Raw genomic sequence first — 226,870 nt, forward strand, 5'->3', positions numbered from 1 at the left:
CCAGCATCTCAGGCGCCGAGGAGGAGGACAGCGCGATACTGTCCAGCGCCACATCGAATCCGGTAGTTGTCAGGAATGCCTCGACCCGCGTCCGCTCCGCGGCTTGCGCCGCGGGTGTCGTCCAGAGGATCATGGCTGCGATCAGGGCCGCAAAATGCGGCAGTGTCAAAACTCGTATCAGCATGCAGTCAAGCCTAATCCATTTCCGTAAACGGGCAATCAATTTCGGGTGATATTTTTTGAGGTGTGGTTTTCGGAAAATTCCGCTTGCACCGCGCGGCGTTCCTGACTACATCCCCGCCTCACAGACCCCCGCGGAGAGGTGCCGGAGTGGTCGAACGGGGCGGTCTCGAAAACCGTTGTGGGTGCAAGCCCACCCAGGGTTCGAATCCCTGTCTCTCCGCCATAAGGCTTTCCATGGCAATTCAGGACATTTGGAAACCGCGCCCTGTCAGGTGCCGGTCCCGCCTTGAAACGGTGAATTTTCTTGTCAGATGAGTTTCGCGCGACCTACACTCTCTATGATTGATTTTGTTTAGTCATTGGGTGTCGCATGGCCAATTTGATCGTGTGCTGCGACGGCACATGGAACACTCCCGATCAAGAAGACGACGGTCGCCCCTCACCAACTAATGTCGTCAAGATCCACTCCGCCCTGGCGAAGAGCGACGCGGCTGGCGTGGATCAGAAAAAGTATTACAGACCCGGCGTTGGCACGTCGGGCTGGAAACTGAAGCGCTGGCTGGATGGCGGCCTGGGTCGCGGTCTGAGCGACGACATCAAGAGCGCCTATAAATGGCTTTGCGAAACCTACGCGGAAGGCGACGAGATCTATCTCTTCGGTTTTTCGCGCGGAGCCTACGCGGTCAGAAGCCTCGCGGGACTGATCGGCGGGCCGGGTCTGTTGTGCCTGGACGAGCCGGGGCTGTCTGCCGAAGCGAAGTGGCAACATGTCCATGACACCTATCACGCCTACCGAACGTCGCGGTCGGATGCGAGTTGGTCGCCGAAGGTAGATCGACACGACGATGTCTCGATCAGGTTCCTTGGGGTCTGGGACACGGTTGGTGCGCTTGGCGTTCCCGACGAGATGATCGCAAACGCGATCGACCGTCCCGACACGTTCCTGTTCCACGACACTACGTTGGGCCCCATCGTCAGAACCGCCCGGCACGCGGTGGCGACTGATGAAAGGCGCCGCACGTTCACGCCGACGCTCTGGACCAATCTGGACGAGACCCGCGACGTGGAACAGAAATGGTTCGCAGGGGTGCACGGTGATGTGGGCGGCAGCTATTTTGAGCGTGGGCTGGGCGACCTACCGCTTGGCTGGATGATCGACGAAGCCGAAAAAGCGGGGCTCGCGTTCCGTCCCGGCGTGACACAGAAACTCTCCCCCGATCCCACCGGCATCCTTCATGAGTCCGTCAAGGGCATTTTCAGCCGCCTGCGAACCCGACCAAGAAGCGTTCCCAAAATCGTCGAAGGCAACGACTCGCTGCACTCGTCGGCGCTTGCCCGCCACGCCGATCCGCCACTGATCCAGCCAGATTACTGGCCCACCCAGACACTAAAGCCAAATGAGAACGCGACCCGGTGGATCGCCGCGAGAGAACACTGGAACCGGACCGGTTTGTTCCTCGAAAAAGGCGTCGACTACGAATTCAAGGCCACCGGCGAATGGCTCGACGCAAAGATCCACTGCACGCCGGATGGGCCCAAGCCCGGTTTTCACCCAGCGAAGCTGTTCTATATCGGATCGGTCGTGTCCGACCTACTTCAACGGCGCAAGCGCGAACGCACAGGCCATGACGACGCGGTTGTGCGTGGCGCGCGGCGCGAACAGAACATGCCTTGGTTCTGTCTTGTCGGCGTTGTCGCCAATGGCCAAGGCGTGGATCTCGACTCACATAAGATCAACCATCACGAAGCGTTCAGGATTGGATCGGCTCGCAGTTACACGCCCCGAGCCAGTGGCTACCTCTATTGCTTTGCAAATGATGTTTGGAGCTTTTACGGCAACAACAAGGGCGGCATTTCGCTCTCTGTGGCGCGCGGCTGATCCACCGCATCGCATGTTCCTGCTCTATAAGCAGTAGATGGCCGGGTGAACGGCCTCAAGGCACACGTTAACCAGTCGTCAAAGAATTGATCCAAAATTGAAGCAAATCATGTCAGTTTGATGGGTGCATATACTTCGCGTGCCGGATCACCACCACGCGCAGCCGACATGAGACCGTGAAAGGAATGTTTCGATGAAACCGCTGGCCAGACCCGACCGGACTTCGGACAGGGGCACAAAGATTGTCACGCTCGACAATTTCCGGCCCCGGGCCAGCCTGTCGCCGCTGCGCCAGGCCGAGGTCTATTGGGCCGCGCTGCGTCAGGGGATGGGGTCCCCAAACGCGCGGCGATCGATCCGCGGGGACTGTCCAATCTGCTGCAATACGCCTTCATTCTGGAACGTGTGGCCCCCGGCCTCGCCCGGTTCCGGCTGGCTGGGCAGCACCTGACACAGGTGATGGACATGGAGGTGTCGGGCATCCCGCTGACCGCGCTGTTCGCGGGAACAGACCGGCAAGCGGTGAGCGAGCATCTGACCCGCTTGTTCGACGGCCCGGCCATCGTAGAACTGACGCTCAGAGGGCAGCGCCGATTCGGACGCAAGACGCCGTCCGCGCGGATGATCCTGCTGCCTCTGTGCAGCGAGTGCGGCAATGTGGACCGGGCGCTGGGTGTCATCGTGTCCGAGGATGACTCGGCCAAGGGCATCGGTCAGATGCAGATTGAAACCGCGCATCACCGCGCAATCGGCCCGGAACCGGAACCCGGTAAGTGCGCCGGTATGGGCACAACCGCACCGACGCGTGACCGGTCGAGCTTCCGGTTGGTGCCGGTCCGATAAACAAGAAAAAGGCGGGCTTGATGCCCGCCTTGTCCGTTTTGCGATAGAGGCGGCGATCAGCTTGCGGCGCGCTTGCTGCCATTCTGCCGACGTTGCGACAGTTCCTCGGCTACGAGGAAGGCCAGTTCCAGCGACTGGTTGGCATTCAGGCGCGGATCGCAGGCCGTGTGGTAGCGGTCGCTCAGATCCTCTTCGGTCACTGCGCGCACGCCACCGGTGCATTCGGTCACGTCCTGGCCGGTCATCTCGAAATGGACGCCGCCGGGAATGGTGCCCTCGGCCTGATGCACGGCGAAGAAATCCCGCACCTCGCCCAGAACCGCGTTGAAGGGACGCGTCTTGTAGCCGGTCGCCGACTTGATGGTGTTGCCATGCATCGGGTCACAGACCCAGGTCACGGTCGCGCCTTCTTCTTTCACCGCATTGATCAGACGCGGCAGATGTTCTGCCACCTTGCCGGCACCGAATCGCGCGATCAAGGTCAGACGCCCCTCTTCGTTTTCGGGGTTTAATTTGCCCATCAGCACCTTGAGGTCTTCAGGCGTCGTGGTCGGGCCGCACTTCAGACCGATCGGGTTCAGCACGCCGCGCGCGAATTCCACATGTGCCCCGTCGGGTTGACGGGTACGGTCGCCGATCCAGATCATGTGCCCCGACCCTGCCAGCCAGTTGCCCGAGGTCGAATCGAGCCGCGTCAGCGCCTCTTCATATTCCAGAAGCAGACCCTCGTGGCTGGTATAGAATTCCACCGATTGCAGCGTGTGGGCCGCGTCCTGGGTCACACCGGCAGCTTTCATGAAGTCCAGCGTATCGGTGATGCGGTTGGCCACTTCGCGATAGGCCTCAGCCTTTTCACTTTCGGTAAAGCCCAGCGTCCAGGCATGGACCTGATGCACATCCGCATAACCACCCGTCGAAAATGCCCGGATCAGGTTCAGAGTTGCCGCCGCCTGGGTGTAGGCCTGCAGCATTTTCTTGGGATCTGGAATGCGCGACTCTGGCGTGAAATCCAGCTCGTTGATGATGTCACCGCGGTAGCTGGGCAGTTCGACCCCGTCCACAACCTCGGTTGGTGCACTGCGCGGCTTGGCGAACTGGCCCGCCATGCGGCCCACCTTGACCACCGGCACCTTGGCGCCATAGGTCAGCACCATCGCCATCTGCAGCATGACCTTGAATGTGTCACGGATGCCGTCGGCGCTGAACTGCTCGAAGCTTTCGGCGCAATCGCCGCCCTGCAGCAGGAACGCCTCACCCCGGCCCGCGGCACCGATATGCTGCTTGAGCCGACGCGACTCGCCAGCAAAAACCAGCGGAGGATACTTTGCGAGCTGCGCCTCTACCGCAGCCAGGGCCGCCGGATCGGTATAGTCGGGCATCTGAACCCGAGGCTTGTTGCGCCAGTCGGTTTTTTGCCACTCACTCATAGCTTTTCGTCTCCGCTAAGATCTATTCAGGAGGCTTCTATACAAAAAGCCTGAAACAGAGGCCATACGTGATTTGAGGCTCTTGACGCGGCAATTTCCGTCAGAGCATGGTGCTGCGCACGCCATGCTGTCCGGCGCTGCCCGCGACAGCCGCCAGTTTGGGAAGATCCAGAAATGAAAGAGCAACGCCAAGTTGTCGAAGTGGACGTTGAATCCACCAAACCAAAGCACTTCGTCTTTGTCCTACTGGACAAGTTCTCGGTGCTGTCCTTTGCCTCTGCGCTGGACAGTCTGCGGATCGCCAACCGCATGTCCGGGCGCGAGCTGTATTCCTGGAGCCTGACCGGCGAGGGTGGCGAGAATGTGCCGTGTTCGGCCGGAACCAGTTTCCGGCTGGATGGCGATCTGGGCGAGCTGTCGCGCGACGATACGGTGCTGATTTGCAGCGGTGTCGATGTGCAGAAGGCGACGACGAAACGCCTGCTAAGCTGGCTGCGCCGTGAGGCCCGCAAGGGAATCAAGATCGGCGGTCTGTGCACCGGGGCCTTTACGCTGGCCAAGGCGGGGCTTCTGGACGGCAAACGCGCGACCATCCACTGGGAAAACTCCGACAGCTTCACCGAGGAATTCGACGAGGTCGAGCTTACCAAATCGGTCTTCCTGATTGACGGCAACCGGATGACCACGGCGGGTGGCACCTCTTCCATCGACCTGATGCTCAAGCTTATCGCTGACGATTTCGGCGAGGAACTGGCCAATGCGGTGGCCGATCAGATGATCTATTCCACCATACGCACCGATCAGGACACCCAGCGGCTGTCAGTGCCCACCCGAATCGGCGTGCGCCATCCCAAGCTGAGTCAGGTGATCCAGATGATGGAGCGTAATATCGAAGAACCGATCAGCCCGTCGATTCTGGCCAAGGATGTGGGCATGTCCACGCGGCAGCTAGAACGGCTGTTCCGCCGTTATCTGAACCGCAGCCCCAAACGCTATTACATGGAGCTACGACTGCAAAAGGCGCGCAACTTGCTGATGCAGACCGACATGACGGTGATCAATGTGGCTCTGGCCTGCGGGTTTGCAAGCCCCTCGCATTTCTCGAAATGCTACCGTGCGCATTACAACACCACACCCTATCGCGAGCGTGGTGCGCATGCCGGGCGAACGTCGGGATAAGTCATCGTGTTCAGCGCTGGATAAAAGCTCAATGCGGCGCATGGATTGGATGCGCTGCTTTGGCATGCAGGCGCGTTGCAATCAAGAACGCCACACCTAGTGAGCACAGTACCGACGCCTTGATAAGGGTGCAAGTCTGCACCCTTATCAAGCACGGCTTCGACAGAGTCGGTGATCGGCTCCTGCTATGAAAAAATGGACGCCGAAGACGCCCCAACTTCTCTTGTGCCGACGTTTGTCAATTGCAGACAGATCGCCCCCAATTCGGATGCCGACAAAGCAGATCGCCCCCCAGACCTGCCATGAATTTGTTTCGCGTCAGCCCGGCGCCATCCGGTAGACCGCGCCGTCCCCCACCGAAATGAACCAGATCGACCCATCCGGTGCCTCGACAATGTCGCGCACCCGGCCCGTTTCGGAGCCTTCGATTTGCTCGACCTCGCGCAGGTCCTTGCCCGCCAGCCGCGCGATATGATCGAACTTGAGCGAGCCGATAAAGATATCACCGCGCCACTCGGGCCAGAGCTTGCCGGAATAGACCATCAACCCCGAGGGCGCGATCGACGGGTCCCAGTAATGTTTGGGCTGTTCCAGTCCCGGCTTTTTCGTGCCTTCACCGATCTTCTTGCCGGAATAATGCCGACCGTAGGAAATCACCGGCCAGCCGTAATTCGCTCCCTTGCGGATCAGGTTGACCTCATCACCGCCCTTGGCACCATGCTCCGAGGTCCAGAGCCGCCCCTGCAGATCAAGCGCTGCACCTTGCGGATTGCGATGGCCGTATGACCAGATTTCCGGGCGCACGCCCTCCTGCCCGACAAACGGGTTGTCGGCCGGGACCGAGCCATCGCGGTTAATCCGCACGATTGTCCCGTTGTGGTTACCGACATCCTGCGCCGAAGGTCGATCACCGCGCTCACCTATGGTCAGGAACAATGTGCCATCCCGCGCCTCAACCACGCGACTGCCGAAATGGCGCCCGCCCGAGCGGCCCTCGGACGCCTCGAAGGTCACCCGGACATTCTCCAACCGGCTGTTATCTGCGCTCAGCCGTCCAATCGCCAGCGCCGTGCCGGCCCCGCCGCGCATCTTCTTGGAGAAGGTCAGAAACACTTCGCGGCTCTGCGCGAAATCTCGTGGCAGGGTGACGTCCAGCAAACCGCCCTGCCCGCGCGCCACCACTTTGGGCACGCCGGTGACGCGAGACTTGTGCCCGCCTGCAAAATGAAACAGATCGCCGCCGCGCTCGGTGACAAGAAAGCCACCTCCGGGCAGATGCGCGATGGCCCAGGGCGCATCGAGATCACCTGCCATTCGGGTCACGCTCACCGGCCCGGCACTGGTCTGCAGCGGGTTGGCGGTCAGGGCCGCACCGGCCAGAACGAGGGCGGAGAAGATCGAAATGAAAAGGTGCATGAAACCTCCCGTAACACTGAGATTGCCTGTCTGACATGTAACGCGCACGCGCTCGGGGACGAGCCCGTTCGACATGAAGTTTACCTAACGCATTCTGGTTTTCTTTGGACTTTTCTTTTGCATGGCTCTTGCCTAGGGTCGGATCAGAACAAAAAACGACCAAATTGGGAGTCTACTCATGAAGAAATTATTGACGGCTACTGCGGCCACCGCCCTGTTGTCTGGCGCCGCCTTTGCCGGGGGTCATGCCAAAGAGGTCAAGCTTGGCATTCTTATCGGTTTCACGGGGCCGATTGAAACGCTGGCGCCTGCAATGGCCTCTGGCGCCGAGCTTGCGATGAAAGAGGTGACCGACAGCGGCTTGCTGTTGGACAGTGCGACGGTTGTGCCGCTGCGCGCCGACACCAACTGCATCGACAACGGTCTGGCGACCTCGAACGCGGAACGTCTGATCTCTGAGGGAATTCATGGCCTTATTGGCGGCGATTGCTCGGGTGTGACCGGTGCGATCCTGCAGAATGTGGCGATCCCGAACGGGATGGTGATGATCTCGCCCTCGGCCACCTCGCCCGGTCTGACCACAGTCGAGGATAACGATCTATTCTTCCGCACCGCGCCATCAGATGCGCGCGAAGGCGAGGTCATGGCGGATGTGCTGAAAGACCGGGGCATCAATTCCATCGCGCTGACTTACACAAACAATGACTATGGCAAGGGTCTGGCCGATGCGATCACCACCGCCTTTGAGGCAGCGGGTGGCGAAGTGACTATCTCGGCCGCACATGAGGATGGCAAGGGTGACTATTCCGCCGAAGTGGGTGCGCTGGCCTCAGCTGGCGGCGACCTACTGGTGGTTGCGGGCTATCTCGATCAGGGCGGGTTGGGCATCATCCAGTCGTCGCTGGACAGCGGCGCGTACGACACGTTTGGCCTGCCCGGCGGCATGATCGGCGACAGCCTGCCTGCCAATGTCGGCCCCGACCTGAACGGCTCTTTCGGCCAGATCGCCGGCTCGGGTGGCGAAGGCATCGAACGTCTGACCGCGCTGGCCGGAGACGCCTTTGACGCCACCTCGCCTTATGCGCCGGAAAGCTATGACGCAGCGGCGCTGTTCATGTTTGCGATGCAGGCAGCCAATTCGACCGATCCGGCAGACTACGGTCCCAAGATCTTCGAGGTTGCCAACGCTCCGGGCGAAAAGATCTATCCCGGCGAACTGGCCAAGGGTCTGCAGATCCTCAAGGATGGCGGCGAGATCGACTATGTCGGCGGCTCGGCGGTTGAACTGATTGGCCCCGGCGAAAGCGCGGGCAGCTATCGCGAGATCGAGGTCAAGGACGGCAAAAACGAAACGGTCGGGTTCCGCTGAACCTTTGAGGCCTGAACGAATTGAACGGCCCGGGGTTCGCCTCGGGCTGTTTCAATAAACCAAAAGCCGTAGCAAAGCGGCGCGGGGGCAAATTTCCATGATCACCGTAAAAGACGTGCACAAGCATTTCGGTGGCTTTCACGCCGTCGACGGCGCAACGCTGGAGATTTCGCAAGGCACGATCACCGGTTTGATTGGCCCAAACGGCGCCGGAAAAACCACACTTTTCAATGTGATAGCTGGCGTTCTTCCACCTACGTCGGGGCGCGTGGCCATGGATGGCGAGGATATCACCGGCCTGCCGCCGCATACGTTGTTTCACAAGGGGCTGCTGCGTACCTTCCAGATCGCACATGAGTTTTCCACCATGTCCTGCCGTGAGAACCTGATGATGGTGCCGGGCGGGCAATCGGGGGAATCGCTGTGGAATACCTGGTTCGGGCGCAAACGGATCGCTGATGAGGAACGCGCGCTGGCGGCCCGCGCCGATGAAGTGCTGGAGTTCCTGACCATCGAACATCTGGCCGATCACAAGGCGGGTCAGGTCTCGGGCGGGCAGAAAAAACTGCTGGAGCTGGGCCGCACCATGATGGTCGATGCCAAGATCGTGTTTCTGGACGAGGTCGGCGCGGGCGTGAACCGCACCCTGCTCAACACCATCGGCGACGCGATCATCCGGCTGAACAAGGAGCGCGGTTACACGTTCGTGGTCATCGAACATGACATGGATTTCATCGGTCGCCTCTGCGATCCGGTGATCTGCATGGCAGAAGGCAAAGTGCTGGCCGAGGGGACTTTGGCCGAGATCAAGGCCAACGAGCATGTGATCGAGGCCTATCTGGGCACCGGTCTGAAGAACAAGGCAAAGCTGGAGGCAAGCGATGGCTGAGCCGTTTCTGATCGGTGACACCATGACCGGCGGCTATGGCAAGGGGCCGGACATTCTGCATGAGTGCACCATCGCGGTGAATCCCGGTGAGATCGCGGTGATTGTTGGCCCTAATGGCGCGGGCAAGTCGACCGCGATGAAGGCGGTGTTCGGGATGCTTGATGTGCGCGCGGGCGCCGTGCGGCTCGATGGCGAGGACATCACGTCACTTACACCCCAAGACCGGGTGAGCAAGGGGATGGGGTTTGTGCCGCAGACCTCGAACATCTTCACCTCGCTGACGGTGGAGGAGAACCTCGAGATGGGCGCGTTCATCCGGCGCGACGATATCTCGGGCACGATGGAGCAGGTCTATCACCTGTTCCCGATCCTCAAGGACAAGCGCAATCAGGCGGCGGGAGAGCTGTCGGGCGGGCAACGCCAGCAGGTCGCCGTCGGTCGCGCGCTGATGACTCAGCCCAAGGTGCTGATGCTGGACGAGCCCACCGCGGGCGTTTCGCCCATCGTGATGGATGAGCTGTTTGACCGGATCATCGAGGTCTCTCGCACCGGGCTGCCGATCCTGATGGTGGAACAGAACGCCAAGCAAGCCCTTGAGATCGCGGATAAAGGTTATGTGCTGGTGCAGGGGCGTAACGCGTATACCGGGACAGGCAAGGAATTGCTGGCCGATCCCGAAGTGCGCAAGAGTTTTTTGGGGGGATGAGGATGCTGCGTGGATTCAGCATACTTGCCGCTCTAGCAAGCGCCAACACCAGCGTCGCTGGCTTTGATCCAGAATACAGTTGCCTGTCTCCCGGCACTGACATCGACTTAGTTATCAGCGGTGTACGCACCAAGTTAGCTGCTGAAACACCGATTACAGTTATATTCGGTCACAGAATGAACGAAGGGTTCTTTCCCGCGTGGATCCGAATGAAAAAAAGTCGATATGTTCGCGGTTTTTCTCATTCGGTGGTTGGAACTCCAACAAATGAAGATGAAAGCCCAATGGATCGGATTGTTCGGACACAATCGAATGTCGTCTGGATACATTCTGGAGGCGGTACTTTTGAGCCCCCTAAAGAACTTATACTGAACTGCGACGCAATCGGCGGAGGATCTAATTGATGGACCTCCTCAACGCCCTTGTGAACCTCTCCAACTTTGTTCTGATCCCCGCCACCGCCTATGGCAGCCAGCTTGCCCTTGGTGCACTCGGGGTGACGATGATCTATGGCATCCTGAGGTTCTCGAACTTCGCCCATGGCGGTACGATGACCTTCGGCGCAATGATCGCGGTTATGGCGACCTCTGCACACTCTGCAACGTCTCCCGGATCATTTCCGTTCAGGTGTGGCGTGCACGCTAACTGCAGTGGTCCAAACGAATGCGAAGAGAACCCCCAACCCTACAGGACAATTCGGTTTTTTCGCAGAGATGATTCATACATAGTCTCATCTCTACTAAGCGAAAGAATAGTCGGATATTTCGAAAACGAGCTAGCTGCGCAAAGTTATCTTATGAAAAACCCCCAAATACGCGGTTTCAGCGTGGTCGTCGTGCCGGAACACATATGGGAAGACGTTGAAGGGTTTCGCATCTACACAATTTCGACCGCCGATAACACACTTTCACTTTCAGAAGCCTACACCAGCATAGTTTGCAAGGGACGCTAAGAGACGCAATGGACTTCCTAAACGCCATTGTGGCGCTCTCCAACTTCGTTCTGATCCCCGCTATCGCTTACGGCTCGCAACTTGCCCTCGGTGCGCTGGGCGTGACGATGATCTATGGCATCCTGCGGTTCTCGAATTTTGCTCATGGCGACACGATGGCCTTTGGCGCGATGATCGCCGTCCTTGTCACCTGGTGGATGCAGAGCGTGGGGATCAGCCTTGGGCCGCTGCCCACCGCCCTGCTCGCCCTGCCCTTTGCCATTCTCGGCTGCATGGCGTTGCTGCTGGTCACCGACCGGGTGGTCTATCGGTTTTATCGCGAACAGAAGGCTAAGCCGGTGATCCTGGTCATTGTCTCGATGGGCGTAATGTTCATCTTCAACGGGTTGACGCGCTTCATCATCGGCCCCGGCGATCAGCGCTTTACCGATGGCGAGCGGTTCATCATCTCGGCACGCGACTTCAAGGCGATGACCGGGCTGAAAGAGGGGCTGGCGATCAAGACCACCCAAGGCATCACGGTTGTAGTGGCGGTGATCTGTGTGGCGCTGCTTTTCTGGTTCCTGAACCGCACCCGCACCGGCAAATCCATGCGCGCCTATTCCGACAATGAGGATCTGGCGCTGCTCTCGGGCATCAACCCCGAGCGGGTAGTGATGTATACATGGTTGATCGTGGCCGCTTTGGCGACCACGGCAGGGGTGCTCTATGGCCTCGACAAGAGCTTTCGACCCTTTGTCTATTTTCAGTTGCTTCTGCCAATCTTCGCCTCGGCGATTGTCGGCGGGTTGGGCAACCCCCTGGGGGCCATTGCGGGTGGTTTCCTGATCGCGTTCTCCGAAGTGCTGATCACCTATGCGTGGAAGAAGGTGCTGGTCTACATGATGCCAGAGGCGCTTGAGCCTTCGGGCCTCGCGCAACTGCTGAGCACTGATTACAAATTCGCGGTCAGTTTCGTGATCCTGCTGATCGTGCTGCTGTTCCGACCGACGGGCCTGTTCAAGGGGCAAACGATATGAGCGAGAGCGTCAGGAATACCGGGCTTTTTGCCATCGTTGCCGGTCTGATCGCACTGACCGGGTTCATGCAGAGCTGGAACAGCGCGCTATTCATTCTGAACATGGGGCTGATTTCGGCCATCATGGCGATTGGTGTGAACCTGCAATGGGGCTTTGCCGGGCTGTTCAATGTGGGTGTCATGGGCTTTGTGGCGCTGGGCGGGCTGGCGGCTGTGCTGGTCGCCATGCCACCAGAGACCGAGGCCTGGTCCGCAGGCGGAATGGGCGTCATCCTTGGCTTGCTACTGGGGGCAGCCACCGTCTTTGCGGCGGTGATGGTGATGAGCAAGATGCCCAAGGGCCGCGCGCGAACGCTTAGCGTGATCGTTGTGCTTGTGGGTGGGTTCTTCCTGTTTCGCGCGGTGTTCGATCCATCAGTGGCGGCGATCGAGGCGGTAAATCCCGCGGCGACTGGCTATCTGGGCGGGCTGAACTTTTTCTCTGCCGGGAGGACCGAATTGCGAGCCGACCTGTTCGCACTGCTGTCCTGGCCGGTTGGTGGGTTGTTGGCGGCGGGGGCGGCCTGGTTGATCGGCAAGACGGCTCTGGGCCTGCGCTCGGACTATCTGGCCATCGCAACGCTGGGCATTGCCGAGATCATCATCGCCGTGATCAAGAACGAGGATTGGCTGGCGCGCGGCGTCAAGAACGTGATCGGCATTCCGCGCCCTGCGCCCTATGAGATCACACTGCAAAACTCGCCGGAATTCGTCGACCGCGCCGGCGCGATGGGGCTGGACCCGGTCATTGCATCGACGCTCTATGTCAAGCTGGTCTATACGTTCTTGTTTCTGGTGGTGCTGCTGACGCTGCTCTGGATGGCGCAGAAAGCACTAAAAAGCCCGTGGGGCCGGATGATGCGCGCGATCCGCGACAATGAGGTCGCCGCCGAGGCGATGGGCAAGGATGTGACCCGCCGCCACTTGCAGATTTTCGTGCTGGGATCAGCGGTATGCGGCATTGCGGGGGCGATGATCACAACGCTGGACGGACAGCTGACACCGGGGACCTACCAGCCCCTGCGATTCACATTCCTGATCTGGGTGATGGTGATCGTCGGCGGATCGGGAAACAATTTCGGCGCGGTATTGGGAGCGTTTCTGATCTGGTTCCTTTGGGTTCAGGTGGAACCGATCGGCCTCTGGCTGATGCAGGTCATCACGTCGGGCTTGCCCGAGGGTAGTGGCCTCAAGGCGCATCTGATCGAGTCCGCGGCCCATATGCGACTGTTAACAATGGGAATTATCCTGTTGCTTGTGCTGCGCTTCAGCCCTCGCGGATTGATCCCGGAAAGGTAAACCCATACGCCTAAACTGATGCGACGGGCGGGTTCTTCCCCTTTGTGCCAAGATGTTGGTGGGTTTATACCCTTCGAACAATTCTTTGGGGAAAGAAAACAATGAAAACTGTAATGAGTTCCGTGCCGGTTTTGGCATGTGTTGCCGCCGTGTTGGTGGCAGGGTGCGTACCGTCGCCTTCCAACTATGAAACAACACCGGTTCAGGTGCAGAGCGACAAGGGCATCGTCACCTGTCAGCTTTATTCCAAGGACCTCGTCGTCTGGGACCGCGCCATCGACCGCCCCAACAGCATGGGTGTGCAAGAGGCTGACGCCATCTGCAAGGAAGAGGGCAAGCGCGAAAAGCGGCGCTGATGCTCTAGCGTCCCTTGAAAAAGCTACCGAGGATGCCGCGCACGATGCGGCGCCCTGTGGTCCCTTTCAGTTCCTTGATAACCGCCTCACCCATGGCACTGGCGAATGTATCCTTGCGCCGCGTAATGCGTGACGATGACCGACTGACACGCGCCCCATTATAGCGCCGCGCCGAGGCATATTCGCGTTGCGCGGGGGGCTGATCTTCGGCTGCGATCTCGGCGGTTTCGGCCTCTTGTGAAGCCTGATCTGCGCGCGCGGACAGGATCTCGAAGGCCGATCTGCGATCCAGCGTCTTGTCGTATTTCCCGGCCAGATCGGAATCGACAAGCATCTCTTTGCGCTCTGCAGCGGTGATCGGGCCAAGCTGTGTCGAGGGCGGACGAATGAGCGTACGCTCGACGATCCCTGGAACGCCCTTTTTCTGCAGCATTGAGGTCACTGCCTCACCCACGCCGACCTCTCGAATGGCTTCCTCGGTGTCGAAAGCCGGGTTCTCGCGATAGGTCTCAGCCGCCATCCGCAGGTTCTTGCGGTCGCGTGCGGTAAAGGCGCGCAGCGCGTGCTGGATTCGGTTGCCGAGCTGGCCCAGGATATCCTCGGGTACATCCGCCGGGTTCTGTGTGATGAAATATACCCCGACCCCCTTGGACCGGATCAGCCGCGCCACCTGTTCCACCTTATCGACCAGCACCTTGGGCGCGTCATCGAAGAGTAGATGCGCCTCATCAAAGAAGAATACCAGCTTCGGTTTTTCGGGGTCACCCACTTCGGGCAGTTCTTCAAACAGCTCGCTCAACAGCCAGAGCAGGAAGGTGGCATAGAGCCCCGGGGCAGACATCAGCTTGTCGGAGGCAAGGATGTTGATCATCCCGCGACCCTCGCCGTCCTGGCGCATCAGGTCCGACAGTTCCAGTGCCGGTTCGCCAAAGAGTTTGTTGGCGCCCTGGTTCTCGATCACCAGCAGACGCCGCTGGATCGCGCCCACCGATGCGGTTGAGATATTGCCATAGCGCAACGACAATTGCGCCCGGTTCTCGCCGACCCAAACCAACAATGCCTGCAGGTCCTTGAGATCAAGCAGCGGCAGCCCCTCGTCATCGCTCAGGCGGAAGGCGATGTTCAGGATCCCCTCCTGCGCCTCGGTCAACTCAAGCAGGCGCGACAGGAGCAGCGGGCCCATCTCGCTGACCGTGGTGCGCACCGGGTGACCTTGATTGCCAAACAGGTCCCAGAAGGTCACAGGGCTGGCGCGGTAAGCGTAGTTGTCGAACCCGATCTGCGCGGCACGGTCTGTGAAGGCCTGATGCAGCTTGTGATCAGCTCGCCCGGATTTTGCCAGACCCGAAAGGTCGCCTTTGACGTCGGAAAGAAACACCGGAACACCCGCTTGCGAGAATCCTTCCGCAAGGATCTGCAATGTGACGGTCTTGCCGGTGCCGGTTGCCCCAGCGATCAGACCATGCCGGTTGGCGTAGTTCAGCGCCAGACCCTGTTTCTCACCATAGTCCGGTCCGCCGCCGCCCAGGAAAATCTTGCCGTCCATTGATCTTGCGCCCCAATCTCACCGTTTCGCCCCGACCATACAAACTTAACCTTTGTCTGCGAAAGTGCTTTCTGTCCTGCCGCTTGGCGGGACAGTTTCCTCCCTGTCAGACTAGCCGTGCCTCCGGGCACGGTTTTTTTTCGTGTTTCCGTCAAAGCGATTCGATTTTTTTCGCTTAGCTGTTGACCCGTTGGCTCTGCTCTCGTAACGTCTGCGCATAACTAAGTCGGCCAGTCCGACGGGGAGAAAAATTCTGAAGAGAGGCTGATCAACGGCCTCTCTTTTTTGCTTTCCGCCGCCCTGCAATTTCCTGGAATTTCGCAAAACGTTGCCACCCGCGCCAATTGGCCCTGACACGCCCCTGCGGCCATGCTAGACCCGGCCCAAACAGAGCGACAATCCAAGAGGCAAGCATGTTCAAGAAACTGTCACCGGCCTGCGTAGCGGCCCTTCTGTCGCTGAGCACAGCGACCTATGCGCAGGACACGACCGAGGCCGGGAACGAGACTGCGGAAACTGACCAGGGCGCCGTCGAAAGCGCCGAGAACGAAGGCGTTCTGGACCTCGGCCAGCCGGTTACCGATGCTCAGCAACTGGGCAGCCGTTATGCCAAGGAAACCTTTGGCGATTGGAACCTGGCATGTATCAGAACTGAAGCCGAAACTGATCCCTGCTCGCTGTTGCAGGTCATGAACGGCCCCGACGGCAATCCGATGGCCGAAATGTCGCTGTTCCGGATCAAGAACAGTGGTGCGGCGATTGCAGGAGCAACGATCATTGTCCCGCTAGAGACGCTGCTGACCGCGCCGCTGACCATCTCGGTCGATGGGGCACCGGGCAAGCGGTACAATTACACGCTGTGCAACCCGGTCGGCTGCGTGGCGCAGATTGGTCTGACACAGGCCGATATCGACGCGATGAAAAAAGGGACCGAGGCCACCATCTCGCTGGTGCCCGCACCGGCCCCGGACCAGAAGATAGACATCAAGATGTCGCTCAAGGGCTTCACCGCCGGCTTTGATGCGGTGGATGTGATCGAGAACTGATCAGCGATGGCGATGGGGGTGCTGCCCCCGTCGCCCGTGCCGGGTGCTTCTCCCGGGATATTTTTAGCATGGTGAAGAATGGATCGGCGCACCGGGCAGGCTTTGCGCGTCAGACCTTGCGCAGAGCAAGAACCGCGTTCAGCCCGCCAAAGGCGAAGGCGTTGGTCAGCGCCACATCGACCTGCGCCTCGCGCGCCTCGTTCGGCACTACGTCCAGTGCGCATTCGGGGTCGGCCTCTTCATAGCCAATGGTCGGCGCGATGACCCCGTCGCGTAGCGCCATGATACAGGCCAGTAACTCCACCGCGCCGGTGCCACCGATCAGATGGCCATGCATGGATTTGGTCGAACTGATCATCAGGTTATCGGCATGGGTGCCAAAGACCCCCGCCACGGCGGCGCATTCGGTCTTGTCATTGGCCGTGGTGCCGGTGCCATGGGCGTTGATATAGCCGACCTGATCGAGGTTAATGCCCGCATCGGCCAACGCGCCTGACATGGCTCGCGCCGCGCCCTGTTTCGAGGGCATCACGATATCGGCAGCATCCGAGGACATGGCAAAGCCCACTATCTCGCACAGGATATCGGCGCCGCGCGCACGCGCATGGTCATATTCCTCGAAGACGAAGATGCCCGCACCCTCGCCCTGCACCATGCCGTTGCGGTTGCCGCTGAACGGGCGGCAGGCGTCCTTGGACATCACCCGCAGCCCTTCCCAGGCTTTCACGCCCCCAAAGCACAGCATCGATTCCGATCCGCCGGTGACCATCGCGGGCGCGGCACCGCTGCGCACCATCGAAAAGGCCAACGCCATGGCGTGGTTCGACGAGGCGCAGGCGGTGGACACGGTGAAGCTGGGGCCTTTGAGGTTGTATTCCATCGACACATGGCTGGCCGCCGCGTTGTTCATCAGTTTCGGCACCACGAAGGGGTGGACCCGGTTCTTGCCGTCCTCATAGACCGAGCGGTAGTTGTCGTCCCAAGTGCTGACGCCTCCGCCCGCCGTGCCCAGCACCACGCCGGACCGCGCCGCCAGATCGCCGTGAAATTCGATCCCTGACTGGTCGATCGCCTCTTTGGCGGCGGTCAGGGTGAATTGGGTGAACCGGTCATAGAGCGTCATCTGCTGGCGGTTGAAGCGCCCTTCGGCCTCGAACCCACGCACCTGGCCGCCGATTTTGATGGCCAGTCGGTCGACATCACGAAACTCCAGTTCTCCGATGCCGCAACGGCCCTCGCGCATGGCCTCAAGCGTGTCCGCGACGGAATGGCCTAGCGCGTTGATCGTGCCAGCACCGGTAATGACTACGCGTTTCATATCCGGCAATCAGACCTTTTCCGACACCAGTTTCTCGATGCCGGCGATAATCGCTGCCACATTCGAGATATCGAAATCGCTCGCCTCGGGTTCATTGGCGTTGAAGGGGATCGTGATGTCGAACTCCTCTTCGATTGCAAAGATGCTTTCGACCAGCCCGAGGCTGTCGATTCCCAGATCCTCCAGCGTGCTCTCGGGCGTCACGTCGGATGGTTCCAAAACCGCCTGTTCCGCGATGATGGCGATGACGCGGTCGCTGATGCTCATGTCAGACCCCTGTCTGTTTGTGTCGGCGCAGATTTAATCGCTGGGGTCGGGTTTGGAAACCGCCTTTTTCAGCATCTCGACGTCACGCGCCAATCGCGGCAGGCGACGCTGCGCTTTGTAGATTTCGGTATGGCTATCCATCTTGATTGCGGGATAGCCCATGATAACCCGACCCGCCGGAACATTGGACAGGATCTTTGACCCGCCCCCTGCCACAACGCCATCGCCGATAAAGATGTTGTCGACCACGCCGCACATTCCGCCCAGTACCACATTATTACCGATCTCGACCGAGCCCGAGACGCCGCTGTGACCACAGAGCAGGCAATCGGTGCCGGTGCGGGTGTTGTGGCCCACATGCACGAGGTTATCGAGCTTGGTACCGCTGCCGATGCGGGTGTTGCGGATGGTACCATTGTCGATAGTGGAATTTGCGCCGATCTCGACATCGTCGCCGATCTCGACTGCGCCCAGCGAATGGATACGTAGCCAGGATTGCGCCCGTGCGTCACCGGCATCACCCATAGTCTTGCGTGCGTTTTCGGCGGCAGATACCTCTGGCGTGACAAAACTGAAACCATCGGCACCGATCCGTGCGCCGGGCTGGGCGATGAATCGATCCCCGATGCTGACCCGCGCACCTATGCTGACATGATCGCGCAGAAGAGCCTGCGCACCCAGAACCGCATCCATGCCGATATTAGATTGAGGCCCAATGACCGAACCAACGCCGATCCGCACCCGAGCGCCGATAACGGCCAGAGGCCCGACCGAAACGTCCTCTGCCAACTCTGCGCTGGGGTCGATGACAGCCGAAGGGTGGATGCCGGGTGCAACGCCCTGCCCCTTGTCGAGCATTACGGTGACACCGGCCATCGCCATGCGCGGACGCGGCGCAAAGATCGCCGCCTGAAGACCCAGCGCCTGCCAGTCGGCATCAGGCCAGAGAATGGCGACTTTGGACTGACCACCTGACAGCGCTTCGGCATATTTCGGAGACATGGCCAGCGCCAAATCCGAACCCGTGGCATCGCCCGGCTCTGCTGCGCGCTGGATTTCGAGTGACAGATCGCCTGCCGCCTCGGCGCCGAGCGTTTCGGCAATTTGCTGAACAGTGAACACGTAGGCCTCCGGCTGGTTCGGATGCCTTCGTGCTTAGCTCTGAACGCCGGAAAGAACCACCCCTGCCCGGTTCAGAGCTTCCCATATCTTGGTATCGCGACCATAGACATCGCGCCGGAACTGCGCCTTGCCATCCGCGCCGACATAGGCGGTTCGGTAGATCAGGTGAACGGGCACCTTCTGATCCAACTCGACCTTGGTTTCGCGCCCGGTATTCAGCATACGGTGGAAGTATGACTTGGGATTCTCTTCCTGTTTGGCCAGCAACGTGTAGGCAAAGTCAAAGGGCTGTGCCAAACGGATGCAACCATGCGAAAACGCACGGGATTCTCGGGCAAAAAGGCTCTTCTGCGGTGTATCGTGCAGATAGATGTTGTGTTTGTTCGGGAACATGAACTTGACCAGACCCAGCGCGTTCTTGGTGCTGGGCGGCTGCCGCATGGCAAAGGGGAAGTTGCGCCGGGAATATTGGGTGAAGTCCACCGCACCCCGGTTTACAACCCGGCCCCGGCGATCAGTGATCTCCAGATGCGAGACCGCATAGGGGTTGGCCTTGAGCTTGGGCAGGTATTCCTTGCCGATGATCGAGCGCGGCACATACCAGCTTGGGTTGATGACCATATGCTCCATCTCGTCGGAGAACTCGGGGCTCTGACGGTCATGGGTATTCTTGCCGATCACCGCGCGGGTCTCGAAGGTGATCCGCCCCTCATCAACGATCTTGGCCGAGAAATCGGTCTGATTGACCAGAACATGACGGGTGCCGCGTTCTTCGGGCAGCCAGCGTTCGCGTTCCAGCGCAACAATCACCGATTTCAGCCGGTCCGAAACCGAACGGTTGAGTTCCTCGATCGTGCCGGGTCCGGCGACGCCGTCCTGCTCAAGCCCATGCGCGGCCTGAAAACCCTGCACCGCCGATTGCATCGTGGTATCAAAACCACGCCCTGCGCTGGGACGCATATAACCCATGGCAACCAGCCGGTTGCGCAGCGCGATGACGCCCTGCCCTTCGCTGCCCAATTCAAGCTTGCCCGACGGCACACCTGCCCCCCAGCCGCCCTGCGCCAGCAACGCCTCGAGCTTGATCTTTTCTTTCTGCAGCGCCCGGTATTGCGGTGAGGCCGGTGCCAGCGAGCGCATATAGGCATTGGGTTCGGCCTGGATCAGCGCATTGAGCAGCGCGACCGGATCAGGCCGCTCGACCGTGCGCACCATGTACTCCGCATCTATGGAGGACGGGCGCAGGATGCCAGATTTAAGATCGCGCGCCAGTTTCAGGAAGGCCCGGCTCAGCGCCACCTCGACCTGCGCCAGATCCTGACGGGTCTGGGCCTGTGACATCTGTTCGACCAAAGCCGCCGTGTCATAGCGCCCCTGCGGCAGCCCATGCACATCGGTATTGCGCAACGCAGCGATCAGCGCTGTGCGGCGCGCCTGGAATGCGGCGCCGTCGCCTGTCCAGACCGGCTGATAGCCGTTTTCACGATAGAACGTGGCGAGATCCTCGCTGCCAAATGTTGCAGCGGCAACAGATTGCTTGAACGCCATCTCTTGCGCCGCGACAGGTGTCGTCAGCACGACGGCCAGACACGCTGCGCGGAAAACCGCTGACAGCGGTCTGGCTTGTTGACGCCGTTTCTCATGAGCCATGGGGAAGTTCCTTGAAAATCTTGTTAATCGCATCACTCGTCACTTCTTCTGTAATTTTCGGTAACAAAAGCGGAAAATGTCCACTCACAATCATAACATTGCGGCACAGTTTTTGCAGATGGTGCAGCGCTGCATCGCCACGCAGCGTTGCCCGAAGGCCACGTTTTTCAAAATAACACCCCTTAATGTTCCTTTGCGCAGAAAATCGCCGAAAATTCCCCCTAGTCTTTAATCAAAAAATTCCCCGCTTGGCCGACGAATCTCACTATGGCATAAGGTCACCACTTGGGGATGAATATTAAGAAAGCACCCGTAACATCGGGCGCAGGCAGGACTTAGTACGGGACGACGCAGTAAATGACTGACATTACATCGACGGGTCTGACCCGGCGCGCCCTATTGGGTGCGTTCGCAGCAAGCGCTGTTGCAGCAGCACCAACTTACTCCCAAGCCGCAGGTTTCCTGCGCGGAGGCGGCGACATCCGGCGCATCCGCATGTATTCCGGTCGCACAGGCGAACGGATCGACATGATATATTGGATCGACGGCGATTATATCAAGGACGCTGTCAAAGAAGTGAACCACTTCATGCGCGACTGGCGTACCGATCAGGTCAAATCCATCGACCTGCGCACCATCGACATCATGGCCGCCTCGCATAACCTCATGGATGTGAGCGAGCCATATATGCTCCTCTCCGGCTATCGCAGCCCCCAGACCAACGCGATGTTGCGCAGCCGGTCGCGAGGCGTTGCCAAGAACTCGCTTCACATGAAGGGCCAGGCGGCCGATCTGCGGCTCTCTTCGCGCTCCGTGGGCCAGATTGCACGCGCCGCACAATCCTGCCGCGCCGGTGGCGTCGGGCGCTATTCGCGTTCGAATTTCGTGCATATGGATTGTGGCGATGTGCGCAATTGGGGCCGCTGAAACCGTCCCTGTCCGAAAAGAACAGATGACCTACCCCCGCGGCCTTGCCCGGGGGTTTTTGTTGTTTTTGGCCCCGCGCGCCAAATCGCGCGATCTCGCAAACTGTGTCCGAAACAGTCAACACTGTGTTCGCACAAGCTTGTTTCAAGATCGCTTCTATTTGTCGAGTATTGGCGCACCTGAGAGGATTCGAACCTCTGGCCTCTGCCTTCGGAGGGCAGCGCTCTATCCAGCTGAGCTACAGGTGCCTGAGACGGGCTATAGGATATCACCCGGCGCGCTGCAATCGGAAATACCCGCGCGGCGAGGCTTTTTGCGCATGCGTCTCAGCCAAACAACTCGTGCGCCAGTTCCAGCGCATCGACCAGCGTGTCGACCTCTTCAGTGGTGTTATAGAGCCCAAAACTGGCGCGGCAGGTTGCGGTGACGCCGAGATGATCCATAAGCGGTCCGGCACAATGATGCCCGGCCCGTACGGCCACACCTTTCTTGTCGAGAATCGTCGAAATATCATGGGCATGCGCGGCACCGTTCAACGTAAAACTGAAGATTGCTGCCTTGTCGGGCCGCGTGCCCTGCAACTGCAGCCAGTTCAATCCTGTCAGCCGCTGATTGGCATAGTCGCGCAAGCCACCCTCATGCGCCGCGATCCTGTCCATGCCCAGATCCATCAGATAGTCCAGCGCCGCGCCCAGACCTATGATCTGCACTATGCCCGGTGTTCCGGCCTCGAACTTCATTGGCGGGTCGTTATAGGTGACCACCTCTTTGCTGACCTCGCGGATCATGTCGCCGCCGCCGATGAAAGGCCGCATCTCGGCCATCCGCTCGGACTTGATATAAATCGCGCCCGAGCCGGACGGGCCATAAAGCTTATGCCCGGTGATGGCATAAAAATCACAGCCGATATCGGCCACGTTCACCGGCATATGTACCGCCCCCTGGCTGCCATCGACCAGTACCGGCACGCCCTTGGCATGGGCGCCTTCGGTGATCGCCTTAACGTCGACAACCGTGCCCAGAACGTTCGAGCACTGGGTTACGGCAACCAGTTTGGTCTTAGGCCCGATCGCATCGATTACCGCTTGAGGATCAAGCGCGCCGGTGGCGTCCACATCAACCCATTTCAGCACCACGCCCTGCCGCTCGCGCAGAAAGTGCCAGGGCACGATATTGGCGTGGTGTTCCATCACCGACAGGACGATCTCGTCACCGGCCTCAAGCCGGGGCATTGCCCAGCCATAGGCGACCAGGTTGATCCCCTCGGTGGTGCCTGAGTTCAGCACGATCTCATCTTCGTTCGGCACACCCAGAAACCGCGCAATGGTGCCGCGCACCGCCTCATAATGCTCGGTCGCAAGGTTGGACAGGTAGTGCAGGCCCCGATGCACATTGGAGTACTCGTGGGAATAAGCGCGCGTCACCGCGTCAATCACCACCTGAGGCTTTTGCGCCGAGGCACCATTGTCCAGATAGGTCAGAGGCTTGCCATTCACTTCGCGGCTCAGGATCGGGAAATCCCCACGGATTTTCTGAACATCATACAAAGGTTGCACTCCCCACGATTGGTCCCCCCGCGAGGGACAGGAAGAAATATAGAACCACCGCCATTGCAATGATCGAAACCAGCAACAGTAGCACGGACTGCCCCAACGAATTGAGCCTGTGCGCCTGATCAATGAAATGAACCATGATGTAAAGACCGACCAAAGACCCGGCTATCCCGATCAGGGCTCCAAACACCGGGGCGACAAGCAACAGGATCAGCACCACAAGTTCAAGCACGAAGCGCAGGTATTGCAGCCAGATGATCAACACAAAGACATCATTGAACCGACCCGAGCCGCCCATCTTGGGACCGATAAACGACAAAACGGAGACAAAGAGAAGAATCGCACCGGTAAAGAACCCTGCATATGCCAAGGGTGGCAGGGCAAGAACCGGCAATTCTCCCGTCAGGTTCGAAAGCATCATGTCCGACAGAACCTGTGCGGCCGTGTTCAACACAACGGCCAGCGCAAAGGCGAGCCAGAGCACATTGCGCTCCAGCCGCAGGGCGAGAATGTCCTGCGCAGCCTGCGCCGGGTCCTTCAGCGTCAGGGTCGCCAGATTGCCCCACTCTGCCCGGTTCATTGCCCGCCCCTTTCGGCCTGCCGAAGACCGGCGACCCAGAACCAAAAAAACACTGCGATCCACACCATACCCACAAGATTCAACCCCGGTCCCGGTCCGATGAAGCCCGCAACCAGTCCCTGTAACAGCAGAACCGGAGTCGATGCCAGCAGCGACCAGAACAGCGCCAGACGCGCACCATACCATTCGCCCTTTCCGCCAACCAGCCGTGCCAGCAAATGGCTGAACGCGGCCAGAACGTAGAACAGAAGCGGTGCGATGATGAGCCAGCCCAGTAGCGCACCACCCAGCAGAATGTTCAACTCCTGACCGGTCAGATGCGCCTCGCGTGCCAGACGCGGCATCTGCGCGATGAAGACCAGCGCACAAGCGCCCATCAGGATGGCCAGCGCCCGGTCCTCGCGCTGACCCATGGCCAGCAGGCGTTGCATCACGCGGCCGGGGCCGCGATAGGTGGCGCTTATGTCCGAGGTGACCGACACGGCTCAGGCCCGGCGTGACAGCCAGCCATCCAGCCGGTCCACGATGTCCCCGGCCAACGCATCGTCTTCGATCTCTTCGACCGCTTCGGCAAGGAAGGCCAGCGTCAGAAGATCGGTCGCATCTTTCTCGGGTATTCCCCGCGAGCGCAGGTAAAACAGCGCCGTCTCGTCGATCGCCCCCGAGGTCGAGCCATGGGAACAGGCCACGTCATCGGCATAGATCTCCAGCTCGGGCTTGGCAAGGAATTGGCTGTCATCATCCAGCAGCAGGGACTGGCTGATCTGATAGCCATCCGTTTTCTGCGCGCCGGCCTTGACCAGAATCTTGCCCTGAAACACGCCGACTGCACCGTTGCGCAACACTTTCTTGAACACCTGACGGCTTTCGCAATTCACCGCGTCATGGGTGACGAAGACCGTATCGTCATGATGAAAATCGCCATCGCCGACGCAGGCGCCGGCCACATGGGCCACCGCATCGTCACCGGTCAGTTCGATCACCTGTTCGTTGCGGGTCAAGACGCCGTTCACGGTCAGAGTGAAGGACTTATAGACCGATTCCGTTCCCAACCGGGTGAACATATGCGTCACCGCCCGGCGCTTGTGGTCACGGCCCTGCGCGCGTACATGGTGCAATGCGCCGCCATCGGCGATGTCGATCTCCATGCATTTGTTGAAACGCGACGCGGCGGGACCGTTTTCCAGAATGGTGGCCTCGGCCCCCTCCTCGACCCGCACGACATGGTGAAGGTTCGCGTCGGAAGTATCTGATTTATGTCGATAAATCAGGCTTATCGGCTTGGACACCTTCTGTGTGATATGGATCGCCACGCCATCGGTGGCAAAGGCCGTGTTCAGCGCGGCCAAAGGGCGCGGGACAGGTGCATGCCCACGCGCCTCAAGCACGCCATACAGGTCCTTGGCCCAGTGAATATCCTTGCAGCAGATATCTTCGAGCCGATCGATACGCACGCCCTCCAGTTCCAGATCGTCGGAAAGCTCGGGGGCGAACACCCCATCGACAAACACGATCTTCAACCGGTCCACCCCGTCAAAGAGCGGTTTTTCGTCATTTTCGAACACCGCCGCTGGCACGGCGACCGGCTGCACCAGCGTATCGGGGCGGGTGTATTTCCAGTACTCGTCGCGCCGCGATGGCAGGCCCATCTCGCGCACGCGGGCCAAGGCCGCTTCGCGTGCCGGACGGGTGCATCCGGGTTCGGGCAATTCCATTGCGCTCAGGCGCGCCTCGGTTGCCGATTGTGTCTGTTCGGGTAACGCCATCACTGCACCTCGGCCAGAATGTCGCCATAGCCGTTATGTTCGACCTCAAGCGCCAGCTCCGGCCCGCCGGATTTGACGATGCGGCCATCGGCCATGATATGAACAACGTCAGGTTTGATATGGTCCAGAAGCCGTTGATAATGCGTGATAACAAGGAACCCACGCCCCTCGTCGCGCAGCGCGTTCACGCCGTCGGCAACCAGTTTCATCGCATCCACATCCAGACCGCTATCGGTCTCGTCCAGGATGCACATCTTGGGCTCCAGCATCGCCATCTGCAGGATCTCGTTACGCTTCTTCTCACCACCCGAGAAGCCCACATTGACCGGGCGTTTCAGCATGTCGGCGTCGATCTTCAGCGCCTTGGCACACGCGCGCACCTGCTTGAGGAAATCGCTGGCGCTCAGTTCCTCTTCGCCGCGCGCCTTGCGCTGGGCATTCACCGCGGTACGCAGGAAGGTCATGTTGCCCACGCCGGGGATCTCGACTGGGTATTGGAACGCCAGGAACACGCCCAATGCAGCACGCTCTTCGGGCTCAAGCTCCAGCAGGTCCTCGCCATCCAGCGTGGCGCTGCCTTCGCTCACCTCATAGCCATCGCGACCCGACAGAACATAGCTGAGCGTCGACTTACCAGAGCCGTTCGGACCCATGATCGCATGCACCTTGCCCGCCTCGACCGTCAGGTCGACGCCTTTGAGGATCTGCTTTTCCTCTTCTTCAAGTTTCACATGCAGGTTCTTGATTTCCAGCATTTTATCCTCGTTTCTTGTCTCAGGCCCGCGCTATCGCGCCGGCGGTATCCGGAGTGGCGCGGAACTGCGCCGGGAAGGTTTCAATCAGGTCCTGCTGTGCCCGTTCAATGCCATCGGCATAACTCAGCCCATGGTCGTCGCGCAGGGTCCGCAACAGGGCGGGAATATCGTCAGCCAGCACCGGGTTGGTCATCGGACGCCCAACCGAGGCAGCATAGTCGTGGTATTTCAGATGCGATTGCTTGCCCGGTGCCAGCCAGGTCGAGGCAACACCAAAACAATCCGCCAGGATCAGCCCATGCAAGCTGGCCGAGATCACATGCGCCGAGGAGGCAATACGACGGCAGACTTCAAGCGGGTCCGCGTCGGGCAGGATCACATCCAGCGCCGGGTCGGACTGGATCAGATGCTCGAACGCGGTCGTGCCGACCATGCTGTGATGCGGGATCAGCGTCACGTGGTCCTGCCGCTCAAACGGACCCTCGACCAAAAGATGCGCCAACAGCCCGGGATCACCAAACCTGCGGGTTCGAACGCCCAACAGCGCAGCGCTCACAGGTCCGCGCAGCAGGGCGACATCGACATTTGCAACAAAGTCGCGCGGGATCGCCCGCAACAGGCCCGCGCCCCAGATCACCGGGCGGTGCCCGTCTTTGGGTTCCGCGTAATGCTTCTGCATCACTTGCAGGAGCGAGCCAAGTGCCAGCATCTCGCACCGACCTGCACCGCTATGAGCGATCACATGGTCGGTCAGTGACCCGACAATCAACGGTGACAGGGCATCGCCGAAATTCGGCTCTCCCTTCCACCAGAAAAGATTGATCGTTTCAACGGGTTGCATGATTTAGCCCAGCACCACCGCGGTTCCGCTGGCCGAGACCATCAGCATCGACTGGCCCACGACCTCATAATCCAGATCAACGCCGACAACGGCGTTTGCTCCCTTTTCATTTGCGCGCTCTTCCAACTCACGCAGCGCCGTGTCACGGGCATCCTGAAGCTTGCTCTCATACGCGCCCGAGCGCCCACCGACGATATCGGTGATCGAGGCAAAGACATCGCGCACGACATTCGCCCCCATGATGGCTTCGCCCACGACGATGCCCTTGTAGTCAGTGATCTTGCGACCTTCGACGGATGGAGTGGTGGTGATGATCATTTTGTTCAATACCCCAATATCTTGCGGAGCTGCGATGAACTGAATGCGAAGAGCAGCAGCAACGGAAAGCCAAATACCAAAGCGCTCATCAAGCCCGCAACTGGTCCATTTCGGATAAAGGCCGAAATGACGATAACCATGAAGATGGCAGCTAGCGGAACGATCAACTTTCGAAACAACCAAAGGAACGTGACCGCACGTGCGCCCTCTTTTGCATTGTATTCTAAGACTTCCGCTTCTTGCCTTGCCTGGCTTGGTTTCGACATCGGTTATCCGACGCTCCCCTCCAACGAAATCGCCACCAGCTGCTGGGCCTCCATGGCGAACTCCATCGGCAGGGCCTGCAACACATCCTTGCAGAAGCCGTTGACCACCAGCGCCACCGCCTCTTCCTCGTCCATGCCGCGCTGGCGGCAGTAGAAGAGCTGGTCGTCATCCACCTTGGACGTGGTCGCCTCATGCTCGACCCGGGCCGAGTTGTTCTTGACCTCGATGTAGGGCACCGTATGCGCCCCGCATCTGTCGCCGATCAGCAGCGAGTCACACTGGGTATAGTTGCGCCCGTTCTTGGCCTTGGGATGCATCGAGACCAGCCCGCGATAGGTGTTCTGCGCCTTGCCCGCGCTGATGCCTTTCGAGACGATGCGGCTTTTGGTGTTTTTGCCCAGATGGATCATCTTGGTGCCGGTATCGGCCTGCTGCATGTTGTTGGCGATGGCGATGGAGTAGAACTCGCCCTGGCTGTCATCGCCACGCAGGATGCACGAGGGGTATTTCCACGTCACCGCAGAGCCGGTTTCCACTTGCGTCCACATCACCTTGGCCCGGTCACCCCGGCAATCGGCACGTTTGGTCACGAAGTTATAGATCCCGCCCTTGCCGTTCTCATCGCCCGGATACCAGTTCTGGACGGTGGAGTATTTCACCTCGGCATCTTCTTCGATGATGATCTCAACCACCGCCGCATGCAGCTGCGCGATGTCGCGCGCGGGTGCGGTGCAACCTTCGAGGTAGGACACATAAGAGCCCTTGTCGGCAATGATCAGCGTGCGTTCGAACTGGCCGGTGTTTTCGGCGTTGATGCGGAAATAGGTGCTGAGCTCCATCGGGCAGCGCACGCCCGGCGGCACGTAGACAAAAGAGCCGTCCGAGAATACGGCAGAGTTCAGCGTAGCATAGAAATTGTCGCTGACAGGAACCACGGTCCCGAGATATTTCTTCACCAGTTCCGGGTGCTCACGGATCGCCTCGGAGATCGAGCAGAAGATCACGCCTGCCTTTTTCAGCTCTTCCTGAAAAGTCGTGCCGACCGAGACGCTGTCGAACACCGCGTCCACGGCCACCTTGCGGCCCTCGGCCGGGGCATCTTCGGCGCCTTCGACGCCTGCCAGAATCATCTGTTCTTTCAGAGGGATACCGAGCTTTTCGTATGTGGCCAGAAGCTTTGGATCGACCTCATCCAGTGATTTCGGCTTCACCTCCATCGATTTGGGGCGGGCATAGTAATACTGATCCTGAAAGTCGATCTCGGGATAATCGACCATCGCCCAGGTCGGCTCTTTCTTGGTCAGCCAGCGCTCATAGGCTTCCAGCCGCCAGGTGGTCATCCACTCGGGTTCTTCGTTCTTTTCAGAGATCAGCCGCACAATATCGGGGGTCAGGCCCTTGGGCGCATACTCCATCTCGATATCGGTTTCCCAGCCGTATTTATAGGCACCACCGACCTCGCGCACCGCGTCGACGGTTTCCTGATCGACGCCTTCCTTGACCTGAACCTGGTCCAATGCGGCCATTTTTCTTCCTCCGTCACTCACGCGGCACGCGCGCGGTACTTCTTTTCTTTGTTCAACCACGCCTCTGAGAAACGCAGCACATCCTGTTCCGTCGTCTCGGGCCCCAGCGAGACCCGCACCGCCGATGAGGCAACCGCCTCGTCATATCCCATCGCGGTCAGTACCGCACTGGCGCGCACTTTGCCACTGGAACAGGCCGAGCCCGCACTGATCGCAAACCCCGCCAGGTCCATCTGCATGACCTGCGTTTCACCCTTCCAGCCGGGTGTCGCAAAGCAGGACGTATTCGGGAGGCGGCGCGCATCTTTCCCGACAAAAATAGTCTCGTTTGCAGCAGCCTCAAGAGCGATTTCTAGAATATTTCTAATTTCCGCAACTCGGTCCCAGACACCCGACGCCAAGTCCCGCGCCGCCGCTTCAGCCGCGGCCCCGAAGCCCACTATTCCAATGACATTTTCCGTACCGGACCTGCGCCCCATCTCTTGGCCGCCGCCGCGAATCTGCGCCCCGAGTTCGGTGCCGCGCCGCAGAACCAACGCACCAGTGCCCTTCGGGCCGCCCAGTTTATGCGCCGAGATCAACGCCATTTGCGCGCCACTCCAGTTGAAGGCCACCGGCAGCTTGCCAAATGCCTGCGTCGCATCGGTTACCGCCAGCCCGTCGGGCAGGTCCTGCACGATACCGGTTTCCGAATTGGCCATCTGCAGAGTACTTGCGGCCGGATCCAGCACCGCGACACGGCCTGCCCGGTCAACACTCAGACTCTCATCAGCCCAGGCCCGCACGGCGTCATGTTCGACGCCCGACCCGGCCAGATCCCGCCCCGCCAGCGCAAGCGCCGCGCCCTCGGTCGCACCGGAAGTAAAAACCACATCCGCCCCGTCCGCGCCAAAGGCCGAAGCCACCTGTTCCCGCGCCTTTTCGACAAGCGCCTTAGCCGCCCGCCCCTCCGCATGGACCGAAGAGGGATTGCCCGCCACATCCATCGCCGCGATCATCGCCGCCCGCGCCTCGGGGCACAGCGGGGTTGTTGCGTTATGATCCAGGTAAATGCGGCTCATTCCGAATCCACGACATCAAACAGGTGCGGCACCGCCGGGCAAGGGGCCAGATCGTTCTTGATCACATCCGACAGCCGGGTCTGGTGCAGGAACACATAGACATGCGCACTCAGGCTTTCCCACAGGCGGTTGGTCAGCGACTGTGCACGGCTGCCAGATGCCCCGCCCGAGGCACCGGCCCCCTTGTGCATCGCATCCACCGTTTCATCGACGGCCGCCAGTATCTCGACAATGCGGATTTCGGAGGCGGGCCGCGCCAGACGGTAGCCGCCACCGGGGCCGCGAACCGACGACACCAGCTCTGCCCGGCGCAGCTTCACAAAAAGCTGTTCGAGATAGGGCAGCGAGATATCCTGACGGCCGGAAATCTCGCCCAGCGTCACCAGTGTTTCTTCGGGTTGCAGCGCCATATCTGCCAGCGCCACCATCGCATAACGCCCTTTGGTCGAAAGTTTCATGCGATCGGCCTCATCTCACTTGCCTCGGGGACATCATTGACGTTTCCGCTGCCAATGCGTATCTCGCATGGGCGCGCAGGATACGCGGCACCAGAAATTAGAACCGTTCTAAGGTAGTTGAGAAATACCGTCAAGAATTTCTTGGACCACCGCCCGACGACAGACAGGACCGACGCACAGATGCCCGAGGTGATATTTCCCGGCCCCGAAGGCCGGCTGGAAGGCCGCTACCACCCGCAAAAGGAAAAAGACGCACCAATTGCCATTGTGTTGCATCCTCATCCGCAATTTGGCGGGACGATGAACAACAAGGTTGTCTACAACCTGCATTATGCCTTCTACAACATGGGCTTTACCGTGCTGCGGTTCAATTTCCGTGGCGTCGGGCGCAGTCAGGGCGAATATGATCAGGGCATCGGCGAGCTCAGCGATGCGGCCTCGGCGCTGGATTATCTTCAGTCGATGAACAACAACTCCAAGCATTGCTGGGTTGCCGGGTTCTCGTTCGGTGCCTGGATCGGCATGCAGCTACTGATGCGCCGCCCCGAGATCACCGGTTTCATCTCGGTCTCGCCGCCCGCGAACATGTATGATTTCTCGTTCTTGGCGCCCTGCCCGTCTTCGGGTCTGATCATCAACGGCACTTCTGACCGCGTGGCCCCACCCAGCGACACTCGGACGCTGGTGGAAAAACTGCACGAGCAGAAGGGCATCACCATCACCCACCAGCAGGTCGAAAGTGCCGATCACTTCTTCCAGGGCGAGCATATGGACACGCTGACCGGCTCTGTCACCGACTATGTGAAACGCCGCCTGACGGAGACCACCCGCTGATGAGCTCTACCCTCGAGACACTAGCCGCCAAGCTGGCCGAGGATACGGTGAACATCATGGACGAATCCGGCGAAGATCGCCTGTTCGTCGAAATCGGAACGGTTCTGGGCGCGGCCTCGCAAACGCTGGAAGAGGCGTATCTGACCGAGGTGCGCGTGCGGCTGGCCGAAAAGAAAGCGCGCGATTTCCTGAACAAGCGGATCGTGCAGCTACGGGCTAGGAAAAAGGCCGAAACGCCGCAGGCGCAATGACCGAGCGGCTGTCCGCTCAGATTGCCTTCCTGAAAGAGGCCGACAAGCTCAAGCGGGTGAACCGCGCCAATCTGCTACTGGACCTGTCACGCCCCGAAAACGCTGCAGAGCATTGCTGGCATCTGGCACTTTATGCGCTGGTTTTTGCGCCACTGGCGAATCCGGATGTGTCGATCGCCCGGGTGATCCGGATGCTTCTGCTGCATGATCTGGTCGAGATCGAGGTCGGCGATCATCCCATTCACGAAGATCATGACTGGGCCGCGATTGCCGCAGCCGAAGAGCGTGCGGCAGAGCGGCTTTTTGGGATGCTGCCAGCGGACCAAGTGCCGCAATTTCTGGATCTGTGGCGCGCGTTCGAGGCCGAGGCCTGTCCGGATGCCCGATTTGCCAAGCAGTTAGACCGGTGCCAGCCGATCTTTCAAGTACTCTGCGCACAAAGCCCGGTGCCCGCACATGTCCAAATCGTCCGGGATAACCTGTCCACCGGGCGCGCTGCGCCTATGCGCGAAGATTTTCCGCAGGCCTATCACCATGCTCTGTCGCTTCTGGGCGAGGCAACACAGCGAGACACGCAGGAGGTGGCGCGGCGCCTGGCTTTCCTCTGTGAGGCGGACCGGTTGAAATCGGTCTATCGCGCCTCGCGCCTGCTCGACGATTCGCGGCGCGAAAATTCGGCCGAACATTCCTGGCATGCCATGCTCTATGCTTGGGTTCTGGCCGACCATGCCGCGCCCGGTGTGCAGATCGACCGCGTGCTCAGTATGCTGATGTTGCATGACATTGTAGAGATTGACGCGGGCGACGCGCCCATTCACGGGCAATCCGACCCGACCCTGATGGCCGCCAAGGAAGACGCTGCGGCAGGGCGTCTGTTCGGATTGTTGCCACCAGATCAAACTCGTGAATTCAATGCCTTATGGCGCGAATTTGAAGCGGCGGACACGTCAGATGCGGTCTTTGCAAAGGCCATCGATCGGCTCCACCCACCGATCGCCAATCTGCAAAATGGCGGCGGCAGCTGGGTTGAGTATGACGTCACAATGGAGCAACTGGACCAGCGTGTCGGCGTGCCGGTTCAGAAGGGCGCGCCAGATGTCTGGGCTTGGCTGCGCCCGCAGGTGCGCTCTGCCTTGTCCCGCTGATGGACGCAACCCTGCTTTCGCCTGTCTCGTGAGGTTGCAACCAGCGTCACATATTTAATGCATACCGTAGTATACCATCTATTCATGCCAACAAAATTCCGCTACACCCGCCCCACGGGATGATGACAAAGGACCTGCTTTCTCATGACCAAGATCAAGGTGGAAAACCCCATCGTCGAGATGGATGGCGACGAGATGACCCGCATCATGTGGCAGTTCATCAAGGACAAGCTGATCCTGCCCTATCTGGATATCGACCTGCTCTATTACGATCTGGGCATCGAAGAACGCGACCGAACTGAGGATCAGATCACCATCGATGCTGCCGAAAAGACCAAAGAGGTTGGTGTGGCGGTCAAATGTGCCACCATCACGCCGGATGAGGCGCGGGTCGAAGAATTCGGCCTCAAGCAGATGTGGCGCAGCCCCAATGGCACGATCCGAAACATCCTGGGTGGCGTGGTATTTCGCCAGCCGATCATCTGCCGCAACGTGCCGCGCCTTGTTCCGGGCTGGACAAAACCGATCGTAATCGGGCGCCATGCTTTTGGCGACCAGTACAAGGCCACCGACATGAAATTTCCCGGCCCCGGCAAGCTGACGATGAAATTCGTCGGTGACGACGGCACCGAGATCGAGCGCGTGGTATTCGATGCGCCCTCATCGGGCGTGTTCATGTCGATGTATAACCTCGACGCTTCGATCTACGATTTCGCCCGCGCCTCGCTCAACTACGGGCTGGAGATCGGCTGGCCCGTTTACCTGTCAACCAAGAACACTATCCTCAAGCAATATGACGGACGGTTTCTTGAGATTTTTCAAGAGGTTTACGAGCAGGAGTTCGAGGAGAAGTTCAAGGAAAAGGACATCTGGTACGAACACCGCCTGATCGACGACATGGTCGCCTGCTGCATGAAGTGGAATGGCGGGTTTGTCTGGGCCTGCAAGAACTATGACGGGGACGTTCAATCGGACACGGTTGCACAGGGCTTTGGCTCATTGGGTCTGATGACCTCGCAACTGATGACGCCGGATGGCAAGATCGTCGAGGCCGAGGCCGCCCATGGCACCGTCACCCGCCACTATCGCCAGCATCAGGCCGGTGAGCAGACCTCGACCAATTCCATCGCGTCGATCTACGCTTGGACCGGCGGGTTGAAACATCGCGCCAAACTCGATGGCAATGACGCGTTGATGGATTTTGCTACAACATTGGAAAAAGTGATCGTCGATACGGTGGAAAGCGGGTTCATGACCAAGGATCTCGCCCTGCTGGTCGGCCCGGATCAGGGCTGGCTCACCACAATGGGGTTTTTGGAAAAGATCGACGAAAATCTGGGCAAGGCGCTAGCGGGGTAAATGCACTGCACTTATGAAAAAGAAAGGAGCCACTAAGGCTCCCCTCTTCCATCGCTCAGGGTTTAACAGGGCCATCACTCTCTGCCCCCGTTTCCGTATCGAACCGTGATCCTGCCTCTGGCTGACTTGTCATCCATCCCAGAAACGCCAACACGCCAGCCACCAACACGATCACCTTCGTAAACCCAGTCATAGCGACCACCACTAATTAAAACGAACCATTGCAACATCTTCAATATAAGTACCCTTTTGAGACTTTCGTAGTCCGGTTTCCCTGACCTTTTTGCGCCGCAACGCAGCACATGCGCGAATTTCTCGTGCCGCCCCTTGCCGTAACTCGAAATTCCATGCACCAGAGAATCGGTGAACAGGACCGGAGACCCACCTTGGCAAAGATCTATTTCATCCTGCTGCTCGCAGTCCTCGCCGAGACGATCGGGACAACGGCGCTGCAGGCCAGCCACCAGTTCTCGCGTTTCTGGCCCTCGGTCATCGTGGTGGTGGGCTACGGGATGGCCTTCTATCTGCTGTCACTAACGCTGCGGGTCATGCCGGTTGGCATCGTCTATGCGATCTGGTCGGGACTGGGCATTCTGCTGATCGCGCTCATCGGCTTTGTCGCCTTCGGTCAGCGGCTGGACTGGCCCGCGCTGCTGGGATTGGCGCTGATCATCGCAGGAATTCTCGTCATTCACCTGTTTTCGGCCTCTTCGGGCCATTGAACCTGCTTTTTGCTGGAACTTGCGGCGCTGCCACGCTATGGCGCGCGCAACCTCCCCATTTAAGGCAAGTTTCATGGACCTGCGTAACATCGCAATCATCGCCCACGTGGACCACGGCAAAACGACGCTGGTCGACGGGCTGCTCAAGCAATCCGGAGCGTTCCGCGAAAATCAGTCCGTGGCCGAGCGGGCGCTTGACAGCAACGACCTCGAGCGTGAACGCGGCATCACCATTCTGGCCAAGGCCACCTCGGTCGAGTGGAAAGGCACACGGATCAACATCGTCGACACCCCGGGCCACGCCGATTTCGGCGGCGAGGTCGAACGCATTCTGTCGATGGTCGACGGTGTTGTCCTGCTGGTCGATGCAGCCGAAGGGCCGATGCCGCAGACCAAGTTTGTGACCTCCAAGGCGCTAGCGCTGGGCCTGCGCCCGATTGTGGTGCTGAACAAGGTCGACAAACCCGATGCCGAGCCTGACCGGGCGCTGGACGAATGTTTCGATCTCTTCGCCAATCTGGGTGCTGATGACGATCAGTTGGATTTCCCCGCCATGTATGCCTCAGGTCGTTCGGGCTGGGCAGATATGGAATTGGACGGACCGCGTCAGGACCTGACCGCGTTGTTCGACCTCGTCGTCGATCACGTGCCCGCCCCCGCGCAGGTCGCGCATCGGGAGGAGCCTTTTCGCATGCTCGCCACCACACTGGGCAGCGATCCCTTTATCGGCCGCATTCTGACGGGGCGCGTTGAAAGCGGCACGCTGAAAGCGGGCGAGACCATCAAGGCACTCAGCCGCGACGGCAGCCAGATCGAAAGCTTCCGCGCGACCAAGATCCTGGCCTTCCGTGGTCTTGGCCAACAGACCATCGACCAGGCCGAAGCGGGCGATATCGTCACGCTTGCCGGTATGAGCAAGGCCACCGTCGCCGACTCGCTGGTCGCCCCCAGCGTGACCGAGGCCCTGCCCGCCCAACCCATCGACCCGCCAACCATCTCGGTCACTTTCGGGATCAACGATTCACCGCTGGCGGGCCGCGATGGCAAGAAGGTGCAATCCCGCGTGATTCGCGACCGGCTGATGAAAGAGGCCGAATCAAACGTCGCGATCAAGGTCAGCGACACGCCCGGCGGCGAAGCCTTCGAGGTTGCGGGCCGTGGCGAATTGCAAATGGGCGTTCTGATCGAGAACATGCGCCGTGAAGGGTTCGAACTCAGCATCTCGCGCCCGCAGGTGCTGCTGCGAGAAGAAGACGGCCAACGCCTTGAACCGATCGAAGAGGTCACCATCGACGTCGATGACGAATATTCTGGTGCGGTGATCGAAAAGATCACCGGAACCCGTAAAGGTGAGTTGACCGAGATGAAACCGGCGGGTGCAGGCAAAACACGTATCATCGCCCATGTGCCCTCGCGCGGGCTGATAGGTTATCACGGCGAGTTCCTGACCGACACCCGCGGCACTGGCGTTCTGAACCGGGTGTTCCATGGCTGGGCACCGCATAAGGGCGCGATCCCGGGCCGCCGTGCAGGCGTACTGATCTCGATGGAGAAAGGTCAGTCCGTGGCATATGCGCTGTGGAACCTCGAAGAGCGTGGCCGCATGTTCATCGGCCCTCAAGCCGAAATTTATCAAGGCATGGTCATCGGCGAGCACAGCCGCGACAACGATCTGGAAGTGAACCCGCTCAAGGGCAAAAAGCTGACCAATGTGCGGGCCAGCGGCTCAGACGACGCGGTGCGGCTGACCCCGCACATTAACTTCTCGCTGGAAGAGGCGATTGCCTATATCGACGATGATGAACTGGTCGAGGTCACGCCCAACGCGATCCGACTGCGCAAACGTTTCCTCGATCCGCATGAACGCAAGCGGATGGCAAAAAGCGCCTGACACCGGTTACCATCGACGCAATCGAGCCGCAGAGCGACCATCCTCGCTCTGCGGCTTTTTTTGTGCTGCCAACGCAGAAAAGACCGGGCGGTATGAAGAAAAAACAATCTCTGCCATGCCTGCGCTTAATTCCGGTGACGCAGGATCAGGTCAGCACGGGATGCAGGTCAGAACTGATCCGCAGTCCCAGGACATGATAATTCGGAGATGAAAGATGAACGTGAAGACACGTATGCTCTCGCTGGCGATGACCTGCACGGCAATGACCTTTGTGGGGGGTACCGCGTTTGCGGCGACGGAACGCTGCACCGTGAACACGGCGCGCCAATCGGTCTCGACCGAGACCCTGTGTTCGTGTGGCGTGGTACAGGACAGAATGTTGCGTTACCTGCAGCGGCGGTCGGATTTTGAAGACATCCTCGCGCGCACGTCGCAATCCTGCCCCGCCTTTGCTGCGGTGCTGACCGACTACCCGACAGCCTCGATTGGATCGGGCCTCTTTGGCCGTGGCGAAGACAGGGACGGCAGAAGCGGTGGGAATTCCGGTAATTTTGGGAATACGGGAAACGACCAAATTGCTGACGGTGGCAATGGCAGCGGTGGAGGCGGCAATAGCGGTGGCGGCAACAGCGGCGGCGGCAACAGCGGTGGCGGCAACAGCGGTGGCGGCAACAGCGGCGGCGGCAACAGCGGTGGTGGCAACAGCGGTGGTGGCAACAGCGGTGGCGGCAACAGTGGCGGCGGCAACAGCGGTAGCGGCAACAGCGGTGGCGGCAACAGCGGCGGCGGCAACAGCGGTGGTGGCAACAGCGGTGGTGGCAACAGCGGTGGCGGCAACAGTGGCGGCGGCAACAGCGGTGGTGGCAACAGCGGTGGCGGCAACAGCGGCGGCGGCAACAGCGGTGGTGGCAACAGCGGTGGTGGCAACAGCGGCGGCGGCAACAGTGGCGGCGGCAACAGCGGTAGCGGCAACAGCGGTGGTGGCAACAGCGGTGGCGGCAACGGCGGTGGCGGCAACGACGGTGGTGGCAACAGCGGTAGCGGCAACAGCGGTGGCGGCAACGACGGTGGTGGCAACAGCGGTGGCAATACCGGTGGACCCGGAAACGGCAACGGAAACGACGGCAATTCTGGAAACGGTGGCGGCAACAATAATGGAGACGGGCCCGGTTCCGGAAATGGAGGCAACAATAACGGCCAAGGTGGCGGGTCGGGCAATGGCGGAGGCGGTCACGGCAATGGTGGTGACAAAGGCGGCCACGGCAAGGGCGGCGGTAAAGGTGGTGACAAAGGTGGACATGGTAAAGGTGGTGACAAAGGTGGACATGGCAAAGGTGGAGGCAAAGGCGGCAAGAACCGCTGACGCCTCACACTTCCGGATCACTGGTCACGACCCAAAAGGCGCGCCCCTGGCGCGCCTTTTCACGCCTTGTTCTGAACTCCGACCCAGTTATGTGGCCGACGCGGATCCTGCATGCGCAAAAAAATGTAGCCCGTTGCCTGCCAGGGCCTGATCCGATTCGTCAGGTTGTCGAGCACCATATCGCCTTGTGCTGACCGGTAGACCAGCACCGCATGAGCGTTGCGCTTGCGGTCGAGCACCGTTGCCAACAGCAGCTTTCGCGGGTCGAGCCCGATGCGGATCAGGTCACGCTTTTTCAAAAGGGCGAAATCTTCGCAATCGCCACCCAACCGGGTCGGCAGCGCCCATTTCTCTTCAAGGTTATATTGCCGCCGGTCTGCCACATCGCGCGTGGCCGCGTTGACCTGCTGGTTGACCCTTTGCACCAGTTCATATTCGCGCGCCGCGCCAAAGCGCTGGCCCAGTGTGGCGGCGCAGGCCCAGGCATAGGTCCGGCACAGGTTGCTGGCGCCGCTTGGGGCCGGGAAATCTGTGGACAGCGTCAGAAAGCGCGGATCAGCGGCACCGGCGCTGCTCACCATCATCTGAGCGCAAGCAATCACGTAAGCCAGAACCCACATCCTGATGCGCATATTGCCCATGCTGCGTCTTGCTCGGCTCACTTTCCCTGCTCCTCTTCTGTCCGATTAAAACGGCTGAAACCCACTGCTCAAGCAGAGATTTCATTTCAGAGGAGGGTCGGCGGAAATCCGTACAATCTTAGGGCGAGCGAAGGGCTCTTGGTGGCCCTAAGATTAAAGCCACACATGAAGGTCATCGGGCGAAAACCCGCCCGATGATTAAGATTGTCTCGCTTCAGTCGGTGGTTTCGACCACCAGTAACTCGCGCTCGGACGCGCCGCGCGCATGATCCAGCGCGGTCTGGTATTCGGGCGAGTTGTAACAGGCCACTGCCGCCTCGACCGAGGGAAAACGCGCAATCACATTGCGGGGACGTTCCTTGCCTTCAAGCTGAACGTAACGCCCGGCACGGGCAATGAATTCCCCGCCGTGTTTGGCCAGCGCGGGGCCCGCAAGCTCGGCATATTTGCCGTAAGCTTCCGCGTCGGTCACCGTCACATGTGCAATCCAGAGTGCAGCCATTTTCTCAACCTCCCAATACGGCCTCAGCGGCCTTGATCGCCGCGTCGGCATTTGCCGCGTCCTTGCCGCCGCCCTGCGCCATGTCGGGGCGACCACCGCCGCCCTTGCCGCCCAGTTCAGCCACCGCCGCGCGCACCAGATCAACCGCCGAGACCTGACCGGTCATATCCTCAGTCACGCCCGCCGCCACAGCGGCCTTGCCACCGGCATCGGCGATCAACAGCACCGCGCCCGAGCCGATCCGCGCCTTGTGTTCATCGATAAGCGCTGGCAGATCCTTGCCCGACACGCCGCTGAGCGTCTGGGCCAGGAAACTCACGCCATTCACGTCGCGCGCCTCGGCCCCCGCGCCACCCTGCCCGGCCCCGCCGGCCATAGCGAGATCGCGGCGCAGTTGCGCCACCTCACCCTGCAGTGCCTTGCGCTCATCCATCAGCGCCCTGACACGCGCCACCGTCTCGCCTGACTGCGCCTTGAGCAGGCCCGAAACTTCGGCCAGATGCCTGGCCTCCTGCGACAGATGCTGGAAGGCCGCGTCGCCGGTCAGCGCCTCGATCCGGCGCACGCCGGCGGAGGAGGCGCTATCGCCCAGCAATACAAACGTGCCGATATCGCCGGTCTGCTTCACATGGGTGCCACCGCACAGCTCGATCGAATAGGTCATGCCATCATGGCCCTTGCCGGTCTGGGCCCGGCCCATCGAGACAACGCGCACCTCATCGCCATATTTCTCGCCGAAAAGCGCCTGCGCCCCGATTTCGCGCGCATCGTCGGGCGTCATGATCCGGGTTTCGACCGCCGAGTTCTGCCGAATATAGGTGTTCACATCCGAGGCAACCTTGCTCAACTCCGCATCCGTCAAAGCCTTGGCATGGCTGAAATCAAAGCGCAGCCGATCGGCGGCATTCAACGACCCGCGCTGTGCCACGTGATCGCCCAGCGATCCGCGCAGTGCCTCATGCAGCAGATGCGTGGCGGAGTGATTGGCCCGTATCGCCGAGCGACGCGCGTGATCGACCTCCAACTCTACCGCGTCGCCCATGCTGAATGCACCCTGTTCGATCCGAACCTTGTGGGCATAGACCTTGCCTTCGGCGAATTTCCTGGTGTCCTCGACCAAAGCCGTTTCATCCAAGTTCTCCAGCCGCCGGATCACGCCGGAATCACCGACCTGACCACCGGCCTCGCCATAGAACGGCGTTTGGTTCACCACGATCCAGCCCTCGCCGCCCGCGTCGATCCGATCGACCACAGCGCCGTCCTGAACCAGTCCGACGATCTGGCCTTCGACTTTTTCGCTGTCATAGCCGAGGAAATCTGTGGCCGCGTTCTGGTCCAGCAGATCGAACCAGACCGCGTTATCGGCGGCCTCACCCGACCCGGCCCATGCGGCGCGCGCCTTGGCCTTTTGCGCCGCCATCGCGCTGTCGAAGCCGTCGGTATCAACTGCCCGACCCTGACCGCGCAGCGCGTCCTGGGTCAGATCCAGCGGGAATCCATAAGTGTCATACAGCTTGAACGCCGCATCGCCGGGAAACGGCGCGTCATCGTCCAGTATCGCCAATTCGTCATCAAGCAATTTCAGGCCACGATCCAGCGTCTGTTTGAACCGGGTTTCCTCGGACAGCAGCGTTTCCTCGATCATTGGCTGCGCCCGACCCAACTCGGGGTATGCCGCGCCCATCTGCTGCACCAGCGTGGGTACCAGCCGGTACATGACCGGGTCCTTTTCGCCCAGCAGATGCGCGTGCCGCATCGCCCGGCGCATGATCCGGCGCAACACGTAACCGCGCCCGTCATTGCTGGGCATAACGCCGTCAGCGATCAGAAACGAGGTCGAGCGCAGGTGATCCGCGATCACCCGGTGGTGCACATTCTTGTCGCCATACGGATCGACATGGGTGACCTCGGCCGAGGCCTCGATCAGCGATTTGAACAAATCGGTATCGTAATTGTCATAGCTGCCCTGCAACAGCGCACCGATCCGTTCCAGCCCCATGCCGGTATCGATCGACTGCATGTCGAGTGCCTTCATCGAGCCGTCTTCGAACTGTTCGTTCTGCATGAAGACGATGTTCCAGATCTCAATAAACCGGTCGCCATCTTCCTCGGCACTGCCCGGAGGGCCGCCCCAGATATGATCGCCATGGTCGTAGAAAATCTCGGTACAGGGTCCGCAAGGGCCAGTCGGGCCCATCTGCCAGAAATTGTCGCTGGTATCGATGCGGATGATCCGGTCTTCGGGCACGCCGACTTTTTTCCAGATATCGAATGCCTCGTCATCGGTATGAAAGACCGTGGTCAGCAGGCGTTTGGGGTCGATATCGAACTCTTTGGTGATCAGGTTCCAGGCAAAGGGGATTGCCTCGGTCTTGAAGTAATCGCCAAAGCTGAAATTGCCCAGCATCTCGAAAAACGTATGGTGGCGGGCAGTGTAGCCCACATTGTCGAGATCGTTGTGCTTGCCACCGGCGCGGACGCATTTCTGCGCTGTTGTCGCGCGCTGGTAATCGCGGTGCTCGACCCCGGTGAACAGGTTCTTGAACTGCACCATGCCGGAGTTGACGAACATCAATGTCGGGTCATTGCGCGGCACCAGGGGGCTGGAGTCCACGACCTCGTGCCCGTTTTTGGCAAAGTAATTCAAAAAGGTGGATCGGATATCGTTCAGCGTGGGCATCGGGCTCTCTCGGGCGCAATCGGAAGGGTTCGGATCGGTTTAGCCCTGCCTCGGGCGATAGTCCACAGGTGCTGCGGCCTGAAACCAAACAGGGCGCCCTCCCGGACGCCCCATTCGCTGCATTTGTTTGGACCAGTACCCGGCCAAAAGCCCGGATCTGCTGCTCACGCCTCTAAGATATCCTCGTCCGCCTCCGGCGGCATGTCGAAATCAAGACCATGCGCGGCGCGGATCTTATCCTCGATCTCCAGCGCGATGCGGTCATTGCTGCGCAGGAACTGCTTGGCATTCTCGCGCCCTTGCCCGATCCGCTCATCGCCATAACTGAACCACGAGCCTGACTTGTCGACCACACCGGCCTTGACGCCCAAATCCAAGAGTTCGCCCATTTTCGAGATGCCTTCGCCATACATGATGTCGAACTCGACCTGCTTGAAGGGCGGGGCCACCTTGTTCTTGACCACTTTCACACGGGTCTGGTTGCCAACCACCTCGTCGCGGTCCTTGATCGCACCGATGCGGCGAATGTCCAGGCGGACCGAAGAATAGAATTTTAGCGCATTGCCCCCGGTGGTGGTTTCCGGGCTGCCAAACATGACGCCGATCTTCATCCGGATCTGGTTGATGAAAACAACCATGCATTTCGAACGGCTGATCGATCCGGTCAGCTTGCGCATTGCCTGGCTCATCAGCCGGGCCTGGACCCCCACGCTGCTGTCGCCCATATCGCCTTCCAGTTCCGATTTCGGCGTCAGAGCTGCAACCGAGTCGACCACGACCATGTTGACCGCACCAGACCGCACCAACGTATCGGTGATCTCAAGCGCCTGTTCGCCGGTATCGGGCTGGCTGATCAGCAACTCGTCCAGATCGACGCCCAGCTTGCGCGCATATTGCGGATCGAGCGCGTGTTCTGCATCGACAAAGGCGCAAACGCCGCCCCGTTTTTGCTGTTCCGCGATGCAGTGCAGTGTCAGCGTTGTCTTGCCCGAACTTTCCGGTCCATAAATCTCGATAATCCGACCCATCGGCAGGCCACCGATACCAAGTGCAATATCCAGCCCCAGTGACCCGGTCGAACTTGCCTCGATCTCGGCAATGACATTTTCACCGCCTAGTTTCATGATCGAGCCTTTGCCGAACTGCCGTTCGATCTGCGCCAGCGCGCTGTCCAGCGCCTTTTGTTTATCCGCGTTCTGCTTGCTGCTCATCGTCAGAAGATCCGCCATTACCCTGTTCACTTTCCTTTTGTCACACCCGCTCGCGGGCGGCAATCGCTGCTTTGTTCGCCTCTTGTTCCTTATGAGATCAAAAAGGGAACATTTCAAGAAATTTCTATACCCTTCATCAGTAATGCAAACGGGGTTAAGGATCGGTTGACGCGATCCGGGCTTTCGTTTTGGACTCAGAAAGTTGGCTTACGACCGAAACGGGACCGGCTCAGTGCAACTGCTGGAACACGGTTTCGGTCAACTGGTTTAGCGAAAACGGCTTGGGTAGAAAAACCGAGTTCGGCACCTGCGGCCCGGTCTCGCTAAAGGCACCCTGGGCGTAGCCCGACACGAAGACAACGCGCACATCCGGCCGATCCTCGAGCGCCTGCCGCACCCATGTTGGCCCGTCCAGGCCCGGCATGACCACATCTGTCACAAACACATCCACCGAAAGATCCGGGTCTTGCAGCATGTTGAGCGCATCCTCGGCCGATTCCGCCTCGAGCACGGTATAGCCCCGCAGGCGCAACGCGCGCGAAGCAAAGGCGCGAACCGGAGCCTCATCCTCGACCAGCAGCACGACCCCGTCGCCGTTTTTGGGTGTCGCTGCAGGGGCAGGTTCGCTGGTGGCAACCGACACCGGTATTTCTGGTTCACTGACCGGGAAATAGAGGATGAACTCGGTGCCCTGCCCGGGCACGCTGTCGACGAAGATATAGCCGCCGGTCTGCTTGATGATGCCGTAAGCGGTGGACAGGCCCAGCCCGGTGCCCTCGCCGGTGCGCTTGGTGGTATAGAAGGGTTCGAACACCTTCTGCAACACGCCGGGTTCAATCCCGATCCCTTCATCCGAGACCTTGACCGTAACATAATCACCCGCTGGCAGCACCGCACGGTTGCGCTCGACCGGTTTGTCCAGCGTGACCACTTCTGTTTCGACCCGGATCTCACCGCCCTCGGGCATCGCATCGCGCGCATTGACCACGAGGTTCATCAGCACCTGCTCCAGTTGCCGCTTGTCGGCGCGGATCGGTTTCAGCACCGGATCGTGGCTGAGCGTCAGCGTTACCCGCTCGCCCACCAGACGGTTCAGCAGATGGGTCAAATCCGACAACGTGTCCCGCAGGTCGAGCGTTTCGGGGCGCAGCGTCTGCTTGCGGGAAAAGGCCAGAAGCTGGCTTACAAGCGCTGCGGCGCGATTGGCGTTCTGGTGGATTTGAACTAGGTCCCCATAATCAGGGTCGCCTTGATCGTGGCGCAGCAACAGCAGATCGCAATGGCCTGAAATCGCGGTCAGAAGATTGTTGAAATCATGCGCCACGCCGCCTGCAAGTTGACCAATCGCCTGCATTTTCTGACTTTGCACGAATTTCGCTTCCAGCGTTTTCAACTCGGTGGCGTCGCTCAGCACGGCGGCAAACACGATCTGGCCGTTCTCCTGCGCGCGCGACAGGGTTGCCTGAACAAAGGTCTCGCGATCATGGCGGGACAGACGCAGAAACTCGGATTTCGGTACCGCATCTTCGCGCGCATTCTCGCGCAGCCAATCCGCTGTCTGCCGAGCCAACCCCTGCATCACCTCGGAAATCTGCGCCCCTGGATGCGCACCCGGACCCAGCAACTCTCGCGCCAGACCGTTGACATCCAGAATGCAGCCGTCGCCATCCAGTTTCAGCATCGGCACCGGCAACTTGTCGAAATCCGCGCCCGGTGCCCTGGCCTCCGGGCTCAGGGGGGTCAGGAAGATCTCGCGCCGTACGCTGGACCGGCCCGTCTCGGATACAACAACGTTGTGATTGCCGTCGGCGGTTGCGATTGACACGACGCTGCCGCTTTCCAGCGGAAGATCGGTGAACAGCCGATCCAGTGATTTGACCCTTTGGCCGACCAAGGCGCGCGCCGCTTCGTTCATAAACAACACGGCACCGCCCCGGCCAACGGTCAGCATCGGCAGCGGTATCGCCTCGGTACCCTTGCCAGCGGCCGAACGGGCGTGAACATCCTCGAACCGCCACAGGAACCGCGCATCTTCGAGTACATGTACCGCCAGCCGGACATGGCCGCGCCTTGTAACCACGTCCTCGCGCGCATTGCCTTCGAGGCGGGCACGGCATTGCAGGCGGTAGATCACCGCATCGGGATTGGCAAAAACAGACCGCAACTCCGCCGCAAGCGTCGGCGCACGGGCACCGGAGAACCGCACGGTCGCGGCCGAGTTTCGAGCCAGCACTTCGCCCTCGTCATCGGTGATAAAGCTTGGCGCGGCGTCCTTTTCGATGAAGCCAGCGAAGATTTCCATCGCTTTTTGATCGGCCCGCCCTCGCACATGCATCGCCCAGACCGAGAGTATCCCCACCAGTAGGATCGACGCGCCCGCACCCGCGAATATCATCGGGATCGGCCAGAAAAACCCACCATTGATGGCGGCCAGAACAAAGGCGGTGCCGACGGTGAACAGCAATAGGAGCCGACCATGATTCTTGCGTTCACCACTGGACATCAAGGGGGAAAGTTGGGCAGATGATGGCACAGAGGGCTCCGGCAGCACGAATTCACTCAGTCCCTTCTCACGCCAATCCAGTTAAATCCGGATTAACATGCCAAAAAACTACCTTTAATTGAAACTACGGATACAACTACCGCGTCAAGTGTGCAGTGAAAAACCCGTCGCCCAAGTCGCTGACGGGCCACAACTGTTCGAACACGCAGCGCCACGCGTTGTGGCTGGCGGTAAATTTCTGCGCTTGCCGGGTATTCTCGGCGCGCAGGACAGAGCATGTGGCATAGGCCAGTAACCCGCCCGACGAGGTCAATTCTGCCGCGCGGTCTAGAATATCTGCCTGAATTCCGGTCAGGGTGTCGAGCCGCTCCTGTGTAAGAGCCCATTTTGCGGCTGGTGAACGCCGCCACGCACCACTGCCGGTACAAGGCGCATCGACCAGAACCAGATCGAACGGCCCCGCCTGCGCCACCGCGTCGGGATCAAGCAACTCGATATTTACACCCGCCCGTGCCGCGCGGTCTGGCAGATCGCGCATCCGGCGCGGGTCGATATCGCTGGCACAGACCTGCACCCCACGCGTCGCGGCCATGGCAAGGGCTTTGCCGCCCCCACCTGCGCAAAGGTCCAGAACCCTCATCCCAGGCTGCAACGGCAGCGCCGCGATCACCGCCTGGCTGGAGGCGTCCTGCAGCTCGACAAGTCCGTCGCGATAGGCAGAGCTGGTGGCAACCCTGCGTTCCCCTTCGGTGACAAGAAGTGCGGTTTCTACAGAGGGATGCGGATCGGTATTGATGTTGTTATCCAGCAGCGCCCGTGCAGCCACGTCCCGAGATGTCAGGGCCAGATTGACCCGCAGCCAGACCGGAGCGCGGCGCTGTAGCGCGGTGGCACTCACACCTGCTTCGTCACCCAGACTGGCGCTGAATTCGGGCCAGATCCAGTCCGGCATGTCGTATCTTTCCGCATCGCTCGCGGGATCGCGCCCGCCGCCGCGTTCCGCGTCACTCAGCGGTGCGGGACAATGGCGCGCGCCGGTAAAGACCGACCCGGGATCATTCCCGGACTGGCGCAGCGCGCCGAGCATCAGCCCCCGCCCAGTGCCCGCCCCGCCGATAGAGGAAAAGGACCGTTTCCGACGCAGCGCCTCGAACACGTGATCGCGCACTGCAGCGCGGTCGCCTGAGCCTGCAAATCGGCTGCGCCGAGCCCATCCGGTCAGCGCCTGCTCGACCGGTTTGCCCGCCTCGATCTCGTCAAGCAACTCGATCGCCGCCTGGATGCGAGCGGCGGGGATCATGAGGGCGTACTGTGCATAGCCCGCTCACATGACCCGATAATTCGGGCTTTCGCGGGTGATCTGCACGTCATGCACATGGCTTTCCTTGAGCCCCGCCCCGGTGATTTTTACGAAGCGGCAATTGCGCCGCATTTCGTCGACGGTGGCACAGCCGGTATAGCCCATCGCCGCGCGCAACCCGCCCACCAGCTGGTGGATAACCGCGCCAGCAGAGCCCTTGTAGGGCACCTGTCCCTCGATCCCTTCGGGCACCAACTTGTCGCTGGCTGCATCTTTCTGGAAATAGCGATCTGCCGAGCCGCGCGCCATCGCGCCCAGTGACCCCATGCCACGGTAACTTTTGAAGCTACGGCCTTGATACAGAATGACTTCTCCAGGGCTTTCATCGGTTCCCGCGATCATCGAGCCGACCATGGCGCAGGACGCGCCAGCAGCGATGGCCTTGGCGAAATCGCCCGAGAACTTGATCCCGCCATCAGCGATCACCGGCGTATCGCCTGCCGCCGACGCGCAATCCATGATCGCGGTCAGCTGCGGTACACCTACGCCTGCCACCATCCGCGTAGTGCAGATCGAGCCTGGTCCGATGCCCACCTTGACCGCATCCGCGCCCGCATCGATCAGCGCACGAGTGGCTTCTGCCGTAGCCACGTTGCCTGCCACGATCTGCACATCGTTGGACAGACGCTTGGCGCGTTTCACTGCCTCGATCACGCCATCAGAATGACCATGGGCGGTGTCGATCACCACGATATCCACCCCGGCATCGATCAGCATCTCGGTCCGGTCGAAGCCGGTGGCGCCCACCGACGAAGCCGCCGCCACCCGCAGGCGACCAAGCTGGTCTTTGCAGGCGGTCGGGTTCAGCACCGCCTGTTCGGTATCCTTGAGCGTCAGCAGACCGGTCAGCTTGCCGCTGCCATCGACCACCAGCAGCTTTTCGATCCGGCGCACCTTCATCAGCGATTTGGCTTCTTCCAGCTCAGCCGGTTCCTGCAGCATCGCCAGATTGTCCGAAGTCATCATGACACTTACCGGCGTGCTGTCATCGCTGGCAAAACGCATGTCGCGGTTGGTCACGATGCCCACCACGCGGCCCGCCTCGTCCACCACCGGAAATCCGGTGACGCGATAACGTTCCTGCAGCTCCTTGGCGTCGGCCAGGGTCTGATCGGCGGTCAGCGTGATCGGGTTGTAGACGATGCCCGATTCAAAGCGTTTCACCCGGCGCACCTGGCGGGACTGCTCGTCGGGGTCGAGGTTCTTGTGAATCACCCCGATGCCGCCCGCCTGTGCCATGGCGATGGCCATGCGCGCCTCGGTCACCGTGTCCATCGCCGAGGACAGCAGCGGGATGTTCATGGAAATGCGGCTGGTCACCCGTGTCGCCGTATCCGCCGTCGATGGCAGCACCGACGAGGCCGCAGGTTCCAGAAGTACATCGTCAAAGGTGAGCGCCTCACGAATCTGCATCGTCAATCCCCGTGCAATATCCCGTTTGGCGGTCACCCTATGACATGGATCGAAACCGGGGGAAACCCCTGTTGAATCGTGTACCATCGAGGAGATGGCGCAGACGTATGGCAGAAAACGACGCCGCAGGGACGCAACCTGCCGCTCCCCACCCTTTCCCTTTGCCACAGAACCCATATGGTGCTGCGCAAATACACGATATTCAAGGCAGATCGCAGATGAGCACCGACCCCCTCGTTGTCTTCACCCCGTCCGGAAAACGCGGCAATTTCCCAGTCGGAACGCCGATTCTGACGGCGGCGCGGCAGTTGGGCGTGGACCTCGATTCGGTCTGCGGCGGGCGCGGCATCTGTTCGAAATGCCAGATCACACCGTCTTATGGCGAGTTTCCCAAACATGGCGTCACCGTGAGTGAGGACGCGCTTAGCGAATGGAACAAGGTCGAACAGCGCTACAAGGACAAGCGCGGGTTGATCGATGGGCGCAGGCTGGGCTGCCAGGCCGCCGTTCAGGGCGATGTGGTGATCGATGTGCCGCCCGAAAGCCAGGTCCACCGGCAGGTGGTCCGCAAGGCCGCCGCTGCGCGCAACATCACCATGGACCCCGCCACACATCTTTACTTCGTCGAGGTGCAGGAACCCGACATGCACGAACCCACCGGCGATCTGGAGCGGTTGGAGCGCGCCCTGCACGAACAATGGGGCATCGACCGCATCACCGCCGACCTCACAATCCTGTCTCGTCTGCAGCCTGTCCTGCGCAAGGGCAAATGGCAGGTCACCGTCGCGCTGCACAAGTCCCACAAGGACAGCACCCACAAGGTGCTGGAAATCTGGCCCGGCCTGACCGAAGAGCGCATCTATGGGCTGGCCATCGACCTCGGCTCGACCACTATCGCGGCGCATCTGTGCGATCTTCGCAATGGTGAGGTCAAGGCATCCTCGGGCGTGATGAACCCGCAGATTCGCTTTGGCGAGGACCTTATGAGCCGGGTCTCTTACGCGATGATGAATCCCGGCGGCGACAAGGAAATGACCAATGCAGTCCGCGTCGCGATCAACGGGCTGACCGAATCCATCGCAACCGAGGCGGGCATCCGCCCCTTCCAGATCGTTGAGGCGGTCTTTGTCTGCAACCCGGTCATGCATCACCTGCTGCTAGGCATCGACCCGGTCGAGCTGGGGCAGGCCCCGTTTGCGCTGACTACCTCCGAGTCGCTGGAACTGAACGCCCGCGATCTGGACCTGTCCGTGATGAACGAAAACGCGCAGGTCTATATCCTGCCCTGTATCGCCGGCCATGTCGGTGCCGATTGCGCCGCGGTGGCGCTTAGCGAAGAGCCGGGCAAATCCGAAGACCTGGTGCTGGTTGTCGATGTGGGCACCAATGCCGAGATCCTTCTGGGCAATACCACTCGCGTACTGGCCTGTTCGTCCCCCACCGGCCCGGCCTTTGAAGGCGCGCAGATCAGCTCCGGGCAACGCGCGGCACCCGGCGCCATCGAGCGGATCGAGATCAACCCCGAGACCAAAGAGCCACGCTTTCAGGTCATCGGCTCCAACCTTTGGTCGGACGAGGACGGGTTCGGCGCCGCCATCGCCACGACAGGCATCACCGGAATCTGTGGCTCGGGCATCATCGAGGCGGTGGCCGAAATGCGCATGGCGGGACTGCTGGATGAAAGCGGTCTGGTCGGTTCGGCCCAGCAGACCGGCACCGAGCGCAGCGTGCCCGAGGGGCGCACCCATTCTTATCTGATCCATGATGCCAGCGCCGAGGGCGGCCCGCGCATCACAGTCACCCAAGGCGACATTCGCGCCATCCAACTGGCCAAATCCGCGCTTTATGCGGGGGCGCGCCTGCTGATGGACGAGATGGGTGTCGACCGGGTCGATCGGGTGGTGTTGGCCGGGGCGTTTGGTGCGCATATCTCGACCAAACACGCGATGGTTCTGGGCATGATACCCGACGCGCCGCTCAACAAGGTGACCAGCGCGGGTAATGCCGCCGGGACCGGCGCGCGCATCGCGCTTTGCAACATCGCCGCGCGGAGTGAGATCGAACAGGTCGTGCGCCAGATCACCAAGGTCGAAACCGCGATCGAGCCCAAATTCCAGGAACATTTCGTTGCCGCCAACGCGATCCCGCACAAGACCGACCCCTTCCCCGATCTGGCCAGCATCGTCACCCTGCCCGCAGTCTCGTTCAATACCGGCGGCGACGGTGACCGGCCAGGCCGCAAGCGCAGACGGCGGGCCTGACACCTCATGGACATGCCAAACACCGATCAGCACGAGTACTGGAGCAGCTCGCCCAGCGGGATCAAATGGCTGACCTATGAGGATCGGCTTGACGCGGCGATGGCCACGGTCCTCGATCTGGTCATCGACCGCGCAGCGCTGCAGCCCGGTGAGCGGGTTTTGGATATCGGCTGTGGCACCGGCGCAAGCCTGCTGGCCGCAGCCGAAAAGGTTGGCTCGGCGGGCGCGGTACTGGGCCTCGATATCTCACCCCCGTTTGTGGACCGGGCGCAATCGCGTGCTCGTGACGCCGGGGTGAACAATATCTTGGTCCGGCATGCCGACGCGCAGGTTGCACTATTCGACGGCCCGCCACGAGATGTTCTGATTTCCCGCTTCGGGATGATGTTCTTTGCTGACCCCCAGGCTGCCTTCGCCAATCTGGCTCGCGCCCTGCGCCCCGGTGGCCGCATGTGTCTCGCGGCCTGGGGCGGGGTTTCAGACAACCTATGGTTCCGATTGCCGTTCGAGGCCGCCACGCGCCGGCTCGGAACACCGCCGGCCTCCGACCCTGATGCACCGGGTCCGATGGGGTTTCAGAACGCAGCCCGCGTCACCGGTCTGATGCAGGCGGCAGGTCTGAGAGAGGTGACCTGCGACGAAATCGATATCCTGATGACACCGTTGGGCACGGCTGAGGAGGTTGCCGATCTCTGCCTGCGGGTTGGCCCGGCCTCGCGCGTAGTGACACATTTCGAGGGGTCGCATGCCGATGCCCAAGCGATCCGCGAGGACCTGATGGCCCGGCTGCAGCCGTTTGGCACCCCAGCGGGGCTGCGGATACCAGCACCGATCAACCTGTTCGAAGCCCGCGTCTGACCCTGGCGCGGGGGGCAGATTTTACAACAGCAATCCGCTTGACGCCATGGCGGTGACTGGCTATCCCAAGGCTCCGGCGCGGGTATGGTGAAAAGGTATCACGGCAGCTTCCCAAGCTTTAGTTACGGGTTCGATTCCCGTTACCCGCTCCAGAAATCCCCCGAACGTCTTCCTAACCGCAAACGTTGCCAACTGCGCGCTACATCCCTAACGTTTCAACCATAGGTATGATGGACCGGGTGTAATGAAGAAACTATGGGTTTTGGCTTTTTCGGTTCTGGCGGCGTGCCAGGTCGCGACCGGCGCGCAGTATTCCGGCAGTTCGGGCGCAGGGATTGCCGCGACCGCCCGCACTGGAGCGACATATACCACGCCCTACGGAACGCGCGTCTATCAGGTCGATCCCAATATATTCGAGGTCGTGCCCTATGCTCTGGCCCAAACCGACGAATACTGGTGCGGTGCCGCAAAATACGCACGCCGCAGGCTTGGCGCCGGTTGGCAGGATCAGATCTACATGGCCAGCCAAAGGGTGCGCAGCGCTGCTGCCGGCGGTCGCACCGCAGTGCAGTTCACGCTGAACCCCGAGGCGGTCGGCATAACGCCGGTGGACCTAGAGATCCGCATCGGACAGACGGTCGGCGATCACATGTCGGTCAACCTTGCCGACACCAAGTGCCAGCCCTACCCGCCCATATTCTTCTGACATTCAAAGGGAGACTGCCTGACGGTATCGCGTAGTTCGGCGAGGAAACTGGCCACCACCGGTGAATTGCCGCTGGACCTTCTCGAAAAGCGACGCTAATTCATCTCTGGTGGCCCAAGTGGCGGAATGGTAGACGCAGGGGATTCAAAATCCCCCGCCTTCACGGGCGTGAGAGTTCGAGTCTCTCCTTGGGCACCAAAATATCATATAAATACCTATGAAACTCTCGAGAAATGCACTCTCGAGAAGCATTGCATCACCTGATGCGCTTCAACAGGGCCAGGCGGCGGGTCCGTCGGAAAAAACCTCGTGCCGCAACACGCTGCCCGGCGCGATTCCATATTTCTTTGCCAGCCCGCCATTGATCTCCAGCACCGAGAACACGCCGGTGCCGCCATCGATTGCGGTCAGGTCGCCGGGAATCGCCTGATGATGCACATGGGTCACTGTCCCGGTGGCATCAACAAAGATCATGTCGAGCGGGATCAACGTGTTCTTCATCCAGAACGACGCCCGCTGCGGTTGCTCATAGACGAACAGCATGCCCGCACGAGGCGCCATGCTTTCCCGGAACATCAGCCCGCGGGATCGTTCCTGCGGGGTATCGGCAAGCTCGACCCGAAAGCGCAATTCGGACCCGGAACTGCGCAGTTGCACCACATCAACGCGGCAGGACTCTGCTAATGCCGGGACACCCGAGATCATCATCGTAGAGATCATTATGATAGAAAATAGAAGCGCCTTGACCGGAGTCACTGATCGCCCTTGGTGGCAATCGCGGTTTCCCAGGCCAGAACCTCGGCGGCCATGCGGCCCCGTTTTCCATCGATCACCCGCATGGCGATCGCCTCTCCCGGTTGCAGGTCGGCAAGACCGGACTGGCGCAGCACTTCGATATGCAGGAACACATCCTCGCCCCGGCCAAAGATGTTGGCAAAGCCAAACCCCTTGCCCTTGTCGAACCATTTCACCCGCGCGGGTTCCATGGGCGTTTCCTGAATGATATCGGTATCCAGATCCTCGAAATCCGACAACACCAGTGTGTCGTCTCTTTCGGGTGGCGCGATGGACAGCACTTCGACTGCCTGAACGCCACGGTCAGTACGATGAGTCATGATCTCGACCGCGGCGCCATCGGCAACCGAGCTTTGACCGAAATTCCGCAGCACATTCACATGCAACAGGATATCCGGCCCGCCGGTCTCAGAGACCACGAACCCATATCCTTTGGCCGGGTCAAACCATTTCACCCGTCCACGTATGTGGGACATTCCGCCAAGATCTTCGGCCACAGAGCGTTCCATCGTTAAGAAAGCGTTAACGTTCGTGTTAAGATTTGCAGGATTCTTCCCCCCACTTTCAAGTTAAAAAAGAATATATCGTACATATTTATACAATCCCCGTCATATTCGCGTCATGGATTGAGCCGTTCAATCCGCCAATGCTGGTCCGCGCCCTCGCGCCGCCAAACGAAGCGGTCATGCAGGCGAAAGGCACCATCGGCCCAGAATTCTATCTCGCTGGGAACGATCCTGTAGCCGCCCCAAAAAGTCGGCCGGGGCGGGTTTGGACCAAGCCGGGCGGTCACTTTTGCCACTTCAGCCATCAGTGCCGTTCGGCTGTCCAACGGTTGCGATTGTCGCGACGCCCAGGCACCCAGCCGGCTCTTGAGCGACCGCGACGCATAATACTCATCCGCCAGCGGGCCATCCTCGCGGCTAATCGTGCCACGCACCCGGATCTGCCGCCGCAGTGATTTCCAGTGTAGCACAAAGGCGGCCTTGCCTGCACCGTCAAGTTCACCCGCCTTGGCGCTTTCATAATTGGTGTAGAACACAAAGGCTGCGGGCTCGATCTCTTTCAGCAGGACCATACGCACATTGGGTAACCCCTGGGAATCAACCGTAGCGAGCGCAATGGCATTGGCGTCATTGGGTTCAGACTTTTCTGCTTCGGCCAGCCATTGACGCGCAAGCACAAACGGGTCATTGCCCGCAAAAATGCCGCCCCGTTCGCTCATCTCTCACTCCGATACCATCCCCGTTTTGAACCCTAAGCGCAGATGTGCGCTTGGGCAAGCACGCGTCGCACTTGATGCCCATTGACCAATGGCCTAAACCACGAGGTCATAACGACAGGCGGAGAACCGAACATGTCAAATCAGTTGATGGCTGGCAAACGCGGCCTCATCATGGGACTGGCGAATGACAAATCCATCGCATGGGGCATCGCCCGCGCGCTATCCGAGGCAGGTGCGGATCTGGCGTTTTCCTATCAGGGCGATGCGCTGAAAAAGCGGGTGGACCCGCTGGCTGCGCAATTGGGCAGCGATATCGTGCTGCCCTGCGATGTGGGTGACGAAAGCTCGATCGACACGCTTTTCGAGGCGCTTCAAAGCCGCTGGGGCAAGTTGGACTTTGTGGTTCATGCCATTGGGTTTTCCGACAAAAACGAGCTGCGCGGCCGTTATGTCGATACCAGCCGGTCGAATTTCAAACTGACCATGGATATCTCGGTCTATTCTTTCACCGCGGTGATGCAGCGGGCCGAAAAGCTGATGACCGATGGTGGAAGCGCCGTCACGCTCACCTATTACGGTGCTGAACAGGTGATGCCACATTACAACGTCATGGGCGTGGCCAAGGCCGCGCTTGAGGCTTCGGTCAAATACCTGGCTGAGGATCTGGGCAAGGACAATATCCGCGTCAACGCGATCTCGGCGGGGCCGATCAAGACCCTAGCGGCCAGCGGTATCGGCGATTTCCGCTACATCATGAAGTGGAATGAACACAACTCGCCGCTGCGCCGAAATGTCAGCATCGACGATGTCGGCAATTCCGCGCTCTACCTGCTCAGCGATCTGAGTTCGGGGGTGACAGGCGAAAATCTGCATGTGGACGCAGGCTATCACGTGGTCGGCATGAAGGCGGTCGACGCGCCGGACATCGAAAAGAGTTGACCGGGTCATGGGCTGGGAACATCTGGCGGCTTTCAACCTGGCGCTGCTTGTGGCGATCCTCAGCCCCGGCCCGGCCATGCTGTATTTCGTGCGCCAGACCCTCAGCCAGGGACGGCGCACGGGAGTCTACTCGGTCCTGGGGCTGGGTCTTATGGCGTCTTGCTGGACCGTCACGGCGCTGCTTGGTCTGGATGCCGTGTTCCGGCTGTTCCCCTGGGGCTATGTCTTGTTCAAGACCGCGGGTGCCCTTTATCTGATCCATCTGGCCTGGAAGACATGGCGCACCGCCCGCGTTCCGCTGGGCGAGGCGCCGGTTGCGCCCGGACGTGCCTTTGTTGGTGGTGTGCTGGTCAATCTGGCCAATCCCAAATCCGCGCTTTTTGCCGCCGCCCTGCTGGTGGTGATCTTTCCGCAAGGATTGAACCTGCTCGACAAGGCAGTGATTGTTGGCAATCAGCTGCTGGTCGAATGGCTGGTAGGTGGCGTTCTTGTGCTGATGCTCTCGACAGGACGGGCTCGTCAGGGCTATCTGCGGGCCAAACCACTGCTGGACCGGATTGCGGCGGGCGTCATGGGCTGTCTTGGCCTGCGCCTGCTTCTCAGCCGATAACGTAAGGAACATTCGATGACCGACCGCCTGCCCCACGAAAAAGGCTTTCATATCAGCTGGGACCAGATTCACCGCGATGCGCGGGCGCTGGCCTGGCGGCTGGACGGGCAAGGCCCTGACGATGGCGGCTGGCGTGCCGTGGTGGCGATCACCCGCGGCGGCATGGCCCCAGCGATGATCGTCAGCCGCGAGCTGGACATCCGCACGGTCGACACTGTCAGCGTGCGCTCCTACCACCATCAGGATCAGGGCGAGGCCGAGATACTGAAATCTCCCGATGCCGAGTTGATGGGCGATGGTGAAGGCATCCTGATCGTCGACGATCTGGTCGATAGCGGCAAGACGCTGGAACTGGTGCGTAAGCTCTACCCCAAAGCGCATTTCGCCACCGTCTATGCCAAACCCCAGGGCCGCCCGACCGTGGACACGTTCATCACCGAGGTCAGCCAGGACACCTGGATCTTCTTCCCTTGGGATATGGCATTGCAATATGTCGAGCCTTATCGCGGCACCGATTGAGCACTCACATGACACCGACCCGCACCGCCACCACCTTTGCGCCCCCGGTCATGGAGGCGCGGCGCTGGCTTGAGGGTATTGAATTTCCACCCGAGCGCCCGCTGATCAACGTGAGCCAGGCCGCTCCAGTCGACCCGCCGCCCGAAGCGTTGCGCAAGGCGATGGCGGAGTTTGCCCTCGAACGAGATGAGGCGCATCTTTATGGGCCGGTGCTGGGCAATCCTGCATTGAGGGCTGCACTGGCGCGCGAAATCTCCGAGCACTATGACGGGCGGGTCAGCGCCGATCAGGTGGCCATCACTTCGGGTTGTAATCAGGCCTTTGCCGCCGCCATCGCGGCGATCACCGGCGAAGGAGATGAGGTGATCCTGCCGACGCCATGGTATTTCAATCACAAAATGTGGCTGGACATGTCTGGCGTCACCGCCGTGCCGCTGGTAACCGGCGATGACCTGCTGCCCGACGTGGACGCGGCGCGTGCCCTGATCACCGAGCGGACCCGCGCCATCGCACTTGTCACGCCGAACAATCCCGGCGGTGTGGAATATCCCGCCGAGCTGGTCCGCGCCTTCTACGATCTGGCCGCCGAGACCGGGCTGCGCCTGCTGGTCGACGAGACCTATCGCGATTTTGACAGCCGCGACGGTGCGCCGCACGGTTTGATGCAGCAGCCCGACTGGGACCGGACGCTGGTGCATCTCTATTCCTTCTCGAAATCCTACCGCCTGACCGGTCACCGGGTCGGGGCGCTGGCAACCAGCCCGCAACTGTTGGCCGGGATCGAGAAGTTTCTCGACACCGTCACCATCTGCCCCGGCCAGATCGGCCAGTTTGCGGCGCTCTGGGGGATGCAGAACCTGCGACAATGGCTGGCCGGTGAGCGGGGCGAAATCCTCGACCGCCGCGCTGCGATCTCGGAAAACATGCCCAGCCTTGAGGCACGCGGTTGGCGGCTGCTGGGGCTTGGCGCCTATTTCGCCTATCTCGAACACCCGTTCGACATAGCATCGGACGAGTTGGCCCGGCGGCTGGTGGCCGAGGCGGGCATCCTGCTGCTGCCCGGCACCATGTTCATGCCCGAGGGCGATCCGACAGGCCGCAGGCAGGTCCGCATCGCATTTGCCAATCTCGACCGCGCGGGGATCGCGAAACTCTTCGCCCGGCTGGCGAATCTCCCCTTCTGAACTTGCCCCCCGCCAGCGCCCGTCGTAGACAGTGCGGCAAGTTAAAAATCCCGGTTTGAGCCGGAGCAAAGGGGCGATATGGCCGCAGCCACCAAGAGCATGTCGAAAACGTTTGTCTGGATCCTGATGGGTCTGTTGGTGGTGGGTCTTGCCGGGTTCGGCGCGGTCGACATGATGGGCACTGCCCGGACCGTTGCCACGGTGGGCGACGAAACCATCAGCATCGACGAATATTACCGGGAACTTCAACGCGAAATCAGCGCGTTGCAGCAACAGACCGGGCAAGGACTGACGATGGCGCAAGCGCGCGAGTTGGGGCTGGATCGGCTGGCCCTGTCGCGGCTGGTCGCGCTGGCCGCGCTGGATCACGAGGTTGCGCAGATGGGCGTCTCGATCGGGGATGAGAACCTGCAGCAGGAGATCATGGACATCCCCGCCTTTCAGGGTGTGAATGGCGGCTTCGACCGCGATGCCTATAGCTTTGCCGTCGAACGTGCGGGGCTGAGCGAATCCGAGTTCGAGGACAATTTGCGCAAGGAATCGGCGCGTTCGCTGGTGCAGGGCGCGTTGATCTCGGGCGTGACCATGCCCGACACCTTCGCCGAAACAATGGCTGAATTCGTGGGCGCGCGCCGCAGCTTTACCGTCGCCACCCTTGGCGCCGACGCGCTGGAGACCGAGATCGCCACCCCGACCGAGGCGCAGATATCGGACTATTACGACGCCAATATCGAAGAATTCACCCTGCCCCGCACCAAACGCCTGACCTATGGGCTGCTCTCGCCCGATGCCATGCTGGACGAGGTCGAAGTCGAAGAGGTCTCGATCCGGCGTCTCTATGAGACGCGCGAAGCCGAGTTCAACCAGCCCGAGCGCCGTCTGGTGGAGCGTCTGGTCTTCTCGGACGACGAAGAAGCGCAATCGGCGCTGGCACAGATCGAGGTGGGCGGCGCGACATTTGAGAAACTGGTCGAGGATCGCGGCCTGAACATGGTCGATATCGACCTCGGTGATCTGTCTGCTGCAGAACTGGGCGATGCCGCCGATGGCATCTTTGCCGCCGAGATTGGCGCGGTTGTCGGCCCCCTGCCCTCGGATCTTGGACCAGCGCTCTACCGTATCAATGGCACGCTCGAAGCGCGCGAAACCCCGTTCGAAGAGGTCGAAGGCGAGTTGCGCGACGAGTTGGCCGCCGCACGCGCGCGGCGTCTGCTGGATGCCGAGGCCGAAGACCTCAACGACCTGCTGGCCGGTGGTGCGACGCTGGAGAAACTGCGCGACGAGGCCGGGATGGAGGTTGGTCAGATCGACTGGACCGAGGACAGCTCGGACGGTGTGGCCGCCTATGACGACTTCCGCGCCGCCGCTTATGAGGTGCAGGAGGGTGACTTCCCCGAGATTGGCTTCCTCGAGGACGGCTCGCTTTTTGCGCTGCGTCTGGACGAGGTGCTGGAACCGCGCCCCGAACCGCTGGAACAGGCGCGCGAGCGCGTGATCGCCGCATGGCAACAGGCCGAAACCGAGGCCGCGCTTGCAAAAAAGGCCCAAGAGACTTCGGACGAGCTTGAAGGGACTGGCGATTTCAACGCCATCGGCCTGCCCGTCCGCGTCGAAAACGGCCTGACCCGCACTGCTTTTCTGGACGGCACGCCCGCCGATTTCATGATTCAGGTCTTCGAGATGGCGCCGGGTGAGCTGCGCGTGATTTCCGGCCCCGATCAGGCGCTGATCGTCCGTCTGGACGAGGTGCTGCCGCCCGAAGAAACTGATGAGCTGAACCAGATGCGCCAGGCGCTGAGCGCGCAGATGAACCAAACACTGGCCCAGAACATCTTTGACGCCTATGTGCGCGACGCCCAGACCCGCAGCCGCCCGACGGTGGACGAGCAGGCGCTGACGGCTGTGCATTCGAATTTCTAGGGCAACACAGATGGCCGTCATCCCCGAATACGATGCCTTCGCCCGCGCCTATGGGGCGGGTGAAAACCAGGTGGTCTATGCAAGGCTTGCCGCCGATCTGGACACACCCGTCTCACTGATGCTGAAGCTGACCGGCGCGCAGAAAGACGCGTTCATGCTAGAATCGGTGACCGGTGGCGAGGTGCGCGGGCGCTATTCGATCATCGGCATGAAGCCGGACCTGATCTGGCGCTGTCATGGCGAGACCTCGTCGATCAACCGCTCGGCCCGGTTCGACCCTGATGCTTTCGTGGCGCAGGATGGCAACCCGATGGACACGCTGCGTGATTTGCTGTCCGAAAGCCGCATCGACCTGCCCGATGACATGCCACAGGCGGCTGCTGGCCTCTTCGGCTATCTGGGCTATGACATGATCCGGCTGGTCGAACATCTGCCGGATGTGAACCCCGACCCGCTGGGCCTGCCCGATGCGGTGATGATGCGACCCTCGGTCGTCGCGGTGCTGGACGGCGTCAAGGGCGAGGTCACCGTGGTCTCTCCGGCCTGGGTCAGTGACGGGCAATCAGCGCGCGCGGCTTATGCGCAGGCGGCCGAACGGGTGATGGATGCGGTGCGCGATCTGGAACGCGCCATGCCTGCCGAAAGCCGCGATCTGGGACAGGCCCATGAGGTCGCGCCGCCGGTGTCGAATTTCACCAAACAAGGCTATCTGGAGGCGGTTGAGAAGGCCAAGGAATACATCCGCGCCGGTGATATCTTTCAGGTCGTCCCGGCGCAGCGCTGGACACAGGAGTTTCCGCAGCCGCCCTTCGCGCTCTATCGCTCACTGCGGCGCACCAACCCCTCGCCCTTCATGTTCTATTTCAATTTTGGCGGGTTTCAGGTGGTGGGTGCCAGTCCCGAGATCCTGGTGCGGGTCTTTGGCGATGAGGTCACCATTCGCCCCATCGCGGGCACCCGTCCGCGCGGCGCCACCCCGGAAGAGGATCGCGCGCATGAGGTCGATCTGCTGGCCGATCAAAAAGAGCTGGCCGAACACCTGATGCTGCTCGATCTGGGTCGCAACGATTGCGGGCGCGTGGCCAAGATCGGCACCGTGCGCCCGACCGAGCAGTTCATCATCGAACGCTACAGCCACGTGATGCATATCGTGTCGAATGTGGTCGGCGAGTTGGACGACAGCAAGGACGCGCTGGATGCGTTCTTTGCCGGGATGCCCGCGGGCACCGTATCGGGCGCGCCCAAGGTCCGCGCGATGGAGATCATCGACGAGCTGGAGCCGGAGAAACGCGGCATTTATGGCGGTGGTGTGGGCTATTTCTCGTCCGGTGGCGACATGGATATCTGCATCGCCCTGCGCACCGCGATCGTGAAGGATTGCAAGCTCTATATCCAGGCCGGTGGCGGCGTGGTTTATGACAGCGACCCCGAGGCCGAGTTCATGGAAACAGTGCACAAGTCCAACGCGATCCGCCGTGCCGCCGAAGACGCTGCGCGCTTTACGGGCGGCGGCAACAGCTAAAGCGATTCGACTTTCCGTCGAGATACGGAGCATCGCTTTTTGCGTTCGACCGAAGGGAGAGGCCGCGAACAGGCGATTCCAAGTATCGTCGAAATGCAATGGGTAAGCAGGCGGGACTGACAGCCTGCACCCGGATCACTCAGTACCCTGTGTAAGGACAGCGGAGATCGGGGCCAGCGCGACCCGGCTGGCGCGATCCTGCAACCCCCAGAGCAGCAGCGCCGACACCGTGTCAGGGCGCACGCGGCCCAGCATCACGACAGCACCTTCCTGCCCGGCGCGGAACGCCGCCTGATCAAGGAACCGCCGCATCACTGTCGGGGTCTGACCGGCCCCGTCGAAATCGCGGAACACGACGGCCGAGGGCACGCCATCGCGCGCCGCAAGCTTGTGAACGGTGTTCAGCCCTTTTCCTTGTGTGATCAGGCCCCGACCAGTGCCAGCCGCAATCGCAGCCACCTGATCGGAAAGCGGACGGTTGCCCTGAATGCCGGTGCGCGTGCCTTCGAGGATCGCGACCGTTTCGGGCACGGCCTCCATCCAGACCGAGAGCGACACTTCGGCATCCTGCGCGGTGGCGGCCGTCGGCATATCGGTCAGCATCACCACTTCAAACCCGGCGGCGCGGTGGCCGGCCATCTTCTCGGCGGCATCCGGTTTGGACGGATCGACCGCAAAGGTCAGCGGATAGGGAAAATCGCGCAGCGCCTCGACGCCCAAGGCGGCTTCATCATCGATCAGCACGATCGACAAAAGCGGCTTTTCCTCGGGGTTTTCGAATTCCATTGCATAGGCCGAGATTGGAGGCTCTCCGCCCATTTCCGCCAGATCCGGCGCGGACTCTGTCTTGTGGCGGTCGGTCAGCGGCACGACCGGTGTGCCGATTCGCGTGGTCGCGGGCGTGCCGGTGCCCTGGCGGACCGGTGGCAGGGCAGCAACCTGGGGCGATTCGGTTTCACTCTCGACTTCGGGGGCCTGCGGCGCGTCGGGCACGGTAGTGGGATCACCGGGCGTGGCCGGAACCTGTTCCACTTCCGGGGCCTGCGGCGTAACAAGCGCGGGTGGCGGAGATTCCACCCGTAGGGAAGGCTCGCCGTTGCGGGTCACCGAGGGCAACTCGGCGGGTGGCGGCGCGGGTGGTTCCGGGGCCTTGGTGGACACGCTTGGCGTTTCGTCCTGCTCCGGCGCAGTGGGGGCTTCGAGCGCCGCGGACTGCGTCACCGGCTTTTCGGCTTCGACCTCCAGAGTGGGCGCTTCGCCCGCTTCGGGGCCTGTCAGACCTGCGGTTGTTTCAGTAATATCGGGCTTGCTTCCCGGCTGTGTGTCCGCCCCGGTGTTGGCCGCGATGGTCTCACTCTCGCTTTCGGGACCGTCGGGGGCGCGAGGCGCAAGATCGACCAGATCGGCATCCGGCCCGGGCTGGGCCACCTCAACTTCTGCCGCCTCCGGTTGCGTGGGCGCCACGGCGGGCGCGTCGCTCGCAACCTCGGGTTGGGGCGAGAGCGGCATCACCAGCGATACCCCTACGCCCACAAATAACACAACCGCCGCACCGGCCAGCAGTCCTCCGAATAATCCGCCCATATCCTCGTCGCCTCTTTCGTGCTCTTCTTATGCCACTGCCCGGCTTGCGCTCTTGACGCTGCGCGGCAAGCCTGAACAAGTATGGCAACACTATAATGCGGTGGGGGCCGTCCTCGCCAGCCCTTAATCAACGAGCCGACATGCTGCTGCTGATCGATAACTACGATTCCTTCACCTATAACCTGGTTCACTACCTGGGCGAGCTTGGGGCCGAGATGGTCGTGCGCCGCAACGACGCGCTGGACGTGCAGGAGGCAATGGGCATGAAGCCAGACGGCATCCTGCTCAGCCCCGGCCCCTGCGACCCCGATCAGGCGGGGATATGCCTCGCCTTGACCGAGGCCGCCGCCGAAACAAAAACACCATTGATGGGTGTCTGCCTGGGGCATCAGACCATCGGCCAGGCCTTTGGTGGCAAGGTCGTGCGCTGCCATGAGATCGTGCATGGCAAGATGGGCATGATGCAGCACTGCGGCAAAGGCGTCTTTGCCGGATTGCCCTCGCCGTTCGAGGCCACGCGCTATCATTCGCTGATCGTCGAACGCGACAGCCTGCCCGACTGTCTTGAGATCACGGCCGAGCTTGAGGATGGCACCATCATGGGCCTTCAGCACCGCGAATTGCCGATGCACGGCGTGCAGTTTCACCCCGAATCCATCGCCTCCGAACATGGTCATGCGCTGCTGCGCAACTTCCTGGACGAAATGAAGGTTCCCGCATGAGCGACGCGCTGAAACCGCTGATCGACGCCGCCGCCAATGGTCCCCTGACCCGCCCACAAGCCGAACAGGCCTTCCACGTGCTATTTGACGGCGCGGCGACGCCAAGCCAGATCGGTGGACTACTGATGGCACTGCGCACGCGAGGCGAGACAGTGGACGAATACGCCGCCGCCGCCGCCGTGATGCGCGCGAAATGCCACGCGGTGTCCGCGCCCCAGGGAGCGATGGACATCGTCGGCACTGGCGGGGATGGCAAGGGCACGCTGAACATCTCGACCGCGACCGCCTTTGTGGTGGCCGGGGCGGATGTGGTGGTGGCCAAACATGGCAACCGTAATCTCAGTTCCAAATCCGGCGCGGCGGACGCGCTGGGGCAGATGGGCATCAACGTGATGATCGGCGCGGATGTGGCTGAAAAGGCTCTGAAAGAGGCCGGTATCTGTTTCATGATGGCGCCGATGCATCACCCGGCAATTGCCCATGTGATGCCAACGCGGCAGGAACTTGGCACCCGCACCATCTTCAACATTCTCGGACCCCTCACCAATCCGGCGGGGGTAAAGCGGCAGCTGACCGGCGCGTTTTCCCGCGACCTGATCCGACCCATGGCCGAAACGCTGGGCCAGCTCGGTTCCGACCGCGCCTGGCTGGTTCATGGCTCGGACGGCACCGATGAGCTGACAATCACCGGCATCAGCTGGGTCGCGGCGCTCGAGGATAACGTTGTGAAGGAAGTTGAACTGCACCCCGAAGATGCCGGACTGCCGGTGCATCCGTTCGAAGACATTCTCGGCGGTTCGCCAGAAGAGAATGCGCGCGCGTTCAATGCGCTTCTCGATGGCGCGTCCTCGGCCTATCGCGATGCGGTGCTGTTGAACGCCTCTGCCGCTCTCATCATTGCCGAAAAAGCCGTTGATCTGCGCGAAGGTGTTGAAATCGCGGCGGAAAGCATCGATAGCGGTAAGGCGCGCGCGAAAATCTCGGCCTTGGCCAAAATCACACAGGACGCCCCATGACGGAAACCATTCTTGACAAGATCAAGGCCTACAAACTGGAAGAGATTGCGGCGGACAAGGAAGGGGTCCCGCTTGACCGGATGGAGGTGCTGGCCCGCGAGGCGCCCACCGTGCGCCCCTTCCTGACCGCTCTGGGAGAGGCCAAGCGCGGCGGCTATGGCCTGATCGCCGAAATCAAGAAAGCCAGCCCGTCCAAAGGCCTGATCCGCGCCGATTTCGATCCGGCCGCGCTGGCGGCCGCCTATGAAGCCGGTGGGGCCGCCTGCCTGTCTGTGCTGACCGACACGCCCAGCTTTCAGGGCGCGAAGGACTACCTCAAACAGGCCCGCGCCGCGTGCAATCTGCCGGTCCTGCGCAAGGATTTCATGTATGACCCCTATCAGGTGGTTGAAGCGCGCGCGCTGGGGGCCGATTGCATCCTGATCATCATGGCCTCGGTCGAGGATAATCAGGCCGCCGAGTTGGAACAGACCGCCCATGAATGGGACTTGAATGTGCTGATCGAGGTGCATGACGAGCATGAGCTTGAACGCGCCGCCAAGCTGACCAGCCCGTTGATCGGCATCAACAATCGCAATCTGCACACCTTCGAGACGTCGCTCGACACCACGCGGAAGCTGTCCAAGCTGGTGCCGTCGGACCGCACGATCGTCTGCGAAAGCGGGCTGCACGCGCCCGAGGAACTGGCCGATATCGCCCGCTATGGCGCGCGCTGCTTCCTGATCGGCGAAAGCCTTATGCGGCAGGATGATGTGGCAAAAGCGACCCGTGATTTGCTGGCCAACCCTCTGGTGCCTGGGGCCATGTGATGGCGCTGACGCATTTCGACAACAAGGGTGATGCCCACATGGTCGACGTCTCGGACAAGGAGATCACCGACCGGATCGCCGTGGCCGAGGGTCACGTGAGCATGCAGCGCGAAACCTTTGATATCATTTCAGAAGGTCGCGCCAAGAAGGGCGATGTACTGGGTGTCGCGCGGCTGGCGGGCATCATGGGGGCCAAGAAGACCCCCGACCTGATCCCGCTCTGCCATCCCCTGCCTGTGACCAAAGTCGCGGTAGAACTGACATTGGATCCGGACCTGCCGGGTGTTCGGATCGAGGCCACAGTGCGCACCACCGGTCAGACTGGCGTCGAGATGGAGGCGATGACCGCCGTTTCCACCGCCGCGCTGACGGTCTACGATATGGCCAAGGCCGTGGACAAGGCGATGCAGATTGGTGGCATTCGCGTGGTGTTAAAAGATGGCGGAAAATCAGGCCGCTACGAGGCGCAATGATCTCTGTCGACGCGGCCCGCGCGCATCTGTTTGACCTCGTGTCACCACTGGAGACGGAAACCGTTACGCTTGCGCAGGCAGCAGGACGGGTGCTGGCCCGCGATGCGGTCGCCACGCGTGATCAGCCGCCCTTTGCCGCCTCATCCATGGATGGCTATGCGGTCAAATCGGCGGAAGTCGAACAGCACGCCATTTTCAAGATCATCGGCGAAGCGGCTGCAGGGAATGGATTTTCCGGCAACGTCAAACCCGGCCAGGCGGTGCGCATCTTCACTGGTGCTCCGATGCCCGAAGGCGCGGATTTTGTCGTCATTCAAGAAAATACCGACCGGCGCGACGATCTGCTCACCATCACCGAGGCACCGGGCACCAAATCCAATGTCCGGCCTGCGGGTGTGGATTTCCGGACCGGTGACCATCTGCCCGCACCGCGTCGCCTGTCGCCGTCGGACGTGGCCCTGCTTGCGGCGATGAACATCCCCGATGTACCGGTCAGCCGCCGACCGGTCGTTGCCCTGATCTCCAACGGTGACGAGTTGGTCATGCCCGGAGACACCCCCGGCCCCGACCAGATCATTGCCTCCAATACGTTCGGCCTGAAGGCGCTGTTCGAAGAGGTCGGCGCGCAAGTCCGCATGCTGCCGATCGCGCGCGATACCACCCGCTCTCTCACCACCGCGCTGGAACTGGCTTTTGGCGCAGACCTCGTCATCACCATCGGCGGTGCCTCAGTCGGAGATCACGATCTGGTCGAAGAGGTCACCGGCGCGTTGGGCATGGAACGGGCTTTCTACAAGGTGCGCATGCGCCCGGGCAAACCGCTCATGGCGGGGCGGTTGGGCACGGCAGCGATGATCGGGCTGCCCGGCAATCCGGTCTCGGCCATGGTTTGCGGGCATATCTTTGTTGCCCCCCTGTTGCGACACATGCTGGGCTTGCCGAATCCCCTGCCCGAGATGCGCACGGCGCCACTGACCAACTCGCTGCCCGAAAACGGACCGCGTGCGCATTACATGCGGGCGACCCGCACAGTTGACGGAATTGCGGCGGCCGTTAACCAGGACAGCTCGCTGTTGCGCGTTCTGGCAAGCTCCAACGCCCTGATCGTGCGCCCGCCTGGGGACCCGGCCCGTGGTACCGGGGACACGGTCGATTACATCCCGCTTTGACGGCAATGCCAAGCGCATTGACACAAAACAGGAACATGCGTAGAACAAACGTAAACGCATGGAGCAGAGGTGTGCGCAATGCTGACCAAGAAGCAGTTGGATTTGCTGGAGTTTATTCACAAACGGCTACAGGCCGACGGGGTGCCCCCCAGTTTCGATGAAATGAAAGTGGCGCTGGACCTGCGGTCGAAATCCGGCATTCACCGCCTGATCACCGCATTGGAAGAGCGCGGGTTTATCCGCAGGCTCGCCCATCGCGCCCGCGCCATCGAGATCGTGAAGCTGCCCGAGAGCCTTGGTGGCGAATCCACAGTCGGGTTCCAGCCCCGGGTCATCGAAGGCGACCGGCCCGACGCGCCGCGCCCGGCCAATACCGAACCGGTTGCCGTTCATGCGATGGAACTGCCCGTCATGGGCCGCATCGCCGCCGGTGTCCCGATCGAGGCGATCAGCCATGTGTCCAGCCATGTCTCAGTGCCCGGCACGATGGTGTCCGGCACCAGCGAGCATTATGCGCTCGAGGTCAAAGGCGATTCGATGATCGAGGCGGGGATCAACGATGGCGATATCGTCGTGATCCGCGAGAGCGCGGCTGCTGATAATGGCGATATCGTTGTGGCGCTGGTCGAAGATCAGGAAGCGACGCTGAAACGTTTCTTCCGTCGTGGCAACGCCATCGCGCTTGAGGCTGCCAACCCGGCTTATGAAACCCGCGTCTTCCCGGAAGAGAAAGTGCGCGTTCAGGGCCGCCTGGTCGGACTTATTCGCACCTACTGATCCTTGCGCCTTTCACCTTTGGCGCGCGACCCCGTGCCAAAGGCGGCGTTGGCCCTGTTTGCTGGCCGCGATCTTGCCTGCCTCGCTGATCGAAAGACTGCCGGTCTGGCGCAGCAGGGCTGGATCGACGATCCGGCAGCCCCCGGGCAGATCCAACGGCACGGCACTCACGATGATCTGGTCCGCAGCACATTCGGTCACGGTTCTGGCGGCCCGTTTGCCAGCAACATGCACGATCTGCCAGGACCCCAGCCGCATCTTCGGTACCTTTCCCTCACCTATGGTCCAGCGCGTTGCCGCTGTTGCCTGATCCTTGCCATCGCCATCGTTTTCCAACCAGACCTTGGCCACGAACCCGCTGCCCTTCGCCCGGCTAAGCGCCCTGCCCGTGTCTGTCATCACGCCCACCAGCTTGCCGCTATCGGCGATCAGTACCTGCGGACGGTCCGCCCCCGCCCAAAGCCCGATGGCACAGACCATCGGCACTGCGCCCATCCATCGCAACCGGCCCTGCCACAGAATAACAAAAAGCGCGCCCAGGGTCAGCAGCGGCAAAACCTGCGGGCCGGGGCTGACAACGTGACCGCGCGCGCCCTCCAGCGCGGCCACGTAATGCGCAACGCCCAAAATCCATGTCAGGCCCAGCCCCATCAGCTTTAACCCGATCCAGCCCAACCCGAAGGGCGACAGGAGCAGTGCCAGAACTGCGGCGGGAATCACTAGCAACCCCATAAGGGGCACCGAGAGCAGGTTCGCAGGCAGGCCATAATGCGCGATGGCGTTGAAATGCGCCGCCGCAACCGGCGCGGTGGCGAAGCCCGCCACCGCCGATGAGATGACGACCCCGGCGGCGGGCTTCAACCATTTGGGCAGCACCGAAACCTCCCACCCCCGGATCGCGCCAAAGACCGCCACCAGCGCGGTGGTTGCGGCGAACGACATCTGGAAACCGGGGCTGAGCAGGGACTCGGGCCGCAGCGCCAGCACGATAAGCGCTGCCATCGCCACCGCGCGCAGCGATATCGCACGGCGATCCACCAGCACGGCACACAGCATGACCGACACCATGATGAACGCACGCTCGGTCGCCACATTGCCGCCCGACAACGCCAGATAGGCCGCCGCCGCCAGCAGCGCGCCAATCGCGGCCAGCTTCTTGACCGGCCAGCGCAGTGCCAGGGGCGGAATCAGGCAGAGCGCAAACCGAAGCCCCGCAAATACGAAGCCGGTCAGCAGCCCCATGTGAAGCCCCGAAATCGCCAGCAGATGCGCCAGATTACTGGCCCGCAGCGCATCGAGCGTAGCCAGGCTCACACCGCTGCGGTCGCCAGTGGTCACCGCCGCCGCGAACCCGCCAACATCACCGGGCAGCACTCGTCTGATATGAGAAGACACCGCCATGCGCAGAGCAAAGATCCGCATACCCAGACGATCCAGCTCGGGCGGTGCCACCGTCAAAACCGGAACGCGCGTATAGCCCACCGCGCCGATACTCTTGAACCAGGCGTGGCGGCGGAAATCGAAGCCTCCGGGCTCGACGGGGCCCTGCGGTGGTGACAGATGCCCGGTGGTCATGATCTGCTGCCCCGGCACTGGCAGTTCGGTAGCATCGCCGTGCAGCGACATGCGGACACGGCGCGGCGTCTCATCCGGCGCGACGCGCAGCAGGCGCACCCGGTCCAGCGTGACGCGCGGTGCGTCCGAGGCCGACCGGTCCAGCCCGATGACACGCCCCTCGACCGGGCCGTAATAGTGCCAGTCCAGCACCGGCCCGGCGACCTGATGCGCCCGGTAGCCCGACAGAAGGAACCCCATGGCCGCCATGGCCAGCGCCGCCCAGAGCGGCGTCCACGCACCCGGATGGCGCAACGCCACCCGGGTTCCGGACAGCGCAGCCAAAGCCAACGCGATGTAAAACGCCCGCGACGGTTCCTGCGGCAACATGAAATAGGCACCGATCCCCAGCGCCATGCAGACCGGCGCCCAGGGAAACAAGTACCCGCGCTGCCGCAGCAGTGCCGCTTCGATCCGCGCCAGAACGCGCATGCTTGCTCCTGTCCGTCCGGCTCGTTATTCAGACGGCAACGCTATCTCCCCCATGGTTACCAAAAGGTAAAAGGCATCAATGTCTGATCAGGTTGTCACCCGTTTCGCCCCGTCTCCGACCGGGTTCCTGCATATCGGCGGCGCGCGCACGGCGCTGTTCAACTGGCTCTATGCCCGTGGCCGAGGCGGCAGGTTTCTGCTGCGGATCGAAGATACCGACCGCGAGCGCTCCACCCCTGAGGCGACGGCGGCGATTTTGCAGGGCATGGAGTGGCTGGGTCTCGATCACGATGGGGAGGTGATCAGCCAGTTCGAGGGTGCCGACCGCCATGCCGAAGTGGCGCGTCAGCTGCTGGGTGAGGGCAAGGCCTATAAGTGCTTTGCCACCCAGGACGAGATTGCCGCCTTCCGCGAGCAGGCGCGCGCCAAGGGCACATCCACCCTCTTCCGCAGCCCCTGGCGCGAGGCCGATGCCGCGACCCACCCGGACGCGCCTTTCGTGATCCGCATCAAGGCCCCGCAACAAGGTACAACCGTGATCCATGATCAGGTGCAGGGGGACGTCACCATCCGCAACGACCAGTTGGACGACATGGTTCTGCTGCGCTCGAACGGCACGCCGGTCTATATGCTGGCCGTAGTGGTGGACGACCATGATATGGGAGTGACCCATGTGATCCGGGGTGATGACCATCTAAACAACGCCGCGCGGCAGATGATGATCTATGAGGCGATGGGCTGGGACGTACCAGTCTGGGCACATATCCCGCTGATCCACGGGCAGGACGGCAAGAAGCTGTCCAAGCGTCACGGTGCATTGGGGGCGCAGGAATACCAGGCGATGGGCTATCCCGCGGCTGGTATGCGCAACTACCTGGCGCGCCTGGGCTGGAGCCATGGCGATGATGAGTTCTTTACCGATGAACAGGCGCGCGACTGGTTCGATCTGGACGGAATCGGCAAAAGCCCGGCCCGGTTCGACCTGAAGAAGCTGGAAAATCTCTGTGGTCAGCATATCGCCATTGCCGATGATGCTGCATTGCGGCAAGAAATCGAGACCTACCTGGCTGCGGCAGATCAGCCCGCCTTGACGCAGGCACAATCAACCAATCTTGAACGGGCCATGTTCTGCCTCAAGGATAGGGCGCGAACCTTCCCGGAACTGCTTGAAAAGGCAGAGTTTGCCTTGACCTCGCGCCCGATTGAACCCGATCAGAAAGCGGCCAAGGCATTAAATTCTGTATCCGACGGTATACTGAAGGATTTGACGCCGCATCTGCAAAATGCTAGCTGGTCGCGAGAGAGCTTGGAGGAACACCTGTCCGCCTTCTGCGAGGCGCGCGAATTGAAATTCGGCAAACTGGCCGGACCTCTTCGCGCTGCATTGGCGGGCCGGTCGGTAACACCTTCGGTGTTTGACATGATGGTCGTTCTGGGGCGCGAAGAAACCCTGGCCCGACTGGCAGACGCGGCGGAACTGGCCCTGTCGTCCTGACACGGGCCGCGCTTCCCCAATAACCCGGCTTGCGCGGTCCCCGCGCGAGCACCATCCGCACGGTTCTGATGGCTCCGTCTGGCGCCGTTGCCGTGTTTCAAAGAGGAAGGGACATAATGACTGAAAACAAGAAATCGGCCACGCTGAACGTACACGGCAAAACCTATGATCTGCCGATCTTTTCGCCGACTGCCGGCCCGGACGTGATCGACATTCGCAAGCTTTACAGCGATGCAGGCGTCTTCACCTACGATCCGGGCTTCACATCCACGGCAAGCTGCGACAGCACAATCACCTATATCGACGGCGACAAGGGTGAACTGCTGCACCGGGGCTATCCGATCGACCAGCTGGCCTCGCAATCGCATTTCCTCGAAATGTGCTATCTGCTGCTCTATGGCGAATTGCCGAAAGCCGGCGATCTGGAAAAATTCGAGAGTACAATCACCCGCCACACGATGCTGCACGAACAGATGCAGTATTTCTATCGCGGTTTCCGCCGCGATGCGCATCCGATGGCGATCATGGTTGGCGTTGTGGGCGCGATGTCCGCCTTCTACCACGATTCGACCGACATTCATGATCCGCATCAGCGCGAGGTCGCTTCGCATCGGCTGATCGCCAAGATGCCGACCATTGCCGCCTGGGCCTATAAATACCACATCGGCCAACCCTTCATCTATCCGCGCAACGATCTGGACTATGCGTCGAACTTTCTGCGTATGTGTTTCGCGGTGCCGGCAGAGGAATATGAGGTCAATCCGATCCTCAGCCGTGCGATGGACCGGATTTTCATGCTGCAGGCCGATCACGAGCAGAACGCATCGACCTCGACAGTACGACTGGCGTCCTCCTCGGGTGCGAACCCGTTTGCCTGTATCGCGGCGGGCATCGCCTGTCTCTGGGGGCCGGCGCATGGTGGCGCCAACCAGGCCTGCCTGGAAATGCTTGAGGAAATCGGATCGGTCGACCGCATTCCCGAGTTCATTGACCGCGCCAAGGACAAGAACGATCCGTTCCGCCTGATGGGCTTTGGTCATCGGGTCTACAAAAACTTCGATCCGCGCGCGACGGTGATGAAACAGTCCGCCGACGAGGTGCTGGACCTGCTGGGAATCGAGAGCAACCCCAAACTACAGGTCGCCAAGGCGCTAGAGAAACAGGCATTGGAAGATCCCTATTTCGCCGAGAAGAAACTGTTCCCAAATGTGGATTTCTATTCGGGCATCGTGATGGAAGCGATGGGCTTCCCGACCTCGATGTTCACGCCCATCTTCGCGCTCAGCCGCACCGTGGGCTGGATCAGCCAGTGGAAGGAAATGATCGCCGATCCACAGAACAAGATCGGCCGCCCGCGCCAACTGTACCTGGGCGAAACCTTGCGCGACTACGTGGATATCGAAAAGCGCTGATTGCGGCGCCAAAGCGAAGAAGACCCCGCGATTGCCGGGGTCTTTTTTTTGAACTTCACCCAAGGCTTCGCTGTTCCACGCCTTCTCTTAACGGCAGCTAGAAGCCCATACTGTTTGATACTGTGGGCGGTGGGTATGCCAGTTTCTGCACTCGCAGACCCAAAAAACAGCAAAATAAAGAAAGGGCTGTTTTGGGCCACATGAGTTTGTGGGCCAACTCGATTTGACCGCGCCCTATGCAACCTGCAACACCGCTGCGGCGATTTTATCGACATGCACGAAATCTGTTCCACAGCATCCGCCAAAGACGTTCATGTTCGGGAAGCTCCGGCGGATGTCGCTGTATTGTCCTGCAAGCTCATCAGGATTGCCTTCTTCAAGATGCCCAAGTTTGCAAAGCGTACCGTGATCCAGGGTCGACGCATTCGCCCGCAATCCTCGGATGCGCCTTGTCCAGGCTCCAGAAGTCAGCGCCGGACCGAAATCCGCCGGATGCGAGCAGTTAATCATGTAGTATGCGGGGGCTTCGCCGGTTTGGGCATCGACGGCCTCAATGGCCTCCCGAAGGCTCTCTCCACTTCTGAGGCAGCGGTTCTTCTCCAACGTGAACGAGATGACGCAAGGCAATCCCGCTGACTGCGCAGCGCGAGCGATCCCGACAGCTTCGGCAGTCGTGTTCAACGTCAGAGCTGTTACGATGTCAGCGCCGCCTGCTTTGAAGGTGGCAATTTGCTTGCTGTGATAATCTTCGGCACCTTCAGCAGTCAGACCTTGGTTGAGTTTGTAGGCATCGCCTTTCGGCCCGATGCATCCACTGATGACTGTTTTTGAGTTTGCTAAACCGGCGGCGCGCGCCGCGTCTCGGTAGAGATTGAAGCACGCGTGGTTCATCTCCGCCAGACTTTCATCGGAGTACCCCAGAAGTCGACCCCAATCCCTGCTGGCACGGTAGGTCAGACTGTCGAAGATAAAGCTTGCTCCATGCCGAACTGCAAGCTCGGCGAACGTGCTATAATACTCGTCGAGCGCCAGCTTCGCCTTCGGATTGTGGAGCAAATGAAAGGCCGCGAATTCTTCAAGTTCGAACCCTCGTTTGTACATCAGCCAGGTTTCGGTGCCACCGTCGGTCAGGAATAGATCATTTGTCTGATGCGGCAGTGTTGGAGTCGCCATGGGCCTAACCTCATTCAAGATGCGTGTGTGGATACACAAAGGCTAGGTTGTGGTGGTCATTTCGCACAAACGATCATACTTTGCTCCACAAGTTAAATTTTCTACGGCGTAGTTGTGACATGCCCAGGCGTTTGCCTTCACTCAACCAGCTTCGTGCGTTCGAAGCCGCAGCACGGTATCAGAGCATCAAAGATGGTGCGGACGAGCTATGTGTGACGCCTGCCGCCGTAGGTCACCAAATCCGCGCACTGGAAAGCTTTCTGGAGATGACGCTTTTTCATCGCGGCGTCCGACAGATCACGTTAACTGAACAGGGCAAACGACTGGCGGACGAGATTGGCCATGCGCTTGATCGGATCGAAGCTGCGGTTGCCCCGGCTCTGAATGACAGCATGTCTGGGACGCTGAAAATTTCCGTGGCACCGTTCTTCGGCAATCGCTGGCTGCTGCCACGGTTGCAGAAGTTTAGCGGACTTCATCCTCTGATCGACGTTCAGCCAGTTTTGTCGTTCGACTATGTCGACTTGGCGAAAGCGGGATTTGATGCAGCGGTACGGTACGGTGATGGTAATTGGGACGGTACGGTTTCCGAGTTGGTCTTCCGCGATACTCTGCGGCCCGTTTGTGCGCCACAATTGTTGGAGGGGCGCGACCTGCCTCTTGCTCCGGGTGACATTCTGGGGCTGCCGCTCGCTTCTGCGCGAAACTGGCCAGATGACTGGTCGGCTTGGGCGGAGGCCGTCGGAACGAAGCTGGGCGATGAAGTGAAAGTGCATGAGTACGAAAGCCGTTCCTTCATGTTCGACAGCGCCCTGTCAGGACAGGCCGTTATCCTTGCGGATGCCCGCATGACTGGCGCCGACGAAAAGGCTGGTCGATTGGTTTGTTTAAAGGAGCTCAGTGTCGAGCGTTCACAAGGCATACATGTCGTCGCCGCCTTTTCGGCATTTAGCCGAAAGGTTCGGGCCTTTTCTGACTGGATGAAGGCAGAGGCAGCCTCGTGTGGGTGAAAGCTGTTTATTTCCAATGCATTGAAATCTCCCCTTTGGTCTGCAGAGGAAGCGACGGTCACAAACGTCTGACTTTGGCAGGCTGCCAAAAGCGCCCATTGGCGCGGCTGCAGCGGATCCAATGGCGATAAACAGACGGCCAAATCTTGGACTTTTTCAACACCATCTCTGTACAATTTTCCTCCAAAAACCCGGCACATCAGCTTGCGTATGCTCAGAACAAGCTCAGTTGATCGCCCTTTTGTGGCGGCACCGCGAACAGCTCGGTTCTGAGCGGCGGGGCTTCTTCCGAAAGACCCAGCCGTCTGCAGGCGGCCTTGAACCGTTGCGCCACCATCTCGGCATACGGCCCCTGCCCTTGCATCCGGTGACCCCATCGCGCGTCGTATTCCTTGCCACCATGCATTTCACGCAACCGTGCCATCACCCGGGCCGCGCGATCCGGGTAATGCTCGGCCAGCCATTCTTGCCAGAGCGTCGAGACCTCGCGCGGCAGGCGCAACATGATCCAGCTCGCGTTTTTTGCCCCGGCCTCGACCCCCGCCGCAAGCAGCGCCTCAAGCTCATGATCGCTCAACCCCGGCACCAGTGGCGAGGTCATCACCCGCACCGGCACCCCCGCCTGCGCCAGCCGTCGGATCATCAGCAGCCGTCGCGCAGGTGACGGGGCGCGCGGTTCCATCCGGCGCGACAGGCCGGTATCCAGCGTGGTCAGCGAGATCCCGACCCGCACCAGACCTTTGGCCGCCATCGGTGCAAGAATGTCCAGATCCCGCTCGATCAGCGCACCTTTGGTGACGATCGCAACCGGGTGGTTGAATTCGGCCAGCACCTGCAAGCACTTGCGCGCGATGCCGTGGTCGCGTTCGACCGGTTGATACGGGTCGGTATTGGTGCCGATCGCTATGGTCGCGACCTTGTAACGCCGCGCCGACAATTCCCGTCGCAGCACCTCTGCCGCGTTGGGTCGGGCCACCAGAACGCTCTCGAAGTCAAGGCCCGGCGACAGACCGAGATAGGCATGGGTCGGGCGCGCAAAGCAATAGACGCAGCCATGTTCACAGCCCCTGTAAGGGTTGATCGACCGGTCGAAGGGCAGATCCGGCGAGCGATTATAGGTGATCAGGCTGCGCGCATGTTCGATCCGCAATTCGGTACGCAGCAATCTGGACTCTTCGGTGATTTCCCACCCGTCCCAAACCTCTTCGCGCGACAGATCGAACCGACCCGACGCGTTGGACACAGCGCCACGGCCCGGCCTGCGCTGTGCGGAAATATCGGCAGATTGATCCATTCACCCAAAGTAGAACATAAAGAGAACATTCGCAACAAACACATTATCTTCCTGCAAATTTCTCATTTTCAGATTTTCAAATTCATCTCTATAGGTCGGTTGTAGCGTCGCCAGTGTCGCAATTAACGCAGTCCATTTGCGGCCTTTTGAGCAAAAAGAAGCAAGAAATAACCTAGGGTCACAAACCCGTAACACCGAGGAATCGCGCGCATGTCGGAAGAAGATGACATCATCCTGTCGGAACTCGACGACGAAGAACTTGTGCAACAGATGTTCGACGATCTCTATGACGGTCTCAAGGAAGAGATCGAAGAGGGCGTGAACATCCTGCTGGAGCGCAAGTGGATGCCCTATGACATCCTGACCAAGGCGCTGGTCGGCGGGATGACCATCGTGGGCGCAGATTTCCGCGACGGCATCCTCTTTGTGCCCGAGGTTCTGCTGGCCGCCAACGCGATGAAAGGCGGCATGTTCATCCTCAAGCCACTGCTGGCCGAAACCGGCGCACCGCGCGTCGGCAAGATGGTGATCGGCACGGTCAAGGGCGACATCCACGACATCGGCAAGAACCTCGTGTCGATGATGATGGAGGGCGCGGGCTTCGAAGTGGTCGATCTGGGCATCAACAACCCGGTCGAGAATTACCTCGAAGCGCTGGAAACCGAACAGCCCGACATTCTGGGCATGTCCGCCCTGCTGACCACCACGATGCCCTATATGAAGGTCGTGATTGACACGCTGATCGAACAGGGCCTTCGTGACGACTATATCGTGCTTGTCGGCGGCGCGCCGCTGAACGAGGAATTTGGCAAGGCCATCGGCGCCGACGCCTATTGCCGCGACGCCGCCGTGGCGGTGGAGACCGCCAAGGACTTCGTCAGCCGCAAACACAATCAGCTGTCCGCCTGACGGCACGTTTCCGAACACTGAAACGGGGCGGGCCGCAACCGGCGCCGCCCTTTTTATTTGCCCTACCCAACCCCAGATAAGCCCAAAGGAGACAAGACCATGCAACCGAACTTCGTGACTATCCTGCTCGCCGCCGTTGTTGCGATTGGCCTGACAGTCTGGGTTGGTGCCTGATCCGGGTGCGCCGGGGAGACCGACAATGATCAGCGATACAGAACTGACTCAGAAAGGCTTGCAAGCGCGCGGCGAAGGCCGGATTCTCCTCATCGCTTGCGGTGCGCTTGCGCGCGAGATTCTGGCCCTGATCAAGGCCAACGGCTGGTCGCATATGACCCTGACCTGTCTGCCCGCCATCTATCACTTGCACCCCGAGAAAATTCCGCAAGCGGTCGAAGAGACGGTGATGAAAAACCGTGACGATTATGACGATATTTTCGTTGTCTATGCCGATTGCGGCACCGGAGGGTTGTTGCAATCGCTCTGCGACCGGCTGGGTATCCAGATGGTCGCCGGGCCACATTGCTATTCTTTCTTCGAAGGAAACGACCGCTTTTCCGAGCTCGCCGAAGACGAGTTCACCGCCTTCTACCTTACTGATTTTCTAGTTCGGCAATTCGACGCCTTCATCTGGAAACCCATGGGGCTCGACCGCCACCCCGAACTGCGTGACATGTATTTCGGCAATTACACCAAGCTGGTCTATCAGGCCCAGATCGACGACCCGGCACTCACCGAAAAGGCAAAAGCCTGCGCTGAACGCATGGGCCTCGACTTCGAGCGACGGTTCACTGGCTATGGCGACCTGAACACCGCCCTTGCTGCACTCAACCGCGATCCCTCTTCATCTGGCTGAAAACATCCCGGGGGATGCGCCATTGGTTCGAGCAGCAATGGCGGCTGGGTTGGCCCTTCGCTTGCGCAACCTGCTCAAGCGTTCTCGGCCGCCACGTCTCGAATGCGCTCGACCATCGAGCGCAGCCCGTTCGACCGCTGCGCCGACAGATGGTCGTTCAGACCCAGCCGCTCCAGCTCGGCCCGCGCGTCGATCCTGGACACCTCGGCCACCGGCGCACCATTATAAAGCGCCCGCAAAACCGCGATCAGCCCGCGCACGATCAGCGCGTCGCTGTCACCGTCAAAGCGAAACATCCCGTTCTCGATCACCGGATGCAGCCAGACTTGGCTGGCGCAGCCATGTACTTTGGTGGCTGGCACTTTCAGTGCGTCGTTCAAGGGCTCCATCGCTTTGCCCTGCTCAATCACATGGCGATAGCGGTCTTCCCAGTCGTCGAGAAACTCGAAATCCTCGACGATATCTTCAAAGGCTGGGCTGGCCATCGGCATGCTCCGTCATGTGGCAGGTCACAACCGTCACCTAAGCTCGCCCTGCCCGCCTGTCCAGACCCACGATGGGTTTTCAAGCGCCGCCGGATAGGCTAACCGGTTTGCAGGCAAGACGAATTGACCGGGGCGGTTGCAGATGCGGGTTTCATTGACGTTTCTTCTGATTGGATCACTGACGCTGGGCGCGTGCAGTTCATGGCGAGACTCGCGCGTGAACCCGTCGAACTGGTTCAACAGGTCAGAACCTGCGGCGGTCAATGTAGATACCGAAGGCACGGTCAACCCGCTGCTGCCGTCGGAAGGGACCAGCGAAGGCATCTTCTCCCCGTCCGAACCGGTGGACGGCTCTGTGCCGATCACCAAGCTGACCGCGATGCGGGTCGAAAAGACCAATGCCGGCGCGATCATCTACGCCACTGGCGTGGCGCAGCGACAAGGCGCGTTTGACGCGGTTCTGCGTCGCAACCGGTCCGAAGAGAACACCAAGAACGGCGTGCTCAGCTACACGTTCCGCGTGGTCTACCCCGAGGACGCAACGCCGCAGGGCGACGAAGCCTCGCGCACCATTCACGATGCGGTCACCGTCACAAACGAGACGCTTGAGGGAATCCGCCTGATCCGGGTGACATCGGAACGCAACGCGTTGGAATCCCGCCGTCGTTAAACGTCTTCTGCTCGCAGATCAGAGCGCGACGACCCTAACGCTCTGGCCCTTGGCGGAAAGTGCTATCTGGCCGTCGCAGAGCCGCAGCGCGTCTTCACCGAAAACCTCATAGCGCCAGCCGGACAAGGCCGGCACGTCGCGCTCGCCCGCCGCGATCTGGTCGAGATCGGCACTGGGCGCGATCAGCTTGGCGGCAACACCCGCACTTTCGGTCTTGGCTTTCAGCAGCACCCGCAGCAGATCGGCCAGCGCCGGGTTCACCTGTAGCTTGTCGCGGCTACGGTCGGGTTTCGGCATCTCATCGGAAGGGCAGTTCACGCCACGCTTGACGGCGGCCAGAATCCCCTCGGCAATCGGCCCCTTGCGCGCCTCGCGCAAAAGCAGGCGCGACCCGCCCAGATCAGCCGGGTTGCGCGGCTTGGTCGAGGCCAGCTCGATCAGGGCGTCATCCTTGAACACCCTGTTGCGCGGCACATCCTGGGTTTGGGCATAGCCTTCGCGGAACTTAGCCAGTTCCCGCACCACTGCCAGGAACTTGCCGGAATTGGTCCGCGTCTTGACGCGTTTCCAAGCCTGATCGGGCTGCACGAGGTACGTGGCAGGATCGGTCAGCACTTGCAATTCCTCGGTCACCCAATGACTACGGTCGGTTTTCTCGAGCTCGGCTGCGAGATATTCATAGATCACCCGCAGATGGGTCACATCGGCCAGAGCATAGGTCTTTTGCGCCTCGCTCAGCGGGCGACGCGACCAGTCGGTAAAGCGCGAGGATTTGTCGACGCCCTCTTTTACGATCTTGCGCACCAGCGTCTCATATCCCACCTGATCTCCAAAGCCGCAGACCATGGCCGCGACCTGAGTGTCAAAAAGCGGTTTAGGAAAGACCTGCGCGTTGATCCAGAAGATTTCCAGATCCTGGCGCGCGGCATGAAAGACCTTGACCACTTCCTCGTTGCGGAAAAGGTCATAAAGCGGCTCAAGCGACATGCCGTTCGCCATCGGATCGACAAGCACGGCGCTGTCTTCATCCTCGCCGGGAAAGGCTATCTGCACCAAGCACAGGCGCGAGTAATAGGTCCGCTCGCGCATGAATTCGGTATCTATGGTCACATAGGGATGGCCGGCGGCAGCGGTGCAGAAGGCGGCCAGCTCTTGGGTCGTTGTCAGTGTTTTCATTCGGCTCGGATGCCCTGTTCTTCTTGTTGTCGCACTCGCCCCTGTTCCGGTATGCCGGAGCCCCAAGGCTGAGCATACGCAGAACACGGCCCGACTGCAATTGTTCGCGTAGCAGTGGTTTGGACGTGGTTAGCCCAACAGAACTGGGCTGCGGTCCCCGCCCGCAAAACGACGCAGAACCGCCGGGTAAAGGCGATGTTCCTGCACCAGAACCCGCGACGCCAGAGTCTTGGGGGTATCGCCGGGTTCAACCGGCACCCGCGCCTGTCCCAGAATGGGTCCGTCATCCAGTGCCGCGGTGACCTCGTGCACGGTACAGCCATGTTCACGATCGCCTGCGGCAAGCGCGCGGTCATGGGTGTGCAGGCCTTTGTATTTCGGCAAAAGCGAAGGGTGGATATTCAGCATCCGCCCCTCGAATCGGGCGACGAAATCCGCCGTCAGCACCCGCATGAACCCGGCGAGGCAGACAATATCCGTTGCGCTGTCCAGCAGTGGCTGCAACAGCGTGGCCTCGAATGCGGCGCGGTCGCCCTTGAAAGGTCGATGATCGACACTCGCTACCGGCACGCCTCGCGCCGCCGCTTTCGCCAGCCCGCCCGCCTGCGGGTCGTTGGACAGAACCAGACAGGGTCGCGCCGGGTGATCGCCGGTCATGCTGTCGAGCAACGACAGCATGTTCGACCCTCCACCTGAGATCAGGATCGCGACCCGTTTGGGGCTCACAGTAGCTTGCCCGTATAGGCGATCCCGCTTTCGGCCGTCACTTGACCCAGCACGGCGACGCTCTCACCCTGTTCGCGCAACAACTCTGCAACAGCTTCTGCACGATCTACGGCGCAGGCCACTACCATGCCGATACCGCAATTGAATGTCTTGAGCATTTCCGCTTCTGCAATGCCGCCAGTCTGGGCCATCCAACGGAATACCGGCGGCAGTTCCCAGGCACCCAGATCAATCTTCGCGCCCATGCCCTCGGGCAGAACGCGCGGCAGGTTCTCGGTCAGGCCACCGCCGGTGATATGGGCAAGCGCATGCACGCCACCCGCCCGGATCGCCGCCAGCACCTGCCGCACATAAAGCCGCGTCGGCGCCAGCAGCGCCGCGCCCAGCGAGCCGTCAGCCCAGGGGCAGTCGGCCTCCCAACCCAGCCCCGAGATCTCGACGAGCCGCCGCACCAGCGAATAGCCGTTGGAATGGACCCCGTCCGAGGCGAGGCCCAGCAGCACATCGCCCTCCTGCACGCCCTCGGGCAGCGCGGTGCCACGCTCCATCGCGCCGACAGCAAAGCCTGCCAGATCGAAATCACCTTCGGGGTACATGCCGGGCATCTCGGCGGTCTCGCCCCCGATCAGCGCGCAGCCAGAGCGTTCGCAACCTGTAGCTATCCCCTCGATGATCCGCGCGGCCTGATCGGTCTCGAGCTTGCCCGTGGCGAAATAATCCAGAAAGAACAATGGCTCGGCGCCCTGACACACCAGATCATTGACACACATGGCGACCAGATCAATGCCGACGCCATCCAGCAGACCGGTATCGATGGCGATCCGCAACTTGGTCCCCACCCCATCGGTCGCGGCCACCAGAACCGGGTCTTCATAGCCTGCGGCCTTGAGGTCAAACAGAGCGCCGAACCCGCCCAACCCGCTCATCACGCCGGGGCGGCTGGTGCGCTTGGCAGCCGGCTTGATCCGATCGACCAGAGCGTTGCCCGCATCGATATCCACGCCCGCATCCGCATAGGTGATGCCGTTCTTGCCCGCCGTCATGATCGCGTCCTCGTCATTGCCTGCGCGCGGGTTAGTCCATTGCGCGCGCGCATGCAACGGTCAGGCTTGACGCGACCCGCGATCCTGTTAGGCATGGCCTCAGGCGGGCCTGTAGCTCAACGGTTAGAGCAGAGCGCTCATAACGCTTTGGTTGGGGGTTCAAATCCCTCCGGGCCTACCAAACACTTTCCCCGCACGACGCCCAATGCAATGCCCGGTCAGACTCGACCTCACCCGCATGTTACAAGCATCGGCAAGAATCCGCAGACCGGAGTGTCCGAAATTGTTTAATTTTCTCAATTATCCGGCGTGCTGCATACTCATTTAAGCGCGCAGGGGCGGCAAGCGGGGCCAGGAAATGAAACATTCAGAACACCTAACCGATTCAAGGCTCCGGCCCGCACCGCAACCGTGTCCAATGCCCGACCCTTCTGATGCGCTATCCCATCGGTCCTGCGATACTGGCAGGGCTGCGCGTGCTGAACAGGCGCTGGCCGAGATGCGCGCGGATGCGCGGACCTATCGCGTTGTCCAGGCGGTGCTGTCGATGAAGGCGCTGGCGCGCGAGGAACAAGTGATCGTTCTGGACGAATTGCTGCAGCACCGGCGCACCCCTGCGCTGGCCAGCCTGCTTGAGCTGCTTCGGGCCGAAATGTCCGACATATCGCGCGCCGAGCAATTCCTGACACCGCTTGAAATCATCGCGCGCCATGATTGCCTGCATGATCTGGCGGGATGCCTGCGCAAGACCGGCCATCCGCCGTCGGACGAGCTGTGTTTCCGGGCTTTCGAGGTCGGTCTGACACTGAACACCTATAAAGGCATCGTTGAGGCAGCGGAACTGGCCGCCTGACTCGTATTCCGGCTAGTCGCTTCGACGACGTTTGAGCATCGCTCACACAATCTGCTTTGCAGTCGACGCTCTATTCACTTGTTTTAACGCGCAATTTGATCCGAAAATCGGTTCCCGTTTTTTGGATTGTGCTCTAACGCCCGATCACGATGTCGGCGCAAAGCCCGCCCAACCGCTTGCTGTCCCCCAACCGCAGCGCACCGCCATGGGCGCGGGCGATGTCGGCAACGATGGCTAGCCCCAGCCCAACTCCGGTTCCCTGGTTCTGATTGCGCGACGGGTCGAGCCGCGCAAAGGGTTTCATCGCTTCGCTGCGCTGGTCGGGCGCGATGCCCGGCCCGTCATCCTCGACCCGAAGTCGCAGGGATTTGGGTGTGAAGGCCACGCTGACCTCGGCACGGTCCCCATAGCGGACCGCATTGTCGATCAGGTTTTGTAGCGCACGTCGAATCGAATCGGGGCGCAGGGTGGCGCGGCCCTCGCCCTCGGGCGGCAGAAGCGTAACGGATTTGCCGGCGCGCTGGGCATCCTCAACGATCCGCGCAACCAGAGCCTGCGGGTCCAGCGTCTCCGCCTCGCCTTCGGCTGCACCGCGGGAGAAATCCAGAAACGAATCCACCAACCGCTGCATCTCATTGACATCTTCCAGCAGCGGTTCGGCGTCCTGTTCGTCCAGCATCGACAATCCCAGCTTCAGCCGAGTGAGTGGGGTGCGCAAATCGTGGCTGACACCGGACAGCATCAGTGTGCGCTGTTCGATCTGCCGTTCGATCCGGGCCCGCATGTCGATAAAGGCATTGCCCGCCTCGCGCACCTCGGTTGCGCCACCGGGATGGTAAGTGACGTTATGGCCACGCCCGAACGCCTTGGCCGCGCGCGCCAGCCGCGTGATCGGGCGCAACTGATTGCGCATATAAAGCGAGGCAATCGCAGTCATCAGAATGCCGCAAAACACCATGGTGACGATCAGCTGATGCGGCGCGGTGGGCGTCAGGCGGCGGCGGCTGATGGTCAGTTCCATCGGCCCCAGGTCACTGTCGAGATAGATCAGCGCCGTCTTGTCCGGCAAAAGCGTAACCGACCGGACCACGGGTAGGCTCTGTTTCAGCGTATCCCGCGCGACCCCGCCGGTGTAGTCAAAGAGCCCGATACCATCTGCCGAGGGCACCTCTTGCGGTGGCAGGAACCGGACCTTCATGTTCAGCGACCCAAGGAACGGCCTGACCCGCGCGATCAGTTCCTGCTGGGTCTCTGCCCCGGTCACCTGATCGCGCACCATCCGGACTTCGCGCACGACAGTACCTGTCATCTGCTGTGTCACATCCTCCAGATGCCGCTGGATGAAGGTGAAGGACATAATCGCCAGCAGCATTGCAACCGGCAGCACCAGAATCAACGCGGCGCGCCCGTAAAGGCCGCGCGGCATATAATGTTTGAGCCAATCGAAGGACATACGCTAAGGGTAACCTCGCAGAAATCCAAGAGAAAGAGCCGATGCTTCCTCCCCCCGACGATTTCGACCCGCCTGCTGGCGTGGCGGTCACGCTATCGCCCGGCTTGCGTCGCGTGTTGGCGCGTAACCCCTCGCCGATGACCTATCGCGGCACCAACACCTATCTGCTTGGGCAGAGCGATCTGGCGGTGATCGATCCCGGCCCGCTCAGCGATGCACATCTGGAGGCCATTCTGGCCGCTGTAGAACCCGGGCAGCGCATTTCGCATATCATTGTGACCCACAGCCACCTGGACCATTCACCGCTGGCCAGGCCCCTGTCAGAGCGCACCGGTGCACCGGTTCATGGCTTTGGCGGCCCCGACGCCGGACGCAGCCAGGTCATGACCGAACTGGCTGCCAACGGGCTGGGTGGTGGCGGAGAAGGCATCGACCACGACTTTCGCCCCGATATCGAGATCGCCGAGGGCGAGATCCTGCAAGGCCCGGACTGGACGCTCGAGGTGATCCACACGCCCGGCCATCTGGGCAATCACATCGCGCTGGGCTGGGGTGATATCTGCTTTACCGCCGACCATGTGATGGGGTGGGCCAGTTCGTTGGTCTCGCCGCCCGATGGCGATCTGACCGATTTCATGGCCTCCTGCGCCAAGCTGCGCGCGCGCGCCTGGTCGGTCTTTCACCCGGGTCACGGCGCGCCCGTTCTTGATCCTGCGGGGCGGCTCGATTGGCTGATCGCGCATCGCCAGGGCCGCGAGGCGGCTATCCTGAGCGCCCTCGAGGCAAGCGCCGCCACCGCAGGCCAAATCGCCGAGCAGGTCTATACCGAGACGCCCCCCGCCCTGTTGCCCGCCGCCGAACGCAATGTCTTTGCCCATCTGGTCGATCTACGCGGTCGGGACCTGGTCGCCCCTGCAGGCCCGCTTGCGGCGGATGCAATATTCAGACGGCGATAAGTGCGCCTGCCGGTGGGCTGCAAAAAAGCGTGAAATCCCTCTGGACGCCTCAAATCCGGATTGCTATACGGCGCAAACCGTTCCGGCGTAGCTCAGCGGTAGAGCAGTTGACTGTTAATCAATTGGTCGTAGGTTCGATCCCTACCGCCGGAGCCAAAATCCCCCCAGAATTCACTAAAAAGACGCGTCGATTTTTGCGTTTCCCCTCTGGACGCCCCGAATCCGGATTGCTATACGGCGCGAACCGTTCCGGCGTAGCTCAGCGGTAGAGCAGTTGACTGTTAATCAATTGGTCGTAGGTTCGATCCCTACCGCCGGAGCCAAAAGTTTCCCCAAAAAGACCTCGTGTGGTTGCACGAGGTCTTTTTTCTTGCGTCAACTGGCATGTCCTTGCCAGCCCGCCCCGCGCTGCCTCGCAAGAACCGGCCTGCCACGCAACTTATTGAAGAAACTGTCGTCATCTGGACATCTCAGGCTGATACTCAAAGAACGAATCCACTCGTTTTGAAAAGGTAACCCACATGTCCAGATTGATTGGCGTTGTCGTCGTCCTCGCAGCGCTCGCTGCGGTTTACTATTTTACCATCTATCAGGAGCCGACCCCGACCGAACAGCTTGAAACTGCGGCACAGGACGCGGGCGATGCGGTTCAGGATGCCGCCTCTGCCCTGGGGGAGGCTGTGTCCGACTCCGCCCAGTCGTTGACGGAACAGGCCGGCGACACGGTGGCTGCTATTCAGGAGCAGGGCGCACAGGCGCTCGAAGATGCATCTGGTGCCGTGACGGAATCGATCAACAACTCCACCTCCGCCGTTGCCGACGGCGCGGCGGGCCTTCAGCAGCAGGGTCAGGAATTGATCAAGAATCTGCAGGATGAAGGGCTGCTGACCGAGGCCGGGTTCGATTACGACAAAGTCGTCAGCCAGGTGGAGGCCAGCCCGCTGGTGCAGGTGGTCAAGGATCAGTTCATCGCCATCGTCGGCGAGATTCGTGACGCGCCAGAGCAGTTTGACGCCGGGCTGGACAAGCTCAAGGCGCTTTTCCAGGGCTGAATACCCGCGCTGATTGACAGCCCGGACGACGCATGTTGTCCTGCCCCCCAAAGAACAATCTGCCGCAGACATTTTCGCTTGGCTGCGGCGGTCACCCCACGCGCACCCCCGCGCCGGTGACCGAACAGGAGGACAGGATGAGCGATTTTCCCGACTCGATGCAGGCCGCGATTTTGACCCATGACGGCTATGCTCAGACGGCCTCTGGTCCGGCCATCGACGATGCCGCGGACTGGTTGCAGGCGGCCGAGATTCCGGTGCCTCAGCCGAGTGCGGGTCAGGTTCTGATCCGGATGCGAGCGGCCTCGGTCAACCCGTCCGATCTGCACTTCATCAAGGGTGAATACGGCCAGCCCCGCGTCAAGGGCCACCCCGCCGGGTTCGAAGGCTGCGGCGACGTGGTTGCAACCGGTGAAGGGGCCGAAGCGCTGGCCGGCCAGCGCGTCGCCTTTGTTGCCGCAGGTTCAGGCGCATGGGCGGAATATGTCGTGACCCAGGCAATGATGTGCATCCCGCTGCGCCCTGATGTGTCGGATTTCGACGGGGCCGCGCAGATCGTGAACCCGCTGACGGCGGTGGCCATGGTTGATATTGCCAAACAGGCGGGCGACGCGTTCATCATCTCGGCCGCGACCAGCCAGCTAGGCAAGCTGATGTGTGCCCTCGGTCGCGATCTTGGCCTGTCCCCCATCGCCCTCGTGCGCCGTGCTGACGCAGTGGACCAGCTCAAGGAACTGGGTGCCGCCGAGGTTCTGGTCACCAGCGACGCCAGTTTCACCGACCGCCTGACCGAGGTGATGCGGGAATTGAAACCGCGCGTCTTCCTCGATGCGGTGGCGGATCAGCAATGTGAAACCATCTTCACCGCAATGCCCAACGGTGCGCGCTGGATCATCTACGGCAAGCTCAGCACCGAGCTGCCCGCGCTGACCCAGACCGGACAGTTGATCTTCATGGGCAAGCGGATCGAGGGGTTCTGGCTGACCCAATGGATGACCAGCACCCCGCCGCAAGACCAGATGCGGGTGGTGAGTGAGGTCCAAGCCCGATTCGCCGATGGCCGCTGGAGCACGGATGTCGCGGCGACGGTCCCGCTGCGCGATCTGGTCAGCACGCTTGCCGAGACGCTGAAAACCACCAAAGGCAAGGTCATGATCGTCCCCGAGTGATCGCCGGCCCAACAAAACACGTCGTAGCGGCACGAGGAGGAACGTTTGGACAATCTGCAGCTGGTGATCAGTGGGCTGGCAAATGGCTGTGTCTATGGCCTGATCGCGCTGGGTTTCGTGCTGATCTACAAGGCGACCGAGGCGGTTAATTTCGCCCAGGGCGACATGATGATGCTGGGCGCCTTCGTCACGATCGGGTTAACCAATGCCGAATATATGGGTCTGCCATTCTGGGTGGCGGTCCCGATCTCACTGGGGCTGATGACGGGGTTTGGCGTTCTGCTCGACCGGTTGTTGATCCGGCGGATGTTCGGGGAGAGCCAGACCTCGGTGGTGATCCTGACCATCGCTCTAGGCTTTGTGATCCGCTTCGTGGCCGGGCTGATCTGGGGCCATGAGCCGCAAACGCTGCAAAACCCGTTGGCGGGCAAGGATATCCGCTTTGGCGGCCTCGTGCTGGGGTTGGAGGATGTGGCAGTGATCGTCGTCACCGTGTTACTAACCCTGTCTCTTTACCTGTTCTTCGCCCGCACCAAGCTGGGACTGGCAATGCAGGCAGCGTCGCAGAACCAATTGGCCGCGTATTATATGGGTATCCCGGTGAAAAGGGTGCAGGGCCTGATCTGGGGTCTTGCGGGCATGGTCGCTTGCGTTGCGGGCATCCTCTTTGCCGCCAAGGGCGCGGTTGACGCCAATTCCGGCCTGCTGGGCATCAAGGCCTTTGCGGCGGCGGTCATCGGCGGGTTCGGCAGCCTGCCGGGTGCTTTGGCGGGCGGGCTGATCGTTGGCTTGATCGAGCCCTTTGCCAGCCGCTACATCGCCGCAGGCTACAGCCAGATCGCGCCGTATGCGCTGGTGCTGCTGGTGCTTGTCGTGCGCCCGCACGGGCTGTTCTCGCAAATCCGCCTCAAGAAGGTCTGACGCCCATGCGGATCGTGTTCAAAACCAGCTATCTGCAGGATATCCGCCCCTGGAAGGACGGTTATCAGCTGTCGCTTTATCTGATCCTGCTGGCCCTCGCGCTTGCCGCGCCGCTGCTGCTGGATGATTTCTACCTGGGTGAGCTGACCAATGTGCTGATCTGGGCCATCGCGGGCATGGGTCTGATGGTGCTGACCGGACATACCGGTCAGGCCAGCCTGGGCCATGCCGCGTTTCTGGCGCTGGGCTGTTACGCCAATATCATCCTGCTGGAAAAGGGCCTGCCCTTTCTGCTGGCTTTTCCGATGGCTGGGTTGATCACCGGCGTGCTGGGCGTGATCATTGCCATCCCGGCCCTGCGGATGCATGGCATCTATCTGGCCATCGCCACGCTGGCACTATCGGTGCTGATGGATGACATCATCGTTCTGAGTGGGCCGCTGACCGGCGGTGTCGCAGGCAAGTTCGCCCCGCCCGTGAACGTCTTCGGGATCGAGATCGACCGTTGGGGGACCCCTCGCGCCTTCTACTGGCTCGTTTTCGCGGTCACGGTCATTGTGACGCTGGGCTATATCAACCTGCTGCGCGCGCCGCTGGGGCGCAGCTTTATTGCGGTGCGCGATAGCGAGGTTTCGGCCCAGGCGATAGGCGTGCATATCGCGCGCACCAAGGCGATGTCGTTTTTTCTGTCCTGCGCGGTGACCGGTCTGGCGGGGGCGCTGATGGGCCTCTTTGCGGGCGCGTTCAACAACGAGACATTCAGCGTCGTCATCTCGATCCAGCTTCTGATGATGATCGTGATCGGCGGGCTGGGTTCGATTCATGGCGCGTTTCTGGGGGCGGTCGTGATCGGCTTCCTGCCGCAGTTCCTGTCGATCAGCAAGGAGTGGGTTGGTGCCGTTGTGGGCGGCAATACCGTTGCGATTCCCGGTTTGGAATCAGGTATTTTCGGCCTGATCCTCATCTTTTTCGTACTCTTCGAGCCGATGGGCATATATGGCCGCTGGCTGAAAATCCGCACCTGGTTCGAGCTCTTTCCCTTCTATCGCCGCGACATGTTCAAACGCCAGAAATCCTACCTCAAGACGGAGCGCCTGCGATGAGCCTTCTGACGCTGGAAAACGTCACGCTGCGGTTCGGAGGGCTGACGGCGGTCGATGACCTCTCTTTCGCCGTCGAGCCGGGCGAGGTCTTTGCCATAGTCGGGCCCAACGGCGCCGGAAAATCGACCGTTTTCAACCTGATATCGCGGTTTTATGATCCTGTCTCCGGATCGATCCGGTTGGAGAATGAAGACCTTCTGGCGCACAAGTCCAGCGATGTCGCCAATCTGGGCATCGCCCGCACATTTCAGAACATCGAGCTCTTTGAACATGCCACCGTCCTGCAGAACCTGCTGGTCGGACGGCACCGCCATCGGCGCAGCACGATGCTGTCGGAATTGCTGTTCCTGCCCTCGGTCCGCCGCGCCGAGATCGAGAACCGCGAGAAGGTCGAAGAGATTATCGATTTCCTCGACCTGCAGCCCTATCGCGACAAGATGATCGCCGGGCTGCCCTATGGCGTACGCAAAGTGGTCGAGGTCGCCCGTGCGCTGGCAACCGATCCGCGCCTGTTGCTGCTGGATGAGCCTGCCTCGGGCCTGTCGGTCGAGGAAACCTCAGACATGCGCTGGTGGATCGAGGACATCCGGCGTCAGATGGGGATCACCGTGCTGATGGTGGAACATGACATGGGGTTGGTCTCGGGCGTTTCTGACCGGGTTCTAGCCATGGCTGATGGCGCAAGGTTAGCGCTTGGAACGCCGGCCGAAATGCAATCACACCCGGCGGTAATCGAGGCTTATCTGGGGCGTGCCTCATGAGCGATCCGATCCTCTCCGTCCGCAATGTGGAAAGCTATTACGGCCCGATCATGGCGATCCGCGGCGTGTCGATTGACGTCACCCAAGGCCGGATCGTCACCATTCTGGGCGCCAATGGCGCGGGCAAGACAACGCTCATGAAGACGATCTCAGGGGTGATGGACCCCGAAAAGGGCGCGATCACCTTCGAGGGTGACGAGATCCAGGGCCGCGAGCCGCATAAGATCGTCGAACGCGGCATCGTGCATGTGCCCGAGGGGCGCGAAGTTTTCCCCCTGCTTACGGTTGAGGAAAACCTGACCCTTGGCGCGTATACGCGACACGACAGGGTGCAGATCGATCGCGACCGTGAGCTCGTTTTCTCCTACTTCCCAATTCTGGCCGAGCGCCGCATGGCAGAGGCAGGCACGCTGTCTGGCGGGCAACAGCAGATGCTGGCTATTGGCCGGGGCCTGATGGCCGGGCCACGCCTGATGCTGCTGGACGAACCCTCGCTGGGCCTTTCACCTCGGTTGGTGCAAGACATTTTCGACATCCTCGCGCGGCTGAACCAAGAGCAAAACATGACCATCGTTCTGGTCGAACAGAACGCCGCCGCCGCGCTGGACCTGGCCGATGACGGCTATGTCATGGAGGTGGGCCGCATCGTGATGAGCGGCACCGCGCAGGACCTGAGCGCTTCGGACGACATCCAGAACTTTTATCTCGGCGTGCAGGAAGAAGGTGCGCGCGAGAACCGCCGCTGGAAACGGCGCAAAACGTGGAGGTGAGCAGAATGGATCCCACCGCCCTGCCCCCGCAGACCGAGATCAACGGGATCAGCGTCAACACTGATCCGGGTCATCGCCCGGTGCTGGTGGATGGCAACCTTACCATCGTCAACCTCTTTGCCAGCCGCTGCGCTGACCTTGGTCCCCGCACCGCCCATCGCGAAAAGGACATGGGGCTGTGGAAATCCTATAGCTGGGCGGATTACTGGACCCACGCCAAAAGGATCGGCCTCGCCCTGCGCAAGCTGGGGCTGAAACGCGGCGAGGTTGTCTCGATCCTCAGCGAGGACCGCAAGGAATGGGCCTGGCTGGATCTGGGCATTCAATGCGTGGGGGGCATCGCCTCGGGGGTCTACACCACCGATTCCGAGAAGCAGCTGTCCTACCTGCTGCGCGACAGCGGCAGCCGCTTTCTGATCGTCGAAAACGAAGAGCAACTGGACAAGTTCCTGCATATCGAGGGCGAGGTTCCCGACCTGCTGAAAGTCATCATCCTCGAAGATGAGGGCTTGCATGATCTAGACCATCCCAAATGCCTTATGATCGACGCGTTTTATGAGATCGGGCAGCAGGCCGAGGCGGCGCAGCCCGGCCAGTTCGAAGCTGAGATCGCCTTGGCCGAGCCGAGCGATATCGCCCTGCTAATTTACACCTCGGGCACCACCGGACCGCCCAAAGGCGCGATGCTGAGCCATGAAAACATCATGGCGGCGATCACCGCCGGTCTGCACGGGCTGCCCGGTCATGAAGATGACGAGCAGCTCTGTTTCCTGCCGCTGTGCCATATCCTTGAACGCGACGTGTCGATCTATTACCCGCTTGCCACCAAATGCACGGTCAACTTCGCCGAAAGCCCCGAGACGGTGTTTACCAACCTGCAAGAGGTTTCGCCCGCGACCTTCACCGCCGTGCCAAGGGTCTGGGAGAAGATCCACAGCCAGGTCACGATCCTAGTTAACGAAGCCACGCCGCTGGGCCGTGCCGCCTTTTCCGCCGCGCTGTCCGTGGGGATGAAGCGCGCCAACTATCTACTTGAAAATAAACCAGTTACCGTAGGTTTATCCCTGCGATTCAGGCTCTGGGATTTTCTGGTTCTGCGCAATCTTCGGCGGATGCTGGGCTTTGACCGGTTGCGGCGTGGCGGCTCGGGCGCGGCCCCGATCTCGCCTGAGCTGCTGCGCTGGTACTGGGCCATCGGCGTGCCCCTTATCGAAGGCTTCGGAATGACCGAAACCGCAGGCATCGCTACCGTCAACACGCTGGAGGCCAACCGCATCGGTACCATCGGACGCGTCGTGCCCGGGGCCGAGATCCGGATCTCGGAGCTCGGCGAGATCGAGACACGCGGGCTGAACATCTTCAAAGGCTATTGGCGGAACAATGAAAAGACCGCCGAGACCTTCACCGACGATGGCTGGTTGCGCACCGGCGACATGGGCCGGATCGACGAAGATGGCTTCGTCACCATCACCGGGCGGATGAAGGACATCCTGATCACGGCAGGCGGCAAGAACATCGCCCCGGCCGAGATCGAGAGCCGACTGAAATTCTCGCATTTCATCTCGGATGCGGTGGTGATCGGCGATGCGCGCAAATACCTGACGGCGCTGGTCATGATCGATCAGGACAATGTCGAGAAATACGCGCAGGAGCAGAAAGTGCCCTTCTCGGATTTCACCTCGCTCTGTGCGGCCTCCGAAGTGCACGCACTGATCGAACAGGAGGTGCGCCGCGCCAACGTCGATTTCGCCCGCGTCGAGCAGATCAAGGATTTCCGCATCATCGACGTGCTGCTGACCGCCGAGGATGAGGAGCTGACTGCCACGATGAAGCTCAAACGCGGCCAGGTGGAAAAGAACCATGGCGCGCTGATCGAAGAGATGTACCAATAGGGACAAAACCAGGGAGGACAATATGAAACGGATCATCGGAGGAATCGCCGCCAGCGTGCTCACTCTGGCCAGTGGCGCATGGGCCGATACGCAAGGCGTCAGCGATAACGAGGTCGTCATCGGCGCCGTCAACGACCTGAGCGGGATTTTTGCCGCCGTGGGGGTTCCGGCCACCAAGGGGGCCAACCTCTATTTCGACAAGGTAAATACCAATGGCGGCGTGCATGGCCGCACAATCCGCTATGTGGTCGAAGACAATGGCTATCAGATGCCCCGCGCGATGCAGGGCTATAACAAGCTGCTCAACCGCGACAAGGTCTTTGCCATGCTGCAAAGCCTCGGCACGCCGATGAACGTGGCCGGTTTCAAGCTGCTCGATCCCAAGGGCATCCCGAATGTGGCCCCTCTGTCGGCCGCGCGGCAGATGCTGCAGGAACCGATGGATAACAAGTTCACATCGTTCTCGACCTACTACGATCAAGCGCGCGTCGGCGTGAAGTATCTGGCGGAAAAGGATGGCGGGACCAAGGTCTGCAGCATGTATCTACCCACCGATTTCGGCAAGGAGATCCTGGAAGGCACGATGGCGGGCGCCGAGGAGGCCGGTATCGAGTTTGTCGCCGAAACCACCCATAAGCCTGACGAAACCGATTTCGTGGGCTCGCTGAGCAAGCTCAAGGAAGAGGGCTGCGATATCGTCTCCGTCGCGTTGGGTGTGCGGCAGGTAATCACCGTTGTGGGCACCGCCAAGAAGATGGGTCTGGACGACATGGATTTCCTGGGCACCTCTGCGAGTTTCCTGACCGTGGTGGCCGCTGTGCCCGGCGGCGTGACCGACGGTTTCCATGCAGCGGCCAGTTGGCAGGATCTCTGGGCGCGCGCCGATGAACCTGCACCGAATGCGTTTATCGAAGAATACAAGGCTGCCTATGGCGAGGATCCGGTGGGGTTTGCGATGCTGGGCTATGCCGCCGCCGACTTGATGGTCCGCGCACTTGAGGCCGCCGGGCCGGACCTGACACAGGAAGGGTTCATCGCCGCGATGGAGGGCCTCGATTACACCGATGATTTGGTCGGCAACCATATCGACTACAGCGCCGAGGACCATCAGGGAGCCAATTCCGTATATGTCTCGGTGGTCGAGGACGGCGTTTGGAATAAGGTCCACGAGGAGTAGGTTTGCTCCAACAAAGCGTCGCGAGGCTGGTTGATCGGCCTTGCGACGATCTCTTAGCCAGCACCAGATTCTAGTTCACAAGCCAATGCCCTAATCGTGTTTTCGACGATCCCAAGCGCCCGATCCAGATCCGCCACGTCAATGGTCAGCGGCGGTGACAGGGTCAGGACGTTTCCCGCACTGATCTTGAACGAAAGCCCTTGATCGAGGCAGGCATAGAAAATCCGCTCGGCCAGTTCGGGGGCCGCCTTCCGTGCCTCACGGTCTGAAACGATCTCGACCCCGAACATCAGGCCTCTGCCCCTGATATCTCCCACGATGGGGCAATCTCGCAGCGCCTCACGCAGCCGATCCAGTGCATGAACGCCCAGATGCTCGGCACGCTCGACCAGCCCCTCTTCCTCGATGATCTGCATGGTGGTCAGGGCGGCACGGGCGGTGACCGGGTTTTTTTCGTGGGTGTAATGCCCGATGGCAAAATCACCCACCACGTTCAGGTCGTCGCGCGCCAGCACCGCTGCAATCGGCAACACGCCTCCGCCCAAGGCTTTGCCCAGCGTCACGATATCGGGGGTGATCCCGTCATGCTCGAACGCAAAAAACCGCCCCGTTTTGCCCAGCCCGGTGGGGATTTCATCCATAATCAGCAGCGCCCCGTGGCGGTGACACGCCGCCTGCACCGCTTGCCAGTAACCCGCTGGCGGCACCACCGGCACCGCTCGCATCGGCTCGGCGATCACGGCGGCGACGTCGCCCTCGCGTTCCAGCGCGAACTCGACCATGCGCGCGCAGGCCAGCGCGCAGGCCTCCGGGCCGGGATGCCCGTAGGCACAGTGATAGCAGTTGAACGGCGCGACATGTTCCGCCCCCGGCAGCAGCGGGCCCGCCACATGGCTGCGGAACGTCGCCTCGCCCCCAACGCTGGAGGCGCCAAAGCCCGCGCCGTGGAACGCATCCCAGAAGCTGATCGTCTTGAACCGCCCGGTGGCGGCGCGCGCCAGACGCAGGGCGACTTCGTTTGCGTCAGATCCGCCGGTGGTGAACAGGACACGTGACAGCGCACCTGGCGCGATACTGCCCAGTTTTTCGGCCAGTTCGACCGAAACCTCGTTGGTGAACCGGCGCGGCGCGAAGGACAGTGTGTCCAGCTGCGCCTTGATCGCCGCTATTAGCCGGGGATGACCATAGCCGATGTGATGAACCGAGTTACCATGGAAATCCATGTAGCGCCGACCCGCCAGATCCTCGATCCAGATGCCTTCCGCTCTTGCGATGGTGGACAGGCAGGGGGTGGAGAGCGACTGATGCAGAAACGCATCCGCATCCCGCTGCAGCAGACCGCGTCCCGGATCATCTGGCTCACGCGCGCGCCATTGCTGCCCCGCCGGTGAAGTGTTCGACTCTCCTTCGGTGTGGCGCTGAACACTCATGGTCTGATCTCCGCTAATAGGCGTGCCCGTCCGGTGCCATGGCAGGCAACCGGTCGATAGCTGGCTCTGGTTCAGGATGGCTGTCGCGCTTCAACATGTAAAATCTATATAAGCTATCAGATGATAAGCAGGGCCGATGATTGATCCGCACGAGTTGGTTATGCAGGATCGAATCGGGTGGATGGTTTTTGGAACATTGCCCGAGCAAAAGCCTCGCATACGGGCTTTTTCGGGCAAATTCCAACATAATCCCACATTATCCCTCAATTCACTTGCTCCGACTCAGGCGAGCGAATTTTCTAAATTTGTCGCTATCAGCGAAGGAACCGACACGTCCGCCAATGGCTATGACCACCGCGAAACCGAATAAACGAAGGGAAATTCTCGTATTCCCGACAAAGCGTTGCGCAATCCGTATGGCTGGCGCTAAGGTTTTTCCATCGACGGTGCCGACACAAATCTGTCGCACTCGCGTGAAAAGAACGGGCTGTCTCGGAATGCGCGGTCGAAATCGACGCGGCGGCAATGGAACCGAACGGAGCAACGGGGGGTGTGTTTTGTTCAATCTCAGTACAGATCGTGCGGACCGCCGCAGGTCCATCCCGCATCGCGGGTGCGGCACTCTTGCCCAGGCGGAACCCTGTGCGACGCTGCGCAGCACAAGCGGCGCGGCGCAAACCAAAAACAAGTCTGACTACGTCCAACAACAGGAGACAACATGAAGAAGGTCCTACTTTCAGGCGCGGCAATCCTGCTGCCCGCCGCCGCCTACGCAAACTGCGCGGGCATCACCGTGGCCGACATGCAGGGCGTCGCGCCCGGCGCGTTTCCCCAGCAATATGAACTGGCCGAGTACGAAGCGGCCGCCGGCTGCACCATGGAATTTTCGACCAATCCGGAGATCGAGGCGCTGAACGGGCGTATCCAGGGCAATGGCGATCTGCCGCCGCTGGCCGACCGTCTGCCGAAAGAACCTCTGGTGATCGTGCCTTATGCCAGCGTCGGCAAATATGGCGGCGAGCTTGATGCACTGTCGAACGCGACCGAGGCGGGCACTTCGGACTTCCTGTCGACCCGCCATGTGAACCTGGTGCGCTATGCCGATGACCTGCAGACCATCGTGCCCAACATCGCCAAAAGCTGGGAGTGGAACGACGACTATACGCAGCTGACCTTCCACCTGCGCGAAGGCCATAAATGGTCCGACGGTGCGCCGTTCACCTCGGCGGATGTAAAATTCTGGTACGACAACCTCGCGCTTGATCCCAATGTGATCGAAAAGCCCAAGGATTATGTTCTGGTCGGCGGCGAGCGGATGACGGTGGACACGCCAGACGAAACCACCGTTGTCTTCAACCTGCCCTCGCCCAAGCCGGGTCTGGTCAACCACTTTGCGATCTCGTTTGCGCAAGGCTTCCAGCCCAAGCATTTCATGGGCCAGTTCCACCCGGATGTCGATGAAAACGCCGATGCCAACGCGCAGGCGCTGGGATTCGAAAACGGCTATGACGCGATCAAGGCCTATTACGGCAGCTCGGACTGGACCGACACGCCCAGCCCCATGCTGTCGAACCCGGACAAGGTCGAAAGCCTGCCCAAGGCAACGCATCCAACGCTTGAAAGCCATATCTACGTCACCGACACGACCGAAGGCCGTTATCTGGTCGCCAACCCCTATTTCCACATGGTGGACACGACTGGTCAGCAACTGCCCTATATCTCGGCGCAGGATGAGCTGTTTGCCAATGACAACGAGGTGCGCATCCTCAAACTGGTCAATGGCGAGGCGGATTACAAATCGCAATCCCTGACCCTGGCGGCGGCCCCGCTGCTGCTGGAGAACGCGGAAAAGAACAATTACTCGGTTCAGCTGAAACCAACTATCGCGATGCCGGCGTTTTCGTTCAACATGACCTCCGAGGACCCCGCCAAGCGCGAGGTGTTCGGCGATCTGAAGTTCCGCCAGGCGATGTCGGTTGCCATCAACCGCGACGAGTTGAACGAGGTCTCGTTCTTCGGTCAGGGTGAACCGAAGCAGTATATCGGCTTCTCGCCCACGCCGGATTTCGTCGATCCGGAACTGACCAAACACATGATCCAGTTCGATCCTGACATGGCCAATGCCCTGCTGGACGAGATTGGCATGGCCGATACCGATGGTGACGGGTTCCGCGAATTGCCCAATGGCGACAAGCTGGTACTGAACATGCAGTTCGCCACCCAGGGCATTGGCGGTGAAGTGGTGCAGCTTGTCGGCCAGAACTGGGCCGACGTGGGCATTCAGACCACGGTGAAAGAGGTCACCCCGGACGAGTATCGCTCGGCGCAATCCTCCAACCAGTTGGATGTCGGCATGTGGGAGAAAGGCCAGCCGGTCGCCATCGTACTTGGCAATAACGAACTGTTCGTGCCGCCTTTCGAGAACTATTTTGGTCACCGCACCGGGATGCTCTGGGCCGAATGGATCGACAGCGACGGGGCCTCGGGCGTCGAGCCTCCGCAGTGGGTCAAGGACATGGCCGCGGACGTGGCCGCCTTCCAGGGCGCAGTTCCCGGTTCGCCGGAACAGGCCGAGATCGGTGCGCGTCTGGCCAAATCGATGGCCGAGAACCTGCCCTTCATCGGGACAGTTCAGGCGCAGAACCTGATTTATCATCGCAATGCGCTGAAGAATGTGCCTGAATTCAAGACACAGTCCTACGAATACTACCGGACCTACCCGTACCTCGCACCGCAGTGGTGGCTGGACGAGTAAGCCGGTCAGGCGAAAAAAAACTGCGGTGGGCGGGTATCTCGCCCACCGCAAGACCCAAACCAGATAACAAGCGCCCGACCGCCAGCGATGTGGCAAAACCGGGGCGCAAGAACAGGGATTAGGCATGCTGGGCTTTATGCGGTTCGTAGCCACCCGCGCGACAATGGCGCTGGTGACGCTGGTGATCGTTTCGCTGGTTGTTTTCTCGCTCATGGAACTGGTGCCCGGCGATTGCGCCGAGCGGTATCTGGCATTCAAGAACACCCAAGGCTCCGGTATCTCGGTTGCCGATATCGAGGCTGAACGCGTTCGGTTGGGCCTTGACCGTCCGTTCCTGGAGCGCTGGGCCAGTTGGCTGGTCAACGCCTTCCGCGGAGATTTCGGCGATAGCTGCATCCTGCGACTCAACATCTCGCAGCTTCTGGGCGACAAGTTCTGGCTGAGCCTGTCGATCTGCCTGGCCTCGCTGGTGCTGGCCTATGCAATCGCCCTGCCGGTCGGCATCATCGCCGCCGCTTCGCATAACGCGGTCCTGAACAACGTCCTGCGCTTCGTCAGCTATCTGGGTCTGGCGATGCCGAACTTTTTGCTGGCGCTGATCATCATGCTGATCTCAACGGTCTATTTCGGCGATACTCTCACCGGGCTGTTCTCGGACCATTATCGAGACGCACCCTGGAGTTGGGGGAAATTCCTCGACATGCTCAGCCATGCCTGGCTACCGGTCTTCATTCTGGGCTGGTCGGCCACGGCCTTTGCGCTGCAGACGGTGCGGGCGTTGATGTCAGACGAAATCGGCAAACTATATGTCACCGCCGCCTCGGCGCGGGGGGTGCATGGGCGCAAGCTGCTGTGGCGATACCCGGCCCGGCATGCGCTGGGGCCCATCATCAATTCACTCGGCTTCGACCTGAACCGCATCTTCAACGAATTGCCCATCGTGGCGCTGATCCTAACGCTGACCGAAGCGGGGTCGTTGCTGATCGAAGCGCTGGCCCGGTCCAACGACCAGCAGCTTGCCGGTGCCATCATCTTCATGCTGACCGCCTCGATCGTGACGCTGAATTTCGCAACTGACGTGCTGCTCGCGGTTCTCGACCCGCGCGTCCGCAAGAGCATCATCCGGTGAGCGACATGACAACTGAAACCACAAACCCCGCCACCGATAGCGACCAGAAGGCCAAAGAGGCCTATTTCACCGCCTCGCAAGGCCAGTTGATCTGGGCGCGGTTCAAGAAACAGCGCAGCGCGATGATCGCCGCCTGGGTGCTGATCGGGCTGCTGCTCTCGGGGATCTTCGCCTCGTTCCTGTCGCCCTACGACCCGACGGTTGCGGGACGCGACAAGGATTATCTGAACGGTGCGCCGCAGCTGCCGCAATTCTGCGATGGCAATGGCTGCTCGTTGCGGCCCTTCATTCACCCGGTCGAGCGCGAGCGCTCGCTGGCGACTAACTTCCGCTGGGTGACCAAGGTGAACGAGGACAAACGTGTCTATTTCACCTTCATGCCCAAGGGCTGGGACTATAAGCTCTTCGGCCTGATCCCGATGGACCGGCATCTGTTCGGGGTCGAAGAGGGCTACGTGCACCTGTTCGGAACCGATGCCACCGGCAAGGACATCTTTTCGCGTACGCTGCATGCGATCTGGACCTCGATGCAGGTAGGCACGATCGGCGTGGTCATCGCCTTTGTGCTGGCGCTGATCATCGGCGGCATTTCGGGCTATTACGGCGGCTGGATCGACAGTTTCATACAGATGATCACCGATGCGGTCCGAACGGTGCCCGCCATTCCGCTGTTCATGGCCATCGCCGCTTTCATCCCGCAGGAATGGTCGGCCGAGACGCGGTTCTTCATCATATCCATGATCCTGGGACTGATCGGATGGCCCACCCTGGCGCGACGGGTCCGAACCCATCTGCTGACCGAGCGCAATCAGGAATATGTGCTGGCCGCGCAGCTCTGCGGTGCCTCGCCCGGCCATGTGATCCGACGTCACCTGTTGCCCAGCTTCACCAGCTATATCATCGTCGATCTGGTGATCTCGTTTCCCTACATGGTGCTCAGCGAAACCGCGCTCAGCTTTATTGGTCTGGGTCTGAAGGATCCGGTCAACTCGCTGGGCGTCATGCTGCAAAGCGTGACCTCGGCGGATGTGCTGCTGAACTACCAGTGGTATTTCATCCCCGTCATCTTCTTCATCGCGCTTGTGATGGCCTTCGTCTTTGTCGGCGACGGGCTCCGCGACGCCGCTGACCCCTATTCGGATAGCCACAAATGAGTTCCCTGATCGATGTCGAAAATCTGACGCTGCAATTCCGCACCGATGAGGGGCTGGTGACCGCGGTGGATGATGTGAGCTTTTCGCTGGCCAAGGGCGAGGTGATCGGGCTGGTGGGCGAAAGCGGGTCCGGCAAGTCGGTGACCGCCAAGTCGCTGATGCACCTGAATGCCCGCAACGCGGTCTATGCCCCGCAAAGCAAGATCACACTGCACACCGATGCCGGAGAGGTCGACGTGCTGTCGCTGCGCACCGCGCGCGAGTTGAACGTGGTGCGCGGCGGTGCGATCAGCATGATCTTTCAGGAACCGATGGCCTCGTTCGCGCCGGCCATCACGATCGGCAGCCAGATGATCGAACAGCTGCAGCTGCATGGCGACATGTCCAAGGCGCGGGCCAAGGAGATCTCGGTCGAGATGCTGGACCGCGTCGGCATCTCGGACCCGCATAAGCGTATCGACCAGTTCGCCTTCGAGCTTTCGGGCGGCATGCGGCAACGGGCGATGATCGCGATGGCGCTGTCGACGCAGCCCAAACTACTGATCGCGGACGAGCCGACAACGGCGCTGGACGTGACCATCCAGGCCCAGGTGATCGACCTGATGAAAGATCTGGTCAACGAATTCCACATGGGCATCATCTTCATCACCCATGATCTGGGCGTGGTGGCACAAACCGCCGACAAGGTCTGCGTCATGTATCTGGGCCGCATTGTCGAGGAAGGCCCGGTACGCGAAGTGATCCGCCACCCAAAGCATCCCTACACGCGCGGCCTGATCCACGCCCTGCCCCGGCTTGACGATCTGGAAGCGCCGCTGACGCCGGTGCCCGGTGACATCCCATCGCCGTTGGAGCGGCCTCCGGGTTGCGTGTTTCACACCCGCTGTCAGGAAATCCTGGGCGATGTCTGCAAAACCGCGCTGCCCCATGACACGCAATTGGATGCAACGCACCGGGTGGCATGCCACCTGCATGACACGCAGGACAAGAAGGAGGCCGGCGCATGAGCAACGATATCCTGATCTCGGCCGACCGGCTGACCGTTGGCTACCCGCTTGGCGGCAGCATTCTGCGCAAATCGGTGCTGAAGGCGGTGAACGAGGTTTCGGTCCATATTGAACGCGGCTCGTTCTTTGGTCTGGTGGGCGAAAGTGGGTCGGGCAAGACGACGCTGGGCCGCGCGCTGCTCAAGGCGGCACCAATCACCGGCGGCAGCGCCACCTATCGCGATGACGAAGTCCAGTATGATCTGGCCACGCTCGACGGGGCCGAGTTGAAGGATTACCGCAAGCGCGCGCAGCTGATCTTTCAGGACCCTTACGCGGCCCTGTCCCCGCGGATGACGGTGCGCGACATCATCGCCGAACCGCTCGAAGTCATGGGCCTGACCGCGTCGCGCCAGGAAACCGACGAACGCGTGCGCGAGATTGCGGCAAGATGCCGGTTGAACCTGGAACATCTGCGCCGCTTTCCGCATGCCTTTTCGGGCGGGCAGCGGCAGCGGATCTCTATCGCGCGGGCGCTGGTCTCAGGGCCGAAATTCGTGGTCGCCGACGAAAGCGTGGCGGCACTGGACGTGTCTATTCAGGCCGACGTGCTGAACCTGCTCAAAGATCTTCAGTCCGAATTGGGCCTGACCTTCATGTTCATCAGCCACGACCTGTCCGTGGTCGCCCATACCTGCGACCATGTGGCGGTGATGTATCTGGGTCGGCTGGTGGAAACCGCACCGACGCGCAAACTCTTTGCAATGCCCCGGCACCCCTATACCCGCGCGCTGTTTTCAGCGATCCCGTCGCTTGACCCCGATGATCACGGTACGGCGCAGAAGCTTGAGGGCGAGATTCCCTCGCCCCTGAATCAGCCGACCGGCTGCAAGTTCCATACCCGCTGCCCCAACGCCATCGACCGCTGCAAGTCCGAAGAACCGCAACTGGAGGATCCCGGCGACGGTCACGAAGTGTCCTGCCACCGCTGGCGCGAGTTGCTGGAGGCAGTTCCCGTATAAGCGGCATTTGCTAAAACAGGTACGACCGCGCGGCCTCGAAAGTTTTTTTGAGGCCGGGTCGGAGTTCTGGCTAAGTTTCAAATACCTGTCACATGACCACCTTACAGGTACAAGATATCAAGCTATGGAGCCAGATATGACCAAGATCGACCCGACCCAACTTTCTGCAGACGACTGGGACGAGGTGAACTTTCCCCGCCCCGAGGCAAACGATTTCGACCGCGTCGTCGAATGCGCGATCTCGCGCCGGGGTTTTCTGGGCGGTGTGTTGGCTTTTGGCTCTGGCGCGGCAGCGATGGGGGCCGGATTGATGTCCTCGACTTCGGCGCAGGCGCAAAATGCATCGCGGTTTGCCTTCACGCCAATAGCGATACAAACCGACAACAGCGTACACGTGCCCGAGGGCTATAGCTGGAAAGTTGTCGCACGCTGGGGTGATCCGCTGTTCTCGGATGCGGATGGCTATGACATCACCGATGGCGGGGTCGTCGAGAAATCCGACCGTATCTTTGGTGAAAACACCGACGGCATGTTCACCTTCGATCACAATGGTCACCAGCTGATCGCGATCAACCATGAATATCCCAATACCAAGATCAACCTGCCCGCCGCGCAGGAGCGCAAGCCTGTCAGCGCCGACGATGTGCGCAAGCTGCAGAACCTCCAGGGCGTCACGGTCATGGAGATCACCGAAACGCCCGAAGGCTGGACCGTGGTCAAGGACAGCCCCTTCAACCGCCGCATCCATCACAACACACCGATGAAGATCGTTGGCCCCGCCGCCGGTCACGACCTGCTCAAGACCGAGGCCGACCCAACTGGCACCACCTCGCTGGGCACGATGAACAATTGCGGCGCGGGCAAGACACCATGGGGGACCTATCTGACCTGCGAAGAGAATTTTAACGGGTATTTCGGTTCGACCGATGAGGCGGCCAGTTATGACCAGACGGTCGCTGACGGCTTCAAGCGGTATGGCGTGAAGGCAGAGAGCTGGAACGGCTATGAAGCGTTCGATCCGCGCTTTGACACGTCCAAGACCCCCAATGAGCCGCACCGCGTCGGCTGGATTGTCGAGATCGACCCGACCGATCCTGAAAGCACCCCGGTCAAACACACCGGGCTGGGCCGGTTCAAGCATGAGAATGCCGCCGTTGCGATCGCACCCGATGGTCGGGTCGTGGTCTATATGGGTGACGATGAACGGGGCGAATACCTGTACAAATTCGTCTCGAACGGGGTCTATCAACCGGGCGGCCCGACCGAAAATTTGTTTAATTTCGGAACGCTTTACGCGGCGAAGTTCAACGATGACCAGACCGGCGAGTGGCTGGCACTCACGCCTGAGAGCACCGGGATGGAGCCTGCCGATATCGCGATCTTCACCCGCATGGCTGCGTCCAAGGTAGGCGGCACCACCATGGACCGTCCCGAATGGGTCGCAACAAGCCCGGTCGCGGTTGAAGCCTATGCTTGCCTGACCAACAACAAGAACCGCGGTGTGAAGCCCAATGCAGGCGGCGACGATACCTCGGCCAATCCGGTGAACCCGCGTGAGACAAACCATTATGGCCAGATTGTGCGTTGGCGTCCGGCAAATGACGACCATGCCGCCGACGGGTTCGATTGGGACCTCTATGTGATGGCGGGCAACCCGACCGTGCATAACGACGCCTATGCCGGGTCCGCAAACGTGAACGAAGGCAACCTGTTCAACTCGCCTGACGGCATGGCCATCGACTCGACCGGACTGGTCTGGATCCAGACCGACGGCGACGACGGAAACGAGGGCGATTTCGTGGGCAACGGCAACAACCAGATGCTGGTCGGCGACCCGGTGACGGGCGAGATCGTGCGCTTTCTGACCGGCCCGAGCGGCTGCGAGGTCACTGGCCTGACCTGGTCGGACGACCTGCGCACAATGTTCGTTGGCATCCAGCACCCCGGTGGCACCTGGCCCGATGGCGAAGGCTTGCCGCGCTCGTCGATCATTGCGGTCAAGCGCGACGATAACGGCATCCTCGGCTGATCCTGACTCGCACAACAGACAGGACAGCGCCGCCTCACGGGGCGGCGCTGTTGCTTTTGAGAGGTCGCCAAGGGCACGAAACGTGTTCTTTTACGTTTTCATTTGTTGGAACTTTGTCTTTGCCCGGCCCAACAGACCTGTATGCTCCACCAGAGCAGAACCGGGCTGCGCCAATGCAAGCCGGGAATGAGGATCGACCCGCATATGACCGCCGAACAGGACACCGCCGACAACGAACAGGACAAGGAACCGTCTGCCCCGGCCGAGTTACTGACCAAATTGCTGCATCATCCGCTGACAAAGATTGTGCTTCCGATTCTTGTCACGGGCATTGCGCTCTTTGCGCTGCATGACCTGTCAGCGCGGGTGTCCTGGTCGGATGTGAAATCGGATATCAGCGATACTCCCTGGCGGATCTTCCTTGCGGCCATTGGCTGGACAGCGGTCAGCTATTTCAGCCTGTCTTTTTATGACATCTTCGCGGTGCGCAGCGTAGCTGACGGCAAGGTCCCTGCGCATATTGCGGGCATGGCTGGGGCCAGCGGTTACGCGGTTTCGAACTTTCTGGGCTTTTCCTATGTCACCGGCACTGCGGTACGCTACCGCATCTATGCTTCTCTGGGGCTGGATCTGGAGCGGGTGGCCGGTGTCATCGCCACCTCCTGGGTGGCGTTCTGGATGGGGCTCACGCTGATCTTCGGCGGGCTCATGGCCCTGCATCCGCAGGGTCTGTCGACGGTGATCCCGCTGAACAACACGACCGAGACGCTGATCGGTGCGGTACTGCTCTGCGGGCTATTGTCGCTTTTTGCCTGGCTCGCACTGGGCGCGCGGCGGCTGGCCGTGGCTGGGTTCGGGTTTGACCTGCCCAGTTTCCGCCTGGCCCTGCTGCTGACGTTGGCGGCCATTGGCGACATATTAGGCGTAACCATGACGCTCTATGTGCTGATGCCCAGCGATCTGGCGGTTGGCTTTCCCTTCTTCTTCACCGTGGTCATTGCCGCCATCGCACTGGGTGTGCTGAGCCATGCCCCCGGCGGGCTTGGGGTCTTTGAGGCGACGGTCATTGCCGGGCTTGGCGCGGCGGGCCGTTCCGATGTGCTGGCCGCGCTGGTGCTGTACCGGCTGATCTACACGTTGATGCCCTTTGCCGTCGCCTGTTGCGGCATCGCGCTGGTCTGGACCGTGGCGCGGCGGCGGGCCGTCGGCTCGGCGGCAACCGTCGCCTATCGTATCGTCAAACCCATCGTCCCCATTGCGGCGGCGGCGGTGACCATGTTCGCGGGTATCATCCTGCTGGTGTCGGGCACCCTGCCCGCCGACAATGAAAGCATGCGCATCCTGCGCTCGATTCTGCCGCTGTCGCTGATTGAGGCCTCGCATCTGATCGGCAGCATCACCGGGCTGTTGCTGATCCTGATTTCGCGCGGGCTTTACCGCAAACTCTACCGGGCCTGGATGGTGGCGATGATCCTGATGGGCGTCGGCTTTGTCGCCTCCCTCAGCAAGGGGCTGGACGTGCGTGAGGCGATCAGCATGCTGCTGACCATCGGCTTTCTGGGCCTGTTCCGGGGGGCGTTTTATCGCGTGGCCGGTGCCTCGATCTTCCGGCTGAACGTGCCGTGGTTTGTCAGCATCGTGGCCCTGCTGGCGGCGGTGTTCTGGGTTGGCCTCTTTGCCTATTCCCATGTCGAATACCAAAGCGATCTGTGGTGGGATTTTGCCTGGAATGCTGACGCCTCGCGGTTCCTGCGCTCCAGCCTTGTGGTGGCGCTGATCCTAGCGGCCATTGCGCTGAACTCGCTGCTCAGCCAGCGGATGCCGGATCAGCGCAGCTTCGAGGTGCCGCAGGTGGTGCATGATCTGGCCATGGGCAGCGAGGATACCGAAGCGCTGATCTGCCTGACGGGTGATAAACAATTCCTGATCGCCGAGAATGAAAGCGCCTTTCTGGCCTATGCCGATACCGGCGCATCGCTGATCAGCAAGGGCGAACCGGTGGGTGACGAAGAAGCCGGCAAGCAGCTGATCTGGCAGTTGCGCGAAAAGGCCGACAAGGAAGGCAAACGCTGCGCCTTCTACAGCGTCTCGCCGCGCTACCTGCCGACCTTCCTTGATCTGGGCCTGTCGATCCTGAAGATCGGCGAGGTCGCGCGCGCCGATCTGACCGGCTTCACGCTGGACGGCAAGCCCAAGAAAGGCTTCCGCCAGGCCCGCAATCGGGCCGAGCGCGAGGGGTATGAGTTCGATATCATTGCAAAGGAAGACCTTGCCCCCGCCCTGCCCGAGCTCAAAGCCGTCTCGGATCTGTGGCTGGCTAACAAACAGGGCGAAGAGAAAGGCTTCTCACTGGGTGGGTTCAGCGAGGCGTATCTGCTGAACTTCGATCATGCGGTGCTGCGCGAGGGCGAGAGCGGCAAGATCGTGGCCTTTGCCAACCTGTTCCAGGGTGCCAACAAGAGCGAGTTGTCGCTCGACCTGATGCGCTATGACCCTGACAGCGCCAGCTTTATCATGGATGCACTCTTTGCCGAGATGATGCTATGGGGGGCACAACAGGGGTTTCACTGGTTCTCACTGGGCGCGGCGCCCTTCTCCGGGATCGAGAACCGCCAGCTTGCCTCGCTGTGGAACCGGATCGGCGGCTTTGTCTATGAGCATGGCGAGCAGTTCTATCATTTCGAGGGGCTGCGCACCTTCAAGCAGAAATTCGACCCGGTCTGGAGCCCGAACTATCTGGCCAGCCCCGGCGGTCTGGCAGCACCCCGCATCCTTTATGAGATCAACGTGCTGGTCTCGGGTGGGTTGCGGGGCCTGACGAAATAGGAGCGTGTGTCGATGATCGACAGCTATCGTGAACATGCCTCGAACGAGCGGACCTTTCTGGCATGGGTCCGTACGGTGATCGCCATTATCGGCTTTGGACTGGTGGCGACGCGGTTCAACGATCAGGCCACAACATACTGGACCGAAGTGCTGATGATGGGGGCCGGTGCGCTGGTTCTTATGCTCGCTTACATCCGCATGCGCCGCATGCACCGCCGGATCGCCAGCAAAAAGCCCACCGACGATTACGAAGATTCCGCCGACGTCTTCCTGCTGGTTTTGGTGGCGTCGCTCTTTACCCTGCTGGGGGCGTTTGTGATGCACGTTTATTGACTATCATTCGCCGACAGAAGCGGTCCCTTGGCGACGCGAGTTATTTGATGGCATCGCGGACAGACCTGTAGTTGCGAAAAGCGTTCTCAACGTCGGTTCTTGCAGAATTCTGATCAAGTTGGATTTAAGCCAATTATGCTTCGGGCCTGCGTACATGTCGCAACAGGGCGCATGTTTCGTTCGCATATTTCGGCTACCTTGCGGACCAGAGCGGCATTTGAAGGCGCAAGCGTCGTCTTGTTGAGCCTCACGTTGTCTTCAAGACCCGTGCGAGCGTGACCACCGGATGAAATGGCCCACTCGTTCAGAACGATCTGCGCCGCACCGATGCCCGCCGCGCACCATGGAGCGTCTTGGCCAAACAGGCGTTTGACGGTTTCTACATAGAAATCAAAGACGCGTCGATCAGCAGGCATTGCGTTTTTCACCCCCATAACGAACTGCATATAGGGCGTTTCGGCGATCAGGCCTTCTTCATGCATCGCAGCGGCCTTGAGGATGTGAGACAGGTCGAACGCCTCGATTTCTGGCTTGATCCGGTAGGCCTTCATCTCAGATGCAAGCCAGTTTACCAGCTCCGGCGGGTTCTCATAAACCCGCGTTGGAAAGTTGTTCGACCCGACAGAGAGAGATGCCATGTCAGGCCTGAGCGATAGCATGCCACCACGTGTCTTGCCGGCACCCGAGCGTCCCCCGGTGGAAAACTGGATGATCATGCCGGGGCAGTGTTTCTTCAGTCCCTCTTTGAGTGCTGCAAATTTGTCGGGATCGCTGGAGGGCGTTTGATCGTCATTGCGCACATGAGCGTGGACGATTGACGCCCCGGCTTCAAATGCCTCATGGGTGCTTTCGATCTGTTCGGATACGTTGACGGGCACTGCCGGGTTATCAGCCTTGATCGGCAGAGACCCGGTTATTGCCACGCAGATAATGCAAGGTGTGGTCATGACGCGGGAGCGAGAACAAAGTCATGCTCCACCTCGTAGAACGGGCCTTCGGGGTGCTCCTTTGCAATCCTGTCCGGGTCTTCAATCAGATCGAACTTGGCCAACAGGCTTTCTTTCACACCAAAGACCGCGTCGGAGTGGATGTATTCATCATCAGGGTCAAATATGTGTGTAATCAGGGTCTCGTAACCCTCCGCTTCCAAGATGTAATGCAGATGGGCAGGCCGATAGGGATGACGTCCAAGACTTCCTAGCAGCTTGCCAACAGGGCCGTCGTCAGGGATCGGATAAAAACGTGGTTTCGCGCCCCAAAACATATAAGTTCCGTCATCGCCGGTTCGGAACACACCGCGCAAGTTGAAATCAGGTTGTATCCCCTTCTGTTGGACATCGTAAAAGCCATCATCATTGGTTTGCCATACGTCGATCTTTACATTCGACAAGGGCTGGCCTTCGGTGTTGAGGATGCGCCCCTTGATCTGCATCGGATGCCCCTTGCCATCAAGACATATGTTCGATCCCATTGGCAACTCAGGCACATCGGGCACATGGAATGGTCCCAGTACCGTTGATTCTGACGCGCCAGATGGTTTGCGGTTGTTGATGGCGTCCACCAGCATCGACACACCAAGGATGTCGCTGAGCAATATACACTCTTGACGCCAGTCGTCGGACTTGTGACCCGTCTCGGTCAGGAATTTAATCGCGGCAAGCCACTCTTCCTGCGTAGGCTCAATTTCCTTGACCGCAGCATGCAAGTGGCGGGTAATCGCGCCTACAACTTCTGCGAGGCGTGGGTCAGTTGTTTCGGCGATCCGGCTGATCACAACATCAGCGGAGTTCTCTTCCGTAAAGTAACCTTTGTTCGCTTCCGTCATATCACCCTCACTTGGCCAGAATTTGCGACATTACGCGGCGAAGTTCGGCCTCCGGGTCTTCCGGTAAGCCGTCGTGACGCCAGCACACGTGCTGATCGGGTCGCGTCAGGATGCACCCGGTGTCGCCGACTTCGCGGGCGCGCGCCCAGTCGCCGACATGATCGATGTAGTGTTGCCGGGGGCCAATGACGTGTGCCTCGATGTCCACGCCCAATTCTTTGGTCAGCTTCGCTGCGGCATCTACCCAAGCCTCACCACCCAGCCCGGTGAACACGGTGAACACACCATGCCCGGCTAGGTCCAGCGTTGAATGCTTGCCGCCATCCACATCAAACAGCCAAGCATGTGGAATACGCGCGCCCGGCCATGTGGTTGGCTGGTAATGCAGGTCGGAATCCAGCCTGAAGTCCGGCTCCATCTGCCCATCCGTCACAATCGCGTCCGAGGAATAGCGTTGGTTCATCTCGACCCCGTGTGCGTCAAATTCGAACTTCTTGAAGGCAATCGCCTCGTTCAATGCTGCGCGTTGGGCTTCGGCGCTGGCGTCCGTCCCACAGCGAGCATCCATATTGGCTTTGATTTTCTCGATATCGGTACCGCCGGTCATCCCCAGCGCCTCAAAGATCGGGCCAAATTCACCGATGGATTGGTTTGCGCGGGTGACGATCTGTTTGGCCACCGGCGCGCGTTCAACCGTGTAACTTTCCAGCAGCCGTTCACCTGCCTGACCTTTCAACACCGCCGCAAGTTTCCATGCCAGATTGAAACTGTCCTGGATCGAAGTGTTTGAGCCGAGCCCGTTGGACGGCGGGTGCCGATGCGCCGCGTCGCCCATGATGAACACCCGGCCCGAAGACATCTTTTCGGCGTAAGAGTTGTTTACCGTCCATGTGTTGGCGCTGAGCAGGTCGATCTCCAGTTCCGGATCACCGACCAACTGGCGCGCCACATCGGTTGCCATCTTCTCATCGACCTTGGGTGCGGGTTCATTAATGTCGTAACCCCAAACGATCAGCCATTCATTCCAGGGCCGGATCATGCGCACCAGCCCCATACCGATGCCGCCAACATCCGCGCCGGGCTGCATGATCCAGTAGAGGACAGACGGGCGATGCGCGACGTATTTGCTCAAGTCCGCCTTGAAAAGAATGTTCATCGACCCGCCGACACCCATCTGCCCGGCGATCGGCAGGCCTTCGTTTTCCGCAACCAGCGAATTGCCGCCATCCCCGCCCATAAGGTACTTGGACCGGATCGTAAAGTCCTGCCCGGTCAGCCGGTCGCGGCAGGTGGTCGAGACCCCTTCAGCGTCCTGTACGTGGCTTAAATACTCCGTGCTCATCCGCGCTTGCGTACCCCGCGAACAGGCGGTCTTGAACAACAGCGGCTCCATCATGGTCTGGGGCAGATCGTTCATGAAAGTAGGGGAAGACAGCAGATGCTCCGCCTTGGAAAGCGGGTGTGTGCCCCAGCTTCTCATGCGCCCGATCTCTTCTCCGGCGAGGCTTTCGCAAAAGACGTTCTCGCCCATCAGTTCCTGCTCGGTCGCGAACATGTAGGCCTCGCCCTCGACCTCTCGTCCAAGATCACGCAGCACCTCCATCGTGCGCTGGTTAGTGATATGCGCGCGTGGGGTGTTGGCAAGCCACCGATAGCGGTTGATGGCCATATTCTCGATCCCGTAGGTCGACAGTAGCGCTGCGGTGGCGGACCCAGCCGGGCCGGTTCCAATTATCAGCACGTCTGTTGAGATATCGGCCATGATTAATCCTCCAGTTGTTCGAGTTTGCCACCGGTCAAATGGCGACGGATAGGAAAGAGATGCGCGCCGGTGCGCTCTGAGATCAGCCCCCAAAGTCCACGCGGTGCGACGAGCATGATGACAATGGCCAGAACACCCAGCGTCATCAGATACCAGCTGCCGAAATCGGCCAGCAGCGATTGCAGGGCAAAGAAAATCAGCACGCCAAGAATTGGGCCTTCAATGGTGCCTATACCGCCGATCACGACGATGAAAATCACGTAGGCCGTCCAGTCCGTCACGCTGAACGCTGCGTCGGGCGAGATCCGTGCTTTTTGCATGTAGATCAGCCCGCCTGCGAGGCCGGTGCCAAAGGCTGAGGTGAGGAAAACGACCCACTTCATGCGGCCTGCATCGACGCCAACGGACTTGGCGGCCTCGGTATTGTCGCGCACGGCGGCCAGTGCCAACCCGCGTCGGGTGCGCAAGAGCCAGTAAATGCCACCGATGGCTGCCAGCGCCAGGGCGAGAGCCAGCCAGTAGGCGAGGATGTCCCGTGCGGCGGAGGTCTTCACGTCGAAAAGCGTCTTGATCGTTTCGGTAAACCACATCTCGCGGGTGGCAGAACGCGGCAATGACGTACCGGTACCCCCTCCCAACGTCTTCCATTGCGCGACGAGCAACCGAAAGACCTCGGCAATGACCCATGTGCCGATGGCGAAGTATGCGCCGTTCAGTCGGAAAGCGAAAAAGGCCGTCGGTATCGCAATGATCAGTGCTGCAACCCCTGCCAACAGGATCGACGGCACTGGGTCCAATCCCCACAAGATGACTGCACCAAACAGCGCATAAGCGCCCATGCCAACAAAGGCTTGCTGACCGATAGACACAAGGCCACCATAACCCGCAAGCAGGTTCCAGAACTGCGCGAGAACCAGCATGGTCAGGATGAAGAACATATCTTGTATTGTGCTGCGCCCTGCAAAGAACGGCAGCGCAATCAGGACAACGATTGCGATCGCCGCTGCAACGCTGAACGCGGTTGAAGCTCGGGTGCGGGTTTGAACGGAATAGGTCGCCATCAGTCATTCGCCCTTGGAAAAAGGCCCCTGGGCCGCACCAGCAGCACCGCCAGGAAAGCGAGATGGCCGGCAAGAATTTGCCATTCGGGGTTCAGCGCTGCACCAACGGTTTGCGCCACACCGATGATGATCCCACCCACGAGTGTTCCCCACAGCGATCCGAGCCCGCCAATGATCACTGCTTCGAACGCGTAAATCAGGCGCGCAGGACCAACATTTGGGTCGAAGTTTGCGCGCAGCCCCAGATAGAGCGCGGCGATTGCCACAATGACAAGAGCGATGCCCGTCGCAGTTGCGAAAATGTTGGTGGGTTTGATGCCCATCAGGCTCGCCGTGACTGGATCATCCGACGTGGCGCGAAACGCGCGACCCAGCGACGTCCGATAGAACAACTGGTTCAAACCCACGATCACGGCAATTGCCGATACGAATGTGAGCAGCGGCATAACGCCGAGGTTCAGCGGCCCCACTGATACAGACGCGGTTGTAAGCGCATCGGTAGGCAGGCGTTGGCTATCTGCGGAAAACCCTTCCAGCAAGGCGTTCTGGAGCACGATGGACAAGCCAAACGTCACCAGAAGTGGCGGCAAGATGTCGTCACCAAGCGTCCGGTTCAGTAGAAATTTCTGTAAAACCCAACCCACGGCGAACATCACAGGCATGGCAACAAGCAGCGCGATGAAGGGGGACAGCCCTAACAGAGTGACCAGCACCAGGATCAGATAGGCTCCCATGACGATCAAATCTCCATGGGCAAGGTTCACCAGCCGCATGATCCCGAACACAAGGCTAAGCCCCGCAGCGAACAATGCATAAAGCCCCCCCAACAGGACGCCCTGCACAATTGTATCCACCCAGATCAATGTCCTGCTCCGAAATAGGCGTCGTGGATTGCGTCACGGCTCAACTCGGACGGCGTGCCTGACAGCGTCACGCAGCCTTCCATCATGCAATAAACACGGTCAGCCACGGCCGTGGCCTGACCGATATCCTGCTCAACGATGATGATGCTGGCCCCCGCGGCCTGAATCGCAGGCACGGCTTTGTAGATGTCCTTGATGACGACCGGTGCGAGGCCAAGGCTGATCTCGTCACATAGCATCACACGCGGATTGCTCATCAATGCGCGCCCGATGGCGACCATCTGCTGTTGCCCGCCCGACAGGGCTGTGCCGGGATTGTGACGACGCTCTTGCAGGATGGGAAACAGGTCATAGATCGTATCCAACGACCAGTGCCCACCGGTCTTGCGCCCATAGGTGCCAATCACCAGATTTTCCTCCACCGAGAGCGAAGGAAACAGCTTGCGCCCTTCCGGCACCATGGCCACGCCCTGCGCCACTATCTCATCCGCTGGCAAGGCGCCTATATCGCGACCGTCAAAACGGACCATGTCCGCTGCGTTCCGCAACACACCGGAAATCGAGCGCATCAGTGTGGTTTTGCCCGCTCCATTTGCGCCGATGATGGCCACAGTTTCTGCGTCGTTAAGCGCGATATCGACGCCGAACAGGGCCTGAAAATCCCCGTAGCTGGCGGTGAGCCCTTTGGTTTCGAGCAGGGGCATCAGACGTCAATCCCCAGGTAGATTTCCTTGACTTCTTTGGACCCCATGATCTCGTCCGGGTCGCCGATCCCGATGACCTTCCCGAAGTCGAGCACCAGAAGGCATTCCACCACCGAGATCAGCGCGTGCAGCACATGTTCGATCCAGATGATCGTGACGCCCTGTGCATGAACGTCCTTGATCGTGCGGATCAGCGCCTGGCATTCGCCTTCGGTTAGACCTCCTGCGATTTCGTCCAGAAGCAACAGCTTGGGGTCCGTCGCCATGGCGCGGGCCAGTTCCAGCCGCTTCCGTTCCAGTAGGCTGAGCCGACCTGCTGGTGTATTGGCCCGGCGCAGCAATTCGGTGCGTTCCAAAACATCGGCGCAGTCGTCGAGCACCTCTGCCTCGGACTGGTTGCGCCCGTGGGTGGCAGCAACCAGCAGGTTTTCGAAGACGGTCAGCTTTTCGAAGGGCTGCGGGATCTGGAAAGACCGCCCGATGCCAGTCAGACACCGCTCCATCGCGGAGACATGGGTGACGTCACGACCCTGATAGTTGATCGCGCCCTTGTCAGCGCGCAGATTGCCCGTGATCAGGTTGAACAGCGTCGATTTGCCAGCGCCGTTCGGGCCGATGATACCAAGCGCCTGACCTTTGGGCACCTCAACCGAGACGTCATCCGTCACGGTCAGGGCCCCAAAACTCTTGGAGACGTTCTGGAGTGCAAGCATGGTCATTCGGTCTGTTCTGTCCCGGAGCCTGTCCGAGACCTCCTGTTGAGATGTGGTCAGTGGCCCCGGGTCAGGCCCGGGGCACTTGCGTTCAGCTAATGGGTTCCATCGTGCCCCCGGTGGGGATGCTGGGATGGTCGGAATTGTCCACGATCACCAGATCGTAACCGCCGCCGTCCTTAAGCCGCCATTGTCCGCCGACCAGTGGCGTCTTTGCGACATTCTGCGCGGCAAAGGGCGGCAGGCCCGCGCCGTCAAACGCGATGCGGCCCACGATGCTGTCCAGTTGCGACGCTGCAATTGCCTCCGCCACGGCATCGCCATCGCCCGTATCGCTGGTCCGGCTCATCACGTCCGCAGCCATCTCGAAAAGCGCATGCACGAACCCGATCGGCTGCGTCCATTGCTTGCCAGTCGCGCTCGAATAGGCTGCTGCCAGATCGCCCGCCGACTGCCCGTTGAGAGATGAATTGAACGGATGAGTCGGCGACCACCAAACCTCAGAGGACAAGTTGTGCCCTTGATCCCCCAACGCTTCGACCGCTTGCGGGAACAGGATCGCTTTGCCGATACTGGCAGCCTTGGGGTTGAAGCCCTGCTGCTTTGCTTGCGTCCAGAAGGTCGTGAAATCCGGCGGGATTGGCACCCCTGTCACAATCTCGGCGTTGGCTTGTTTGAATGCGTTGATCTGTGCGCTGAAATCATCCGTCAGATTCTGGTAGCGGCCAGTATCGACAAGCCCGTAACCCTGTTCAGCAAGCACTGGCGGAAAGCCAACATTCGGATCACCCCATGCGTTGCCATCCCCATCATTGGGAAACAACGCACCGACTTGCTTGTTGGTGTCCAACTGGTTCCACATCGCCGTGAACGTCGATATCACGTCCTCTAGCCCCCAGAAGAAGTGGAAGCTGTAGTAAAACGGCTCCCAATAGCCGGGATCGCCTGGGTTGCCCTGCTGACCGATGAAATACGGCTGCCACGGGGCAACCGTTGAAATGACGGGGACTTCCTCTGCCTCGCAGGTTGTGGCCACGGGGTTTGTCGTTTCCGGTGTTGAGGCGACCAGCATGAGGTCGATCTCATCGTCCAAGATGAGCTCTTTGGCGACTTCGGCAGCACGGTTCGGATTGGATTGGCTGTCCTTGACGATCACCTCGAAATTCGACCCAGCATCTGAGCCCAGAAAGCCATCGATGATGAATTGATCGGCTTCCGAAAAAGCCGCCAGCGGGCCCGACTGGGGGCTCACGTAGCCCAGCTTTATCTTGGCGCCCTGCGCAATCGCCGGCGCGGCCAATCCGCCAGCAACCAAAGTCAGGCCAGTTGCGGCAGAGTTTTTCAAAAGCGTACGTCTGTTGATCATTTTGTGTCCTCCCTCGTGTCACGACTGTCTTAGAATGCGGGTGCGTCGCCCGCCCACGCCGCCTGCAGCAGCGCGCGAATGTCATCCCGGGTCACGGGCTGTGGGTTTGGGTATGGTTTTTGCGTTGCCAAACTGGCGGCGCGGTCCAGGTCGGCCTCACTCACGCCAAGGTCGCGCAACGCCAGAGGCGCGCCGAGAGATTTGGCAAATTCGTACAAAGCCGCACCCGGGGGGTCGCCCTTCAAGATGCGACTGATCGGAGTCAGTTCGCTGGCCGCCGCTCGCGCATTGTAGGCAATGGCGTGGGGCAGGATGATGGCATGCGTGTCTGCATGTGGAAGATTGAAGGAGCCACCCAGCGTATGGCAAAGTTTGTGATGCAGCGCCATGCCGACCTGGCCCAGAACGGTCCCACATGCCCATGCGCCCCTTTGCGTCGCTTCGCGCACGTCGAGGTCTTCAGGCGTCGCCACGACCGCGGGCAAGCCCTGCACAAGGGTTTCGAGCCCTTCAATGGCCAATTGATCCGTCGCGGCGTTGCGATTTTCGGCATAAAGCGCTTCGGCAGCATGGGCCATCGCGTTCAGACCCGAGGTTACCGTCATGCCAATGGGAAGCCTGGTCACCAATTCCGGATCATAGAGAATGACTTCGGGCAGGACCTTTGGATCGCTCAGCGTGGTTTTTACGCCGTTTTCGGTTTGCCCGAGGATTGGCGTCGCTTCGCTTCCCGCATATGTGGTTGGCACCGTGATTTGCGGGAGATCCGTGCGGTAGGCGAGTGCCTTGCCCAATCCGATGGTCGAGCCGCCGCCCAAGGCTATCAAGCAATCCGCACCAGAAGCTTGCAAGTGCTCCAGTGCATCTTCGGTCACATCTAGAGGTGTGTGCATGGTCGCTTTCGTGTAGATGCCGGCAGCCAGTGGGCCGAGCACTTCACTTGCTTCAAACGCCAAATCACTTTGCTGCGGCGTCGAAAGAACCAGAGCCTTGCGCGCCCCAAGGCGGCTTACCTCGGATGCCAAATCCCTTCGGATGGCACGGCCAAACCGAACCCGTACTTGTTCGCTTCTGTGATCTTTCACCCCTGGTTCGGCCACATCGAATCCCCCTCGACCCGAAGCTAGCCAGCGCGATATCGCATGTTGATAATACTTCCGCACAACAATATAGCATTTTGCTATGCTAATTGACCCAAGGCACCTTCACATCCTTGCAGCCATCGTCGATTCCGGCGGATTGAGCGAAGGCGCGCGCAGTCTTGGGAAATCGCAACCCAGCTTGTCGCGCATCGTTTCCAACCTGGAAGCCCGGCTGGGCGAGCCGCTATTTGTAAAGGGCCGACGCCCGCTTGAGCCCACTGAATTGGGCGCAAAATTAGCCGTTGAAGGCCGCGCTATCGGGCTGGCAACCCAGACAGCCCAAGAGATTGCCGCCCAGTTTTCGACAGGCCACGCAGGATCCATCCGCGTTGCTGGCACGCCAATTTTCATGGACGGCGTTATCTCGACGATCATCGCGGGCTTCCAAGACGCCTATCCCGAATTGCGCATCGATCAAAGCTATGGATACCCCGATGAGCTGATCGACGCGCTTCGAGCAGGAACAATCAACATAGGCATTTGCCCAATGGAGTTTGCAGACGTTCCTGACGACATGGACTTTCAACGTATTCTCAAGGGGCGAAATGTCATCGCGTGCGGCGCTGCCCATCCACTGACAAGAAGTAAGTCGTTCCGCCTGGAAGACATCTCAGAATACCCATGGATCACCCAACCTGCGGGAAGCCCATTGTTTCAGGATTTGCGGGACGTACTGGCAAGCATCGGCGTTTCGGATTTCAAGGTCAGCTATTCTGGCGGGACGCTATCTTCTATCATCAACGTGCTGGCAGGCTCGAAGGCGCTCACGGTTCTACCTTTTTCCGTTGTCTACATGCAGCCGAAGAATACGATCCATGCACTCCCAATTCGAATTGAGCATCCCAAACGCGAGTTGGGGTTGCTTTGGAGCAAGGAAAAGGACCATTTGCCAGCGGCGCGGCAGTTCATCCGGCACCTGACCAAGCAATTTGATGGTGTTTCGCAGGCTATTGCTGAGCGTCAGCGTCAAGAAATCTGGCGAGAATAATCTACCAGAACAGCTTTGAAGAAATCCTCGATCACCGGCACAGCATGTCAAAACTCCTTGAGACCTTGTTGGATGGTCGGTTTCAGAGTGTTCAAGGCCCTATCCAGCGAGAGCCGACTTTTGCCGCAGTTCTGCAATGTGGCTGGTTTGGGCTTATGGCAGTCATCTGATGTTTCTACGAAAACTCGCCACCGAGACTCCTAGCCCCTCCGGGTCAGCATCACACCCATGGCGATATAGTTGAACGGATAGCGGTCGGGTGTCTCGCGGACGCGCTGTTCGGCGCGGGTGTAGACATAGCGCACCAGCGCCTCCAGGTCCGCGTTATCCGCAAGATTCAGCCGCAGCGAGGTCTCGGTGAAGGCGCGGAAAAAATCGGTATAGGCCTTTGCATAGGCCGCCACATCGCCATTCTGATTGAAAGCCTCGACGAACGAGACCGGGATCTCATAAAGCTCGGAGCGGTCCAGCGCAAACAGGCCCGCCAACTCCGATCCCGCCTGCCCGAACGGGAAAAGGACCTCTTCCAGCGTGCGCATATAGACCGGCTGGTAATAGCGCGCATAGGCCTCCTGCGTCAGCATCCCGGCATTCAGCGCGTCCAGCACCGCGTCGTTGAGCACGTCATAGATGCCGTCGCAGGTGCGCAAGCACTCACCGGCACCAAAGACCTCGATCAGCAGCTTGCCGCCTGGCGCAAGCTCGGCGGCACGAGCGTTGGCGAAACTGCGCAGATCGGCATCGGCCTGTTGCGCGAAAGCGGCCTGTTCCGCAGCGCTGACATGGCCGACGGGGTTCAGGTCGCTGGGGCCGTTTGGAAAGATGTAGCCCGGCAGATGATCCAGCGGCCTGCGGCTGAGAAAGCCGATGGCATTGAATGTCATCGCGATCTGCACAGAGCCCGGAGGCAGCAATTGCCGGAACATGGTGCCACCCACGGCCGAGGAATAGACATGATCGGCCTCAAAGGCGCGCCCGCCGTCCGGGTTCAGTCGGTGGAGCAGGCCCGAAAAGTCGTTGGTCGGCAGATCGCAGTGAATGGTGTGGATCGGCCGGTCGCTGCGCGCCCGCAGCGCCGCCACAAGCCGTTGCATCACGGCGACAGAGTTCCGACCCTCGGAGCAGCCGAAATCGGCCAGCGTGATCGCGCCGCTGCCAGGCAGGTCCAGCGCGGCAGCGATCTCCTCCAGCCAAGGCAGCACATGCGCCGTTGCCTCCCATTGCGGGGCGGAATTGCTGTCGTAGAAGCCGTGCCCGACCATCCCCTTGGTGACTTGCATGCGCGCGCGCTCCCAGTGCTAACGGATGCTGGCCCCTTCGGGGTCCTGGCTCAGCAGATCGCCCCAATCGGTGCGGTAGGACATCTCGGCCAGCACATCCGAGGGCAGGAACTCACGCCCCTGCCGGATCTGCCAGCCGCCGCCAAGCCCCTTGTAGATCGCCACCAGATTGTTCGACACGGAGGCCCGCGCCTGGATCAGATCAGCATCGGCGCGCAAGGCCGCTGACAACGCGTCTATAACGCGGGAATAATCCTGCGTACCGCCTTGATACTGATCGATGGCGATCTCGACCGAACGGTCCGACGCCTTGACGCTTTGATCGTAGAACCCGACCTGCTTGCGCGCCTGCGTGTAACCGACCATGGCATTCTCGACCTCGGAATAGGCGGTCACCACGGTGTTCTGGTAATTCGCGATTAACTCCTGATAGGCGGCGTCCTGGGCCCGTACATTGTCCTTTATCCGGCCATAGTTCAGCACGTTCCAGACCACGCCCGCGCTGGCAAGGCTGGTGGTTCCGGAACTGTTGAACAGGTTCTGATTGGCCGAGGCCTGCAACCCGATGGAGCCCGACAGGATGAACTGCGGATAGAGATCCGCCATGGCGATCCCCACCTGCGCCGATTGCGCGGCGGCCTCCAGTTCGGCGGCGCGGATATCGGGGCGGCGGCGCAGCAATTCGGCGGGAACCCCCACCGTAACGATCTTGGAGCGCGCCGCCGGAATGCGCCCGGTGCCAAGCAGCGAGGTCATTTTCGACGGGGTCGTGCCGAGCAGTACGGCCAACGCGTTCTTGGCCTGTTGCAGATCGCTTTCCACCTGCGGCACAAGCGCCTTGGTGTTGTTGAGCAGCGTCAGCGATTCCTGCACGTCCAACTCGGTCGTCACCCCGTTATTGAACCGGACCTGTGCGATATCGGCTGCCTTTTGCTGCAGCTTGATATTGCTCTGCGCGACACGAAGGGTTTCCTGCAAGGCGCGGATATTGATGTAGACCGCAGCAACATCCCCGGTCAGCGTCACCAGCGCGTCATCATAATTGGCGACCTGCGCGGCGAGGTTGGCCTTGGCCGATTGCACACCGCGGCGCTGCGCGCCCCAGACATCGGCCTCCCATTTTGCATCAAAGCCGATCTGGTTGGTGGTGAAATCCGTATCAAACGGCACCACCTCGCGAATTTCGCGAATGGGGTCCAGATTTTCGCTAACCACGCGTCGTGAGGTCGACCCACCCACCGCCTGCGACTGCGGGAACAACTCGCCAAAGGCGATGCCCAACTGCGCTCGGGCCTGTAATACGCGTGCCCCTGCGATCTGCAACGAGAGGTTCTGAGCATAAGCCTCGCGGATCAGCTTGTTCAGAACCGGATCATTGAAGTTCTTCCACCACTCGACCACCGGCTCGCTACGCGCGGTCAAGCCCGAGCTCTGACTGACGCTGGGGCTGTTGGCCTCGATCCACTGGTTCATGACGGGCGAGTTCGGGCGCACGAAATCTGGACCGATCGGGGCGCAGGCGGCCAGCGCCCCGGCGGCACAAAGCATCATCAGCCTGCCACGTGTCTGTCTGCCCCTGCCTGTCATGCCCTGCCCGCCTTTTCTTGTATGGCCTCAGATATCGAGCGGCCTGATGAAGTTCGCGAAGGAATAAAGCCGCATGTTGATGCGCCTGAGGAACTCGAAACTCTGACCCTTGCCGGTGTAGATTGCCACAGCCGCATGGCCACCCGCCGGAAATGTGTGTCCCTCGGGCAGATCGACCTTGATCTGCACCGCGATATGACCCGGCGCCTTGGGCAGAACGAAGCCCGGTAACCGGCCCGAGGGCAGATATTGGCCTTGCCGTGTGGCCCACCAGACGGCCTCGACCTCACCGTTCAAGATCTCGCCCGGATACAGGTCCAGCGCCACCTCGACCGGTTGGCCCGGCTCGACGAATTTCAGGTTCTGCTGCCGGTAGGAGGCAAGGATATAAGGGTTGTCATCGGTCACGAAACTAGCGATCGCGCCCAGGCGGATTTCGCCAACCACCAGACCGGGTCTGGCCTGTTGCGAGACGATCATGCCATCCTCGGGCGCGTAGATCGTGGTATTGTCCATGAAATACTGCGCCTCGACCAGTTGCGCTTGGGCCTGCGCAACGCCGGTATTCACCCCGTCGATCTGGGATTCCTGGGCCAGCTTGGCCTTGGCCAGATTGGCGTCGGCCTCATGCACGGCGGCAGTATCCTCGGTTACTTGTTCGTTCCACCGATCCAAGTCTTCCTGCCGCGCACCGCCCTGAGGGACAAGATTCTGATAGCGCGCCTGCTGGGTCTGGGCGTAGCTGAGCTGCGCCTTGGCGCGTTCCACCGCCTCGCTCGCCGCGATCACGTCCTGTTCGAGGATTTTGGCATTTTGCTCGGCAGCGACCAATTGCGCCTTGGCCGAAGCCAGTTGTTGCGAAAATACCGTGTCGTCGAAACGGTAGAGCGGCTCGCCCTTCTTGACCGGCTCATTCGGTGTGACCAGCACCTCTTTCAGCAACGTGGGCTGGGACAGGCGCGGCACGAGCTGGATGGTCGAGCGCACCACGTGGCTGTCAATCGACATCGGTTGGAAAAAGCGCAGCGCCACCAGAAAGATCAGCAGCAGATGTGCGCCGACCCAGAACGAGACAATGCCCCAGGCGATGTTGAACTTCAGCCACTGCGCCTTGAAGAAGACGAACCAGACGAAGATGATGTAGAAAAGCGTGATGCAGAGCGCGACAAACATTTTCTGTTAGATTTCCCTAGCTCTTGGCACTGTCATCAGGGGACGCATCGCTGTCCCCAGCCTCGCGATACTCTTCATTAACTTCGCCACCCAATCTTTTGATTTCCCTGCGGATATTCTTACGTTCATCTTCAGGCAACCGGCGCAGGTCGACCGTTACGCCATCATGGAAGGCCCACATGAAGGCATGGACCCAGGGCACAACGGCCAAAAACCCCATCCAGCCCATGATCTTGACCGCTTCGGCATGGGGGTGGTTGCGCTTGATCGCGATGCGGCCCGGTAAGCCCATCAGGAACAGGAACAGCCCCATCACCGCCGCCAGAATCAGGATCAGCGCCAGAAAGGTCAGGTAGTCGTAATGTTCAAGCGGTGCGCCAAGCAGTCCCATGGCATCCCTCCTGTGTTGCAGCGGCGCAGGTCACCTGCCGCTCTCGGATTCGTTCAGCAATGCGCACTCCACCCGTCGAACGGCACAGGTTTTCCTGCCCTGCCGCACCCGGCAAAATGACCAACAAAGAAGCTATCATACCCTCGATCAACCTCCTGCGTGGCTTGTGCGCCATCGTCTTTTGAAGAACTGTGTCACCCGAGGGTTGTCTTGGCAAGCATCACGGCCGTGTTTGGGTGAATTCCACTGCGCCGGTTCATCACCTGTTGGGATCAGTACCTGCGCCCTCTGGCGCTTCCTCAGGTGCGCGCGCGGGCAGCACCCAAAAGGTGAGGATTGCGGCCAGAAGGCTCACCACGGTGATAATAACAATCGCCCAGACAACCTCTGCCGAATGGGCGACCGCAGCAAGCGCGGCGGAAATGGCGACAATGGCGATCCGGGCCAAGCTGGTAGAGACAGCTTTGGCGGCGATGCGCTGCTCCTTCGGGGCAACTTCCATAAAATAAAGCGAGCGCGCACTCCCCAGTCCCGTTACCGCGACGGTCACCAGAAACAGCGAAACCGCATGCACATGGATGTCATGGTCTACTCCCGTATAGTGCAGCACCACCAGCGCGCACCCGGTCACCGCAACCATCAGGGCCGCCACCGCCATCACCAGCTTTAGAGAAAATCCGTTCAGGACCCGCCAGAGCGGCGTCGCCACCAGCACCGCCGCCGCTGACGAGATGATAAGGGCGGTCAACCCCTTGGCTGACGTATGATGCGCCTCGGCCGCGATCAGCGCGAAGAACGGCACAGACAGGCCCACGACCACAAACGACAGGCGAATGACCATGAAATGGCGGAACCAGGGCTCGGCAAACAAGTCGCGAGCGCGACGGAAAAACCCGGTCATCGCCCATGGTTTGTGACCGCCCGGCGCAGGCGTAGCCCCATCGGTAATGGCCGTTTCGCGAAAGGCCAGCATCGAGATCGCCGACAGGACAAAACACAGCACCCCGATGATCACCACGGTGGAATGCCGTGACAGCGCTGCGGAGTCCTGCATCAGTTGATGAACAAGCAGCACCAGCGCGATGGTCCCCGCCCCGCCGATGGCCTTCTGAACATAGCTGACCTGCATGCGGCTATGGCGGTCGACATTGTCGCTGATGAAATCAGTGATCAGCAGCGCTTTGATTTCCTCCAGCACGCCGATCAGGAAAATCGCGACGACAAAGGCGGCAATCGTGGCAGTGCGGTCGCCCTGCAAGGTGACGACAATGACCAGCAGGAAACAGACCGCCACCGCGATATCCGTGCTGATGATGGCACCTTTCTTTTTGGGCAGGCGCGCAATGCTGTCCGAGACGAAGATATCACCCAGCGTGCCCGCTCCGTGGCGGATCGACACCAAAAACCCGGCCAGGAAAATCGGCAGTTCAAGCGAGACCGCCAGAAAGGTCAGCACGATCGAGGGGCTGGCCATCGACCAGGCCATCATGTTGAACGCACCCTGCCCCGCAAGGATCGGAACATTTCGGCGGGCAACCGCTGCGGTGTCTGCCTGTTTGATGTCCTGACGTGTGGTCATTGGATGTGAATGGCTTTCGGGGATGGCCCTCGGGATGGCATTTAGCGAGCATAAGAACACGTTCTCACAAAGGGCAGCGCTATTTCGGATCGATAACCACAGAGAGAGTGCAAAAGCAGCTTTCCGTCTGCAACCGCGTGCGGGGTTTGCTTTCAATATTTTCTAATATTCTCAGGAATTTAGGATTCACTTCTATTAAACCGTCATTTCGACCAGAGCCATCCGCAACGAACGGCCATCTTTCGCCTGCTGATCCGGCGCTGCCCCGATGAGGTCCCAGCCGAAGAGATTGCGCGTGTGCTGGGGTTGAGGGCCAGTACACCCTCGGTTTACCTCTCGGCGCTCAGCCAATGCGGGCTGATCCGGCAACGCCTCACTCATCGATTGCGTGTTCGAGGTGATCTTATTTCATTTGGCAGGGAATTGTGGCGGAGAGACAGGGATTCGAACCCTGGAGACGGTCTCCCGCCTACACACTTTCCAGGCGTGCGCCTTCGACCACTCGGCCACCTCTCCGTGCCGCGCTGTTTGGCCGATCACGCAAAGATTTGCAAGAGGGGAATTCACCCCCCTCAGCCATCCAGATGCAGATAGACGCGGCGGTTCTGTTTGCCCTTTTTCTCGATCTTGCCGAGGCGGATTTTGCCAATCTCGCCGGTGCGCGCAACATGGGTGCCGCCACAAGGTTGCAGATCAACCTGATCCACGCCCTGCCCGATCCGGACCAGCCTGATCCGGCCTGCGCCACGCGGGGGTTGTACCGACATGGTCTTGACCAGCCCGGGGTTGGCATCCAGTTCGGCCTCAGTGATCCAGTCCTCGCTGACCGGCAGGTTTTGGTCGATCAGTCTCTGCAACTGGGCCTGCAGCGCCTCTTTGTCCTGCGGTGCCTCGGGCAGGTTGAAATCCAGTCGCCCTTTGATGGCACCGACCGAACCGCCCGTCACTTCAAGCGGGATCACCACCGACAGCAGATGCAGCGCGGTGTGTACCCGCATATGACCATAGCGCCGCGCCCAGTCGATCTCTTGCGTGACCTGCGCGCCGATCGGCGGCAGGTTGCTATCCGCCTCCGGCACCAGCGCGATGCCACCGCCTTCGTCCTTCACGGTGGTCGAGATCGCGATACGCCCACCGTCCCATTCCAGAACCCCGCCATCGCCCGGTTGGCCGCCGCCCGTGGCATAGAACAGTGACCGGTCGAGCAGGACGCCGCCCTGCGCGGTATGGCCGATTACCTCGGCGGATGCCTCGCGCAGATAGGCGTCGGTGCGAAAAAGCAGCTCAGTAGTCACCGTCGCCATCCCCGTCCATGTCGGGCTCGGTCAGGTCCATCGGCTTGGTCGAGGCGGGTTGCGGGGCCGTCGGCGCGGACTGAGGTGCGCTATCCTTTTGCTGCGCCAGCGCTTCGGGATTGCGCAACCAGAGGTCGCGCTGGGCAAACGGAATCTCGATGTTTTCCTCAACAAAGCGGCGGTTGATCTCGTGGTTCATGTCGGACTTCACCGACAGCACCCAGTTCACGTCCCGCAGGATTGCGCGGATCTCGAAATCCAGCGAATCCGCGCCAAAGCCCTGAAACACAATGCTGGGCGCGGGATTGGCCAGCACCATCGGATGGGCATTGGCGATCTCGTCCAGAATGGTCTCGACCTTGCGGGTATCGGTGCCATAGGCCACCCCCACCGGTACAATAACCCGGCCCACCGTGTCACCGCGGGTATAGTTGGTGACCGACTGGCTGATCAGGTCAGAGTTCGGCACAATCACGTCGGTGCGGTCGAAGGTTTCGATTCGGGTCGAGCGCACCGAGATGTCGCGGACATAGCCCATCTGCCCGTTCACATCGATCCAGTCGCCCTTGCTGATCGGGCGCTCGATCAGCAGAATGATGCCGGACACGAAATTCGACACGATCGTCTGAAGCCCAAAGCCGATCCCGACCGACAGGGCACCGGCAACAATGGCCAGCGACGACAGGTTGATCCCGGCACTGGTCACCGCCACCACCGCCGCCAGCGCGATACCGACATAACCGGTGCCTGCGACGATGGCGTTCTGACCTCCAGCGTCAAGCTTGGTCTTGGGCAGCAGCGAATTGCGCAAACCACCCTGCAACAGGCGTGTGACCATGTAGCCGATGACGAAAACGAGGGCAAAGGTGACGAAGCTGCCCGGTGATATCTGAACCCCGCCCAGCGTCACGCCTTGCCGCGCACGGCTCAGGACCTCCAGCAGGTCGGTGCTGCGCGCGCCCCAGATCAGCGCGAGGATCGGTAGCGATCCGATCGCCAGGACAAACCCCGCGATCACCGAGAACAGCGAATCCCGGCCCGCATCGCCGGTGCCGCTAAGCCAGCCGTAAAGATTACCCAGAAACCGCTGCACGATGAGGTTGATCGAAATCAGCGCGAGCGTCTTGATCGCCGGGAAAATGACCCCCTCGGCGGCGTGCATATAACCCAGCGCCGCGGCCACCACAGAAAGCAAGCCAAGCACGATCAGTATCCGCCGCACCTGACGGAAGAATCGCGACAGTCCCGAACGATGCACGGGCTCTACCGACTCGGTTGCCACGCCCATTTCGCGCATCGGGCCAAGCCGCTGCATCCGCAGCAGCACAAGTGCGGACAGAAAGATCACCGGAAAGCCGACAACCGCACGCGTCGCATCGGACACGTTCTCGATCCTGTCGAATGCCGCCAGCAGGTCGTTCAGGATCAACATGACAGCCAACAGATCAATCACCAACCGCAGTTCGGCCATGCGCACACGGCTCAAGAGCGGCTGCTGGTCCTCGTCGCGCAGCACCAGAAGCTGCCGCCCGATCCAGTCGAAAACGAGAAAGATCGCCGCCCAGTTGGGAACCTGATCCAGCAGGAACTGCCCTCGCACCCCGACGACACTGGTGGTCGAAACCGCCGAGGTCAGCAGCACAACGCCCAGCCAGGGCAGAAAGATCCGCGACAGCGATACTACAAAGGCCCAGACCCGCCGACCGCCGCCCTTGAGCGTGCGCAGATAGGCGCCCATCCGCTCGGACCAGACGCGCCCGCGCGCGATCAGCAACAGCCCGAACGCGGTCAGAAAGATGATCGCGGGGTAATGATTGCGAAACTGGACATGAACCACATCGGTCTTGAGATTGGCCGCCACCTCGTGCCAAAGCCCGCCCAGAGCCTGCTTCACATCGACGACCGCCGCCGGCCAGAGATCGGGGTTGAGCGGGGACGGCCCGCGCGTGGTGAACTCTTTAGTTTGCCGCAGGCGGATGATCCGGTCGATCTCTGTAATCAGGCCGTTGGCCCGGTTATAGGCTTCTTCCGAGATGATCCGGGGCACCCGTAACGCGTCGAGCTGCGATTGCAGATGGTCGCGCAGCGTGGCGATATCCTCGGGTTCCTCGCTGCCGTCCTCCGGCTTTGCCCCAAGCGCATCCAATTGGCTTTGTAGGGTCTTTATACGGTCAGAGTTGCCGCCCCGCACTTCGTTGAAGATCTTCCTGTAGCCATCCACTTCGGTGCGCAGCTTTTCAAGCGCGGCATCCGAGGCCCGACTCGCCTTGACCGCTTCCTCGGCTCGGTCGGCGGTCTTGAGCCAATCCTGATAATAGTCTTTCTGCCGCTCGGAAAGCTGGGCCGAAGCCGTTCCGGCCACCGCCAGCAGAAACACCGCAAGTCCCGCCGCCAGGAACCACCGCAGGGCTGCCATGTCAGACGTCCTCGAACACGCCCGGGATCGAGCGCGGCGCCTGGGTCATCCAGCCCGGCACCGGCAGGCCCTTGTCGCGCAGGAAATCGGGGTTGAACAGTTTCGACTGATAGCGCGTACCATAGTCGCACAGCACCGTAACGATGGTATGCCCCGGCCCCATCTCGCGCGCCATGCGGACCGCGCCCGCCACATTGATGCCGGTCGAACCGCCCAGGCACAGCCCTTCATGTTCAAGCAGGTCAAAAACGATCGGCAGGGCCTCGGCATCGGGGATCTTGTAGGACATGTCCGGCCGGAACCCCTGTAGGTTCGCCGTTTCGCGCCCCTGCCCGATCCCTTCGGTGATCGAGCTTCCCTCAGAGGCGAATTCACCGGTGGTGTAGAAATTGTGGATGGCCGATCCGTCGGGGTCAGCCAGCGCGATCTTCACGCCCTTGGGCTGCAGCGCCATGCCGACACCCGCAATCGTGCCGCCCGAGCCCACGGCGCAGACAAAACCATCCACCTTGCCGCCGGTTTGCTCCCAGATCTCCGGCCCGGTGGTTTCCAGATGCGCCTGTCGGTTGGCGACATTGTCGAACTGGTTGGCCCAGATCGCGCCATTGGGTTCGGTCCGGGCAAGCTCGGCGGCCAGACGTTCGGAATAGCGCACATAGTTATTGGGATTCTTGTAGGGCGCGGCAGGCACCTGCACCAGCTCCGCACCGGCCAGCCGCAGCATGTCCTTCTTTTCCTCGGACTGGGTTTCCGGGATCACGATCACCGTCTTGAACCCCATAGAGGCCCCCACCAGAGCCAGACCGATGCCAGTATTGCCCGCAGTGCCCTCGACAATGGTGCCGCCGGGCTTGAGATCACCGCGCGCAATGGCGTCGCGGATGATGTAGAGCGCCGCGCGGTCCTTCACCGACTGGCCGGGGTTCAGGAACTCGGCCTTGCCGAGAATCTCACACCCGGTTTCCTCGCTGACACGGCGCAGCCGGATCAGGGGTGTGTGTCCAACAGCATCAGCCAGATCGCGTGCGGTGCGCATGGTGCCCTCAATTCTTCGGTTTCACCCATGTGGTGTACCCTCGCCCCCCGCCGACCTCAAGCAGAGTTGCGCGGCTCTGGAAATGCATGGGCCATAGACGGTCCCACAAACCTCGAATAACTCAATCAGACAAAGTTGGCTGCGAAAAACACACGCTCGGACCACAGATCAAGGCTTGGCCAATGAACTCGCTGCAGGCGGAAAACGTTGTCTGGAATCCGGACATTGTTGCCATTGATCGCTGCTTAGCCAATGGCTGCTTGTGACGTTGCGTAGTTAATTATGCATGTTGATTTGACCGCACTTTGTCAGCCAGCCCATTCAGATTGCCGTCGATGACTTTTCCCATCATCATTTTCATCATCGTCTGGCCCATGAGCCACCCCAACGGCCCGTACTTCACGCGGTAGTCGAACGTCCATATTACCTTTGACTGACCTCCAATGGGTGTGATGCGCACTTCTGAACTGGCTTCGCGAAGCGGCATTGCGGCCATTTCCGACAGAGCAACCGTAAATCCTTCGCCCGGCTTCCATGCCGTCACTTCCTCGACCACAGATGTCCCATTTGCAAATTTGTTCCGTCGCTTTGATCCCAGGCCGTCATCACCCTCTGTGAGGGCATCAACAGACGCGATCTGTGGCGCGAACTCATCAACATGCATGTAGCGCCCGAGGACCGCCCAAACTTCGTCAGGTGTGGCATCAATCGAGAGTGTACGTTCGAAATGGATCATTTTTTTGCTCCTAGCAGTTCTACGGACATCGCCCGCATATGTGATTTGGATCCTCAATAAGTTTGCCCTACTGCCACCGTTGTGGCAGCAGTGTGACAGCAGGAGGAAGAAATGCGTCGCACCGAACGGCTTTTCCAGATTATTCAAATATTACGGTCAACCCGATCACCTATCACTGGGAGGGAACTTGCAGATGAATTGGAGATATCGATACGCACACTCTACCGCGATATGGCAGAGCTTGCGGCGCAACGTATTCCCATCACAGGTGAGGCAGGCATGGGATACGTGCTGGACGATGGTTACGACATGCCCCCGTTAATGTTGACGGCTGACGAGTTGGAAGCGGCAGCTTTGGGCGCGGCATGGGTGGCGTCTGAGGCTGACTCAACATTGGCAAGAGCCGCAAGAGACCTTGTTGCTAAGCTGTCCGACACGATCCCAAAGGAGCTTCGCCCCGTTGTTTTGGACGCAAGCTCAAAGCCGATCAAAACGCGATCAAGCGTCAAAGAGAACTTCGACAGCGCCCTCTTGCGGCATGCCATCCGAGAGCGTTACCGACTTCAATTGGCCTACACAGACAGCAAAGGTGACATGACAGACCGGGTCGTTTGGCCCTTGCTGATCGCGTTTCTGGATCGAAGCCGGTACTTGGTTGCATGGTGCGAGACTCGTGATGGCATCCGTCACTTCAAGACCGACAGGGTGCAGGAACTCAAGGTGTTGGGCGAAAAGTACTTAGGACGAAGGGCAAAGCTGATCAAAGAATGGGAAGATGCGATGGCGAAGCGCATGCAGAACTGACGTTGAAGCACATTGCAGCATCATACAGTTTGGGCTTTCAGCTGACCTTGGCAACTTTGAGAACGCAACTCTCGAACAAAAGAAGAAGCGTTTCTTCGGCATAGCCTCTCTCTTGTGGCCGTCTGCCGTTGGCATCAGCACTCAGCACGCAGTCTTTCCCGGTGCCGGGCTAGCCAGTGGGCGATCGACATCAGTGGCAGATCTTTGACCTGATGCGCATCCACCTGCGCCATCATGTCTTCGAAGGACAGGATCGCGCTGCGGATATCCTCGCCTTCGCTGGCGAGCCCGCCATTCTGGGTGGTTTCGGTCAGATCAGCGAGACCTACAAATAGATGCAGAAACTCTGTCGACGACCCGCTGGAGGAATAAGCCCGCCCGGCGCATTCCAGCGCATGCAACTCGATATGCGCCTCCTCACGTGCCTCGCGATAGGCGGCCTGTTCGGGCGTCTCACCCGGATCGACCATGCCCGCCACCGGTTCCCACATCCAAGGAGCCGGGTCACCACCCATGTAGACCGGCGCGCGGAACTGTTCGACCAGCAACACGCAATCGCGCTGCGGATCATAAGGCAACACCACCGCTGCCGCGCCTTGCATGAGCGCGCTGCGGCCCAGCACAGGGGTCATGTCACCATCGTTGCGGCGGTGCTGTACCTGCATCTCGTCCAGGGCGAAATAGCCCTGATAGGCGCGGGTATAGGACTGCACGATCACATCGCGGGATTGCGGGACCGCGCGCGTCTCAGCGGCGATCCGGGCCGCCGCGCGCATCCGGATCGCGGGAAAGCTGCGCGCCACGTCTGCGGCGCTGCGGCGACCGTAAAACGCCATCACCTCCCGCGCGGCATATTCCGACAACCTACCCCAGTCTGAGACCCAGCCCGTCAGCGACCAGGGTGCGCTGGGCTGCCACAAGTCAGGATCGGGAAAGAAAAGCTCTGCCGGGGCGCTAGTTCCGCCCTCACACGCGATTTGATTGACTGACAGAGCATAGTCGAATCCCCCCTCATAGAATTCGATCCGAGCGAGATCATCCGCCGACAACCCCCGTACCATCAATCCGGGCGCGAATTGGCCGGGAGCCGCGAGGATCATCGGAAAGGGCTGACCCTCTACCGCAAACACTGCGTGGTCCGGCAATCGGGCCGGCACCATATCGATCTCGTCCGCAGAGCGGCCCAACACGATTTCCAGCAACGGCTGATGCCGCAGCGATCCATAAAAGAACAGGTTTTTCAAAACAATGTGACCGTCGGGTGAAGGGTTATCGCCATCTGCGCCATGCAAACTCGGTGGCCAGACCGGCGAGGATGCCGCCGATCAGCAGTGTCCAGATAATACTGGGAACCGCGATCGTATAGGCGTAATCGATGCCGATCCGAAAAATCGCCCCAATCGCCTCGAACGGGCCATCATAGCGGTTGCGCATCGCCTGGCGCACCATCTCGTAACAGCCCTGTACAAAGAGTCCCCAAAAAAGCAGCACCACCACTCCGGTGATGCCGTTATTGATCGCGTTGGTGATCCCCCTGCCAGCTCGCTTGCCCATCACGATCCAGCCGACAAGCAGGCCGAGACCGATATTCACAAAAGTGAAATAGCCGAAGTCCAACCCCTCGGGCATCAGCGGAATAATCTGCCCTGACACAATGAAGGCGATCAGCGCCAGGCACGTGGCGGCGACGAGACGGGCGGCGTCGGGCATGTTGTCCTTGATCCTGCTCAGCTTGGTCTTGCTAGCGTAATCTGTGTCACATCGCAGGTGCCGGTGTCAAAGGCCGCCCCGCAGGAGGTCAGGTAATAGTTCCACATCCGGCGGAACCGTTCGTCAAAGCCCAAGGAGGCGATCTGGTCCCATTTCTCGTTGAATGTCTCGTGCCAACGCCGCAGAGTCAGATCGTAACTTTTGCCAAATTCCTTCGAGCGCACGAAAGTCAACCCGGCCAGGTCCACCTGTTGACGCAGGATTCTCGGGGCTGGCAGCATACCACCGGGAAAGATGTATTTCTGTATGAAATCAACGCCGTTTCGGTAGATCTCCCAGCGCTTGTCGGCCACGGTGATGATCTGAAGCGTCGCCTGCGCGCCGGGCTTGAGCCGGTCGCGGACAGTCTTGAAATAGACCGGCCAGTATTTCTCGCCCACCGCCTCGAACATCTCGATCGAGGCAATGCCGTCATAGCTGCCCCGTTCGTCCCGGTAATCCTGTAGCTTGAATTTCACCTGATCGGATAGACCTGCTTTTTCAATGCGCTGTGAGGCAAAGTTCAACTGTTCCTGGCTGAGGGTCAGGCCAGTGACCTGCAGGCCACGCTCTTTTGCCGCATATTCGGCGAACCCGCCCCAGCCGCAGCCGATCTCAAGGATATGATCGCCGGGTTTGGCACCCATTTCGTCGATCAGGCTGGCATATTTTGCGATCTGCGCCTTTTCCAGGCTTTCCTGCCCGGTCTCGAAGATCGCGCTGGAATAGGTCATCGTGTCATCCAGCCAGGCCGCATAGAAATCATTGCCCAGATCATAGTGATACGAGATGTTCTTCTTGGCCTGTTCGCGATGGTTGCGATGCAGCCAGAAGCGCAGCCGTTCATAGGCACGGGCCAGAATCTGTCCGGTAAACCCGTCATAGACGGTTTCATTTCCCATATGCACCAGATCCATGAAGGCGCGCAGGTCGGGTGTGCTCCAATCCCCTTCCAGATAGCCATCGGAAAAGCCCAGATCTCCTTCGCGGACGAGCCGGGCAAAGATGTCGGGATCATGTACATCGATCTGCGCCACCGGACCGGGCATTTTGCCCTCGGAACGAAAGACCCGCCCGTCCTGCAAAACGATATCGAGGCGCCCGGCATTCATCTGCTCGAGCATTTTCATGACATGCGTAAAATATCTGGGCAGGTTCTTTTGCCCGTGGGTCGAGGTCAGGATCATCCGCTCTCCTTATCGCGGTGCGTTACAAGGCTAATTCGAGTTCCGTATTCAGGCAAGCTTTTGTTTTAACACGATTACACACTTCTGAGTTGATAGGCCGCAAGGGCCCGCCTGCGCCCCACATCCAGCGGCATGACCGGGTCGGGATAGCTGTCACCGGGGGCAAGTCCCCATGCGCGCGGCACCGCATGGAAATAACTGAGCGCTGTTTCGGGCGGGTCGGCCTGCGCTTCGGCCAGCCACCGCGCCACGTAAACCCCGTCAGGATCGAACTTTTTCTGCTGCAGGTCGGGGTTGAACACCCGGAAATAGGGCGCAGCGTCCGGGCCGGTGCCCGCGACCCATTGCCAGCCCATCGCGTTGGCTGCGGGGTCCCAGTCCACCAGACAGTCGGCGAACCAGTCCATGCCGATTTTCCAATGTGTCATCAGATGCTTGGTCAGGTAACTTGCCACGATCATCCGGGCGCGGTTGTGCATGCGCCCGGTCACGTAAAGTTCGCGCATGGCCGCGTCGACAAAGGGAATGCCGGTGCGCCCCTGCTTCCATGCCAGCACCTCGGGCGCATCCGCCACGGCGCGCCACGGAAATCTGTCCCAGCCCTCTTTCCAGTTGCCGCTCAGCAAATCCGGCGCATGGTACATCAGGTGATAGGCAAATTCACGCCAGACCACCTCTTTCAGGAAATGCTCGGCACCGGTCTTTTGCGCGCCCCGTGCGCGCTGACCCGCATGCCAGAGCAGCCGGGGGCTGATTTCCCCAAGGCTTAGATACTCCGATAGTCTGGACGTTGCATCAAGCGCAGGGACATCGCGCAGCGCCTTGTAATCGTCTATGGCGGTTTCGACGAAACCGTCCAGCCGCGCCCGCGCCGCGTCCTCGCCCGGGATCACATGCGCTCGCACCACTCCCGCGCCCCGGTTCATGACGGCACCAAGCCCCCACGCCTGCAGGTCGTCCGAGCGTGGCCAAGCCGCAGGGGGTGGTATCTGCGCGGGCGGCGGCAGGGCGGCGGTGACCTCTCGACCTTGCACCGCGCGCCAAATGGCAGAATAAACCTTGTAATAACCACCCGACCCAGTGCTGACGCTCCAAGGCTCGAACAGCACATGCCCGGCGAAAGAGCGCGCGTCGACCCCCTGCGCCTTCAGATCCGCCTTGATCGCACTGTCGCGCGCCCTCGCCTGCGGATCATAGAGTCGCGACCACCAGACTGCGCCGGCACCGGTCTCATCCCGCAAATCGCGCAGCACCTGCGCCGCAGGGCCACGGCGCAGGATCAACCGGCTGCCCCGTGCCGCCAGAGCTTGCGAAAACACCTCCAGACCCAACCCGAGCCGCCATTTTGGGGCAGCTCCTAACCCGGAAACGGAATCATCTGCGATAAACACCGGCAGGATCGGCCGCCCGCTGCGGCAGGCCTCGAAGAGGCCCTGATGGTCGGCCAGCCGCAAATCGCGCCTGAACCAGAATATAATCGGTGAACCCGGCCCGTCCATCATGCCCCCGCCTGTTTACATTCACATACGGCGGAGGTTTGCGAGTGGATCACAAAACGCGATCAAGCGCCTCGATCAATTGGTCAAGTTCCTGTTTCGAGGTGTAATGCGTGAAGCTCACCCGCAACACACCCTGCGTCGGGTCAATGCCCATCCCGGCCAAGGGCCGCACCGCGTAGAAATCTCCGCCATCGGCCATGATTCCATTTTGTTTCAACTCTGCTGCAACCGGCGCAGCAGGTCGGCCCAGCGACAGCGCTACGGTGGGTGCGCGATGCTCGGCCCGATCCGGCCCCAACAGGCGCACCGCATTTCGGTCTTTTACCGCATCCAGCAACGGTTGCAGCAGCGTGACCTCGTGGTCCCGCATCAGGTCATGCACAAACGCGCCCCGCGCGGCAGCACCCTCACCCGGCCCGCCATGATGGTCGCACAGCACATCCACGTAGTCGGCCATCCCGGCGCAGGCCGCGACCTGCGCGTGATCCGGTCCGGCAGGGGTGAAGCGTTTGTAAAGCACGTCGGCGTTGAAATAATGCGCCTGATTGGGAAGCATCTCGCCCAAGGCGCGCCGGATCACCATGCAGCCCTGATGCGGGCCATAGGTCTTGTAGCTGGAAAACAAGTAAATATCCGGTCCCAGCGCGCCCACATCAGGAAAGCCATGCGGCGCGTAGGAAACGCCGTCGACACAGACAAACGCCCCCGCTGCATGGGCAATCGCGGTGATCTCGGTCACCGGGTTGATTTCAGCCACCACGTTCGAGCAATGCGGGAAACAGACCAGTCGTACCTTTTCGTCCAGCAGGTTCTCCAGCTTCGCGGGGTCCAGACGCCCGGTTTCGGGGTCGATCCGCCATTCGCGAATCTCGATCCCCTCCTCGGCCAGTCGCCGCCACGGCCCGCTATTGGCCTCGTGGTCCTGATCGGTGACCACTATGGCCTCGCCCGGCTTCATCCACTTACGCACGGCTTGCGCCAGCACATAGGTGTTCTGCGTGGTCGACGGGCCAAAGCTCAGCTCATCCGTTTCGACCCCCAGCAGCGCGGCCATGCGCGCCCGCGCCTCGTCCATCTCCTCGCCCGCCAGTCGACTGGCGTCATAAGCGGCATAGGGCTGCACCTTGCGTTGGGTGTAATAACGCGTCAGCCGGTCGATCACCTGGCGACAGGTATAAGACCCGCCCGCATTCTCAAAAAACGCCTGTCCCTGCAGCGAGGGCTCGTCAAAGGCAGGAAACTGCGCGCGCACGAAATCGATATCTAGGGCCATGTCTGCTCCGGGGTTGGTTTCGGGAATGGATGCAGATCGCGGGCAGCGGGGTCAATAGAAATGCTGATGACAGTTTCTGACATCAGGTCATGTCACTCTGCCCCTATCCCTTAAACACAGGAGCAAATGAAATGAGCTTTCAACCCAAGGATTTTCTGGTCTGGGGCGAGTTGCCGGTCAGCGACCTTAACAAGGCGGTTGCCTTCTACAGCCGGGTGACCGGTGCCGCGCTTGAGATTGACGAGGGCGGCCCCAATCCGATGGTCGTGTTCAAACCCAAGGATGCCAGTGCAGGCGTGGCGCTGAACCTCTATCCCGGCAAACCGGCAGGCGACGGGCGCGGCCCGACGCTGCATCTGGCCGCCGATGGCACTCTGGCCGAGGTCATGGATCGCGTTTTCGAGGCCGGAGGCCGCGTGACCTCCGAGCCGATCGACCTTCCCGGCGGGCGCTTCTTCTACGCCACTGATCCGGACGGCAATTCGCTTGGCTTCTACGAGGGGCTCGCCGCCTGACCCGCTCGGTCAGGTATTCACGTCCACCACCACGCGGCCCTGCACTTGCCCGGCCAGGATATCCGCCCCCAGCTGCGGCAGATCGCCGAGTGTTGCGGGTCGCACCATCGCCTCCAGCTTGTCCATGGGCAGGTCGGAGGCGATGCGCTGCCAGGCCCGCAGCCGGTTGTCATAAGGCTGCATGACCGAGTCGATCCCCAGCAGGTTCACGCCGCGCAGCAGGAAGGGAATGACCGTCGCAGGCAGGTTCGCTCCGCCTGCCAGCCCCACCGCCGCAACCGAGGCACCATATTTCATTTGCCCCAGCACGCGGGCCAGCATCGCCCCACCAACTGCGTCAACACAGCCAGCCCAGTTCTCGCTTTCCAGCGGCCGCTTGACCGTCTCGTTCAACTCTTCACGGGCGACGATCTGCGTCGCGCCAAGCCCGGTCAGGTACTCGGCACTCTCGGGTCGCCCGGTGACCGCCGCCACCTCATGGCCCAGTTGCGCCAGTATTGCGGTGGCCACCGAGCCGACACCGCCCGCCGCTCCGGTCACCAGCACCGGGCCATGTGCCGACGCAAGCCCGTGATCCTCCAGCGCCATCACCGACAGCATCGCGGTCAGCCCCGCGGTGCCCACCGCCATCGCCTGCCGCGTGCTCAGCCCGTCGGGCAAGGGCACCAGCCAGTCGGCCCGCACATGGGCCTTCTGGGCATAGCCGCCCCAATGGGCCTCGCCCACGCGCCAGCCGGTCAGCACCACCTTGTCGCCCGGCTTGTAGCGCGCATCCGAGGACGCCTCGACCGTGCCGGCAAAATCGATCCCCGGCACATGCGGGTATCTCCGCACCAGCCCGCCGCCGTGCGAAGACAGGCACAGCCCGTCCTTGTAGTTGACCGTGGAATACTCCACTGCCACCGTGACCTCGCCCTCGGGCAAGTCGCTCTCCGAGATCTGCTTCAGAACCGGGGCAGCCTTGCCGGTCGCCTCGTCCTTTTCCATTACCAGCGCATTGAACATCTCTTCACTCCTTTTGGGGACGCACTTGTCCCAGATCATTCTTCTGTTTCCAAATTCCTCGCGGGAGTCTCGCAGCGATGGGCGCGACGCTCCCGGCCCGCTCAGCGCCAGAACCCCGCCTGCACTTGAGCCCGGCGCATCCCGTCCGGTGTTTCAACCTCCAACACGGTGCCCGCATCCCAATGGCTTAGCCGCAGCATTCCGATCGAGACATTGGTCCCGAACTCCGGTGACCAGACCGAGGATGTCACCTGCCCCACCCGGTTGCCCGCCGCATAGGCAGGCCATGGGCGGTCGCAGGGCGGCACCGGATCGCCTGCGATGGCGATGGGCCGGATCTGCTGCACCGGTCCTTCCTTGGCCACCCGCAACAGCGCATCGCGGCCAACACATCCAATTGCGGTATGGGTGTTGCAGAACCGGCCCAACCCGCATTCATGCGGCGTGTTGTCATCGGTCATGTCATTGCCATAGGACAACAACCCGCTCTCGATCCGCTCGATCAGGTTCGGGCACCCGGCCCGGACGTGCAGATCCTCGCCAGCTGCGAACAGCGCGTTCCACAGCGGCATTCCGACCTCGCTGCCCTCGACATAGATCTCGAACCCGCCCTGTTTGGAATACCCCGACCGCGCAACCGCCAGATCGCGGCCTTCGAACTGGAACATGTCAAAGCGAAAGAACCGAATATCGCGTATCCGGTCTCCGAAGACCCGCGCCATCAGGTCCTCGGCCTTCGGGCCCTGTACCGCCAGGGGTGAGACATCGGGCTCGTCCACCAGCACATCCAGCCGGTAGCCATTGGCCAAGCCCTTGACCCAAAGAAGCAGATCGCTGTCCGCAATGGACACCCACCAGCGGTCTTCGGACAATTTCACCGCCACTGGGTCATTCAGCATGCCACCGGTTTCATCGACAATGGGCACGTAATAGCACTGCCCCGGCAGCATACCGCGCAGGTCGCGCGGGGTCAGCATCTGCATCAGCCGCGCGGCATCGGGTCCGCGCAACTCGACCTGCCTCTCGCAGGACACATCCCAGACCTGCACATGGGTCTTCAGGTGGTGACAATCAGCCTCGACGCTTTCAAAGAGTGTGGGCAGCAGCATCCGGTTATAGACCGTATACGCCTTGACCCCCGCGGCCTCGACGCCGTCCGAGAATGGCGTTCTGCGCAAACGCCGCGACATCGACAGAAGGGTCATTCAGACATCCTCCGGCAGAAACACCAGATCGCTCACCGGGGCGTCCGAGCCGGTCTCGGTCAGCATCTGGTGCAACTGGCCGCGATGATGAGTCTGGTGGTTGAACATGTGGATGACGCATTGGGCATAGGGTTTGACCACTTCGGCCTCTTTCGCCGCCGAATACCACGAGAACGGCCCGCTCAGCAGCCCGTCCGGCAGGCCCTCTGCCCAGTCGGCAATGCGCGCGTCGATCTGCTCGCGCAAGGGCAGCCACGCCGCCAGATCGGCACAGAGCGAGACGCTTTCGGGAATACCCCCGCCCGGCCCCGACCCTTTGTCGAAGCGCGAAATCCAGATCCAGTCGCCCCAGAGCAGATGGTTCGCCGTGCCCATGATCGAACCAAAGAACGCCCCGCGATCCCGCCTCAGCTCGTCTTGCGGCAAGGTTTGCAGAAACCCCGAGAGCTGGGTGTTCTGCCAATGACCGTACCGCGCCATCTGACGGGCATAATCACCGGTAATCATCACTTTGGCCCGTGCCAGTCGATCGGACAGATCTCGGCCGATTTGCCGCTGAAATCCCAGACCCGGCCATAGTCGCGCACCCGGGATTTGGTGCCCTTGGCCACGATGATGTCCGGTCCCATCCAGTATTTCGAGTTGGTCACCATCACCGGATGCTCGGCATCCTTGCCCGCCAGCATCTCGATTTCGCCCTGGATCTTGCGCCCGATCATGATCCGGCGCTTGGTTCCGTCGCGCTCGATCTCGACGGGTGCGCGTTCGGCCCCGATGATCTCGCTGACCAGCATGGTGAAGAGGCCCGTCGTGCCGCCCGCCTGACCGCTGAATATCTGCAGGATGCCGTTATAGGCCTTGCCGCTGGCGCGCTCGTCCACATAGGCCGCCACTTTCCACTGGCCCTCGCCCATGCGGCCGGGAATATCGACCAGCAAGCCGACATTGAGACCCGACAGGTCCTCGCCCTCGTAATGGCCCTCGTCGATGATGATGCCCATCCAGGCGTGGCAATGGCCCTCGGTCGGGGGATGTGCGCCCAACGAAACCACGCAGGGGCAGAACACGTCGCAGGAGCAGTTCAGGATCAACTCGCCCTTGATCACCCAATCGGTCGGCGACATTTCGCGCCGTTTCGGGTTTGGCATCCGGCTGTCGATGCGCTGGCTGATCGGCAGTCGGTCAGCATCCGGTTTTCTGTTTTTTGCCATAAGGTTATCCTCCGAACATGACGGGATAGATGAGAAGTGCAAGACCGCCCGCGATCAGCGCCACGCCCATGGGACGCGTCACCACATGGCCGATCTGCGGCAGTTTTTCCAAAACCATGAACAGCGTGGCGAGCCCCATCCACAACAGGCTCATGACCCCGCCGACAAAGCCAAGCGCCATGAAACCCCAGCAACACCCGACGCAGAACGCGCCCAGGCCCAGACCCATGCGCAACCCGCCCGCAAAGCCAACCCGCCAATGGCCCAGGAAATACATCATCGGCGCGTGACACACACCATGGCAGACCTCTTTGGCGCGGGTGAACTGAAAGGCGCCGACCGCGATCAGCAAACCGCCCGCCAGCAGCGGCGATTTCGCGATGCCCAGCATGTCGACCCCGCCGCCGAAAAGCAGCGCCAGCTGCACGCCGGTAATCAGCGCAGCAAACCCGATCCAGACCAGCAAATAGCCCGACACAACGCCCAGCCATCCGGCCCGCGTGCCATCGGCGCTGATCATCAGGTCCTCGTAGCTGCGCAGGGTCGGCACCAGCGTCGGCAGCATCATCGCCGCCATCATCACCGCCCACATCCAGAACAGCGGCCCGAACTCGGCCATGGGCATGTACATGTCCATGCGCGGGTCCATCGCGGCCATCGCCTGCCCCATCGGTCCGGGACGCCCAATAAGGTCCAGATCCATCGCCTGGCTCATCGTGTATAGAAACCACCATGCCCACAGGATCAGGCCATAAAAGCCCAGCCACAAAATGGTGCGAAATGATCCGACAGACACCTGCGTCTCCCTGACTCGGTTCTTGCAATTCAAATGTCAGACTTTTAAATGTCAGACAATTAAAATCTGAGTCAAAGTGATGAAAATTGATCCCAGCAACCCCGCCGACCTTTCTGCCCAGATCGCAGGTGCGATCCGCGATGCGATCATCGGCGGTGATCTGATCGTGGATGAGCGCTTGCCGTCAGAGGCAGAACTGGCCGACCATTTCGACGTGTCGCGCCCGACGGTACGCGAGGCGCTGAAACGGCTGGCCGCGCAATCGCTGATCCGCACCCAGCGCGGGGCCAGCGGCGGCGCCTTCGTCAACCGGCTGAGCTTCGAAAACGCCTATGCCCAGCAGATCACCACCTCGACCCTGCTGCTCAGCATGAACGCGGTCAGTTTCGACACCGCCTGCGAGGCGCGGTTTGCGCTGGAACGGGCCTGTTCGCCGCTCTCGGCACTGCGCCGCACCGCCGACCACCTGGCCACCATGCGGGCCGAGATCCACCGACAGCAACAACCCGGCCTGACCGATGAAGCCTTCTGCGCCTCGGATGTGGCCTTTCACCGGGCGCTGGTGGACGGTGCAGGCAACCCGGTGCTGTCCTATCAGCTGGCCGGTGCGGTCGAGGCGATGCAGCCGCTGATGAACATGATCACATTCACCGCCCGCTCGCGCGAGGCCATCGTGGCGCTGCACACCGAGCTGGCCGATGCGGTCGAAGCGGGCGACGCGCAGACTGCCGACAGCGTGCTTGTCCGGCTCGAGGACTATACCCGCACCCTTGCCGGCGACGTCATGGCTGCGCGCACGGCCAAGGCAAACGGTTGAACACGCGCTGAGAATCCGCATTGTCTCGCTTGAGCGATCCAGTAGCGGAGACAGGACATGCGCCCCACCGAGCAGTTGCGACAGAATGTGGCCGAGGATTGGCAGGCCGCAACCACCCATGCGTTTTGCCGCGACCTGGCCGATGGCTCGTTGCCGCTGGACAAGATGCGCTGGTATCTGCAGCAGGATTACCAGTTCGTGGACGGGTTCGTGCGCCTGCTGGCCAGCGCCATCGCCCATGCCCCCAGCCTGGCCGATTCGGTTCCGGCGGCGCAGTTCCTGGCTGTCATCACCGGCCCCGAGAACACCTATTTCCTACGCAGTTTGGACGCTATGGGCGTCAACCCCAGCACTGATCCCGCCCCGGTAACCCGCGCCTTTCAGGAATTGATGGCTGAGGCCGCCGCCTCGGGCAAGTACGAGAACATGCTAGCAGTGCTGGTTGTCGCGGAATGGATCTATCTGGACTGGGCGACGCCGGTGAACCCGCCCGCCGCTGACCTGCCCTTCTGGTTCGCAGAATGGATCACCCTGCATGCGGGCGACGGGTTCGAGGCGGTCGTGGAATATCTGCGCGATCAGCTGGACAAGGTCTGGCCCTTTCTGTCACCCGAAGCACAGGCCGAGGTCACCCGGATTTTCACCCGCGCCGTTACGCTGGAGCGCACCTTTTTCGACAGCGCCTATGCCGTATAAACCGGCACGGAGAACCGGCGATCGCAAGATCGCCGGCGCCATGCGGTCCCGACAACCAAGAGGCAACAAAGAACGACCTGCGCGGCAAAGCCAGCGCAGGCCAGGTCTTGACTTGGTTTGCCGGTCAGGACTGTGCCGCCGCGTCGCACCGCGACACGGCAAGACCATGGACCTCGTCCCCCTTAGACTTACCGGCCACAAGACAGTAACCGCAAATACGCCCTGGAAAAAGAGCGCATAGGTTGAGCATCAGAGTTTGATCGCAATTTGGTGACATCTGGGCAACAATCTATCCAGAGTTGACCTTATTGTTCTTGGCAACACCAAAATGGCCCCGATTCGCCTCATAGGTGCGCAGATCACAAAGTCGAGAGTCCCGGCACGCCATACCCGAATTTTCCGGCGCACTCCGTCATCTGAGGGGTTTGCATCCCCGGGGCATGCGCTTATATTCACTCTGTTCCCTCGGGAACTATGGACATAAACGCGCTCGTAATAAACGGATCGGACCCGGGGGCGGTACCCGGCGACTCCACCAACATCCTTCATTTGGGGATCATGGGGTCGAAATAGGATCGACGGACGTCTAAAGGGGTTAGCTTTGTCTCGGCGGGGTGCCACCGTATCGGCCCGAAAAGTACAATTGCAAATGACAATCGTGCTCCGGTTGCCGTTGCTGCGTAAGCAGTAACCAGACCGAAACTTAAGTCCTTGCGCCTAGCCGCGTAAGGCGGGGTTCGCAGGTACCTGGCAACAGAAACCTGCATTTCCACATACATATTGACCCCCGGGCGCAAAAACTGCGCCCCGATTCAGATTTTGTTCACCACTTGGTTTCAGAGTGACAGCGCGCTGGAGGTGAAGATGACAAAATCAGATATTTTGAAGCAATGGTATGATCAGGTCTGGGTGCAGGGCGATCTGGATGCGATCGAGCGGTTTTTCGCCCCCGAAACCGCGGCCGAAGGGATCATTCCCGAGATGCAGGTGGGGGCCGACGATTTCCGCGATCTGGTTACCGCGTTCCGCTTCCATGTCGGAGAGATTCGCGTGGACATGCCCAAGACAATCGAAAACGGCGACTGGGTGGCGGCGATCCTGCATGTGAATACCTCGCGGGCCGACAATGGTGCTCCGATCGAAGTGACCGGTCAGGTGATGGCGCGGTTCAAGGACGACAAGGTGGTCGAGGCCTATAACCAGTTCGACTTCGTCTCTCTGTTCGAACAATTGGGACAGTTTCCAGCCGACACGCTGCCGGTCTGCATGACCGGCCAGCAACTCGACTGGGCCTGAGACCGAGGCAGCAGCGGGCGGATCGCTTGACAAGGACGACCGGATTGCCTTTTGCTATGCGCAGGGGGCAAGCGAACGCCCCGTGAGGCGTCAGCTCAAGTTTCGCATGTTTCCAGAACCGCAAGGATTCATGCCATGGCTGCACCCAATGAGATCACCGTCCCGCAAATGCTGCGCCTGATCGGCACACCGCAGGCACCGGTTGTGGTGGATATCTGCATCGACCCGGATTTCGAGGCCGATCCGTTCCTGATCCCGGGTGCGATCCGTCACAATCACAATGACATCGAGGGGTTGAAACGCCGCCTGAATGGACGCGCCTGCATCATCGTCTGCCAGAAAGGTCTGAAGCTAAGCCAGGGGCTGGCGGCCTGGCTGCGCAATGACGGGCTGGCGGCCGAATACCTCAAGGGTGGCATGTTCGCCTGGCGCGATCACGACGACGCTCCGCGCCTTCCGGCCGGGAAACTTCCGGCACCGGTGGATGGCAGCGCGCTCTGGGTGACACGTCATCGCCCCAAGATCGACCGCATTGCCTGCCCTTGGCTAATCCGCCGATTCGTCGACGCACAGGCGCGGTTCCTGTTCGTGGCCCCCGCCGAGGTCGCCGGTGTTGCCGAACGCTATAACGCGACTCCGTTTGACGTCGAGGGCGCGTTCTGGGGCCATCGCGGCCACAATTGCACCTTCGACACCATGCTGGACGAATTTCAGCTGCACACCGAGGCGCTGGACCGCCTCGCAACCGTGGTGCGCGGGGCCGACACCAACCAACACGACCTCGCGCCCGAGGCAGCCGGGCTGCTGGCCTTGTCGGTGGGCCTATCGCGCCAGTATCGAGACGATCACCAGCAGCTCGAGGCGGGCATGGCGCTTTACGACGCGCTCTACCGTTGGGCGCGCGATGGTCATGCCGAAATCCACGAACACGCCGCGGATCGCCGGTCATGACACCACCCTCAATTGTCGAGATGACCCGTGTCTTTGGCCGCATCGGGTTGCTCTCCTTCGGGGGTCCGGCAGCACAGATCGCGCTGATGGAGCGCGAACTGGTCGAGGAGCGCCCCTGGCTGGAAGAGCGCAGCTTTCTGCGCGCGCTCTCGCTTTGCATGCTGTTGCCGGGGCCCGAAGCGATGCAGCTTGCCACCTATTGCGGCTGGAGGTTGCGCGGCGTACCGGGTGGGCTGCTTGCCGGGCTGCTTTTCGTGCTGCCGGGGGCCGTCATCATTGCCTGTCTGGTCGGGCTTTACGCGGCTTACGGCGATCTGCCGCTGGTGCAGTCGGTCTTTTTGGGGGTCAAGGCGGCGGTGGTGGTGATCGTGCTGCAGGCGCTCCGCAATCTGGCGCGGCGGGCGCTGTCGGGCAAAGCCGATTACATCATCGCCGGCCTCGGTTTTGTGGCGCTCTTTGCGCTCAACCTGCCCTTTCCGCTGATCATCGCCACCGCCGCCTGCTGGGGGCTGCTGACCGCCAGGGCCGACCCCCTGCCCGACCCTCCGCACAGGCCAAGGGCACGCCCGCTTCGGACCGTTCTGACGTGGTCGGCGATCTGGCTATTGCCGCTGATCGCCCTCAGCCTCAGTGGTCAAACCCTTCTGGCCGAGATCGGCTGGTTCTTCGCGAAGCTCGCGGTGGTCACCTTTGGCGGGGCCTATGCCGTGTTGGCGTACATGACCCAGGCCGTGGTGCAGGAGCATAACTGGATCACCACCGCTCAGATGATCGACGCGCTGGGGCTGGCCGAGACCACGCCCGGCCCGTTGATCCTGGTCACCCAGTTCGTCGCTATGCTGACTGGGCAGATCCAGAGCGGTGCCGGGCTGGCGCTGGCGGCCGGGCTGGTTGCGCTCTGGGCCACGTTCACGCCGTGTTTCCTGTGGATTTTCCTGGCAGCCCCCTATCTGGATCGGATCGCCGCGCAGCCCCGGCTCGCGGCGGCGTTGCGCGCCATCAGCGCGGCGGTGGTCGGCGTGATCCTGAACCTGTCCATCTGGTTTGCGCTGCACGTGCTCTTCGGAACTGTCACTCAGCAAGCGTCGGGCGTGCTCCGCCTGCCCTTGCCCGATCTCGCAAGCTTCAACCCGCGCGCGGCAGCGATGATCTGCGCGGCGATGGTCGTGATGTGGGCTCTGAAACAGGGGTTGGGACGCACGCTGGTAATGCTCGCGCTGGCTGGGGCCGCAAGCCACTTTGTTTGACGCGTTATTGGCGCTCCTGCCCTTTTGTTTCCCTCCGAATCCCGTATGTTGGGCGTAACACCATTCGGGAATGAAACATGTCGCAATCCATTGACTATGGAAACCTGATGCACACCGCCATGCGCGGCCTCATTAAATCGGTGCTGCAGGATGTTGCAGAGCGCGGCCTGCCCGGCGCGCACCACTTCTTCATCACCTTCGACACCACCCATCCCGACGCGCAACTGGCCGACTGGCTGAGCGACCGCTACCCCGGTGAAATGACCGTGGTCATGCAGCATTGGTACGAAAACCTGCTGGTGGGCGATGACGGGTTTGGCGTGACACTGAATTTCGGCGACTCGCCCGAGCCGCTTTATATCCCCTATGACGCCATCAAGACCTTTGTCGATCCGTCGGTGGAGTTTGGCTTGCGTTTCGAATCGCCCTCCGATGAGGACGAAGAAGAACAGGATGGCGAGATCACGATCGCCCCCGACGCTGTCGAAGAGGTGGAAGAGAGCGAGGCCAAGCCGGATGCCGAGATTGTCTCGCTGGACAGTTTCCGCAAGTGACGGCGCGCCGCGCTATTTCTTTTTCAGCATGGTGTTGATTGATCGCTCGGGCACCCCCTCGCGCACCCGCGAAAAGTTCAGGTCCAGCCCGTCCTTGGTCAGCGTCCGGTCGAATTGCTGCATTTCATAGCCGCCCTCGTCATCGATGAACAGCGAATAGATCGTCAAGGTGTCGCCCCAGATGCGGCCCCAGACAAAGGGCTCGCCCTTCATGGGGTCAAGCTGCACCTCATGGCCGAACACGTTGCGTTTCATGGCGGCGGAAAAGACGTCACTGCGGTCGGTCGGGATGAAATCGATGGAAAAGGCCTGCTCCTTGACCCGGCCATCATGTTTAAAGGCGACAGTCGTCCAGCTCACGTTAAAGCCGTTGCGGGTTTCAGAGATCGACACGCTCATGTCGCGCGCCTCCAGTGTGCCGTCGGAGCGGAGCATCTCGGCCGATCCGGTGTAGTCGCCCACGAAATCGGCAACATCCGCCGCAGCGGCGGCGCGCGCAAGCAGGATCAGCCCAACAAGCACCGAAACCGCCAGAGATTTCATTCGGGTAATAGCAGCTGAACGCATGACGGTCCTCCGATCGGTCACTGTTTCATCTTAGCGGTCTGCGCGTCTGCGGCAATCGAAAGCCGCGTGAAATTGGCTTATTCCGCGCCCGAACCCACCTGTACCTCGGTCGGGGTTGCACCTATGGTGCGCGCGATTGACCCGTTGTTTTTGGCCTTTGGGCCGGGTACACGGCATGCAACGGCATACAAGACGGAGTGACGAGATGTCTCAAACGCGCACCGAAACCGACAGCTTTGGCCCGCTGGAGGTTCCTGCAGACAAGTACTGGGGCGCGCAGACGCAGCGGTCGATCATGAATTTCCCTATCGGCTGGGAAAAGCAGCCCACCGCCATCGTGCGGGCGCTTGGCGTGATCAAACAGGCCTGCGCCATGGCCAACAAAGCCAGCGGCAATCTGGACGCGACGCGGGGTGATGCCATCATTCAGGCCGCCGGAGAGGTGATCGAGGGTAAGTTCGACGACAACTTCCCGCTGGTCGTTTGGCAGACCGGCTCGGGCACGCAATCGAACATGAACTCCAATGAGGTGATCGCCAACCGCGCCATCGAAATCCTTGGCGGCGTGATCGGATCCAAGGACCCCGTGCATCCCAACGATCACTGCAATATGGGGCAGAGCTCGAACGATACCTTCCCCACCGCCATGCATATCGCCACCGCGATGAGCGTGCGCGACGTGCTGCTGCCGGGGTTGAAGAAGCTCGCCGAAAGCCTTGAAAATAAATCGGAAGAGTTCCGCGACATCATCAAGATCGGCCGCACCCATACGCAGGATGCCACACCGCTGACACTGGGCCAGGAATTCGGCGGCTACGCGCATCAGATCCGCCAGGGAATCGCCCGGGTCGAAGCGGCGATGCCGGGCATTTACGAACTGGCGCAAGGTGGCACAGCCGTGGGAACCGGGCTGAACACCAAGGTTGGCTGGGGCGAAACCGTTGCGGCCAACATGGCCGAGATTACCGGCCTGCCCTTCGTCACCGCCCCCAACAAGTTCGAAGCGCTGGCGGCCCATGACGCCATGGTCTTCCTGTCGGGCGCTTTGGCAACGGTCGCGGGCTCTTGCTACAAGATCGCCAATGACATCCGCTTTTTGGGCTCCGGGCCCCGCTCGGGGCTGGGTGAGCTGATCCTGCCGGAAAACGAGCCCGGTTCATCGATCATGCCCGGCAAAGTGAACCCGACTCAGGCCGAGGCGCTGACACAGGTGGCGGCCCATGTGATGGGCAATGATGCGGCCATCAAGTTTGCAGGCAGCCAGGGGCATTTCGAACTGAACGTCTACAATCCGATGATGTCCTATAACCTGTTGCAATCCATTCAGCTTCTGGGCGACGCCACCGACAGCTTCACCGAGCGGATGCTCAACGGCATTCAGGCCAACGAACCCCGCATCGACAAGCTGATGAAGGAAAGCCTGATGCTGGTCACCGCGCTGGCCCCCACGATCGGCTATGACAACGCCACCAAAGTGGCCAAGACGGCGCATAAGAACGGCACGACCCTCAAGGAAGAGGCGATCGCGCTTGGCTTTGTTGACGAGGCCACCTTTGACGCGGTTGTCCGCCCCGAGCAGATGATCGGCCCCGAGGCGTAAGCCTGCATGCGAAAGGCCCGGGCGTACCGGGTCTTTCCACAAGGGCGTGATCGGCGCGGCGGAACGGTAAACCTTTCGTAATCTGCCCTGAAACTGCCTGATTTCCGCTTTCTGTACCACATTTTAGCGGTAATTTGGTGCTATCGTCCTGAAACGACGACCTTGTTCCGTTTGTCCACCTAGTTCTGTTTGACGAGTAAATGTGATGCCAGTAACGACCTATGAACTCTATACGCCGACCGATCTTGTCTTCGCCGGAAACACCGTCGCTCTTGTCGGGGGATACACCGGCGACAATGATGTGATCCTGACGGTGGATGACGATGACGACGTCTTTAACGGCGACCGCTTCCGCAACGAAGATGGCAATGACACCAACCAGTTCGGCACGGCGGTCTTGGCGGACGGCACGGTCATCGGTGGCCCTGCAGTCACGGTCTATTCGGAACAGCAATTTGCACTGACCGCACCGGGCGAAGACCCGATAACACTCTATCAGATCGAAATCGACTCGAACCCCGCCTCAAATTCCGGCAACGGAATTCTCGTCGGGTATCTGCCATCCGTGCCGCTCACGCCTGGCGTGACCTACACGTTCACAACCTCCAACACAGTTGCGGGCAACGCACCGGATTATCCCACGATTGAGGGCGCGATCTGTTTCAGCGCGGATTGCCTGATCGACACTGCTTCCGGTCCCTGCCGAGCCGATGCGCTGACGCCGGGCACGCGTATCCGAACCCGGGACAATGGCTATCAGCCACTGCGCTGGATCGCACGCCGCAAGCTCGACCGCACCGAACTGGAACAGGCGCCCGCGCTGCGCCCGATTCTGTTTGAGCCACACGCACTGGGACCGTTGCAGCCGGAACGACCAATGCGACTGTCGCCGCAACACCGGGTCTTGGTAAACGCCGCAAGCAATGAATTGTTGTTCGGGACCGGAGCGGTGCTGGCCCCGGCCAAAGGGCTGACCAATGGCACCACCATTCGCGTGGATGAGACAGTGGAAGAGGTCGAGTACATTCACCTGATGTTCGATGACCACCAGATCATCTTCGCCGACGGGCTCGAGTCGGAGAGCTTCGTGCCTGGTGCCTGGGCACTGCGCGTATTGCCGCAAGCCGCAAGAGAAGAGTTCAACACGCTTTTCCCGCAGTTCAGCCTGGATGGCGCGCCTGACAGCTATAACGCCTACCCGACCATCAGCGTACGCGAGGCTGCGCTGCTGGGGCATCAGGCCTTCTGTACAGACCGCGCAGCCTCGCATAGGATCTAGGGCGACCCAGACCCGTCTCCGGTATCGACATGGCCAAAGTGATCAATCTGCGCCGCGCCCGCAAAGCCGCTGAACGGACTGCGAAAAAGTCCCGTGCCGAGGTCAATGCCGCCCGGTTCGGCCGCAGCAAGACCGAAAAGGACCTGACCCGCGCCCGTGAGGACAAGGCCCGCCGCGATCTGGACGGCCACGAGATCAAGGAATGAATCCGCGTCCCGTCAAGCGATCGCTGACATTGCAGGGCCATCGCACCTCGGTCTCGCTGGAGGATGCATTCTGGCAGGCCTTTCGCGACATTGCGCAAGAAAAGAATATTCCGATCAATGTTTTGGCATCAGAAATTGATGCAGATAGAAACCCCGAAACCGGCCTGGCATCAGCCATCCGCCTTTATGTTCTGGCCTGGTACCGTGATCGGCAGTAAGCCCAGAAAGAACCTCGCAGGCACCTACCGCACCGGAAGTCCGACCGCCTGCCCCTCTTCAAGAGATTGAGCACCGCACATGACACAGACGATCCCCGGCCCCGACGGCCAGCCCCGCTGCAAATGGTGCCAGTCCGCGCCGGAATTCTTTGACTATCACGATCGCGAATGGGGCTATCCGGTGGCAAATGATCAGCGGCTATTTGAAAAGCTCTGCCTTGAAAGCTTCCAGTCGGGGCTGAGCTGGCGCACCATTCTGGCCAAGCGCGAGAACTTTCGCGCAGCTTTTGCCGGGTTCGATATCGACGCGATGGCCGCATTTGACGAGGGTGATGTCGCGCGTTTGCTCGGGGACAAGGGGATCGTCCGCCATCGCGGCAAGATCGAGGCAGTGATCAACAATGCCGCCCGTGCGCAGGAATTGATCGCCGAACAGGGCTCACTCGCCGCCCATGTCTGGAGCTTCGAGCCCGACCCGGCCTGCCTGCCCGAACCGCAAACCGCCTCCACATCGCCCGAGTCACATGCGTTGTCGAAGGATCTGCGCAAACGGGGATGGAAATTTGTCGGCCCCACCACGGTATATGCGTTTATGCAGGCAATGGGCCTGGTCAACGATCACGCCGAGGGTTGCGTGATGCGGGAAAAAGCCGCCTCAAAACGGCTTTCGTTTATCAAACCGAGCTGAAAAAACCGCGCCCGATGGGCGCGGTTCAAGCGTTTTGCGAACTGCTTAAGGCCTTACGAAGCGCCTTTGCCCCGGCTCAGACCGAAGCGCGGTAAATCTTGTCGATATTGCTACCGAGCGCGGCGTTGAATTCTTCATCCGACATCTGCTTGGACAACCCTTCGGCAAGCGCCCGCGAAAAGGACGCGATCATGTTGTCATTCTGGTCCAGCAGCGCACAGGCTTCATCGGTCGAGTATCCCCCCGACAGCGCCACCACCCGTAGCACACGGGGATGCGCGGCCACCTCGGCATAGAGGTTGGCCTTGCTCGGCAGGGTCAGCTTGAGCATCACTTCCTGACCTTCACCCAGCGCATCAAGGTTTTTTAGCAGTTCCACTTTCAGGATATCTTCGGCCTCGGCCTTGCTCTCAGAATGGATGTTCACTTCAGGCTCGATGATCGGCACCATCCCGGCACCCAGCACCGTGCGCCCGACCTCGAACTGCTGGGCCACCACACCGGCGATGCCGTCGGCGTTTGCCTCGTGGATCACCGAGCGTTCCTTGGTACCAAACACGCCCAGCGGCGCGGCCTTGGCCAGTGTATCAGCCAGACCGGGGATCGGTTTCATCATCTGAACGCCGTTGGCCTGATCTTCCAACCCCTTGTCGATCTTCAGAAACGGCACCACGCCACGCTCGGACCACATGTATTCCGCAACCTTGCGGCCATCGATCTCTTCGCCCAGGGTCCGTTCGAACAGGATCGCGCCGATCACCTTTTCACGGGTGAAGTCATTGGCCAGAATGATCCGCGCGCGCATCCGCTGAATCTCGTCGAACATCTCTTCCTCCGAGCCGTATTGCGCCGCATCCACCCCGTAGAGCGCCAGCGCTTTCGGGGTCGATCCCCCGCTCTGGTCCAGCGCGGCAATGAAACCGGCACCTTTGGTCATCTGATCGCGCTGCGTTTGATTGGACATGTCACTTACCCGTCAACTTGATTCCACTTATGACCCGCATACCCGATGATATGCCGCGATGGTAGGTTGTTAGCGTCGGACAATCCGCAACCAGATCCCATCTTTTGCCCGCACGGTCAGATGCGCGACAGGAACCGGTGCCCGCCCCGCCACGGTTTCAAACCGGAATTGCCGCAAGAGCGTCGACAGCAGCAGCGGACCCTCGACCATCGCAAACCCCGCCCCCGGGCACACGCGCGGCCCGGCAGAGAACGGGATATAGGCTGTGCGCTGACAGGTCTTGCCGTTCTCGGTCGCCCAGCGGGCCGGGTCGAACCCGTCGGGATTGTCCCAGATCCGACTCTGCCGGTGCAGATGCCAGGGGCTGATCACAACTTGTGCGCCTGTTGGCACATCTCGGTCGCGGAACTGATGCGGACATGTCGCCTCGCGCACCATCATTGGCACCGGCGGATAAAGCCGCAGCGCCTCTCGGAACACGTCCCGACTGATCTTCAGCCGCGACAGGGCGTTGAAATCGGCGTCGGGCTCCAGCGCCTGCGCCTCGTCCGCCACCTTGTCCTGCCAGTCCGGGTAGAGCGCCAGCACGTACAGCGCCCAGGCCAGGGCCGAGGCGCTGGTCTCATGCCCGGCAAGGAAAAAGATCGCCACCTGATCCACCATCTCTTCGGTGTCGAACCGGTCACCGGTCTGCGGGTCGCGCGTGGTCATGATCTTGGTGGCCAGATCGTCCGGCGCGCTGCCCGCCTCGATCGCGCGCATCCGCTCTGACGTGAGCCGAGTGATCAGCGCCCGGATGCGCGCCGCGTTGCGCCGCGTGGCGCGGGAATGGAACCGGGGTAGCCACCGTGGCAACGGGGCAAAAGCCGCCAGATTCAGAATCGGTTGCGCCCGTTGAAAGGCGCGGAAGCGGTCAAAAACCTCAGCTGCCACTTCGTTTTCGATGGGAATGGAAAACAGCGTGCGAAAGATCACATCCGCCGCCGCATGGCTGGTCAGTGCCTCGATCTCGGTCACCTGACCGATCTGCCCCTCCAACCGTTCCGCCGCCGCCCGCGCCGCCGCCTGCATCGCCGGGAAAGTGTCGCGCAGGCGCCCGCCCTCGAAAGCGGGGTCGATGATCCGGCGCTGCCGCTTCCAGGTCTCGCCATTGGTCAGAAAGACCGAATTGCCCAAGAGCGGGCGCAGCCCCTCACCGATACGGTCGGATTTCGGGAACTCCTCGGGGCATTCCTTCAGCACACGGGTCACCAGTTCGGGCTGGTTGATCAGAAAGGACCGGAAGAACGGCGTACGAAACTCGGCCATCCACGCGCGATAGAGCCGCTCAGGCTGCGCCGACAGGATGTCGCGGCGAAACAGGCGCAGGTAGCGCAGCAACGACACCCGGTCCGGGCGCGCGGGTGGTTTCGGCGGGTTCATGCGGCGTCCATAGAAGTGTATTTGGACACAGGCACGTCGATGCGTGATTTCGAGGGCGCACGCGCCGCATAACGGCTGGCCAGAGTCATTGGCCCGGCGGTGATGCGAAAATAGTCGTAGTCGCCGGGGCGGTCGAAGGCACAGAGATACTGGAAGTGCAGCCGGAAGAATCGCCAACGTAGCGCGCGCCAGCGCTCGGGGCTGAGCGTCTGGGTGAAGGCCGCCGAAAAGACCAGCGGCCAGCGCTTGCCTGCGCGGGCCACTCCGCTCACCGTCACCGGATCGCAGAGCGCAAAGGCGCAGCCATCACCGGGGGCCGAGACATCGATCCAGGCCAGCGCGTCACTGGTGCTGAGCGCGTGCAGATCACGGCGCAGCCGCTGTGCGCGCGGCAGAAAGGACACCATCGGCACCACCTGCCCCAGCGACAGGAACCCCAGCGCCGGACCGTCTTTGGGCAGATTCCCCGCGCGGATCAGATCAGCCAGCACCGACACGCCCAGATGCGCGCCGGAAGAGTGGCCAACCACCAGAACTTCGTCCACATCGCTGTGCAGCGCCGCGTCGATCTGGTCTCGGAACTCGGCCAACCGCACCTCCAGCGCTGGCGGATTGGCACCGCGCAGCTGCGCCGAATAGGCATAGTCATGCATCAGGTAATAGGCGAAGAACCGGCCATCCCGCGCCCGGAACCAGCGCAACAGGACAGTGCATGCAAACAGCGCTGCAACAGCGCCGACCAGCGAGGCTATCCCGAGCGGCAGAAGCGCCATGGTGCAAAACACCAGCCAGCCCAGACCCACCGCCAACAGCAATTGCCCCAGCAACATCACCACCGGATAGAGCGCCGCGATCACCGGCCCTTTGCGCAGCCGCATCAGCCGCCAGAGCGCACCCGAAGATATATATATCCACGCCGTCCGCAGCATCTGCAGATAGGCCTCCGGGATCGAGTTCGACATGCTGTCACGCACGATATCGGACCAAACCAGCACCTCGACGTCTGCCTCGATCCGCTGCCCGTCCTGCACCGAGCGCACATGCCAACCATAGGGCCCGGTCCCGGTCTTTGCGCTCAGGTCGATCTCATAGCCGGAAATCGTGGCCTGCGCGGCGCCTTCCTTGCGATAAAGTTCGCGGTAACGGCGCGGATGAATGGGGTCATAGCCGGGGATGTAGAACACCCGGCGACGGAAGATCTCATCTGGCCTGTTGCTGCTCATTCCTGCCCTCTTGGGGTCAACCTAGCGCAGCGAACCGGCAAGAGTAAGGCCCTGAAAGGGCATCCGCTTTCGCGGTTCAGCCCAGCAATGCGAGCCCCGGGAACGCCTCGAGCAGCCAGTAGGAGAAATCCGAGAACCCGCCGGTCAGCATCAACAACCCGATGGTCCAGAGCAGCAGCCCCATGATCCGCTCGATCCGGTCCATATGCCGTTTCATCCAGCCCATCACGCCTTTCAGCCGCGGCAGGAAGGCCGCCACCAGCAGAAACGGAATACCCAGCCCCAGCGCATAGATCGCCAACAGCACCGTACCGCGCGTCAGCGACCCTTCCGAGGCCGCCATGGACAGGATCGCACCCAGCTGCGGCCCGATGCAGGGCGTCCAACCAAAGGCAAAGGCCAGCCCCAGCACATATGCCCCGAAGGAACTGCCGCCCCGGTCACCCACGTCGATTCGTGCCTCGCGGTCGAGAAACCCGATCCGGTAGACACCGACGAAATGTGCGCCAAACACCATCACGATCAGGCCCGCGATCAGGTTCAGCGTATCCTGATGCTGCAGAAACACGGTTCCGATCGCCGAGGCGGTAAAGCCCAGAAACAGGAAAACGGTAGACAGCCCCAGCACAAAGAACAATGCGGGCAGCATCACCTTGTTGCGCCCTTCACTCTCTTCGTTCAAATCGGTGACCGACACGCCGCTCATGTAAGCCAGATAGGGCGGCACGATGGGCAGCACGCAGGGCGACAGAAAGCTGATCACCCCCGCAACAAGGGCAATCGTCATCGCCGGAATCAGGCTGGCGTCTATGATGGAAAACTCGAACATAGCAGTCACATAGGCGATCTTTGCAGCGAGGTCACGGCGCCAATGGGTCACATCCTTGTGGTGATATTCTGGACACGGGCCGCGCGGCGCAATAAGTGGCCCTCATGAGCGAAGACACAGATACGCTGGACGCGCTGGGGCTGCTCTGCCCTTTGCCCGTCCTGAAGGCCCGCAAACGGCTTAAATCCCTGCCCCAGGGGGCCATGCTGCGCCTGCTGGCGGATGACCCCGCCGCGGTGGTGGACGTCCCGCATTTCTGCGCCGAGGCCGGGCATGCGCTGATCTCGCAAAGCGAGGCACCCGACCATCAGATTTACGTGATCCGCAAGGGCGGATGAAAAAGGCGGGTTCCTAGAACCCGCCTTTTGCATGTGTCAGCTTCCCAGCGACCACCAGCCGCGCCGCTTGGGCTTGGCTGGTTTCGCCTCGGGCTCTGGCGTTTCTGCCACCGATTCCAGTACCGGCTCTGCCGCAGGTTCGGGTGCCGGTTCGGCAGTCTCTTCCGCAACGGGCGCAGGCGCAGATTCCGGTTCCGGCGCGGCGGCTGATTCAGATACGGCCTCGGGGGCGGCTTCGGACACCGCCTCGGGCGCCGCAACAGCAACTTCAGTGACCGTCTCGCCAGCAGGAGCTTCGGCAGCCTCCGCTATAGGTGCTTCTGCTCCGGACGCTTCCGGTGCCACAACAGCTTCTGCATCGACCTTCTTGGTAGCGCGTTTGCGGGTTCGGCGCTTGGGCTTCTCGATCTCGGCGCTGTCGCTTTCAGCGATCTCAGCCGGGGCGGCCTCAGTTGCAGGGTCTTCACCGGCAATCTCAGGCGTATCGGCATCTGCACTGGGCTCTGAGGGCTCCGAGGCGTCCTGCGCGTCATCCTCAGTCTTTTTCTTCCGGCTGCGCGACCTGCGGGTCCGCTTCGGCTTGGCGGTTTCCTCGGCATCGGCAGGTTCAGCGGGCGCCTCGGCGTCCTGTCCTGCGTCTGCCGCCTCGGCATCCGTCTCTGCGCCTGACTCCTGCGCCTCGGTGGTTTCTGCCCCGTCCTCGGACCGGTTGCCCTTCCGCTTGCGCCGACGACGGCGTTTGCGTTTGGGCTTGTCCTCGCTCGCGACATCAACGCTCTCGGCCTCGGGCGGCACGTCGGCTTCCGCAGGTGCCTCGGCCTCATCGGCGTCGATCTGATCCATCAGCGAGGTGTCCACCGACACAACGGGCGCGGTCACTTCGGCCACGATGCGCGTCGCTGTCTTGAACTTCTCGATCGAGAAATCCGGGCTGACCAGATGGATGTCGCCCTCGACCCGGACCGACAGCCCGTAGCGCGCCTCGATCTGGGCGATATGCTCGCGTTTCTGGTTCATCAGGAAGTTGGCGATGTTGACCGGGCAGCGCACAAGAACCTCGCGGGTGCGGCGGCGCGTGCCCTCTTCTTCGACCTGGCGCAGGATGGTAAGCGCCATGTTGTCGTCGGAGCGGATCAGACCGGTGCCGTGGCATGACGGGCAAGGCTGCGTCGTCGCCTCGATCATGCCGGGGCGCAGGCGCTGGCGGCTCATCTCCATCAGGCCAAAGCCCGAGATGCGGCCCACCTGAATGCGCGCGCGGTCGGTCTTGAGCCGGTCCTTCATGCGCTTTTCGACGGCCGCATTGTTCTTGCGCTCGTCCATGTCGATGAAGTCGATCACGATCAGACCGGCCAGATCGCGCAAACGCAACTGGCGCGCCACCTCATCAGAGGCCTCAAGGTTGGTCTTGAGAGCGGTTTCCTCGATCGAGGCCTCTTTCGTGGCCCGGCCGGAGTTCACGTCGATCGCCACCAGTGCCTCGGTCACGCCGATCACGATGTAGCCGCCGGATTTCAGCTGCACCACCGGGTTGAACATGCCCGCCAGATAGGTTTCCACCTGATAGCGAGCAAAGAGCGGCAGCGCGTCCTCATACCGCTGCACGTTCTTGGCATGGCTCGGCATGATCATCTTCATGAAGTCCTTGGCGATGCGATATCCCGCCTCGCCCTCGACCAGCACCTCGTCGATGTCGCGGTTATAGAGATCGCGGATCGACCGTTTGATCAGGTCGCCCTCTTCATAAATCTTCGCGGGCGCGATGGATTTCAGCGTCAACTCGCGTATCTGTTCCCACAGACGCTGGAGGTATTCGTAGTCGCGCCGGATCTCGGCCTTGGTGCGTTTCGCACCTGCTGTGCGCACGATCAGACCGGCGCCTGAAGGCACATCAATTTCGGCAGCGATGTCCTTGAGTTTCTTACGATCCGTGGCGTTGGTGATCTTCCGACTAATGCCGCCGCCTCGCGCGGTGTTGGGCATCAGAACGCAATAGCGGCCTGCCAGCGACAGATAGGTCGTCAGAGCGGCACCCTTGTTGCCACGCTCTTCCTTGACCACCTGCACCAGCATGACCTGGCGCACCTTGACCACTTCCTGGATCTTGTAACGGCGCGGACGCGGTTTGCGCGGCGGGCGGATATCCTCGCTGTCATCGTCATCCGCAACGGATTCGATGCTCTCATCCTTCTTGGACGCGTCCGAGCCTTTGGCCTTTGGCGTGTCCTCGTCCTCGCTCTCGTCCTGGTCCGCAGCCGCCGGATCGGCGTCGGGCTCCGTCACCTCTGCTTCATCCGTAGCCTCGTCAGCCGCTGTTGCGGCCTCTTCGGTCTCGGCAGCGTTTGCGGCGGCGCTATCGCCTTCTGCGGCCACTGCTGCCTCAGCCTCACCCTCGGCGACAGGCTCTTCAACCGGGGTCTCGGCAACGGTTTCCATCGGCGAGCTGCCTTCGGCCACCGGGTCGCCCTCGTCTGCACTGGGCTCGTCGCTCAGATCGATGGTTTCCATCCCGCCGATCTCGACCTCTTTGCTCTCGACGGCATCCTCGGTCACCACATCCTCGGCTTTTGTCTTGGACCGCGACCGGCGACGCGGCTTCGCGGCACGGGCCACCTCTGCCTCATCGCGAGCACGCAGCGCATCGGCATAGGCACGCTCTTCCTCCATCAGCGCCTCGCGGTCGGCGACGGGGATCTGGTAGTAATCGGGATGTATCTCGGAAAACGCCAGGAACCCATGGCGGTTGCCGCCATAGTCCACAAAGGCAGCCTGCAGCGAGGGTTCGACCCGCGTTACCTTGGCGAGATAGATGTTGCCGGCAAGCTGCCGGCGGTTTTCGGCCTCGAAATCAAATTCCTCGACCTTGTTTCCGTCAACCACCACGACGCGGGTCTCTTCCGCGTGGGTGGCATCGATAAGCATTTTCTTTCCCATGTTTCCTTGGTGCACCGCGCCAAAGGCACGCGTCGCCCGAAACCAGGCGGTCCGGCATGTCTTGGGGGGTGTCTTGTCAGGGCGATTTCAGACGCAGCGCGGCAGGGTCCGGCCAACTGGCCCCCTGCCCGATCTCTCAATCCTTGCGCGCGCGTCATCGCGGTTCTTCTCCGACAGACGCGGGGGTTCCGCCGCCTGCCCACTTATTTCCATTCCTCCGACGTATCGGGGGAAGGCACTCCACTGCCCCTCATGAGGAGCAACAATCGGTCTGCGATGTCCTGCAGGTATATCGTCCGGCCTGGCCAAAGCAGCGAATCTCTCAGCGGGGTTTAGGGACCAAAATCGCGATCCGACCCGTTCCAACACCATAAAGGGATGCATGTGGAGAATACAATGGGCAATCCACCCTGCAGCGCCTCTGCCCGTTCACACTGGCGTCGAAAACCCCAGATGCGCCATCGCAGCAGCCAGGTCAGTTGCAACGTGCTGACCCAAATCGGGAAGTTCCACGTCGGGCGGTCGCAAATCCGGGATCTGGATCACCCGGCATCCCGCACGCGCAGCAGATGTCGCTCCCCGGTCGCTGTCTTCGAAGGCCACGCAGCGCTCAGGTGCCACGCTAAGCTTCGCCGCCGCTTCCAGATAAGGGGCAGGATCGGGCTTGTTGGCCGACACCTCATCGCCTCCGATCACATGCGCGAAATGTCCGATCAGATCCGCTTTCGACAGATGATGCCGTGCTGCCGCACCTCGGGTCGAGGTCACGACCGCCATCAGATGCCCATTGCCCGCCAGCACTGACAGGGCATCTTGAACATGCGGCTTGAGCGGCACATCGACGTCCATTCTGGCATCAATTGCTGCGAATAAATCGGCCTGAAATGCATCGACATGCTGCACCTGTCCCAGAAGCACCTCCAGCTTTTCGCGCGCATGGCTGTCCGATGACCCAACCAGCGTCAGAAAAAATGCCCGACCTGCATCGGGATCATACCCGCGCCGGATCAGCAACTCGACGGCGACCTCAAGAAAAAGCTGCTCGGTATCAAGGAGCAGACCGTCCATGTCGAAGAGAAAAGCGGATGGTGTCGACATTTCGGATGCCTCGGCAATGCGTTCCAGTATCCGTTCTACCTAAATGGATCAGGACAAAAAAGGACCGCGGGCGAAACCCGCGGTCACTCTTTCAGACGGTTGGCAACAGAGCGTGATCAGAGGTAGTCTGACCGTTGCAGGCCGTATTTGGCCATTTTCTCGTTCAGCGTCCGGCGTGGCAGGCACAGTTCGTCCATGACGCTGGCGATCGAGCCCTTGTGGCGGCGCATGGTGTTGTCGATCAGCATCCGCTCGAACGCTTCGACATATTCCTTCAGCGGCTTGCCCTCGGTGGTCATCACCGGCTGCATCTCTTCGTGATCCGACATCAAGAGCGAGGCAATGGTGCCCGAGCCGCGCCGCGCCTGTAGCACCGCGCGTTCGGCGATGTTGATCAGCTGGCGTACATTTCCCGGCCAGGGCGCCTGCAGCAGCTGCGCGGCCTCCTGCGCGCTGACCTGGGGCGCGTCACAGCCATATTCCTCGGCGAACTGTTCGCTCAGCCGGGTGAACAACGTCAGGATATCCTCGCCGCGCTGGCGCAGCGGCGGCATGGTGATGCGCAGCGCCGCCAGCCGATAGAACAGATCGGGACGCAGCGCATCCTCGCAGGTCTTGCCGGCCTCTTGCAGGTTCGAGATCGCCACGATCCGGGTCTCGGCGGGCGTGCCCTGCTGGTTCATCACGCTCAGGAGCTTGGCCTGCAGCGTGTCGCTCAGCGCCTCGATATCCTCCAGCACCAGCGTACCGCCGCGGGCCTCTTCGATGGCGGGCAGTTCCGCATCCTCGGGGTTCATCGGCCCAAAGAGCCGCTTGGCCAGCGCCTCTTCCTCCAGCGCCGCGCAGGAGATCAGGACGAACTTCTTGCCCGCCCGGCTGCCCACTGCATGCAGCGCATGTGCCGCCAGCGTCTTGCCGGTGCCGGTTTCGCCGTCGATCAGCACATGACCGTCCGCCTGCCCCAGATCGAGGATATCCTCGCGCAGCCGCTCCATCACTGGGCTGGCGCCGATCAGCTTTTTCATCAGCTGCGAGCCATCGCTCAACTCGCGCCGGAGCGCCCGGTTGTCCAGTGTCAGGCGGCGGTTCACCGTGGCGCGTTTGGCCAGTTCCGACATCCGGTCCGGGTTGAACGGCTTTTCAAGGAAATCGAACGCCCCCACCCGCATCGCCTCGACCGCCATCGGCACATCGCCATGGCCAGTGATCATGATCACCGGCAACGTGCTGTCCGAGCCCATCAGCTTTTTCAGAAACTGCATCCCGTCCATGCCGGGCATCTTGATGTCGGAAATCACGATGCCGGGATAGTCTGGCCCCAGCACCTTGAGCGCATCCTCGGCGCTCGCGAAGGTTTCGGTGTCATAGCCCGACAGCGCCAGCCACTGGCTGATCGATTGCCGCATGTCCTGTTCGTCATCCACAATCGCGATTTTCATGGCCTGTGCCATAGATGTACCTCTTACTCCGCGGCCTCAATGCCGCCTTCCAGAATGGGCAGGCGCATCTCGAACACCGCGCCCCCATGTTGCCCGTTGCGCGCCGTCAGACGCCCGCCATGGTCGTTCACGATCCCCGACGAGATAGCAAGCCCCAGCCCGACACCATCCCCCGGCCGCTTGGTGGTGTAGAACGGCTCGAACAGCGCATCGAAATCCTCGATCCCGTCACCATTGTCGCGCACGTTCAGCGTTGCCGTCTCGCCCGCCGCGAGGATGATCTCGACCTCGGGGTCCGCCACAGTCTTGGTGGCGTCCAGCGCATTTCTGAGCAAGTTTACCATAACCTGTTCAATTCGCATACGATCTCCCATCACAAGAACGGGAGTGTCGGGCAGGATTTGGGTGATCTTGACCTGCCGGTGGCGCAACTGCGGCTCCATCATTGCAAGCGACGCGGCCAGCGCATCGCCCATGTTTACAGGCGAAAACGCATCCGCACCCTTGCGCGCGTAAGATTTCAACTGCCGTGTGATCGCGCCCATCCGCTCGATCAGATCGTCGATCCTGCCGAACGAGGACAGCGCCTCTTCGGGACGGTTGCGGCGCAGCAAAAGCCGTGCGCCCGCCAGATAGGTCTTCATCGCCGCCAGCGGCTGGTTCAATTCGTGGCTCACCGCCGCTGACATCTCGCCCAAGGCGGCCAGTTTCGAGCTTTGTTCCAGCGTCTGTTCGGCCACGGCAAGGGTCTCCTGCACCCGTTCGCGTTCAGCAATTTCTCGCTGCAGCCTGCTGTTCAATGCGCGAAGCTCTGCCGACTCGCGCTGGAATAGTGCCATGCGCAACGCGGTTTTCCGGCTCAACGCATAGAAGACCAGCGCCAGCAGAATCGCGAATCCCATGATTTCCAACGCCAAAACGCCATTCACTCGCTCGCGGACCGAGGCATAGGTGGTGAACGAGGTCATCTGCCAGCCCCGGAACGGAATGCGGTTTTCCATTCGGATCACCGCCTCACCCTTGAGATAGGCATCAGCTGGCAGTGCGGTCCAGCCAGCGGTGGCACGTATTGCCCGTTCGATGGCCCCCTGCGGGGTCTGTCGCTGCAGCGCTTCTTCCTCGTGCAACCCGCGCCAGCGTGGCTCGGTCGACAGGATGATGGTGCCGGTGCTGTCTGTCACCAGAACCGCATCCGAAATGCCCGCCCAGGCGCGCTCAAATTTCTGCAGGTCGACCTCGACCACGATCACGCCCAACAGCTCGCCATTGCTTTCGATCTTGCGCGAATAGCTGAAGCTGTAGCCGCCAGACTCGCGCGCGATGACGTTGAATATGGTGGCGTTCGAGCGGATCGCCTCGATGAAATTGGGCGTGGTGCGATGTTGCTCGCCGATCCGGTTGCGATCGGTGGCGGCCACGGTGCGCCCGTCCTGATCCAACAACATCAGCGAGGCGGCGCCGATCTCTTCGACAAACGAGATCAGCCGCTGCGTCGACAGCGAGAAATCGTTGGATTGCAGCGCAGCGATCAGCGTCGGGTCACGCGCCAGCAATTGCGGCACGATGGCGTTGCGCCTGAGTTCACTCAGCAAGTTGCCGGAATAAAGCGCCAGCCGCAGCTCAGCCCGGTTGCGCGTGCTTTGCGTGAAGCGGTCGGTCAGCAGCCGGTTGGTGACCCACACCGTGGCCGCCACCGCAACCAGCAGCATGAGCAGGATACCGCGAACCCGCCAGGACACCGCACCGGAGTCCCGGACCGGGGGAGCAGAGTCCCGCGCATTGGATTTGTCACCATTCATGGGGCAACGCTACTTGGGCGCGGGGTTGTGCTCAAGTCATGCCGGGGTCAGCACACCCGCCAATGCGCGGAAGAGCGCCACCCCATCGGTGCCGCCATGCCCGTCATCGGTGGCGCGCTCGGGATGGGGCATCATCCCCAACACCCTGCGGTTGTCGGACAGGATACCCGCAATATCGGCGATCGAGCCGTTGGGGTTCTGGTCATAGGTAAAGGCCACGCGGTCCTGGTCGTGCAGCATCGCAATGGTGCCGTCATCGGCGAAGTAGTTGCCATCGTGATGGGCAATCGGAATGCCGATCACGTCACCCGCGTTGTAGCCTTCGGTGAAGGCGCTTTCGCTGGTGGCAACTTTCAGCCCAACGGTCCTGCAGATGTATTTCAGCCCCGCATTGCGCAGCAGAGCGCCGGGCAGGATGCCGGTTTCGGTCAGGATCTGGAAGCCGTTGCAGATGCCCATGGCATAGCCGCCGCGCTCGGTATGAGCCTGGACCGCGCGGATGATCGGCGATTGTGCCGCGATGGCCCCGCAACGCAGGTAATCGCCATAAGAGAACCCGCCTGGCACACCGACGATGTCGATGCCGTCGGGCAGGTCCGCATCCTTGTGCCAGACCATCGACACATCAAAGCCCGCGCTCTCGAACGCGACCGCCAGATCGCGGTCGCAATTGGAGCCGGGGAAAACAATGACCGCCGCTTTCATCCCTGCATCTCGATGCTGTAGGATTCAATCACCGTGTTGGCCAGCAGCTTTTCGCACATGGCGGTCACATCCGCCTCGCTGGCGCCCTCGGCCAGTTGCAGATCGATCACCTTGCCCTGGCGCACGCCCTCGACCTTGTCGAAGCCCATCGCGCCAAGCGCGTGACGCACCGCCTCGCCCTGCGGATCGAGAACCCCGTTCTTGAGCATCACATGCACCCGTGCCTTCATCTGTCGCAACTCCCAGAGCGGCCCGGATCGTCCGTGGCCCGTTTTCCGTTGCGCGGGGGAATAGCGCGCCTGCGTGGTTTGAACAACCCTTCGCGGATGCCTTAACCGGCAGGTTTGCCGGACAGCAATCCGGGGTAATGCGCGTCGATGGCATTGAAGGCACCGGTCATAATCATCTCGACCGAGACCGCCACCAGAATGATCGCCATGACGCGCGTGAGCACACTCATCATCGTCTGGCCAAGCACCCGCGAGATCGTGTCGGCAAAGATCAGCCCCAGACCCACGATGGCGCAGGCGATCAGCACCGCCGATCCCAGCGTCACAATCTCGGCCCCGTTGGGAACCTGATGCGAAAAGACGATGGTGGTGGCGATCGTGCCCGGTCCGATGGTCAGCGGCAGGGTCAGCGGTACCACCGCGATGTTGCGATCGCGCGCGTGGCCCTCTTCACTCGCGGCCTGATCGCCGGGGGACGGAGCCTTGGCATTCAGCATCGCCATGCCGATACCAAAGATGATAAACCCGCCCGCAATCCGGAACGAGGGCACGTCGATGCCGAAGATCGCCAGCAGATCCTCTCCCACCACAACTGCAATAAGCGCGATGATCGTGGCCGAGGCAGTGACGACAAGCGCGGTACGGAACCGATCGGGTTTGGAATAGCCCGCAGTCATGCTCAAAAAGATCGGGATGCCATAAAGTGGGTTGAAGATCGCAAGCAGCGCCGCGAGGAATTTCAGAAACACCGCCTGATCAAATAGCTCTGCCATCAACTTCCGCCCGTATACTCAGATGCCCATTGCGGCAATGAAAACAACAGTTCCCGAAAAATGAAAAGGCTCCTTTGGATCGGTCCAAAGGAGCCTCTTGAAGACGGGGATTCTTAGTTGATCAGCGTGGGCTTGGTCACCGGAGCCGATTTCGGCATAACGCCCAGACGGCGGGCAACCTCGGAATAAGCATCGGTCAGGTTGCCCAGATCGCGGCGGAACACATCCTTGTCCAGTTTCTGGCCGGTCTCAATATCCCACAGGCGGCAGCTATCGGGGCTGATCTCGTCGGCGATGATCAGTCGCTGGAAATCGCCGTCATAGACCCGGCCGATCTCGATCTTGAAATCGACCAGCTTGATACCGACGCCATACATCAGCCCGGACATGTAGTCATTGACCCGCAGCGCCAGGCTGAGGATGTCGTCCATGTCCTGCTGGCTGGCCCAGCCGAAGGCGGCGATATGCTCATCGGTGACCAGCGGATCCCCCAGCGCATCGTCCTTATAGCAATATTCCACAATCGGACGCGGCAGTTGCGTGCCTTCTTCGATCCCCAGTCGCGTCGACATGGTGCCGGCGGCAAAGTTGCGCACGATCACTTCCAGCGGCACGATCTCGCAGGACCGCACCAGCTGTTCGCGCATGTTCAGCCGTTTGAGGAAATGGGTCGGCACACCGATATGGTTCAGACCGGTCATGAAGAACTCGGACAGGCGATTGTTCAGAACCCCCTTGCCTTCGATCACGTCCTTCTTCTCGGCGTTAAAGGCAGTGGCGTCATCCTTGAAATACTGCACGATGGTGCCCGGTTCGGGGCCTTCATACAGAATCTTCGCCTTGCCTTCGTAAATTTTCTTGCGACGCGCCATTGCCGACCTTTCGGGATGGAGACGGGGGATCAGCCCCCCACCGCGCTCTCATAGTGCAAGTGCGGCAGTGCCGCAAGCGACGCTCAGCAGAGCCTTCTACGTATTGATGACCGTATCTCAGCTTTGCATTGACCTCTATCCACTGTGGGCTAGGCTTCGTCTCACGCGGCACCCAGCACAAGGAACGCTGAATGCGATATCTGATCCCTGTTCTTTTGGTCCTTTCGATGGGCGTTCCGGCGGCAAACGCACAAATGACCGCAGATGTGAAATTCGCACCGGGCAATTACGGAACCATGGTCAACGGCACGGTCACTGGCGACGAATTCTTCGACTATAAACTCGGCGCAAATGCCGGCCAGAAGATGTTTGTCGAGCTGAACGTGGCGGGCACCAATGGCAATGGCACGATTTATTTCAACATATTGCCGCCGGGCAGCGATGGCGTGGCGATCTACAACGGGTCGATCAACGGCAATACGACAACACTCGACCTGCCCGATAGCGGCGATTACACGATACGTGTCTATCTGATGGGCAATGACCGGGACACCGATAAGACGGTCGGCTACAACATCGATCTGTCGATCCAGTAGATCCTGCGTACCTCTGCCCGGTCCTGACACCCGTCCCAGCTCAAGTAGCGTGGCTTTGCCGCATGAGGACCCTCTTGCGAAAACGCGATTGCGAGGGCATATCTCTGGTAACAGTACCAACCGGATAAGGGTCCGCATCCATGACCACCTTCGACGAGCGCGAAAACGCATTCGAGGCCAAATTCGCCCATGACGAGGAAATGCAGTTCAGGGCCGAGGCGCGCTGCAACAAGCTTCTGGGCCTTTGGGCAGCCGATCAGCTTGGCAAAACCGGCGATGCAGCCCAGGAATATGCGCTGAGCGTGGTGAAGGCCGATTTCGAGGAACCCGGCACCGAAGATGTGGTGCGCAAGGTGACCGCTGATCTCGAAGGCCGCGTCACCTCGGACGCCATCCGGGCCAAGCGCGCCGAATTGCTGCCCGAAGCAAAGGCGCAGGTTTTGGGCGAAGCGGGTACCTGACCCCGCGCCCTGTCGCGGCCCTCATGATCTTCATGAGAATTATGAATTTGATTAGACACCCCGCTCGTGAGAGACGGGGTGTCTCAGTTCAAGACCGTCCTTTTGGCGGCAAGACCGGTATGATCCCATGACAAATGCTTTGACCCGCCTTCTCGCTTCCAAGGACACGCTTCTGGCCGATGGGGCCACGGGGACCAACCTGTTTGCCATGGGCCTGCAATCGGGCGACGCGCCCGAGCTTTGGAACGTTGATCAGCCCGGGAAGATTGCCGCGCTTTATCAGGGCGCGGTGGATGCGGGCAGCGACCTGTTCCTGACCAACACCTTCGGCGGCACCGCCGCGCGGCTGAAACTGCACGAGGCGCAGAACCGCGTCGGAGAGTTGAACCGCCTTGGCGCCGAGATCGGCCGCGATGTGGCCGACAAATCGGGGCGCGAGATCGTGGTGGCCGGTTCGGTCGGACCCACGGGTGAGATTTTCGAGCCGGTTGGCACCTTCAGCCATGCCGAAGCGGTCGAGATGTTCCACGAACAGGCCGACGCCCTGAAAGCGGGCGGTGCCGATGTGTTGTGGCTGGAAACCATAAGCGCCCCGGAAGAGTTCCGCGCCGCCGCCGAAGGCTTTGCGCTGGCTGATATGCCCTGGTGCGGCACGATGAGTTTTGACACTGCCGGGCGGACCATGATGGGCGTGACCTCGTCCGATCTGGCGCAATTGGTCGAGACCCTGCCGAACCCGCCGATTGCCTTTGGTGCCAATTGCGGCACCGGCGCGTCCGATATCCTGCGCACCGTTTTGGGCTTTGCCGCTCAGGGCACCGAACGGCCCATCATCTCGAAGGGCAATGCGGGAATCCCGAAATATGTCGATGGCCATATCCACTATGACGGCACCCCGGAACTGATGGGGCAATATGCCGGAATGGCGCGAGACGCGGGCGCGCGCATCGTCGGCGGTTGCTGCGGCACCATGCCCGACCACCTGCGCCAAATGCGTGCCGCACTAGACAATGGCACGCGGGGCGAGCGGCCCACGCTGAACCAGATCACTGCGGCCCTTGGCCCGTTCACCTCGGCCTCGGACGGCACCGGAGACGAGGCCGTGCCCGAGCGCCGCACCCGCCGCCGCCGCCGCGCCTGATCCCCCAAGCCTGCCGGGCTGTTTCGAATTGACACGACCGGAATATTCGCCGACCTGTCAGGGCGAGCGGTCTTGCGTTGGGCAGGTGCCGGGACAGTATCGGACATTTCGTGGCACCACTGATCGCAACCGACCGCCGGGCCAACCTGATCGGCAGTCTCTGGATGGTTGCAGCCATGGCCGGTTTTGCGATCGAGGATGCGCTGCTCAAGGCCTCCCACAGCACGCTGCCCATCGGTCAGATCATGCTGTTCTTCGGTCTGGGCGGCACCTGTGTCTTTGGTGGTCTCGCACTGACCCGGAACGAGCCACTGTTCACCCGCGATGTGATCTCGCGCCTGATGTGCATCCGCGCCGTGTTCGAGGTGTTCGGGCGTCTGTTCTATGTGCTGGCCATCACCCTTACCCCGCTATCCTCGGCCACGGTGATCCTGCAGGCGACCCCGATCGTGGTGGTCGCGGGCGCGGCGCTGGTTTTTGGCGAGCAGGTTGGCTGGCGCAGATGGGCCGCGATCCTGATCGGGCTGGCCGGGGTTGTGGTCATCATCCAGCCCGGCGCCGAGAGCTTTTCGGCGCTTTCCATCTTTGCTGTGCTGGGCATGTTGGGCTTTGCCGGACGGGACCTTGCCAGTCGCGCCGCCCCGTCGACATTAGGCACCGCGGTTCTGGGGTTCTACGGCTTTCTGTCCATCATTCTGGCCGGCGTGATCTATTCGATTTGGGAGGGCGCGCCCCTTGTCCTGCCGGACGCCCCTACTACGCTCATCCTGTCGGGCGCGGTACTGGCGGGAGTTCTAGGCTATTCCAGCCTGATGAACGCGATGCGCACGGGTGAAGTTTCGGCGGTCACGCCGTTCCGCTATACGCGGCTGCTCTTTGGCATCGGATTGGGTGTGTTTGTGTTCGCAGAGCAACTGAGCGGCGCGATGCTTCTGGGCTGCGGGCTGATCGTGTTGTCTGGGTTGTTCATCCTGTGGCGGGGGCAACAGGACGCCACCTGAGCCTCAGACCACTATCACAAACAGGGATTTCTCCGGCATTCCGGTCGAGGAAACCCGGTCATGTGGCCACAGGCTGTTTCAGCTGCCGCTTTTGATCTTCAGATCATTATGCACCCGGTGATAGGGTGCCGATTTCACGATGTCGCTGACATCAGCGCTCTCGGTCGCGGGGCGTGCCCGGTAGAACATGTAGGCCCCTGCCCCCAAGCCGAGCGCACTGAACCCGATCGCTGCCCAGAGCATCGTTGTGTCCAGTCCAATCCCTTCCAACATGACAGTCTCCTTTCACATCTCCAATATAGGCCTATTGGGATAAAATTTCCATATCAGAGCAACATCAGAGCGATGGCGCGGTCTTGATTGCCTCCAGAAGGTGCCGCGACAGGGCTTCTGCCTCCTCCCGGTTGCGGGCGATCTGGTTGCGTTTGGCCCGACCGCGCAAGCGCCCCGCAGCGGCAAACGCTCCCGCCGACATCGCCAGAAGCACCAGCGAGATCGCCACGCCGCCGCTCAATGTACCCGGAATCGCCGCCCCCATCGCCGCCAGCATCGCCCCCACGGTCAGGCGCTGACCCCAGACGCCGGTGACCTGATCGGCATCCAGCAGCCCGCTTTCCTGCTGCCGCAGCTCGGCCACATGGGCCGAGAGCAGATGCGAGACGATCAACGCGGTATGGGGATTGTTGGCCAGTCCCAGACCGGTGATCAGCGCGGCCTGCTCGGCCTTGCGGCTCAGCACCGCGCGGATCAGGCGGCGCAGCACCTCTTCGTCGACATCATCATCCATCGCCATGGAACTGGCAAAGGCGATCAGCGCCGTCGCCGGGCGGCGGCTGAGTTCGAGGGGCTCCTCGACCTCATTATTTTTGTTTCTGGCCAAGCCCGATCAGCGCCCTTCGAAGAGCGCCGGGCGTTTTTCCATGAAGGCCACGACACCTTCCTTGAAGTCCCGGCTGCGACCGCATTCGCCTTGCAGATGCGCCTCGATGGCAAGCTGGTCCGGCAGGTTGCTGCCATAGGTGCCGCGAATCGCTTTCTTGATGGCTGCAAAGGCCTGGGTCGGGCCGTATGCCAGGTAGTTGGCGCGCGCGCGCCATTGCGCATCGAATTCGGCATCGGGCACCGTTTCCCAGATCATGCCCCATTGCTCGGCCTGGGTGGCGGTGATCTTCTCAGCGAAAAGCGCCGCCCCCATCGCCTTGGCCATGCCCATCTGGCGCGGCAGGAACCAGGTGCCGCCAGCATCCGGCATCAGGCCGATCCGGGCAAAGGCCTGCAGGAAATAGGCGCTCTCGGTCGCGATCACCACATCCGCCGCCAGCGCCAGATTGGCCCCTGCCCCTGCCGCCGGGCCATTGACCGCCGCGATCGTGGGCACCGGGCACTCATAGATCGCCGCCAGCATGGGGCCATATTCGTCGCGCAGCGTGCGTTCCAGATCGATCCGCCCGGCACTGCCCGCGTCGCCCAGATCCTGCCCGGTGCAAAATGCGTTACCCGCGCCGGTCAGCACGATGGCGCGGGCCGATTTGGCGGCCTCGTGCATGGCAAAGGCGATCTCGGCCCGCATCTGGCTGGTCAGCGCATTCATCTTCTCTGGGCGGTTCAGCGTGAGAACGGCGAGCGTGTCGGCGGTCTCAAGCGTGATGGTCTCGTATTCCATGAATGGCTCCGGCCTGGTGACGCTTTGGGCATAGAACACCGAGCGCGCCGGATTGGCAAAGGCAAACAGCAAGTCCCGTGACGGCAAGCCCGGATCAGGCCCGGATCACTCGTCCAGCAACTCGCGCAGGCGCTGGCGTTCTTCCTCGTTCAGAGCGGCCTCTGCCGGTGCCGGTGCGGATGCGCGTTTGCGCAGGTAGAAGAACCCGGTCAGCGCCGCCAGCAACAGCATGATCGGCCCCGCCGCCCAGAGCAGCATATTGGCCCCGTCCGCCGTGGGCCGCAGCAGCACATATTCGCCATAGCGGTCGACAACAAAGTCGATCACCTCGTCATCGCTGTCACCCGCGACCAGCCGTTCGCGCACCAGAAGTCGCAGATCGCGGGCCAGACCGGCATTGCTTTCGTCGATGCTCTCGTTGCGACAGACAAGGCAGCGCAGCCCCTTGCTCAGCTCGCGCGCGCGTTCCTCCAGCACCGGATCATCCAGCACCTCGTCAGGCTGCACCGCCGCCACCGGCAGCGCCAGCAGCACCAGCATCAGGACGGACATGAAGCGTTTGAGCAGGCCCGTCATTCCGCCGGTACCCCGCCCATCGGCGCCTTGCGCGCGCCAGCAGCCACTCGGAAACGGCGATCGCTGAGGCTCAGCGCGCCGCCCAGGGCCATCATCAGGCACCCGGCCCAGATCCAGTTGGCAAAGGGCTTGATATAGGTGCGAACGGTCCAGCCGCCCCCTGCCTGCTCATCGCCCAGAACCACATAGACGTCGCGCATGATCCGGTAATCGATCGCCGCCTCGGTGGTGGGCATCCGCGCCACCGGATAGTCGCGTTTCTCAGGGTTCAACGTGGCGATAGCCCGGCCGTCCCGTTCAAGCTGCACCGAGCCGGTGGTGGCAAAGTAATTCGGCCCCGCCAGGCGTTCGACCTTGTCCAGCGTCAGGGTGAATCCCCCGACCTCGAAGGGCTCGCCCAGCTGGGTGACGCGGATATCCTCTTGCTCCCACGCGGTCAGGCCCGCGATGGCAAAGATCGTGACCCCCAGCCCGGAATGCGCCACCGCCTTGCCCCAATCGGCGCGCGGAAGGCGGAAGAGACGGCCAAGGCTGCCCTTGCGGCCCGTGCGGCTCCAGAGATCGACAATTGCGCCAGACGTGACCCAGACACCCAGGAATACGCCCACAGGCCCCAGCGCGCTGCGCCCGGTCTGCATCGTCCAGACCAGCAGCGTCACCGCCACCGCAAGCCCGAACGCATAACGCATCGACCACGCCGCGCGGCTCACTTTGCCCCGCTTCCACGGCAGGACCGAGCCCAGCGGAAGGGCCAGACCCAACACCACCATGAAGGGTGTGAAGGCAGCATTGAAGAACGGCGCACCGACCGAGAGTTTCCGGTCAAAGAACATCTCGGCCACCATCGGCCACATGGTGCCGAAAAAGACCACGAAACAGCTCACCGCCAGCAGGATATTGTTCAGCACCAGCGCGCTCTCGCGGCTGACCATGCCAAAGACTCCTTTGGCCTCCATCGCCTGTGCGCGGGCGGCATAAAGTGTCAGCGCCCCGCCGGTGAAAAACGCCAGTATGCCCAGAATGAACACGCCCCGCTCGGGATCGTTGGCAAAGGCGTGCACCGAGGTCAGCAGGCCTGAGCGCACGATGAACGTGCCGATCAGCGAAAAGCCGAAGGCCAGGATCGCCAACAGGATGGTCCAGCTTTTCAGCGCCTCGCGCTTTTCCACCACGATGGCCGAGTGCAGCAATGCGGCGGCCAGCAGCCACGGCATGAAGCTGGCATTCTCGACCGGGTCCCAGAACCAGAACCCGCCCCAGCCAAGTTCGTAATAGGCCCACCAGGACCCCAGCGCGATGCCGATGGTCAGAAATATCCACGCCGCCAGTGTCCAGGGCCGCACCCAGCGGCCCCAGGCGGCATCGACGCGGCCTTCGATCAGGGCGGCCACAGCGAAACTGAACGCCATGCTCAGCCCCACATAGCCAAGATAGAGGAACGGCGGGTGAAAGGCCAATCCGGGATCCTGCAAAAGCGGGTTCAGATCCTGCCCGTCAAACGGCGGCACCGCCAGCCGAATGAACGGGTTCGAGGTAAACAGGATGAAGGCAAAAAACGCCACTGCGATCGCCGACTGAACCGCCAGCACGCGCGCCTTGAGCGAGGGCGGCAAGCCGCCGCCAAACCACGCTGCCATTGCGCCAAAAAGCGTGACGATCAGCACCCAGAGCAGCATGGACCCCTCGTGGTTTCCCCATGTGCCACTGATCTTGTATAGCATCGGTTTGGCCGAATGACTGTTCAGCACCACCAACCGCAGCGAGAAATCCGAGGTCACAAAGGCCCACATCAGCGCGCCAAAGGCAAAAGCAGTCAGCATGAACTGTGCCATAGCGGCTGGTTCGGCCATGGCCATCCAGCCGGGCCAGCGCCGGTGTGCGCCGATCAGCGGGACGACCACCTGCACGACGGCCACCAGAAATGCGAGGATGAGGGCGAAATGTCCGAGTTCTGCTGTCATGGGCCTTGGTATAAACCCGGCCCTGCCCGCATCCAATCACAATCGTCCGGTCGCGGCGCGCATAGTGTCGCGGATCAGGCCTTTTGCCGCCGCCGCCAGTCCTCCAGCGCCGGGTTTGGGTCGGTGCCTTCAAGCTGCTGGGCCAGCGCCGCATCCGTGCCGGGATCGGCGCTGCCAGGACTGTTGGCGCGCAAGCCCCGCAGCATCTCGATATTGGCTTTGACCTGCGGCGCGCGGGTCAAGCTGCGCGCCAAATCACGCTGCAGATCCTGGGTCTTGGCCTGATAGCGCGCGCCGAAATAAAACGACACGATCACGCCCAAAAGCCACCAGAGCGGCTCGGGCACCAGCGCGATGCCCTGCATGCGCTCAGCAAACCACAAAGGGTCCACCATGGCCGTCACGAACAGACCCAGCGTTCCAAAGGCCAGAGCCGGGCGCGGCAACCGGTTGATCCCGTCGACAAAGCGATCGAAGCCCCCCTGCCGGGGTTGCGCGAATTCCGCACCGAACTGCGTCAGCGCCTGTTCCCGCGCCGCAGCGCCCCGTTCGGCCCCCGCCTCGGCATTCTCGCGAAACACCTCTGCCGTTTCCCGCACCACGTTGCGCCCAGCCCCGAACAGCAGCGCCATTATCCCGTCGATCAACCCCATATCGCCACCCTTTGCTGAAATGCCGCCTCGTCCAGATGATATTGTTTGGTCAGGAATTCTTCGGCGCGTTTGATCCAGCCACCCTTGCCACCCGCCCGCGTCCGCGCATATTTGCGGCTGGCCGGACGGCGATCGGCGAGCCGGAAGTAATAATTTCGCCGCGCCACCCCGTAAGCATCGCGCAACGCCTGCGCATCAGGCTGCGCCGCCTGACGCGCCGCCCGCGCTGTCTGCGGCCCAATCACGCCGTCAACAGCAACCCGATACCCCATCTCGCGCAACAGCCGTTGCAGGATCTTCACCGCCTGCGCCCCGGCATTGACATACATATCAAAGACTGTTGCATGCAGCGCCTCGGGCAGACGGTCGACCCGGGGGCGCTGAAAGTAATGCACCACGAAAACCTGCTCAGCCCGCGCCCGGCTCAACGCCCGGACATCGCGCGTGTCAAACTCCCCATTCCCATCCAGATCGAGACCAAGGCGCCGCATCGTGTGAATGGTGACCCCGTATTTGGTGGCACCGCCCGGGTCGTCCGGGTCATCGACAAACCCGCCCTCCCGCGCCACGATTTCCTGGGCAATCTGTCTGACTGTCTGCATCTCTTACCCTCCGCAACTCTGGGTGAACGGTGCAGTGTGGATCTTATGATGCGGCAAACAAAAAGGGCGCTGCTCACGCAACGCCCTGTGTTTTCTCGCCCGATTGCGCCTGACGCAGGGGGCTTCAACCCTCACCGGGTTCCTGATAAACACCTTGTTCCTTGAGCGCTTCCACCACTTCCTTGGGCATGTATGTCTCGTCATGTTTGGCAAGGATTTCAGAGGCTTCAAAGACACCGTTTACGTAACTTCCGGTACCCACCATCCCCTGGTTCTCGGCAAAGAGATCGGGCAATACGCCACCGAAGACCACCTTCACGCTCTCTCCGCCATCGGTCACCAGAAACTCCACCACCTCACCCTGTCCTCGGATCAGGCTGCCCTCTTCAACCAGCCCGCCGATGCGGAACACCTCGTTGGGCTGGGGCGGTTCTGCTACCACCTGACTGGGCGAGCGGAAGAAGTTGATGCCATCGCGCATCGCATAACCGATCAGCCCGGTGGCGATGACCAGAGCGACCGTGGCCAACATGATCACCTGTATGCGACGACGTTTCTTGAGCGACTTCATGTCATCCTCACGGGAACAGGGGGGCCATCATCAGCCCCGTGGTTTCAGGCTCTCCTAACATCAGGTTCGCATTCTGCAAGGCCTGCCCGCTGCTACCTTTTGTCAGGTTATCCAGCGCGCCGATCACGATAGCGCGCCGTTCGACTCGATCGGCAGCCACCCCGATATGGCAGAAATTCGAGCCGCGCACATGATGGGTCGAGGGCGCCTCGCCAAAAGGCAGCACTTCGATGAAAGACTCGTTCTGATAGGCCCAGCACAGCGCCTCGTAGACGCTTCGCGGATCGCCCTTCACATAGGTGGTCGCCAGAATGCCCCGGTTCGCAGGGATCAAATGCGGGGTGAACTGCACCTGCACGGGCCGACCAGCGAGCTTTGTAAACTCCTGATCGAACTCTCCCAGATGCCGGTGAGTGCCGCCGATTGCATAGGCGGTATACCCCTCGCTCAACTCCGCGTGCAGCAAGTTCTCTTTCAGCGACCGCCCTGCTCCCGACACGGCGCATTTCAGGTCTAGGATGATGTCATCCAGATCAATCACACCGGCGGTGATCAGCGGACGCAGCACATATTGTCCGGTGGCTGCATTGCAGCCGGTGCCGGCCACCAGCCGCGCGGTGGTGATCTCATCGCGGTAGAATTCGGTCAGGCCATAGACGGCTTCGTCCTGATGGGCGAGTGCTGCGTGCGGGTTGCCATACCACTTCTCGTAGTCTTCGGGATCGCGCAGCCGGAAATCCGCCGAAAGATCAATGATCTTCAACGTATTCGGCAACTCCCGGATCACCTCTTGCGAAGTTTTGTGCGGCAAAGCGCAGAAACACAGGTCGATCTGGCTGAAATCAATCTCACCAATCTTGCACAGCTCGGGCAGATCCAGATGGCGCAGATGCGGGAAGACCTGCGTCATGCTCTGACCCGCCTTGCGTTCGGCCGCCAGCGCCGCGATCTCCAGCGCGGGGTGTTCGGCGATCAGCCGCACCAGTTCCGCGCCGGTATAACCGCTGGCGCCGAGGATTGCGATTTTATGGGTCATGTCAGACCTCTTTCTTCGGATGTCATGGGGTCGGGCCGCCCATGGACGGCCAACTTACTACAAATCAGGGGCGTTGCCGACATTGACTTATGTCAGGCCGCCTCAAAACTGATCTGTCGTCGGAGAAACTGCGTCGCCCGGTCGCTGACACGCGACGGATCGCCGGTGGTCAGATAGCCGCTGCCACCATCGCCCAGCATGCCGGGATGGCGTGTCAGATAATCGGCAAGGCTTGCCGCCACCAGATCTCCCTGCGAATAGACCTTTACATCGGGCCCAAGCGCGGCCTGAAACGCCTCTTCCATCAGCGGGTAATGGGTGCAGCCCAGAATGGCCGCCTGCGGTTCAGGCATCTTGCGTTTCAGCGCATCGACATGGCTGCGTACCAGCGCCTCGGCCAGGATCAGATCGCCGTCCTCGATCGCATCAACCACGCCACCGCAGGCCTGCGCTTCGACATCAACGCCGATGGCGCGGAACGCCAATTCGCGCTGGAAGGCGCGGCTGGACACGGTGGCGGGGGTGGCAAACAGCGCCACATGTTTGATCGCGACCTCGCGCGGAGGGGAATTGTCGCCCCATTGCCGCTCCGTCAGCGCCTCGATCAGCGGTACAAAAACGCCCAGCACGCGCTTGCCTTTGGGCACGCCCTCTTCCTGCATCCGGCGCAGGGCTGCAGCACTTGCCGTGTTGCAGGCCAGAATTACCAGGTTGCAGCCCGCATCCCACAAGCGGTGAACCGCATTGCGGGTGAGTTGATAGATATCCTCGGCATCGCGCACGCCGTAAGGCGCATGGGCACTGTCAGCAAAATACAGGAAATCCAGCTCGGGCAGACGGGTCTGCGCGGCGTTGAGGACGGTCAGGCCGCCCAATCCGGAATCAAAAATACCTACTGCCATGGTCCCTGTCAGGCGCGGTGCTGCTCCTCGAACTCGAAGCCATAGTCATAAGACTTCAACGGCGTCGGGGAAAGCTCATATGTCGCCTTGCGCAGGAAATCCATCATCTTGCGCGTATTCGTCGCCATCGGATCCAGAACATCGCGCATGATGGGCTCTCCGATCACCACCCGCACTGGTGTGTCGACGCGTTTCTTGAATTCCTTGAGCAACAGCCCCATGCGCAAGGTGACGTGCAGATGGCTGGCGATCTGAAACAGGCGCGAGGTATGGCCCTCGAAGAACATCGGCACCACAACGGCGTTCGATTTGCCTACCATCCGCGCGGTGAACCCGCGCCAGCCCGGGTCCATCGGGTGGGCAAAGGGCTTTGCGGCGGTGCTGACCGTGCCGCCCGGAAAAACCCCAATCGCGCCACCGTCCTCGAGATATCCCAACGCGGTCTTGCGGGTCTCGATGTTCAGTCGCGTCGCTTCTTTGGTTTGATCGAACGAGACCGGCAGCACGATCCGGTTGATATCATCGGCCTTGCGGAACACCTGGTTGGCCAGAATGCGAAAATCCCTGCGCGTTTGTGACAGGATATGCCCCATCATCAATCCGTCGAGGATGCCATAGGGATGGTTGGCGATCAGGATCAGCGGGCCGTTTTGCGGGATGTTCGACAATGCCCCGCCGACCACATCCAGGGTCAGCCCATAGCGTTCGACCATGACCTCCCAGAAATCGCGCCCTGCGGCCACTTCCTTTTCATAGCCGTCCGCCCGTTTGATCAAACGCATCCGCCCGGTGGTGTTTTCCATCAGCCGGATCAATGCGCGACCGCTCTTGGTTTCGGCAGAATGGGCATAGCTTATGTCACGGGCGATATGACGGTGGGCAGGCATTGGGGTCTCCGGGGCTCACTGCGCGCTAGATAAGCGCGAACAGCGATTCTGCATAGGTTCGGTGACACCAATGTGACGTCTATTCCGCAGCTTTGCGAACCTCCGGGCCACCCTGACGGATCGTGGCAAGTAATTCCTCACGCCGTTTGGATGCCTTGACCTCATTGGCCTGTTTGACCGGGCCGAAGCCGCGTATGTCAAGCGGCAGCCGGGCCAGCGCAATGATTGCGTCGCGGGTTTGCGGTGCAAGACGCGGCAGTATGTCCTTCATATCCGTCTCATATTGCCGGATCAGCGCCCGCTCCATCCGACGCTCAGTGCTGTAGCCGAAGATGTCCAAAGGCGTGCCGCGCAGGCTTTTGAGGCGCGTCAGAAGTTTCAGCGGCCACAGCATCCATTCGCCGAATTCCCGCTTCTTCGGCCGCCCGTCCGAGCCAGTGCCGCCAAAGATCGGTGGTGCCAGATGGAATGTCATCTTCAGATCGCCATCAAACTCGGCTGCGGCTTGCTCCCGGCTGTCCAACAACAGCCGCGCCACTTCATATTCGTCCTTGTAAGCCAGCAACTTGTGATAGCCCTTTGCAAGCGCCTCTTTCAGATCGGCATCGTCGATCGCGTCCAGCAGTTTCAAATAGCGTTTTGCCAGCCGCTGCCCCTGATACGCGACCAGATGCGCCGCCCGGTACGAGATCTTCTCGTCCAGCGTCTTGGGCCTCTCAACCACGTTCGGTTGCAAGATCCCCGTAACCTCCTGCGGATGCAGCACCGCCCAACGGCCGATCTCGAAGGCGCGTTTGTTGCGTTCGATGGCGGTGCCGTTCAGTTCGATGGCATGCACGATCGCGTCATGGGTGATCGGCAGCAGTCCGCGCTGCCAGGCCGCGCCAAAGACCATCATGTTGGAGTAGATCGCATCGCCCATCACCGCGCGGGCCAGATCATATGCGTCGAACAGGTCGAGCCGGTCCTTGAGCCGCGCCTGCAAGGCCAGCTCCAACCGGTCCGAAGGGATCTGGAACTCGGTATCGCGGGTGAAATCGCCGGTGATGATCTCGTGGTTGTTCACCACCGCACCGGTCTGACCCGTGCGTGTCAGACCCAGCGTCTTGGCCCCGGCGCTCACTACCAGATCGCCACCGATCAGCGCATGCGCCTCGCCGGTGGCCACGCGGATTGCGCTGATATCGTCGGGATGGTTGGCCAGACGGCAATGAATATGCACCGCGCCGCCCTTCTGGGCGAGGCCTGCCATTTCCATCATGCCCGCGCCCTTACCGTCGATCTGCGCCGCCTGCGCAAGCACCGCGCCGATGGTGACAACGCCGGTGCCACCAACCCCTGTGATTACCACGTTATGGGTGCCGGTGATCTCTGGCAGTTCGGGCATTGGCAGGTCAGGCAGGTCTATTTCGGTCGTCGCTTCCTTACGGATCTGCGCGCCTTCCAAGGTGACAAACGACGGGCAAAACCCTTTGAGACAAGAGAAATCCTTGTTGCAGCTGGACTGGTCTATAGCCCGTTTGCGGCCCAGCTCGGTTTCTTGCGGCACGATCGAGACGCAGTTCGACTGTACCCCGCAATCGCCGCATCCCTCGCAAATATCGGTATTGATGAAGACCCGCTTGTCGGGGTCCGGGAAGGTGCCGCGCTTGCGGCGGCGGCGTTTCTCGGCGGCGCAGGTCTGGATATAAACGATGGCCGACACGCCCTCGATGTCGCGATAGCGCTCCTGTACCGCCATCAGATCGGCGCGCTCATGGGTTTCAACGCCCGAGGGCAGCGCCTTGAAATTCACCTCCTCTTTTTCGTCATAGACGACCGCAACATGTTTCACGCCCATCGCCTTTAACTCGTTGACAATACGCTCGGCACTCAGCCCACCTTCGTTGGTCTGGCCACCGGTCATCGCGACCGCGTCATTGTAGAGGATCTTGTAGGTGATGTTGGTGCCAGCCGCCAAGGCTGCGCGGATCGCCTGCACGCCAGAGTGGTTATAAGTGCCGTCGCCAAGATTCTGGAATACATGCTTGGTTTTCGAGAACGGTTCTTCGCCGATCCAGTTGGCCCCTTCGCCGCCCATATGGGTGAACCCATCGGTTTCGCGATCCATCCACTTGACCATGAAGTGACAGCCGATCCCGGCATAAGCCAGACTGCCATCGGGCACCTTGGTGCTGGTATTGTGCGGACAGCCGGAGCAGAAGTAGGGCAGCCGCGCCGCGATCTCCTGCGCGTTATCCGCCCGCCGCGCCTCGGACAGGGCGGCCAGACCGGCCCGGATGCCATCGGTTTCGCGCCCTTCTTCGATCAGAATCTCACCCAGCTTCTCGGCGATCATGATCGGGTCCAGTGCACCGCGGGTCGGGAAAAGTTCCTCGCGGTGCATCGCACCGGCCCCGCCCTTGTACCAGCCATAGACCCGGCGGCCACGACGGTCGTCAAAGATGGCCTCCTTGACCTGCACCTCGATCAGCTTGCGCTTTTCCTCGACGATGACAATCAGGTCCAGCCCTTCGGCCCAGTCGTGGAAACCTTGCATGTCCAGCGGAAAGACCTGTCCGATCTTGTAGGTGGTGATGCCAAGCCGTTCGGCCTCTTCAGCGTCGATGTTCAGCAGCGACATCGCATGGGCCAGGTCGAGCCAGTTCTTGCCAGCCGCGACAAACCCAATCTTGGCCCCGCGTTTGCCCCAGACCCGCTTGTCGATCTTGTTGGCGCGGGAAAACGCCTCGGCCGCGAAGCGTTTGTAGTCGATGATCCGTGCTTCTTGCGGGGTGCGGTCATCCATCAACCGGATATTCAAGCCACTCTCGGGCATGTCGAACTCGGGCGTAACGATGTTCATCCGGTCGGTGCGGCCATCCACCACGGAAGTCACCTCGATCGTGTCCTTCATGGTCTTCAGCCCAACCCAGAGCCCGGAAAACCGCGACAGCTCGAACCCATAGAGTCCATAGTCGAGGATTTCCTGCACTCCCGCCGGGCTGACAATCGGCAGATAGGCATCCATCAGCGCCCATTCCGACTGATGCAGCACGGTCGAGCTTTCACCCGTGTGATCGTCGCCCATCGCCATGACCACGCCGCCATGTCGAGCCGTCCCCGCCATGTTCGCATGCCGGATCACATCGCCCGAGCGGTCCACCCCCGGTCCCTTGCCGTACCAGAGGCCAAAGACACCGTCATATTTGCCGTCACCGCGCAATCCCGCCTGCTGGCTGCCCCAAAGTGCGGTGGCCGCCAGATCCTCGTTCAATCCGTATTGAAAGGTGACATCCGCCCCGGTCAATTCCCTGGCGGCGCGGTTCATCTGCATGTCCACTGCCCCCAGGGGCGAGCCGCGATAGCCGGTGACCAACCCCGCCGTGTTCAGTCCGGCAGCCTTGTCGCGCGCCTTCTGCATCAGCATCAGCCGCACAAGCGCCTGTGTCCCGTTCAGCAGAACAGGGCTTTTATCCAGATCGAAACGGTCGTTGAGCGAGATCATGTGCTTACTCATCAGACGCCTCCCCACGTCAGATTAGTTTGCTTGGTTTAACATTCATATTAGGTCAAAATTGCTGACCTTACTAGTTGTTTTTTCCCACTCCCCGCGGCGAGGCGTCCGATATTCATGGAGCTTTTGCATTCTTTCATATAGGTCGTATCGAAAAGAACGGAAGTTACAGGGATGGATTGGGATAAACTCAGAATATTTCACGCGGTGGCCGATGCGGGCAGCTTGACCCATGCGGGCGACAAGCTGAACCTGTCGCAATCCGCGGTCAGCCGACAGATCAGGGCGCTTGAGGAAGCGCTCGATGCGACGCTGTTCCACCGTCATGCGCGCGGACTGATTCTCACCGAACAGGGCGAGTTGCTGTTCGACGCCACCTCATCCATGTCCAAACGTCTGGATGCCGCCGCCGCGCGCATCCGCGACAGCGAAGACGAGGTGTTTGGCGAATTGCGGGTAACCACTACCTTCGGCTTCGGCACGCTCTGGCTGGCGCCGCGCCTGCCCAAGCTCTACCAGAAATACCCCGATCTCAAAATCGACCTGATGCTGGAAGAGCGCGTGCTCGACCTGCCCATGCGCGAGGCGGATGTGGCGATCCGGATGAAGGAGCCCAGCCAAGCGGACCTGATCCGCAAGCGCCTGATGACAATCCAGATGCAGCTTTTCGTGTCCGCGGGCTATCTCAAGACCCACGATGCGCCCCTTACCCCTGCCGATTTTTCACAACACCGCTTGATCTGCCAGAGCACCACCGCCGCACAGGTCGGCGCCGGGGCATCACTGGTCGTACAGTTGATGGAGAACGCACCTGCATCGCTTTTGACCGTGAACAATTATTTTGGCGTGCTACAGGGCGTGCTGCACAACCTCGGAATCGGGGTTTTGCCCGATTACGTTGCACAGGAAGTGCCCGATCTGGTGCGAGTCCTGCCCGAGATCGAGTCCTCGGATGTGCCCGTCTATCTTGCCTACCCCGAGGAATTGCGCCATTCGCAACGTATTGCAGCGTTTCGTGACTTCGTTCAGGAGGAAATCATCGCAAGCCGCAAACAGCTGAAAATGCAAGGCAAAACTTGAGATATGCGCAGTTTGCATAGCAGGAATGCCTGAGCCGCGACATTATTGTCCTTGATAACTCATTAAGCGCTCATTAAATCCAATCTTGAAGAGGGCAGCGCCTTCTTCATACCTCCCTGTTGGACTTAGGCCGAGCTTAGTGCTCGGCCCTTTTTTTTGCGCCACCCGTTAAGCGTGCCAACCTTCGGTGGTATCGACTGTCGCACACTCCCTACATGCAAGAGTTCACCATGAGACTTGAGCCCCGCGATGCGATCAATCCTCGCGCTGCGGGTCGTGGGTCTGTGACATGATCTGACGGACCACGCTATCGGGGATCGCCTGTTGCGAATAGGTGAATGTGCCCTGTTCCTGCACTTCGCGCGCCGCGCGCATCATCGCACCAATCGCAGCACGCGCGAAAGAGCCGCCAACGCTGATTCGCGAAACGCCCGCCTCAGACAGATCCGTGACCGAACAGGTGAAGCTGACGAGCCCCATGACAACATTGACCGGCTTGCCCACCGATTGGCACACCGTGCGGATGGCCTCAAGATCGGGCAGGCCAGGCGCGTAGAGCACATCGGCGCCCGCCTCTTCAAAGGCCTGCAGCCGCCGGATCGTGTCTGCCAGATCGGGCCGCCCGCAGATAAAGTTCTCAGCCCGCGCGGTCAGCAGGAAATCCCGGCCTCGCGCCGCCTCGACCGCCGCCTGAATGCGGTCCACCGCATGGGACACCTCGTAGATCGGCGCGTCGGGATCGCCGGTCGCATCCTCGATCGTCCCGCCGACCAGCCCGATCTGCGAGGCCATTGCAATGGTTTTGGCGCAGGCCTCGGGCGCGGTGCCAAACCCGTCTTCAAGATCACCCGAGACCGGCAGACCGGTCGCCGCCACGATCTGCGCGGCGTTTTGCAATATTTCCTGGCGGCTGAGACCGGCCGTGGAATCCCGTTTGCCGACGGAAAAGGCATATCCCGCGCTGGTGGTGGCCAGCGCCGCGAAGCCAAGGCTGGTCAGTAGCCGCGCCGATCCCGCATCCCAGGCGTTCGGGATGACAAAGGCCCGTTCTCCGCCATGTAGCGCCCTAAGCCGTTCGTATTTCTGGGCCTGTTCCATGCCGATCCTTCCGCGTATGGCCCCACCCTAACAATGCGACAGCGGAAGGGAAGCGCTGTGGCGGCGCCTAAGTCAGCACGTGCCTAGTAGATCGCGCGCGATGCGTTCGAAGATTGCGGTGCCCAGCGGTATCAGGTCATCGGGGAAATCGTAGTCGGGGCTGTGCAGCACCGGGTGATCCTCTCCCGGTCCCAAACACAGCATCGCGGCCTTGGCTTCCCAGCCGAAAACGCCGAAATCCTCAGACGCGCGCATCGGCAGGCCGGTGTCGCCATGCGGGACCCCAATCGCCTCCATCGCCCGGACCGCCACGGCGGCGGCCTCGGCATCGTTGATCGATGCGGCGAATGCGTCATGTACTTCAAACTGCACATTCAGCCCCGCCTCGTCGGCGGCAGTGCGCGCTAGCGCCTGAGCGTCGGCGACCAGTTCCGCCATCGTCTCATCCCGTGTAGTGCGCAAGGTGGCATAGATAACCCCTTCGCCCGGCGCGATGCCAAACACCGGCTCGCCCATACGCAGATGGGTAAGGGTCACCAGCCGGAACCCCGCATCCAGATCGCCGCCCCGCCCCAGTGCCTCAAGCGCCGGGATCAGGCCCGCGATGGCACGCCCCGGCGAGACGCCCTCTTCGGGCTCTGCTGCATGGGCCGTGCGCCCGGTCAGCGTGATCTTCAACCCCTGCGACGCGCAGTTGATCAGGCCCGCGCGGGTCGAGACATATCCAAAGGGCCGCCCTGGTTCGTTATGGATCGCAAATGCCCAGTCCGGCCTGAGCGCGACAAAACCCGGGTCTGCCACCACCGCCCGTGCACCGCTGCCATCCTCTTCGGCGGGCTGGAACATCAGCACCACCCGTCCCCGCGCCACCGGCCTGCGCGCCAGCAAACGCCCCAGCCCCAGCAGCATGGTCATATGCCCGTCGTGGCCACACAGATGCCCTTTGCCCGGAGTCTCGGAGGACCAGGGAACACCGGACAATTCCTCGATCGGCAAGGCGTCAAGCTCGGCCCGGAACAGCACGGTCTCGCCAGGTGAGCCGCTGTCGAACACTGCCGCCACACCATGCCCACCCAATCCGGTCACTAGGCAAGCGGGACTCAGCGCGTCTAGCGCGGTCGCTATGGTCTCGGCAGTTTCCACCTCATCGCCGGATATTTCCGGGTGCTGGTGCAAGTCGCGGCGAAATGCGGTCAAAGCGACCAGATCAGAATTTGTAAGCATCACGGGGTCCCGGCTGTCGGCAGTTCCGTCAGGTCTTAGCCGAAGCTGACGCGGCTTTGGAGTCTGCCGTTACTGCCTGTGCCTTTATTCAGACCACGCGGAGAGGCGCACAAGACACATCCAGACAAGGAACCACAGCCCTGGCCCAAGATACCTAGCGCCGAGACACAACCTCAAGTAAGTTCAGGAAAAACAAGTTTCATAATTTGACGAGGGTCTCTCATGCTCCGGCTGTTGCAACTGGTTTCAGTACTTTGCTTAGCTATTCTATGCAGTTCTCCCACATACGCACAAACATCGACCTCGGGTGCCAGCAGTTCCAGTACGACCCCGGTGGTTCCTGCAGACCTGACCCCAGAGCAGGTGGACGACCTTGTGGCGCGCATGAGCGACGATCAGGTCCGCTCGCTGCTGCTGGAGCGTCTGGACGCGGTGGCCGAGGCGCATGCGGCCGCAACCGAAGGACAGGAAGATCCGCTAACCGAGATCAATGAGATCTGGGCCGAGATGGTCGCCTCGTGGACGCATGTTCTGACGACAATGCCCAATATTTTCAGTGCGCAGGTGAAAGCATTCGGCAATTTCTCAACGACTTTCGGAACCACCGGCGTGTTTGTTTTGCTGGGGCTGGTCCTTTCGGTTCTGGTGTTGGGATATATCGCCGAAAAGCTCTTCGGTTTGCTAACCCGGAAATGGCACGCACAGTCCGACGACGCAGAAGATGCCGATCTCTGGGGATCTGTAAAATATCTGTTCCAGCGCTTCTGTCATGAGATCGCGGGCTTGATCGTCTTTTACGTGGTTGTTCGCGCGGCCGGTCGGGCCCTGCTCACGACCGAGCAAATCACCTATGCGGCACCCTTTGTGTTCTTCCTGATCTGGGTTCCGCGCCTGGGAGCGGCGGTGTCGCGATTTGTTCTCGCCCCCAACAAGCCACGACTGCGGCTGGTCAATGTCGATGATCACTGGGCAAAATACCTGTACCGCAATCTAATCGGCCTGCTGATCCTGGTTGGATTGACACTGTTCGTCGTGCGCTTCAATGCGCTCAACGGCATCACTCCCGGCGAGACGCGCATCGGTTTCTGGCTAAATGCCGCGATCCATATCTATATCGGCGTCATAGCCTGGACTGCACGCGAGGGGCTGTCCCAGATGATGTTGGGGACTGACCCCGATCACACGAGGTTCGATGAACAGGTCGCGCGCTATTACCCCTATTTCGCCATCGGTGTCTCGGCAGTGATCTGGCTGCTGGTAGAGTTCCTCGCCGCGCAGCGCGATCCGGCCATCCGGGCGCTGCTGGTCAAGGGACCGCACTTCATAACGATGTTCTGGCTGCTGATCGCGCCAGCCCTGGACACGCTCATACGCGGGTTGGTGCGCCACCTGCAGCCACCGATGTCCGGCGAAGGCCCGTTGGCCGAGAAGGCTTACAAATCGACCAAGCGCAGCTATATCCGCATCGGTCGCGTTCTGGCGGGCCTGTTTGTCGTGATGATGATCGCGCGCGCCTGGCAACTCGATCTGCGTCATGTCGCCTCTGCCGGTATCGGCGCCGAGGTCGGTGGTGCGGTCATCGAATTCCTGCTCATCGTTGCAGCCGGCTATATCATCAACGAGATCGTCTCGCTCTGGGTCAACCGTCGGCTCGCGCAGGAACAGACCGCGGCCGAGTCGCTTGACGAAGAGGCCGGTGGTGAAGGTGGCGGAGCGGGCGGATCCCGCCTTGCGACAGTCCTGCCGCTTGTTCGAGTGACCGCGCAGATCACGATTGCCGTGCTTTTTGGCCTGCTGGCGCTCAGTTCTCTGGGCATAAATATCACCCCACTTCTGGCTGGTGCCGGTGTTCTGGGTCTGGCCATCGGCTTTGGCGCGCAGAAACTGGTGGCCGACATCGTGGGCGGCGTGTTCTTCCTGATTGATGACGCCTTCCGCGTGGGCGAATATGTCGATGTGGGCGGCACCACCGGCACCGTCGAAAAGATCTCGATCCGATCAATGCAACTGCGCCACCATCGCGGCCCTGTGCACACGATCCCGTATGGCGAGATTCAGAAGCTGACCAATTACAGTCGCGACTGGGTGATCATGAAGCTGAAATTCACCGTGCCGTTCGACACCGACCCCAACAAGGTCAAGAAGATCTTCAAGAAGATCGGCGCCGAGATGATCGCGGACGAGACCCACAAGGACGGATTCCTGGAGCCGTTCAAATCGCAGGGCGTCTTCGATTTCGACGATGTCGGCATGATCATCCGGGGCAAGTTCATGGCCATCCCCGGCAAGCAGTTCACCCTGCGCAAGGAAATCTACAACCGCGTCAAGGCCGCCTTTAAGGAAAACGGCATCGACTTCGCCCGCCGCGAAGTGCGCGTTGCGATCCCCGGTCTGGACGAGGCCGAACATGTCACGGATGAGCAAAAGGCCGCGCTTGGGGCCGCTGCCGGCGAGGCGGTCAACCAGCAACTGGCCAAAGATAAAGCCGCAAAGTCCGGTGGATGACATGAGGTTGGGCAGCCCCTTTGGTGCAAAGAGGCTGCCCGGTCGATCACATTGCGCTGGACTTGCTGCGTTTTACCCGGCCCGGCGGCAAGCCGGGCCAATATGCCCCGACGGCCCCGATACCGGCTGATCGCGCGCGCCCCCTTCCCCCCGGCGCTGCCTTCGCCTAAAAGGCGCGAAACATTGCCATCTCGGGGACCAGACAGGATGCAAGAGCCAGCCATCACGCCGGAACTGATCGAAAGCCATGGGCTGAAACCCGATGAATACGAGATGATCCTTCAGATCATCGGCCGCGAACCGAGTTTCACCGAGTTGGGTATTTTTTCGGCCATGTGGAACGAGCATTGTTCCTACAAATCTTCCAAGAAATGGCTACGCACCCTGCCCACCTCGGGCCCGCAAGTGATCTGCGGCCCCGGTGAGAATGCGGGCGTGGTCGATATCGGCGACGGTCAGGCCGTGGTCTTCAAGATGGAAAGCCACAATCACCCATCCTACATCGAGCCCTATCAGGGTGCGGCAACAGGCGTCGGCGGTATCCTGCGCGATGTGTTCACCATGGGCGCGCGCCCCGTCGCCTCGATGAATGCGCTCAGTTTTGGCGAACCGGACCACCCCAAGACACGGCAACTGGTCAACGGCGTGGTCGAGGGCATCGGCGGCTATGGCAACTGTTTCGGTGTGCCCTGCGTGGGCGGCGAAGTGCGGTTCCATCCTGCCTATAACGGCAACTGTCTGGTGAATGCCTTTGCCGCTGGCTTGGCCGACAGTGACAAGATTTTCTATTCCGCGGCCTCGGGCATCGGCATGCCGGTGGTCTATCTGGGTGCCAAGACCGGGCGCGACGGCGTCGGCGGCGCGACCATGGCCAGCGCCGAGTTCGACGACACGATCGAAGACAAACGCCCCACCGTTCAGGTCGGCGACCCCTTCACCGAAAAGCGCCTGATGGAGGCGACGCTGGAGCTGATGCAGACCGGAGCCGTGATCTCGATCCAGGATATGGGCGCTGCCGGTCTGACCTGTTCCGCCGTTGAAATGGGCGACAAGGGCGGTCTGGGCGTGCGGCTCGATCTAGAAAACGTGCCCCAGCGCGAAGACAACATGACCGCCTATGAGATGATGCTGTCGGAATCGCAGGAACGCATGCTCATGGTCCTCAAGCCCGAGCTTGAGGCCGAAGCCCGCGCCGTGTTCGAAAAATGGGATCTGGATTTCGCCATCGTAGGTGAAACCATCGCCGAAGACCGCTTCCTGATCGTCCACAACGGCGAGGTCAAAGCCGATCTGGTCCTGTCCAAACTGTCCTCGACCGCCCCGGAATATGACCGCCCGTGGGAACCGACGCCCGAGGCCGAAGAGCTGGCCGACGTTCCGCAAATCGACCCGATTGACGGTCTGCGCGCCCTACTCGCCTCGCCTAACTACGCGGGCAAACAGTGGGTCTACGAGCAATATGACACCATGGTCATGGCCGACAGTGCCCGCACGCCCGGTCTGGGCGCGGGCATGATCCGCGTGCATGGCACTGACAAGCTACTGGCCTTCACCTCCGACGTGACGCCGCGCTATGTGCGCGCCAACCCGGTCGAGGGGGGCAAGCAGGCGGTGGCCGAGGCTTATCGCAATCTCACCGCCGTGGGCGCAACGCCGCTGGCCTCGACCGACAACCTGAATTTCGGCAACCCCGAAAAGCCCGAAATCATGGGCCAGTTCGTCGGCGCGATCAAAGGCATCGGTGCCGCTTGTGCTGCGCTTGATATGCCGATCGTTTCGGGCAATGTCTCGCTTTATAACGAGACCGACGGTCAGGGCATCCTGCCCACCCCCACGATCGGCGCGGTTGGCCTGCTCAACCACACCGACGACATCATCGGCAGTGAGGTGCGCGAGGGCCATGTGGCGCTGCTCATCGGCGAAACCGCAGGTCATCTGGGCCAATCCGCCCTGCTGGCCGAGGTGTTCAACCGCGAAGACGGCGATGCGCCGCAGGTCGGTCTGGACGCCGAAAAGCGCAATGGCAATTTCATCCGAGACAATCGCGCGTTTATCAAAGCCTGCACCGATCTCAGCGATGGCGGGCTGGCGATGGCCGCGTTTGAACTGGCCGAAGCCGCCGGCGTTGGCGTTCAGCTTGACGATGCGGCCACCGAAAAGCTGTTTGGCGAGGATCAGGCGCGCTATCTGGTCGCCTGCAACTTCGATCAGGCCGAGGCGCTGATGATTGCCGCCGGACAGGCTGGCGTCACCATCGAAACCGTGGGCCGTTTCACCGGCAGCAGCGTGCGAATAGGCAGTTCCGAGGCGGCGCTGGACGATCTGGCCGGGACATTTCGACAGAGCTTTGCCGCGGCGGTGGCCTGAGCCCCGGAAACAAGCAATTCCGGGCGCGTGCATCCCTTGCACGTGCCCCCACTCCGCTCTACTTCTTGAGTGAGACCATCAGGAGACGACCTACATGCCAATGAGCGCCCATGAAATCGAACATCTGCTGCGCGAGGCCTTTCCGGATGCGGAGATTCAGGTCGGCGGCAGCGACGGCGTTCACATGTCCGCCATGGTGGTGGATGAAAGCTTTCGCGGCAAGAACCGCGTCCAGCAGCAACGCGCCGTCTATGCCGCGCTGAAGGGCAAGATGGACGGGTCCGATGGCGAGTTGCACGCACTGGCACTGACGACCAAAGCACCGGAGTAATGGATGATCCGATCGGGTGGGTGCTGCTGCGACTAACCGGGTTGGTATTCGATCTCATTAGCGCTCTTGCGATCTTGTTTTGTGACCTGCCAAAGTTTCTAAAATACGAACCCATATATTGGCAGATCACACGGTTAATGCGCCGCCGCGCCTACGAACGACGTAAAGGATGAGTGCCGAAAATGACCCCTTGGTTCATCTGGATCGCAGGCGGAATTGCCACTCTGGTGGTTGCCGCCGCGCTGACAGAGGCCTATGTGAAGCGGAACAGAAAACGACGCCTGTCGGATATGCGCCCCGATCCCGACAAGATCAGCAAGATCGCAGGCATCGACCGCTATGGATTGGACCCGGTGGCTTTGGCACAGGCCGAGCACCGGCGACTGGAGACTGAGGGCTGGAACAAGGACCAGCCGAACACGGACACAACACACGCGACCGCGCGCGAAGAGGACCAGCAAGATGAGCGACGTTAAGACCCAGATCGACGAGACCGTCAAAGCCAATGATGTGGTGCTGTACATGAAAGGCACCAAAGAGATGCCACAATGCGGATTCTCGTCCCGCGTGGCAGGTGTGCTGAACTATATGGGCGTGGATTTTTCCGACGTGAATGTGCTGGCCGATGAAGCGCTCCGTCAGGGCATCAAGGATTATTCCGACTGGCCCACCGTTCCGCAGCTTTATGTCAAAGGCGAGTTTGTTGGCGGTTGCGACATCATCACCGAGATGACGCTGTCAGGCGAGTTGGACACCCTTTTTGAAGAAAACGGCGTCGCCTATGACAAGGACGCCGCCGACAAGATCCGCGAAGCCAACGCCTGATCACTCGGTTTTGCAGGCGTCGTAGATACGTGTGCTATTGTCTCCTGCGACCCAATCGAGGGTCGCAGACTTGCCTTTGATCCACCAGATATAGCTGGTTCCGGTATTGCCGAAACGGACGCCCGAACCGGATCGCAACTGCCCCAAAGCCACCTGCTGACCTTCTACCGTCAGGATCACGCCCTCTGGCACATAGGTCGCCAGAACCCTGGCCCCGCGCTCGCACGCATAGGTCGCAGTCTTAAAATCATCGGCAAAACATGGCGTGGCCATGATCGCGACGCCAAAAACAAGAGGCGCGACTTTCACCTTGTCTGCGCCTTTTCCTCGACCTCCGCAGCCAGAGATTCCGCACGCGCGGCAAGCTCGGCCAGCGTGTCGGTGACAAAGGGCGGCACCACGGCCACCTCGATCTGTTCCGGTTCCGGCAGCGGCATGTTGCGCAACTGCGCAAGCTCGGCCTCCTGCTCGCCCAATTGCGCCTCAAGCTCTCTGACCCGATCGCCAAGCCCGGCGGTCTTGTCCGCCAGCATCAGCCCGGCCATCAGCAGCATCCGGCCCTCGGGCATGCGACCGATCTGATCCGACAGCACCTGCGCCTCGTCATCCAGCATCGCGGCGGCGGAGTGCAGAAACTGCTCTTCTCCAGGCTGACAGGAGACTTCGAAGGCGCGCGTGCCAATGGTGATGGTAATATTGGGCATTACGCTTCCTCCCCTTCGACCAGTTCCGCCTGCGCCAGCAACGGCTCAAGCTGCGCCAGCACCGCCTGGGCTTCGGCCATGTCGGTGGCCCGGGCCGAACGCAGCGCCTCAAGCTCGGCCTGCAGCGCGTGGTTGATCAGTTCGGGGTCACCGACCCCGGCGGCATTGGCCTCGCGCAGCGCGCCATTGACCTCGCGCAGCTGCTCATTCGCCTTGCGCAGCCGCTGCAAATCGTCGTCCAGCCGCGCCATTGCCGCGCCGTGGCTGACCCGCTCGGCACGCAGCATGTCATTCTCGGTGCGCAGATCGCGCGCCTGTTCGGTGTCCGCCATCGCCGCGCGCAGGTTCTCGATCTCGGCTTTCAGCGGTTCGGCATCCTCGACGCTTTCCAGCCGAACCCGCAGCACGTCATTCTCGGTGCGCAGGTCCTCGACCGCATTGGCGGCAGATGCCGCAGCCTCTTCGGCCCCAGCCCGTTCGGACAGCAGCGCCTGCGCCTCGTCCAAGTGGGCGCGCAAAGCCGCCAGCTCTTCGCCATCCCCGTCAGCCCGCTGCGCCAGCTCGACCTCGTGGCGTGCCTTCAACACCTTGAGACGTTCCTCTAGCTGGGCATTGGCCAGCTTTTCGTCTTCCAGCGCGGCCAGCAGATCCGTGTCCGGCGCGCCTTGTGTCTCAGCGACCTCAGCCACCGGTGCAGGCAGGCTTGACAATATTTCGACCCCGGCACCGATCCGGTCCATCGCGGCCGCAATACGGCGTTGCAATTCCTCAATCTGGCTCATGCCCCTCACCCAATCTTCCTGCGGTTCTTGTTCTTCATCCCGGCTGCCCCCGCATCATAAACCACACGAATCGGGCACCGGTTCGATTGAAATTACTCTAGCGAATGCGCGGCGAAAATACCCCCCTTTTGCTTTCAATCACTTGAGACCTACAGTTCATGCGCGGAAAGACGCAAATCCCGGTTCTGCTTGCACTTCGGGGGCTGAATGGTATTCAGCGCCGCAACCGCCCTTAACCCAAAGGAACAAGCCCCGTGGACCTGACTGCGCTGCGTAAAGCGAACCCTGAACATTGGGCCAAGGCAACGGCCATCCGTACCCTGACCCTTGATGCCGTCGCCGCCGCCAATTCCGGCCATTCCGGCATGCCGATGGGGATGGCCGATGTCGCGACCGTGCTGTTCGAAAAGCACCTGAATTTCGACGCCGCCAACCCGACCTGGCCCGATCGCGACCGGTTCATCCTGTCGGCAGGCCATGGCTCGATGCTGATCTATTCGCTGCTCTATCTCACCGGCAACCCGCATATCACGCTGGACGAGATCAGGAACTTCCGCCAACTCGGCGCCAAGACCGCCGGTCACCCCGAGAATTTCCTGGCCGACGGGATCGAGACCACAACCGGCCCGCTGGGTCAGGGCATCGCCAACGCGGTAGGGTTCGCCATCGCCGAAGAAGTCCAGCGCGCCCATTACGGCAAGAAGGTGGTCGACCACTATACCTATGTGATCGCCGGGGACGGCTGCCTGATGGAAGGTGTCAGCCAGGAAGCGCTCACCCTCGCGGGCCGTCTGGAGCTGGGCAAGCTGATCGTCTTCTGGGATGACAACAACATCACCATCGATGGCACCGTCGATATGGCCGACCGCACCGATCAGGTCGAACGTTTCCGCGCCTCGAACTGGCACGTGATCGAGATCGACGGCCATGATCCCGCCGCCATCGACGCCGCCATTATCGAAGCCAAGAAGTCCGACCTGCCCACGATGATCGCCTGCGAGAGCCATATTGCATTGGGGCACGCGGCACAGGACACCTCCAAAGGCCACGGCGCGCTGACCGATCAGGCCCAGCTGGAGGCCGCGAAAGAGGCCTATGGCTGGCCGCACGGCGCGTTTGAGGTCCCGGCAGATGTGAAGTCGGCATGGGAGGCTATCGGCGCCCGCGGTGCCGACGCCCGCGCCGCCTGGGAAGAGCGGTTCGCGCAGATATCCGAGCGCAAGCAGGCCGAGTTCAACCGTGCCTATGCCGGAGATACCCCCAAGAAGCTGAGCAGCGCCATCCGTGCGCTGAAAAAGCAGGTTTCCGAGGATCAGCCGAAACTGGCCACCCGCGCCGCCTCGGAAAAGGTGTTGGGCGTCGTGAATCCGATCCTGTCCGAGACCGTGGGCGGCTCGGCCGACCTGACCGGGTCGAACAACACAAAGACTGCTGATCTGGGCGTGTTCCTGCCGGAAAACCGCAAGGGCCGGTATATCCACTACGGCATCCGCGAACATGGCATGGCCTCGGCAATGAACGGCATGGCGCTGCATGGCGGCATCCGCCCCTATGGCGGCACTTTCATGGCCTTCACCGATTATGCCCGCCCGGCGATGCGTCTGGCCGCGCTGATGAAGATCCCGACCACCTTCGTGATGACCCACGATTCCATCGGTCTGGGCGAGGATGGCCCGACCCACCAGCCGGTCGAGCATCTGGCCATCTCGCGCGCCACGCCCAACACAAATGTGTTCCGCCCCGCCGACATGGTGGAAACGGCCGAGGCCTGGGAACTGGCGCTGTCGTCCAAGGACACGCCTTCGGTCCTATCCCTGACCCGTCAGGGCCTGCCCACCGTGCGAACCGAGCACAAGGCCAAGAACCTCACCGCGCAAGGTGCTTATGTGCTGGCCGATGCCGAGGCCAAGCGCCAGGCGATCCTGATCGCCACCGGCTCGGAAGTGTCCATCGCAATGGAGGCCAAGGCCAAGCTGGAAGCCGAGGGCATTGGCACCCGTGTCGTCTCCATGCCCTGCATGGAGCTGTTCGCGGCACAGGACGAAGCCTATCGCAAACGCGTCCTGCCCGGAGGCCCTGTCCGCGTCGGCATCGAAGCCGCCGTGCGTGCAGGCGGCTGGGACCGCTGGCTGCTGGGCGAGCGCGGCCGCGAAGCCAAGGCTGCATTCATCGGCATGTCCAGCTTCGGCGCCTCGGCCCCCGCCGGTCACCTCTACGAGCATTTCGGCATCACCGCAGAAGCAACCGTGACAAAGGTCAAGGAATTGCTGGACTGATCCAGACTCCTATCAGACCAGAAGAAAGGGCGCTCGCCAGAGCGCCCTTTGTCGTTTCAAAGGTGCCGAAACTCGAATGTCAGCGTTGCAGACTTGGCTGCCATATTCCCCCCTTGCCCTTATCCCTTACCTGATGCAAACTTTTTTGCGGGGAGGGATGTCTGTTTCACCGCTGGGTCTGTTGGCAATCGGACCAACGCGGTGCCATGCTTTGGGAGGAGTGTGTCATGACATCCAAGCCCACAGGTTCCACACCACCGGACAATCTGACGCCGCAGCAGCAGGCCATGTCCAAGGTCAATAAGGTGACTGCGGGTGATATCACCGCGTCGCTGAAGGCCGGGTTTTCCGACTTTCTGGCACGCCCCTTCATGAGCGGCTTCTTCGGCCTGTTCTATGCGGTTTTCGGAATCCTGTTTGTTTGGAGCCTGGTCTGGCTTGGCAAGATCTGGATGATCATTCCCGCCGTTGTAGGCTTTCCGCTGGTCGCACCTTTCGCCGCCGCCGGGCTTTATGAAATGTCCCGCAGGTTGCAGAAGGGAAAGAGTTTTGGTTGGTCTGAAATCCTCACCGTCATAGCCAATCAACGCAAGCGCGAAATGGGATGGATGGCCTTTGTCACCCTATTCATTTTCTGGGTGTGGATTTACCAGGTTCGGCTTTGGCTGGCGATCATCCTGCAGGATGCTTCCTTCTCGGATTTTGATGGGTTTTTGAACACCGTATTCTTCACACCGCAGGGCTGGACCTTTCTTGCTATTGGCACCTGCGTAGGCGCATTTCTGTCGGCTGTACTATTCTCAGTGACCGTCGTCGCCATGCCCATGCTGCTCGACCGGGAAACCAATTTTGTTTCCGCCATGCTAATGTCCATTCGCGTCGTCACGGAAAACCCGGTGGTCATGCTCACCTGGGCGGCGATCATCTCGGTCACCATGTTATTGTCGCTGGTTCCTGCGTTTCTGGGCCTGATCTTCACCTTGCCGATCCTTGGTCACACCACATGGCATCTCTATCAGCGGGCTGTGCCGCCAGCGGAGGGGTGATCTATCCAACCATCACCTTCAGCTGCTGCATGTTTTTTTCGTCTGCAGGGAAGTAAAGCTCAATTTTCAGATCGTCGAAGAGCAAGTCCTCGGGCAAACCGAATTGAGCAATGGCAGCAAACAGCGGCAGGCAAATATTGCCGATCCTGAAGATGGCCTGAACAACCGGGCAGAACGTTTCAGAGGAGACCCCTTCTACTTGCCGCTCGGGACAGGGTTGATCCTCTATACGATTGGGTCAAGAAGCCTACCCGCGGCAGAGCTCACATTGCTCTCCTTGGCGGAATCTTTGCTAAGTCCGCTTTGGGCTCTATGCGGACTTCCCAGAGAATGCCCCAAGAACCGGCCCGATCACCTTCGTCGCCACCGGGATCAGCACAAAGCCCCAAGCCAGACCAAAGATGCCATCCATTGTGGCCTTTGACACCCATTCCACGACGCCTGTCCACTGTTCTGACACCGCGTGACCCAGGGCATAGGCCCAGTCGTGGATGTGATGGCCCAGCCAGCCAAAGTCCAGCACTTCCAGTCCGTGGATCACGATCGACCCGCCCACCCAGAGCATCGCGGCAGTGCCAACAATCGACAGCGTCTTCATCACGCCGGGCATCGCCTTGACCAGACCCCGCCCCAACCCGCGCCCGATCGGGGTTGGCGCGTTGTTGGCCATAAAAAGACCCACGTCATCCATTTTCACGATCAGCGCGACAGAGCCGTAAACGGCGACCGTCACGCCAAGACCCACAACCGCCAGCGTCGCGCCCTGCATCCAGACGTTCGGAGCCTCTATGGCCGCCAGGGCGATGGTCATGATTTCGGCCGACAGGATGAAGTCCGTCTTGATCGCCCCCCTGACCTTCTGCTCCTCCAGATGGCCGGGGTCTCGCTCCTTCAGGTCCTCATGAACGCTGTGACTGCCATGCGGGAACAGCGCGTGGAATATCTTTTCCGCGCCTTCGAAACATAAGTAAGACCCGCCGATCATCAGCAACGGCGTGATCAGCCAGGGCGCGAAATTGGCCAGCAACAGCGCCACCGGTAGCAAGAGAACGATCTTGTTGAACACCGATCCGCGCGCGATACGCCAGATGATCGGCAGCTCGCGCGCGGGCGCAAAGCCCTGAACGTATTTCGGCGTCACGGCGGCATCGTCGATGATCACACCCGCCGTCTTTGCCCCCGCCTTGCCCGCCGCAGCGACCACATCGTCGACCGATGCCGCTGCCACTTTGGCAATACCCGCCACGTCGTCCAGCAAAGCCAGCAAGCCGCTCATCTTCGATTCTCCTGATCAATCCGACCGCTGGCAGGTTATCTGTTCACGCTGTTAGCACAAGCGTTAGCGCAACCGTCACAGGTTTGCGCTAACAGGCTCGTTTTATTGGTTTTTTAGGCTTCACCTGGAAGCTATGGCTGTCTATATGGCAGCAAGATCCACGTCGTCGGAGCAATATATGACCATCAAGGTAGGTATCAACGGGTTCGGTCGCATCGGTCGCTGCACCCTGTCCCATATCGCGGCATCCAGCCGTAACGATATCGAAGTCATCAAGGTCAACGCCACCGGGCCGCTGGAAACTTCGGCGCATCTGCTGAAATATGACAGCAACCATGGCCGCTTTCCGCGCGACATCATCATCGATGAGAAAACCATGGATCTGGGCCGTGGCCCGATGCAGATGTTCTCGACCTATGACATGGGCCAGCTGGACTGGGAAGGCTGCGACGTGGTGCTGGAATGCACCGGCAAGTTCAATGACGGGCTCAAGGCCAACACCCATTTCGAGCGCGGCGCGCAGAAGGTGCTGCTGTCGGCGCCTGGCAAGAACGTGGACAAGACAATCGTCTATGGCGTCAACGACGAAACGCTGACACCCGAAGACCGGATGATCTCGAACGGCTCCTGCACCACCAACTGCCTGGCCCCGCTGGCCAAGGTGCTGGACCGCGCCATCGGGATCGAGCATGGCATCATGACCACGATCCACGCCTATACCGGGGATCAGCCGACGCTGGACCGCCGCCACGAGGACCTGTACCGCGCCCGCGCTGCCGCGATGGCGATGATCCCGACCTCCACCGGGGCCGCCAAGGCGCTGGGTGAGGTTCTGCCGAACCTCAAGGGCCGGCTCGACGGGTCGGCCATTCGCGTGCCGACCCCGAATGTGTCGGCCGTTGACCTGACCTTCCGCGCCTCGCGCGATGTGACCCGCGAAGAGGTCAACGCCATCGTCGCCGAAGCCGCGCAAGGCCCGATGTCACGGGTGCTGGGCTATGAGCCCGCGCCGCTGGTCTCGGTCGATTTCAACCATTCCGAGGAAAGCTCGATCTTTGCCCCTGATCAGACCCGCGTGGTCGACAATCGCATGGTGCGGGTGCTGGCCTGGTATGACAATGAATGGGGCTTCTCGGTTCGCATGGCGGATGTGGCGGTGGCGATGGGTCGCTTGAATTGAACCCATTAAGCGCTTGAGAAATAACGCCCGCTCAGGTTATCTGAGCGGGCGTTTTTCTTTTTTCCCGAGGACCGGATGACAAATCAGATTGCCATTTGGCTTGGGGGTATCCTGCTCGTCGCCGTTGTCGGGGATATCATTCTGTTCGGGACCGAACATATTCTGTTTCTCGGCCGTAAGCTGTTCGACCTGCTGCAATGGCTGGCCTTCTGGCGCTGAAGGTCAGAGCGGAACTTTGCGAACCACATGGACGTCGCCCTGCCCTCTGTCCCGCGTATAGCGCATTTGCGCGCCATTCACTTCGATGCGCTCGCAATCGGTCTCGGCCGGTGCATCGGGAAGGGATAGCGTGCGGCAGAAAAACCCGTCCTGCCAAAGCCAGCGTCCCTCAAATGCGACCCCGTCCGAGGTTCCGGCAAAGCTTCCATCCGGACGGATCACAAAGCGCAGGCCCGGCGCCTCGAATCGACTAACCGCGATGAAGGCGCAGAAAGCCGCGCGCGTTTCGATACGATCCCATACCAAAGACACCTGCCCGCCCGCTAACGCGCAAGCCGTTCGTCCAGAGCGGTCTTGACGCGCGGCGGCACGAATTTCGACACATCGCCACCCAGCCGCGCGATTTCCTTGACCAGTTTCGAGGCTATGGCCTGATGCCGCAGATCGGCCATCAGAAACACCGTTTCGATCGTGTCATCCAGCGCCCGGTTCATGCCGACCATCTGGTATTCATACTCGAAATCCGCAACAGCGCGCAGCCCGCGCACGATGGTCTGAGCTCCCACATCGCGGGCGCAGTCGATCAACAGGTTCTCAAACGGATGCGCCACGATTTCGGCGCCTGTCTCCTGGCACAGGGAGACACATTCGGCCTCGATCATGGCGACACGCTCTTCCAGCGAGAACATTGGCCCCTTGTCGCGGTTGATCGCGACACCGATCACCAGTCGATCCACCATCAGAGCCGCCCGGCGAATGATGTCGATATGACCCAGTGTGATCGGGTCAAAGGTTCCGGGATACAAAGCAGTTCTCATGGCAGGCCTCTGCGCAAAAAAATTGCGCCGCAAAGAACCACATGCGGCCTGCAAGCGCAATATGGCAAATCAGTGCCCCATGATCATGCCCTGAAGCGCGTCCTTTTCCATTGCGACTTCAGCGAGTTGCGCCTTGACCGCATCCCCCAGCGTCACGATCCCAACCAGTTTGCCGTCCTCAAGCACCGGCATGTGACGGAACCGCCCCTCGGTCATCTGTTCCAAAACGTCCTGCACGCTCGCCTCGCGGCTGCAAGTCACTAGGTTGCTGGTCATGTATGCGTTGACAGGTTGGGTCAAGCAGCCACTGCCGCTGGCGGCAAGCTCACGCACGATATCGCGCTCCGACAGGATGCCGTCCGGCGTTTCCCCATCATCCGAGACCACCACGGTACCGATCCGTTTTTCGGCCAGGACCTGCGCTGCCTCGGACACCAATGTCGACGTCTTGACGGTCACCACTTCGGAACCGGACTTGGATTTCAGGATTGCCTGGACAAGCATTTGCGTTACCTCGGTATTATTTCCTGCATGCCCCGAGCGTTGCCCCTTGGCCGCGTCCTGTCAAGTCAACCCTTCCAACCGGGCCACTTCGTCGCGAATCCCGGTGCTCAGGGCGGCGGCAAAGCGGTTCAGACGCTCGCTGCGCTGGTCGCCCTGGTGGCGCACCAGATAGAAACTGCGGGTCAGGCTGATCTCTTCGGTCAGAAATTTGCGCAAGTCCGGGTGGAACGGCAGAGTGAAATCATGGGCAACGCCCACGCCCGAGCCATGCGACATCTGCCGCAACTGTACAGAGACCGAGTTCGAGGCCAGTGCCACCCGTTGGATGCCGATATCGTTGAGGTAGTCCAACTCTCGGTCAAAGATCATGTCGGGAATATAGCCGATCATCCGGTGCCCGCGCAGATCCGCGACATTGTGGATCGGCGGATGGGTCTCAAGATAGTGCTTTGTGGCCACGATATGCAGCTTGTAGTCGCTGATCTTCTGGACCAGCAACTGCCCCGCTGTGGGGACGCTGACGGTGATCGCCATATCCGCCTCGCGCCGCGACAGGTTGATGATGCGCGGCAAGGCCAGGATCTGGATATCAAGCTCAGGGTTGGCGTCGCAGATGCGGGCGCAGACCTGCGGCAACAGGTAATTGGCGCTGCCATCCGGTGCGCCGATGCGGATCTGCCCGGTCAGTGTCTCGGCAGGCCCCGACATCGCGCCCGCGGCGGCGCGTATCGCCTCTTCCGCCTGCTCACCATGGGTCAGCAGCCGCTCTCCGGCGGCGGTCAGCACATAGCCCTGCGGCGACTTGGTGAACAACGGCGCGTCCAGCGCGGCCTCCAACCGGGCGATCCGCCGTCCCACCGTGGCCGGGTCCAGCTTGAGCAGCCGCCCGGCGCCGGACAGACTCTGCTCGCGCGCCACGGTCAGAAACACTTTCATATCGTCCCAGTTCGGTTCCATGGCACCCATACCTGAATTTTTGCAAAACCGCTTTGGAACATTGCCTCTGTTCAGGGGATTTTTGCAAGCCTATGGTAGCCCCAAATTGAACCGGAGGAGTCTGAGATGCAGGAACTGTCCCACTTCATCAATGGTGCGTACGCCGCCGGAGCGTCCGGCCGTTTTGCCGATGTCTTCAACCCCGCCACCGGCGAAGTGCAATCGCGATGCCCGATGGCCAGCGTAGCCGAAACCACAGCCGCCATTGAAAACGCTGCCGCCGCGCAGCCTGAGTGGGGGGCCACCAACCCGCAGAAACGCGCGCGGGTGATGATGGCGATGGTCGGGCTGATGAACCGCGACATGGACAAGCTGGCCGAGGCGCTCAGCCGCGAGCACGGCAAGACCCTGCCCGACGCCAAGGGCGACCTGCAGCGCGGGCTCGAGGTGATCGAGTATTGCATCGGCGCACCGCAGATGCTGAAGGGCGAGTACACCGACAGCGCCGGTCCCGGCATCGACATGTACTCGATGCGCCAGCCGCTGGGCGTCGTAGCGTCGATCATGCCGTTCAACTTCCCCGCCATGATGCCGCTCTGGCATGTGGGCCCCGCGCTGGCCTGCGGCAACGCCGTGGTGTTGAAACCCTCTGAGCGCGACCCCTCGGTGCCGCTGATGCTGGCTGAACTATTCGTCGAGGCCGGGCTGCCCAAGGGCGTGTTCCAGGTCGTCAACGGCGACAAAGAGGCGGTCGACACCCTGCTGGACAGCGAGATCATTCAGGGTGTCTCCTTTGTGGGGTCCACCCCGATCGCGCAGTATATCTACTCCCGCGCCACCGCGAACGGCAAACGCGCGCAGTGCTTTGGCGGCGCCAAGAACCATATGATCGTGATGCCGGATGCTGACATGGACCAGGCCGCCGACGCACTCGTAGGGGCCGGGTTCGGCGCCGCGGGCGAACGGTGCATGGCCGTTTCGGTTGCCGTTCCTGTGGGCGAGGACACCGCTGACGCCCTGATCGAGAAACTGGTGCCCCGCATCGAAAAGCTCAAGGTCGGCCCCTACACGTCAGGCGACGATGTCGATATGGGTCCGGTCGTGACCCGCGATGCGAAAGAGCGGATCATGGGCCTGATCCAGTCCGGCGTCGATCAGGGTGCAGAACTGGTGGTCGACAACCGCGATTTCAGCTTGCAAGGCTATGAGGACGGCTTCTTCGTCGGCCCGCACCTCTTCGACCGCGTGACCCCTGACATGGACATCTACAAGCAGGAGATCTTTGGCCCGGTCCTGTCCACCGTGCGCGCAGGCTCCTACGAAGAGGCCATCGGTCTGGCAATGGATCACGAATACGGCAACGGCACTGCCATCTACACCCGCGATGGCGACACCGCCCGCGATTTCGCCAGCCGCATCAATATCGGCATGGTCGGCATCAACGTCCCGATCCCGGTGCCGCTGGCCTATCACACCTTCGGCGGCTGGAAAAAATCCATGTTCGGCGACCTCAACCAGCACGGGCCGGATTCGTTCAAGTTCTACACCCGCACCAAAACCGTCACCGCGCGCTGGCCCTCGGGCATCAAAGAAGGCGGCGAATTCAACTTCAAAGCCATGGACTGACGTAACGACATCTGCTGCCCGGCCCCCTGCCGGGCAGCAATCACAGTCTTTTCATCTGCCCCCTCTGGTCAGACGCCGCGCGAGCCCCTATTTTCTGCGCGAAGAATTGAGCAGATGATGGAGGCAACTTTGCCGAACTCCCGGATCACCCGCCGCGGCGCCCTGCTGGGCGTTGCCGCCACCCTCGCAACCCCGGCCCTTGTGCGCGCCCAAAGCAGCGACGCCTTCCCGCAGACCGAACAACCCATCAGCGCGCAAGTGCCGGTGAACCGCAACGTCTCGTCCTTCCGCCGCCAGAACTGGCAGGACCATTTCGACACGCTGGGCAAGGGTGCGCTGCTGGCCGACATTACCAGCCGCGCGGTGCACTATTGGGGACCCGATGGCGAATATCGCCTTTTCCCCTCTTCGGTCCCGATGAGCGAGGAACTGACCAAGCGCGGCTATACAAAAGTGGTGCGCAAGACCGAGTTCCCAAGCTGGACCCCCACATCCAACATGCGCGAACGCGACCCGACTCTGCCGGTTCGGATAGAAGGCGGCGATCCCGGCAATCCACTGGGCACCCGCGCCATGTACCTGGACTGGCCCGCCTATCTGGTACACGGCACCCACGACACCCGCAAAATCGGACGGATGAGTTCATCCGGCTGCATCGGCCTCTATAACGAGCACGTGGAACAACTCTATCCGCTGGTCCAGATCGGCACTCAGGTGCGCCTGATCTGAGGCGCATCATCCGATAGGAACGCACTCGGGTCTGGGGCAACGCCCCAGCGCCTGCATGGCGTGAATGCAAACAAAAAATGCATGCCGCAGGCGTTCCTTTCCGGAAAAAACCCGCTCAGCGTTTGCGCACCCACAAGCTCTGTGCCCGTCCACCTTGCAGAAACGGCAGCGCCTGCGTCGCGTCGGGGCGGTCCTGCTGTAGGTAGTACCCGGGCCAGAGCATCTCATACCCGCCGCCCTGCAACAGCACATGCAGCATGTATTGCTCGCCCCAGGACGGGCAGTCATAGAAAAACCGTTTGGGGTATTCATAGGGCAGGAAAACATCATGCACATGGATCACCACACCCGGGGCCAGCTGCGGAATGATGTTGCAGAACAGATGTGCTACATCATTTCCAAGTCGCACCTGATGGCTGGAATCGATGAACAGCACATCGCCCGCCCCAAGCGTTGAGAACAGCACCGGATCGACCTCTTCCACCCGCTTCTGCTCGAACGCATCCACCACATGGGCGATATCGGCACGCGGATAGGGATCGATGGCGGTGATCTGTGTCTGCAACCCGCCATCCAGCGCTGCCTGCCGAGTTACACGGGTGGAATTGCCGCAGCCCACTTCGATCACCCGTGACGGCGCATAGCGGCGGATCATCAGATAGAGCGCATCCGCATCCGGGCGGTCGTAATAGCCGTTCATGGGCAGATAACCGGTCTGGTTCCGCCCCGGATCCTGCAGCGCGTGCAGGCTCTCGGCATGGGTCTCATATTCCGCCACCAGAGGCGCGATATCGAACCCTTCCATCCCCGGAGACAAGGCATAGGCGGGCCGCTTCAGCCCTCCGCGCCGCTCGAAACCCACAAGCCGCTCGCGTTCGGCCATCTCGTCCATTCGATCGATGAGCTTGACATCAAACGGATCAAGCAACGCATTGAGTTTCGGGAATTTCCGCTTTTTCTGTTTCACGCCCGCTCCTGATCCTGATCCTGCACGTTTCCGGCTCAATAGCGGGATTTGCCGGAAGTTCAAACCCAAGCTGCACAGTGCCGCAGGCGCATCCAGCGATCAACAATTCGCAACGCATCAGATATCCCGGCAAAATGACCTGAATCTGGCTTTCAACTTCGTTTCATTCCCTCTGTCTTCAAGATTGATCGATTTCAGTTTCCAGTACCACTAAAGGTATTCGGCAAAGGCCGGTTGCGCCTTCGCCGCTTGGGCAAACGCGCCCATCGACCTGATCGGGATCAAACGACATCAAAGCGCTTTCTCAATTCCAGCGCTCTGCCATACGGTCGGCCCACCAGAAAGAACCGGCATATGACCGACGAAAAAGCAAACCATTGGGACCAAGCGGGCTTGAAATGTTCACAAGACTCATCTTGGACGCGGCCGCAGATTGCCGGTACCTTGGCGCGCTGCAGGCTCCTGCCGCTGGGTTAGAGGCGAATGACGGGCTGGCGGTTCGGTTGTCGTTCCGCCTTGGCCACCTTAAATGCGTTCTGAGCGATCGGGCGCAAGCGGGACAAGGTCCGTTGTTTCGCGTCCGGGCGCGCCTCCTAGTCCATCGGAACATGCAGAAGGGTCGCCAGAATGTGCACATAAAGCAGGCCGGATCCTCTTTCCCCACCAGAGTTTAGCCACAAAAAAACGCATCCAACGCGTTCTCGGGAACAACCTACCCCGGCTCCAGCCCCTGCACACAGCGCAGGATCGTCGTGAAGTCCAGAAGCATCTAGGCAATGTCGTGGCCAACCGGCGCGGATTGACTTTTCGAGATATCGGTCCCCCCCAACTGCCAACCATCAAAGATCAGGTTGCGCATATGGAAATCCCCATGCTGGATGGCGGATACGGTGTCTTGCCCCTCGTAGTCAGGCGCCCGCTCGAATAGCGTATCGAACCCGCTCAGAAGCAGTTGCCTGGCAACGACCTTCGTTTTGCCCAAGATGATCCTGTCCCGCAGATCGCCACAAAACCGTAGCGTATTTCTTAGGTTGAAAACCCCGCGAGGCCTCGAATTTGGTGCGATGAAAGGCGTCAAGCCATTGCCAAGTGAGCCTAAGCAGAGCCAGTTGCTGATCAGGCGTGGTGCAAGCGTCTCTCAATGTTCAGAGACGGGGCGACCAATGACGTATTGCATCAGGCTCGCCTGATTATAAGCGTCCAGAAATACTGGATTCGGAAGCGTCAACTGACTGGAATGCGCAAAGGCGTCGATAGCCTGCGCGTGGGCAGAGTATTTGGATGCAAACCGGTCCGGTGCATTCGGGCACAGCTGAAACTTGTAGGCGTAGGGACCACAATCGGGGTGTTCCACGGCATAGCTTATACGAGAGTTGGGCACCGTCACGCCGTGCAAGACGCTCCGTTTGCCACCCCGGTTGCAGGCAGATCGGCACCTTCAATAACCTGATACCGAGCCTGCATCGCCGGTGTTTTCAACGCCGCATCATGCCTGAGCAACAAGTCAAATTCGGGATCGGTCAACACTCTGCCGGCTTTGCCAATGTGAACCTCCGCCCACCACCATAATGAAGTGCAATTGAACCGGCAGGCGAAAGGCGTTTCCGACATAATCGCCCGTACAACAGCCGCGCGGTCGATCCGGAGTGGCGGATTACAGGAGGCTCTGTGGCCCTAACAGCGACCCTTCGGCGCGGCGTAGGAATGGGCGGGCGGCAGAGCTCGCCTTGCCACAGGCCAATTCCGGGAACATACCTATAAGTTCCTCAAAACAGGCGCGGTCGGCCTTCAGGATATGTGCACCCGCGTAAAAGCTTTCCATCGGAACATTCTCGCAGAACACGATCTCGTGCCGGTCAAACATCAAGTGAACATAGGTAACCTGATCGCATGGCGCGCTGTGAATGCGGTCTCCGTCGCACAGATGCCGGGCAGCACAGAGCACTTCGGGGGCATGAAAAAGCAACTCGCAGCGCCAGCCCGAAAGCAGCACCCGATGCTGGGGCGAGACTCGGATCGGTCGGTCATTGCCGATCGCACCAGGTGCAAAACGCACGGGTGCGTGTCGACCCCGACCCGGCACGCAGCACCTGCCGATCCAGCGGATCGGTTGCGGGCCGTGATCGAGCGTTTCGACATGATCGCCCACGGACAGCGTTTCAATCGCGCATTCGCCGTGCAGAGTTCGGATCAGCGTCCCTTCTGTAAAACAGGCAATCTCGACATTCTCGACGTTCTGATAGGTGAAGCTGTTGCCGTTCGACATCGTGACGGTGCCGTCGTTGGCGCCGGGAGAAGACGGCGTGACGGTAGAGCCCCATGGAACGATAAGCGTGTCACTACCATTGCCGCCATCCACGAAATCGGTGTTCAGCCCGGCATGGATCTCATCGCGCCCGCCGCCACCAAGTAGGCTGCCTGCACCATCTTCGGCAAAAAGCGTGTCGCGCCCGCCTCCGCCCCGGAGGGTGTTGTTGCCGCCCGATCCGCCGCGCAGAACGTCGTTGCCCTGACGCCCAAAGATATTGTTATCGCCCGATCCGCCCTGCAGCGTGTCATTGCCGCGCCCGCCATCGAGCCTGCCGCCGAGACTGCCATCATCGGTGAACGTGTCATCGCCCCGCCCCCCGGTATATCCCCCGGCATTCAGCCCGACAGACCCGCTGACATTGCTGTCATTGTCGTTGCCGGTATATTCGACGAACTGGCTGAAAGATCCCGCCGCGATATCGGCATTGGTATAGGTGGTGACAGCGGTGGTATTGGTGTTTGTAAAGGTGATCGAGCTTCCGGTCATGGTGACTTGGAACGCGTCGCTGATGCCTGAGACGTCGATGGTGCTATCCGGCCCTATATCAAGCGCCGCCCAGAAGGCCGCATTGTTGATATCGGCGTTGGTCAGGGTAAGGAAAACAGGCATCGCGCGTCCCAAAAAGCAAATTAAAGTTGCCAGAAACAACTTACCGATACGTTAGCAAGCTCTTGGGGCTGACGCTACCGACAGGATAGAAACGGCCTCGACTGGTGGATCTTGAGCAACGGGGAGAACGCCTTATGCCTGTCCCCTAAACAGCCGTGTGGACGAGAACATCGCCTCCAACTCCTCGATCCGTTCCTTGCTCTGCTCCCAGCGGGCATCCTGCACCTCGGCGATCAGCGCCTCAACGATCAGCATGAGCGCGATGGTGCTGTCCCAACTGGACGGCGCCTCGACCAGAGAGTTGAACGTATAACGGGCCGAGCGCGCGATGGGCGATCCCCATTGGTCGGTGAACAGCACCACCGTAACCCCGCGATCCGAGGCGATCTGCGCCAGTTTGGCAAGATGCGCCTCATACCGGCGAATGTCGAAGATCACCAGGACCGAGGCTTCGTCCATATCCAGCAGGTATTGCGGCCAGACATTGGCGGAATTACCCAGCATGGTCACATTGGGCCGGATGATCTGCATGTGGTTATAGAAGTAATCGGCATTGGACCGCGTGATGCGCCCGCCCACCACGTAAAGCGGACGCGCTGTATCGGCGAGCAGCCTGGCCACCGCGTCAAACATGCCCGTGTCGATCCGGTCGAGCGTATGGCGCATATTGGTCCAGGCGGCCTGGGCGAACCGTGTCAGCGGGTGCTCGGCCCCCTCATCCACCACCCAGGCGTCGCGCTTGGCGATGGGTTTCTTGATCTGTGCCGCTACCTCGTCGCGCAAGGCGTCCTGCAGCGCCGGAAAGCCGTCGAAACCCAGCTTGCGCGCCATCCGGATCACTGTCGGGGTCGAGACGCTGGCGGCGTTGGCAAGCTTGGTGATCGATTGCAGCCCACCCATCGGATAGTCCTGCAGCAGGATCGAGGCAAGCTGGCGCTCGGAGGGTGTCAGCGCCTCCATCTCTTCCTGGATCAACTGCTTGACGAGCTTTGTGGTCGGGGTCACGGGCGGGTGTCCTGATTACGATCGCTACAGCCTATGCAGTTTTGTAATCATGTCTACAGAAATATTGTTGACAGCCAGCGCAAAGCTGTAACCAATGCTACACATGGCAATCGATCCCGAGTCACCCCTACTGTCCGCGCTGGAAGCTCCGGCGGCGCGCGTGCTGAACGCGCAAGGCACCGGTGCTGCCGTTCTGGTATGCGAACACGCCAGCCGGTTCATCCCGGCGGTGCTGGATCGGCTGAGGCTGGACGGGGAAGTGACACAGTCCCACGCGGCCTGGGATATCGGGGCGATGGAACTTGCGGTAGAGCTGATGGGCGCACTGGATGCGCCTTTGGTCCATTCGCGGGTAAGCCGGTTGGTCTATGACTGCAACCGCCCGCCCGAGGTCGACAGTGCCGTTCCGGCGCGCAGCGAACGGTTCGACATACCGGGCAATCAGGGGCTGAGCGCGGCGCATCACGGGCAGCGGGTGCGCGATGTCTATATGCCGTTCCGCGACCTTCTGGCCGAGGTCCTGACCGCGCGCGCAGAACCGCCTCTGGTCATCACAATTCACAGTTTTACGCCTGTTTACAATGGCGTATATCGCAACACTGAACTTGGCATCCTGCATGATACGGATGACCGGGCGGCGCAGGCTCTGTTGAATGCATCCGCCGATTGCGGGCTGCGCGTGGCGTTGAACGAGCCGTACTCCGCCCGCGACGGCGTGACCCATACATTGCGCGAGCATGCAGTTTCACGCGGGCTGCACAACGTGATGCTAGAGGTGCGGAACGATCTGGTCGACACGCCCCAGGGTGTGAACCGGATCGCCGGGCTGCTGTCACCGATGTTGGCCGATCTGGCCAGGGACCTTTCAACAGCGGCGGTGGCGTCATGATCGGGTGCACCATGATCAAGGGTCCGGAGGTTTGAATTTTCTCAGGGGATATGTTCGTGTCGTCGATCGGCTGAACCTCTGGATCGGGCGGGTTGTGATGTATGGCATCTTTGTCATGATGGGCATCCTGCTCTGGTCGTCGATCTCGAAGACCTTTTTTCTGCCCTCGCTCTGGACGCTGGAAATGGCGCAGTTTGCCATGGTGGCCTATTACGTGCTGGGCGGTCCTTACTCGATCCAGATGGGCAGCAATGTGCGGATGGACCTGCTCTATGGCGAGTGGTCGAACCGGCGCAAGGCGTGGACCGATGCGATCACCGTCCTGTTCCTGATCATCTATCTGATCGTCATGCTCTATGGCGGCTACGACTCTCTCAGTTATTCGCTGCAATATGGCGAGCGCAGCCCGACCGCCTGGCGGCCGTATCTGTGGCCGATCAAGTCGATCATGATCGTGGGGCTGTTCCTGATGCTGCTGCAGGCAGCGTCGGAACTGTTCAAGGACATCCTGCGCCTGAAGGGCGACGACATCCCGCGCGAGGTGATCTGATGCCCTATGAACTGATCGCCATCCTGATGTTCTCAACCATGATGCTGATGCTGCTGACCGGGCAGCGGGTGTTCGGGGCCATCGGTTTTGTCGCCGTGGTGGCGGCGCTGCTGCTGTGGGGCGACCGGGGCGGCTATGACCTTGGGTTCTCGGCCGCGATGAAGCTGATGAAATGGTATCCGCTGCTGACGCTGCCGATGTTCATCTTCATGGGCTACGTGCTGTCGGAATCAAAGATTGCCGATGATCTTTACAAGATGTTCCATGTCTGGATGGGTGGGCTGAATGGCGGGCTGGCGATCGGCACGATCGGGTTGATGGTGCTGATCTCGGCCATGAACGGGTTGAGCGTGGCCGGCATGGCCATCGGGGCCACCATTGCGCTGCCGGAACTGCTCAAACGCGGCTATGACAAGAAGATGGTGACCGGCGTCATTCAGGCCGGGTCGTCGCTGGGCATTCTGGTGCCGCCCTCGGTGGTGCTGGTGCTTTATGCGATGATCGCGCGGCAGCCGGTGGGGCAATTATGGCTCGCGGGTGTAGTACCGGGGCTGATGATGGCAGCGATGTTCATCCTTTACATCGCCATCCGGTGCAGGTTGAATCCGTCGCTTGGGCCGGTGCTACCCACCTCCGAACGCGACTTGCCGCTTCGTGAAAAGCTGGCGCTGTTGCGCGCGGGACTGCTGCCGTTGGGCATCTTCGCAGCGATGATGGTGCCTTTTGTTAACGGTTGGACCTCGCTTGTCGAAAGCTCGGCCATCGGGGCGCTGACTGCCTTTGCTGCTGCCGTCCTGAAGGGCCGGATGACACGGGCCGTGTTCGAGACCTCGGTACGCTCGACGCTGGGCATCACCTGCATGTTCATGTGGATCATTCTGGCTGCGCTCGCCTTTGGTGCGGTGTTCGACGGGCTGGGCGCGGTCAAGGCCATCGAGAACCTGTTTACCGAGCGTCTGAGTCTGAACCCCTGGATGATCCTGATTCTGATGCAGCTGAGCTTCATCCTGATGGGCACCTTTCTGGACGACACCGCGATGCTGGTGATCGTCGCGCCGCTTTATGTGCCGCTGGTGGGCGCGCTGGGGTTCGACCTGATCTGGTACGGAGTGCTCTATACGATCACCACCCAGATCGCCTATATGACGCCACCCTTCGGCTATAACCTGTTCCTGATGCGGGCCATGGCCCCGCCCGAGATCACGCTACGCGACATCTACGGCTCGATCCTGCCCTTCGTGCTGGTGATGGTGCTGGCGCTGGCGATCATCATGACCTTCCCGCAGATCGCGCTGTGGCTGCCGGACTATGTTTACAACAAGTGATCCCGGAGCGAACCGGGGCGGATAATGACGAGGTTTCGTTGAGTGAGACCAACAATGGGAGAGAAGACATGACCAACAGACGTACATTCCTGAAAGGCGCCGCCGCCGCCCCGGCTGCCGCCGCGCTGGCCACACCCGCGCTGGCACAGGGCAAAATCACCTGGCGGATGCAGACCTATGCCGGGGCCGCATTGGCCGAGCATGTGATTGACCCGGCCATCAAGATGTTCAACCAGATCGCTGGCGACCGGATGCAGATCGAACTGTTCTATGCCGATCAACTGGTGCCCACGGGCGAGCTGTTCCGCGCCATGCAGCGCGGTACAATTGATGCGGTGCAATCCGACGATGACTCGATGGCTTCGCCCACCGAAGTGACGGTGTTCGGCGGCTATTTCCCCTTTGCCTCGCGCTACAGCCTCGATGTGCCGGTGCTGTTCAACCAATACGGGTTGAACGAAATCTGGGACGAGGAATATTCCAAGGTCGGCGTCAAACATATCAGCGCCGGTGCCTGGGACCCCTGCCATTTTGCCACCAAGGACCCGATCAACAGCCTCGCTGACATGAAGGGCAAGCGCATCTTCACCTTCCCCACCGCGGGCCGGTTCCTGGCACAGTTCGGTGTGGTGCCAGTTACACTGCCCTGGGAGGATATCGAGGTCGCGGTGCAGACAGGCGAGCTTGACGGCATCGCATGGTCGGGCATCACCGAGGATTACACCGTCGGCTGGGCGGATGTGACCAATTACTTCCTGACCAACAACGTTTCGGGCGCCTGGGCGGGGCATTTCTTTGCCAATTTGGATCGCTGGAACGAGTTGCCCGAGGATCTGCAGACCCTGTTTAAGGTTTGCTGTGACCAGTCGCATTATTATCGCCAGTGGTGGTATTGGGGTGGCGAGGCCAGCCTGCGGGTCAATGGCGACAAGATGCAGCTGACCACCATCCCGGACGAGGAATGGGCGCAGGTCGAACAGGCCGCCGTCAAGTTCTGGGATGAGATCGCCGCCGAAAGCCCGACCAAGGCGAAGGTGGTCGAGATCTTCAAGAAATACAACGACGTGATGCAAAAGGCCGGGCGGCCCTATCGCTACGGCTGATCCGTCGGGTTTGACCCTTCCCCCGGCGCGGATATGGTCGCGCCGGGGTTATCTTTGACCGAAACCTGAGGAAACAGGAAAGGATACTCCACTGGCCATCGCAGGTTTCATAGTCGAGATTTTCGCGGCAACGATGTTGCTGCTTTTTGCCGTGCGCTTTGTGCGCACCGGGATCGAACGGCGCTTTGGCGCGATGTTCGAACGATTACTCACGGGGCACACCAACACCTTGCTGGCGGGCCTGTCGGGCACCGCCCTGGCGGTGGTGATCCAAAGCTCGGCCGCGGTGGCGCTGCTGCTGACCGGTTTTGCGGCGGCGGGCATGGTGGGGTTCGGCTTTGCCTTGGCCGGAGTGCTGGGGGCCGATCTGGGTTCGGCGCTTGTGGTCCAGCTTCTGTCTTTCGATCTGCGCTGGCTGATGCCCTTTCTGCTGGCGACCGGCGGTTGGCTCTACCTGAAATCCGACCGCAATCACACCCGACTGAACGGACGGATCATTCTGGGTATCGCCTTTATCCTGATCTCATTGCAATTTCTGCGCGAGGCGGTCGACCCGATCCGCGAAAGCGCCTTTCTTCCGGCAGTTGCGGGCTATCTCAGCACCGACTATTTCGCCGCCTTTCTGGTCGGCGCCGCGCTGGCCTTCGTGATGCATTCCAGCGTCGCCGCAATCCTGATGTGCGTGGCGCTGGTGCAGGTGGATGCCCTGCCCTTTGCGGCTGGTCTGTCACTGATGCTGGGCGCGAATCTGGGCGGTGCGCTGATCCCGATCTGGCTGACCCGCGACCTGCCGCCCGTGCCCAAACGCATCCCGCTGGCCAATTTCCTGCTGCGCGGGTCTGCGGCATTTCTGTGCCTGATGGTGATCAACCTGTTCGATCTGTCCGGGGCGCTACTGCTGGGACAACCCGGCCAGTCGCTGGTCAGCGCCCATATCGGGTTCAACCTGCTTCTGGCGCTGAGCGCGCTTGGCATCGTCCGGCATCTGGAAAAGCCGATGAGTTGGGTGCTGCCGGAGCAAGAAGACGAAGAGGCAACCACCTCTGACCTTCTGGAACCGCTCAGCCCGCTGGATGCCCCGCACGGATCGCAGGCGGCGGTCGCGATGTCCTCGGTCCGGCAGGAACTGCTGCAGATGGTCGCGCGGGTCGAACGGATGATGCGGCCTGCGCTTGACCTCTACCAGAATGACGACCCCGAAGCGATTGCCGCCTTGTTGCAGGAGGATGAGAAGGTGAACACCCAGTTCACCGATATCCGCCGCTACGTGGCCCGGATGCCGCGCCAGAACATGAGCAAGTCCGAGATCAAGACCGCCCGGTCGCTGGTCGAATATGCCATCCGCGTCGAAGCGGCCGGCGATATCGTGTCGAAACGCATGACCGGTTTTGCCAAGGCACGCCACGACGAACGGGTGCAGTTCTCGGCTCCCGGCTGGAAAGAACTGTCTGACCTGCACAAAGCCGTGACCGAGAGCTTTGCGCTGGCCCGCCACGTGCTGCTGGTGGACGATCTGGAATGCGCCCGCCGTCTGGTTCTGGACAAGGCCGAGGTCAAGCGCATGGAGCGCGCCAGCCGCAAGGCGCATCTGAAACGTCTCGAACGCGGCACCGCTGAAAGCTTCCAGTCCAGCGACCTGCATCTGGAAACCCTGCGCGCGCTGCGCGACCTGCATGGCCATATCGCCTCGGTCGCCTACCCGATCCTCTACCGCTCGGGCCAGATCCTGGAAACACGGCTGGTAACCGAAATGAAAAGCGAGCGGGTCAATGACTGATCCCCGGAAACGACAGAAAACGGATTGACGCCATGAGTGATGCATCTGCTCTGAAAGAGCTTTCGGCCAAGGTGGCCAGCGGCGAGGTGGATACAGTACTGGTCTGCCTTGTGGACATGCAGGGCCGGTTGATGGGCAAGCGATTTCACGCGCAGAACTTCCTCGACTCTGCTTGGCAGGAAACCCATTGCTGCAACTACCTGCTGGCAACCGATCTTGAGATGGCGACGCCCGACGGCTATGCGGCAACCTCGTGGGAGGCAGGGTATGGCGATTATGTCATGAAGCCCGATCTGTCCACACTGCGCCCGATGCCCTGGCTGGAGGGCACGGTGCTGGTGCTGTGTGATGTGCTGGATCACCACACGCATGAACCCGTCCCACATTCCCCGCGCGAGGTGTTGAAACGCCAGATCGCCCGCGCCGCGGCGCTTGGACTGACGCCGATGATGGCGACCGAGCTGGAGTTTTTCCTGTTCGACCGCACCTATGACGCAATCCGCGCCGGGGGCTTCCGCGATCTGACTCCGATCTCGGGCTACAACGAGGATTACCACATCCTGCAGACCACCAAGGAAGAGCATGTGATGCGCCCCCTGCGCAATCACCTGTTCGCTGCTGGCATCCCGGTGGAAAACACCAAGGGTGAGGCCGAGGCCGGTCAGGAAGAGCTGAACATCCGCTATGCCGAGGCTCTGGCCTGCGCCGACCATCACACGATTGCCAAGCACGCCACCAAGGAAATCGCGCATATTCAGGGGCATGCGGCAAGTTTCTTACCGAAATGGCACGCGGATCGCGTGGGCTCGGCCAGCCATGTTCACCTGTCGCTCTGGCACGGGAATGACCCCGCCTTTTACGATCCCGACGCCCCTCATGGGTTGTCGGAACTGGGGCGGCAATTTTGCGCGGGCATGATCAAATACGCACCCGATTACACCGCGTTCCTGGCGCCCTATGTGAACAGCTACAAACGCTTCATGAAAGGTACATTTGCCCCTACCAAGACCGTCTGGTCGGTGGACAACCGCACCGCCGGTTTCCGGATGTGCGGCGAAGGGACCAAGGCGGTGCGGATGGAATGCCGGATCGGCGGATCGGACCTCAACCCCTATCTGGCGCAAGCCGCCCTGCTGGCGGCAGGCCTCAAGGGGATCGAGGACAAGCTGGAGCTTGCCCCACCCACGGCAGGCGATCTCTATGAAGACGCCGATGCGCGCGAAATCCCCCGCACGCTGCGCGACGCGGTCGAGACGCTGCGCGGATCGGACATGCTGCGTGCGGCGATGGGTAACTGGGTGGTTGACCACTACACCCGCTGCGCCGAATGGGAGCAGGAAGAGTTTGACCGGGTGGTGACGGACTGGGAAATCGCCCGAGGATTCGAGAAAGCCTGAGACATGACAAAGACAACACAATGTATCTCTCCGATCGACGGATCGATTTATCTGGAACGCAGCACTCTGTCGCCCGACGCGGCCCAAGCCGCCGCCGCTAGCGCATTGCAGGCACAGCGCGACTGGGCGGCGCGGCCTCTGGCCGAGCGTATCGCGCTGGTGCAGGCGGGTGTGGCCGAGGTGGGTAAGACTACCGATCGGATGGCGGTGGAACTGGCGCATCAGATGGGCCGCCCCATGCGCTATGGCGGCGAATTCGGCGGGTTCAAGGAACGCGCGCTGCATATGGCCAAGATCGCCGAAGAGGCGCTCGCACCGATCATCGTCGAAGAGAGCGATGCGTTTCTGCGCAAGATTGCCCGCGAGCCCCATGGCGTCGTGCTGGTGGTGGCGCCGTGGAACTACCCCTACATGACCGCGATCAACACCGTGGCCCCTGCCCTGATCGCGGGTAACGCGGTGCTGCTGAAACACGCCGCGCAAACCCTGCAGGTGGGCGAGCGGCTGGCCGAGGCCTTTCATGCCGCAGGCATCCCCGAGGATGTGTTTCAGAACCTGGTTCTTGACCATGACACCACATCCGAGCTGATCTCGGGGCGGCACGTGAATTTCGTCAATTTCACCGGCTCCGTGGGCGGTGGGCAGGCGATGGAACGCGCCGCGGCTGGCACGTTCATCCCGGTCTCGACCGAGTTGGGCGGCAAGGACCCGGGCTATGTACGCGCGGATGCCGATTTGGATGCCGCCGTCGAAACCCTGATCGACGGCGCCATGTTCAACTCCGGCCAATGCTGCTGCGGGATCGAGCGGATCTATGTGCATGGCACCTTGTTCAACGACTTCGTGGAAAAGGCCGTGGCGCTGGTCAACGGCTACAAGCTGGGCAACCCGCTGGACCCGGACACCACGCTTGGACCGATGGCGCATGTGCGGTTCGCCCGCGTGGTCCGCGACCATATCGAGGATGCGATGGCCAAGGGCGCCACCGCCCATATCGACCGCTTTGACGCCGATGATGGCGCCGCCTATCTCACCCCGCAGATTCTGACCAATGTGACCCACGACATGGACGTGATGCGCGAGGAAAGCTTTGGCCCGGTCGTGGGCATCATGCCGGTGAATGACGACGACGAAGCGATTGCACTGATGAATGACAGCCAGTTCGGGCTGACCGCGTCGATCTGGACCCGTGACGCCGCCAAGGCCGAAGAGATCGGCGCAAGGCTGGAAACCGGCACCGTGTTCCTGAACCGCTGCGACTATCTCGACCCCGGCCTGTGCTGGACCGGCTGCAAGGACACCGGGCGCGGCGCGGGCCTGTCAGTGCTGGGGTTCCACGCCCTGACCCGTCCGAAATCCTACCATCTGAAGAAGGCGTGAGCCCATGAAACTCGTTGGAAACTGGTCCTACCCCACCGCGATCCGCTTTGGCGCGGGGCGTATCTCTGAAATTGCCGAGGCCTGTGTGGTCGCCGGGATCACCAGGCCACTGCTGGTCACCGACAAGGGGCTGGCCAACCTGCCCGTCACCCAATCCACGCTCGACCTGATGGAGGATGCGGGGCTGGGCCGGGCCATGTTCTCGGATGTGGACCCGAACCCGAACGAGATCAACGTCGCGGCAGGCCTAGCTGTCTATCGCGAGGGCGGGTTCGACGGGGTCATCGCCTTTGGCGGTGGCTCGGGACTGGATTTGGGCAAGGTGCTGGCCTTCATGGCCGGACAGACCCGGCCTTTGTGGGATTTCGAGGATATCGGAGACTGGTGGACCCGTGCCGATCCGACAGGCATTCACCCAGTCGTGGCAGTTCCCACAACTGCCGGAACCGGGTCCGAGGTGGGGCGCGCGGGAGTCATCACCAATTCCGAAAGCCACGAGAAGAAGATCATCTTCCACCCCAAGATGCTGCCCGTGCAAGTGATCTGCGACCCGGAACTGACCGTCGGTATGCCAAAGGTTATCACCGCCGGTACCGGCCTCGATGCCTTTGCGCACTGTGTCGAGGCCTATTGCTCGCCGCATTATCACCCGATGTCCCAGGGCATGGCGTTGGAGGGCATGCGGCTGGTCAAGGAGTACCTGCCCCGCGCCTATGCCGATGGCAGCGATCTTGAGGCGCGCGCGCATATGATGTCGGCGGCGGCGATGGGGGCGACCGCGTTCCAGAAGGGTTTGGGCGCGGTCCACGCGATGAGCCACCCGATCGGCGCGCATCACCACACCCATCACGGCACGACCAACGCCGTCTGCATGCCCGCCGTGCTGCAATTCAACCGCCCCGCCGCCGAAGGCGTGCTGACCCACGCCGCCGCCTATCTAGGCATCGAAGGCGGGTTCGACGGATTCTGCACCTATGTGGACGGGCTGAACGCCTCGCTCGGTATTCCCAAAACGCTGACCGATCTGGGGGTGCACGACCCCGATCTCGACATTCTGGTGCGCGATGCGCTCAACGATCCCTCCACCGGAGGCAACCCGGTGGAAATGACGGCAGATAACACGCACAAACTTTTCGAGGCCGTGCTGTAACTCCCACTGAGCAAACACCGCCAATGCCTGCGAAACGGGCACAGGCGGTGTTCTGCCTTGAGTTGACCAATTCTCACCCAGCGACTGTTTTGCGCTTTCACTTCTGCACCACGGAAATTATACCTGACGCCAGAGCGCGACAGCGCCGAACGCGGACAAAACGCCCGCAAACAGGAGCAGTTTGATGAAAAACATCATCGTAGCCGGGGCCTTGGCCTCGAGCCTTTGCGTTGGCGCGGCCAGCGCAGCGGAAATCACCGGCGGATATTTCGATCTCGGGTATTCCAGCTTCACCGACAGCGACGACGGATCCAAGTTCTACGGGGCTGGTTCCGGGGAACTTGGCTTCACCCGCAATTTCAGCGTTCAGGCGGATTTGGGCGTGTATCGCTTCAGGGAAGTCAGTGAGACCGCGTATAACGGCACCCTTCACGCAATCTACCATACCAACGATAACCTGTCGCTGGGCGGCTATTACAACCGCGACGAAATCGACGGCGGAATCGACTCAAACAGTTTCGGGATCGAAGCGGGCTATGAGACCGGTATCTTGGGGCTCGAAGGCTATGTTTCACGCATTGATTTTGTGGACAGCGATTTCGACGATGGCAACTTGCTTGGCTTCAAAGTGGAAGGCAGCCCGTCCAGCCAGTTCACTCTGTCGGCCTCGGTGGATTATCTTAACGGCCCGGACGATCTTGAGTTGACCCGGTTCGGAGTTAGTGCCGATTACGAGGTCGGAGAAGGTGCCCATGTCTATGGCGAACTTGGCAGAGCCCGGGTGGACATTGGCAGCGGAAGCGAATCCGAGACCTTTATCGGCGCGGGTCTGCGCCTCAACTTTGGCGCGAAACGCGGCACGACCTTCGGCCGCCGTGGTCTGCTCGACAAGCTTCCTGGCGCTTGATCAAAACGCGCCCGGCGGCCGCGCTGCCGGGCGTTCAGAACTTGCCGCTCCGCATCGGGGATCGCTGCATCAAACTCTATGAGAAAGCCGAAATCCGCTTGCCTGGAATGGGAAGAATGGTGGGTGATAAGAGATTTGAACTCCTGACATCTTCGATGTGAACGAAGCGCTCTACCACTGAGCTAATCACCCGTGCGCGCGGTATTAGCGCTAGTCGGCGGGCTACGCAAGAGGTTCTTTCTCCTTGCCTTCAACCGCTGCCGGTTGCCGCAACCGACAAATTACAACCCGGCCATTTGCCTTTTCTTCACTGCGATTGATCTTGAGTTTTCCGAATGGCTGCAGGTTCAACTCGCGCCCTTCCGCAACCGTTTCGCCGAGGATGGCCAACAGCGCCTCGATCGCCGGTTTGGCGTCCTTTTTCTTGATGCCAGAGCGGGCAACCACCTGCTCGATCAGCTCTTTCTTGCGCAGCTCGGGCGCATTCACGACAGGCGAGGATACGGTGACCACTTTCGGTTCCGGCGCTGCCGTGTCAGCCGGTTTGGATGCTGTGGATGTCTTGCTCGCGTCGCTGGATGTCTTGGTGGATTTCCGTGCCATTTCCTGCCTCATTGAGTGACTTTTGAGGCAAGTTTAGCGGGCTATACCCATAATTACCACAACAGCTAGTGATTGAGCCATATTTGTGGGTCTCTGGTCCCCAAGTGCAACATGACCGTCGAAAAACATAGCGGGGCGGGCCAATTGGCCCGCCCCGCTAACGACAAACAGGTGTCGCGTCAGTGCGCGGTCGCAACAGGCCCCTGCCCGGACGCGGCCGTCGCGGCGCGGGCTGCTGCGGCCTCTTCCTCGGCCGCCTCATCCCATTCGATGGGCTCGGGCACTGAGATCAGCGCTTGTTTCAACACCTCGGACACGTGGGCCACCGGGATGATTTCAAGACCTTCTTTTACATTGTCCGGGATCTCGGGCAAGTCCTTCTCATTTTCCTGCGGGATCAGCACAGTCTTGATACCACCACGCAGCGCTGCGAGCAGCTTCTCCTTTAGCCCTCCGATGGCCAGCGCATTGCCGCGCAATGTGACCTCACCGGTCATGGCGATATCCTTGCGCACCGGGATACCGGTCAGCACCGACACGATCGAGGTCACCATGGCCAAACCGGCGCTGGGGCCGTCCTTTGGCGTTGCGCCCTCGGGCACGTGCACATGGATGTCCCAATTGTCAAAACGCGTCGGCTTGATGCCAAGCTGCGGGCTGATCGAGCGGACATAACTCGATGCTGCCTCGATGGATTCCTTCATCACATCGCCCAGCTTGCCAGTTGTCTTCATCCGGCCCTTGCCCGGCAGGCGCAGCGCCTCGATCGACAACAACTCCCCCCCGACCGAGGTATAGGCAAGCCCGGTCACGACACCGACCTGATCTTCTTTCTCGGCCAGACCATAGCGGAATTTCGGCACACCCAGGAAATCATCCAGATTGTCTGGCGTCACCTCGATGGACTCGGCCTGTTTCTTGATGATCTTGGTCAGCGATTTCCGTGCCACCTTGGCGATCTCGCGCTCAAGGTTGCGCACCCCCGCCTCACGCGTATAGGTGCGGATCATCTCGGTCAGCGCCGCGTCACTCAGGGCGAATTCCTTGTTTTTCAGCCCATGGTTCTTGACCTGCTTGCCGATCAGATGCTGCTTGGCAATTTCACGCTTTTCATCTTCGGTGTAACCCGCCAGCGGAATGATCTCCATCCGATCCAGTAACGGCCCGGGCATGTTGTAGCTGTTCGACGTGGTCAGGAACATCACGTTCGAAAGGTCATATTCAACCTCTAGATAATGATCCATGAAGGTGTTGTTCTGTTCCGGGTCCAGCACCTCGAGCATGGCCGAAGCCGGGTCACCGCGGAAATCCTGCCCCATCTTGTCAATCTCATCGAGCAGGATCAGCGGGTTCGTGGTCTTGGCCTTTTTCAGCGCCTGGATGATCTTGCCGGGCATCGAGCCAATGTAGGTCCGGCGGTGGCCGCGAATTTCGGACTCATCCCGGACGCCGCCCAACGAGATGCGAATGAACTCGCGTCCCGTGGCCCTGGCAACGGATTTGCCCAGCGAGGTCTTGCCGACACCCGGAGGGCCGACCAAGCACAGAATCGGACCTTTCAGCTTTTTTGAGCGTTGCTGCACTGCCAGATATTCGACGATCCGTTCCTTGACTTTCTCAAGCCCGTAATGGTCGTCATCGAGGATTTGCTGCGCCTTGCCGAGGTCCTTCTTGACGCGCGATTTGGTGCCCCACGGGATCGACAGGATCCAGTCGAGATAGTTGCGCACCACTGTGGCCTCTGCCGACATCGGGCTCATGTTCTTGAGCTTTTTCAGCTCGCCTTCGGCCTTTTCGCGCGCCTCTTTCGACAGCTTGGTCTCGGCGATCTTGGCTTCCAGCTCGGCGACCTCGTTGCCGCCCTCTTCGCTGTCGCCCAGTTCCTTCTGAATGGCCTTCATCTGCTCATTCAGGTAGTATTCACGCTGGGTCTTCTCCATCTGGGATTTGACCCGCGTCTTGATCTTCTTCTCGACCTGCAGAACGCTCATTTCGCCCTGCATCAGGCCATAGACCTTCTCCAGCCGCTCGCTGACGCTGAGCGTCTCCAGAAGGTCCTGTTTCTGATCCACCTCAATGCCCAGATGACCCGCCACAAGGTCGGCCAGCTTGGCTGGCTCCGAGGACTCACCCACGGCGGCAAGCGCCTCTTCGGGAATGTTTTTGCGCACTTTGGCGTAACGCTCGAACTCGTCGCCGACCGAACGCAGAAGCGCCTCGGTGGTGGTCACGTCGCCGGGAATCTCGGTCAGGTATTCGGCACGCGCCTCGAAGAAATCCTCGTTCTCGAGGAATTCAGTGATACGCACCCTTGCCTGCCCCTCGACCAGCACCTTCACGGTGCCATCGGGCAGTTTCAGCAATTGCAGCACATTGGCCAACACGCCTGCAGTAAAGATGCCATCGGAATCCGGATCATCAACCGCCGGGTCGATTTGGCTGGACAGCAGGATCTGCTTGTCGTCCTGCATCACCTCTTCCAGCGCGCGGACCGATTTCTCGCGGCCCACAAAGAGCGGCACGATCATGTGCGGAAACACCACGATGTCACGCAGAGGAAGGACGGGGTAGGACGAGTTGAGAGGCTCTTGCATGCTCTTTCCTTATCATTGGCAAGACGGCGCGGGTCCCTGTGTCAGGCAACCCCTGGCCATCTCCGGTCTAAGAGGTGTGAAATGGGGCGCGAGCGCTCGCTTTTCAACCTTACCTGTACGCGACCCACAATGGCGTGAAGCCCGAAGAGCCGCAAGGCGATATCGCGTCACATTCGGGCAAAACCCCGCCATTCGGGACCGCGGGCGGGGTGATCCGCGCACCGCGTGGGAGCGTCGTCCCTCAGTCCCCCAAAAATCAAAAGACCGACTGCACCGCGCGCGACAGAAAAAACCCGTGACCATCCAGATTGCGACAATCGAGCCCCTTGCGCGAAGAATGGCAGGTAAACCCACCAAACTGGCCAGTAATGCCATATTCGGCCCGATCAAATCCGTCCCTGTTGTGACTGAGCGGCGCGCAAAGCATCTGAACCGGGCCGGTGTCATACATCAGAAAACTGTGCCCCCAATCCGAGGCACAGCTTGCCGGGCGCGGCAATGCAGGCGGCCCGTGACGTTGAATGATCGTGCATTCCAGGTCCGAAGTACTGGCCCCCTCGCCCACCACGCATTGAATGTTTTCCGATGGGGTCTCAAAGGTCCAGACGTCCGCCAAAACCGGTGTGGCAAGAACCGAAATACAAACAGACAAAATGCGAAACATGCTGCCCCTCCAAAAAAGGCACTCTAAAAACACCAGCTGAAATTCACAGCCAGTCTAACCGGGGATCGCGTATTTGTCACTCTGGGCGCCGCGCGCTTACAGCGGATTGATATCGCCTTGCGCGCGCTGGTCGTGAAAACCCGCCTGCCAAGCCTCGAAGCTGCCCGCCGCGATGGCGTCGCGCATGGCCGCCATGATCTCCTGAAAGTAATGCAGGTTGTGCCAGGTCAGCAGCATACCCGAGATCATCTCGTTGGCGCGAAACACGTGGTGCAGATAGGCGCGCGAATAGTGCGAACAGGCCGGGCAGGTGCAGGCCTCGTCCAACGGGCGCGGGTCGTCGGCATGCCGGGCGTTCTTGATGTTCACTACGCCAAACCGCGTGAACACCTGCCCGGTGCGGCCCGAGCGCGACGGCAGCACGCAATCCATCATGTCGATGCCCCGCGCCACTGCGCCCACGATATCGTCAGGCTTGCCCACCCCCATCAGATAGCGTGGCTTGTCCTTGGGCAGCATATCTGGCGCATAGTCGAGGCAGTCGAACATTGCCTCCTGCCCCTCGCCCACCGCCAGACCGCCCACCGCATAGCCGTCAAAACCGATCTCGCGCAGGGCCCCGGCGCTTTCCTCGCGGAAATCCCGCTCCAGCCCGCCCTGCTGGATACCAAACAGCGCATGGCCGGGCCGGTCGCCAAACGCATCGCGCGACCGCTGCGCCCACCGCATCGAAAGCCGCATGCTTTCCGCGATCCGGTCGCGGTCGGCGGGCAGCGCCGGGCATTCGTCGAAACACATGACAATGTCCGAGCCCAAGAGCCGCTGAATCTCCATCGAGCGTTCCGGCGTCAACTCGTGCTTCGATCCGTCGATATGGGATTTGAAGGTCACGCCCTTTTCCGTCAGCTTGCGCAGACCAGCCAGCGACATCACCTGAAATCCGCCGGAATCGGTCAGAATGGGCCGATCCCAGTTCATGAATTTGTGCAGCCCACCCAGCCGGTCGATGCGCTCGGCGGTGGGGCGCAGCATCAGGTGATAGGTGTTGCCCAGCAGGATGTCGGCACCGGTGGCACGCACGCTTTCCGGCATCATCGCCTTGACCGTCGCCGCCGTGCCCACCGGCATGAAGGCGGGTGTGCGTATTTCGCCACGCGGCGTCACAATCACTCCGGTCCGGGCCTTGCCATCACTGGCGTTCAACTGAAACGAAATTCTGTTGGTCATATCTGCGCTCCGGACCGCTCAACCGGGCGGGATGTGCCCGATCAGCCCCGCCAATGCAAGGGCACCGCTTCAGTGCAGCGATGCGATCCTGCTGGTCAGCAATTGCATGACCGCCTGCGTGTCCATGTCCCGGCAGACCGAGATCGGCGGGCGATCTTCGGCAGGTTCGGTCGCGCCTGCGCGGTCCCCGTCAATGGGCACACGGATACCACTTTCAACCGTTTCGAAAAGCTGCGGATGGGTGCAGGCCACTACGGCGGTCGGGTCCTGCAAGCCGCAGCCATCAATCCCCAGGGTGACACAAAAGAAGTTCAGATGCGATTGCACCGCCCGGTTCAGAAATCCGCCCACCATCGGCGATGCCGCCGACAGAACCGCGAAATCCGCGATCCCGTAAAGCGGTTTAAGCGTCACATCCAGCCCAACGAGCGTAATCGGCAAACCCGAGGCAAACACCGCGTCCGCAGCAAGCGGATCGCTCAGCATGTTGGCCTCGGCTGCATCGGTGGCGTTTCCAGGTCCCCCTACCGACCCACCCAGCACGATCACCCGGCCCGGCATCTGTGCAAATTCTGGGTCCAGCTGCAACGCCTCAGCAATATTGGTGAGTGGCCCCAGCGAAACGATGGTCAGGTTGTCGCCATGCTCGCGCGCCATGCGCAGCAGGAAGGCAGCGGCAGACTCGGGGTGTTCGGCCCCCAGATCGGGAATTTCGGTCACATCGCCAAACCCTTCGCTGCCATGCAGATGCCCGGAGGGCTGGAATTGCGCCACCCCTAGAGGTGCTTCGGCCCCACGCGCCACCGGAATGTCGAGCTTGAGCAGATCGGCCAAGTAGCGTGCGTTGCGGCTGGCATGGGAAATATCAACATTACCGTAGATCGTGGTCAATCCGACCAGATCGATTTCGGGCGCAGCGGCGGCATAGGCGATGGCAAGCGCATCATCAATGCCGGGATCGGTATCGAGAATGACCTTCATGCCGCAACCTACGACAGGACACACCATTCTCAAACCCTGATTTTGGGTATTCAACGCAAATAAACGCTATATGTAGACTTGGTGCAGATCATTGGCAAAACACGGTTAGGACTTGAAGCAACCGCGAAACCCGCCATACCTGTCTTGAAATCGGCCGACTCAACCCTCAAATGTATACCATAGTACACAAAAATTAGGAGCCACAATGTCAGAAGACGCGATCCTCGAACTGGTTTCGTCCAATATCCTTTATCTGCTGGCTGCAATCCTGATCGTCCTGGTGGTCTTCAAGGGCATCAAGATCGTGCCGCAATCCGAGAAATACGTGATCGAACGCTTTGGCCGGCTGCATTCGGTGCTTGGGCCGGGGATTAATTTTATCGTTCCATTTCTAGATGTTGCACGTCACAAGATATCCATTCTCGAACGCCAGCTGCCAAACGCGACACAGGACGCGATCACCAAGGACAACGTGCTGGTGCAGATCGACACTTCGGTCTTCTACCGCATTCTGGAACCGGAAAAGACCGTCTATCGCATCCGCGAGGTGGACGGCGCCATTGCCACCACCGTGGCCGGTATCGTGCGCGCCGAGATTGGTAAAATGGATCTGGACGAGGTGCAATCAAACCGTTCGCAACTGATCACCCGCATTCAGGAAAGTGTGGAAACTGCCGTCGATGACTGGGGGATTGAGGTGACGCGGGCCGAGATTCTCGACGTCAATCTCGACCAAGCCACCCGCGACGCGATGCTGCAGCAGCTTAACGCCGAACGCGCCCGCCGCGCGCAAGTGACTGAAGCCGAGGGCATGAAACGCTCGGTCGAGCTGCAGGCTGATGCCGAGCTTTATGCCGCAGAACAAAGCGCCAAGGCCCGCCGGGTTCAGGCCGACGCCGAGGCTTATGCGACCGAGGTCGTGGCCCGCGCGATCAAGGATCACGGCATCGAGGCGGCGCAATATCAGGTCGCGCTGAAACAGGTTGAGGCGCTGAACGCGCTTGGCCATGGCGATGGCAAGCAAACCATCGTCCTGCCCGCCAACGCACTGGAAGCCTTTGGCGACGCGTTCAAGATGCTGAAAGGAGGCCGGTCGTGATCCTTGACTTAGTGCTGCTCTGGTGGGTCTGGATTGCGTTTGCGCTGGTGCTTGTCATACTCGAGATCGCCATTCCCGGCTTTATTTTCCTGGGCTTTGCCATTGGTGCCGCAATCACCGGGCTGCTGGTTTTGTTCTCGATCTTCACCATGGGGGCCGCGGTTCTGCTGCTTATCTTTGCCGGGCTGTCTCTGGTGGCTTGGCTTGGCCTGCGTCATTTCTTCGCCCTGCCCACCGGGCAAGTGAAAAAATTCGATCGCGACATCAACGACTGAAAAACCCGCGACCAATCGGGTCGCGGGTTTCAATCATGAGTGGTGCGCGAATCAGCCCTGATGCGGCCCGCGCATGCTGATGATTGCACGGCGCACCGCCTTCCAGTCCTGCGCCTCGGCCTCTTGGCCCTTATCCTTGCAATCCTGTATTTTCCGGGCGATCTCGGCCTCGGCCTTGGGCCCCTGCGCGGTATAAAGCGCGCGTGCATATTCCGTTGTTTTGATCATATCCATCGCAGTTGGTCCTCCCGCTTTGGTTCTGCGCTGCGTGTGTCATCCCTCGCGCGGGACCACCTTAGCACGAAAATCACCTGCCTTGCATACGGGGAATACCGGAGGGTGTGACAACGCGCCTCCTCTGGACGCCCCGCCCCGCTTTCCCTATATAATCACTCAAGTTAGAAACCGAGGCCCGAATGACCAACACCAACGAACATATGGAAGGTGCGCCTCTGATAGCGCCCTCATCCGTTGGCCACCCGCTTTATGAGCCGGTGGTCGAGGCCTGCCGATCCGTCTATGACCCTGAAATCCCGGTCAATATCTATGAACTGGGGCTGATCTACACGATCGACATAAACGACCAGAACGAGGTCAGGGTGATCATGAGCCTGACCGCACCGGGCTGTCCGGTGGCCGGTGAGATGCCGGGCTGGGTGGCCGAGGCGATCGAACCGCTGGCCGGGGTCAAGCAGGTCGAGGTGGAACTGACCTGGGAGCCGCCCTGGGGAATGGAAATGATGTCGGATGAAGCTCGGCTGGAATTGGGCTTCATGTGAAGAGACGCATGCAACCCATTGATCGGGATGCGTTAATAGAAATTCGAACTTACGGCGTGCCTGATGTGGCGAGGCCCCCTTGAGACGGGGCCACAGACAGCCTAGATTCGGTGTGACGCGCAAACGGAGACTTTCATGTTCGGTATTCCCGGCAAACAGGCGGTGACGATGACACCGCGCGCCGCAGAGCAGATCGCCAAACTGATGGCCAAGGGCGGGCATTCGGGCCTGCGCATTGGTGTCAAGAAAGGCGGCTGCGCGGGCATGGAATATACCATGGATTACGTTGACGCGCCGGAATCGCATGACGAGGTGGTGGAACAGGACGGCGCGCGCGTGCTGATCGCGCCGATGGCACAAATGTTCCTATTCGGCACCGAGATCGACTATGAGGTCTCGTTGCTGGAATCGGGGTTCAAGTTCAAGAACCCCAACGTGGTGGATGCCTGCGGCTGTGGTGAGTCGATCAAGTTCGACGAAAGCCTGCCCGCGACCAAATAACGCTCATTGAAACGCGGCGACCGGTGGCGTGTCGGCCAGAACCGGGCGGCGTGTCAACAGGCTGCGCCGGGCCTCGCCAGTCCGGCCAAGTTTCAGCAATATATTCACATAGGTCAGCTCCAACAGGTCTCGCTGCGCCCGGCTGCCGCCGAGCCGTTCGGTCCGCGCCATCGCTTGTGTCAAATCACTGAGCGCTCCGGTCCAATCCTCGCGCGC

General features: G+C 60.9%; 217 protein-coding genes, 9 tRNA genes, 1 other RNA gene and 2 pseudogenes (2 of these 229 only partly in view). 112 read left to right on the forward strand and 117 right to left on the reverse strand.

The genetic code is table 11. The features are described 5' to 3' along the window. Nucleotides 1-184: the 5' end (the start) of a DUF2059 domain-containing protein gene (locus AB1E33_RS01355; protein WP_372575461.1), read on the reverse strand. The gene continues 659 nt to the left of window position 1, outside the view; 184 of the gene's 843 nt are visible here — the first part of the coding sequence; it begins with the start codon at nt 182-184; the stop codon falls past the left edge of the window. Between the two features lie 132 nt (nt 185-316). Between AB1E33_RS01355 and AB1E33_RS01360 the strand changes: the two genes are divergently transcribed. The 3 genes from AB1E33_RS01360 to AB1E33_RS01370 all read left to right on the forward strand — a co-directional run bounded on the left by AB1E33_RS01360 (nt 317) and on the right by AB1E33_RS01370 (nt 2,905). Beyond that, nucleotides 317-406, forward strand: a tRNA-Ser gene (locus tag AB1E33_RS01360). A 147-nt stretch (nt 407-553) separates the two neighbouring features. Continuing rightward, on the forward strand, nt 554-2,062 hold the full coding sequence (locus tag AB1E33_RS01365) for a T6SS phospholipase effector Tle1-like catalytic domain-containing protein (RefSeq protein ID WP_372575462.1): 1,509 nt from the start codon (nt 554-556) through the stop codon (nt 2,060-2,062). Nucleotides 2,063-2,368: 306 nt separating this feature from the next. Next, a complete protein-coding gene (locus tag AB1E33_RS01370; protein WP_372575463.1) occupies nt 2,369-2,905 on the forward strand; it encodes a PAS domain-containing protein in 537 nt (178 codons plus the stop codon). 56 nt (nt 2,906-2,961) lie between these two features. Here AB1E33_RS01370 and AB1E33_RS01375 read toward each other — a convergent pair whose 3' ends face one another. Continuing rightward, nucleotides 2,962-4,332 (reverse strand): class II 3-deoxy-7-phosphoheptulonate synthase, encoded by a 1,371-nt coding sequence (locus AB1E33_RS01375; RefSeq protein WP_372575464.1) that lies wholly within the window; start codon nt 4,330-4,332, stop codon nt 2,962-2,964. A gap of 174 nt (nt 4,333-4,506) precedes the next feature. On the opposite strand from AB1E33_RS01375, the gene AB1E33_RS01380 reads away from it, so the two are divergent. Beyond that, nucleotides 4,507-5,511, forward strand: a complete 1,005-nt coding sequence (locus AB1E33_RS01380) for a GlxA family transcriptional regulator (RefSeq protein WP_372575465.1) — start codon at nt 4,507-4,509, stop codon at nt 5,509-5,511. Between the two features lie 318 nt (nt 5,512-5,829). On the opposite strand, the gene AB1E33_RS01385 is transcribed toward AB1E33_RS01380, so the two are convergent. After that, the gene (locus AB1E33_RS01385; protein ID WP_372575466.1) at nt 5,830-6,927 is read right to left on the reverse strand and encodes a PQQ-dependent sugar dehydrogenase; all 1,098 of its coding nucleotides are present in this window, start codon (nt 6,925-6,927) and stop codon (nt 5,830-5,832) included. Nucleotides 6,928-7,105: 178 nt separating this feature from the next. Between AB1E33_RS01385 and AB1E33_RS01390 the strand changes: the two genes are divergently transcribed. From AB1E33_RS01390 to AB1E33_RS01425, 8 genes and pseudogenes are all read left to right on the forward strand, one after another. Then, the gene (locus AB1E33_RS01390) at nt 7,106-8,296 is read left to right on the forward strand and encodes an ABC transporter substrate-binding protein (protein ID WP_372575467.1); all 1,191 of its coding nucleotides are present in this window, start codon (nt 7,106-7,108) and stop codon (nt 8,294-8,296) included. Nucleotides 8,297-8,393: 97 nt separating this feature from the next. Further along, the gene (locus AB1E33_RS01395; protein WP_372575468.1) at nt 8,394-9,185 is read left to right on the forward strand and encodes an ABC transporter ATP-binding protein; all 792 of its coding nucleotides are present in this window, start codon (nt 8,394-8,396) and stop codon (nt 9,183-9,185) included. After that, nucleotides 9,178-9,891, forward strand: a complete 714-nt coding sequence (locus tag AB1E33_RS01400; RefSeq protein ID WP_372575469.1) for an ABC transporter ATP-binding protein — start codon at nt 9,178-9,180, stop codon at nt 9,889-9,891. The genes AB1E33_RS01395 and AB1E33_RS01400 overlap by 8 nt, the downstream gene beginning before the upstream one ends. 2 nt (nt 9,892-9,893) lie before the next feature. Continuing rightward, on the forward strand, nt 9,894-10,295 hold the full coding sequence (locus tag AB1E33_RS01405; RefSeq protein ID WP_372575470.1) for a hypothetical protein: 402 nt from the start codon (nt 9,894-9,896) through the stop codon (nt 10,293-10,295). Next, a pseudogene (locus tag AB1E33_RS01410) lies at nt 10,295-10,477 on the forward strand (ABC transporter permease subunit); the annotation flags it as partial. The gene AB1E33_RS01405 and the pseudogene AB1E33_RS01410, both read left to right, overlap by 1 nt. Nucleotides 10,478-10,851: 374 nt before the next feature. Next, on the forward strand, nt 10,852-11,862 hold the full coding sequence (locus AB1E33_RS01415) for a branched-chain amino acid ABC transporter permease (RefSeq protein WP_372575471.1): 1,011 nt from the start codon (nt 10,852-10,854) through the stop codon (nt 11,860-11,862). Continuing rightward, nucleotides 11,859-13,199: a branched-chain amino acid ABC transporter permease gene (locus AB1E33_RS01420; protein WP_372575472.1), complete on the forward strand. Its 1,341-nt coding sequence runs from the start codon at nt 11,859-11,861 to the stop codon at nt 13,197-13,199. The genes AB1E33_RS01415 and AB1E33_RS01420 overlap by 4 nt, the downstream gene beginning before the upstream one ends. 101 nt (nt 13,200-13,300) lie before the next feature. Beyond that, nucleotides 13,301-13,555: a hypothetical protein gene (locus tag AB1E33_RS01425; protein WP_372575473.1), complete on the forward strand. Its 255-nt coding sequence runs from the start codon at nt 13,301-13,303 to the stop codon at nt 13,553-13,555. A 4-nt stretch (nt 13,556-13,559) separates the two neighbouring features. Here AB1E33_RS01425 and AB1E33_RS01430 read toward each other — a convergent pair whose 3' ends face one another. Further along, entirely contained in the window at nt 13,560-15,101 is a 1,542-nt protein-coding gene (locus tag AB1E33_RS01430) for a helicase HerA-like domain-containing protein (protein WP_372575474.1), read from the reverse strand. A gap of 413 nt (nt 15,102-15,514) precedes the next feature. Between AB1E33_RS01430 and AB1E33_RS01435 the strand changes: the two genes are divergently transcribed. Continuing rightward, nucleotides 15,515-16,147 carry an invasion associated locus B family protein gene (locus AB1E33_RS01435; protein ID WP_372575475.1) on the forward strand — a complete coding sequence of 211 codons (633 nt, stop codon included), beginning with the start codon at nt 15,515-15,517 and terminating at the stop codon, nt 16,145-16,147. Nucleotides 16,148-16,256: 109 nt separating this feature from the next. Here AB1E33_RS01435 and AB1E33_RS01440 read toward each other — a convergent pair whose 3' ends face one another. Genes AB1E33_RS01440 through AB1E33_RS01455 form a run of 4 tightly spaced genes read right to left on the reverse strand, consistent with a single transcriptional unit; the run spans nt 16,257 to nt 20,504 of the window. Continuing rightward, the gene (locus AB1E33_RS01440; RefSeq protein ID WP_372575476.1) at nt 16,257-17,465 is read right to left on the reverse strand and encodes a beta-ketoacyl-[acyl-carrier-protein] synthase family protein; all 1,209 of its coding nucleotides are present in this window, start codon (nt 17,463-17,465) and stop codon (nt 16,257-16,259) included. 9 nt (nt 17,466-17,474) lie between these two features. Continuing rightward, nucleotides 17,475-17,732 carry an acyl carrier protein gene (locus tag AB1E33_RS01445; RefSeq protein WP_372575477.1) on the reverse strand — a complete coding sequence of 86 codons (258 nt, stop codon included), beginning with the start codon at nt 17,730-17,732 and terminating at the stop codon, nt 17,475-17,477. Between the two features lie 33 nt (nt 17,733-17,765). Then, nucleotides 17,766-18,854 (reverse strand): UDP-3-O-(3-hydroxymyristoyl)glucosamine N-acyltransferase, encoded by a 1,089-nt coding sequence (lpxD, locus tag AB1E33_RS01450; protein WP_372575478.1) that lies wholly within the window; start codon nt 18,852-18,854, stop codon nt 17,766-17,768. A 33-nt stretch (nt 18,855-18,887) separates the two neighbouring features. Continuing rightward, complete coding sequence (locus AB1E33_RS01455; RefSeq protein ID WP_372575479.1) at nt 18,888-20,504, reverse strand: L,D-transpeptidase family protein; 1,617 nt, start codon at nt 20,502-20,504, stop codon at nt 18,888-18,890. A gap of 357 nt (nt 20,505-20,861) precedes the next feature. Here AB1E33_RS01455 and mepK point away from each other — a divergent pair, with 357 nt between their 5' ends. Further along, complete coding sequence (gene mepK, locus AB1E33_RS01460) at nt 20,862-21,431, forward strand: peptidoglycan L,D-endopeptidase MepK (protein ID WP_372575480.1); 570 nt, start codon at nt 20,862-20,864, stop codon at nt 21,429-21,431. A gap of 171 nt (nt 21,432-21,602) precedes the next feature. Here mepK and AB1E33_RS01465 read toward each other — a convergent pair. The 12 genes from AB1E33_RS01465 to iscR all read right to left on the reverse strand — a co-directional run bounded on the left by AB1E33_RS01465 (nt 21,603) and on the right by iscR (nt 30,556). Beyond that, nucleotides 21,603-21,679: transfer RNA gene (locus AB1E33_RS01465), tRNA-Arg, on the reverse strand. Between the two features lie 78 nt (nt 21,680-21,757). Continuing rightward, a complete protein-coding gene (locus AB1E33_RS01470; protein ID WP_372575481.1) occupies nt 21,758-22,978 on the reverse strand; it encodes a cysteine desulfurase in 1,221 nt (406 codons plus the stop codon). Next, a complete protein-coding gene (locus tag AB1E33_RS01475) occupies nt 22,971-23,564 on the reverse strand; it encodes a YIP1 family protein (protein WP_372575482.1) in 594 nt (197 codons plus the stop codon). Before AB1E33_RS01475 ends, AB1E33_RS01470 begins: the two co-directional genes overlap by 8 nt. Further along, nucleotides 23,561-24,046 (reverse strand): YIP1 family protein, encoded by a 486-nt coding sequence (locus AB1E33_RS01480; RefSeq protein WP_372575483.1) that lies wholly within the window; start codon nt 24,044-24,046, stop codon nt 23,561-23,563. Before AB1E33_RS01480 ends, AB1E33_RS01475 begins: the two co-directional genes overlap by 4 nt. A gap of 3 nt (nt 24,047-24,049) precedes the next feature. Beyond that, a complete protein-coding gene (sufD, locus tag AB1E33_RS01485) occupies nt 24,050-25,330 on the reverse strand; it encodes a Fe-S cluster assembly protein SufD (protein ID WP_372575484.1) in 1,281 nt (426 codons plus the stop codon). Beyond that, nucleotides 25,330-26,085 carry a Fe-S cluster assembly ATPase SufC gene (gene sufC, locus AB1E33_RS01490; protein ID WP_372575485.1) on the reverse strand — a complete coding sequence of 252 codons (756 nt, stop codon included), beginning with the start codon at nt 26,083-26,085 and terminating at the stop codon, nt 25,330-25,332. Before sufC ends, sufD begins: the two co-directional genes overlap by 1 nt. 19 nt (nt 26,086-26,104) lie before the next feature. Continuing rightward, nucleotides 26,105-26,926, reverse strand: a complete 822-nt coding sequence (locus AB1E33_RS01495; RefSeq protein WP_372575486.1) for a polysaccharide pyruvyl transferase family protein — start codon at nt 26,924-26,926, stop codon at nt 26,105-26,107. A 3-nt stretch (nt 26,927-26,929) separates the two neighbouring features. Next, nucleotides 26,930-27,244, reverse strand: a complete 315-nt coding sequence (locus tag AB1E33_RS01500) for a heavy metal-binding domain-containing protein (protein ID WP_372575949.1) — start codon at nt 27,242-27,244, stop codon at nt 26,930-26,932. 5 nt (nt 27,245-27,249) lie between these two features. Beyond that, nucleotides 27,250-27,510: a hypothetical protein gene (locus AB1E33_RS01505; RefSeq protein WP_372575487.1), complete on the reverse strand. Its 261-nt coding sequence runs from the start codon at nt 27,508-27,510 to the stop codon at nt 27,250-27,252. 3 nt (nt 27,511-27,513) lie between these two features. Further along, complete coding sequence (sufB, locus tag AB1E33_RS01510; protein WP_372575488.1) at nt 27,514-29,037, reverse strand: Fe-S cluster assembly protein SufB; 1,524 nt, start codon at nt 29,035-29,037, stop codon at nt 27,514-27,516. Between the two features lie 17 nt (nt 29,038-29,054). Beyond that, a complete protein-coding gene (locus tag AB1E33_RS01515) occupies nt 29,055-30,098 on the reverse strand; it encodes a cysteine desulfurase family protein (RefSeq protein ID WP_372575489.1) in 1,044 nt (347 codons plus the stop codon). Beyond that, the gene (iscR, locus tag AB1E33_RS01520; protein ID WP_372575490.1) at nt 30,095-30,556 is read right to left on the reverse strand and encodes a Fe-S cluster assembly transcriptional regulator IscR; all 462 of its coding nucleotides are present in this window, start codon (nt 30,554-30,556) and stop codon (nt 30,095-30,097) included. Before iscR ends, AB1E33_RS01515 begins: the two co-directional genes overlap by 4 nt. A 180-nt stretch (nt 30,557-30,736) precedes the next feature. Between iscR and AB1E33_RS01525 the strand changes: the two genes are divergently transcribed. The 7 genes from AB1E33_RS01525 to AB1E33_RS01555 all read left to right on the forward strand — a co-directional run bounded on the left by AB1E33_RS01525 (nt 30,737) and on the right by AB1E33_RS01555 (nt 38,121). Beyond that, complete coding sequence (locus tag AB1E33_RS01525; protein ID WP_372575491.1) at nt 30,737-31,390, forward strand: alpha/beta hydrolase; 654 nt, start codon at nt 30,737-30,739, stop codon at nt 31,388-31,390. Next, nucleotides 31,390-31,641: a hypothetical protein gene (locus AB1E33_RS01530; RefSeq protein ID WP_372575492.1), complete on the forward strand. Its 252-nt coding sequence runs from the start codon at nt 31,390-31,392 to the stop codon at nt 31,639-31,641. Before AB1E33_RS01525 ends, AB1E33_RS01530 begins: the two co-directional genes overlap by 1 nt. Further along, nucleotides 31,638-32,786, forward strand: coding sequence for an HD domain-containing protein (locus AB1E33_RS01535; protein WP_372575493.1), 1,149 nt, complete (start codon nt 31,638-31,640; stop codon nt 32,784-32,786). Before AB1E33_RS01530 ends, AB1E33_RS01535 begins: the two co-directional genes overlap by 4 nt. Nucleotides 32,787-32,930: 144 nt before the next feature. Then, entirely contained in the window at nt 32,931-34,145 is a 1,215-nt protein-coding gene (locus tag AB1E33_RS01540) for an NADP-dependent isocitrate dehydrogenase (RefSeq protein WP_372575494.1), read from the forward strand. A gap of 347 nt (nt 34,146-34,492) precedes the next feature. Beyond that, the gene (locus tag AB1E33_RS01545; RefSeq protein ID WP_372575495.1) at nt 34,493-34,867 is read left to right on the forward strand and encodes a DMT family transporter; all 375 of its coding nucleotides are present in this window, start codon (nt 34,493-34,495) and stop codon (nt 34,865-34,867) included. A 73-nt stretch (nt 34,868-34,940) separates the two neighbouring features. Beyond that, the gene (gene typA / locus AB1E33_RS01550; protein WP_372575496.1) at nt 34,941-36,758 is read left to right on the forward strand and encodes a translational GTPase TypA; all 1,818 of its coding nucleotides are present in this window, start codon (nt 34,941-34,943) and stop codon (nt 36,756-36,758) included. A gap of 214 nt (nt 36,759-36,972) precedes the next feature. Then, the gene (locus AB1E33_RS01555) at nt 36,973-38,121 is read left to right on the forward strand and encodes a hypothetical protein (RefSeq protein ID WP_372575497.1); all 1,149 of its coding nucleotides are present in this window, start codon (nt 36,973-36,975) and stop codon (nt 38,119-38,121) included. Nucleotides 38,122-38,180: 59 nt separating this feature from the next. Here AB1E33_RS01555 and AB1E33_RS01560 read toward each other — a convergent pair whose 3' ends face one another. The 7 genes from AB1E33_RS01560 to guaB all read right to left on the reverse strand — a co-directional run bounded on the left by AB1E33_RS01560 (nt 38,181) and on the right by guaB (nt 48,431). After that, nucleotides 38,181-38,783, reverse strand: coding sequence for a transglutaminase-like cysteine peptidase (locus AB1E33_RS01560; RefSeq protein WP_372575498.1), 603 nt, complete (start codon nt 38,781-38,783; stop codon nt 38,181-38,183). Between the two features lie 193 nt (nt 38,784-38,976). After that, nucleotides 38,977-39,264, reverse strand: coding sequence for a DUF1330 domain-containing protein (locus tag AB1E33_RS01565; RefSeq protein ID WP_372575499.1), 288 nt, complete (start codon nt 39,262-39,264; stop codon nt 38,977-38,979). Nucleotides 39,265-39,268: 4 nt separating this feature from the next. Beyond that, nucleotides 39,269-41,944, reverse strand: coding sequence for an alanine--tRNA ligase (alaS, locus tag AB1E33_RS01570; RefSeq protein ID WP_372575500.1), 2,676 nt, complete (start codon nt 41,942-41,944; stop codon nt 39,269-39,271). Nucleotides 41,945-42,108: 164 nt separating this feature from the next. After that, nucleotides 42,109-43,173 carry a recombinase RecA gene (gene recA, locus AB1E33_RS01575; protein ID WP_372575501.1) on the reverse strand — a complete coding sequence of 355 codons (1,065 nt, stop codon included), beginning with the start codon at nt 43,171-43,173 and terminating at the stop codon, nt 42,109-42,111. Between the two features lie 211 nt (nt 43,174-43,384). Then, the gene (locus AB1E33_RS01580; RefSeq protein ID WP_372575950.1) at nt 43,385-45,550 is read right to left on the reverse strand and encodes an ATP-binding protein; all 2,166 of its coding nucleotides are present in this window, start codon (nt 45,548-45,550) and stop codon (nt 43,385-43,387) included. Nucleotides 45,551-45,794: 244 nt separating this feature from the next. Next, nucleotides 45,795-46,958 (reverse strand): RsmB/NOP family class I SAM-dependent RNA methyltransferase, encoded by a 1,164-nt coding sequence (locus tag AB1E33_RS01585; protein WP_372575502.1) that lies wholly within the window; start codon nt 46,956-46,958, stop codon nt 45,795-45,797. Nucleotides 46,959-46,982: 24 nt separating this feature from the next. Then, nucleotides 46,983-48,431, reverse strand: a complete 1,449-nt coding sequence (gene guaB, locus AB1E33_RS01590; protein ID WP_372575503.1) for an IMP dehydrogenase — start codon at nt 48,429-48,431, stop codon at nt 46,983-46,985. Nucleotides 48,432-48,649: 218 nt separating this feature from the next. Here guaB and AB1E33_RS01595 point away from each other — a divergent pair, with 218 nt between their 5' ends. The 5 genes from AB1E33_RS01595 (at nt 48,650) to AB1E33_RS01615 (ending at nt 52,454) form a co-directional block, all read left to right on the forward strand. Next, the gene (locus AB1E33_RS01595) at nt 48,650-50,692 is read left to right on the forward strand and encodes an ASKHA domain-containing protein (RefSeq protein ID WP_372575504.1); all 2,043 of its coding nucleotides are present in this window, start codon (nt 48,650-48,652) and stop codon (nt 50,690-50,692) included. A gap of 6 nt (nt 50,693-50,698) precedes the next feature. Next, nucleotides 50,699-51,550 (forward strand): class I SAM-dependent methyltransferase, encoded by an 852-nt coding sequence (locus AB1E33_RS01600; RefSeq protein WP_372575505.1) that lies wholly within the window; start codon nt 50,699-50,701, stop codon nt 51,548-51,550. Nucleotides 51,551-51,628: 78 nt separating this feature from the next. After that, nucleotides 51,629-51,702: transfer RNA gene (locus AB1E33_RS01605), tRNA-Gly, on the forward strand. Between the two features lie 92 nt (nt 51,703-51,794). Further along, complete coding sequence (locus AB1E33_RS01610) at nt 51,795-52,256, forward strand: hypothetical protein (protein WP_372575506.1); 462 nt, start codon at nt 51,795-51,797, stop codon at nt 52,254-52,256. 112 nt (nt 52,257-52,368) lie between these two features. Beyond that, nucleotides 52,369-52,454 (forward strand) — tRNA-Leu (locus AB1E33_RS01615). Between the two features lie 72 nt (nt 52,455-52,526). Here the strand turns inward: AB1E33_RS01615 and AB1E33_RS01620 are convergent. The 3 genes from AB1E33_RS01620 to pdxH all read right to left on the reverse strand — a co-directional run bounded on the left by AB1E33_RS01620 (nt 52,527) and on the right by pdxH (nt 54,276). After that, a complete protein-coding gene (locus tag AB1E33_RS01620; protein ID WP_372575507.1) occupies nt 52,527-52,964 on the reverse strand; it encodes a DUF192 domain-containing protein in 438 nt (145 codons plus the stop codon). A 44-nt stretch (nt 52,965-53,008) separates the two neighbouring features. Further along, nucleotides 53,009-53,548, reverse strand: coding sequence for a cold-shock protein (locus AB1E33_RS01625; RefSeq protein WP_372575508.1), 540 nt, complete (start codon nt 53,546-53,548; stop codon nt 53,009-53,011). Between the two features lie 122 nt (nt 53,549-53,670). Then, nucleotides 53,671-54,276 carry a pyridoxamine 5'-phosphate oxidase gene (gene pdxH / locus AB1E33_RS01630; protein ID WP_372575509.1) on the reverse strand — a complete coding sequence of 202 codons (606 nt, stop codon included), beginning with the start codon at nt 54,274-54,276 and terminating at the stop codon, nt 53,671-53,673. Nucleotides 54,277-54,408: 132 nt separating this feature from the next. On the opposite strand from pdxH, the gene fabI reads away from it, so the two are divergent. The 6 genes from fabI (at nt 54,409) to trpE (ending at nt 60,970) form a co-directional block, all read left to right on the forward strand. Then, complete coding sequence (fabI, locus tag AB1E33_RS01635; protein WP_372575510.1) at nt 54,409-55,215, forward strand: enoyl-ACP reductase FabI; 807 nt, start codon at nt 54,409-54,411, stop codon at nt 55,213-55,215. A 7-nt stretch (nt 55,216-55,222) separates the two neighbouring features. Beyond that, nucleotides 55,223-55,825 carry a LysE family translocator gene (locus AB1E33_RS01640; RefSeq protein ID WP_372575511.1) on the forward strand — a complete coding sequence of 201 codons (603 nt, stop codon included), beginning with the start codon at nt 55,223-55,225 and terminating at the stop codon, nt 55,823-55,825. Nucleotides 55,826-55,840: 15 nt separating this feature from the next. After that, nucleotides 55,841-56,344 carry a xanthine phosphoribosyltransferase gene (gene gpt, locus AB1E33_RS01645; RefSeq protein WP_372575512.1) on the forward strand — a complete coding sequence of 168 codons (504 nt, stop codon included), beginning with the start codon at nt 55,841-55,843 and terminating at the stop codon, nt 56,342-56,344. 8 nt (nt 56,345-56,352) lie between these two features. Beyond that, complete coding sequence (locus AB1E33_RS01650) at nt 56,353-57,528, forward strand: aminotransferase (RefSeq protein WP_372575513.1); 1,176 nt, start codon at nt 56,353-56,355, stop codon at nt 57,526-57,528. A gap of 78 nt (nt 57,529-57,606) precedes the next feature. Next, nucleotides 57,607-59,448: a peptidyl-prolyl cis-trans isomerase gene (locus AB1E33_RS01655; RefSeq protein WP_372575514.1), complete on the forward strand. Its 1,842-nt coding sequence runs from the start codon at nt 57,607-57,609 to the stop codon at nt 59,446-59,448. 10 nt (nt 59,449-59,458) lie between these two features. Beyond that, nucleotides 59,459-60,970, forward strand: a complete 1,512-nt coding sequence (gene trpE / locus AB1E33_RS01660; protein WP_372575515.1) for an anthranilate synthase component I — start codon at nt 59,459-59,461, stop codon at nt 60,968-60,970. A 135-nt stretch (nt 60,971-61,105) separates the two neighbouring features. Here trpE and AB1E33_RS01665 read toward each other — a convergent pair whose 3' ends face one another. After that, nucleotides 61,106-62,554, reverse strand: a complete 1,449-nt coding sequence (locus AB1E33_RS01665) for a divergent polysaccharide deacetylase family protein (RefSeq protein WP_372575516.1) — start codon at nt 62,552-62,554, stop codon at nt 61,106-61,108. A 140-nt stretch (nt 62,555-62,694) separates the two neighbouring features. Between AB1E33_RS01665 and AB1E33_RS01670 the strand changes: the two genes are divergently transcribed. From AB1E33_RS01670 to lexA, 6 genes are all read left to right on the forward strand, one after another. Further along, on the forward strand, nt 62,695-63,276 hold the full coding sequence (locus AB1E33_RS01670; protein WP_372575517.1) for an anthranilate synthase component II: 582 nt from the start codon (nt 62,695-62,697) through the stop codon (nt 63,274-63,276). After that, nucleotides 63,273-64,292: an anthranilate phosphoribosyltransferase gene (trpD, locus tag AB1E33_RS01675; RefSeq protein ID WP_372575518.1), complete on the forward strand. Its 1,020-nt coding sequence runs from the start codon at nt 63,273-63,275 to the stop codon at nt 64,290-64,292. Before AB1E33_RS01670 ends, trpD begins: the two co-directional genes overlap by 4 nt. Then, nucleotides 64,289-65,101 (forward strand): indole-3-glycerol phosphate synthase TrpC, encoded by an 813-nt coding sequence (gene trpC / locus AB1E33_RS01680; protein WP_372575519.1) that lies wholly within the window; start codon nt 64,289-64,291, stop codon nt 65,099-65,101. Before trpD ends, trpC begins: the two co-directional genes overlap by 4 nt. After that, the gene (gene moaC / locus AB1E33_RS01685; RefSeq protein WP_372575520.1) at nt 65,101-65,574 is read left to right on the forward strand and encodes a cyclic pyranopterin monophosphate synthase MoaC; all 474 of its coding nucleotides are present in this window, start codon (nt 65,101-65,103) and stop codon (nt 65,572-65,574) included. Before trpC ends, moaC begins: the two co-directional genes overlap by 1 nt. Next, nucleotides 65,571-66,743, forward strand: a complete 1,173-nt coding sequence (locus tag AB1E33_RS01690; protein ID WP_372575521.1) for a molybdopterin molybdotransferase MoeA — start codon at nt 65,571-65,573, stop codon at nt 66,741-66,743. Before moaC ends, AB1E33_RS01690 begins: the two co-directional genes overlap by 4 nt. Before the next feature lie 78 nt (nt 66,744-66,821). Continuing rightward, nucleotides 66,822-67,520, forward strand: coding sequence for a transcriptional repressor LexA (gene lexA, locus AB1E33_RS01695; protein ID WP_372575522.1), 699 nt, complete (start codon nt 66,822-66,824; stop codon nt 67,518-67,520). A 12-nt stretch (nt 67,521-67,532) separates the two neighbouring features. Here lexA and AB1E33_RS01700 read toward each other — a convergent pair whose 3' ends face one another. After that, on the reverse strand, nt 67,533-69,566 hold the full coding sequence (locus tag AB1E33_RS01700) for a ComEC/Rec2 family competence protein (protein ID WP_372575523.1): 2,034 nt from the start codon (nt 69,564-69,566) through the stop codon (nt 67,533-67,535). A gap of 79 nt (nt 69,567-69,645) precedes the next feature. Here AB1E33_RS01700 and gltX point away from each other — a divergent pair, with 79 nt between their 5' ends. Both gltX and gltA read left to right on the forward strand, forming a co-directional pair. Further along, nucleotides 69,646-71,061 (forward strand): glutamate--tRNA ligase, encoded by a 1,416-nt coding sequence (gene gltX, locus AB1E33_RS01705; protein WP_372575524.1) that lies wholly within the window; start codon nt 69,646-69,648, stop codon nt 71,059-71,061. 116 nt (nt 71,062-71,177) lie between these two features. Further along, entirely contained in the window at nt 71,178-72,473 is a 1,296-nt protein-coding gene (gltA, locus tag AB1E33_RS01710; RefSeq protein ID WP_372575525.1) for a citrate synthase, read from the forward strand. 234 nt (nt 72,474-72,707) lie between these two features. On the opposite strand, the gene AB1E33_RS01715 is transcribed toward gltA, so the two are convergent. Next, nucleotides 72,708-73,646 (reverse strand): homocysteine S-methyltransferase family protein, encoded by a 939-nt coding sequence (locus AB1E33_RS01715; RefSeq protein WP_372575526.1) that lies wholly within the window; start codon nt 73,644-73,646, stop codon nt 72,708-72,710. Between the two features lie 119 nt (nt 73,647-73,765). Between AB1E33_RS01715 and AB1E33_RS01720 the strand changes: the two genes are divergently transcribed. After that, nucleotides 73,766-74,656: a LysR substrate-binding domain-containing protein gene (locus tag AB1E33_RS01720; protein ID WP_372575527.1), complete on the forward strand. Its 891-nt coding sequence runs from the start codon at nt 73,766-73,768 to the stop codon at nt 74,654-74,656. Nucleotides 74,657-74,870: 214 nt separating this feature from the next. Here AB1E33_RS01720 and AB1E33_RS01725 read toward each other — a convergent pair whose 3' ends face one another. After that, nucleotides 74,871-75,950 (reverse strand): PA0069 family radical SAM protein, encoded by a 1,080-nt coding sequence (locus AB1E33_RS01725; protein ID WP_372575528.1) that lies wholly within the window; start codon nt 75,948-75,950, stop codon nt 74,871-74,873. A 210-nt stretch (nt 75,951-76,160) separates the two neighbouring features. On the opposite strand from AB1E33_RS01725, the gene AB1E33_RS01730 reads away from it, so the two are divergent. After that, nucleotides 76,161-76,859, forward strand: a complete 699-nt coding sequence (locus AB1E33_RS01730; RefSeq protein WP_372575529.1) for a cobalamin B12-binding domain-containing protein — start codon at nt 76,161-76,163, stop codon at nt 76,857-76,859. Between the two features lie 199 nt (nt 76,860-77,058). Next, nucleotides 77,059-77,712 carry a DUF1638 domain-containing protein gene (locus AB1E33_RS01735; RefSeq protein WP_372575530.1) on the forward strand — a complete coding sequence of 218 codons (654 nt, stop codon included), beginning with the start codon at nt 77,059-77,061 and terminating at the stop codon, nt 77,710-77,712. 74 nt (nt 77,713-77,786) lie between these two features. Here AB1E33_RS01735 and AB1E33_RS01740 read toward each other — a convergent pair whose 3' ends face one another. Then, nucleotides 77,787-78,197: a SufE family protein gene (locus AB1E33_RS01740; protein ID WP_372575531.1), complete on the reverse strand. Its 411-nt coding sequence runs from the start codon at nt 78,195-78,197 to the stop codon at nt 77,787-77,789. Between the two features lie 142 nt (nt 78,198-78,339). On the opposite strand from AB1E33_RS01740, the gene AB1E33_RS01745 reads away from it, so the two are divergent. Next, entirely contained in the window at nt 78,340-78,867 is a 528-nt protein-coding gene (locus AB1E33_RS01745; protein ID WP_372575532.1) for a hypothetical protein, read from the forward strand. An 18-nt stretch (nt 78,868-78,885) separates the two neighbouring features. Here AB1E33_RS01745 and rnd read toward each other — a convergent pair whose 3' ends face one another. From rnd to purM, 3 genes are all read right to left on the reverse strand, one after another. After that, a complete protein-coding gene (gene rnd / locus AB1E33_RS01750; protein ID WP_372575533.1) occupies nt 78,886-80,043 on the reverse strand; it encodes a ribonuclease D in 1,158 nt (385 codons plus the stop codon). A 129-nt stretch (nt 80,044-80,172) separates the two neighbouring features. Beyond that, nucleotides 80,173-80,769 carry a phosphoribosylglycinamide formyltransferase gene (gene purN / locus AB1E33_RS01755; RefSeq protein WP_372575534.1) on the reverse strand — a complete coding sequence of 199 codons (597 nt, stop codon included), beginning with the start codon at nt 80,767-80,769 and terminating at the stop codon, nt 80,173-80,175. Beyond that, nucleotides 80,766-81,812 carry a phosphoribosylformylglycinamidine cyclo-ligase gene (gene purM / locus AB1E33_RS01760; protein ID WP_372575535.1) on the reverse strand — a complete coding sequence of 349 codons (1,047 nt, stop codon included), beginning with the start codon at nt 81,810-81,812 and terminating at the stop codon, nt 80,766-80,768. Before purM ends, purN begins: the two co-directional genes overlap by 4 nt. 105 nt (nt 81,813-81,917) lie before the next feature. On the opposite strand from purM, the gene AB1E33_RS01765 reads away from it, so the two are divergent. Next, a tRNA-Ile gene (locus tag AB1E33_RS01765) sits at nt 81,918-81,993 on the forward strand. Between the two features lie 237 nt (nt 81,994-82,230). Continuing rightward, the gene (locus AB1E33_RS01770; protein WP_372575536.1) at nt 82,231-82,665 is read left to right on the forward strand and encodes a hypothetical protein; all 435 of its coding nucleotides are present in this window, start codon (nt 82,231-82,233) and stop codon (nt 82,663-82,665) included. Nucleotides 82,666-82,798: 133 nt separating this feature from the next. On the opposite strand, the gene AB1E33_RS01775 is transcribed toward AB1E33_RS01770, so the two are convergent. Continuing rightward, on the reverse strand, nt 82,799-84,118 hold the full coding sequence (locus AB1E33_RS01775; RefSeq protein WP_372575537.1) for an ATP-binding protein: 1,320 nt from the start codon (nt 84,116-84,118) through the stop codon (nt 82,799-82,801). Between the two features lie 41 nt (nt 84,119-84,159). Here AB1E33_RS01775 and AB1E33_RS01780 point away from each other — a divergent pair, with 41 nt between their 5' ends. From AB1E33_RS01780 to AB1E33_RS01830, 11 genes are all read left to right on the forward strand, one after another. Next, complete coding sequence (locus AB1E33_RS01780) at nt 84,160-85,074, forward strand: MBL fold metallo-hydrolase (protein ID WP_372575538.1); 915 nt, start codon at nt 84,160-84,162, stop codon at nt 85,072-85,074. Nucleotides 85,075-85,155: 81 nt separating this feature from the next. Further along, nucleotides 85,156-85,230 (forward strand) — tRNA-Asn (locus AB1E33_RS01785). 92 nt (nt 85,231-85,322) lie between these two features. Further along, nucleotides 85,323-85,397 (forward strand) — tRNA-Asn (locus AB1E33_RS01790). 198 nt (nt 85,398-85,595) lie between these two features. Next, nucleotides 85,596-86,126, forward strand: coding sequence for a hypothetical protein (locus tag AB1E33_RS01795; protein WP_372575539.1), 531 nt, complete (start codon nt 85,596-85,598; stop codon nt 86,124-86,126). Between the two features lie 137 nt (nt 86,127-86,263). Beyond that, nucleotides 86,264-87,295, forward strand: a complete 1,032-nt coding sequence (locus AB1E33_RS01800; RefSeq protein ID WP_372575540.1) for an alcohol dehydrogenase catalytic domain-containing protein — start codon at nt 86,264-86,266, stop codon at nt 87,293-87,295. Between the two features lie 45 nt (nt 87,296-87,340). Next, on the forward strand, nt 87,341-88,216 hold the full coding sequence (locus AB1E33_RS01805) for a branched-chain amino acid ABC transporter permease (RefSeq protein WP_372575541.1): 876 nt from the start codon (nt 87,341-87,343) through the stop codon (nt 88,214-88,216). A 5-nt stretch (nt 88,217-88,221) separates the two neighbouring features. Next, a complete protein-coding gene (locus tag AB1E33_RS01810) occupies nt 88,222-89,319 on the forward strand; it encodes a branched-chain amino acid ABC transporter permease (protein ID WP_372575542.1) in 1,098 nt (365 codons plus the stop codon). Continuing rightward, the gene (locus AB1E33_RS01815; protein WP_372575543.1) at nt 89,316-90,080 is read left to right on the forward strand and encodes an ABC transporter ATP-binding protein; all 765 of its coding nucleotides are present in this window, start codon (nt 89,316-89,318) and stop codon (nt 90,078-90,080) included. Before AB1E33_RS01810 ends, AB1E33_RS01815 begins: the two co-directional genes overlap by 4 nt. Further along, on the forward strand, nt 90,077-90,850 hold the full coding sequence (locus AB1E33_RS01820; protein ID WP_372575544.1) for an ABC transporter ATP-binding protein: 774 nt from the start codon (nt 90,077-90,079) through the stop codon (nt 90,848-90,850). Before AB1E33_RS01815 ends, AB1E33_RS01820 begins: the two co-directional genes overlap by 4 nt. A gap of 5 nt (nt 90,851-90,855) precedes the next feature. Then, nucleotides 90,856-92,742 carry an AMP-dependent synthetase/ligase gene (locus AB1E33_RS01825; RefSeq protein WP_372575545.1) on the forward strand — a complete coding sequence of 629 codons (1,887 nt, stop codon included), beginning with the start codon at nt 90,856-90,858 and terminating at the stop codon, nt 92,740-92,742. 22 nt (nt 92,743-92,764) lie between these two features. Further along, the gene (locus AB1E33_RS01830) at nt 92,765-93,919 is read left to right on the forward strand and encodes an ABC transporter substrate-binding protein (RefSeq protein WP_372575546.1); all 1,155 of its coding nucleotides are present in this window, start codon (nt 92,765-92,767) and stop codon (nt 93,917-93,919) included. A 53-nt stretch (nt 93,920-93,972) separates the two neighbouring features. Here the strand turns inward: AB1E33_RS01830 and pbfA are convergent, their stop codons facing one another. Beyond that, entirely contained in the window at nt 93,973-95,349 is a 1,377-nt protein-coding gene (gene pbfA / locus AB1E33_RS01835; protein WP_372575547.1) for a (R)-1-hydroxy-2-aminoethylphosphonate ammonia-lyase, read from the reverse strand. A 136-nt stretch (nt 95,350-95,485) separates the two neighbouring features. Here pbfA and AB1E33_RS01840 point away from each other — a divergent pair, with 136 nt between their 5' ends. The 9 genes from AB1E33_RS01840 to AB1E33_RS01880 all read left to right on the forward strand — a co-directional run bounded on the left by AB1E33_RS01840 (nt 95,486) and on the right by AB1E33_RS01880 (nt 107,583). Continuing rightward, nucleotides 95,486-95,719, forward strand: coding sequence for a hypothetical protein (locus AB1E33_RS01840; protein WP_372575548.1), 234 nt, complete (start codon nt 95,486-95,488; stop codon nt 95,717-95,719). A gap of 348 nt (nt 95,720-96,067) precedes the next feature. Then, the gene (locus tag AB1E33_RS01845) at nt 96,068-98,104 is read left to right on the forward strand and encodes an ABC transporter substrate-binding protein (RefSeq protein ID WP_372575549.1); all 2,037 of its coding nucleotides are present in this window, start codon (nt 96,068-96,070) and stop codon (nt 98,102-98,104) included. A gap of 124 nt (nt 98,105-98,228) precedes the next feature. After that, the gene (locus tag AB1E33_RS01850) at nt 98,229-99,233 is read left to right on the forward strand and encodes an ABC transporter permease (RefSeq protein ID WP_372575550.1); all 1,005 of its coding nucleotides are present in this window, start codon (nt 98,229-98,231) and stop codon (nt 99,231-99,233) included. A 5-nt stretch (nt 99,234-99,238) separates the two neighbouring features. Then, complete coding sequence (locus AB1E33_RS01855; protein WP_372575551.1) at nt 99,239-100,387, forward strand: ABC transporter permease; 1,149 nt, start codon at nt 99,239-99,241, stop codon at nt 100,385-100,387. Beyond that, nucleotides 100,384-101,394: an ABC transporter ATP-binding protein gene (locus AB1E33_RS01860; protein ID WP_372575552.1), complete on the forward strand. Its 1,011-nt coding sequence runs from the start codon at nt 100,384-100,386 to the stop codon at nt 101,392-101,394. Before AB1E33_RS01855 ends, AB1E33_RS01860 begins: the two co-directional genes overlap by 4 nt. Then, complete coding sequence (locus AB1E33_RS01865) at nt 101,391-102,395, forward strand: ABC transporter ATP-binding protein (protein ID WP_372575553.1); 1,005 nt, start codon at nt 101,391-101,393, stop codon at nt 102,393-102,395. Before AB1E33_RS01860 ends, AB1E33_RS01865 begins: the two co-directional genes overlap by 4 nt. 136 nt (nt 102,396-102,531) lie before the next feature. Continuing rightward, nucleotides 102,532-104,424: a PhoX family protein gene (locus AB1E33_RS01870; protein ID WP_372575554.1), complete on the forward strand. Its 1,893-nt coding sequence runs from the start codon at nt 102,532-102,534 to the stop codon at nt 104,422-104,424. Between the two features lie 186 nt (nt 104,425-104,610). Beyond that, complete coding sequence (gene mprF, locus AB1E33_RS01875) at nt 104,611-107,250, forward strand: bifunctional lysylphosphatidylglycerol flippase/synthetase MprF (RefSeq protein ID WP_372575555.1); 2,640 nt, start codon at nt 104,611-104,613, stop codon at nt 107,248-107,250. Between the two features lie 12 nt (nt 107,251-107,262). After that, the gene (locus AB1E33_RS01880) at nt 107,263-107,583 is read left to right on the forward strand and encodes a YidH family protein (protein ID WP_372575556.1); all 321 of its coding nucleotides are present in this window, start codon (nt 107,263-107,265) and stop codon (nt 107,581-107,583) included. A gap of 113 nt (nt 107,584-107,696) precedes the next feature. Here the strand turns inward: AB1E33_RS01880 and AB1E33_RS01885 are convergent, their stop codons facing one another. The 9 genes from AB1E33_RS01885 to AB1E33_RS01925 form a co-directional block, all read right to left on the reverse strand. Beyond that, complete coding sequence (locus tag AB1E33_RS01885) at nt 107,697-108,530, reverse strand: 3-oxoadipate:acetyl-CoA acetyltransferase (RefSeq protein ID WP_372575557.1); 834 nt, start codon at nt 108,528-108,530, stop codon at nt 107,697-107,699. Continuing rightward, a complete protein-coding gene (locus AB1E33_RS01890; RefSeq protein ID WP_372575558.1) occupies nt 108,527-109,408 on the reverse strand; it encodes an intradiol ring-cleavage dioxygenase in 882 nt (293 codons plus the stop codon). Before AB1E33_RS01890 ends, AB1E33_RS01885 begins: the two co-directional genes overlap by 4 nt. A gap of 7 nt (nt 109,409-109,415) precedes the next feature. Beyond that, nucleotides 109,416-111,170: an FAD-dependent oxidoreductase gene (locus AB1E33_RS01895; RefSeq protein WP_372575559.1), complete on the reverse strand. Its 1,755-nt coding sequence runs from the start codon at nt 111,168-111,170 to the stop codon at nt 109,416-109,418. Nucleotides 111,171-111,172: 2 nt separating this feature from the next. After that, entirely contained in the window at nt 111,173-112,231 is a 1,059-nt protein-coding gene (locus tag AB1E33_RS01900; protein ID WP_372575560.1) for a branched-chain amino acid ABC transporter permease, read from the reverse strand. Next, a complete protein-coding gene (locus AB1E33_RS01905; RefSeq protein WP_372575951.1) occupies nt 112,231-113,085 on the reverse strand; it encodes a branched-chain amino acid ABC transporter permease in 855 nt (284 codons plus the stop codon). The genes AB1E33_RS01900 and AB1E33_RS01905 overlap by 1 nt, the downstream gene beginning before the upstream one ends. Before the next feature lie 5 nt (nt 113,086-113,090). Beyond that, nucleotides 113,091-113,798 carry an ABC transporter ATP-binding protein gene (locus AB1E33_RS01910; RefSeq protein WP_372575561.1) on the reverse strand — a complete coding sequence of 236 codons (708 nt, stop codon included), beginning with the start codon at nt 113,796-113,798 and terminating at the stop codon, nt 113,091-113,093. Further along, a complete protein-coding gene (locus tag AB1E33_RS01915) occupies nt 113,798-114,517 on the reverse strand; it encodes an ABC transporter ATP-binding protein (protein ID WP_372575562.1) in 720 nt (239 codons plus the stop codon). Before AB1E33_RS01915 ends, AB1E33_RS01910 begins: the two co-directional genes overlap by 1 nt. An 85-nt stretch (nt 114,518-114,602) precedes the next feature. Further along, a complete protein-coding gene (locus AB1E33_RS01920; protein WP_372575563.1) occupies nt 114,603-115,877 on the reverse strand; it encodes an ABC transporter substrate-binding protein in 1,275 nt (424 codons plus the stop codon). Between the two features lie 29 nt (nt 115,878-115,906). Next, a complete protein-coding gene (locus AB1E33_RS01925) occupies nt 115,907-116,977 on the reverse strand; it encodes a maleylacetate reductase (RefSeq protein ID WP_372575564.1) in 1,071 nt (356 codons plus the stop codon). Nucleotides 116,978-117,059: 82 nt separating this feature from the next. Here AB1E33_RS01925 and AB1E33_RS01930 point away from each other — a divergent pair, with 82 nt between their 5' ends. Beyond that, nucleotides 117,060-118,007 carry a LysR family transcriptional regulator gene (locus AB1E33_RS01930; protein WP_372575565.1) on the forward strand — a complete coding sequence of 316 codons (948 nt, stop codon included), beginning with the start codon at nt 117,060-117,062 and terminating at the stop codon, nt 118,005-118,007. A 200-nt stretch (nt 118,008-118,207) separates the two neighbouring features. Here AB1E33_RS01930 and AB1E33_RS01935 read toward each other — a convergent pair whose 3' ends face one another. The 5 genes from AB1E33_RS01935 to AB1E33_RS01955 form a co-directional block, all read right to left on the reverse strand. Beyond that, nucleotides 118,208-119,287 (reverse strand): class I SAM-dependent methyltransferase, encoded by a 1,080-nt coding sequence (locus AB1E33_RS01935; RefSeq protein WP_372575566.1) that lies wholly within the window; start codon nt 119,285-119,287, stop codon nt 118,208-118,210. A gap of 18 nt (nt 119,288-119,305) precedes the next feature. Continuing rightward, complete coding sequence (locus AB1E33_RS01940; RefSeq protein ID WP_372575567.1) at nt 119,306-120,874, reverse strand: efflux transporter outer membrane subunit; 1,569 nt, start codon at nt 120,872-120,874, stop codon at nt 119,306-119,308. 27 nt (nt 120,875-120,901) lie between these two features. After that, nucleotides 120,902-122,047 carry an HlyD family secretion protein gene (locus AB1E33_RS01945; protein ID WP_372575568.1) on the reverse strand — a complete coding sequence of 382 codons (1,146 nt, stop codon included), beginning with the start codon at nt 122,045-122,047 and terminating at the stop codon, nt 120,902-120,904. A 16-nt stretch (nt 122,048-122,063) separates the two neighbouring features. Beyond that, nucleotides 122,064-122,438: a DUF3302 domain-containing protein gene (locus AB1E33_RS01950; protein WP_372575569.1), complete on the reverse strand. Its 375-nt coding sequence runs from the start codon at nt 122,436-122,438 to the stop codon at nt 122,064-122,066. A 259-nt stretch (nt 122,439-122,697) separates the two neighbouring features. Further along, a complete protein-coding gene (locus AB1E33_RS01955; protein WP_372575570.1) occupies nt 122,698-124,017 on the reverse strand; it encodes an MFS transporter in 1,320 nt (439 codons plus the stop codon). Nucleotides 124,018-124,269: 252 nt separating this feature from the next. Here AB1E33_RS01955 and AB1E33_RS01960 point away from each other — a divergent pair. After that, nucleotides 124,270-124,377: pseudogene (locus AB1E33_RS01960) on the forward strand (ArsR family transcriptional regulator); the annotation flags it as partial. Nucleotides 124,378-124,443: 66 nt separating this feature from the next. On the opposite strand, the gene AB1E33_RS01965 reads toward AB1E33_RS01960, so the two are convergent. From AB1E33_RS01965 to AB1E33_RS01985, 5 genes are all read right to left on the reverse strand, one after another. Then, nucleotides 124,444-124,533 (reverse strand) — tRNA-Ser (locus tag AB1E33_RS01965). Between the two features lie 56 nt (nt 124,534-124,589). Then, nucleotides 124,590-125,312: an alanyl-tRNA editing protein gene (locus AB1E33_RS01970; protein WP_372575571.1), complete on the reverse strand. Its 723-nt coding sequence runs from the start codon at nt 125,310-125,312 to the stop codon at nt 124,590-124,592. Beyond that, on the reverse strand, nt 125,302-127,728 hold the full coding sequence (locus tag AB1E33_RS01975; protein ID WP_372575572.1) for a DUF3772 domain-containing protein: 2,427 nt from the start codon (nt 127,726-127,728) through the stop codon (nt 125,302-125,304). Before AB1E33_RS01975 ends, AB1E33_RS01970 begins: the two co-directional genes overlap by 11 nt. A 1-nt stretch (nt 127,729) precedes the next feature. Then, nucleotides 127,730-128,764 carry a cysteine synthase A gene (locus tag AB1E33_RS01980; RefSeq protein WP_372575573.1) on the reverse strand — a complete coding sequence of 345 codons (1,035 nt, stop codon included), beginning with the start codon at nt 128,762-128,764 and terminating at the stop codon, nt 127,730-127,732. A gap of 280 nt (nt 128,765-129,044) precedes the next feature. After that, nucleotides 129,045-129,500, reverse strand: coding sequence for an SRPBCC family protein (locus AB1E33_RS01985; RefSeq protein WP_372575574.1), 456 nt, complete (start codon nt 129,498-129,500; stop codon nt 129,045-129,047). Between the two features lie 111 nt (nt 129,501-129,611). Between AB1E33_RS01985 and AB1E33_RS01990 the strand changes: the two genes are divergently transcribed. Beyond that, the gene (locus tag AB1E33_RS01990; protein ID WP_372575575.1) at nt 129,612-130,304 is read left to right on the forward strand and encodes a helix-turn-helix transcriptional regulator; all 693 of its coding nucleotides are present in this window, start codon (nt 129,612-129,614) and stop codon (nt 130,302-130,304) included. Nucleotides 130,305-130,438: 134 nt separating this feature from the next. On the opposite strand, the gene AB1E33_RS01995 is transcribed toward AB1E33_RS01990, so the two are convergent. From AB1E33_RS01995 to AB1E33_RS02015, 5 genes are all read right to left on the reverse strand, one after another. Then, nucleotides 130,439-131,548, reverse strand: coding sequence for an NUDIX domain-containing protein (locus tag AB1E33_RS01995; protein ID WP_372575576.1), 1,110 nt, complete (start codon nt 131,546-131,548; stop codon nt 130,439-130,441). A gap of 25 nt (nt 131,549-131,573) precedes the next feature. After that, nucleotides 131,574-132,014 (reverse strand): TrgA family protein, encoded by a 441-nt coding sequence (locus AB1E33_RS02000; RefSeq protein ID WP_372575577.1) that lies wholly within the window; start codon nt 132,012-132,014, stop codon nt 131,574-131,576. Between the two features lie 17 nt (nt 132,015-132,031). Beyond that, nucleotides 132,032-133,240: a class I SAM-dependent methyltransferase gene (locus AB1E33_RS02005; RefSeq protein ID WP_372575578.1), complete on the reverse strand. Its 1,209-nt coding sequence runs from the start codon at nt 133,238-133,240 to the stop codon at nt 132,032-132,034. A 74-nt stretch (nt 133,241-133,314) separates the two neighbouring features. Further along, nucleotides 133,315-134,742, reverse strand: coding sequence for a cryptochrome/photolyase family protein (locus tag AB1E33_RS02010; RefSeq protein ID WP_372575579.1), 1,428 nt, complete (start codon nt 134,740-134,742; stop codon nt 133,315-133,317). Nucleotides 134,743-134,788: 46 nt separating this feature from the next. After that, the gene (locus AB1E33_RS02015) at nt 134,789-136,012 is read right to left on the reverse strand and encodes an aminotransferase class V-fold PLP-dependent enzyme (protein ID WP_372575580.1); all 1,224 of its coding nucleotides are present in this window, start codon (nt 136,010-136,012) and stop codon (nt 134,789-134,791) included. A gap of 131 nt (nt 136,013-136,143) precedes the next feature. On the opposite strand from AB1E33_RS02015, the gene AB1E33_RS02020 reads away from it, so the two are divergent. After that, nucleotides 136,144-136,527: a VOC family protein gene (locus AB1E33_RS02020; RefSeq protein ID WP_372575581.1), complete on the forward strand. Its 384-nt coding sequence runs from the start codon at nt 136,144-136,146 to the stop codon at nt 136,525-136,527. Between the two features lie 9 nt (nt 136,528-136,536). On the opposite strand, the gene acuI is transcribed toward AB1E33_RS02020, so the two are convergent. From acuI to AB1E33_RS02045, 5 genes are all read right to left on the reverse strand, one after another. Continuing rightward, nucleotides 136,537-137,532 (reverse strand): acryloyl-CoA reductase, encoded by a 996-nt coding sequence (acuI, locus tag AB1E33_RS02025; RefSeq protein WP_372575952.1) that lies wholly within the window; start codon nt 137,530-137,532, stop codon nt 136,537-136,539. Between the two features lie 101 nt (nt 137,533-137,633). After that, on the reverse strand, nt 137,634-138,737 hold the full coding sequence (locus tag AB1E33_RS02030) for a dimethylsulfoniopropionate demethylase (protein ID WP_372575582.1): 1,104 nt from the start codon (nt 138,735-138,737) through the stop codon (nt 137,634-137,636). Continuing rightward, nucleotides 138,738-139,244, reverse strand: coding sequence for a DinB family protein (locus tag AB1E33_RS02035; protein ID WP_372575583.1), 507 nt, complete (start codon nt 139,242-139,244; stop codon nt 138,738-138,740). It abuts the gene before it with no gap. Further along, nucleotides 139,244-139,948 (reverse strand): DUF1326 domain-containing protein, encoded by a 705-nt coding sequence (locus tag AB1E33_RS02040; RefSeq protein ID WP_372575584.1) that lies wholly within the window; start codon nt 139,946-139,948, stop codon nt 139,244-139,246. The genes AB1E33_RS02035 and AB1E33_RS02040 overlap by 1 nt, the downstream gene beginning before the upstream one ends. Nucleotides 139,949-139,952: 4 nt before the next feature. Continuing rightward, a complete protein-coding gene (locus AB1E33_RS02045) occupies nt 139,953-140,744 on the reverse strand; it encodes a DUF2182 domain-containing protein (protein ID WP_372575585.1) in 792 nt (263 codons plus the stop codon). A 79-nt stretch (nt 140,745-140,823) separates the two neighbouring features. Here AB1E33_RS02045 and AB1E33_RS02050 point away from each other — a divergent pair, with 79 nt between their 5' ends. The 7 genes from AB1E33_RS02050 (at nt 140,824) to AB1E33_RS02080 (ending at nt 146,305) form a co-directional block, all read left to right on the forward strand. Next, entirely contained in the window at nt 140,824-141,561 is a 738-nt protein-coding gene (locus AB1E33_RS02050; protein ID WP_372575586.1) for a FadR/GntR family transcriptional regulator, read from the forward strand. Nucleotides 141,562-141,618: 57 nt separating this feature from the next. Beyond that, nucleotides 141,619-142,257 carry a TenA family protein gene (locus tag AB1E33_RS02055; RefSeq protein ID WP_372575587.1) on the forward strand — a complete coding sequence of 213 codons (639 nt, stop codon included), beginning with the start codon at nt 141,619-141,621 and terminating at the stop codon, nt 142,255-142,257. Nucleotides 142,258-142,677: 420 nt separating this feature from the next. Next, nucleotides 142,678-143,025, forward strand: a transfer-messenger RNA (tmRNA) gene (ssrA, locus tag AB1E33_RS02060). A gap of 96 nt (nt 143,026-143,121) precedes the next feature. Continuing rightward, nucleotides 143,122-143,553: an ester cyclase gene (locus AB1E33_RS02065; RefSeq protein ID WP_372575588.1), complete on the forward strand. Its 432-nt coding sequence runs from the start codon at nt 143,122-143,124 to the stop codon at nt 143,551-143,553. 135 nt (nt 143,554-143,688) lie between these two features. After that, the gene (locus tag AB1E33_RS02070) at nt 143,689-144,504 is read left to right on the forward strand and encodes a chromate resistance protein ChrB domain-containing protein (protein ID WP_372575589.1); all 816 of its coding nucleotides are present in this window, start codon (nt 143,689-143,691) and stop codon (nt 144,502-144,504) included. Then, nucleotides 144,501-145,751, forward strand: coding sequence for a chromate efflux transporter (gene chrA, locus AB1E33_RS02075; RefSeq protein WP_372575590.1), 1,251 nt, complete (start codon nt 144,501-144,503; stop codon nt 145,749-145,751). The genes AB1E33_RS02070 and chrA overlap by 4 nt, the downstream gene beginning before the upstream one ends. Before the next feature lie 77 nt (nt 145,752-145,828). Beyond that, on the forward strand, nt 145,829-146,305 hold the full coding sequence (locus AB1E33_RS02080) for an SspB family protein (RefSeq protein ID WP_372575591.1): 477 nt from the start codon (nt 145,829-145,831) through the stop codon (nt 146,303-146,305). Between the two features lie 12 nt (nt 146,306-146,317). Here the strand turns inward: AB1E33_RS02080 and AB1E33_RS02085 are convergent, their stop codons facing one another. Then, nucleotides 146,318-146,872, reverse strand: coding sequence for a hypothetical protein (locus tag AB1E33_RS02085; protein ID WP_372575592.1), 555 nt, complete (start codon nt 146,870-146,872; stop codon nt 146,318-146,320). Nucleotides 146,873-147,077: 205 nt separating this feature from the next. Between AB1E33_RS02085 and fumC the strand changes: the two genes are divergently transcribed. The 5 genes from fumC to AB1E33_RS02110 all read left to right on the forward strand — a co-directional run bounded on the left by fumC (nt 147,078) and on the right by AB1E33_RS02110 (nt 150,863). Next, nucleotides 147,078-148,472, forward strand: coding sequence for a class II fumarate hydratase (gene fumC / locus AB1E33_RS02090; RefSeq protein WP_372575593.1), 1,395 nt, complete (start codon nt 147,078-147,080; stop codon nt 148,470-148,472). Nucleotides 148,473-148,677: 205 nt separating this feature from the next. After that, entirely contained in the window at nt 148,678-149,751 is a 1,074-nt protein-coding gene (locus tag AB1E33_RS02095; RefSeq protein WP_372575594.1) for a Hint domain-containing protein, read from the forward strand. Nucleotides 149,752-149,780: 29 nt separating this feature from the next. After that, nucleotides 149,781-149,957, forward strand: coding sequence for a DUF4169 family protein (locus AB1E33_RS02100; RefSeq protein ID WP_372575595.1), 177 nt, complete (start codon nt 149,781-149,783; stop codon nt 149,955-149,957). Next, complete coding sequence (locus AB1E33_RS02105) at nt 149,954-150,175, forward strand: ribbon-helix-helix domain-containing protein (RefSeq protein ID WP_372575596.1); 222 nt, start codon at nt 149,954-149,956, stop codon at nt 150,173-150,175. Before AB1E33_RS02100 ends, AB1E33_RS02105 begins: the two co-directional genes overlap by 4 nt. Nucleotides 150,176-150,254: 79 nt before the next feature. Continuing rightward, nucleotides 150,255-150,863, forward strand: coding sequence for a DNA-3-methyladenine glycosylase I (locus tag AB1E33_RS02110; RefSeq protein WP_372575597.1), 609 nt, complete (start codon nt 150,255-150,257; stop codon nt 150,861-150,863). Between the two features lie 76 nt (nt 150,864-150,939). On the opposite strand, the gene AB1E33_RS02115 is transcribed toward AB1E33_RS02110, so the two are convergent. The 4 genes from AB1E33_RS02115 to AB1E33_RS02130 form a co-directional block, all read right to left on the reverse strand. Beyond that, a complete protein-coding gene (locus AB1E33_RS02115) occupies nt 150,940-151,827 on the reverse strand; it encodes a fructose bisphosphate aldolase (protein WP_372575598.1) in 888 nt (295 codons plus the stop codon). Between the two features lie 69 nt (nt 151,828-151,896). Next, complete coding sequence (locus AB1E33_RS02120) at nt 151,897-153,249, reverse strand: cytochrome P450 (RefSeq protein ID WP_372575599.1); 1,353 nt, start codon at nt 153,247-153,249, stop codon at nt 151,897-151,899. Continuing rightward, entirely contained in the window at nt 153,246-154,472 is a 1,227-nt protein-coding gene (locus AB1E33_RS02125) for a hypothetical protein (RefSeq protein ID WP_372575600.1), read from the reverse strand. The genes AB1E33_RS02120 and AB1E33_RS02125 overlap by 4 nt, the downstream gene beginning before the upstream one ends. Before the next feature lie 76 nt (nt 154,473-154,548). Next, a complete protein-coding gene (locus AB1E33_RS02130) occupies nt 154,549-155,301 on the reverse strand; it encodes a cytochrome c biogenesis CcdA family protein (protein ID WP_372575953.1) in 753 nt (250 codons plus the stop codon). A 104-nt stretch (nt 155,302-155,405) separates the two neighbouring features. Here AB1E33_RS02130 and AB1E33_RS02135 point away from each other — a divergent pair, with 104 nt between their 5' ends. After that, a complete protein-coding gene (locus tag AB1E33_RS02135) occupies nt 155,406-155,639 on the forward strand; it encodes a sulfurtransferase TusA family protein (RefSeq protein ID WP_249710299.1) in 234 nt (77 codons plus the stop codon). A gap of 36 nt (nt 155,640-155,675) precedes the next feature. Here AB1E33_RS02135 and AB1E33_RS02140 read toward each other — a convergent pair whose 3' ends face one another. From AB1E33_RS02140 to purC, 8 genes are all read right to left on the reverse strand, one after another. Beyond that, entirely contained in the window at nt 155,676-158,573 is a 2,898-nt protein-coding gene (locus AB1E33_RS02140; RefSeq protein WP_372575601.1) for an Rne/Rng family ribonuclease, read from the reverse strand. Nucleotides 158,574-159,002: 429 nt separating this feature from the next. Next, nucleotides 159,003-159,671, reverse strand: coding sequence for an HAD family hydrolase (locus AB1E33_RS02145; RefSeq protein WP_372575602.1), 669 nt, complete (start codon nt 159,669-159,671; stop codon nt 159,003-159,005). A gap of 116 nt (nt 159,672-159,787) precedes the next feature. Beyond that, nucleotides 159,788-161,122 carry a sigma-54-dependent transcriptional regulator gene (locus AB1E33_RS02150; protein WP_372575603.1) on the reverse strand — a complete coding sequence of 445 codons (1,335 nt, stop codon included), beginning with the start codon at nt 161,120-161,122 and terminating at the stop codon, nt 159,788-159,790. 11 nt (nt 161,123-161,133) lie between these two features. Next, nucleotides 161,134-162,909, reverse strand: coding sequence for a sensor histidine kinase (locus tag AB1E33_RS02155; protein ID WP_372575604.1), 1,776 nt, complete (start codon nt 162,907-162,909; stop codon nt 161,134-161,136). 36 nt (nt 162,910-162,945) lie between these two features. Continuing rightward, complete coding sequence (gene purQ / locus AB1E33_RS02160; protein ID WP_372575605.1) at nt 162,946-163,614, reverse strand: phosphoribosylformylglycinamidine synthase subunit PurQ; 669 nt, start codon at nt 163,612-163,614, stop codon at nt 162,946-162,948. Beyond that, a complete protein-coding gene (purS, locus tag AB1E33_RS02165; RefSeq protein ID WP_306194755.1) occupies nt 163,611-163,844 on the reverse strand; it encodes a phosphoribosylformylglycinamidine synthase subunit PurS in 234 nt (77 codons plus the stop codon). Before purS ends, purQ begins: the two co-directional genes overlap by 4 nt. Nucleotides 163,845-163,945: 101 nt before the next feature. Next, nucleotides 163,946-164,617 (reverse strand): MarC family protein, encoded by a 672-nt coding sequence (locus AB1E33_RS02170; RefSeq protein WP_372575606.1) that lies wholly within the window; start codon nt 164,615-164,617, stop codon nt 163,946-163,948. Nucleotides 164,618-164,730: 113 nt separating this feature from the next. Next, nucleotides 164,731-165,489, reverse strand: a complete 759-nt coding sequence (gene purC, locus AB1E33_RS02175) for a phosphoribosylaminoimidazolesuccinocarboxamide synthase (protein ID WP_372575607.1) — start codon at nt 165,487-165,489, stop codon at nt 164,731-164,733. 191 nt (nt 165,490-165,680) lie between these two features. Here purC and AB1E33_RS02180 point away from each other — a divergent pair, with 191 nt between their 5' ends. The 4 genes from AB1E33_RS02180 (at nt 165,681) to AB1E33_RS02195 (ending at nt 168,688) form a co-directional block, all read left to right on the forward strand. Then, on the forward strand, nt 165,681-166,085 hold the full coding sequence (locus AB1E33_RS02180) for a hypothetical protein (RefSeq protein WP_372575608.1): 405 nt from the start codon (nt 165,681-165,683) through the stop codon (nt 166,083-166,085). Nucleotides 166,086-166,225: 140 nt separating this feature from the next. Beyond that, nucleotides 166,226-166,546: a DUF1476 domain-containing protein gene (locus AB1E33_RS02185; protein ID WP_372575609.1), complete on the forward strand. Its 321-nt coding sequence runs from the start codon at nt 166,226-166,228 to the stop codon at nt 166,544-166,546. A gap of 127 nt (nt 166,547-166,673) precedes the next feature. After that, on the forward strand, nt 166,674-167,687 hold the full coding sequence (gene bmt, locus AB1E33_RS02190; protein WP_372575610.1) for a betaine--homocysteine S-methyltransferase: 1,014 nt from the start codon (nt 166,674-166,676) through the stop codon (nt 167,685-167,687). Between the two features lie 110 nt (nt 167,688-167,797). Further along, the gene (locus AB1E33_RS02195; RefSeq protein ID WP_372575611.1) at nt 167,798-168,688 is read left to right on the forward strand and encodes a DMT family transporter; all 891 of its coding nucleotides are present in this window, start codon (nt 167,798-167,800) and stop codon (nt 168,686-168,688) included. 78 nt (nt 168,689-168,766) lie between these two features. Here the strand turns inward: AB1E33_RS02195 and AB1E33_RS02200 are convergent, their stop codons facing one another. The 12 genes from AB1E33_RS02200 to AB1E33_RS02255 form a co-directional block, all read right to left on the reverse strand. Next, nucleotides 168,767-168,961: a hypothetical protein gene (locus AB1E33_RS02200; protein WP_372575612.1), complete on the reverse strand. Its 195-nt coding sequence runs from the start codon at nt 168,959-168,961 to the stop codon at nt 168,767-168,769. A 64-nt stretch (nt 168,962-169,025) separates the two neighbouring features. Beyond that, entirely contained in the window at nt 169,026-169,568 is a 543-nt protein-coding gene (locus tag AB1E33_RS02205; protein ID WP_372575613.1) for a hypothetical protein, read from the reverse strand. 6 nt (nt 169,569-169,574) lie between these two features. Continuing rightward, the gene (locus tag AB1E33_RS02210; protein ID WP_372575614.1) at nt 169,575-170,351 is read right to left on the reverse strand and encodes an enoyl-CoA hydratase-related protein; all 777 of its coding nucleotides are present in this window, start codon (nt 170,349-170,351) and stop codon (nt 169,575-169,577) included. Nucleotides 170,352-170,456: 105 nt separating this feature from the next. Next, nucleotides 170,457-170,927, reverse strand: coding sequence for a cytochrome c-type biogenesis protein (locus tag AB1E33_RS02215; RefSeq protein WP_372575615.1), 471 nt, complete (start codon nt 170,925-170,927; stop codon nt 170,457-170,459). Beyond that, nucleotides 170,924-172,888 carry a heme lyase CcmF/NrfE family subunit gene (locus AB1E33_RS02220; RefSeq protein ID WP_372575616.1) on the reverse strand — a complete coding sequence of 655 codons (1,965 nt, stop codon included), beginning with the start codon at nt 172,886-172,888 and terminating at the stop codon, nt 170,924-170,926. Before AB1E33_RS02220 ends, AB1E33_RS02215 begins: the two co-directional genes overlap by 4 nt. 74 nt (nt 172,889-172,962) lie before the next feature. Next, nucleotides 172,963-173,541 carry a holin family protein gene (locus AB1E33_RS02225; RefSeq protein ID WP_372575617.1) on the reverse strand — a complete coding sequence of 193 codons (579 nt, stop codon included), beginning with the start codon at nt 173,539-173,541 and terminating at the stop codon, nt 172,963-172,965. Next, complete coding sequence (locus tag AB1E33_RS02230; protein ID WP_372575618.1) at nt 173,532-174,143, reverse strand: holin-associated N-acetylmuramidase; 612 nt, start codon at nt 174,141-174,143, stop codon at nt 173,532-173,534. The genes AB1E33_RS02225 and AB1E33_RS02230 overlap by 10 nt, the downstream gene beginning before the upstream one ends. Nucleotides 174,144-174,267: 124 nt before the next feature. Next, nucleotides 174,268-174,714, reverse strand: coding sequence for a cytochrome c maturation protein CcmE (gene ccmE / locus AB1E33_RS02235; protein WP_372575619.1), 447 nt, complete (start codon nt 174,712-174,714; stop codon nt 174,268-174,270). 7 nt (nt 174,715-174,721) lie between these two features. Further along, nucleotides 174,722-175,750 carry an N-acetyl-gamma-glutamyl-phosphate reductase gene (gene argC, locus AB1E33_RS02240; RefSeq protein ID WP_372575620.1) on the reverse strand — a complete coding sequence of 343 codons (1,029 nt, stop codon included), beginning with the start codon at nt 175,748-175,750 and terminating at the stop codon, nt 174,722-174,724. A 92-nt stretch (nt 175,751-175,842) separates the two neighbouring features. Next, entirely contained in the window at nt 175,843-176,652 is an 810-nt protein-coding gene (locus AB1E33_RS02245; RefSeq protein WP_372575621.1) for a glutamate racemase, read from the reverse strand. A gap of 8 nt (nt 176,653-176,660) precedes the next feature. Beyond that, nucleotides 176,661-177,539, reverse strand: coding sequence for a lysophospholipid acyltransferase family protein (locus AB1E33_RS02250; RefSeq protein WP_372575622.1), 879 nt, complete (start codon nt 177,537-177,539; stop codon nt 176,661-176,663). Between the two features lie 79 nt (nt 177,540-177,618). Continuing rightward, nucleotides 177,619-181,038, reverse strand: coding sequence for an indolepyruvate ferredoxin oxidoreductase family protein (locus AB1E33_RS02255; protein ID WP_372575623.1), 3,420 nt, complete (start codon nt 181,036-181,038; stop codon nt 177,619-177,621). 171 nt (nt 181,039-181,209) lie between these two features. On the opposite strand from AB1E33_RS02255, the gene AB1E33_RS02260 reads away from it, so the two are divergent. Continuing rightward, a complete protein-coding gene (locus tag AB1E33_RS02260; protein ID WP_372575624.1) occupies nt 181,210-182,115 on the forward strand; it encodes a LysR family transcriptional regulator in 906 nt (301 codons plus the stop codon). Between the two features lie 255 nt (nt 182,116-182,370). Here the strand turns inward: AB1E33_RS02260 and AB1E33_RS02265 are convergent, their stop codons facing one another. Continuing rightward, on the reverse strand, nt 182,371-183,213 hold the full coding sequence (locus AB1E33_RS02265; protein ID WP_372575625.1) for an isocitrate lyase/PEP mutase family protein: 843 nt from the start codon (nt 183,211-183,213) through the stop codon (nt 182,371-182,373). Nucleotides 183,214-183,285: 72 nt separating this feature from the next. Beyond that, nucleotides 183,286-184,437, reverse strand: a complete 1,152-nt coding sequence (locus AB1E33_RS02270; protein ID WP_372575626.1) for an amidohydrolase — start codon at nt 184,435-184,437, stop codon at nt 183,286-183,288. 333 nt (nt 184,438-184,770) lie between these two features. On the opposite strand from AB1E33_RS02270, the gene AB1E33_RS02275 reads away from it, so the two are divergent. From AB1E33_RS02275 to grxD, 5 genes are all read left to right on the forward strand, one after another. Continuing rightward, nucleotides 184,771-186,942, forward strand: a complete 2,172-nt coding sequence (locus tag AB1E33_RS02275; RefSeq protein ID WP_372575627.1) for a mechanosensitive ion channel family protein — start codon at nt 184,771-184,773, stop codon at nt 186,940-186,942. A 207-nt stretch (nt 186,943-187,149) separates the two neighbouring features. After that, nucleotides 187,150-189,309, forward strand: coding sequence for a phosphoribosylformylglycinamidine synthase subunit PurL (gene purL / locus AB1E33_RS02280; protein WP_372575628.1), 2,160 nt, complete (start codon nt 187,150-187,152; stop codon nt 189,307-189,309). Nucleotides 189,310-189,403: 94 nt separating this feature from the next. Then, nucleotides 189,404-189,640 carry a BolA/IbaG family iron-sulfur metabolism protein gene (locus tag AB1E33_RS02285; protein ID WP_249710333.1) on the forward strand — a complete coding sequence of 79 codons (237 nt, stop codon included), beginning with the start codon at nt 189,404-189,406 and terminating at the stop codon, nt 189,638-189,640. A 182-nt stretch (nt 189,641-189,822) separates the two neighbouring features. Then, nucleotides 189,823-190,116, forward strand: coding sequence for a hypothetical protein (locus tag AB1E33_RS02290; RefSeq protein WP_372575629.1), 294 nt, complete (start codon nt 189,823-189,825; stop codon nt 190,114-190,116). Continuing rightward, entirely contained in the window at nt 190,103-190,465 is a 363-nt protein-coding gene (gene grxD / locus AB1E33_RS02295; RefSeq protein ID WP_372575630.1) for a Grx4 family monothiol glutaredoxin, read from the forward strand. The genes AB1E33_RS02290 and grxD overlap by 14 nt, the downstream gene beginning before the upstream one ends. Here grxD and AB1E33_RS02300 read toward each other — a convergent pair whose 3' ends face one another. Genes AB1E33_RS02300 through AB1E33_RS02310 form a run of 3 tightly spaced genes read right to left on the reverse strand, consistent with a single transcriptional unit; the run spans nt 190,466 to nt 191,951 of the window. After that, entirely contained in the window at nt 190,466-190,774 is a 309-nt protein-coding gene (locus tag AB1E33_RS02300) for an MliC family protein (protein WP_372575631.1), read from the reverse strand. Next, nucleotides 190,771-191,169: a cell division protein ZapA gene (locus tag AB1E33_RS02305; protein WP_372575632.1), complete on the reverse strand. Its 399-nt coding sequence runs from the start codon at nt 191,167-191,169 to the stop codon at nt 190,771-190,773. Before AB1E33_RS02305 ends, AB1E33_RS02300 begins: the two co-directional genes overlap by 4 nt. Then, a complete protein-coding gene (locus AB1E33_RS02310) occupies nt 191,169-191,951 on the reverse strand; it encodes a hypothetical protein (protein ID WP_372575633.1) in 783 nt (260 codons plus the stop codon). Before AB1E33_RS02310 ends, AB1E33_RS02305 begins: the two co-directional genes overlap by 1 nt. A 254-nt stretch (nt 191,952-192,205) precedes the next feature. On the opposite strand from AB1E33_RS02310, the gene tkt reads away from it, so the two are divergent. Together tkt and AB1E33_RS02320 are read left to right on the forward strand one after the other, a co-directional pair. Beyond that, nucleotides 192,206-194,227 carry a transketolase gene (gene tkt / locus AB1E33_RS02315; protein ID WP_372575634.1) on the forward strand — a complete coding sequence of 674 codons (2,022 nt, stop codon included), beginning with the start codon at nt 192,206-192,208 and terminating at the stop codon, nt 194,225-194,227. Nucleotides 194,228-194,454: 227 nt separating this feature from the next. Next, nucleotides 194,455-195,273 carry a DUF2189 domain-containing protein gene (locus AB1E33_RS02320; protein ID WP_372575635.1) on the forward strand — a complete coding sequence of 273 codons (819 nt, stop codon included), beginning with the start codon at nt 194,455-194,457 and terminating at the stop codon, nt 195,271-195,273. Nucleotides 195,274-195,583: 310 nt separating this feature from the next. On the opposite strand, the gene AB1E33_RS02325 is transcribed toward AB1E33_RS02320, so the two are convergent. After that, a complete protein-coding gene (locus AB1E33_RS02325) occupies nt 195,584-196,549 on the reverse strand; it encodes a DUF808 domain-containing protein (RefSeq protein ID WP_372575636.1) in 966 nt (321 codons plus the stop codon). Nucleotides 196,550-196,727: 178 nt separating this feature from the next. Here AB1E33_RS02325 and gap point away from each other — a divergent pair, with 178 nt between their 5' ends. Together gap and AB1E33_RS02335 are read left to right on the forward strand one after the other, a co-directional pair. Further along, nucleotides 196,728-197,729 carry a type I glyceraldehyde-3-phosphate dehydrogenase gene (gene gap, locus AB1E33_RS02330; RefSeq protein ID WP_372575637.1) on the forward strand — a complete coding sequence of 334 codons (1,002 nt, stop codon included), beginning with the start codon at nt 196,728-196,730 and terminating at the stop codon, nt 197,727-197,729. A 75-nt stretch (nt 197,730-197,804) separates the two neighbouring features. Beyond that, nucleotides 197,805-197,948 carry a hypothetical protein gene (locus tag AB1E33_RS02335; RefSeq protein WP_372575638.1) on the forward strand — a complete coding sequence of 48 codons (144 nt, stop codon included), beginning with the start codon at nt 197,805-197,807 and terminating at the stop codon, nt 197,946-197,948. Nucleotides 197,949-197,951: 3 nt separating this feature from the next. Here the strand turns inward: AB1E33_RS02335 and AB1E33_RS02340 are convergent, their stop codons facing one another. The 4 genes from AB1E33_RS02340 to AB1E33_RS02355 all read right to left on the reverse strand — a co-directional run bounded on the left by AB1E33_RS02340 (nt 197,952) and on the right by AB1E33_RS02355 (nt 200,227). Then, entirely contained in the window at nt 197,952-198,260 is a 309-nt protein-coding gene (locus AB1E33_RS02340) for a hypothetical protein (RefSeq protein WP_372575639.1), read from the reverse strand. Nucleotides 198,261-198,271: 11 nt separating this feature from the next. Further along, nucleotides 198,272-198,766, reverse strand: a complete 495-nt coding sequence (gene coaD / locus AB1E33_RS02345) for a pantetheine-phosphate adenylyltransferase (protein ID WP_372575640.1) — start codon at nt 198,764-198,766, stop codon at nt 198,272-198,274. Between the two features lie 69 nt (nt 198,767-198,835). Next, complete coding sequence (locus tag AB1E33_RS02350) at nt 198,836-199,270, reverse strand: CBS domain-containing protein (RefSeq protein WP_372575641.1); 435 nt, start codon at nt 199,268-199,270, stop codon at nt 198,836-198,838. A 60-nt stretch (nt 199,271-199,330) separates the two neighbouring features. Next, nucleotides 199,331-200,227 carry a LysR family transcriptional regulator gene (locus AB1E33_RS02355; protein WP_372575642.1) on the reverse strand — a complete coding sequence of 299 codons (897 nt, stop codon included), beginning with the start codon at nt 200,225-200,227 and terminating at the stop codon, nt 199,331-199,333. A 105-nt stretch (nt 200,228-200,332) separates the two neighbouring features. Here AB1E33_RS02355 and AB1E33_RS02360 point away from each other — a divergent pair, with 105 nt between their 5' ends. Next, nucleotides 200,333-201,832 (forward strand): CoA-acylating methylmalonate-semialdehyde dehydrogenase, encoded by a 1,500-nt coding sequence (locus tag AB1E33_RS02360; RefSeq protein ID WP_372575643.1) that lies wholly within the window; start codon nt 200,333-200,335, stop codon nt 201,830-201,832. Nucleotides 201,833-201,946: 114 nt separating this feature from the next. Then, nucleotides 201,947-202,561, forward strand: a complete 615-nt coding sequence (locus tag AB1E33_RS02365) for a L,D-transpeptidase (RefSeq protein ID WP_372575644.1) — start codon at nt 201,947-201,949, stop codon at nt 202,559-202,561. 115 nt (nt 202,562-202,676) lie between these two features. Here the strand turns inward: AB1E33_RS02365 and AB1E33_RS02370 are convergent, their stop codons facing one another. The 5 genes from AB1E33_RS02370 to AB1E33_RS02390 all read right to left on the reverse strand — a co-directional run bounded on the left by AB1E33_RS02370 (nt 202,677) and on the right by AB1E33_RS02390 (nt 207,453). Then, nucleotides 202,677-203,528, reverse strand: coding sequence for a class I SAM-dependent methyltransferase (locus AB1E33_RS02370; RefSeq protein WP_372575645.1), 852 nt, complete (start codon nt 203,526-203,528; stop codon nt 202,677-202,679). Between the two features lie 769 nt (nt 203,529-204,297). Next, a complete protein-coding gene (locus AB1E33_RS02375) occupies nt 204,298-204,510 on the reverse strand; it encodes a hypothetical protein (protein WP_372575646.1) in 213 nt (70 codons plus the stop codon). A gap of 156 nt (nt 204,511-204,666) precedes the next feature. Further along, on the reverse strand, nt 204,667-204,882 hold the full coding sequence (locus AB1E33_RS02380) for a hypothetical protein (RefSeq protein WP_372575647.1): 216 nt from the start codon (nt 204,880-204,882) through the stop codon (nt 204,667-204,669). A 300-nt stretch (nt 204,883-205,182) separates the two neighbouring features. Further along, entirely contained in the window at nt 205,183-206,448 is a 1,266-nt protein-coding gene (locus tag AB1E33_RS02385; protein WP_372575648.1) for a Hint domain-containing protein, read from the reverse strand. Between the two features lie 132 nt (nt 206,449-206,580). Next, nucleotides 206,581-207,453 carry a MurR/RpiR family transcriptional regulator gene (locus tag AB1E33_RS02390; RefSeq protein WP_372575649.1) on the reverse strand — a complete coding sequence of 291 codons (873 nt, stop codon included), beginning with the start codon at nt 207,451-207,453 and terminating at the stop codon, nt 206,581-206,583. 94 nt (nt 207,454-207,547) lie between these two features. Between AB1E33_RS02390 and AB1E33_RS02395 the strand changes: the two genes are divergently transcribed. The 9 genes from AB1E33_RS02395 to AB1E33_RS02435 all read left to right on the forward strand — a co-directional run bounded on the left by AB1E33_RS02395 (nt 207,548) and on the right by AB1E33_RS02435 (nt 217,931). Beyond that, a complete protein-coding gene (locus AB1E33_RS02395; protein ID WP_372575650.1) occupies nt 207,548-208,342 on the forward strand; it encodes an N-formylglutamate amidohydrolase in 795 nt (264 codons plus the stop codon). A 31-nt stretch (nt 208,343-208,373) separates the two neighbouring features. Beyond that, on the forward strand, nt 208,374-208,892 hold the full coding sequence (locus AB1E33_RS02400; protein ID WP_372575651.1) for a TRAP transporter small permease subunit: 519 nt from the start codon (nt 208,374-208,376) through the stop codon (nt 208,890-208,892). Then, a complete protein-coding gene (locus tag AB1E33_RS02405) occupies nt 208,892-210,217 on the forward strand; it encodes a TRAP transporter large permease (protein WP_372575652.1) in 1,326 nt (441 codons plus the stop codon). The genes AB1E33_RS02400 and AB1E33_RS02405 overlap by 1 nt, the downstream gene beginning before the upstream one ends. A gap of 68 nt (nt 210,218-210,285) precedes the next feature. After that, nucleotides 210,286-211,320 carry a TRAP transporter substrate-binding protein gene (locus AB1E33_RS02410; protein ID WP_372575653.1) on the forward strand — a complete coding sequence of 345 codons (1,035 nt, stop codon included), beginning with the start codon at nt 210,286-210,288 and terminating at the stop codon, nt 211,318-211,320. A gap of 133 nt (nt 211,321-211,453) precedes the next feature. After that, a complete protein-coding gene (locus tag AB1E33_RS02415; RefSeq protein WP_372575654.1) occupies nt 211,454-213,097 on the forward strand; it encodes a Na/Pi cotransporter family protein in 1,644 nt (547 codons plus the stop codon). A gap of 32 nt (nt 213,098-213,129) precedes the next feature. Beyond that, nucleotides 213,130-214,494, forward strand: coding sequence for a glutamine synthetase family protein (locus AB1E33_RS02420; protein ID WP_372575655.1), 1,365 nt, complete (start codon nt 213,130-213,132; stop codon nt 214,492-214,494). 3 nt (nt 214,495-214,497) lie between these two features. Then, nucleotides 214,498-215,874: an aldehyde dehydrogenase family protein gene (locus AB1E33_RS02425; protein WP_372575656.1), complete on the forward strand. Its 1,377-nt coding sequence runs from the start codon at nt 214,498-214,500 to the stop codon at nt 215,872-215,874. 4 nt (nt 215,875-215,878) lie between these two features. Then, a complete protein-coding gene (locus AB1E33_RS02430; RefSeq protein WP_372575657.1) occupies nt 215,879-217,024 on the forward strand; it encodes an iron-containing alcohol dehydrogenase in 1,146 nt (381 codons plus the stop codon). Nucleotides 217,025-217,208: 184 nt separating this feature from the next. Further along, nucleotides 217,209-217,931 (forward strand): putative outer membrane beta-barrel protein, encoded by a 723-nt coding sequence (locus AB1E33_RS02435; protein ID WP_372575658.1) that lies wholly within the window; start codon nt 217,209-217,211, stop codon nt 217,929-217,931. Between the two features lie 117 nt (nt 217,932-218,048). On the opposite strand, the gene AB1E33_RS02440 is transcribed toward AB1E33_RS02435, so the two are convergent. The 6 genes from AB1E33_RS02440 to AB1E33_RS02465 all read right to left on the reverse strand — a co-directional run bounded on the left by AB1E33_RS02440 (nt 218,049) and on the right by AB1E33_RS02465 (nt 224,000). After that, nucleotides 218,049-218,123 (reverse strand) — tRNA-Val (locus AB1E33_RS02440). Between the two features lie 30 nt (nt 218,124-218,153). Beyond that, nucleotides 218,154-218,534 carry an HU family DNA-binding protein gene (locus tag AB1E33_RS02445; RefSeq protein WP_372575659.1) on the reverse strand — a complete coding sequence of 127 codons (381 nt, stop codon included), beginning with the start codon at nt 218,532-218,534 and terminating at the stop codon, nt 218,154-218,156. Nucleotides 218,535-218,713: 179 nt separating this feature from the next. Continuing rightward, nucleotides 218,714-221,128: an endopeptidase La gene (gene lon / locus AB1E33_RS02450; protein WP_372575660.1), complete on the reverse strand. Its 2,415-nt coding sequence runs from the start codon at nt 221,126-221,128 to the stop codon at nt 218,714-218,716. Nucleotides 221,129-221,384: 256 nt separating this feature from the next. Next, complete coding sequence (locus AB1E33_RS02455; protein WP_372575661.1) at nt 221,385-221,792, reverse strand: DUF6636 domain-containing protein; 408 nt, start codon at nt 221,790-221,792, stop codon at nt 221,385-221,387. 96 nt (nt 221,793-221,888) lie between these two features. Beyond that, nucleotides 221,889-223,019 carry a tRNA guanosine(34) transglycosylase Tgt gene (gene tgt, locus AB1E33_RS02460; RefSeq protein WP_372575662.1) on the reverse strand — a complete coding sequence of 377 codons (1,131 nt, stop codon included), beginning with the start codon at nt 223,017-223,019 and terminating at the stop codon, nt 221,889-221,891. Between the two features lie 69 nt (nt 223,020-223,088). After that, nucleotides 223,089-224,000: a nucleoside hydrolase gene (locus AB1E33_RS02465; RefSeq protein WP_372575663.1), complete on the reverse strand. Its 912-nt coding sequence runs from the start codon at nt 223,998-224,000 to the stop codon at nt 223,089-223,091. Between the two features lie 205 nt (nt 224,001-224,205). On the opposite strand from AB1E33_RS02465, the gene AB1E33_RS02470 reads away from it, so the two are divergent. Together AB1E33_RS02470 and AB1E33_RS02475 are read left to right on the forward strand one after the other, a co-directional pair. Continuing rightward, nucleotides 224,206-225,099 carry an SPFH domain-containing protein gene (locus tag AB1E33_RS02470; protein ID WP_372575664.1) on the forward strand — a complete coding sequence of 298 codons (894 nt, stop codon included), beginning with the start codon at nt 224,206-224,208 and terminating at the stop codon, nt 225,097-225,099. Further along, nucleotides 225,096-225,374: an NfeD family protein gene (locus AB1E33_RS02475; RefSeq protein ID WP_372575665.1), complete on the forward strand. Its 279-nt coding sequence runs from the start codon at nt 225,096-225,098 to the stop codon at nt 225,372-225,374. The genes AB1E33_RS02470 and AB1E33_RS02475 overlap by 4 nt, the downstream gene beginning before the upstream one ends. Before the next feature lie 51 nt (nt 225,375-225,425). Here AB1E33_RS02475 and AB1E33_RS02480 read toward each other — a convergent pair whose 3' ends face one another. Beyond that, nucleotides 225,426-225,608 carry a hypothetical protein gene (locus AB1E33_RS02480; protein ID WP_372575666.1) on the reverse strand — a complete coding sequence of 61 codons (183 nt, stop codon included), beginning with the start codon at nt 225,606-225,608 and terminating at the stop codon, nt 225,426-225,428. 182 nt (nt 225,609-225,790) lie between these two features. On the opposite strand from AB1E33_RS02480, the gene AB1E33_RS02485 reads away from it, so the two are divergent. Next, nucleotides 225,791-226,153 carry an SUF system Fe-S cluster assembly protein gene (locus AB1E33_RS02485; protein WP_372575667.1) on the forward strand — a complete coding sequence of 121 codons (363 nt, stop codon included), beginning with the start codon at nt 225,791-225,793 and terminating at the stop codon, nt 226,151-226,153. A 135-nt stretch (nt 226,154-226,288) separates the two neighbouring features. Next, nucleotides 226,289-226,654 (forward strand): HesB/IscA family protein, encoded by a 366-nt coding sequence (locus AB1E33_RS02490; RefSeq protein WP_372575668.1) that lies wholly within the window; start codon nt 226,289-226,291, stop codon nt 226,652-226,654. A gap of 3 nt (nt 226,655-226,657) precedes the next feature. Here the strand turns inward: AB1E33_RS02490 and AB1E33_RS02495 are convergent, their stop codons facing one another. Further along, nucleotides 226,658-226,870 carry the final stretch of a tetratricopeptide repeat protein gene (locus AB1E33_RS02495; RefSeq protein WP_372575669.1) on the reverse strand. It continues 1,068 nt past the right edge of the window, so the window shows 213 of its 1,281 coding nt (coding positions 1,069-1,281); its start codon lies off the right edge, out of view — the gene reads right to left on this strand; it ends in the stop codon at nt 226,658-226,660.

The sequence above is a fragment of the Ruegeria hyattellae genome, assembly GCF_041537925.1.
In the GTDB taxonomy this organism is placed as follows: Bacteria; Pseudomonadota; Alphaproteobacteria; order Rhodobacterales; family Rhodobacteraceae; genus Ruegeria_C.

What these genes read in the sequence shown, in the direction of transcription:
- AB1E33_RS01940 (WP_372575567.1), bottom strand. Translation starts at nt 120,874, where the DNA reads ATGACAGGCAGGGGCAGACAGACACGTGGCAGGCTGATGATGCTTTGT.
- trpC (WP_372575519.1), top strand. Translation starts at nt 64,289, where the DNA reads ATGACGGAAACCATTCTTGACAAGATCAAGGCCTACAAACTGGAAGAG.
- AB1E33_RS02290 (WP_372575629.1), top strand. Translation starts at nt 189,823, where the DNA reads ATGACCCCTTGGTTCATCTGGATCGCAGGCGGAATTGCCACTCTGGTG.
- sufB (WP_372575488.1), bottom strand. Translation starts at nt 29,037, where the DNA reads ATGGCCGCATTGGACCAGGTTCAGGTCAAGGAAGGCGTCGATCAGGAA.
- trpD (WP_372575518.1), top strand. Translation starts at nt 63,273, where the DNA reads ATGAGCGACGCGCTGAAACCGCTGATCGACGCCGCCGCCAATGGTCCC.
- AB1E33_RS02255 (WP_372575623.1), bottom strand. Translation starts at nt 181,038, where the DNA reads ATGAGTAAGCACATGATCTCGCTCAACGACCGTTTCGATCTGGATAAA.
- AB1E33_RS02260 (WP_372575624.1), top strand. Translation starts at nt 181,210, where the DNA reads ATGGATTGGGATAAACTCAGAATATTTCACGCGGTGGCCGATGCGGGC.
- grxD (WP_372575630.1), top strand. Translation starts at nt 190,103, where the DNA reads ATGAGCGACGTTAAGACCCAGATCGACGAGACCGTCAAAGCCAATGAT.
- AB1E33_RS01850 (WP_372575550.1), top strand. Translation starts at nt 98,229, where the DNA reads ATGCTGGGCTTTATGCGGTTCGTAGCCACCCGCGCGACAATGGCGCTG.
- AB1E33_RS01825 (WP_372575545.1), top strand. Translation starts at nt 90,856, where the DNA reads ATGGATCCCACCGCCCTGCCCCCGCAGACCGAGATCAACGGGATCAGC.
- AB1E33_RS01945 (WP_372575568.1), bottom strand. Translation starts at nt 122,047, where the DNA reads ATGTTTGTCGCGCTCTGCATCACGCTTTTCTACATCATCTTCGTCTGG.
- AB1E33_RS01620 (WP_372575507.1), bottom strand. Translation starts at nt 52,964, where the DNA reads ATGATGATCTCGGGTGTCCCGGCATTAGCAGAGTCCTGCCGCGTTGAT.
- AB1E33_RS01860 (WP_372575552.1), top strand. Translation starts at nt 100,384, where the DNA reads ATGAGTTCCCTGATCGATGTCGAAAATCTGACGCTGCAATTCCGCACC.
- pbfA (WP_372575547.1), bottom strand. Translation starts at nt 95,349, where the DNA reads ATGAGTGTTCAGCGCCACACCGAAGGAGAGTCGAACACTTCACCGGCG.
- AB1E33_RS01395 (WP_372575468.1), top strand. Translation starts at nt 8,394, where the DNA reads ATGATCACCGTAAAAGACGTGCACAAGCATTTCGGTGGCTTTCACGCC.
- AB1E33_RS01745 (WP_372575532.1), top strand. Translation starts at nt 78,340, where the DNA reads ATGCGGGTTTCATTGACGTTTCTTCTGATTGGATCACTGACGCTGGGC.
- AB1E33_RS01565 (WP_372575499.1), bottom strand. Translation starts at nt 39,264, where the DNA reads ATGGCTGCACTCTGGATTGCACATGTGACGGTGACCGACGCGGAAGCT.
- AB1E33_RS01690 (WP_372575521.1), top strand. Translation starts at nt 65,571, where the DNA reads ATGATCTCTGTCGACGCGGCCCGCGCGCATCTGTTTGACCTCGTGTCA.
- AB1E33_RS01910 (WP_372575561.1), bottom strand. Translation starts at nt 113,798, where the DNA reads ATGCCCCTGCTCGAAACCAAAGGGCTCACCGCCAGCTACGGGGATTTT.
- AB1E33_RS02480 (WP_372575666.1), bottom strand. Translation starts at nt 225,608, where the DNA reads ATGGATATGATCAAAACAACGGAATATGCACGCGCGCTTTATACCGCG.
- lon (WP_372575660.1), bottom strand. Translation starts at nt 221,128, where the DNA reads ATGCAAGAGCCTCTCAACTCGTCCTACCCCGTCCTTCCTCTGCGTGAC.
- AB1E33_RS01780 (WP_372575538.1), top strand. Translation starts at nt 84,160, where the DNA reads ATGCTTCCTCCCCCCGACGATTTCGACCCGCCTGCTGGCGTGGCGGTC.
- AB1E33_RS01390 (WP_372575467.1), top strand. Translation starts at nt 7,106, where the DNA reads ATGAAGAAATTATTGACGGCTACTGCGGCCACCGCCCTGTTGTCTGGC.
- AB1E33_RS01540 (WP_372575494.1), top strand. Translation starts at nt 32,931, where the DNA reads ATGACCAAGATCAAGGTGGAAAACCCCATCGTCGAGATGGATGGCGAC.
- AB1E33_RS02185 (WP_372575609.1), top strand. Translation starts at nt 166,226, where the DNA reads ATGACCACCTTCGACGAGCGCGAAAACGCATTCGAGGCCAAATTCGCC.
- AB1E33_RS02145 (WP_372575602.1), bottom strand. Translation starts at nt 159,671, where the DNA reads ATGTCGACACCATCCGCTTTTCTCTTCGACATGGACGGTCTGCTCCTT.
- AB1E33_RS01400 (WP_372575469.1), top strand. Translation starts at nt 9,178, where the DNA reads ATGGCTGAGCCGTTTCTGATCGGTGACACCATGACCGGCGGCTATGGC.
- AB1E33_RS01900 (WP_372575560.1), bottom strand. Translation starts at nt 112,231, where the DNA reads ATGGCGACCTATTCCGTTCAAACCCGCACCCGAGCTTCAACCGCGTTC.
- AB1E33_RS01505 (WP_372575487.1), bottom strand. Translation starts at nt 27,510, where the DNA reads ATGTCGAAACCAAGCCAGGCAAGGCAAGAAGCGGAAGTCTTAGAATAC.
- AB1E33_RS02360 (WP_372575643.1), top strand. Translation starts at nt 200,333, where the DNA reads ATGCAGGAACTGTCCCACTTCATCAATGGTGCGTACGCCGCCGGAGCG.
- purQ (WP_372575605.1), bottom strand. Translation starts at nt 163,614, where the DNA reads ATGAAAGCGGCGGTCATTGTTTTCCCCGGCTCCAATTGCGACCGCGAT.
- gltA (WP_372575525.1), top strand. Translation starts at nt 71,178, where the DNA reads ATGACTGAAAACAAGAAATCGGCCACGCTGAACGTACACGGCAAAACC.
- AB1E33_RS02385 (WP_372575648.1), bottom strand. Translation starts at nt 206,448, where the DNA reads ATGCCTGTTTTCCTTACCCTGACCAACGCCGATATCAACAATGCGGCC.
- guaB (WP_372575503.1), bottom strand. Translation starts at nt 48,431, where the DNA reads ATGCAGATTCGTGAGGCGCTCACCTTTGACGATGTACTTCTGGAACCT.
- AB1E33_RS01420 (WP_372575472.1), top strand. Translation starts at nt 11,859, where the DNA reads ATGAGCGAGAGCGTCAGGAATACCGGGCTTTTTGCCATCGTTGCCGGT.
- AB1E33_RS02085 (WP_372575592.1), bottom strand. Translation starts at nt 146,872, where the DNA reads ATGCGTTCAGCTGCTATTACCCGAATGAAATCTCTGGCGGTTTCGGTG.
- AB1E33_RS01655 (WP_372575514.1), top strand. Translation starts at nt 57,607, where the DNA reads ATGGCCGCAGCCACCAAGAGCATGTCGAAAACGTTTGTCTGGATCCTG.
- AB1E33_RS02095 (WP_372575594.1), top strand. Translation starts at nt 148,678, where the DNA reads ATGCCAGTAACGACCTATGAACTCTATACGCCGACCGATCTTGTCTTC.
- AB1E33_RS02055 (WP_372575587.1), top strand. Translation starts at nt 141,619, where the DNA reads ATGCGCCCCACCGAGCAGTTGCGACAGAATGTGGCCGAGGATTGGCAG.
- AB1E33_RS01700 (WP_372575523.1), bottom strand. Translation starts at nt 69,566, where the DNA reads ATGCGCGTTCTGGCGCGGATCGAAGCGGCACTGCTGCGGCAGCGCGGG.
- AB1E33_RS01985 (WP_372575574.1), bottom strand. Translation starts at nt 129,500, where the DNA reads ATGATCCATTTCGAACGTACACTCTCGATTGATGCCACACCTGACGAA.
- AB1E33_RS01725 (WP_372575528.1), bottom strand. Translation starts at nt 75,950, where the DNA reads ATGGATCAATCTGCCGATATTTCCGCACAGCGCAGGCCGGGCCGTGGC.
- AB1E33_RS01595 (WP_372575504.1), top strand. Translation starts at nt 48,650, where the DNA reads ATGAGCACCGACCCCCTCGTTGTCTTCACCCCGTCCGGAAAACGCGGC.
- AB1E33_RS02490 (WP_372575668.1), top strand. Translation starts at nt 226,289, where the DNA reads ATGTTCGGTATTCCCGGCAAACAGGCGGTGACGATGACACCGCGCGCC.
- AB1E33_RS02105 (WP_372575596.1), top strand. Translation starts at nt 149,954, where the DNA reads ATGAATCCGCGTCCCGTCAAGCGATCGCTGACATTGCAGGGCCATCGC.
- AB1E33_RS01430 (WP_372575474.1), bottom strand. Translation starts at nt 15,101, where the DNA reads ATGGACGGCAAGATTTTCCTGGGCGGCGGCGGACCGGACTATGGTGAG.
- trpE (WP_372575515.1), top strand. Translation starts at nt 59,459, where the DNA reads ATGGCCGTCATCCCCGAATACGATGCCTTCGCCCGCGCCTATGGGGCG.
- AB1E33_RS02030 (WP_372575582.1), bottom strand. Translation starts at nt 138,737, where the DNA reads ATGACCCTTCTGTCGATGTCGCGGCGTTTGCGCAGAACGCCATTCTCG.
- AB1E33_RS02100 (WP_372575595.1), top strand. Translation starts at nt 149,781, where the DNA reads ATGGCCAAAGTGATCAATCTGCGCCGCGCCCGCAAAGCCGCTGAACGG.
- AB1E33_RS01870 (WP_372575554.1), top strand. Translation starts at nt 102,532, where the DNA reads ATGACCAAGATCGACCCGACCCAACTTTCTGCAGACGACTGGGACGAG.
- mepK (WP_372575480.1), top strand. Translation starts at nt 20,862, where the DNA reads ATGACTGACATTACATCGACGGGTCTGACCCGGCGCGCCCTATTGGGT.
- AB1E33_RS02040 (WP_372575584.1), bottom strand. Translation starts at nt 139,948, where the DNA reads ATGGCAAAAAACAGAAAACCGGATGCTGACCGACTGCCGATCAGCCAG.
- AB1E33_RS02135 (WP_249710299.1), top strand. Translation starts at nt 155,406, where the DNA reads ATGAGCGAAGACACAGATACGCTGGACGCGCTGGGGCTGCTCTGCCCT.
- AB1E33_RS01640 (WP_372575511.1), top strand. Translation starts at nt 55,223, where the DNA reads ATGGGCTGGGAACATCTGGCGGCTTTCAACCTGGCGCTGCTTGTGGCG.
- AB1E33_RS01650 (WP_372575513.1), top strand. Translation starts at nt 56,353, where the DNA reads ATGACACCGACCCGCACCGCCACCACCTTTGCGCCCCCGGTCATGGAG.
- AB1E33_RS01865 (WP_372575553.1), top strand. Translation starts at nt 101,391, where the DNA reads ATGAGCAACGATATCCTGATCTCGGCCGACCGGCTGACCGTTGGCTAC.
- AB1E33_RS01500 (WP_372575949.1), bottom strand. Translation starts at nt 27,244, where the DNA reads ATGATCATCACCACCACTCCATCCGTCGAAGGTCGCAAGATCACTGAC.
- AB1E33_RS01880 (WP_372575556.1), top strand. Translation starts at nt 107,263, where the DNA reads ATGATCGACAGCTATCGTGAACATGCCTCGAACGAGCGGACCTTTCTG.
- AB1E33_RS02435 (WP_372575658.1), top strand. Translation starts at nt 217,209, where the DNA reads ATGAAAAACATCATCGTAGCCGGGGCCTTGGCCTCGAGCCTTTGCGTT.
- AB1E33_RS02020 (WP_372575581.1), top strand. Translation starts at nt 136,144, where the DNA reads ATGAGCTTTCAACCCAAGGATTTTCTGGTCTGGGGCGAGTTGCCGGTC.
- AB1E33_RS02035 (WP_372575583.1), bottom strand. Translation starts at nt 139,244, where the DNA reads ATGATTACCGGTGATTATGCCCGTCAGATGGCGCGGTACGGTCATTGG.
- AB1E33_RS02225 (WP_372575617.1), bottom strand. Translation starts at nt 173,541, where the DNA reads ATGGGGTTGATCGACGGGATAATGGCGCTGCTGTTCGGGGCTGGGCGC.
- AB1E33_RS02430 (WP_372575657.1), top strand. Translation starts at nt 215,879, where the DNA reads ATGAAACTCGTTGGAAACTGGTCCTACCCCACCGCGATCCGCTTTGGC.
- AB1E33_RS02395 (WP_372575650.1), top strand. Translation starts at nt 207,548, where the DNA reads ATGCTACACATGGCAATCGATCCCGAGTCACCCCTACTGTCCGCGCTG.
- AB1E33_RS01975 (WP_372575572.1), bottom strand. Translation starts at nt 127,728, where the DNA reads ATGGCAGCCCTGCGGTGGTTCCTGGCGGCGGGACTTGCGGTGTTTCTG.
- AB1E33_RS01555 (WP_372575497.1), top strand. Translation starts at nt 36,973, where the DNA reads ATGAACGTGAAGACACGTATGCTCTCGCTGGCGATGACCTGCACGGCA.
- AB1E33_RS02355 (WP_372575642.1), bottom strand. Translation starts at nt 200,227, where the DNA reads ATGGAACCGAACTGGGACGATATGAAAGTGTTTCTGACCGTGGCGCGC.
- AB1E33_RS01515 (WP_372575489.1), bottom strand. Translation starts at nt 30,098, where the DNA reads ATGAGCCGCATTTACCTGGATCATAACGCAACAACCCCGCTGTGCCCC.
- AB1E33_RS01585 (WP_372575502.1), bottom strand. Translation starts at nt 46,958, where the DNA reads ATGATCCCCGCCGCTCGCATCCAGGCGGCGATCGAGTTGCTTGACGAG.
- AB1E33_RS01820 (WP_372575544.1), top strand. Translation starts at nt 90,077, where the DNA reads ATGAGCGATCCGATCCTCTCCGTCCGCAATGTGGAAAGCTATTACGGC.
- AB1E33_RS01890 (WP_372575558.1), bottom strand. Translation starts at nt 109,408, where the DNA reads ATGACGGAAGCGAACAAAGGTTACTTTACGGAAGAGAACTCCGCTGAT.
- AB1E33_RS02420 (WP_372575655.1), top strand. Translation starts at nt 213,130, where the DNA reads ATGAGTGATGCATCTGCTCTGAAAGAGCTTTCGGCCAAGGTGGCCAGC.
- AB1E33_RS02425 (WP_372575656.1), top strand. Translation starts at nt 214,498, where the DNA reads ATGACAAAGACAACACAATGTATCTCTCCGATCGACGGATCGATTTAT.
- AB1E33_RS02215 (WP_372575615.1), bottom strand. Translation starts at nt 170,927, where the DNA reads ATGACGGGCCTGCTCAAACGCTTCATGTCCGTCCTGATGCTGGTGCTG.
- sufC (WP_372575485.1), bottom strand. Translation starts at nt 26,085, where the DNA reads ATGCTGGAAATCAAGAACCTGCATGTGAAACTTGAAGAAGAGGAAAAG.
- AB1E33_RS01980 (WP_372575573.1), bottom strand. Translation starts at nt 128,764, where the DNA reads ATGCGCACCGCACGCGATCTGGCTGATGCTGTTGGACACACACCCCTG.
- AB1E33_RS02110 (WP_372575597.1), top strand. Translation starts at nt 150,255, where the DNA reads ATGACACAGACGATCCCCGGCCCCGACGGCCAGCCCCGCTGCAAATGG.
- purC (WP_372575607.1), bottom strand. Translation starts at nt 165,489, where the DNA reads ATGGCGCGTCGCAAGAAAATTTACGAAGGCAAGGCGAAGATTCTGTAT.
- AB1E33_RS02320 (WP_372575635.1), top strand. Translation starts at nt 194,455, where the DNA reads ATGACATCCAAGCCCACAGGTTCCACACCACCGGACAATCTGACGCCG.
- AB1E33_RS02410 (WP_372575653.1), top strand. Translation starts at nt 210,286, where the DNA reads ATGACCAACAGACGTACATTCCTGAAAGGCGCCGCCGCCGCCCCGGCT.
- AB1E33_RS02250 (WP_372575622.1), bottom strand. Translation starts at nt 177,539, where the DNA reads ATGCCTGCCCACCGTCATATCGCCCGTGACATAAGCTATGCCCATTCT.
- argC (WP_372575620.1), bottom strand. Translation starts at nt 175,750, where the DNA reads ATGACCCATAAAATCGCAATCCTCGGCGCCAGCGGTTATACCGGCGCG.
- AB1E33_RS01380 (WP_372575465.1), top strand. Translation starts at nt 4,507, where the DNA reads ATGAAAGAGCAACGCCAAGTTGTCGAAGTGGACGTTGAATCCACCAAA.
- AB1E33_RS01895 (WP_372575559.1), bottom strand. Translation starts at nt 111,170, where the DNA reads ATGGCCGATATCTCAACAGACGTGCTGATAATTGGAACCGGCCCGGCT.
- AB1E33_RS02065 (WP_372575588.1), top strand. Translation starts at nt 143,122, where the DNA reads ATGACAAAATCAGATATTTTGAAGCAATGGTATGATCAGGTCTGGGTG.
- purM (WP_372575535.1), bottom strand. Translation starts at nt 81,812, where the DNA reads ATGACGGCGGGCAAGAACGGCATCACCTATGCGGATGCGGGCGTGGAT.
- AB1E33_RS01770 (WP_372575536.1), top strand. Translation starts at nt 82,231, where the DNA reads ATGCCCGACCCTTCTGATGCGCTATCCCATCGGTCCTGCGATACTGGC.
- AB1E33_RS01530 (WP_372575492.1), top strand. Translation starts at nt 31,390, where the DNA reads ATGAGCTCTACCCTCGAGACACTAGCCGCCAAGCTGGCCGAGGATACG.
- AB1E33_RS02365 (WP_372575644.1), top strand. Translation starts at nt 201,947, where the DNA reads ATGATGGAGGCAACTTTGCCGAACTCCCGGATCACCCGCCGCGGCGCC.
- recA (WP_372575501.1), bottom strand. Translation starts at nt 43,173, where the DNA reads ATGGCGGATCTTCTGACGATGAGCAGCAAGCAGAACGCGGATAAACAA.
- AB1E33_RS01545 (WP_372575495.1), top strand. Translation starts at nt 34,493, where the DNA reads ATGCACCAGAGAATCGGTGAACAGGACCGGAGACCCACCTTGGCAAAG.
- AB1E33_RS02180 (WP_372575608.1), top strand. Translation starts at nt 165,681, where the DNA reads ATGCGATATCTGATCCCTGTTCTTTTGGTCCTTTCGATGGGCGTTCCG.
- AB1E33_RS01740 (WP_372575531.1), bottom strand. Translation starts at nt 78,197, where the DNA reads ATGGCCAGCCCAGCCTTTGAAGATATCGTCGAGGATTTCGAGTTTCTC.
- iscR (WP_372575490.1), bottom strand. Translation starts at nt 30,556, where the DNA reads ATGAAACTTTCGACCAAAGGGCGTTATGCGATGGTGGCGCTGGCAGAT.
- AB1E33_RS02050 (WP_372575586.1), top strand. Translation starts at nt 140,824, where the DNA reads ATGAAAATTGATCCCAGCAACCCCGCCGACCTTTCTGCCCAGATCGCA.
- AB1E33_RS01735 (WP_372575530.1), top strand. Translation starts at nt 77,059, where the DNA reads ATGATCAGCGATACAGAACTGACTCAGAAAGGCTTGCAAGCGCGCGGC.
- AB1E33_RS02210 (WP_372575614.1), bottom strand. Translation starts at nt 170,351, where the DNA reads ATGGAATACGAGACCATCACGCTTGAGACCGCCGACACGCTCGCCGTT.
- AB1E33_RS01455 (WP_372575479.1), bottom strand. Translation starts at nt 20,504, where the DNA reads ATGGCTCATGAGAAACGGCGTCAACAAGCCAGACCGCTGTCAGCGGTT.
- acuI (WP_372575952.1), bottom strand. Translation starts at nt 137,532, where the DNA reads ATGTTCAATGCGCTGGTAATGGAAAAGGACGAGGCGACCGGCAAGGCT.
- fabI (WP_372575510.1), top strand. Translation starts at nt 54,409, where the DNA reads ATGTCAAATCAGTTGATGGCTGGCAAACGCGGCCTCATCATGGGACTG.
- AB1E33_RS01435 (WP_372575475.1), top strand. Translation starts at nt 15,515, where the DNA reads ATGTTCAAGAAACTGTCACCGGCCTGCGTAGCGGCCCTTCTGTCGCTG.
- AB1E33_RS01365 (WP_372575462.1), top strand. Translation starts at nt 554, where the DNA reads ATGGCCAATTTGATCGTGTGCTGCGACGGCACATGGAACACTCCCGAT.
- AB1E33_RS02405 (WP_372575652.1), top strand. Translation starts at nt 208,892, where the DNA reads ATGCCCTATGAACTGATCGCCATCCTGATGTTCTCAACCATGATGCTG.
- AB1E33_RS02465 (WP_372575663.1), bottom strand. Translation starts at nt 224,000, where the DNA reads ATGAAGGTCATTCTCGATACCGATCCCGGCATTGATGATGCGCTTGCC.
- AB1E33_RS01935 (WP_372575566.1), bottom strand. Translation starts at nt 119,287, where the DNA reads ATGCAAGTCACCAAGGGGATGGTCGGGCACGGCTTCTACGACAGCAAT.
- AB1E33_RS02485 (WP_372575667.1), top strand. Translation starts at nt 225,791, where the DNA reads ATGACCAACACCAACGAACATATGGAAGGTGCGCCTCTGATAGCGCCC.
- AB1E33_RS01885 (WP_372575557.1), bottom strand. Translation starts at nt 108,530, where the DNA reads ATGACCACACCTTGCATTATCTGCGTGGCAATAACCGGGTCTCTGCCG.
- AB1E33_RS01950 (WP_372575569.1), bottom strand. Translation starts at nt 122,438, where the DNA reads ATGGGACTGCTTGGCGCACCGCTTGAACATTACGACTACCTGACCTTT.
- AB1E33_RS01810 (WP_372575542.1), top strand. Translation starts at nt 88,222, where the DNA reads ATGCGGATCGTGTTCAAAACCAGCTATCTGCAGGATATCCGCCCCTGG.
- AB1E33_RS01425 (WP_372575473.1), top strand. Translation starts at nt 13,301, where the DNA reads ATGAAAACTGTAATGAGTTCCGTGCCGGTTTTGGCATGTGTTGCCGCC.
- sufD (WP_372575484.1), bottom strand. Translation starts at nt 25,330, where the DNA reads ATGGCGTTACCCGAACAGACACAATCGGCAACCGAGGCGCGCCTGAGC.
- AB1E33_RS02455 (WP_372575661.1), bottom strand. Translation starts at nt 221,792, where the DNA reads ATGTTTCGCATTTTGTCTGTTTGTATTTCGGTTCTTGCCACACCGGTT.
- coaD (WP_372575640.1), bottom strand. Translation starts at nt 198,766, where the DNA reads ATGAGAACTGCTTTGTATCCCGGAACCTTTGACCCGATCACACTGGGT.
- bmt (WP_372575610.1), top strand. Translation starts at nt 166,674, where the DNA reads ATGACAAATGCTTTGACCCGCCTTCTCGCTTCCAAGGACACGCTTCTG.
- AB1E33_RS02170 (WP_372575606.1), bottom strand. Translation starts at nt 164,617, where the DNA reads ATGGCAGAGCTATTTGATCAGGCGGTGTTTCTGAAATTCCTCGCGGCG.
- tgt (WP_372575662.1), bottom strand. Translation starts at nt 223,019, where the DNA reads ATGACCAACAGAATTTCGTTTCAGTTGAACGCCAGTGATGGCAAGGCC.
- AB1E33_RS01405 (WP_372575470.1), top strand. Translation starts at nt 9,894, where the DNA reads ATGCTGCGTGGATTCAGCATACTTGCCGCTCTAGCAAGCGCCAACACC.
- AB1E33_RS01720 (WP_372575527.1), top strand. Translation starts at nt 73,766, where the DNA reads ATGCCCAGGCGTTTGCCTTCACTCAACCAGCTTCGTGCGTTCGAAGCC.
- AB1E33_RS01610 (WP_372575506.1), top strand. Translation starts at nt 51,795, where the DNA reads ATGAAGAAACTATGGGTTTTGGCTTTTTCGGTTCTGGCGGCGTGCCAG.
- AB1E33_RS01915 (WP_372575562.1), bottom strand. Translation starts at nt 114,517, where the DNA reads ATGACCATGCTTGCACTCCAGAACGTCTCCAAGAGTTTTGGGGCCCTG.
- AB1E33_RS01535 (WP_372575493.1), top strand. Translation starts at nt 31,638, where the DNA reads ATGACCGAGCGGCTGTCCGCTCAGATTGCCTTCCTGAAAGAGGCCGAC.
- alaS (WP_372575500.1), bottom strand. Translation starts at nt 41,944, where the DNA reads ATGCCCACGCTGAACGATATCCGATCCACCTTTTTGAATTACTTTGCC.
- AB1E33_RS01415 (WP_372575471.1), top strand. Translation starts at nt 10,852, where the DNA reads ATGGACTTCCTAAACGCCATTGTGGCGCTCTCCAACTTCGTTCTGATC.
- AB1E33_RS01580 (WP_372575950.1), bottom strand. Translation starts at nt 45,550, where the DNA reads ATGATATTCGCGGGTGCGGGCGCGTCGATCCTACTGGTGGGGATACTC.
- AB1E33_RS01990 (WP_372575575.1), top strand. Translation starts at nt 129,612, where the DNA reads ATGCGTCGCACCGAACGGCTTTTCCAGATTATTCAAATATTACGGTCA.
- AB1E33_RS02080 (WP_372575591.1), top strand. Translation starts at nt 145,829, where the DNA reads ATGTCGCAATCCATTGACTATGGAAACCTGATGCACACCGCCATGCGC.
- mprF (WP_372575555.1), top strand. Translation starts at nt 104,611, where the DNA reads ATGAGGATCGACCCGCATATGACCGCCGAACAGGACACCGCCGACAAC.
- chrA (WP_372575590.1), top strand. Translation starts at nt 144,501, where the DNA reads ATGACACCACCCTCAATTGTCGAGATGACCCGTGTCTTTGGCCGCATC.
- AB1E33_RS02445 (WP_372575659.1), bottom strand. Translation starts at nt 218,534, where the DNA reads ATGGCACGGAAATCCACCAAGACATCCAGCGACGCGAGCAAGACATCC.
- AB1E33_RS02140 (WP_372575601.1), bottom strand. Translation starts at nt 158,573, where the DNA reads ATGGGAAAGAAAATGCTTATCGATGCCACCCACGCGGAAGAGACCCGC.
- AB1E33_RS01815 (WP_372575543.1), top strand. Translation starts at nt 89,316, where the DNA reads ATGAGCCTTCTGACGCTGGAAAACGTCACGCTGCGGTTCGGAGGGCTG.
- AB1E33_RS01525 (WP_372575491.1), top strand. Translation starts at nt 30,737, where the DNA reads ATGCCCGAGGTGATATTTCCCGGCCCCGAAGGCCGGCTGGAAGGCCGC.
- AB1E33_RS02270 (WP_372575626.1), bottom strand. Translation starts at nt 184,437, where the DNA reads ATGCTTACAAATTCTGATCTGGTCGCTTTGACCGCATTTCGCCGCGAC.
- AB1E33_RS02220 (WP_372575616.1), bottom strand. Translation starts at nt 172,888, where the DNA reads ATGACAGCAGAACTCGGACATTTCGCCCTCATCCTCGCATTTCTGGTG.
- AB1E33_RS02015 (WP_372575580.1), bottom strand. Translation starts at nt 136,012, where the DNA reads ATGGCCCTAGATATCGATTTCGTGCGCGCGCAGTTTCCTGCCTTTGAC.
- AB1E33_RS02285 (WP_249710333.1), top strand. Translation starts at nt 189,404, where the DNA reads ATGCCAATGAGCGCCCATGAAATCGAACATCTGCTGCGCGAGGCCTTT.
- AB1E33_RS02155 (WP_372575604.1), bottom strand. Translation starts at nt 162,909, where the DNA reads ATGAATGGTGACAAATCCAATGCGCGGGACTCTGCTCCCCCGGTCCGG.
- AB1E33_RS01855 (WP_372575551.1), top strand. Translation starts at nt 99,239, where the DNA reads ATGACAACTGAAACCACAAACCCCGCCACCGATAGCGACCAGAAGGCC.
- typA (WP_372575496.1), top strand. Translation starts at nt 34,941, where the DNA reads ATGGACCTGCGTAACATCGCAATCATCGCCCACGTGGACCACGGCAAA.
- AB1E33_RS01830 (WP_372575546.1), top strand. Translation starts at nt 92,765, where the DNA reads ATGAAACGGATCATCGGAGGAATCGCCGCCAGCGTGCTCACTCTGGCC.
- AB1E33_RS02150 (WP_372575603.1), bottom strand. Translation starts at nt 161,122, where the DNA reads ATGGCACAGGCCATGAAAATCGCGATTGTGGATGACGAACAGGACATG.
- gltX (WP_372575524.1), top strand. Translation starts at nt 69,646, where the DNA reads ATGTCTGATCAGGTTGTCACCCGTTTCGCCCCGTCTCCGACCGGGTTC.
- AB1E33_RS01495 (WP_372575486.1), bottom strand. Translation starts at nt 26,926, where the DNA reads ATGCAACCCGTTGAAACGATCAATCTTTTCTGGTGGAAGGGAGAGCCG.
- AB1E33_RS02000 (WP_372575577.1), bottom strand. Translation starts at nt 132,014, where the DNA reads ATGCCCGACGCCGCCCGTCTCGTCGCCGCCACGTGCCTGGCGCTGATC.
- AB1E33_RS02230 (WP_372575618.1), bottom strand. Translation starts at nt 174,143, where the DNA reads ATGCAGACAGTCAGACAGATTGCCCAGGAAATCGTGGCGCGGGAGGGC.
- AB1E33_RS02130 (WP_372575953.1), bottom strand. Translation starts at nt 155,301, where the DNA reads ATGTTCGAGTTTTCCATCATAGACGCCAGCCTGATTCCGGCGATGACG.
- AB1E33_RS02200 (WP_372575612.1), bottom strand. Translation starts at nt 168,961, where the DNA reads ATGTTGGAAGGGATTGGACTGGACACAACGATGCTCTGGGCAGCGATC.
- AB1E33_RS01375 (WP_372575464.1), bottom strand. Translation starts at nt 4,332, where the DNA reads ATGAGTGAGTGGCAAAAAACCGACTGGCGCAACAAGCCTCGGGTTCAG.
- AB1E33_RS02415 (WP_372575654.1), top strand. Translation starts at nt 211,454, where the DNA reads ATGTTGCTGCTTTTTGCCGTGCGCTTTGTGCGCACCGGGATCGAACGG.
- AB1E33_RS02265 (WP_372575625.1), bottom strand. Translation starts at nt 183,213, where the DNA reads ATGGAACAGGCCCAGAAATACGAACGGCTTAGGGCGCTACATGGCGGA.
- AB1E33_RS02470 (WP_372575664.1), top strand. Translation starts at nt 224,206, where the DNA reads ATGTCAGAAGACGCGATCCTCGAACTGGTTTCGTCCAATATCCTTTAT.
- AB1E33_RS01930 (WP_372575565.1), top strand. Translation starts at nt 117,060, where the DNA reads ATGCTAATTGACCCAAGGCACCTTCACATCCTTGCAGCCATCGTCGAT.
- AB1E33_RS01385 (WP_372575466.1), bottom strand. Translation starts at nt 6,927, where the DNA reads ATGCACCTTTTCATTTCGATCTTCTCCGCCCTCGTTCTGGCCGGTGCG.
- AB1E33_RS01665 (WP_372575516.1), bottom strand. Translation starts at nt 62,554, where the DNA reads ATGGGCGGATTATTCGGAGGACTGCTGGCCGGTGCGGCGGTTGTGTTA.
- AB1E33_RS02115 (WP_372575598.1), bottom strand. Translation starts at nt 151,827, where the DNA reads ATGTCCAATCAAACGCAGCGCGATCAGATGACCAAAGGTGCCGGTTTC.
- AB1E33_RS01445 (WP_372575477.1), bottom strand. Translation starts at nt 17,732, where the DNA reads ATGAGCATCAGCGACCGCGTCATCGCCATCATCGCGGAACAGGCGGTT.
- gap (WP_372575637.1), top strand. Translation starts at nt 196,728, where the DNA reads ATGACCATCAAGGTAGGTATCAACGGGTTCGGTCGCATCGGTCGCTGC.
- AB1E33_RS01845 (WP_372575549.1), top strand. Translation starts at nt 96,068, where the DNA reads ATGAAGAAGGTCCTACTTTCAGGCGCGGCAATCCTGCTGCCCGCCGCC.
- fumC (WP_372575593.1), top strand. Translation starts at nt 147,078, where the DNA reads ATGTCTCAAACGCGCACCGAAACCGACAGCTTTGGCCCGCTGGAGGTT.
- AB1E33_RS02325 (WP_372575636.1), bottom strand. Translation starts at nt 196,549, where the DNA reads ATGAGCGGCTTGCTGGCTTTGCTGGACGACGTGGCGGGTATTGCCAAA.
- AB1E33_RS02005 (WP_372575578.1), bottom strand. Translation starts at nt 133,240, where the DNA reads ATGATCCTGACCTCGACCCACGGGCAAAAGAACCTGCCCAGATATTTT.
- moaC (WP_372575520.1), top strand. Translation starts at nt 65,101, where the DNA reads ATGGCGCTGACGCATTTCGACAACAAGGGTGATGCCCACATGGTCGAC.
- purL (WP_372575628.1), top strand. Translation starts at nt 187,150, where the DNA reads ATGCAAGAGCCAGCCATCACGCCGGAACTGATCGAAAGCCATGGGCTG.
- AB1E33_RS02310 (WP_372575633.1), bottom strand. Translation starts at nt 191,951, where the DNA reads ATGAGCCAGATTGAGGAATTGCAACGCCGTATTGCGGCCGCGATGGAC.
- AB1E33_RS02305 (WP_372575632.1), bottom strand. Translation starts at nt 191,169, where the DNA reads ATGCCCAATATTACCATCACCATTGGCACGCGCGCCTTCGAAGTCTCC.
- purS (WP_306194755.1), bottom strand. Translation starts at nt 163,844, where the DNA reads ATGAAGGCACGGGTGCATGTGATGCTCAAGAACGGGGTTCTCGATCCG.
- AB1E33_RS01795 (WP_372575539.1), top strand. Translation starts at nt 85,596, where the DNA reads ATGTCCAGATTGATTGGCGTTGTCGTCGTCCTCGCAGCGCTCGCTGCG.
- pdxH (WP_372575509.1), bottom strand. Translation starts at nt 54,276, where the DNA reads ATGAGCGAACGGGGCGGCATTTTTGCGGGCAATGACCCGTTTGTGCTT.
- AB1E33_RS01670 (WP_372575517.1), top strand. Translation starts at nt 62,695, where the DNA reads ATGCTGCTGCTGATCGATAACTACGATTCCTTCACCTATAACCTGGTT.
- AB1E33_RS01600 (WP_372575505.1), top strand. Translation starts at nt 50,699, where the DNA reads ATGGACATGCCAAACACCGATCAGCACGAGTACTGGAGCAGCTCGCCC.
- AB1E33_RS01800 (WP_372575540.1), top strand. Translation starts at nt 86,264, where the DNA reads ATGAGCGATTTTCCCGACTCGATGCAGGCCGCGATTTTGACCCATGAC.
- lexA (WP_372575522.1), top strand. Translation starts at nt 66,822, where the DNA reads ATGCTGACCAAGAAGCAGTTGGATTTGCTGGAGTTTATTCACAAACGG.
- AB1E33_RS02120 (WP_372575599.1), bottom strand. Translation starts at nt 153,249, where the DNA reads ATGAACCCGCCGAAACCACCCGCGCGCCCGGACCGGGTGTCGTTGCTG.
- gpt (WP_372575512.1), top strand. Translation starts at nt 55,841, where the DNA reads ATGACCGACCGCCTGCCCCACGAAAAAGGCTTTCATATCAGCTGGGAC.
- AB1E33_RS02070 (WP_372575589.1), top strand. Translation starts at nt 143,689, where the DNA reads ATGGCTGCACCCAATGAGATCACCGTCCCGCAAATGCTGCGCCTGATC.
- AB1E33_RS02350 (WP_372575641.1), bottom strand. Translation starts at nt 199,270, where the DNA reads ATGCTTGTCCAGGCAATCCTGAAATCCAAGTCCGGTTCCGAAGTGGTG.
- AB1E33_RS01775 (WP_372575537.1), bottom strand. Translation starts at nt 84,118, where the DNA reads ATGTCCTTCGATTGGCTCAAACATTATATGCCGCGCGGCCTTTACGGG.
- AB1E33_RS01475 (WP_372575482.1), bottom strand. Translation starts at nt 23,564, where the DNA reads ATGAACCGGGCAGAGTGGGGCAATCTGGCGACCCTGACGCTGAAGGAC.
- AB1E33_RS01920 (WP_372575563.1), bottom strand. Translation starts at nt 115,877, where the DNA reads ATGATCAACAGACGTACGCTTTTGAAAAACTCTGCCGCAACTGGCCTG.
- rnd (WP_372575533.1), bottom strand. Translation starts at nt 80,043, where the DNA reads ATGAAAACACTGACAACGACCCAAGAGCTGGCCGCCTTCTGCACCGCT.
- AB1E33_RS01440 (WP_372575476.1), bottom strand. Translation starts at nt 17,465, where the DNA reads ATGAAACGCGTAGTCATTACCGGTGCTGGCACGATCAACGCGCTAGGC.
- AB1E33_RS02245 (WP_372575621.1), bottom strand. Translation starts at nt 176,652, where the DNA reads ATGGCAGTAGGTATTTTTGATTCCGGATTGGGCGGCCTGACCGTCCTC.
- AB1E33_RS02010 (WP_372575579.1), bottom strand. Translation starts at nt 134,742, where the DNA reads ATGATGGACGGGCCGGGTTCACCGATTATATTCTGGTTCAGGCGCGAT.
- AB1E33_RS02335 (WP_372575638.1), top strand. Translation starts at nt 197,805, where the DNA reads ATGACAAATCAGATTGCCATTTGGCTTGGGGGTATCCTGCTCGTCGCC.
- AB1E33_RS01715 (WP_372575526.1), bottom strand. Translation starts at nt 73,646, where the DNA reads ATGGCGACTCCAACACTGCCGCATCAGACAAATGATCTATTCCTGACC.
- AB1E33_RS01955 (WP_372575570.1), bottom strand. Translation starts at nt 124,017, where the DNA reads ATGACCACACGTCAGGACATCAAACAGGCAGACACCGCAGCGGTTGCC.
- ccmE (WP_372575619.1), bottom strand. Translation starts at nt 174,714, where the DNA reads ATGAAGTCGCTCAAGAAACGTCGTCGCATACAGGTGATCATGTTGGCC.
- AB1E33_RS02125 (WP_372575600.1), bottom strand. Translation starts at nt 154,472, where the DNA reads ATGAGCAGCAACAGGCCAGATGAGATCTTCCGTCGCCGGGTGTTCTAC.
- AB1E33_RS01730 (WP_372575529.1), top strand. Translation starts at nt 76,161, where the DNA reads ATGTCGGAAGAAGATGACATCATCCTGTCGGAACTCGACGACGAAGAA.
- AB1E33_RS01840 (WP_372575548.1), top strand. Translation starts at nt 95,486, where the DNA reads ATGATTGATCCGCACGAGTTGGTTATGCAGGATCGAATCGGGTGGATG.